We start from the raw sequence: 228,505 nt of genomic DNA on the forward strand, positions 1-228,505 counted from the left end.
AAGATCATCGCATTCATTTTGGAATATATGAACCATGAGAGATATAATAAAATATTTGGATATAAAAAAATATAAAATGTTAAAAACCTTATGAAAGTCATAATAGTTACAGGAACACCTGGAACCGGGAAGACAACGCTTGCTAAAAAACTGTCTAAAAGATCAGGCTATAATTACATTGATGTAAGCAAAATAATAAAAGGCAACAAGCTGGAAGAAGGCTATGATAAAAAAAGAAAATGCAGGATTGTTGATATTAAAAAATTAAACATGGTTTTAATTAGATTAATACAAAACTCTAAAAAACCCCCGATCATAGACTCTCATCTTTCACACTATCTGCCTAAGAAATATGTTGATCTCTGCATTATCACAAAATGCGATCTTAAAACATTGGAAAAAAGGCTGAAAAAGAAAGGCTACAGCAAGGATAAAATAAGGGAAAACCTTGACTGTGAGATATTTGATGTTTGCTATAATGAAGCAAAAGAGAGGGGGCATAAGGTTATGATTGCAGATGAAAAAATAAGTTTTGAAAACATAATTAAAGAAATTATTTAGGGCCTTATTTTCCTGTTGCAGCTAAATACGCGTTTGTAAGCGTACATACAGGAAGATCAATCGGAGCTTTTTTTGCCAAATGATCCCTTAATGAAATAATTTTACAGCTATCTCTGGCATCAATTGCCTTCATTGCATCATAAATCTCTGTTATAAGTGGTTTTGGAACACTATAACCGGAATTCTGTAGTTCATTGTATAATGTTCTCATTTCATTTTCTCTTTTCACAGTTTCTTGTTCATGTAGAATAGAGTCTACTGCATCATGCCCATAACTAAATGAGCGGGATTCCTTAGGTAAATTTTTTATTCTGATGTTGTCCATAAATTTGCCAATCTTTCCACCCATGCCTATTAGACCTAAAGAACCAAGAGAAAACAATATTCCTGCCATAGACCAAAGCAGTATAGGCAATGTGTTTGGGTTTTCATTGGCTAATTTAGTAAGCTTAGAAATCATTGATGTGTACTCAAATCTTCCTGATGAATTTCCATAACCCGCTACTGCTCCATCAATAAGAATGCCGCTGCCTGCAATAAGCCCTGCTAATAAACCATTTGATATGCACCAGTCTTCTCCATTCTTTTCATCTAATCCTCTTGGCGGCCATGAAAACAATCTTTGCTCTAAAACCTTTTTAGAAAGTTCAATTGCAGTGCTATCAACAATTCCTCTTGACTCGTCTGATGCGATATCATCCAAATTTCCAAGGAAAATTGTTTGAGGTTTTCCTTTTTTATTAAAGTACACAGCACAGAAGCCGTCCAATGCGCTTTGATTTTCATTACCCAGAAAAAAGGGTATTACAAATTTTTCTCTTTCATGGATTTCCCACTGCCCTTTTCTAGTATCAAGTTTTCTTAAAGGAAGAGTATATAAGGTGGGAATAGAATCTAATCTATATACAGAATATGGTTTTCTCACCAACTCTACAATATTATTATTGCTTGCCAAGTTCATACCTATATTTTAAATAAATTTTACATATTTAAACATTTATATTATGTATTAGTTAGTTCATATGTTATATCACTCTAACACATCCACTTCATCCACAATCCCGTCAGAATCCAGATCAATCCCTTCTACAACCTTTGCGTTGATCTCTTTATTGAACTTGTTGCCTTCGCATATCTCCTTGAAGTGCTTTATAAAAGCAAGCATTACTGCCTTTGTTCCCATGTACCTTTTTCCCGCCACCAATAAAATGCTTTTTTTATTGTTAAAGGGATTCTTGATCTTTTCAATGATTCCTGTTTCATCTGAATGATAGCTTTTGCCTGAAATCGAGGAAACAATGCACCAGTTATTGTTTTTGTCAAACTTTATTGGCAGCTTTTCATTCAGCTGGCCGGTTATGGTATTGACCACAGGCCCGCCTATAATGATTAGGTTTTTTTGCAGGTCTTCTGCCCTTGCTTCAGTATCAAGCTTCACATTAAGCTCTGGCAGATAGTTAAGAAACGAGCCGAGAAACAATGCCAGATCAATGCCGTAATAGCCGTCTCTTGACCTTGCTTTTTCAGGGCCGTGCGGATCAGGAGAGCCAACAATAATAACAGCGTTCAGCTGCCCTTCCTCAATAAAAGGCTCTAAAAACTCAGTTGGCTGCTTTTCAAAAGCAATTTTCTGCGTTGTCTGGAATTCCCTGAGCTTAATGACAAAAGCAGGCTCTGTAATGCTGTAAACATTCGCAGCTGCTCCCTGTATTGTCTCTGTCCTTGAAACTTCAATGATCCTTGCCTTTTCCAGCTTCCTGACATGATAATACACTTTCTGCTCATTGACCTTTAATTTTTTGGCTATTTCCATTGCATAAGACGGCTTTTTGGCTATTTCAAGCGCTATTTTCTGTGCTAATTGCGAGCTTAATGACTTTATCTGGCTGAAGCTAAGCTCCCTTGCAGGCAATGACGACATTTCTCCTTTTGCTTTTTCAACAACAAACATATTGACCACTAAAAATTATTTTGTAATACTATTATGAATATTTTAGTAATGCTTATATATAAGCTTTTTGTTTGCCTTTCTCTTCAGGTTAAAATGCAGGCAATAATACTCGCAGCAGGAAACTCAACAAGAACATTACCTTTAACAGTTACAAGGCCGAAAAGCCTGCTCAAAATAGCAAATAAGAGTATTCTAGCCCATAATCTGGAGCAGTTAGAAGATCTGGTAGATGAAGTTATCCTGGTTGTCGGATTCAAGGCAGAAATGATAAAGGCTACATTCGGCAATAAGTACAAGCAAATAACAATAAAATATGTTGAGCAGAAAGAGCAGCTTGGAACAGGCCATGCATTATTGCAGGCAGAAGAATATGCAAAAGAAAGGTTCATTGTTCTTGGAGGAGATGATCTGTTTTTCAGGGAAGATTTATTGAAACTGAAAAACGAAAAATATGTGTTATTAGCGCAGGAAGTTGAAAAGCCTGAGAATTTCGGGATAGTGGAAGAAGAAAAGGGTTATTTAAAAAAGATTGTTGAAAAATCATCCAAGCCAATTTCTAATCTTGCCAATATCGGATGCTATTTGCTTGATAGGAATATTTTTTCTTTAATAAAACAAGTCAAAAAATCAGAAAGAAATGAATATGAGCTTACTGATGCAATCAATGAACTGGCAAAAAAAGAAAAGCTCAAAGTCATAAGATCACAATACTGGATCCCAATAGGCTATCCATGGGATTTATTAAATGCAAATCAGATTTTATTATCAAAAATAAAAAGCTCTGAAATTAAAGGCAATATTGAAGAAGGTGTTACAATAAGAGGAGAAATTATTGTCGGAAAAGGAACCATTATCAAAGGCGGCAGCTACATAGAAGGCCCAGTTATTATAGGTGAAAGCTGCATTATTGGGCCAAATGCATATATCAGGCCAGATACAGCAATAGGAAATAACTGCAAAATAAGAGGTGAGCTTTTTGACACAATTGTAATGGATAACTCGGTCGCAAAGCACAATTGCTATCTGGGGCACTCAGTAATTGGCGAAGATGTAAATATCAGCGCAGGGACAATAACATCGGATTACAGGCACGACGGAAAATCAAATATAACTATTGTAAAAGGCAAAAAGGTGGATTCTGGCAGGATAAAACTTGGCGCGTTTATTGGCGACCATGTAAGAACCGGGATAAACACATCAGTCTATCCTGGCAGGAAGATCTGGCCCAATAAAACAACATTGCCAGGAGAAATTGTAAAAGAGGATGTTAAATGAAAAAAACAAAAATAGTTGCAATAGGCGGCGGAACTGGGCTGCCAATGGTATTGGAAGGGTTAAAAAATTATGATTGTGAACTGACAGCAATTGTGACTGTAACAGATTCAGGCAGGAGCTCAGGAGCTTTAAGGAAAGATTACAATGTGCTGCCTCCCGGTGATATAAGAAACTGCCTGATTGCATTGTCAGAGTCAGAGAAATTGCTGCAGGATCTGTTTCAGTACCGTTTTGAGAATGGATGCTTGGAAGGCCACAGCTTTGGAAACTTGTTTATAGCTGCATTGAGCAAATTAACCGGCAGCTTTGAAGAGGCAATAAAAGAAGCAAGCAAAATATTAAAAATAAAGGGAAAGGTGCTGCCATCAACTCTCGAGGATGTTCATATCTGTGCTGAGCTGGAAGATGGAAGTGTTTTGGAGCAGGAAGATAACATAACAAGAAGATCGCAAAAGACAAATAATGATCCGAAAATAAAAAGGGTTTTTTTAAAGCCTGACAGAATAAATGCAAATCCTGAAGCTGTAAAGGCTATTGAAGAGGCAGATGTGATTGTTATAGGGCCAGGAAGCGTTTATGTGAGCATTGCTACAAATCTTCTGATAGAGGGAATAAGAGAGGCGATTAAAATTTCAAAAGCCAAAAAAATATACATCTGCAACATAATGACCCAGCCATTCCAGTCTGATGATTTCAAGGCATCTGATCACATAAAAACCATTATAAATTATATTGGCAATGGTGTTTTGAATTATGCTATATTAAATAATGGTGTTCCTTCTAAAGAGCTTCTTGATCTGTATGCCAAAGAGCATGCTTTCATGGTTGAGAATGACCTTGATGAAATCAAAAAATTAAAAGTAATGCCTGTTCTTGCAAACCTGATCGAGAAAACAGATGAAAAAAGAATACTTTGGGAGAAAAGGGATCTGCTGAGGCATGACAGCGAAAAGCTGGCAAAGATAATAATGGAATTGAGCCAAATACCTTATGAAAACAAGAAATAAATGTCCATTAAGTTAGAATCCGAAAGATTTATTGCGGAAAATCAGTCCAACCAACCAAATCTCCATTTGGCAATTTATCCTTATCGCTAATGACGTGTCTTGCATTTCTCATTCTATACACAGAAATATCATGTTTACTTGTTCTTACTCTAAAAGAAAATTCTTGTTCATCAATAAAATCGCCCAATTCTCTTGATTCTCGCAATCGGTTTTCGCTTTCCGGGATTAATGCAAATTTTTCAATTTGTCCACAAAAATCATTAATAATTTTTGAAATTGGAATTTGTTGTTTAATACCATATTTTCCAACAGGTTGGATTGTAAAAGGTTGACCAATGCTTAATCCTCTACCTGCATTTGATGGGCTTCCATAAGTTTGTACTACGCCAATATAAAACCAATCATCTCCAATCATCATAACATTTTCATCAATTGCCTTACCAGTTTCAACTTGCACTTGAGCGGCAATGGTCCTAATAACTGTTCTCACATATCTATCATGCTCTAGAGTTGCGAAATGTGGTTGGTTTTGCATTTGTAATTGAGAATAAATGGGCATTTATAAATCTTTCTATTGTTTACCACTTACAAAAGATAACATCTAGGATTTAAGCCGTATAAGTTTAAAATTTTTTACTCTAGATACTCATCAATTTTGATAATTTGCTCTGGTCGATTTTAGAACAAACCGAAAGAGATTTATATACTTTCGATAGTATATGGTTATCATAAATGATAACTACGGTGATTTGAAAGTGAGAAAAATAGAACTAATAAAAGAGCTTAAGCGCATACAGGTGTATAAAAAACCATGAAAACAGAATTATCTGCTTTGGAGCTGCATTATCTGGTTGAAGAGTTCGATGTTTTGGTAAATGGCAGAATAGACCAGATCTACCATCCTGACGGCAATGAAGTCATATTGCAGTTCCATGTTCCTTCGCTTGGAAGGAAGATATTAAGGATTTTGCTGCCGCGTTTCATTTATCTGACTGATGAGAAAAAAGAAAACCCTGAGAAGATAAGCGGATTCTGCCAGTTCTTAAGAAAAAGGCTTGAAAACGCCAAGTTAAAGATGATAAAACAGAAGAATTCCGAAAGAATCCTGGAGTTTTTGTTTGAAGCGAAAGAAGGAAAAATAATACTGATTGTTGAATTGTTCAGCAAAGGCAACATAATAATCTGCGATGAAAATTACAATATTCTCTCTGTTCTTGAAAACCGGGAGTTTAAAGACAGGATTTTAAAGCACGGTGTGAAATACGAATTTCCAAAGAATATAAAGGATTTTTTTGATTTGAGCTTTGAAAGCTTTAAGGAGATTGTCAAAAAATCAGAGAAAGATATTGTTAAAACGCTTGCAGCAGATGTTGGCTTGGGCGGCTTGTTTTCTGAGGAGATCCTTTTATTGTCAGACATTGATAAAAACAAGAAAGAACTGGATGAAAATGAGCTGAAAGCGCTGTTTTCAAATTTTAAGAAGCTATTTTCCAGAAAATCAGAGCCAAGAATAATCTATAAAGATAATATGCCTGTTGACATTGTTCCTTTTGATCTTGAAAAATACAGGGATTTTGAGCAGAAGCCAGTTAAAGCCTTTAATGAGGCGATTGACTCTGTCATAACTAAAGGCCTTATTATAGACTCCATAAAGCCTTCAAAGAAAGACAAGGATATGGAAAAGCTCAATACACTTTTACAGAAGCAGGAAGCGCAGATCAAAGAAATGGAGAAAGAGGCTGAGGAGAACCAGAAAAAGGGCGAGTTCATTTATGAGAATTATCAAAAGGTAAAGGAGATCCTTGAAGCAATGATCAAGGCAAGGGAAAAGTATTCCTGGAAAGAGATCATGGAAAAGGCCAAAGGGAACAAGATCATAAAAGAGATCAATGAAGCAAAAGGAGAGGTTGTGGTGGAGATTTGAGTGGTTTATTGAATCTTATTCGAGGTGGGGCGTTACTCAATTTTTAGCATTTCTTTATAAGCAGGCATCCATGTTTCATAGATCATGATTAAATGTTCGTGATTTTTTATAACGTGAGGAAATCTTTTTCTCAAGTCATTGATTATTTTATTAAAATGCTGGTAACTTTCAACTGCAAACTCAAATTCAACTTCCCATGGTGCCAAACTTCTAATATAATATAAAGAATTTGGATTGGTTCTCATCCATTCAAATAGTGATCTTTCATCTTTTTCTGATAAAGTTCTGAAATAAATAATTGCTTTGAAAAATTCCAAACCTAGTTTGTTAAAGTCTACAGCTATTCTGTAATTAAGAATTATTCCTTTTTCTTCTAATTTTTTAATTCTTCCTCTTACAATCTCTATAGTGGAATTGATTTTTCTTGCCAATTCTGCAATAGGAATTCTCGCATCGTTTGCTAAGATGTTGAGGATTTTATAATTTAATTCATCAATCTCATTTTCTACAACATTCCCGCCAAATACAACATATTGTCCATTTTTATCATCAGTGAAAAATCTTTTATTGTATTGTGTAGTATCAACCATAATTCCGAGTATTTTATTCACAATTAAATGTTCCCATTTCGATAATAGAAAGTTAATTTTTCCATAATACTCGGTTATGCTTTTGGATAATATGGCGAACACACAATCAAAAGCACCATCTGAAATTCCCATCCAATAAATGTCTTTATTATGCTTCAATTCCTCAAAGAATCTTTCTCTTTCTTCAGGGATATTTTCTAATTTAAGATATACTTTAAACATATAATAACCCAATTTATTAGGGTTAATTGATGTAATAAATTTTTCAATAATACCTTTATTTTGGAGCTGTTGAATCCTATATTTTACGGCTTCTCTTGACTTATTTACTTTTTTTGCCAAGATCGAATTAGCAACCCTGCAGTTTTTATCTAATTCCGAGAGTATCTTGCGGTCAGTTAAGTCCAGTTTAATTTTATTCATTATTATTACCATAATCTGTTATTATATATAAATTTTTCTATAAATCGGTCAAAATATCAAAGAAAGTTTAATATATATGTCGGTGTATACTAATAAGTAACAACAAATAAGTTGTGATTGACAAAATGGTCGCATCGGACCTTAAACGAGGAGGTAAACAAAATGTCAGGATGTGGAGGAAAACCATTAGTATTTGATGAAATCGGAGAAAAGCGTTTTGATGGCTTTTTAGGCAATTTGTATACTGATACTGCCAGAGCAAGGGCTATCAGATTGCTTTATGAGTATCTCTGGAAAGATTCTAAATTACCGGATAAATACAAAAAGTTTGTAAATGAAATTGACGGTCTTGGATGGAACGCCGAGCGGCACCGAGAGTATGGAATAAACTGCACTGAAGAAGAGAAGGAGGATGCTAGAAGTAGATTTGAGGAGGTATGTAAAAGGGGATTAATAAAAAGCGCTCAAAGTTATTTTACAGATCAGTTAAATAATGCCTATATAAGAAGAACCAATAAGAATATCGGGTTACTGGCAGCCGAGGCAATATTGGATGGCAAAACTGACCTTGGAATTGCTGCATTCATTTATATTGGAAATATTAACCTGGAGTATCTAGGACATGACGTCCCGCCTGATTTTTTTAAAGCCGCCATGGTTGCCCAGAAATCTGGTAAAAGCGACCTCGCTGTGAAGATTATTAAAGGGTTATTGGTCCATTACGAAGAGGCTGCGTATGATTTCAAGGCCATAGCATGGAAGGGTGGAGAAGTTCTGGAAAACGCTAAATCCATACTGGAAAAAGATAATTTTCAAAAAGCAGGATTTAAAAATAAATTGATAAGATATAAGTCCCTTGATTCAATTTTGTATGGATAAGAAATAAAAAGAGATATTATAACCTTAAAAACATACCATTACAAATCACTCAAAAAGCAAAAATTTAAATAGTTTGTAATGGTAATGATCCGTATGAGAGTGTTAAAACGGAGAGCTGGCAAAAAAGAATACTATTATCTGCAGCATTCCTTCAGGATAAAAGGCAGGGTGGTGACAAAAGAAAAATATCTCGGCAAGGGCATACCTGAAAACATAGAAGAGCTAAAGAGGGTTTTTCTTGAGGAGTGCTATGAGAGCGGCCTGTTCGGGCTTTTTGAAAAAATAAAAAAGGGGTTTCAGAAAGAATGGCGAAGATACCCTGAGTCGATAAAAGAGAAAGTAGAGGAGCAGATTGCGATAGCTTTCACATACAACACAAATGCCATTGAAGGCTCAACAATAACGCTTGAGGAAACAAGCGAATTGGTAGAGCATAAGATAGCCCCGAATAAGCCGATGAGGGAGGTAAAAGAAACTGAATCGCATGTAAAGCTTTTTTTGGGCATACTTAAAAAAAGAGAAAATTTTTCCATTCGGCTTATTTTGAAATGGCACAAAGAGCTATTTCAAGGCACAAAACAGGACATCGCCGGAAGATTTCGCGATTATCTTGTCAGGGTGGCTGCCTACCTTGCTCCAGACTGGCAGGATGTAAGGCATTTAATGGGGGATTTTGTTAAATTCTATAATAGAAACGAAGGAATGAATGCAGTTGAGCTGGCAGCAAGAATGCACTATAAGTTTGAGAAAATACACCCATTCGGAGATGGGAACGGAAGGATTGGCAGGCTTATAATGAACTATATTTTATGGCATAACGGCTGCCCTATGCTCATAATTGAGTATAAAAAGAGAAGATCTTACTATAAGGCATTGCAAAAAGGCGAAGATGGCTTTTTCAATTATTTTGCAAGGAGATATTTGAAAGTGCACAGCAAATACTTGAAAGAATAAAAAAAGTTTGGACAGCTTTCCTGGTTTCCCATGTATGAGCACAGTACACCCAGAAACGGTGGCTTGCTTAACGGTGAAGTTCGAGATGAGTTTCAGTGATCCAAGCCCCTATGACCGTCCAATATGGAGAAATACCCGTTTATTTATAAGTTTTTCTCTTGTGTTCTTCAAAATCACCCTAACGATCCTTATACCCAAACAGCTTATTGTACTGCTTATGATCAACTATATTTAAAACAAAAAGAAAGATCTCGACAGTGTTCCCTTCGATAGTATACAGCATTCTCCAATAATTTGACAGCTCAACCCGGTACAAGTTCTGGATTCCCATTCTTTTAAGCTCTTCAGGTATTAATTCTTTGTTTATGGGATCGCCATATTGCGGATTGTCTTTAAGAATATTCTTGACCCTTTCAAAAGAATTCAAAATAGACAGCGCTTCTTTATCAGTTCTTTTCTTTAATGCAAGATAGGCTTCTTTTCCCTGCCATTTCAATAATATCCTGACCTCTTTTCCTGCAAACAATTTATACCTCTAATGATCCTTCCATCATGCTTCTCAGATGCTCTGGCTTAGAATAAATCCACTGAACTCCTCTGGGCCCATAAATTATTTTTCCGCTTCTCCAAAGGTATTCGAGTATCAACTTCAAAGTTTGATGCATAACCTGCCTGGGAAGCATCTTTCGCAGTTCAGAAATCTGCAAAGGCGCATCTCTGTGTTTTTCAAGAAAATCTTCTACCATCAACACAGTATTCAAATTAGGATATCTTAATATTTTGCTGTCTTTCTTTTCGATTAGCTCATCTTTAGTAAGTTTTAATGTTTGCATTTTTATCCCTTTTTAATATCAATTGATATACATATAATATCAACCCATATATAAATCTTTCGTTTTTTATTACGATTTTAAAAAGCCAATAATATCCTTTTTCGTGTGTATGTGCGTTTCTTTCTGGCTGCTTAAATGGCCCTGCAGCAGCCCTTTCAAAGCCAAGACAGGGAAAACATCCTTTTCAAGGCTTGCTCCGCCATATTCCATGATCTCCGGCTCTGCGGCAAATATTGAGCTAAATCCGATATAAATGTCGCTCTGCCTCGGCTTCTGGACAAATTCAAGGATTTTATCGCCTTCCATCCTCACAACCCCTTTCTTTGAAGGCATTGGCGAGCTTGTCAGCATCAGCGTTGCTATGCTTCTGTGCCTTAAATGGTCATTCCACAATTCCTCAATGTTGATTTTGTCAAATATTATGTCAGAGTAAACAACAAGGAAATTATTCTTTATTTTGCCCTTCAGCAGCCTTAAGGAATCTGCAGTTCCGTTTGATTCTTTTTCCTCAACATAGCTTATTTTCATGCCGTATAAGCTTCCGTCTCCTATAAGGTCAAAAACCCTGCTCATCACATTGTGCCTTGCAATAAAAAATATTGTTTTAAAGCCATTCTCCTTTAATTTTTTAATCGCCATTTCAATAACAGCGCTGCTATTGATCTTTGCAGTCATCCTGTATTCCTTGCCGATCTTCAGATCTTCTTCGCTGCCTCCGGCAAGTATGACCGCTACTTTATTCTCCCCGAGAGAGCTGTTCACAAGAAACTCCATTGCCTGGCTCCTGTTCCTTATGTATATGTTGTCAATTATGGAATCTATCTCTCTCAATGTTTTTTCGTTTATTGTAATGCTTATTTTCTTTTTCACAAATTAAAGAAAACACACCTAATATTTAAATTTATCGCATAAAGTAGGATAATGGTAAGATATTTAAAGAAGCTCTGTTTTCAAAGCAAGCATGGACATTTCAATCATTGGAGCAGGCTATGTTGGGTTAATACAGGGAGCAGGGCTGGCTAAACTAGGCAGCAAAGTAATCCTTGTAGATGTGGATCAAAACAAAGTGGATAAAATAAACAGGAAAGATCCTCCCATATACGAAAAAGGGCTGAAAGAATTGTTGAGAGAAGTTGTCCCAAAAAGTCTGACAGCATCAACAGACCTGAAAAAAGCAATTAATAATACAAAAATAACATTCATCTGCGTCGGAACGCCTTCAAAAAAAGAAGGCAGCATTATTCTAAACCAATTAGAAACTGTTTCAATGGAAATTGGAAAAATCCTGAAAAACAAGAAAGACAAGCATCTTATTGTCATAAAAAGCACAGTTGTTCCGGAAACATGCGAAAAAACAGTCATCCCGCTTTTAGAAAAATATTCTGGAAAGAAATTCGGAAAGGATTTTGGCGTTGCAATGAACCCTGAGTTTTTGAAAGAAGGCTCTGCATTGGATGATTTCTTTGCTCCAGACAGAATTGTAATAGGCAGCGCAGACAAAAAGTCAATTAAAACATTAAAGCAGCTTTACAGGAATTTCAAATGCCCAATATTAGAAACATCATTCAGAGAAGCTGAAATGATAAAATACGCAAGCAATGCTTTTTTGGCAACAAAAATTTCCTTCATAAACGAGATAGGCAATGTCTGCAAAAAAATAGGCATAGACACGAATATTGTTGCAAAAGGGATTGGCTTTGATAAAAGAATCAATCCGTATTTCTTAAGATCGGGAATTGGGTTTGGAGGATCATGTTTTCCGAAAGATGTTGTTGCTTTGATTTACAAGGCAACAGAGCACGGCTATCATCCAAGGTTATTAAGTGCAGTATTAGACGTCAATAAAGAGCAGCCATTGAAGTTATTGGAGATAATTGAAAAGCACAATGTAAAAAACAAGAAAATCGCAATTTTAGGATTAACATTTAAAGCTGGAACTGATGACATAAGGGAAAGCCCCGCAATAAGCATAATAAAAGAGCTTTTGATTGAAGAGCCAAAGCTTTATCTTTACGATCCCATGGCCATGGAAAATGTAAGAAGAATTTTCCCGCATCTGAATTACACAAAGACAGCGCAGGAAGCGGTTGATGAAGCAGATATTGTGCTTATTTTGACAGAATGGCCTGAATTCAAAGATCTCAGCTATGGTAACAAGCCCGTGATAGACGGCAAGAATGTTTTTGATGGAAAAAAGCCAAAGAATTACGAAGGAATATGCTGGTAAAAATGAAAGCAATTATTCTTGCAGCAGGCTATGCAACAAGGCTTTATCCTTTGACATTAGACAAGCCAAAAACACTGCTTCTTATAGGAAACAGGCCAATGCTTAATTACATTATTGAAAAGATAGAGCAGATAAATGATGTTGATGTAATTTACATCATAACTAATAACAAGTTTTTTAATCAATTCGCTGAATGGTCAAAAACTTATAAATCAAAAAAGCAAATAAAAATACTGAATGACAATACAAACTCGAATGAAGACCGCTTAGGCGCAATAGGTGATGTGAATTTTTTAATAAATAGTGAAAATATAGATGACGATATTATTGTGGTAGGCAGCGATAATATGTTTGAATTCGATTTAAGAAAAATGGTTGATTTTTACAAAACAAAAAATGCGCCTGTTACAGCATTATATGATGTAAAAACAAAGGAAAGGGCAAAGCTGTACGGCGTTGTTTCAATAGACAAAAACAGCAAAATAACAAGCTTCAAGGAAAAGCCGCAGGAGCCGGAATCAACACTGATCTCAACATGCATTTATATTTATCCAAGAAGATGCCTATACAGAATAAAAGAATTTCTGGAAGAGAAAAGCCTTCCTGACAAGCCCGGATCATTAGTTGAGTGGCTCCACGCAAAAGAGAATGTTTATGGTTATTCCTTTGCAGGCGAATGGTTTGACATAGGCACATTTGAAGAGCTGGAGATGGTAAGAGAAAGGTATGCTTAAACCCTTTCTCTCCAGTAATTAAGAAGGTCTTTCAATGTCTGCTCGAATTCTATTGTCTGCTTCCACCCTGTCTGCTTTACGAACTTAGAATTATCACCAGTAAGGATTATTACATCGCTAGGCCTCATTCTTGCAGGATCCTGCTGCACCTTTATCTTTATATCTGAAAATTTCAATAAAATATCCAGCACTTCCTGTATCTTATGGCCTTTTCCAGAGCAGATGTTATAAACTTCTCCCGGAATGCCTTTTTCAACAGCAAGCAGATAGGCGTTGACCATGTCGCGAACATCTGTGAAGTCCCTTATTGCAGTCAGATTTCCTACAAAAATAACTGGCTCTTTTTTGCCTTTTTCAATTTCTACAATTTGCTTGGAAAAATTAGATGTTACAAATACCTCGCCTCTTCTCGGGCCGGTATGGTTGAAGCCGCGCGTCCTTATTATTTTCAACCCGTATGATTTAAAATACTGATAGCCAAGCATATCTTCGGCAACTTTGGAAACTCCGTAAGGGCTTAATGGCCTCAACTGGTGCGTTTCTTTTATTGGGATTTCGTCTTCCTTTACCTCGCCGTATTCTTCAGATGAACAGGCAAGCTGTATTGTCGGATTAATGTTTGCCCTCCTTACAGCTTCAAGAAGATTTATTGTGCCGATTACATTTGTTTCCATCGTATCGGCTGGAGAAACCCAGGATGCCTGCACAAATGACTGCGCAGCCAAGTGAAAAATATAATCTGGCTGCGCTTCCTTGATCACCTTATCCATGCTGTGGGAATCCCGCATATCCGCTTCAATGAGCTTTATTTTGTTTTTAATGTGATCAATGTTTTCAGTCTTGCTTCTCCATCTTGAAGTTCCGAAAACTTCATGACCTTTACTTAATAGAAGTTCAGCCAAATGGCTGCCTGCAAATCCGGTTATTCCTGTGATCAAGCATCTCATAATACCACCTAAGTTTCAGATTTATTAAGGGTATTTAAATTTAATGAATTACTCGTTATAAACCTAAAATTCACTAAATTTATAAATGGTTCTTTGCGCCGATATGAGGGGGTATAAGGTCATGATAGAAGGCGTGAAAATAAAGGAATTGAAAGTGTGGAAAGACAAGCCTGATCTAAAGCAGGACATTGAGCCAGGAATCTTCATGGAAATCCTGAGAGATGATGATAATCTAATGCCGCATTTCGGCCAAAGCAATTTTACAATAGCACACAAAGGAACAATAAAAGCATTTCATTGGCATAAGCACCAGGACGATCTGTGGTTTATTGCATCAGGGAAGGCAGCTATTGTTTTGTATGATCAAAGAGATAACTCGCCAACAAAAGGCCAAACTCAGGTAATTTATGCCGGAACAGACGACTATAAGCTTGTAAAAATCCCCGTAGGAGTTGTCCATGGCTATAAGGTGCTGTCAGATGAGCCATGCCTGCTTTTCTATCATGTTACAAAAGCATACAACAGGGAAAATCCTGATGAAGAAAGGATTGATCCGTTTGACAAGAAAATAAACTTTGACTGGGGTTCATTAAAAGAAGATTAAAATGAAACTACTTGTTACAGGCGGAGCAGGGTTTATCGGATCTAACTTTGTAAGGCATATTTTGAATAAATACGGTGATTACAAGATAATCAACCTCGATACACTTACATACGCCGGTAATTTGGATAATCTAAAAAATATTGAAAATAACCCGAACTACAAATTCGTTCAAGGAGATATCTGCGATAAAGAGCTTGTTGAAACTTTGGTTAAGAACTGCGATGCAATAATCAACTTCGCAGCAGAAACTCATGTCGACCGCTCTATTGGAGATCCTGATGCTTTTATCAAAACAGACATCTTTGGAACGCACATTTTATTGGAAGCAGCAAGAAAATTTAATATAAAAAAATTCATTCAGATCTCGACAGACGAAGTGTACGGCTCCATTGACAATGGCTCTTTCAGGGAAACAGACATTTTAAAGCCGAGCTCTCCTTATTCTGCAAGCAAGGCAGGCGCAGAGATGCTAGTTCATTCTTATTTTGTAACATTCAATCTGCCAGTCATAATCACAAGAAGCTCAAATAACTTCGGGCCTTACCAATACCCTGAAAAACTGATCCCGCTATTTGTCACAAACCTGATAGAAAACAAGAAAGTGCCTGTTTATGGCACAGGCCTCAATATAAGGGACTGGATATATGTCATCGACAATTGCGAGGCAATAGATTTTGTCCTTCATAACGGCCAGATCGGGGAAATCTACAACATTGGCGGCGGAAATGAAAAGACAAATCTCGAGATAACAAAGATGATCTTAAAGGAAGTTGGAAAAGACGAGTCTTTCATAGAATATGTCAAAGACAGGGCAGGCCATGATAAGCGATATGCTCTGGAATGCTCTAAGATTCACAAGCTCGGATGGAATCCAAGGTTCAGCTTTGAAAATGCAATGAAAGAAACAGTCAAATGGTACAAGGAAAATACAGCGTGGTGGAAGAAGATAAAATCAGGCGAATTCAGGAAATATTATGAGCAGCATTACAAGGAAAGGCATGGGATGAAATAAAATGAAAACACTTATTTTGGGTTCACGGGGAATGCTGGCATTTAAGCTAATTGATGTTTTTAAAGGCGATGATCTGATAAAATGGGATCTGCCTGAGCTGGACATAACAAAAAGAGAGGACGTCATAAAAAAGGTAGCTGATCTTAAACCGGAACTTGTCATTAATGCTGCTGCTTATACTGATGTTGATGGCTGCGAAACTAATAAAGAGCTAGCAATGAATGTCAATGGCTATGCCGTGGGTTATATTGCAGAAGCCTGCAATAAAATTAATGCTCCATTAGTCCACATAAGCACAGACTATGTTTTTGATGGAAAAAAATCAGGCGGTTATTTGGAAGAAGACAAAAAAAACCCGATCAATGTTTATGGCCAGTCAAAAGCATTGGGTGAAGATCTTTTAATGAAAAACACAAAAAAATTCTTTTTAATAAGGACAGCCTGGCTTTACGGCCCAAATGGCAAGAATTTTGTTGATACAATAGTAAGGCTTGCATCAGAAAGGCCTGAGCTGTCTGTTGTAACAGACCAGATTGGAAATCCAACTTACACTGGCGATTTGGCTGAAAAAATAAAGGAAATTGTAGAAAAAGGGATTTTTGGCATTTATCATGTAACTAACAGCGGCAGCTGCAGCTGGTTTGATTTTGCAAAAAAGATTTTGGAAATCAAAGAAATAAGAACGCCAATAGAGCCAACAACAAGCTCGGAGTTTAAAAGTACGGCAAAAAGGCCGGCATATTCGATTTTGATAAACAGGAATCTTGAAAAATATGGCATTTCAAAGATGAGGCCTTGGCAGGATGCTTTAAAATATTATCTGGAGGCTGAAAAAAATGGTTAAAGGAATTATTTTGGCTGGCGGAACAGGATCAAGGATGTATCCTTGCACTAAGGTAACTAACAAGCATTTATTGCCTGTGCATAACAAGCCAATGATCTATTATCCGCTGCAGACATTAATTAGCGCAGGAATAAAGGAAATATTAATTATTTCCGGGACAGAGCATGCCGGAGATTTCCTGAGGCTGCTCGGAAGCGGAAAAGAATTTGGAGCCAGATTAAGCTATGAAATACAGGATGAAGCAGGAGGAATAGCACAGGCATTGTCTTTGGCAGAAACTTTTGTTGATAAAGAAAAGTTTGTTGTGATACTGGGTGACAATATCTTCGAAGACAATATAAGGAAAGATGTTGAAGATTTTGCTAGCGGGTTTAATGGAGCAAAGGTATTCTTGAAAGAAGTGCCTGATCCGCAGCGCTTCGGAGTTGCTGAAATCAAGGGTGACAAGATAGTCTCAATAGAAGAAAAGCCAAAAGCTCCAAAAACAAATTACGCTGTTACAGGGCTGTACATGTATGATGCAGGGGTTTTCAATATTATAAAAAATCTTAAGCCATCGCGAAGAGGCGAACTTGAAATAACAGATGTGAACAACGAATACATAAAAAACAGCTCAATGACCTTCTCAATCTTAAAAGGCTTCTGGAGCGATGCAGGAACATTTGATTCCTTGTATAGGGCAACTACATTGCTGAGGGAGAAGGAACAAGGGGGAAAAAGCAAAACTTAGAAATGTTTTTAAAGTGCTGCTGGCTTTTACAATTCATGTCATTATCCATCATCATACCCGCGTATAACGAGGAGAAAAGAATTGAAAAAACGATAAACTCAGTATATGGCGCTTTTCGCGATGATCTTGAGCTCATTGTTGTTTCAAATGGCAGCACAGATAAAACAGTTTATGTTTTAAAGGGCTTAAAAAGAAAATATAAAAGTCTGAAAATCCTTGTTTTTAAAAAAAAGCTGGGCAAAGGCGGCGCAATAATAGAGGGCCTTAAGATTGCCAAAAAAGACATCATGGGATTTTTGGATGCGGATGATGCCTTTGATCTGAAAGAAATAAAAAAGGCGATGGCATATTTTAAAGGTTATGACTGCATAATTGCTTCAAAATGGAAGGGCCAATCATTTTTTAATGTTGACGAGCCGTTTTTAAGAAAGCTCTTCAGCAGGGGATGGAATCTGCTTGTAAGATTGCTGCTTGGGCTTGATTTTTATGATACGCAGGCAGGAGCTAAATTTTTAAAAAAGAGAGCTTATGAAAAAATAAGCAAGAAGGGGTTCATCACAAAAGGATTTGAATTCGATGTTGAATTGTTATATCGATTAAAACAAAATAACTTCAAAGTAAAAGAAATATTCATCCCAAGCAGATTTATTGCAGGCAGCAGGTTCAGCCTCAAATACATGCCCCCTATGTTTAAAAACCTCATAAAAATAGCGCAGTCAAGATGAAAGTAGCATTAATAAATCCATATGTCGGATCAGCCACGCATGGCAGGAAAGAAGGAGAGCAGCTTATTTATAACTACAGAAGGCCTCCGCTAGAGCTTTCTTATATAGCGAATCTTCTGCAGAAAAAGGGCGTTAATGTAAAAATTATTGACGGAAACATTGAAGAACTACCGCCAAAAAATGCAGCTTTAAGAGCCAAAGACAGCGATATAATATTTGTTGCAACAGCGCCTTATGACAAATGGCAGTGCCCTGTTCTTCATTTTGATCATGTGATGCCATACTTAAAGGCATTAAGAGAAATTAACTCGCAATCAAAGATCTACCTTTTTGGCCCGCATGTGAGCATTGACCCGGAATATTTTCTGAATTCAGGTTATGTTGATGCTTTAATAGTTGGCGAGCCTGAAATGAAGGCTGTTGATCTCTGCTTCAAAAGAAAAGAGGATGTTCCATCTGTAATGTGGAAACATAATGGCAAATACATAAAATCAAAGAAAAAAGATGAATATGCGGATATAGACAAACTTTTCCCGGCATTTGAGCAGCTTCCGATGAAGAAGTATGAGTATCAATTCTTGGGAAAGCCAACAGCTGTTCTTGAAACATCAAGGGGCTGTCCTTACCAATGCACTTTCTGCTTCAAGGACATGGTTTCAAGCAATTACAGAATGAAGAGCATAAGCCATGTAATTTCTGAGTTAAATTACACTGTGAATAAATTCAAGGTGAGAAATATATTTTTTCATGATTCTGAGTTAACATTAAACAAAAAAAGAACAGACGATCTGTGCAAGGCGATAATTAAAAATAATTTAAAAATAAGATGGGCGTGCCAGACAAGAGCAGACACCATAGATCTTGAGACTTTAAAGCTGATGAAAAAATCTGGCTGCAGGCTTTTGTGCTTCGGCATAGAATCTGGCTCTGATGAAGTGCTAAAAAGGATAAGAAAGAACATCAGTGTGGAAAAAATCAGGAGGGGCATAAGTTTGTCAAACAAAGCGGGGATTGAAACAGCAGGGTTCTTCATAATAGGCCTGCCTGATGACACTGAAAAATCAATTAATGAAACTATAAATTTGGCGAAACAGCTTCCCCTTGACTATGCAACATTCCAGATTTTAACGCCATACCCGAATACAGCAATATACCGTGAATTTAAGAGCCATTTCAAGGAAAAGTTCCCTAAAAGCTTTACTTTGAATTTTACGCCTGCCGAACTGGAAGAAATAAAAAACAAGGCATTTGCTCAGTTTTATTTTAGGCCGTCTTACGTATTCAGAGTATTTTTGAAGCTCATAAAACATCCGATTTTAACATTCAAGAAATTCAAATTATTTTTAGACTATATTTAAGATAAAATGAGTAAGATGAAAAAAGTAAACCAAGAAGCAGATTATTATTACAAGGCATATTTTTCAAAGCTGGATCCTACGCATTATTTTCATAAGCCGAAAATAGACAAAATACTCTCGCTTGTTCCTGAAAAATCATCTATACTTGATGCAGGCTGCGGATCGGGTGTTTTATTATATCTGTTAAAGCAAAAAAAGAAATGCGATATATGCGGCGTAGATATAAGGGAGGAATGCATAGATTTTGCATCCAAAAAATGCAAAAGCAGGAATTTCTATAAAAAAGATTTAAGAAATTTCAATCTTAATAAAAAGTTTGATGTTGTAACTTGCTTGGATGTGATAGAGCATTTCAAGAAAAAAGAGAGATTGGCTGTGCTTGAAAACCTCAACAAACATTTAAAGAAAGGCGGGCTCCTGATTTTGGCATTTCCTTCAAAGTTTTACATAGAAGTTGTTGAAAAAGTATGGAAGATAGTCAGGAGAACATTGCATCCGAAAACAACATTTGACGATGAAGGCATTCATGATGCAGTTGATGATTTGGAAATAAAAAATTTTCTTTTCAGCAAAGGCTACAAGCTGAGGAAAGAGGGGCTTTCAAGCTTTTGTTTGATAAAATACCTGGTTTTTGCAAAATGAAAACAATACTGCTTACATTCGATGTTGAGGAATTTGACCTTCCAAAAGAATTTGGCTTGAACATATCTAAAGAAGACATGAGCAAAATACCGGCAGAAGGAGTTAAAAAAATGATTGTGCTGTTAAAAAAGCACAAAATCATGGCAACTTTCTTTGCAACGGCATATTTTGCATTAAAAAATAAAAATTTGATAAAACAGATAAAAAAAGAAGGCCACGAAATAGCGCTTCACGGTTATCTTCACGAGCATAATTATAAAAAAATGAGCGAAAAAGAGGCGCTTTATTACCTAAAAAAAGGAAAACAAGAGATTGAAAAAATAACAGGAACACGAATTCTTGGCTTCAGGGCGCCGCGAATGATGCCGCCGGCTTATTCAGTTCTCCAAGAATGCGGAATCAAATATGACAGTTCCATACACCCAACATACATCCCCGGCAGGTATAATTATTTTTTTAAAACAAGAAAGATTACAATCAAAAACAACATTGTTTCGATCCCATTGTCAACAACACCCCTGATAAGGCTGCCTTTTTCATGGCTATGGTTCAGGAATCTTGGCTTAACTTATGCAAAATTTTGTACCTTAATTTCATTCGCCGATGTTAATTTCATAAACCTCTTTTTTCATCCCTGGGATTTCATAAACCTGAAAAAATTTAAACTGCCTTTCTTGATAAAAAACAATACCGGAGATAAATGCATCAATATGCTGGAAAATTATATCTTGTGGTGCAAAAAAAGCAAATACGAATTCAAAACAATAGGAAAGTATTTAAATTTATAAAGATGGATGAGGAAAATGAACATGCCAACAAGCAAAAAAGCAAGCACAGCCAAGATTTTGACAATCATCTGTTTTTTGCTGTATTTCTCGTTAGGCCTGGCTTTTGTCTTTTTGGGCAGGATTCATACTGATGAGCAGATTTACCTTTATTCAGCATTTGCCTTGACAAAAGGCCAGATTCTGTACGAGGATTTTTTCTACCAGCACGGCCCAATAATGCCTTATGTTTATTCAATCCCGCAGCTTATTTTCGGGCAAAGCCTGATTACAGGAAGGCTGACTTCCTTGTTTTTTGGGATTTTAATGCTTTTTATGGTTTATAAGATTTCAAAAAAACTGGGAGGCGAGGTTTCAGCCCTGATTTCAGTTGCGCTCATAAGCTTCAGCCTTGTAAGCGTCTATAATTTTACTGCAATGATGACTTACACTCTTTCGATATTCCTTGCTTTGTCTTCAATATACCTTCTTCTAACCAAGCTGAAAGAGCCGATCAAGATTTTTGCATCTGTTTTTCTTATGGCGCTTGCAGTAGAAACAAGAATTGTAATTTTTCCAGGACTGATTTTGCTTTTGATTTACGTTCTTGTTAAGCATCTTAAAAACATAAAGAATCTGCTGGCAGCTCTAGTGTCTCTTATCCTGAACTTTTTAATTGTAATTTTCCCATTTTTATTGATTGCAAAGAAACAACTGATATTTGACACGCTTATATGGGCTTTCTCGCAAAACAAGTTTTTTGAGGAATTCGGAATTTTGGTGAAAAACAGGTTCTTCGGCATAAATTTCGGAGTTTTTTATCTGGATTTTATACTAGACACGACAAGGGATTTCTTCATACCGATTGTCGTGGCATTAGCTGCGATAATCTTCTTTGTAGTTAAAGTAAAAAACAAAGAAATAAGGATCAAGAAATTCATGCAAAAGAATCCAATTCTGCTTCTTGTTTTCGGAACATTTGTTTTGGTTGAGGCCGGCTATATTTATGCGGTTTATCTTCCGCCGCATTATACCAATTACATTTATCCTTTAATGTGTATATTCTCGGGAGTTGTAATTTCAAGATTTCTGTCAAAGATTGAAGATGCAACTATATTGAAAACTCTAAAGATGCTGCTTTTTATTTTAATACTTCTCTCACCCCTCATACAGGAAAGGCCTGCAATAAACTTCAGCCAGAACACAACATACAGAATAAGTGATGTTTACCAGGCAAAACTAGTTTCAGAAAAAATAAAACAATACACCGCAGAAGAGGATAAAATATTTACTTTCACGCCGCTTTATGCAGCTGCAGCCGACAGAATGGTTATGCCTGGCATGGAGCGCTTTTATTATAGCTTCTTCCCCACGTGGAGCACTGAGAAAGCCAAAGAATACAATGTAGCAAATGCTGATATGCTTCTTGACTATCTGAGCTCAAAAAAAGCAGGGGCAGTAGTTCTTACAGACTGGTTCTTCGGCAACCAGACAGCAAGAGCCAGGGCGATCATAGACAAATACAGGCCCGCAATGCAGGAAGCAATTGAAAAGAATTATTATTTGAAAGAAAAGATAGAAGGCATAAGATTCGAGGGAGATGTTTATATTTATTTACCTAGGCAGCCTTAATTTCTTCAAGAAATGCATCATTATTTTTAACTCTTCTCCTACAAATACCTTAAACAAGAAAATCAAAGCAACATACAGTGCCATTCCCAAAACAATAGCTAAAATCTTCATTAATGCAGCTTGCGGATTTATAAGATAAACAATGATTGCCATAATCAATGATGCAGCAACTATCCTCCACACCCTTATAAACTTGTAGTTTATCACTAGATCTTTTCCGCATATGAAGAGCAAACTGATCAAGATTAACAGATAGCTTGCAACCGCAGCAGCAGCAGATCCGTAAAAGCTGTATTTGGGAACAAGCAATATGTTCAGAGCTATATTCAACAGCAATCCAAGAACATAGACGACTCCTGCCGCTTTTGTTCTGTCAGATGTTATTGAAAACTGATAAAGCAGATAAACCAAAAATGAAAGAAAAGGCACAAGAGCCAGCCACGGCACAATATTCGCAGACTGGATGTATTTTTGCCCGGAAATCAATGTTATGATCTGGGTTTTCAATGCAAGAAACAGCAGCAGGGAAGGAATGAGCACAACAAGGCCGTATTTCAGGGATGCATTGAATAATATGCCGTGATTTGTTTTCTTATGCCATGCTTCAGCAAAGTAGGGATAAATTATGTTTGCAGTGGTTGCAGCAAAAATATAAGTTATGCTTAACAGCGAATATGGCAGGCTGTACAGGCCAACGCTTTCTGCCCCCCAATAATTATTCAGCACAAACCTGTCAACAACAGTCAACAGCCAGCTTCCGACATGCACAACTACAAGGGGCATGCTGAAATGAAGGGCTTTTTTTACAGCATTTCTGTCAAATCTTGTTTTTGATTTAATGAAATATGCAAGGTCTTTTCTGGTAGATATAAAATAAAGCACAAGGCTTATGAAGAATCCCAGAAGCCATGAGTAAAGCACAATCTGCAGATCCAGTCTTTTAAACAGCAAAAATGCAAAAAGAAGAATCACCGCCCAGAAGCTTGATGATATGAACTCGTAAAAATTTGCAAGCTCGAGCCTTTTGTCCGCAGTAAGGTATGCGGTATAAAGCTTTACAATTATGCTGAAAAAAACAATTAAAAGGCATATTCTGAATTCTATTGCATAAGCGCTTAAATTCAATGAATAAAGGAAGATTTTTTCAAGCGGGGTTAATATGAAAATCAGCAGCACAGCAATAATAAAGATGATATCAAAAATAACTATTGAAAAAAAACTCACTGTTCTTGCTTTGATTTTCGCTCCGCTTAATTTAGTCATTATAAACTGGAAAAGCCCAAGGTCAAGAAGTGTTGCGGACACGAGGACGATTATTGAAAGCAGCGAGTAAATGCCATACTGCTCAACACTTAAATTTCTCGTCAATAAAACAGCCAGCAAAGGTGCAAATATGAAAATCAAGACCCTTACGAAATAAGAAAACACAATCTGCCTGGTTATCCTGTGGTATTTTTTCATTTACTTTGCTTCAGCCATTCCTTTGTAAGCTCCAGTCCTTTCTCCAAAGATGTTGTTGGCTCCCAACCCAGAATCCTTTTGGCCTTTGAATAATCGCACACCATTTTGCCAACTTCAGACTGAGGATGCGGGTGCTTGGCAAAAGCCAATTTGCCAGAATCTTTGCAGATAAAAAGCGCAAGTTCCTTCATTGATATGTCCTTTCCGGATCCTGCATTAAATATTTCGCCATTTGCTTTTTCAGACAATGCAGCCCTAACGATGAAATCAGCGCAGTCTTCAACATAAAACAAATCACGCGTTTGAGAGCCGTTTCCATAAACTTCCAATTTTTTTCCTTCGATGCAGCGCTGTGTAAATATGCTCGTAACCCCTCCCTCTGAATTGCCTTTTTGATATGGGCCATAAGCTGTAAACGGCCTTACTATTGCAACTGGAAGCCCATACGCATTCCAATAAGATGATGCTAAATTCTCCCCGGCTATTTTTGAGGCAGAATATGGCGAGCTTGCTTTTGTCGGATGCTCTTCATCAATAGCCCTGCCTTTTGCCTCGCTATAGACATGGGCGGAGCTCATGAAAACAACCTTTGTTTTGCTTTTTCTTGCTTCTTCAAGCACATTTAATGTCCCGAACACATTGTTCTGCACAGTTGCTTCAGGATCAACTATGCTGTCATGTATGTTTATGCTTGCAGCAAGATGAAGGCAGACATCAATTTTGTTTTTGAAAATTTCAGATAGGATTTTTTTATTTTTTATATCTCCGACAATTAAACCTTTAAAATTTTCATTTTCTTTGAATTCATCAAGGTTTTCTTTTCTTCCATTTGAAAGATTATCCAATGCAAATACATTTATTTTTTTGTCCAGCAAAGCCTTTACAACCCATCTTCCAATAAACCCTGCGCCGCCAGTTACTAAAGCATTCATTCTGATCCTTTACCCTTTGTATCCTATATCCCACCAATTAACAGGCAAGCCATAGCTGGCCATCTGTTTTTTTATTTCACTGAAAGCATGTTCTTTAAATTTGAGAATGTCATCTGCTGTCAGGCCATTTGGCAGGCCAACAATCGTATTGCAGTCATATAATTCCCAGTTTTTGTGCAATATCTTGAAATTATATTTTTCAGGATTTTTTGCCAGAGGTGTCCCGGGATTTGGAGCAAGAAGATTGAATTCAGCGCGGGAATTTTCAACAATAAGCTTAAAGGGCATCAGATCAAGCAGATCATCAAAATTCTTCTTAACAGTAGAAAAAGTTGCATCGCAGCATTTTTTTGCAACTGCCAGAGTCTGTTTCATTGTTTCCATAGTTTCGCCAGGCAGGCCAAGCATGAATCCAGAGTGGAACAGCATTTCGTTTCTTTTGAATGTTTCGGCTATTTCAAGTATCTTCTTTACAGTCATCCCTCTGCTGTTGAACTTCAAAACCTCATCAGAGCCGGATTCCATTCCAATATAAAGGTTGCTGCAGTTCGCCTTTTTCAGCAATTGCAGCACTTTGTCATTCACGCCATCAGGCCTTGTTGCAGTCCTGAACGGCAATACATTTTTCTTTTTGATCATATTTAATATTTCTTCTGCCCTCTGCATATTTAAGCCAAGGAACTCATCTTCGAGTCTTATTTCAAGCTTTGGATTTAAAGAAAAAGCAAGTTCAAGTTCTTTCTCGATCTTTTCATAAGGCCTGTACCTTATTCCGCAGCCATGTGTATAAGGAACCTCGCAATAGCTGCATTTATGAGGGCAGCCGCGTGTGCACATCAGCACAACATAAGAATAATCGCGCATATCAACAAGATCATAAGCCGGAACAGGTATTTCATTTTCTTTCAGTATTTCTCTGTCAGGGTTATTTATTATTTTTTTATTTTTCCTGTAAGAAATCCCTTTTATTTTGTCAAATGACATCCCTTTTGCCAGCTCAAGCATTGTTTTTTCGCCTTCGCCTCTTGCAGCAACATCAATGAAATCATTTTTCAGAGTGTCTTCTGGTGTGTGAGTCACATGTATACCGCCTATCACAACAATTGTCTCTGGAGAAGCTTCTTTTACAGCTTTTGCGATTCTTAAAGCAGGAAGATAGGAAAGTGTTGATGATGTTATGCCGACAATTTTTGGATTTTTTCTTTTTATTTTGTTTTTAACAACAACGCATATCTCTTCTATAGAGCGCCTCAATAAAGAGGGCCTTTCAAACTGCATCTTTTTTGTGTCAAGAACTTCAACATCAACCCCATTGCCCCTTAGAAAGGCAGCTATATATAACAGGCCTTTTGGCGGAAACAGTGTCAGCCAATTTATGTCCCATGGCCTTTCCGGGAATGGCGGGTCTATTAAAAGCACTTCTGCCATTTTAAAGTATACCTTCTTTCAGGAGCATGACTTTTATTTCTTCTTTGCCGATCAACTGCGCTTTGTTTGAAACGTACAGGCTTTCGCTTATTGCCTTTGGCTTCGGATAATGTTTTGTGAAGTTTATGTCCAATTCTTTCTGTATTATCTTTGGAAGCAAAACAAACATGTCCTCCAATTCTATGATCTGCCTTGCCTCTTCATCAGTCATCAATTCCTCATACAATGTTTCACCAGGCTTTGGCCCGATTAATTTGATCTGGATTTTCCTGTTTCCTGCCAGTTCTGATATCATGACTTCGGCAATATCTTTTATTCTCATAGAAGGCATTTTCAGGACAAATATTTCGCCGCCTTTTGCAAGCTCTGCGCATTTCATGACGAGCCTTACTGCTCCATCTATCGTCATTATGAATCTCGTCATATTGACATCAGTCAATGTGAGAGGGCCGCCTTCCTTGATCTGATTTTTGAACAGGGGGATAACGGAGCCGTTTGAGCCAATGACATTGCCGAATCTCACAGAGGCAAAGATTGTCCTTTTTGCGCCACGATAAAAGTTGGCGCTTGTGAATAGTCTCTCTCCAAGTAATTTTGTAGCACCCATTGTGTTGTCCGGGCTTGCAGCCTTGTCGCTGCTCGTAAATATCACTTTTTCAACATTGCATTCAAGCGCTGTTTCGATTATGTTCTGCACACCCAATACATTTGTTTTTACAGCTTCCAATGGATTGTATTCACAGGACATGACATGCTTTAGAGCTGCGCAATGAAACACAACATCAACGTTTTCCATTGCAACCTTAAGCCTGTCTTTTTCCCTTATGTTGCCGACAAAGAACCTTAATTTTGGATTATTTAGCTCGTGCTGCAGGTCAAAAAGCCCGCTTTCATCCTGGTCAAAAAGCCTTACATACCTTGGACTGAATCTAAGGAGCTGCCTGACAAGCTCTTTTCCGATTGAGCCGACTGCTCCGGTAACCAAAATTGTTTTATTTCCGAATACATTTTTCATTTTTTCACCCTGATTTGCCTATAGCAATTTTTAATTTCTCGCAGACATAATCTATTTCTTCGTCCTTCATCTGCGTATAAAATGGAAGCGCGAGTGTCGAGCTGCTTACTCTTTCGCATATTGGGAAATCGCCTTCTTTGCAGCCGAACATTTTTTTGTATATTGGCTGAAGATGGATTGGAGGAAGGTAAATGTTTGTTGAAATTCCCTCTGCTTTAAGATGCTCGATTACTTTTTTCCTGTCAATATTTTTATCGAGCCTTATCACATATACAAACCAGCTTCTTTTGGTATCTTTTATTTCATCTAAGAGAGTTACGCCCTTTGCCCCTTTTAAGCTTGCAGCATATTTTTCTGCAACAGCTTCTCTCATTTTAATTATCTTGTTTATTTTTTTAAGCTGTTCAACTCCTAATGCTGCGCTCATTTCAGTCAATCTATAATTATAGCCAATAAACTCGTGCGAAAGCCATCCGCTGCCTTCTTTTCTTCCTTGGTTTCTTAAGCTCTTCAAAAGTTCATAAAGATTTTTGTCGTTTGTGCAGATCATCCCGCCCTCTCCTGTTGTGATCTGCTTGTTCGGGTAAAACGCAAAAATGCTTGCAACTCCAAAAGTGCCTACTTTCCTGCCTTTGTATTCTGCGCAAATTGCTTCGCAGGCATCTTCTATAACAGCAAGGTTGTGTTTTTTTGCAATATTCATTATCTTGTCCATTTCGCAAGGCTGGCCGAAGATGTGGACTGCAAGAATGGCTTTTGTATTCTTTGTTATTTTTTCTTCGATCTTGTCAGGCTCCATATTCAAACTTTTTTCATCTATGTCAACAAAAACCGGCTTTGCTCCTTCATATACAACTGAATTTGCAGATGCTATGAAGCTGAACGGCGAGGTTATGACTTCATCGCCTTCTTTTAAGCCGAGTGCTTTGATGCAAAGGTGCAAACCCGCAGTTCCTGAGTTCACAGCAGCAGCATATTTCACCCCGATAAGAGAAGCAAACATTTTTTCAAATTCAATGCTTTTAGGGCCTGAGCTAAGCTGCCCTGATTTCAATACATCCTGGACTGCTCTCATCTCTTCTTTTCCGATAAATGGTTTGCTTAATGGAATTGTTTTTATCATTTTGTTTCTTGTATTTTTTTAACAATTTTTGCAGGAATTCCAAGCGCAATTACGTTATCAGGAACATCTTTGTTGACAAAACTGAAAGCGCCTATTATTGAATTCTCTCCTACTGTAACGCCGGGCATTATGACGCTGTGGCTGCCGATTCTTGCATTCTTTTTCAGGATAATTTTTCCCTTCTTGTCATCTATTGTGCTTTCGCTGTATATCGAGCAATGGCTTCCTATCTGGACATTCTCGCCAATTTCAACGCCATTCTTCGCATTTATGTAAGTGAATGCTCCGATGTCTGTGTTTTTACCTAATTTCAAGCCATCTTTATTTTGAACCATCCAGTTCCATTTAGTAAGCTTTCCTTCCTCAATCTCCGGCATTTCCCAGTCTGTAAATCGTTCTTGTGTTTTCATTGGTACGTCAACCTCTTTTGCAGCAATTTGTTGTCTATTTTTGTTTCCGATAATATTTTTACAATTCTTTTTGCTGTTTTTCCATCTCCATAGATATTTTTGCAGCCCTTTATTCCTTTTATAAATTCTTTATCGTACAGTGCCTTTTTTATAGCACTAACAATTCGTTTTTTATTATAGCCTACATCAACAACATTGCTGCATCGGTCTCTTCCATCCTGCCTTTCTCCAATATTGACAACAGGAAGATTGAATGATGGAGCTTCAATTATTCCGCAGCTAGAATTCCCGATCATTACAGATGCAGTTTTCATCAAGCCCAGAAATAAAGAATGTTCGATATTTTTAAATATTTTTACGTTCTTGCATCTTCTGTACTTTTCTATAACATCTATTATTTTTCTTCCGCCGGCATCTGCATTAGGATAAATTACGATTGTTTGTTCCCCTAGTTCCTTTACCGCATCCATTGTTTCCGTCATTTGCTTATCTGCTTGTTCTGAATCGAATGACGGATGCTGCAGCACAATAATCACTGGCTTGCCTAGATCAACATTCAGTTTCTTTTCAACTGTTTTTTTATCTGCAATCTCTGAATTTAAAATCGCATCCAAGGAGGGAGCTCCAACCACAAATATTCTCCATTTTTCCTCACCCATTTTTTCTATTCTCTCTGCGCTAAACTTTGTAGCTGCCAGATGTATGCTTGCGAGCTTTGTTATGGCGTGCCTTACAGGCTCATCTATTGTAGCGCTTTTATCTCCGCCATGGATATGGGCAATTGGAATTTTCATATAAGCGGCAGCAACAGATGCAGCGATGGACTCAGCTCTGTCACCTATTACAAGAAGGATATCTGGCTTTATTTTCTTGAATATTTTGACACACCCTTTAAGGCAGTCTGCAGCAAATTCTGCCATTGAAGTTCGATCATCGCTTTTATATATAGCATTTAGTTTATATAATGTAAAATTTTCTTTTTCAACTTCTTTCAAGCTATTTCCAAACTCATCCATAAGATGCATTCCTGTAACAATTATGGAAAGCCTGAATTCTGGATTTTTATTTATTTCACGCAAAACATTTTTCATAAGACCGAAATCCCCCCTAGTTCCGGTTATGTAAACAATATGCCTTTTTTTCATTTGAGATCATCCAGCATTATCATTTCATCTTTTTTTATTTCTTTTTTTGCAGTCTTCCCGATTATTTCTTCAAAATATCTTGGATGTAGCCCTGTTCCTGGCCTTTTTATTGCAATATTTTCGTTTGTTATTTTCTCATCTTTTTTTATATCTACATCAGCGACTATGCTTTTTCTTGCTACCTTTGCAATATTTATTTCCTCAAGATATGGTTTCTTTATTCCATTTCCAAGCGCTTTTTCTATTCCCAACATTTCCTTAACAATATCTTCATATTTTTTTCCTGCTGAAAGATCTTTTTCAGTATGCCGTATTCTTTGGACCAATTCGCGCATTTCTTTTGGCTCAATGGATGCCTTATGATCAGGGCCTTCCATGTTCCTGTCAAGAGTAAAATGCTTTTCAATGACTTTTGCGCCCATTGCAACAGCAGCGACAGAGACATCAATGCCTTCTGTGTGGTCTGAATATCCTGTTATAAGGTTGAATGTATTTTTCAGCGTAATCATTGCCCTTAGATTTACCTGTTCATATTTTACAGGGTAGCTTGTTGTGCAGTGAAGCAGCACCAGTTGGCTGTTGATCGGAAGTATTACATCAACAGCTTCTTTTATCTCATCTAATGTTGACATGCCTGTTGAAAGTATTATTGGAAGTTTTGTTTCAGCCATATATTTTAGAATATGCAGATTTGTGAGATCTCCGCTGCCAACTTTTATGACCGGGCAAAGCTCAGCAGCCAAATCAACATCCTTTTTTGAAGAATGTGGTGTTGTCAGGAACATTATGTTTTTTTTATCGCAGTATTTCTTCAGCCCGCGGAAGTCATCATAGCTGAGCTCAAGCTTTTTCAGCATGTTATATTGCGAATCTTTTCCAATGCTTTTTACTTGGTATTCCGCCTGCTCTGCAGAAGGTGTTACAATGTCCTCTGCTTTAAATGTCTGAAATTTTATTGCATCAGCGCCTGCATAAAAGGCAGCATCAACGAGCTTCTTTGCTGTTTCAAGGCTGCCATTGTGGTTTACCCCGGCTTCAGCTATGAAAAAGCATGGTTTGTTTAACCCAAGGATCTTATTCGCTATTTTTATATCTGCTATTCTCTCATCCATTTTATTCTTCATCATAAACTGCTTTTCTTAGTTTCCATTCTCCTTTCTCCTTTTTCCAGATGTGCGGAGATCTGAACTTATCAATCAATTCCCAGAACCTTTTTTCCGTCATATCCATATACTCCAACATGTCCTTGAAATATTTCTTCGGGAATTCATGATCGAATTTCTTCACCAATGCAACGCCTTCTTCTCTAGTTATTTTATTATTTCTTATCTCCTGCGATGCATCATAAGTGGCTCTTCCAATCCCGAACTTGATCAATGTAGTGTAATAATGGTATGGGTCGCTTTTGTCATCAATGCTGTTGTACTTTGAGTAAGTTCCCTCAGTCCTTTCGCTGTTTGCTTCAAAACTAGTATGCTCAACTGCAAAATAATATGCTTCCTGTGGATCCCATTTTATGTAATACCCCAGATAATGCACCTGTATTTTTTTCTTTTCATATTCTTCTGAATCCATTGGAAGGAAAGGCAGAAGGTCGTTCATGTTAAGCTTATATTGTTCAATTAGTTCTTTTATCTTAACTCCTCCCAAGTACATGTCTTCGTAATTTTTTCCTGTTGCATATTTTGCATTTCTTAATGGTGTTAGATTATCCTGCACAGGATTTCCATATTCTGCCTCATTTTCGCCGTAAAAAACTAATTGGATATTGTAAAGCGCAGCAAACTTTGCCCCAATATTTTTCTGGCCCAATATAAATGGCTGAAATGGATGCAATAGATTTTCAAAAGCCAGTTTTGTCAATAAGCGGTGGACTTTTCCATTTGGATGAAAAAGAATGTTATCAAATCCTGATCTTATCCATCTTTGATGGTTTCTCCATCCTGCATCAGTGTACATATGCGGAGCCCATGTTACAGTTAATGGGTGCATTTTAAACTTGTATTTTAAAAGATGAGCCGCCATTACGCTGTCTTTTCCTCCTGAACCCGGGGCAATGCAGTCATAGCTGCCGTCATTTTTTCGGAATTTGTCGCATAATGCCCATAGCTCTTCTTCCCGCTTTTTCCAATCTACTTCTTTTTCTTTTTTCTCAGCATATCGGCAGGCAGCGCAGATTCCTTCTTCATCAAACTCTATGGTGTGTGAAGAGGAATTTATATTATGCATGAACTCTGATTTTGAGCTCGGCCTTTGGTTTGAAATAACGCATCTTTTGCAAAATTTTATCTCACTTGGAAGCCCCGGATATTTGACTTCTAATTTTTCATTTTCCATTTTATGCACCTCCTAAACTGCCAAAAACTTCAAGCATTTTTGATCCTATTTCGCCGCTTTTTTCAGGATGGAACTGGCAGCCATAAATATTTCCTTTTTTGAGCAATGAGCAGAATTCCTGCCCGCCATATTCAGTGGTTGCCAGAACATGCTCTTTGTCGTTAGGAACCACTATGAACGAATGCACAAAATAAACTTCAGAATTTTCCTGGGTTTTTGAAAGTATTGTGCTGCTCCATTTCTTTTTCTTCGGTAATATTAGAGAGTTCCAGCCAATATGCGGCACCCTGTAATTTTTTTCATTAACTTGCGATGGGTCTTTGAATTGAACAACTCTTCCTTTGATGATGTCCAGCCCTTTATTAAGCCCGAATTCTTCGCTCTCGCTCATAAGAAGCTGCGTTCCAAGGCATATTCCGAGGAGAGGCTTGCCTGAATTTACATATTTGTGCAGCGCATCAATTAAGTTTCTTTCTCTTAGCCCCTTCATTCCGTCTTCAAAAGCTCCAACTCCAGGAAGCACAATGCTCTCAGCATTTAAGATTTCTTCTGGAGTGCTTGCAACAGCCACTTTGTGGCCAATCCTCTGAAAGCCGCTTATGACACTCTTTAAATTTCCCAGCCCATAATCAATAACGGAAATTGTTTTTTTTCCAGGATCTAAATTATTTTTTTCTTCTTTAACAGCATAATGCGATCTCACGGGGATGTTCTTATTTTTCAAATGGTCTTTTATTGCTGCAATAGTTGACTTATTATAGTGCAGTATTGATGCCATTGAAACTGCATCGCAGTTTGTTTCAGTCAGGCATTTTTCAACATGCTCAGAATTTCCTGCGCCTCCGCATGCGATCACCGGGACAGAAACAAAAGGGACAATCTTTTTCAGGAGCTCAATATCATAACCTTTTTCTGTTCCTTCGTTGTCAACAGATGTTATCAGTAATTCTCCTGCTCCCAATTTAACAAGTTTTTTTGCCCATTCAACTGCATCAAGCCCTGTTTTCTCCCTTCCATTGTCAATGTAAGCTTCCCATTTATCCTCGCTTATTTTTTTTGCTTCGATCGAGCCTACAATGCACTGTGAGCCGAACATTTTAGCAGCCTTTGTTATCAGCTCTGGGTTCCTTGTTGCAGCTGTGTTAATGGCAACCTTATCTGCTCCTGCGCGCAGCAGCGTCTTTATGTCCTCTAAAGTTCTTATCCCGCCGCCAACAGTCATTGGAATAAATACGCCTAAAGAAGTTGCTTCTTTTACAACATCAACCAGATTGTTTCTTTCATATAAGCTTGCAACTATGTCGATGTAAAGGATCTCATCTGCCCCCTGCTCATAATATTTTCTTGCGAATTCTGCTGGCTTTCCAACTATTCTTAAGCCCTCTAAATGAATGCCCTTGACAACATTGGGGCCTTTTACATCAAGCCTCGGGATAATTCTTATTTTTTTCATTTTTTATTTTTATTTTTCTTTTAAATAAAATTCAGCTAATTTAAACTCAGACAGCTCATCAATCTCAACTGATCTTTCAATAGGCATTATAGCTGCCCTGTTGTTTTTGCCATATAATGTTTTTTTGTTCATCAAAAGACCATAAGTTACACCATAAACTGCTCCGTTTTTTGCGTAAATTTCCGGCAGATCCTGGCTTCTTGTTGCATAGCCTTTCTTGTCAATTGGGGTTGCTGTTCCGTTTTTGATTGTTGCCATATACGCAGGATGCTGGACTGTTTTGCAGAATGTCTGCGCAGAATCTGCGCCATCTGCCATCAGCTTTATTACATTGTTTATATCTTCTTCATTTCTTAGCGGGCAGGTTGGCTGAAGCAATATTATGAAATCCGGCTTATATTGCTCTCTCTCCTCTAAAACATCCAAGACATGGGTCATTACAGGCAATGTTGGAGTATAGTCCTGTGCAAGATTTGCAGGCCTTTCTATGATTTCTGATCCATATTTTTTTGAAACTTCAGCAATTTGAGCATCATCTGTAGAAACAATGATTCTATTTACTAGCTTGGACTTTTTCGCAGCCTCTATGCTGTAAGCAATCAGGGGCTTGCCTGCCAAAAGCTTTATGTTTTTCCCGGGGATTCTTTTTGATCCGCCCCTTGCAGGGATTATGGCTAAAATTTTGAAGTGCATAGTTTGCTGCAAAAAGGTATTTTTGCCCGCCCTCCTTCCTGCGAAAGTATATGTCTCAGAATTGCCATTTTCTCCCCATTCCAGATTTCTTTTAGCGTGTTCTTATTTAAGTTTCCGACTGATAATGCGCCGTTGAAATCCTGGCAGCATGCTGTAACATCGCCGTTCCAATCAATGCTCAATTTAGTCATCGCTTCTGTGCACCTGAATCCACGCATTTTTTCCCTTTCATGCAAATGCTTTGAAATTTTCTGCCTTTCCATTAATGGTTTTATTCTTTCTACATTTTCCAATCCGAGAAATGCAGTATACCAGTGATCAACATTATCAGCTATTTTGCTCCATTTGCTGTAAAATTCCTTTATCTGGTCTTCAGTTTCATCCAATATCGTTGTTGTGACTTGTATATGGGGATGATCGAGATTTAGTTTTTTTCTTAGTTCAGCCAGCTTTTTTACATTGCTTTCGAGAAGATTATAATTCTTGTTGTTCCTTATCTTTTCATACTCTTCCTTGTTTGTCCCCTGAAAAGAGAAGATAATGCTGTCTAGTTTTGAATCAAGAATCTTTTTTATTTTTTCATCATCAAGAAGCAGGCCGTTTGTTGTCATGTGGATTAGCAAGTTTTTGCTTTTTGCATATTTTATCATTTCAAAAATGTTTTTGTTCAGCAATGGCTCTCCGAATCTTATTAATCTTATTCCCTTGCAGCCCTCTTTTGCAGCTTCATCAGCTATTTTTTTAAACGTTGCAAAAGGCATTATGCCTGTTTTTCTTTTCATTATCTGCCGCCAGCACATGATGCAGTCCAGATTGCAGCAGTTAGTTGCTTCAAGATCAAGAATGAAAGGAAAACTGGCCAAATCATGAGAAAAAGGGTTTTTGAACTGCTCCATTTCATAGATTTTTTTGAACTTATTTGCTGCTTTTTCCGCTGGTTTTTGAGCCCCCATTATTGACGACATCTTATGCTTCCAAAGCTCTAGACCATTTTTAAAGCTTATGAATTCCTTATCTACAAATCCATAAAATTTAAAAGCCGTGCGTTATTCTCGGGAACTGATATGAAAGTTCTTTTAATAAATCCGCCAATACGGGAAGAAGCGCCGCCTAATTGCTTTCCTCTCGGCCTTGCTTATGTAGCTAGAGTTCTGTTGGACAATGGACACGAAGTTTCTGTTTTAGACATTAATGCGCACAGATATAAGTTTGAGCAGCTTCCTGAAGAAATAAAAAAATATGACTTTGATGTTGCCGGAATAACCGGGCTTATAACACAATACAAGTATATCAAGAGGCTTACAATCTTATTGAAGAAGATGTATCCTGACAAAAAGGCGATTATTGGGGGCAATATTGCCTCTACTGTTCCAAAACTGCTTCTTGAAAAGAGCTTGGCTGACATAATGGCTATTGGGGAAGGCGAGGTTACAGCTGTCGAACTCATTAATGCATTGGAGAAAAACAAGGACCTCTCAAAAGTGGATGGCATTGCATTTAAAAAAGACGGAAAAATTGTTTTTACAAAACCAAGGCAGGTGATAGAAGATATTGACACAATCCCTTTTCCGGCTTGGGATCTTTTCCCTTTAAACATTTATTTCAAATATTCTGTAACAGGCTATACGCAGGAAAGAAACATGAACCTTCTTACAAGCAGGGGATGCCCTTTCCATTGCACATTCTGCTATGATACTTTTGGCAAGAAAACAAGGTTCAGAAGCCCTGAAAATGTCATTGCTGAGCTTAAGGAATTGAAAAGAAGATATGGCATAACGAAATTAGACCTGTATGATGAAACTTTTACAGTCCATAAGCAAAGGGCAATGGAGATCTGCAAAAGAATGATTGATGAAAAGCTTAATATGAAGTGGGACTGCAGCGGAAGAGTCAACTGCATTGATGAAGAATTGTTGATAATGATGAAAAAGGCAGGCGTTACGCATATATTATATGGAATTGAGTCAGGAAGCCAAAGGATGCTGAACGAAATGAAAAAAGGAGTTCTGGTAGAGCAGGCGAAAAAAGCAATAAGATCCACAAGAAAAGTAGGAATTGAATTTATACCTACACTCATGATCGGCTTCCCAAGCGAAAGCAAGGAAACAATAGAAGAATCTGTGAACTTCTTTAAAGAGATGGGTATCTTCAGCGAAGCATTCTATCCAACTCCGCATCCCGGAGCTCCTCTTTATGATTATGCATTGCAGAGAGGATTGATCAAGGATGAAGACAAATATCTTGAAAGCTTAACTCACTTTGGAAGATTGGTTGTTAATCTGACAAATATGCCTGATGAGAAATTAATGAGGCTGAGAAATTCAGCAGTCAGGAGGATTTTCATATCATATATATTAAAAAATATGCACAGGGTGCCATACCAGATCATATACAGAATCAGAATAATGGGTTTGAAAGGGTTCATATCGCATCTAAATAGTTATTTTAGAAGATTTATAAGTGTGACAAATTAAGACTTAGCGATTTTCCATAGAACTTCAAAATTACTCCTGTATGTTTCTGCCAATTCTTTGCTCTTAACTAAAATAACTATCTCTGGTTTTGTTAGCAACCAAAATGATACTTCATCGCCATGAATCGCAGTTGCAACAAAACTCTTATATATTTTTGGCAGATATTTATATCGGGAATATGGGGCAATAGGGTGCTTTTCTCCGTCAATAAAAATATATCTTGTTTTGATCTTATATTTCTCTCTTTCTTTGTAATATCTCTCATGATAAATTGGATCCAGCTCTCTTAAATGCCCGGCAATTGCGCCAAATATAAGAAATTCTTTTTTAGTCTCTTTTGATGATTCTATAGTTTCTTTGAAAACAGTTCTAAGCCCTTCCTTGCCTTCATAAACTTCAACTATGACTTTTTTTTCTTTGGGCAATCTTAATTTTATCAATTCTGGGATTAATTTCTCAACAGTCTCTCTTTCTTTTTCTATTTCTTCTTTTCTTAAATCCATCCACTCTAAAAGTTTTTTGGGGCTTGTAGCCATAAAGTATTTTCGGTTATTCTTAAAGACGTAGCTGACCAGTCCCTTTTTTATTAGTGAACTGATTGTATCATAGGTATTTGTCCTGGATTCATGAGTTTTTTCAGAAATTTCTGAGGCGAGAGCATCATTTACTTGCAGAAGGCTGTAATATACTTCTGCCTCTCTTCTTGAAAGTCCTAATGAAATCAGGGTTTCTGTATTCATGCAATGGAGTAAGTTTCTTCGCTTTATAAATCTTATTATTATTGTCTATAAAGTAGACAACATAGATTAAAATACTAGTTTCTTATGATGTTACTATAGAGTAGCTAAATAATAGGAGACAAATATGATCAAAAAACAAACCGAAGTAATACTAGCACAGCCATCTGGGGAAGAATGGCAGCCTGGCTCTACCAGAGGCCATAGCACTTCAGATGCCTATGAATTAGCTCTGCTTAATCAAGCATTAGAAGATGCAGGCATAAGATCAGATTACATCGTTCAAAGACCGATTGGAACAAATAAGGAATTTTATCAGGGAACAAAAAGAATAACTCCTGCAGCACCAAGCTTAGAAATTTTAGCAAGTGATATCCTAAAAAGACAGCCGAAAGTTGTAGGATTGGAAGTTATGAGTTGTTATGAAGCAAATGCTAGAGAACTTGCCAGAATGATAAAGGAGAGAAACCCAAATATAAAAATCGTTGTTGGAGGTTATCATCCTAGCGGTTATCCTGAAATATTAAATGATGCTAATGGAGCAGTTGATTTTGCAGTTCTTGGTGCAGGAGAAAAAGCACTGACATTTTTGGTTCAATCTATTTTAACAGGTAAAAATCCACTTGAAGGAAGATCACTAAGGGTTCTTCCTAAACTTGGAGACCCCCGAAGAAGAACTGCTATTAATCAAAGTGCTTATGCTGTAATTAATAATGGCAGGATTCAGTTAGTCGAGAGATTAGAGGCTGATTTAATTGCTTCTTTTGGTGACTTGAATATTCCTAAAAGAAAAATGGAATATCAAGATGGCTCAGTCTCTGGAGTTTTGGCAAGAATTACACCTGATAAACAGATTATGGCAACAATGCAAACTAGAAGGGGATGTGATGCAGGCTGCATCTATTGCGCCTCTTCAAATGTGTATGGCACAAATGGGGAAAAACTTTTTAGCGGCTCAAACGTTAGATCCTCTTCTAATGTGGTGAGAGAATTGGCATATCTTTCAGGTTTAGGCGTTAATTTCATCTTCTTTACAGATCCAACTTTTAATGAAGACGGAAGATACATGGGAGCACTTGCTGAAGGAATTATTGAAGCAAAGAAAAAAGGGCGAGTTTCCCAAGAGATGGCTCTTTATGCTATGTTTAGGCCATTCAGTAAAGAACAGATGGCAAAAAGAGGATTGTCTCTAAGCCAATATTCCACATTAAAGAAAGCAGGATTTACAAGAATTGCTTTTGGAGTTGAAAATCCGAGTGATGAAGTTTTAAAATCCTTTGGAAGAAACAACACCCTTTCCGATTCGGAGGAGCATTTGTCTATGATACACGATACTGGAATGTTCACCAGAGGATTTATGATGTATGGCCATGAAGGCGAAACAATGGAATCTTTATCAAAATATTCTGAAATAATGAAGAATCTTCATGTTGATGAATGGAGACTTGCTCCTATGACTCCCTTTGTAGGAACTTCAACAGGCGACGCTTATCTGGCTAGACAAACAAGTATTGATTTTAGCAAACATGATGCTAACTGCCCCGTTATTATTCCAGATGCTATAAGGGCTTGTTACGACCATGAAGGATCTTACGCAGAAGATGAAGCAAGAGCTTTCTTGATGAATTGGAAAAAATCAACCTTAAAATCTATTTATTGCAGTGATGAATGGAAAAAGAGAATGAACGAAAAGCACAGAAGATTTCCAGAACTAAGAGAAGGAATTGAATTTTATTACAGATATCTTCAAGAAAATCTTGGCGAAAGATTTGGAAACTAACAAACTTTTTTCTTTTTTATAAAAAGAAGCAAAACTATGAACTCTTGCCATCCTGAATCCTTCTCGCGATTGACAAAAAACGATAATTTGCAACTTTGAGTTTTTCTATGAAAATAGGGGTTCCTTCATAATCGAATTAAGAACTTATCATGTTTTCTATCAGCTTTTTAACTCTTTCTCCAGCCTTCCCATCAAGCCTGTAGCAGGATCCTTTGATGAATCTTTTCTGGGTGATTTTCAGTTTTTTTCTTGCGTTGTTATCATAAAGCGCCTTTTCTATAGCTTCTGCAACATCATTTTTCATAGCAGGGATCGCAATGCCCTCTCCGGAATAATTTGCAATGTATGTTTTGTCAAAATAATTCAATGTAACAAGCGGCTTGCCCATGATCGCTGTTTCTGATCCAACAGTCGAGTATGTTGTTATGATAACATCTGATGCCCATATCAGCGCATATGTATCAAAGTCCTTTATGATTTTTGCCTTAATGCCGTATTTTTCGATTATTTTTCTGTGAACATCAATATCCTGTTCTGTCGGATGCAGCTTTATGACAAGCTGGACATTTTTTAGCTTTTTAACTCCTTCAATCAAAGGCGCCATTAAGGCTTCCTGCTCTGATTCGTTAAGCTCGGGAACACTCATATAAGCAATTAATTTTTTATTTTTATCCAGCTCAAGCTCATTGAATATTTTGTTTTTGTCAAATGCTTTTATTTTTTTGGCCAGATCATCATAAAGCATATTTCCTACAACAATCAATCTTTTTTGCTCAATGCCCATTTTGAGGTAAACGTCTTTATAGCGGCTTCCAAACAATGCTATTTTATCGGTAATTAATTCTTTTCCAAATATAGGAACATCTTCTACGCCGCCGTGCTGCAATAACAGTGTTTTTATTTCCCTTGCCCTGCATGTCAGAGCAACAGTCCTCGCAAACTTTGTTATGTCTCCAAAAACAATGACTAGATCGGGCTTTTCAATTTCATATATGTTCTTCAATATTTCAATGTAATAAACAACTTCTATAAAGCCTGCTTTAAAAAAATAGGTGAAGAGTTCAAAAAGAGCTTCTGAAAAACCGCAATCGTCATATTTAATCTTGCTTCTTAAAATAGGATTTTTATTGAATTTTGAAAAATAAGAGCTAAGCTGTTTTTTCTTTTTATTTATGTTTTTAATAGAATCTTCAGTGCAGTAATTTTTAAATACCTTATAATTCACATTTTCTTTTTCATAAGCATTTCTGTCAGATTCATTTAAGCCGATTACGAGCAGATCGAACTTTTTCCTGCCAACAAGCTTTGCCCATGGCGCTGTAAGCTTTATGGTCCTTAAAACATCTGTAAGCACTAAAATTTTTTTTGTGTGTTTTTCTTTGCTGCGCAGCTTAACTGCCTTGATTTTCTTCAATGAAACAGGAATCATCATCTTTGCCGCAAAAGGGAGCATTGCCTTTTTGATAAATGATGAAGCTTTTGTTATTGCCGGGCTTTTGTCAGAGAACTGCATTGCGTTGTTTTTTGCAGCTATCTGCAATAAAAGGGAATTTATGCTGCCGTTAAAAACAGCAATTTCATCAAATCCGAGCTTTTTCTGCTCTTTGATGAATGAAGACAGGAACTTTATTTTTTTGAGCAATCGCGTTATGTATCTATAGGAAAAGAATATCTCAAGATCCAAAAGTGACAGCCCGTCATATTCCTGGACCCTTTTAAATTCAGGATCAAAATTAACAAGGCTTCTCGCATAATCCACTCCTTCCTTGTTTATCGCCTTGTCCTGATTTATTTCTTCTTCAGAACTAAGCTCGTATTTCAGCAATAAAGGATTTATTTTTTTTTGCTTTAGCCTTTCATAAGTTTTTATATCAAGCGCAACAAGCTTTATCTGTTTTTCATCAGCATTTGACTTCAGCCATGGCAATATTTTTGCATTGTACAGGAAATTAAAATAAGAATCTGTAACAAATTTGTAAGTTTTTCTTATAAGCGCATTCTCCACATTGAAATCAGGCGCATAGCTATCCAAAAAGATTAGTGTTTTTTTCATCTTAATCAGGAAATCCGTAGCGCAGGCAGTTTGCGCATATTGTTCTTATTTTTTCTTTATTCTTTATCTTGCCTTTTTTTGAAATCAGTTCCCGTGAAAATCTGTAAATTTTACTGTTCCATATTTTCTTAAAGCTTTGATCATTTATATTTCCGAAATCATATTTCTCCTCCCATACAGCGCAGCACGGCGCAACTGATCCGTTCCAGTTGATTGCTGCCTGCGTCCATAAAAACGGGCATGTTTTTATTTTTACTTTCCTCTCCATTTTTTCATAATCATATCTGCAGTATTTCTCGTTTAATGGAAGAAATTTCATGGCATTTTTTATCCTTGTTTTGTCATCTTCCATTATCTCTTTCCCAAAATCCGCGCGCATCATATCAAAGCTTATCTCTATTCCTAGCTCTTTTGCCATTTTCCTGGCTTTCTCGATTTCATGCTCATTCTGCCTCATAACGAGAAACTGCCAGTTGACAATAGGTGTGCTTCTTTTTAGCTCTTTTTTCTTTTTTTGTATGCGTTTGATATTCTCAATAACTTTATTGAAATTCCCGCCAATCCTGTATTTGCTGTAAGTTTCAGGGCTTGAGCCGTCAATTGAAACAGTGAGCCAGTCAAGGCCGCTTCTCACTATTTTCTCAGCTTTTTTTTCGTTAAGCAGGTTAAGGTTGCTGCTTGTCACTGTTTTTATTTTTCTGTCATGGGCATATTTAACCATTCTAAAAAAATCCTCATTCACAAGAGGCTCACCCCAGTTGTGGATGCTTATTTCATACAGATAAGGAGAAAGCTCGTCAATTATCTTTTTAAATGTTTCAAACTTCATTACACCCCTTGATCTGCCTTCTCTTCTCTGGCCAGCAGGACAAAGCGGGCAATGCAGATTGCAGATGCTTGAAGGATCAATATAAAGCTTGTAAGGATATCCGATAATGCAGGAGTTTTTTGTAATGTTTTTTTGGAAATGAATTAAAGCCAAATTAAAAAATCTCCTGAATGTAAAGCTTCTTGTAAAGACAAAATGCACGAACAGGCTTTTTATTTTATTATAATTCATCATTTTAACCAACCACTCTTCCTGCAACTTTAAATGCATTCTTTGGATTTTCCAAGCTCATCCTGAATATTTTTCTTATCAGACCAATTGGATGGTGAATTAAGTTATACTTCAAATAGCTTTTTGCTGTCCATGACCTTACAAAGCGGTCATTAAAATCATCGTACATATCTAAAAACTCCTTGTTTCCCATCTCTCCAAAATGCGATTTTCCAGTTGTGTTGTCAACATTAAATTTGCCCCAGTCCGGGTTTATAAGGCCTTTGCTTTGCAGCATATCAAACAATTCGCTGCCTGGCAATGGAATAAAGATGTTGAATCCAATTACATCAGGCTTTGTTTCCCGTATTAAGTTTGTTGTCTTTACGAAATCCTCTTTTTCCTCGCCGGGAATTCCTACAATGATGTCAGCTAAAAATCTCAAGCCAACCTTTCTTGCAAGCTTTGCAGCAGCATAGTTCTGCTCTGCAGTTGTATGCTTCTTCATGATGTCAAGCATTTTCTGGCTGCCTGATTCAAAACCATATTCGATCTGTATGCAGCCGGCTTTTTTCATAAGCCTTAAAATATTTTCATCAACTGAATTAACCCTTACTTGAGCACACCATACAATCTTTTTGTTCAGGCCTTCTTTTATCAAAGCATTGCATAGCTCAGTTGCCCTCTGCCTGTTGCTCAAAAACATGTCTTCTGCAAAATAAATGCCTTTTACTTCGTATTTTGAAATTAAATGCTTTATTTCTCTTATTACATAATCAACAGAATGATAGCGGAGCTTTCTTCCAAATGCAGCTGATCCTGCGCAGAATGAGCATTTATATGGGCAGCCTCTTGTTGTGAAAATATGGGTTGCTTTGACAATAACGCCTCTTAGGACAATGTTATGTATGCTCGTGTAAAATTTCATGTCTAAAAGATGCCTTGCCGGGAATGGAAGTGCATCAAGAGCTTCAATTGGTTCTCTTGCAGGGTTTGTTATGATTTTTTTATTTATTCTGTACGAGATTCCTTTTATTTCATTAAGTTTTTTGTTTTTAACTATATCCAGAAAAGTAAATTCACCTTCTCCTCTTATGACAATATCGATCTCCCTGCATTCTTCCAGTGTTTTTAAAGGAAGGATTGTTGCATGCGTTCCGCCAAGAATAACTGTGCAGCCAGGCAATGTTTTTTTTACAAGCTTTGCAGTTTCATAGGCATCCGGGATCAATGCAGTTGTTGCGCTTATTCCGACAATTCTTGGCTTTTCCTTTTCAAGAGTCTTCTTTGTAACATCATTGACAACAGCAATGTTTTCGCTGTTTTTGATATTAATTATCCCCCTATCTATTATCCTCGTCTTATGGCCGTTCTTTTCCAGCACAGCAGCTACATAGCTGATGCCAAGAGGCGGCCACAGCCCCATATCAACTTCGGTCCTTTTGCAGGGATAAATTAAGACAACTTCCATTAGTCGGTACAATCAAAATTTCATTTAAAAAGCTTGTGAATTGAAAATCCAAAAGTTTAAATATCGTTGTTCTGCTCGTTGCAGTATGATCAGGGATTTTTACAGGGGATTGAAGCAGGCAATTTCTTCTATTCTTAGTCTCATCTTTACAGAAAGGGGTTTTTTGTTTTTAAGCGCTATTGACAAGTCAATAAGGTACAAAAATGTTGCAAAAGAGATTAAAAAGTTTAAGGAAAAGGATGAAAAATTAAAGATACTTGATGTCGGAGGCGGATACAGCCCATTGTGTTATTTACTGGACAAAAGGAATTTTGATCTGACAGTGCTGGATGTGAGCAAAGAAGAACTGGAGCAATTAAAAAATAAAAAAAACATTAAAACAATCATAGCGGATGCTTCTGAAAAGATACCTTTTGCAAACAGGTCTTTTGACATCGTTGCCTCAGTCGCATCGTTTGAGCATGTTAAAGCTGAAAAAAGAAAAAAATATATCCGAGAGCTGAAGAGGGTTGCCAAAAAGTCAGTTGTTTTATATGTGCAGACAGACAAGATTGCCGAGTATTATGACAGGAAGATCCATGGCTTCAGAACAAAGATCGGCATAAAAGACGAATGGACAGAAGAACATATGAAATATGGGCTGCCTACAACAGAGCAGTTAAAGGCTTTTTTTCCAGATGCAAGGATTATGAAGATGCAGAATGCCTCTGTTTGGTATTGCATCATGATTATGCAGAGCACCCCTATATTTGAGCTCATATTCCCGGGCATAATTTATGCTTTAGTTTTGAGATGGTCTGATAACAGAAAGCCGTTTATTGCAACGCTTTTGAATTGGAAAAAATAAAATGGAAACAGCGGTAATTATTCTGAACTGGAACGGAAAAAGGTTTTTGAAGAGCTGCTTTGATTCTTTATTAAATCAAACTTATAAAGATTTTAGGATTATTTTTGTTGATAATTGCTCAAAAGACAGCTCAGTTGATTTTATTAAAAAAAACTATAGAAAAGAATTAAAAAAAATCAAGATATTGCAATTGAACGAAAACACAGGATTTGCAAAAGGGAATAATGAAGGGATAAGAGAAGCATTAAAGGATAAAAAAACAAAATACGTTGTAACGCTGAACAATGATACAATTGCAAATAAAGATTTTTTAAAGGAATTGACCAAAAAAGCTCAAAACCGGAATATTGGTATGGTTTCGAGCAGAATTTTGTTTTTGAAGGATAAAAAAATAGATACATTAGGGTTAATGCTGTTTAAATCCGGCTTGTTCTTTGACATAAAGAATGAGGCAAACCTAAAATATCTTTTCTGCCCTTGCGGCTGCGCAGCGCTTTACAAGAGAGAATTGCTTGAAGACATCAAATTAAATAATCAATATTTTGATGAAGACTTCTTTGCTTATGCAGAAGATGCTGATCTTGGCTTTAGGGCAGTTCTTCGCAGCTGGAAATGCGCTTATGCAGAGAACGCAGTTGTTTATCACATGCATCAGGCAAGCTCGAGCAGGGATTTTTTGGTTTATCATATTGAAAGAAACACGATCTGGGCAATATTAAGGAATATGCCTGGTGCATTGTTCTTCAGGAACCTACCGTGGTTTATTCTTACAAGAGCGGCAATACTTTTCAAATACCTGTTCAAAGGAAAGGCGCATTTGATCATAAAGGCAAGGCTTGATGTATTAAAGAAATTAGGTAAGGTTTTAAATGAAAGAAAAAGTATACAAAAGAATAAAAAAATAAAAAATAAAGATTTGAATAAATCAATTTCAAAAAGATTATTTTAATTAAGCAATTTTCTTCATAAACCCGACATATTCTTTTGCAGCCCTTTCTTCGGAATATTTCTCCAGCAGTTTTCTGCCTCTTTTCCTTAATTTTTCTGTTTCAGAAGGGTTTTTTACAAGATATTTTATTTTTTCTGCAAGATCATCTGCATCTTTAAACAGCATAACTCCTTCGCTGAAAAGCTCTCTTAAAATAGGAATATCCAAGGCAAGAACTGCGCATCCCTTGTTTACTGCTTCAAGAATAACCAGGCCAAATCCCTCATATCTGGAAGGGCAGATGAAGATGCTTGCTTTTTTGTAGAGATCTTCTTTTTCCTTTTCAGAAACAAAGCCGTGCATTGCGCAGTTATTCAGCTTGTTCTTTTTTATAAATTTTTCATAGTATCCTTTCATATATCCCTGCCCGACAATATCTAACGGAACATTCCTCAATTTAAGCATTGCATTGAGCAGAATGTCAACTCCTTTTCTCGGCTCCAGATGCCCGACAAACAATAATCTCAGATTTTTATCATCTTTTTTTATTATTTTGTTTTCGTTCTTCATAGTGCAGTTTATGACTTTTATTTTTTTATTGACAATTCCTGATTTTACAAGATCTTTTTTGATTGTTTCGCAGTCAACAATAATGTAATCTGACTTTCTCAAGCAAGATCTCTGCTCAAGATGGGAAAAGAAATAAGGAAGCTGCAAGATTAGCTTAAACGGAGCATGAACTGCATTTCTGAAAAATATTTTCAGCTCTTCAAGATGGCTGTGGTGATATGTTGTAACAGTTTTGTGCTTTTTATTGAACAAATAAATAAATCCGCTTGTTTCTGAAAAATTTATGGCATAATCTTCTGGAATATTTTCCCTGATAAACCTATTTGCCTTAAACTGGAATTCAAGCACTTTCAAAGCGCCTTTTCCGGCAATAGGCAGCGAAATAAGGCGCATGTTTTTCCCTATTTTCTTATCTGAGAATTTTTCATCGCGGTGTATGACAATAACATCATCCTTTGTGCTCTTCAGGGCATTTACAAGGTTAAAGATATGCCTGCCTGCTCCGGCTTGTATATCTGATATCTTGTCATACATTACAATGCAGATTTTCATCGGATTTGAAAATCACAACATATTTAAATAGTTTCTGAATTAAAGATATCATGATAAACAGGCTTGCAAAGCTGTCTTTTGAAGGCATTAAAAAGGGAGTTCTGCATAGGATACAATACAGCGCAAATAAGGCTTCTTACCCGACATTTTTAACCTATCAGTTTACTAATCTTTGCAACAGCAGATGCATAATGTGCGGAATATGGAAGAACAGAAGAAGCAATGAATTAGCAATAAAGGAAATTAAAAAAATATTTGAAAACAGGCTTTTTTCCAAAATAAGGTGGATTAATTTAACTGGAGGCGAGCCTTTTTTAAGGAATGATCTTGTTGAAACTGTTAAGATAGTGAATACGCTGCCTGATCTTGAAGGAATTGCGATTCCAACAAACGGGTTTTTAACAGATAAAATTGCCAAAGACGTAAAAACCATTTTAAGTGTTTTAAATAAAAATAAATTTTTATCCGTAACTGTATCAATTGACGGCCTTGAAAAAACTCACGACAAAATACGCGGCATAAATGGTTGCTTTAAAAGAGCTATTTCAACGATAAAAGAGTTGAGGAAGATAAAAAACAAGAATTTCAATCTTGGCGTTGAAACAACGATTTCAAAGCTCAATCTTGGCGAATTAATGGAGTCTTACCTTTATCTTAAAAAACTTGTTCCTTATATAGGCCACACAATTGCTCTTCCTTCAGCAGGCTATTTTGGAAATTTAAATTCAAATGTTTTCATAACTAAAGAAGATTACCGGAAAATCATAAAATTTCTGAAAACAATAATAAAATACGAGCCAGAGCATGCCTTCTATTACAATTTACTGATTGATATAATGAACGGAAAGAACAGAAAAATGTTCTGCCTTGCAGGTTTTAAAAGTGTTTTTATGAACCAGAACGGAAACTTGTACCCCTGCGCAATATTGTCAGGTAATAAAAAATATTTTGTAGGGAATGCTATTGACAAAGATATTTTAAAGAAATGGTTTGAAAGCAATGAATTAAGAAAAAGCCTTAAAAAAGAGCAATTATGCAAAAGATGCTCGTTTTCATGCGATCTGATAAACAACATCAAAGAGGAGTTTCTGCAGTTTTCCATGTTTTTATTAAAAAATCCAAAAGTAGCTTTTGGTTTGGCGGGAAAACTGAATAAGTTTAAGGGAAGTTATTTTTAAGTTCAGGAACGACATATTTTTAAACTAGAAAAAGAATTTTAATATATGATTGAAGTTATATATACGCAACACCTGCATATTCCTGCTGCTGCAAAAATTCTTTTCGAAACTTATTATGGCTCTTTGGATTGCGCAAAAAATTATCTTAAAGGGAAAATAAAAACAAAAGAAAGTCTTGTGGCACTAGAAGGCAATAAAGTTGTTGGTGTTTTGATTTATGCACGAGATTATTCTCATTATGCAAACTATATTCAGGATATCGCTGTATCAAAGCAATATAGGCAAAGAGGTATTGCTATGCTTTTGATGAAAAAATGCATAGAAATCAGCAAACGAGAAACGCCATCAAAACAAAAGTACCTGTTAAGCAGCACCGATGCAACCAACAAGCCATCCATTAAATTCCACTTAATGTGCGGCTTCAAAGAAATTGGCAGACTAAAATGGCTGCATTATGGCAAAGATGAAGTCTTTTTTGCGTATAAGTTATTCTAGTTTAATCAAAAAAAGAATATTAAAAAAATAAAAAAAGCTTACTCCACAACGTCCTTTAATCCGCCTTCTTCAACAAAGAAGTTGCATTCTGCTTCTGGCAGATTCGGGCTGTCAACAAGCTTTGCCACTCTGCTTCCCTTCTTGCCTTTTCTGAGGTATATTCTGAAAGTAGAGGCATGAGCAACAATATGCCCGCCAATTGCCTGCGTTGGATCGCCGAAGAACATATCCGGCTTTGCCATAACCTGATTCGTTACATAGACGCAGAGATTGTTTGTATCTGCAATCCTCATCAGGGTGTGCATGTGCTTGTTCAGCTTTTGCTGCCTGTCAGCCAGTGTTCCCCTTCCTACAAATTCTGCCCTGAAATGGGCTGTAAGGGAATCAATAACAACAAGCTTCACTTTCAGGCCCTGCTTTTTTATCAGGTCTTCAGTTTTTTCAGCAAGAAGCATTTGGTGATCAGAGTTGTAAGCCCGCGCAACTTTTATGTTGTTAAGCACCTGCTCTGGCTCCAATCCCGCGCCTCTTGCAAGCTGAATTATACGCTCAGGCCTGAAGGTATTTTCAGTGTCAATGTAGACAGCAACTGCGTCCGGATCATCCTTCTGGCACATTACAGACAGTATATGCCCAACCTGTGTTTTCCCAGATCCAAATTCACCGAAGCATTCTGTGATTGCAGCTGATTCAAAGCCTCCGCCAAGCAAAGCGTCAAATGCCTTGCTTCCTACTGAGAGTTTTTTTACACCCTGCCTTTTCTGCAGCAGTTCAGCTCCTGTCTCAAATCCCATATCCAAAGATGAGCGGGCTGCCTGTATCATCTTCCTTGCTGTTGCTTCTGTAACACCTGCAATTTCAACTAACTCTGCCGGCGATGCAACTGCTACTGACATTAAATCATTATAGCCGCAAGTTTGTAATTTTTCTGCTGTTGCTGCCCCGACTCCGGGCAGATCCATTAACGCAACTTCTTTTTTTTCTTTTTTCATTATGATCACCTTTACATTATATCTTCCAGCTCTACTTCGCCGTAATCCTCGGCTGCAGAATCGCCTTGCTCTTTTAGAACAAGGTATTCATATGCTTTCTGCGAAACTAATGCTAACTTCGGCAAATCGCCAACTCTGAAAGAAGATGTATTCTTCCATGTATTGGTTTTTTTGTCCATATAGCTTCGCTCTACCTGCACTGTGCGAAACTGAACACTTTCGCCAGTTTTGCTTTTGCCAGTGTTTTGCCATATTGTGGCAGAAATAGCTCCTGCTCTTATCTTTTTTTCCGGCTTATTGCCAGAACTTGTATCTGTTTTCATATTCTCACCCTTTTGCTTTTCGCATTTTGTTTCATACTTCCCTTGATTATGAAGCCAGTTACAGCTTCCAGGAAGCGGGTGTTGCTTTCTCAGCAACAATATAAGGAAAGAACGCTTATTTAAATACCTTTTGACCGCAGGTGTCCACTGTGTCCAGTGGCTAATTGAGAGTTAGGATCGAGAAAGATTGTGTTATGATCCTCTAATTTTGACGTTTTGGGGCTTATAATGGCTAAAGATTTGAGCTGAAGGGCAACGATTTAATATAATCCTCCATAAATTGCCAATTGGGGTTTCCGTTTTTATCTATGGGTAGTTTGATCTCATCAAAATCCAATCTTTGTAATCTTACTTGTCTGCCAAAATCATATTTATATTGAAGTTTCTTTAAAGTTGTTGCTAAGAACAAACAAACATATTTGTTCAGAGAAATATTTTTTGGAATTAATGTATGGACATTATCATCACTAAAATATTTATAATTATGATAAAAGACATTAAAAAACATATCAATAGTTAATTTATCTCTAAAAATTGTTTTACTATCTTTAAATTCATCATACGAAATATAATCTACAACACCATTATTTTCAGAAGTTGCTGTAATCAATGGAATATTGCCATCTGTTCTTTCTTCTTTGACTAATCTTTCACCCTTTTCAATATCAAATAAATCAACAATCTTAAAATTTTTCCAAGTTTTAATATTTAATTCTATTTTTTTAGAATTAATTGATTCTTTTTTCAACTCATTGACTTTTAATGAATATACCCAAGAAGGAATATCTTGTTTTGGTGGAATTTCTAAATCTTTTAGTGTTTTATTTGCTTGTCTCCCATAAGAATATTTCCAAGCATTTTGTTTTAGACACATACAATAATATAATAATTCACGCTCATTTAACTTTATTTTTGGGATTAAATAATATAAATCTCTTCCACTATAATAGGGTTCATTCTGTAAAAAACTCGCCATCACAGAACCACCGCAGGAAACTGAAATAGTATTTGCAGGATTGGGATTTATTCCTTCAATTAATTTAACTCTTCCAACAACACCATTATTTTTTTCAGTTCTGGCTACAAAAGGAATTCCATTAGAATCTTCTTCCATGTTAGAAAATTCTAAATTAACCCCATATTTTAAATCAAAATAATCTTTTACTTTGACCATTTAATCCTCTTTATTTAAAAATTTAAATGCAATAAAATCCTTTAAAGTTTTTTCAAAATCTTTTTTGTCTAACTTAGAATAATTTGTTTTCATATATGATTCAACACACCATTCATCATTGGCAATTACGCATTTTTTAACACTGAATCCTTCAATCTCTTCTTTATTTTTATAATTTTCTAACCAATACTTTTTAATTTCCTTCCATTTATCTTTATAATCGTCTCTTCCAGATTTTCTTTTTATAAACCCATCATCTTTCCAATATCCGAAATAAGTTTTATAATTTTCAGGATGTTTTTCTTTCGCTTTGAAAACCATTATACATGTATTAACCCCAACATCAGAATTATGAAATAGTTCTTTTGGCATAGAAAAAACAGCTTCTAATGTGTGCTCTCTCAACAATTTTTCTTTTAATGTAAGTCCAATCCCACTTTGAGCTAAAGCACAACTCATAGGTATGATCGAAATACATAATGAACCTTTTTGAAGCATTGAAAGATTATTCAGTACAAATTCTAATTCTTCAGGATCAGTTTTAGTCGCTTTATATGGTGGATTTAAAAATCCTACATTAGGTTTAAAATTTTTAACTTGATTCATAACCTTATCATCAAAACAAGAACCTTTTATTAAATTACTTCTTCCATCCCCATGAATATACATATTAGAACAAATTAAAGCAAAAATATCGTGTTGAAATTCAATTCCAATAATTTGTTTATGTTTAATATTTTCCTCTTTGTGACTATCTCCCTTAGAGTCTTTAATCATTTTTCTCATAGCAGAAATTAAAAACCCGCCAGTTCCGGCACAATTATCCAAAACTATGCTATCTTTGTTCACATTGGCTATCTCTGAAAACAGTTCTGTAACGTGCGGGGGAGTTAGAACAATCCCCAATCCTTTATCATTATTAGCATATCTTAAAAATTCAATATAAAATTGTCCAAGAACATCATAATATTTATATGTTTTCATAAAATTGTTAATCTTTTCATCTATCTCCGTGATTATATCTCTTAATTTATTTTCTTCTTTAGAAATGATTGTATGTGTTTTAATAAAACTATAAGTTGTAATGATCTCAGTTATATGTTCATTCGGAACATCTGTAAGTTTGTTTTTAATGGTATTGATTAAATTTTCAGATAATTCTTTAGGTTTCTGAAATTTATATGCACTACAAAACGCTTTATCTGTTAAGGCAATCAGAACGCCGCTAATTAATAGACTTCTTTGTGATTCTGGAATTTTTATTGAATGTAACTTATCATTAAGAGTTTTTGAGTATTTTAGTAACTCTTGATAATCCTGATTAAACTTTTTTTCATCTGTTTTGTACCCATTTAAATAATCATTTAAGGTTAATAACTTATCTTCTTCAAATACCTTATGAGATTCTTTAGTTTTTCTTAATTGTAAAAAATGAGAGATTCTTATATTATTCTTATCTTCGCCACTTATTGCAATAGAGAGTACATCATACTCTTTAGATAAAAATGAAGAATACAATAAGACCCCATCTACAGCATAATCTTTATATACATTTCCTTCTTTAGAGCTATGAAATTGAATATTGGGTTTACACTCAACAATAATAATTAGATCATCATTTTCTTTAAATTGAATAATAAATTCAGGGTGACCGATGCCAGTTCCACTTTTTGAGGCATTTTTTAAGAGTTTATCAATCTTGATATTTTTAGATGATTGTTCTTCAAGAATAATTTTACCTTTTTTATATGATTCATCTTTTTTAACCCAATCTCTAAAAAAATCTTCAGTTATCCTTTCATTCACCATCTTTTCCCTTTTTACCAAACGGTATACGCCATTGGTTTTAAATTCATCTAATGTATGGGAGATAAAGAACTATATAAATGTTGTGTGCGCATATGTCCAGTGGCTGTGGTTACAGAATTTCCCTCATGAACGACTAAACTATAACTGAAACTAACTGAACATAACTAAGACAGCAGTCCCCTAAGAAGCATCGGCAACGCAAAACTTTTCGGACGAAATTTTACCCCACTTTGCAGGGTAAAGAACTTAACAAGAATTAGTGTCAATTATTAATCGGGTGCCCAAAATCAATCCTTTTTCTTAGAATGTAATTCAATCAACCGATACATTTGATTTAAATGAAATTTAGTTCTCTGCTTTCTGTAATTATCTATTTGGTCATTTGCTTTGTCATGAGATACTTCCTTTTTTAGAACATCTTTAAATTTGTTAGTGATATACTTCTCCATTTCATAAGCCGCAATACGATCGGCAGTGGCATACATTTTTTCATATAATTTCGAAATATCTCCTCTCTTGAATAATCTAATAAGGTTATCAATCTTCAGTATGCTTAAATCTCCACTCATAAACGTTAAAATAAGCATCATCTTTAACTATTTTTGGGTGTCCTGTGCCTTAACTTTCTCCTCACTACGTTCAGCAGTTCTTCTATCAACAGATTTATAAATTCTGCAGTATTCTCAGAATAAATGGAAGGCATAACGCGTGAAGCGATCATTGGCGATTTTGTCGCAACGTATAGGCAGATAGTTAAACCACTGCTCGAAAGAGATGAAATAGAAACTGCGAGGATACCCGTTGAGGATTTAGTAATCAGGTATTCTCTATATTTGAGCACATTTGATGTTGGAAGCGGGGGAAGCCCAGAAGCACATTATCGGGTTGCCATCGGCTCTTTACAATTTTTAATTTCTGAGATACGTGAGCCAGAAATGTTTAAACGAGTTTTAAAAAAGGTTGATGCTCAGATTGGCAAAATAGACTTGCAGCTGTCTGGTAATGAGGATTACCGAATGCTGACAAAAGGGTCTTCAGATAATTAAAAATAAGATCTTGGGCAAAAGATTTAAAAACGAGAATACATTCCTCTCCGATATGACGCACCCATATTTACCTGATTTTTATGAATGCCTACAGGAAAGATATAAAAGATTAGATTTAAGTCCAAAACAAAGAGCAGTTATAGATCCCATGATGCAATCTGGAACTTTGGAAGATGCAATATACAGTAGACATTCTCAGCTGGATGTTGAAACTCGAGCATTACTGCTAACTGCACAAATTGACAAATGGAATGATATTGGAATGGGTTCGCATGATATTCTTAGAATGGTATCGCCCGAACTAAGAGCAGCCATAATCCAAATGGGTTATGCTGTGAAAGTATCGCAATTTAATGAAGAGATTGGATTTCATAAACCAAATGGCTCTGCTTGGGAAGTAGGTTTGACTCTTTTAAGAAGATAAAACCTTTTGCCCTTTACTTTCAAGCTTTTCAAAGAACTATTTCACTTCGATCTCTTTCTCGTTTTTGCTTGGTAGAAAACCTAATTGCCGTACTTAAATTCGCTCCATCTTTGTCTAAGAAATTCAACCTGAGGTCGTCTATTTTCAATTCTATGAGAATTAACTTTCTCCTCACTTCGTTCGTCGAACTTTTTCACTCTGAAACTTCAACCCAATTCTGATTAAAAACTATAGATCATAGAATATCAAAATCAAGAATTAAAGGGAGATGATCTGAAATTTGAGTTTCAATAACTTTAAAATCATTCACTTTGATCTTATCATTAACAAAAATATAATCAACAACATCCCCTCCCTTGTCAGTGCCATCATTAAAATTAGGTCTTGTTGATTTGATATTAAATTCATTTATTAAATTTCGAAATTCTTTACTAATCAGTTTAATGCCCTTCATCTCGGGCAATAGATTAAAATCTCCTGCTATAATTGTCGGAATATTTTTTCTCTTTGCAGCCTTAAGAACATATTTGCATTGTTCTACAGCTTTTTCATTGCCCTTTTTGTCTTCTGACCAAATTCCATGGAGATTTAATATCTGCAATTTTTTACCTTCTACATCTAATTCCACAATTATGACTGATCTTGGTTCATCGTCCCTTCTCCAATTAGTCCAATCCAGTTCGTAAGAATACTGTTTATAATAGTGCTCATTTGTTGCAGAAATAATTGGGAATTTAGACATGATTTCATTTCCTTGCTCCGCCATTCCGCCTAAATCCCTATGTATCTTTCCGTTTTTCATATATTTGTCAGTGATCCATTTTGGACCAAAGAATTTGTAAGGGAACTTTGCAATTTTTTCAATTCCAAATTCTGATTTATACATTTCAAAGACATTTTCATCAAAATGCCTCATGATCTCCTGATATGCAACAAAGTCTGGATCATGCGATTTAATGAATTTTCCTACCTCTGTTGCATTATCAATCTTTAATCCAACGTTTAAGCTAATTAATTTCATTTTACTGTATTGGTTTGAAGTTTATTATTTATAATACTTTTGATTTAAAGGCTTTTCAAAGCCTATAATGGCTAAAGATGAGGGAGTTTGCATACAAAGTGTTATGCTCAATTCAAAAAGACTAAAATGAGCTTCCCCCCTTCTCATTTTGTGCAAACTGAAAGATGATCTTAGAGCCAACCCCAAATTTTTAGGAAAGTTTTTATACAAAATATTACTCTTGGGCGAAAGTTTTAAAAACTCCACCATATTTACTGACTTTAGAATGGGAACACAGCTTGTAACTCCTCCAACAATGTATGTCTGGGAAAAACGCACACCACTTGATCTAAAATATATTCAATCCGTTCTAGGAATGACTAAAGCGCCAACTTTGGATGAACTTCAAAGAAGTGGTTTTAATCCAAGACTCGGTACACATACAATCTATACTGATGAATTTATCATATATGCTACTAATAAAGATGCTGAATGTACTGAATGGGCAACCCCGATTATTAAAGAAAGATTGCAAAAACTTGAATTGCCTCTGCCAAATCACGAACTGAGATTTTTACTACGATGCCCGAATAATGAATATGTAAAAATTAACCCTGAAAAAATAATGGATTTAGCAGCATTGGTGGAAATGACAACTCGTTCTGACGTTCTTTTGGTTCCGGGAACAGATATAGAAGGAAAAGTATCACCTCCGCTGTATGTGTCTGTCGATATTGTGCAAAAAGTTTGTGCTGTCGCACTGGCGAAGCTGTACCAAGATAAAATCTTTTGCTCTGTGCCTTAAAGCTTTTCAAAGAACTATTTCATGTCAAAAACCACCAATCATAGATGGGCGGTATGTTGCTGTGCTTTGCCACGTCAGGTGGTTTTTGAGCACACAGATATTCCACTTATTGATTTGTGGTTGGCTTTGCTAACTACCTATTGGAGATTGGCGGAATATCTCGTGCTTCTATCTCTTTCTTCAGTCTTTCGATCTCTTCAGAAGGATCAACATTCGGGAATACGAGCTGCGATATGAGCTCCAGTCTTCCAAACATCGCATTCTTGACAACCCTGCCCACAACCTTGATCTGTTTTCCCTTCAGCTCGGTTTTCACTGCTTCAAACTCAGGAATATTTTCCCTGTATTTTGTGATCTCTTCCTCATTCTTGCTCAGCAGAGCGTTTGCCTGCTTTTTGAAAAACACAACCCTTATGTTGTCTGTTCCGTCATCCAAAAACGTATTCATAACATAAGAATAAGCTGGCTCAACTATGCCGTGCTCCTCGCACATAAAATTGTTTGACAGCATCCTTGCCCTTTTCTCGCATTTCGGGCAGACTTCAAAGAACTTGGGATCAGAAACATCCACTATTGTGCCGAACAGCTCTACATTCGGCTCGCTTTCTTTCAGCTCATTTATCTTTTTTCTTTTCGCCTGTATCTTCATTTCTGTTTCTTTTATCTCATCTATCGCTTCGCCAGGCGGGCTTATGATAAGCTTGCTCTTGTCATTGATATGCACTTCCAGCCTGCCAAAATTCTCCCTTACATAGCCGCCGACAATCTTGATTACATCACCCTGCTTCATCTTTTCAAGGTTATTCACCTGGTCATTCCAGAGCACAATCCTTACGCTGCCTGTTTCATCCCCCATCACAAGTGATGCAACCTTTCCGCTTCTTTCTCCAGATATGAACTCTCTCAATTCATATATCTCTGTAATTTTTCCTACAGTTTCAACATTCCTCATGCCGGCAAGAATATTTTTAATTTTTAATTTTCCAGAAACCTGCTCGAAGATCTTGACACCAAGGTCATTCGCCACAATATGGGCTGCCCCTTCCCTCGATATAAGGCCAGAAAGATGCTTTAGTTTTTCCTTGATCTTATCTTCAATCTCGTTATCGCTTAAATTTGTCTTCTCCTTTATCTTCTCAATTATAGTCTCTACAGGTATTTTAATCAATTAAGCCACCAGGATTCAGGTTAAGCGCATTATTTATAAAGTTTTGTATAATGCAGAATACTATGAGATTGTTATTGTTTTTAAGTTTTTATCATTTAAATCTGAAATTTTATTTGGTGTTTCATCTGTTGCTATAACCGCAAAATAATAAGTTCCGGCAGCCAGATTGTCAAGTGGATAGCTCAGATCAGACAATGCTGCAATCGGTAAATCAGCAGGCTCTATTGCGGTTTTAAGTGCTGTAAATTTATAAATTTCATATTTGTTGAAATCATTTATATTTGTTCCATCATAATTCTTATCAACAGCCAACCAGGATAAAGTTAGTTTTTTGGTTGCAGAATCGTATATTGGCGTATTCATCATTACTCTTCCGGGAGCCAGATCATCCGCCACATTTCCCTGCGCAGTTTCAAGCTCTTGCCCTGCTGAAACGCCATCGATCTCATTGTCGCTGAAATCAACTGCAGCAACTGCAAGATTATACTTTTCACCATCATCAAGGCCGCTCAGAATATAAATAAACTCCTCTCCCCATAAGTGTAATTTTCCTTTTTCTAATGCTTTATTGTACTTATCATAAACGCAAGGTTCGCCTTCTTTTACATAATTGCAGTTTTCTAAATCAATATCGCTGATTTCCTCATATTCAGTTGCATCAATTTTTTCTTTTTTATCTACATTGTCGCCACGTTCATCTTTCAAATTATGATTTTCAATTTTAGTTTCTTTTATGTTATTTTTTGTATAATAAATATTAAAATATTTGATGTCATTCGCTTCTTTTTCATCAATCTTGTCCCACGTCAGGATCAAAGAATTCTGGGCTTTTGGCTGATCTATTGCTTCCAGATTCTTAATTGGCGGCGGCGGGGTTGTATCGCCAAAGTCAATGGCAAAGCTATAAACAATGTTCTTTTCTTCAACCTTATCAGCTATTTTGTCATAGACAAGAAATTTCTTCTCATTGTTTGTTACGCAGAAATTTGCCTGCCTTTCCGAAACAGAGCATGAACTACCAATCTTGTTTTCTGAAAAACTTACTAGTTCTGATCTTTTATACATTTTTAACATATCTAGATTAAAGTCATACCTTTTATTTAAAAAAACAACCCCAAAAAATCCTAAATCCCCGCTATACGCTTCGCTCTTTAACCTTATTGCAGCTTTTCCATCGCCATCATATTTTATTATAAAATCAATGTATTTTTGCAGATCAAAAACTAATTGTTTATTTGAATCTTCTATTGCTATTGTTGGTCCGATTGCATCTATAGTTTCGCTAAACTTGTTCAGGGTAGCTGTGATTTTATTGCCGTCATTTGCCATCCTTATCTTAAATTCCTTGTTCTTAGGCCCATCTTTCAGCTTGAATTCGCAGCTGCAATCTGTCATCTCTGATGCAAGGCATCTTTGGTAATAGCTCAAGAATTCAGAGAAAACCTTCTCTTCTTCTGTTCCGCAGTCTGCTGACCAGCTGAATGTTTTTGAATCAAATTTTTTAATTTCATTATTCGCGCAGGTGTTCAGATCTTCCTTTGAACATTTTGCAATCAAATCCTTTACATTTTCTTTTATTAAGGAATAATCATCCAGGCTGTAATCAATGGCAAGATCAAATGAAGGCTTTATAGCATAAGTTACCTTGTTTTCAATTGCCTTGCATGTTAGCGAATCTTTATTAAAAGTTACATCCCCATATTTTCCATTCTTCAATAAAGGATGCGAGAAATAGTTCAGCGGATTTACATAATTGCCTATTTTCATGCTTGCTGTTGCATCTTCATCAATAACAGCCAATGCCAATATATCTAATTTCAATATATCAGTGTTTGCTTTGCCTATAAGATCCTGCGTCTTTATCTCATTGCCTTCGTTCACATTTATTGTCTTAAGGTTCCTGTATTCAACTTTTATTTTGTTCCCTGCATTATCCACAAGAACACTGTCAGCTGTCACTTTCTCAACCTTTCCAGTTAAAACAGCAAAAACATCTGAATCTTTTCTTAAAACTACCTCAATATGATCTATGTTTTCTTTCCTCGTTGAATCATACCCAAAGCATTCCTCGACATACGGCTTGTCATCACTTGTCGGCCATGCAAAGCCCCGCGGCTTATTAGTCGATTCAGAATATGACCTCGACGTATAGATGTTCTGCAATGCAATGCCGATAATTTTTAATTTTTCATTAAACGCAAAAGCATAGTTGTTTTCTGGAATAAAAATATCCTTGTAATTTGACAAATAGGGATTTAAATTCTTATTCAAGAACGAAGAAAGATTCAATTTTATGGATTCTTCATCCGGATAGCATGCTTTATCCTTGGTTGTCCATAATGCATAGATGCCGTATTCCCCGCAGTCAGGCTTGTTGTTATAGCCGCCATTGGCTGCAAGATCATAGATTGACTGGTATGCTGAAAATTTAGCGGCTGTATCAATATACATCATCGCCTTCTCGCCTTTTCGATATTCGTTAAGGAGATTGGCTTCTCTTTCACCAATTTCTTTTTCATCAAAATTTTTCACCTTTTCCAATATCGTAAGGAGTGCCAATACCAAAATTGCCACAGCTATAAAAACAAGAAACATATTGAAAAACATTATTGATTTTTTATTCAACTTTTTCATTTTTTATAAAGCGGATCATCCAATACGGCCCCCCTGCCTTTTTTCCAGAGTTCAATCTTAAGATAATTATCATCTGACGGAATAGATAAATCTGCTGTAGATGACAATATGTAATTTAAACCGCCTAAGTTTGCGCCCATGCTTCCGTCTTCATCAAACAATAGTTTATCTTCAGGCTCTAAATAAATCTTAATCTTCCAACCTCTCCAGTCATTGCTTCCATCAATGAAAAATATGGGATCAAAAAAATCTTTGAATATTGGACGTAGTTGTTTCAAGTTATCATCCAAGTAATATCTAATTATTAATTCTGACATTGTTGCTTCTGGTGCCATATTTGGAATTTTTTGCTTGCCGATAACAGAGCTAACTGGTGTTCTAAAATAAGAATAAAGTAATGAAGATTCGGAGATAACATTAATGCCTGTTAAGACCCTTTCTTTATCGACTTTTACAGCAAAATAAAAAAGAGCGACAAAAATCATAAGAATAATAAAATAAGCGATCCATGCAAAGAAATCAACTAATGCTCCTGCATAGCCTTTTTTGTTTAGTTTTTTAAATTTCATCTTAACCTTTATGTGTTACAATATCCATTTCCAGTTTTGCCGGTGTAAATTTGCCATTATCATATATTAAAACATAAAATATCCTAAATTCGCGCCTGTAGCCGGATGCAAAAGAAATCGGCTGGATGTTATTGTAAGTTTTCTCGTTATATATCAGCGATTTTATTTCCTTGTCTTTCTCATCAAGCAATCTTATTTTTGCCGCTATTATTGCATTGCCTTTTTCATCAGTATCCTCATCATCATAGTATATTGCTGTTTCGAGATGGGCTGAATCGAATTTTTGCAGATCTACAATGCCAGGATATGCCCTGTCTGTTTCCGGGCTGTTATAAGTTATGCCGTCAGGCGAATAAAGGATCCTGTTTGCCAGTAAAGCAATCCTCAGGTCAGTTGTTTCATTCTTGAGATTGAAGAAAAATGTTATGAGGAAAAGGATTGAGAATACAATTGTCACTATAAAAAGCAGTCTTTGTATCCATATCACTGTGTTAAAGCTTATTTCAACCATTTTCGTAGTACTTTGTTAATGCCGCCGATATTGCTTCGCCAATATAATCTGCATCGTCCAATAATTTTGTTTGTGTTTCCCGGTCATTATCAAATTCTATTAAAACTGAAAGCTTGTTCTGGTTAAGTATTGCATTGCTTGATGTTGGAATTATTGACAAGCCGTTTGAAGCCGGAAGATCTTTGCTTCTTAAAAGGTAATTTAAAACATAGCATGCCAGTTTCCTTGTTGTTGCTTCGTTTTCATTCGGTATGAATGCCTTTATTGTGTTTTTTGAATCTGTTTTGGCTATTGAATTAAGAAGTATTACCGCTTCTGGCTTTGCAGCTGCTATCTGGGCTTCAACTGTATCGCTGTGAGCCGGATCATCTATCATCTCTTTTTTTCCAAATGGCCCTTTTATATTTATATGTTCTAATTTCTTTATAATATCCTGGCTTTGCCCTGCGCTATAACCCGGATCAATTACAATGATCTTGTCATTTACAGTGCCCTTTATTTCAACAGTCGGGCATCTTAGAGCTTCAGGCAGCGCATCCTGCATATTTGATGCCTTGAATTCAATGCCTGTTTTCGAAAATAATGCTTCTTGTGACAGATCAATATCTGAAAGCGAAGGATCGATATACTTGTCAATGCCAAAGGGGAATTGCTTGTATTCCTGTTTGTCTTTTTTACTAGCTACTCTTACAAATGGCCTGTCTGTTGTTATGAACGTCATCACAAAAGGCTCGGGTGTTTTAACTTTGTAAAGCATATAAGCAGTTCCAGGAGCAGATTGCATTGTATCCAGCAGTAATGCAGTATCTGTTGCTGTTGCTCTCTTTTCAAAAGACGTGTCTTTTGCCAGCACATTGACCTCCCACAGGAGGAAGAGAAGAACTGCAACAAGGATCACCAGCTCTATTATGACATAGAGCATCAGCTGAATGACCCCTTTTTTGTTCATAACTTGATCTATAAGGGGTTATTTATTAAGTTTTTTAAAAATGTCAAAAATTTTCACCAATCTTGGTTTGTTGGCTGAAAGCCATTCCCTTTTGTTTGTGTAAAATTTTTGAGCATGCTCGAAAACTACTTGATTCAGTGAATAGTAGCAACATTCCACCGGTCTGTGATGGGTGGTTTTCGACAAATTTATAAATGGGGGGCATAATATGCCCTTACATGAGAGTTGCAAGAAATTTAACGGTGATTGTTGCCGGATTAGGACTTATTTATTTATGTGGTTGTGGAAACAGAACAGACACCGGTAAGAGTGAATCTGCATATTCGGCCGGAGTTCGCCAAGATAAACGTGTTTTAAGTGAAAGTGGTGTTAAAACAGCATTTGAAAACTATATCACATCTTGCGAATGGTTGTACCAAGAACGCATATTTGGGGGTTTAAGTATTATTGAAAAGCCTAAAAAGAAAGGTAATGACTTAATCGCAATCTTAAGTAAGGATGATGAAAAAATAAAGATAAAGCTGACAATAATGCATGTGGGGTATTGTGATATTACAGAACAATTTGCAAGAGAGAACCATGTAGGCGAGATTTTTATTGGTTTAAAAGTGGGAAGTGTGGGTTATATTTTACTTGCCCGCGATAAGCCAATACAAAAAAATTCAGTATTTTTTAAAATTCCAAAAGGAGGAATTCAGTGGAAAGCAGAAGAACAATACCGTATGGATATGGAAAATATATGTGAAAAAGTTTTTCCTTGGCAACAAGAATATTATAATAATAGGCAATAATAAAATTCTATAAACAGAATGTTGTCATTAAATGGTTTTTTTATCCCTGCAATCTATCGCAGGACAGTCTTTCTATGTTTTCATAAGGTACAACATAAATGTCATAGAAACTTTTTGACGGTTCTGCTCCTGTGATTTTTTTTATCATTTTTTCACTGATTTTGCTTGCCCAGCTATCTTCGATAGCATAAATAACAACGCCATACTCGCCTTTAGATTTCAAAGTCGTACTGCCTGCAATATTGCCCCAATGAACAATATCCAGCACTTTTCGAAGATCTATCGACTCTATAAAAAAATCATTCCTGCTCTTTTCTGGAAGCGATCCTTTTAGATAGTCATAATAATAAGCGTCTTTTTCTTCAGAAATCTTTTTATTTTTTAAAAAATCTACAAATTCATCTTCTGAAATGCTTCCTTCTGTTTCAAAACTAAATTTAGAACAAACAAAACATACTGCTTTGAAGACAAACCCTGCTTTTGTAAAAGGATCCTTCTTCCCTTCTCCAAACTGGCGCCAGCATTTGCGCATCAATTCTGCAATCTGCTTCATTGCATCTTCTTTTTTCTTCTCGTCAGTTGCTCCCTGGGGCTTGATCTGCCCGGCATCGTACATCTCGCATTTTATTTCAAGGATAGTTGATGACTTGTCAGCAGCAATGACTGATGTCAAACAGACATCCTCGCCGCCCTGGCGCATAGTTGCCTTTATGATCACGCCGAATATTGCAAGGAGTATGACGAAGATAATTAATGCAAGGATTATGGGATTTATTTCTTCCATTGCCTTTTTGTTAGATTTTTTCATTTTATGTGTCCTTTATATAGACTGTGTTGCCTACTCTCCACACGATTACGTTTTTTACATTACCTCCATATGGGCTTTTCCTGTTCCATCCCGAAATTATGCTGCTCTCTATTAAGTTATTATATTTGCCCTCTATTACCACATTATATTTAAAATGCTTTTTTGCAGAGAACAGACCTGGCTTGTTCATTTTTCTAATACATAAGCATTTATCGCAGCATCCTGTATCAGCAACACGCGAAACCAACTCGTATTCGGGCTGTATATAATAAGGCACAAGTTTTTCATCAGCTGTTGCCTTCTCAACTGCCGGAACAAGAATCTGGTAAAATGTATTTAATGTAGCTAAGTCTGGCTTTGGAATGGATGCTGAAAAAAGAAGCCACATAAGCCAGAACAGCAATATTAGAAATATGGCCGCTATCACTAGGCTGATTATTGTTTTTAAGGGAAGATCAATAGTTGCTTTTTTGTTCATTTTATGAGCTGCAGCAGCAAAGCTCTACTTTTTCAGGATTGAGTGTAGCCGCTGCTCTTACTGTTTTTTCTGACGGGCAGCTGTATTTGCCTTTTTCAGCACTTTGTGCAGGACCACAACCCTCATGCCCATCCTTTCTATTTACATCGCTGCAGCCGCTTACTTTGTCATAGTTGCACGGCTTCCCCTGGGTTATTGCGCCTAAGCACCATGATGCTGCATTCGCCTGTCCGCCTGCTGTGTCTGTCTGCCCCCTGAATATTGCTGCTATTCTTCCAGTTCCACCCATGAAGATGAAGATCAGAACAGCAAGAACAACTAATGCAAGAACAGCCCATATAATGGGCCCAAACATGAACTCCGCAGCTTTTTTGTTTTTTATGATTGTCATTTTGCACCTCTTTTGAATCATAAGGGATTTAGAAAAGCCTGTATTTAAAGTTTTGTAAAAAAAACAAAAAATAAATGAGAAAAATTATTATTTAGTTATAGGTATGCAGCAAAAATTGTCTGATTTTTTATCCTTATTATCGTCTTTTTCACAATCTGTGCCTCTCAGTATTGTCCAATCTGCACTTTTTTCAGCGGCACAATCTGCAGATGTTCCGGCAGCATTTGGTTTTACACATTCTCCACCCTTATCTACGCAGCTCTGCACAGCCAGGCTGAATCCACCCAATCTTCCTGTAAATATGGCAAACAGAACAACTAAAACAATCAATGCCAATGCAGCTATAATTATGACATTAACAGACATATCCATTCCTTTTTTGTTGCTTTTCATCTTAACACCTCTTATTTATGATACTCTGATATTTGTAGCAGTAATATTTAAAGGTTTCTATGAGTTTAAGGGTTTTGGAGCTGCATTATTACGCAAGGGCTTCCTGCTACCGAATTATCTTTTGCCAGCGCATAGTTGCCATTTGGCAGATCTTTGTCAGTTGGGCATAATGAAGTTGCTGATTTTTGGATTTCTTTTTTTGGATAATATGCGTAATTCAATAGAAGTTCTGAGCCTTCCTGTTTGAGTGTATAGTCTGCTGGAAGCTCTAATTTTACAGTTTTCGTAGATCCTGTTCCGCTGTTGACATCATTGATCTCTTTAACAAAAGATTCAAATTTCTCATTTGCTTCAACTACATTCTTGGGAGCGGTGCATTCTTCTATATCATCCCATTTTGCTCCGCCGCGCTCTATTTGTTTTTTCGCAAGAAACCCTGTTTTTTCTAAACTGTATTTATAGATATAGTTGGTAAACTCATCTAGCCAGATGGTGCTATATTCATCGTCTTTTGTAGAAGTTCCCAGATATGTGCCTGCGCTTAACTGAATACCGCCTATTCCTTGGTCTTTTCTTACTTCTTGCGTTGCAAATATGGATATTTTTATTTTTTCAGTAAAATCATCAAACTTAGGATATTTTACTCCGTTTCTAGTCTCCCAATTAACGGAATATTCTTGTTTTGCAAGTAATTTGTCATTGTTAATGATAAGTAACTTAGCTGCCGTGTCTTTTTCCATATTCTCAAACTGGAATGTTTCAGAATTTGTTGTTTTATATATTCCAGTAAACTTTACAAGATTAATTTCCACATTCCCGCCGCTTTCAGTCAGCTCTATTGCATACCCTGCAGGCAGCCTGCTCTCCAATGAAGTTATCTCGCATCTGCATTCTGTGAAAGGGCTGAGTTTGCATGCCTGATATTGATTTACGAAAATATTGTAAAAATCGTAATTCGTCAATGGCTCTATATTCTGGTTTTGGCCGGGAACATCAAATCCAAGAATGGCTCTTATGCCGGCGAATGCCGTGCTGTTCCAGAAGAAAATGATAACAACCACGACTAATAAAACAATAATTGCTTTTATAATCGGGCTTAATTGAAAATCCCCTTTTTTTTTCATCCGCCAAATATCTTTTTTATTCCTTCCCATAATTCCCATCCTTTTCCTGAAAGCATACCGACTATTATCAGCAATGCAAGAAGAATTGCCAGCATAATCAGCAAGCCGCCTAAAACATTCCATTCAAGCGCTTTCTTGTTTGCCATTTTAAATTAAAGTCTTGTTTTCATTATATAAACTTAACTGAAATAGCCTTCGAACGGCTCAACTCCCAGATCGATGCATTTTACCGATAAGCGCGAATAATCATAAGGTACAAGCAAAACCATTGGCGCATAGCCGCCTAACTGACCTGCCGCCATTATGCCGCCAGTTCCTGCCCCGATGGCAGCAGCGCCGCCAACAACAATAAGCGTAGTCCATGTTATTACGTTTATTCCAGGCACTAATGAAAGGACTGCAATTACGCCTGTAGTCGCTACACCCGCACCTATGCCGCCTCCAATTCCGAGGCCTTTCAAAATTCCCTCCCAGTTAGTTTCTTTAGTGGCATACAGCACTGTAGCATACCTGACTTTTGTCGAAATCTTTGTTTTGTCTTCTCTGTAATATTTAATAATGTCATCTGTTGCCGGAGCTCCATTAAAATACTCATAATATGTCCTGTCATCTCCTGAAGGGTTGTGCTCTGCAAGGTAAAGCGCAAATCCGTCAATGTCTTCAGAAAACCCTTCAAATGTATTTATTGAGCAGACAGCGCAGAATTCATATTTATTTACAAAGGGATCCAATGGCGGCTGTTTATTTGCTCCGAACTTGTCCCAGCACCTTTTCATTGTCTGAGCAAGCTGCTCCCTTGCAGCATCTTTGTTCTTGGAATCTTTTATTGTGATTGGAATTGCTTTGCATTCTTTCAGGTCTTTCCCCATACCTGTTCTCGCAGCAATATCGACTGCCTTCGAGCATTTCTCATCTTCACCAACTCCGCGAGCTGCATCTGCCCACCCTTTCATATATAGAAGACCAAAGACAGCAAGAAAAACAACGCCAAGTATTAGGCTTATAAGCGCAGCATTCCATATGTCTTTGGTTGTTCCCATTCCTTTCTTATTTCGCATTAAAAACTCCTCCGAGCTTCATGCCAACAATCACAATAAGCAGGATAAAGAAAATCACTGCAAGTATTATTACAACCAATTCCTGCGTCATTGATTTTTTTGATTTCATGCTATCGCCTTCTTTTTGTCATACGCCATAAACAGATATTTAAATCTTTGTTTAAATTGGCTAAAAACAAATAATTTTTAAATGCGCAGCATAATTAAACTGAAATGCTTGAAAAACTCGCAAGTTCCAAATGGGCAAAGCGGTTTATAACTCTGGCCGGTAGCTTATTCATTGGCAGTTCTGTTTTATTTAATCAAATGAACGCATCTGCTGAAGAAGCTGTCTTGACAGTCCTCTGCCACGGCATAAAGAGCCAGCCCGACAGCATGAAAAAACTAGAGGATGCTATTGAAGACCAGTCTGCTGTTGTCAATGTTTATTATCCGAGCACAGAGCAGAGGATAAAGAACTTTGCGTACAACTTAGATGTTGCAATAAAGGACAAGTTAGTCAAGCTTAAGGAGCAGGATATTGATGTAAACAGTATTGTTTTAGTTGGTCACAGCATGGGCAGCATTGTTGAAAGATATTACATAGAATGCGGCAATGCCGGTTTTGCAGATGTTGTTTCGAAAGTCAAGGCAGTGGTTTTGATTGCACCGCCAAATCATGGAAGTCCATTAGCTGATGCCGCGTGTTATCATGCGGCATTGAAAGGTGAGAGATCTGATTTAATCCCCCCTTCAATCATTGAACTGGTAGAATCAGCCAAGCCAACAGATGATAAAGCAGTTATTTTTATAAAGGAACTTTTTCTTACACCTGCAAATCGGTCAAACAAAACAATGGGCGTATCAAGTGCAATTAATTTTGCTGATTCCAACTGGGGAAAAACATCTGTTTACGAATTGAATAGTTTTGAAGATGGCTTTATCAAAAAAGAATTAAATAAATTTGGCTTAAAGCAAGGCGTTTATTATTGCGTTGTTGCAGGAACTGATAACAACGTTCCGACAACCATTTTGATCAACGGTCCTAGCGATGGTGTTGTTCCTGTTGAAAGCGCAGACATACGTGATTTAGTTAAGAACAAAGAAAACTACAGATTCGAAACTGTGAAAGCAAATCATCTGAATATTACTGAGAATAAAGATGCGATAAGGATTGTGAAAGAAGTTGTGAGTAAATTTCTCTTTCCATCAGAAAAATTTTTCCCAGATGGCTGGACTTCAGAACAATGCATGGTAAAAACAGCTACGCATCATGGCGATGAAGAACAGCAAATTACTTATCATAAAAATACCATAGGAATGAAGTTTGTGTTGATCCCTCCAGGAAAGTTTATGATGGGTAGTGAAAAAGGAAAAACTGATGAGCGACCAGTACACCCAATAAGAATAACCAAACCCTTCTATATGGGTGCTTACGAAGTAACATATGCCCAATACAAAATGGTTACTGGTAAAAATCATCCTATTTTTGAAAATAGATTTGGGTATGCCCCCATGGATTGGGTGTCGCGGTCTGATGCTGTACTGTTTTGCACTTTACTCTCAAAAAAAGAGAAGACAACATATCGTTTGCCAACAGAAGCTGAGTGGGAGTATGTATGCCGTGCAGGTTCAGCTACTGAATTCTACTTTGCGAATGACGATGGGCATATTAGAACAAGTGAGGGTTTAGTTAAGAAATTTACATGGTCCGAGGAAAATGGACCCCGCCATATAGGTGAGACAAGAGCAAATCCGTGGGGAGTATATGATATGACAGTAAATTTTTGGGAATGGTGCCAAGATTTTTATGCAAAGGACTACTACTGCCAAAGCCCAATTGATGATCCCTTTGGGCCTGAACTCCCAGAATTTCCATCTCATCCGATGTACGTAGCAAGAGGAGGGGTATATGGTACTCTGGATGGGGGAGGAGCACGATCTGCATTCCGTTCTCGTCATTATGATGAAGTTGCTGGCGATTTAGGTTTTCGTGTAATTGTAACGATAAAAAAATGAACCACTATCTAGCTAAAGCAGATGTATTTGTCAAGCTGTTTTTAAAATTGTTTGATTAAAAGTAGCAAAACAATCAGTCATATTAAATTGGCGATTTTCAATAAAAATCTTTTTTCATCCCCCGCAAATATCCAGCCTGAAATAAAGCAATCCAGATGCTGACTGCAGAGGCTGGTTTGCGCTGTACCATGTTGTGCAGTTGCCCTCAGTTATATTTAACATTATGTTCTCAGTGCATTTTATTTCATCAGCCACTCTGTTTGCTTTGCATGCTGTAAATTTGAATGCATCGCGGTCAAATCTGTCTTTTAAAGTAGGATAAAGTATTTGTGTTCTAACAATAGAATTAACATGCTGGCATGAATACTGCCCTGTTGTAGCACAAAGTACATCTCCCCTGCCATTGCCTGATTTTGCGCAGTCTGCATAAAGCTCCCAGATCTCGTAATCATTGCAGTCTGTTGTTGTTCCGAGCAATGTCGACAGAGTATTTGAAGCAAGCTCTGACTTAATGTATCTTTCCCTTATTGTTGAACCCTGCTTTGAAAAAATGTAAATCACTGCAAAAAGCAAGGCAAATGTTATAAGTACAACTACGATAACCAATCCAAGAACTTCTGTCTGTGATTTTTTGTTTAATTTGGCTGCCATGATTGTATTGTCAATACTCCGAAGTTTTTTTTGTCTTCTACGGCATTATAAATACTGATCGGAATATAAGTTAGGTAATATGTTGAATAGTTGGCGGTTTTATTGTAAAGAACCCATTCACCATCTGGTAGAGTAAGTTGTGGGTAAATCTGATTGATTTTTATAACGCTAAACCCGAAAAGGTCAAAGTAGTAATTGTCCTGCAGCGTGGAATCTGCCGCAATCAGCTCGTTGAATGCCATGATTTTATACAAATCAAAACTTATGTAAGTTATATTCTTGTAAGTCTGCTGAAGCTCTGGCAGGAATTGTATTAAATTGGCTATTTCAATTGACTGCTGCCTGAACTGCTCTTTTGTGCTTTCTTGTACTTCGCCTGTCTGGAATTTTGCATAGAAGATCATTCCAATAAAGACCAGTACTATGAATATAAAGATCACCATTATCGTTTCTCCCATTTTCATCAGTTGGGCTTTTGTTTTTTTCATTTCAGTAGATTAAAGGGCAGGAATCTGATTCTGCATCTGAGTTTTTTTGGACCAAATCATTTGCATTTGTTTTTATTGTTTCTATGTTTGCCACTCCAAAACCAGTGTTTAACTGCAAGATTATACTATCAAGTGCAGTCGTGGTATAATAAGAGCAAGATGTTATCAAAGTTGGTTCTGTGCTAAGAATGTCATTTCTGTTTTTATACAATTCCGCCATTATTTTATATTTTTTGAACGCCTTTTCCATATTGCACTTGTAGTTTTCAGCATCTTCTGCGAATGCTGCTCCGATTAAAGAAGGTGTTTCGATAAAAGGAAGAGGATCATCACCTTGTTCTTGAAAGTATCTTGAAATATCTGTGTTATACTTATAAAATTTAATCCCGTCGTCGTTTATGTTAATTGCGGTAATCTGGTTTTTTATTTTATCAAAAAAGTCTGGAAAACTGGGCGCAATATTGCCCGAATGTGTTTGATAAAAAAAGATAAATTTTATTTTATAATTATTTGTATTTTGAATAGTTCCTATTTCGCTATAGTCTGTTATTTCTTTCAATATTTTTTCAGGCAATAAAGTATAAAATTCATTTGCTTTGGCTTCTGTTTCTGGCTGCGCAGCATCTTTAACCAATATATACCTCACTTCAGGGCTCGTTATATACAGAAAATTCATAATGAAAAAAGGAGATTTCCATTTCATTGTGTAAGTCACCATCTCTCTTCCTTTTATGAAATCCGGGGAAAACAAGACTGTTGTTGCCAATGACTCTGAAACCCCTGTTTTTTCTATGTTAAAGGATGATGTCGCATCTTCGCAGACAAAATTAATCTTTTTATTAGGCGTTCTTATCAGATTTTCCCTGCTTTCTTCTGTTCCGAGCTTTGAGTGCGTTATTATCGTCCTCAAATTGTTCCTGACATCCTTTGCGAGATTAGTTTCAGCAAGACCTCTCTGCCAGTTGACAATCGCTATAAAAAACAAAAGAATAAGCGAGCCTGCAATCATTACAAAGATCCAGTTGAACTGAACCTCAATCATCGCTTTTCTTTTAAGATTCCGAGATTTCAACATAGTTGCCCCTGCCTGTTATTCTGAATGCTACTCTGCCAGAAGAGGTATCTGTGCATAAAAACAAAGGGTTTGCAGAATCTGTAGGATCTGGGTCCGGAATATTGATTTTTCCTACATAAAATGATTCGGCTGATGCCCTACTTTTAATCAAGAAGATATTTTTTTGAATACCCGAACTGATGCTATTTTTTATTATGGGGTTTAAGTTAGCAGGAGGTGATGGGCTGCCTATTAAGTCATCATCAACAAAGCACATCTGATTATATCCTACAGGGAGCTTTAAGTCCAACAGCTCAGAGCTGCCTGCTTCTGTCGATATTGCGCCTATATCGCGCTCCAAGGCTGTCTTAAACCGGATAAAATCCGCCTCTGTTGATTTCACCATCAAATCGCTGATTGCCTTGAAGCCGAAAATCATGACCAATCCTATTACGAGCAATGCAAGCATGAAAACAAACACAAGATTTTGAACTTCTGCTTTTGCCATGTTCTTATTCCGCATCAAGATTGGACAAAATTTTCTTTGCCTGCTCCTCAGATATCAATTTTTGTCCAGCAAGGTCTGACAACAGGAACTTTGCATCTGATTTTGTTATTTTATCCAGCTTCATCAGCTGCAATAATATCTCTTCTGCAAGATTTTTTGTGATTTTCTTGGTTTTAAAAAGATTAGAAAATGTTTTGCTGAGATCTTGCTTGGCCATTCCTTTTGATTCTGTAAGTGCAAGCAGCTTCTTTGCATAGTCGCCTTTCAAGTTTTTAGCTGCTATTTCTTTCAGCCTTCTGAATGCATCATCTTTTTTTGAAGGCTTGGCTGCTTTTTTGGATTTGACAGGTTTTTTAATTTCTTTTTCTAAAGTGCCTTTTGGCTTTTCAGCTAATTTCCTTAATCTGGCAAATATGTCGCTTGGCTTTGCTGCTTCAGGCGCTGTTTTTGCTTCTTCTTTCATTTCTGTTATTTCAGGTTTTATTTCTTTCTTTATCTCGCTTTTTTCTTTTATCTCTTCTTTCATTTTTTCTGCTGGCTTTTCAACTATTTTTTCCAGTGGTTTTTCTTCATCAAATGACTTAAATATTTTCTCTCTTTCTTTTGCTTCTGCCGCCCGTTTTATTTCCCTGGATCGTTGTACAGGCTGTGCAGGCCTTTGAATGAATCCTGGTTTTGCCTCAGGTCTTGAAAGTGATATTGGCTGCTGCATCCTTGGCGCATAATATGGTTTTTTCTTCTGCAAGTAGGGCGCATAATAATATGCATAGAATGCATAGCCTCCTCCACTGAGTGCTGCAAGTATAATGAGTGTTAATAATATCGGGAACCAATTAAAGCCTCCGCCTTCGGCTTCAAGCCTGCATGACGCGCTGCATCCGTCTCCGCTTGCTGTATTGCCATCATCACATTCCTCGCCTGCATCTTTAAAGCCGTTGCCGCATACTGCTGTTACATTAACTCTTTCATTGCAATAACCATTCAGGCAGTAATTTGTTGTGCAGTCTCTTGAAATTAAGCATACTTTTCCAACTTGGCATTTCGAACATGCTGCGCCGCCGCAGTCTTTGTCTGTTTCATCACTATTTTTTATATTGTCGCTGCATGTCTGAGTTATGCATTTTTTACTCGGGCTGCAATAATTCGTTATGCAATCGCTGTTGTCCAGGCAATTTTTCCCAGAATCGCATGAATCGCAGCCTCCGCCGCAGTCAATGTCTGTTTCATCTCCGCTTAATTTGGCATCTTTGCAGTTATCAAGGTCTTTTTTGCATATGCCGGATTTGCATTTTAAACTGGTTGCGCAGTCGCTGGTTTGGATGCATTTCTTGCCTTCTGTGCAGTCTGGGCAGCTTCCGCCGCAGTCTTTGTCAGTTTCATCGCCATTTTGAACATTATCGCTGCATGAAGGAGTTGTGCACTTCTTAGTTGAATTCGGGCAATAGCCGCTCAGGCAGTCTGAATTTATCAGGCAGTTTTTGCTGTTTGTGCAGCCTATGCATTGTTTGCCGCAGTCCACATCTGTTTCTGTGTCGCTTTCAAATAAGAGATCCACGCAATGGCTAGGTAGCTTTAATATATCGACTGTTACGCCATCGCTTGCCTTGATGTCGCTTGTCCAGTTTGCATAGTCCACTGCCTTTACTTTAAACTTATAGCTCCTTAGATTTGTCAAATTGAGCTTTGTGCCGTTAGTTTGCGCCCAGTTTGGCTCGTTATCTTTAGTTAACCAATACCATTGATCATCTATTGAGCTTGCTGTCCAATTCACAACCACATTCAAATAGCTGTCTTCCAGCAAATACATATAATACCATATCCCTGATCCTACATCTGTGCCGTGCCATTTTGCCTGCAGCCTGTCTGTGAAATATGAAAATTGCGTATTGTTGGCCAGGTTGCTGGAATCATCAACGTAGCTCATATTCGGCTTATTCGTGTCAACTACGAAAGTGATTGTTACTGGATCAGACCATACGCCGGCAGCGATGCACTTCGCATAATATGTGTTTGAGCCTTCCTGCTGGTTAGGCGTATGCTTGTGGCGGTAGCCTGTTGTTTCCGAGAATGAATATATTATTGAAGAGCTGCTCATACCCCAATAGCATTCTGAATTTTTGTTTGTTCCGATATCTATCTTTGTCTGGTTTGTATTGCTGTAAGTTGGAGAATAAATCGTTATTGCAGTTGGAGCGCTCAGGTTTACAACAAAGCTTATAGTTGATGTTGCAGATGTCCAGCCGGCGAGATTCTCGCATGCAGCATAATAAGTGTAGCTTCTTTCTTCTGTTGGAAGGTATAATATTTTGTTATGTATTGTATCAAATTGCTTCTGGGTGTAGCTTGAAAAGTTTCCTTCCATCTGGGAATAATTCTGCGTTGCATTGCTGTATTTGCATATTGCTGCCTCGTTTGTCTGAACTTTCAATGTTGCATTAGGCGGAGCTTCTACTATGAGTGAGGGATTTGCATATGCTGTTATTATCTGCGGCAGTGATGAATCAACCCTGATTACAAATGTTTGGCTCATTATGCCGCGCTGCGTATCATTGCATTTTACATAAAAGTTATGTGTATTTTCATCTGTAATGTAAAGGTTGTATAATTCGTGCAGTGTTGAGTTTGAAATATCAAAGCCCGCCATGTTATTGAAGGACTGAACTGATATGTCAAGAGACTGCCTGCATTGCACAGCCTTGTCTGTCCCAATTGTTATATTGAACCGCGGAGTTGGTGAAACGTTGTATGGTGGATAAAGCATCGTTATTGTTAATGGAACTGCATCGACTTCAAATGTGCTGATTGACTGAACAACGCTTCCTGCATAATCATGCGCAGTTATTATCAATGTTTTGCTGCCGTCTGAGAAGTTCTGTGATTTTGTGAATAGTTTGTTATCTGAAGTTGTGAATGTTGCCGGGATTAATGAAACTGCATCGACTAAAACATCATCCAATATTACTGCTTCGCTAAAATTAAATCTCATTGAAAGATTTGACTGATTTGAGTACGCGCCATTTAATGGGCTTTGCAATGTTATTGTTGGAAGAACAGTATCAACTATAAATCTAATAACTTTTGGCTCAGTCATCGGAATTCCATTTGTGTACTTGGCATAAATTGTGAGTGTATAATTTCCATTAGAAAGGTTTCCAATAAAGCTCAATGTAAAGTTTTGTGCTGGCGCAGTTGTTGTTGGGAAAACTATTGATGTGTTTATGCCCTCTATTTTTGCTTCGGTGAGTATTGATGAACTATCAAAGTCTATCTTTATATTTGGAGCCGGGATGTTTATGTATTGCAGATTGTTTAATTCTGAAGTAGATATGTTCTTTATACCCAAAACAAGTTTTACAATATTCGGGCCAGAGTTGCCATTCCATATGCACCTGTTGCTCGTATTGCTGCATATGTCTGCAGGAGAGCAGTCTGCATCAACAAGGCATTTTTTGTTTCTGCTGCAGTATTTGCCTTCCGCATTGCATATATTGCCTCCGCAGTCAACATCTGTTTCATTGTCATTCTGATATGTGTCTGAGCAAGTTGGAAGCTGGCATGTATTGCTTGCAGGATTGCAGAAGCTTGAACTGCAGTCTGCATTGCTTGTGCAGTTTTTGTTTTCTGTGCATGAATCACATGAGCCGCCGCAGTCAATATCTGTTTCGCCATAATTTTCAATTCCATCAGTGCAATGTTCCGGGAATTTAGATGGATCAATTATTATGCCATTGCTGCCCATTACCGTGCTCCATAAGCCGACATAGTTCTTGGCTTTGGCTGTGAAATAATACTTGTTGCCCGGTACAAGGGTTAATCCAGTTATTGCGCGCCAATCATCACTCAAATCAGTTGTATCTGTCCAATTTATGATTGTTTGTGCAGTATTATTATTTTTAAGAGTATATTGGTATAGTGTCACCCACGTGAAGTCTTCAGAAGCATTCCATTTAACTCTTAGCTCATCAGTCTTCCATGCATATTCCGCTAAACTTATATTTGTTAAGCCAGTTATGTCTGCTGAATCGTCCACATAGCTCATCACAGGCAGAGTGGGGTCTGCTACAATTGTTAAAGTATAAACAGGCGTCCATGTTCCGCCTGAAGCGCATTTTATGTAATATAAATTTGGGCCTTGTGAGAGAGTTACACTGGCAGTGTGCCTATAGTGGTCTATTGTGCTCAATGAGCTTATGATGTTGTCGAGTGTTGTGCCAAGCAGGCATTCCGACTTCTTGTTGGTTGTTATGTTTATTTTCCCCGACAATGCGCTGGTGTAATTTACCGTATAATCTGTTATGTTCAATGCCTTTGACAAGTCAACTGAAAATGTTATGGGTGCTGTTGTTGAAGGCAATCCTGAATAGCCTTCGCAGGCAACGTAATATGTGTACGTATAAACTTGCGCTGCTGCTGAGAGCTCTATTGTTGCATTGTGCATCGTATTGAAGCTTTCCTCATCATAGCCTGGGAATTTGCCCTCCATTGATGCATAATCTGATGTTGTGCTGCTGTATTTGCAGAGTGTTGGATCAAAATATGTTTCCACAAAAAGCGTTATATTCGGAGGGATTTCTACAACAGGGTCTGGGGCAGCGTAATTGGCAGTTATTGTCGGAGACTGATTTATAACTGTGAGATTAAGCGCTTTTGAAACTTCAGGATAATAATTGTCATTGCACCTCACATATAAAAAGTGCTTATTAAGGTCGGATATTTGGCTGAAGCCAGTTACTGTATGGTTAAACCCATTTGATGATGTAAAGTTGTTCATGTTTGAATAAGTGAGGTTTGAATCTAGGTAATATTTGCATGCTGCAACATCATCAGTATTAACTATGACATCGAATGTTAAGGTGGAGGCAAAGCCGAAACGGGGCCTTAGCATTGTGATGTTCAATGGCAGAGCATTTATTGTGAATGTTGTTGTGCTTGAAACTGCATTTCCTGCATAATCATGGGCTGTTATTATTAATGTTTTTTGCCCATCTGAAAATTGCTGTGATTTTGTGAATAATTTGCTGTCCGTCGATGAAAATTGAGATGTGTTTAATGAGATGGTGTTGACTGTAACATCGTCTAAGAATACTTTTTCGCTGAAGTTAATTGTTATTGAAGTTGTTGATGCTGCCGAATAGTTGCCGTTTATTGGATTCAGCACAGTTATTGTTGGCGGAGTTGTGTCAACTATAAATGTTTTTGTAAATGTTGTCGGCATTGCCGTATCAAAATCATCTTTTGCCCTCACTGAAAATGTATAAACGCCTTCGCTTAATGCTGCTGTCGGGATAAATGTATAGGTGATGCTATCTGACGAATAAGTATTGAATATTATGTCTGCTGCTGAACTGTTTATTTTTGACAAAATTATTGTTGCAGGCTCATCAAATAGTGTGGTTATTGCCGGCAATGCACTCTTTGTGTAAATGATTTCATTTACTTCTGTGCCGTCTGTTATGCTTAGGTTAAGTACGTGGGGTGGGGTTGGCACTGGAGTAATAAGAATGTTTTGAACGATCCCCAGATTATGCGCAGGATCTTCTGTATAATATTTTATAATATTGTTGTCCTGAGTTGCTGAATCGCCATCATTTGTCAGTTCGAACAGGAATGCCTGGGTTGCACCATCATAAGTGAAAACAGTATAGTCATTAATGTAGAACTTCAACTGTGTTGTTGAATTAGTATAAGGATGCTGTGCTACAATGCAATCTGCCTCGTCGCTGCCATAGTGGCAAAGATATGTCCTGTAATCTGATGCTGAAACTCTCCTGCTGTAGTCTGATTTTGATGTTTGGTCATAAATCTGAATGTCTAAGTACTTGTATGAATTGTCTATGTCTTTTACCGGAACAATTGTTGTTGTTGGCTTAAAGTAATCTGCTTCGCAAACTGCATCATCATCTAAGCAATCTTGGGTATAGTTGTTGTCTGCATTTTTATGGCAGGCCCCATTGAGATTTAATTCGCATACGCCAATAGAACAGTTATCAGGGCTTCTAGTTGTGATTGTATTGCTTGCATCTAATGTTATGTGCTGATCTCCGCATTCTGTTTCGCTATAATTTAAACAGGTCATTACATTGCAGCTGATTGCAACTGAGCCATTAGTGTAGCAAGGATAATTGGGTGTTGATAATGCTCCGGATTTTTGCGAAGTGCATATATCAAATATCTCGTTGTATGCCTGAAGATTTGAAGCTGCACTTGTTCCCTCAAGATTGCATAATTCGCAATTGCTTTTGTCGAGATCAACACAGACGCCTATTCCAATTTCATCAATTGTATCTGTCCACTGGCAACTCCCTACATTGCAGTTATTGCTTTCGCATGCTGATTCTGATTTATAATCATAGCAGAGCATGCTTGGATTGCAGTCATAGCAGTAATCTGTAATTGACGGAGATTTATCATAAAAGCAGTATTTTGGCGAAGTTATGCCTTCGCAGAGAGATCTGCCGAAGAAGATCGCATACGGATTTGCGCTTACATTCGAGCATTGCCCTGCCTTCAGGCAGGATGCTGTTGCGCCATCTGCCACACACACATCTGCATAAGTTGACGAGCATGGCGGATCAGGTCCAACCAACATATTACTATCATCACAGTCATACGCATTGTTGAAGCGGCTGCTGTAGCGTGTTTTGACATCAAGCAGGAAAAGATTGTCGCTTGCGCTACTAAATCCTCTATCGATTAAATAGTCTTTGAACTCAAGATAGCTTGAATTATGCAGGCAGAATTTGTCGCTGAGCTTGTGCCAGCATTCTATGTTGCCTGTTGTGGCATTTAAATAGCGCGGCCCTGAAGCTCCTGATAATGCATAATCTGCAACTATCTTGTAAGTGTAGTTTGTATCCCACAATACATCGCTATCGATATAGAAATTATTCGGCGTTGTTGCAATTTGGGTGTATGAAGCGCAGCTGTTTGTTGTGCATCTTGAAATAGTGTACTGGCTTACTGTGCAGCCCGCATAAAAGTTAAGCTGCATTCCTAACTCGCCTTTGGGGTATGTCACTGTTACATTAGGCGGCTGCGTGTATGTTACATCATTGCATGTTCCTGTTGGCAGCGGAGGTGGCGGAGGGGTGGCGCATACATCCGTACATGTTCTTCCGTCATAAGCTGTGAATGTCTGGGCTGCAATTATTGGGCATTCTGCTTCTACAACATAACTTGTTCCGCCAGGGCAGCAGCAGCCGAGTGTTGTACACTGCGATATTTCAGAGTATGGTTGTGTGCTGCTGTAATAATTGGACTGACAGTCTGAATATGCTGACGGCCCATAGCCAGTTGCAGCAGAATAATAATATGGATAATCTGCTTCAGGTGTCGGGCAGCAGTCTGCCAAAGCAGCGTCTGTGCAGATCCTTGATCCTGCATTTGAATTATAGCAGGTTTGCTGCGCCTGCGGAAGCGTGAACTCAGCCAATAATGTTATGAATGCTGCTGCAAAAAATACGAGCATCGCTATTTTTATTTTATTATTTTTCATTTTCATGATATTGTGAGCGCTATTAACTGGTAATCTGACAGCTCCCCGTCAGTTGCATTGACTAATATGCTCAGGCCATTGTTTTTATCTGTATCTGTTATTGTATAAGTGGGCTGAAGAGGATATGCGATGTTATTTTTATAATAAACAAAACTAATTGCATCTTCATCAGGGTCATCTGCAATTATAGTTTCACTTTCCCATGTTGTGCTTCCGCTTATTTTGGTTATGTTATTCAGCATATCTGTGGTTATTAGGTCATCTGCCACAAATGTCATCCCTGTTGGCGGCCCTGAAATCAGTTGCAATGCTGGCATTCTGTTTTTCCTTGCAAACCTCATAATATAAGGCTCGTTCCATATCTTTGACTGCGTATCCATTATTGATATTAAGTCATCTTTATTATAATAGTCCCTTGTGACCACAACCTGCATTTCGCTGCTGCTTAGCGTGCTTGGATTGAAGTCAATGTCTGTTATGTCTTTGTTTATGAGGACTTTAACAAATTCTCCATATATCTTTTTCAGCCTTACTTTCTGGTTTGAGTTGAATTTGCTGATCTTCACTTTTTGGCCTGTTGCTGTTTTTGTTATTTCCAGAGGAAATCTGAGATTCACTGAAACATCTTTTTTTCCGATAATTGTTGATGTATTTGGCGCTTCTGCAATGACACTGAATCCCTGCGGCTGGAAAACGCTGAAATCTGTGCAGTTTCGGATGTGTGTGTTAACGTACTCCTCCAATTGCCTTTGCAATGAATGGGATCCCTGGTTTTTATATAATGGCGGGAATTTGTCTTCACCGTAAATTTTGAATGATGGCGGGTTGTTTGGGTAATCCGGCCATGGGTATGTTGGCGGCTCAATGGATAATGGAGGTACTGAAACTCCTAAAGGCATTATTGCATAAGGTATTATGTAACTGCCATCCTTCACATAAAATTTGCCTACCTCATCTGCACGGTAATCTTTTTCTGTTCCGCCCTGCGAACTGAATATCCTTCCTCCCTGCTTTCCCAATAACTGCAAAGCATCTGCTGAGACCTTGTCAAGGCAGAATGTTACATAATTTTGTATCGGGTTTATCTCTTTAATCTGTTCTTCTGTCAGCTGGGCTTCTCCACCGGCTTCTTCTCTTGCTGCATAATTTATGATATAAAACACCAGCCCGAAGATGATTAAGATGACTATTCCGATTATCATGAAGACGGTTATCTGCGATTTCTTGTTAAAATTATTTTTCGGGTTCATTTTTTGTTTTATTTTTTATATCTTCAATGATTTCATAAACCAAATGCTTTGGCCAGCCTAGTTTTATGAGCCCTTTTTCAATCTGCTCAGCTTTGTAGCCTTTTTTAAGAGCGCCTTCAATATATTTTTTCAGCTTTTCATTTTTATCAAGCTGCTTTTTCTCTTCCAGCTTTTTGAAAAAGTTATTCCTCATTCTTTCAAGGATGAAGAAGATTGCTGCAATTATAGCTATTACTGCTGCGATTATTATTGAAAATGCACTGATTTTTATTTTTACCTTTCCTTTTGCAGGGCAGTCTTGCAGGCATGATGATGAACTTTCGTCCTGTCCGCATATGTTGTTGCCGCATTTATTTGCATATCTGCCGACATCTACGTCTAATGCCCTTATTCCGTTTTGATCAAATATCTCGATCCTTTTTCCGTTTTCAAAATATGGCGTTCTCACTGTTGTTTTATTCCCGAACATTGAAAACTTGAATGAATCCAGGATCTGGTTTTCAAAAGAGCTTATTTCCATTCTGTATCCTTTCTCAGGCTCTACCCTTGCAGGAGCCTTGCCGCCAATTACGTAGACGTGATCTAGGACAAGTTTTCCATTTTGAAGCTCAAGGGTGATTTCATAATGCTTGTCATTTGTTTGGACTTTTGCAGCCTGGACTAGAGCTATGTTTAATAAGAACAATACAATGACCAAAAATGTTTTTGTTTTGTTCATGTTTTTTTGTTTGTTTAATCTCTTTTTGGTTTTGATTGTTTTTTTATCTCAAACTGAATTTTCATGCTAAGTTTTTAGGTATTAGTTTTATTTTTGCCTGCTTTTTGTTTATCCTTATTTTATTAGTTATCTGCAACAACGCACATATACACTTGCTTTATCGCAATTGCTATTTGCATCCTCAGTAGCACATAACCAACCATTTCCTACTGGATAGTCAAACATAGCTGCATCTGGCCACCACCCAACTTGACATCCGCCACCAGTCATTGTCCAACCAGCTTCACAGCTAATATCCGCTGTACACCTGACGGTTCCGGTTGAAAGCAAAGAAGTTAAAGTTGTACATTCCTTAAATCCTTCAAAATCCCCGCCATCAATCGCGCTCTGCAATGTCTTTGCAACTCCGCCAACAGTGACCATCAATTCGCCTCCGCTATGGCCGAACGTATCCGGCGTTGTTGTTCCATAACCTATGACCAATACAATGCCCGCTACAGCCAACACAAAAGCCATCAAAATATACAAATGTTTTTTTGCGATGTTCATTTTTATTTCCATTTTAGCTCACCCTTTTTAGTTTTTATTCAGTTGTATTTTGATTGTTTGCAGCATTAAGGCAGCCCACATCTATGAAATTAAATGTTTGATTTCCCGCAAACAGGCTGACGGGCTGGCAGTTTCTTGATTGTTGGATTATTGCTACAATGCTATTCTGCAATCCTAGATTATATCCATTCTGCTGTGCAGCAAAAATCTGTCCGTTATACCATGAATTTGCCAATAAAGCAAGAATTATGATGACTAAAACAGCTATTACAATGTAAAGTATTTTTGTCTTTTCCATCTTTTTCACCTCTTTGGTTTCAATTTTGTTTTTCATTTTATTTGCAGCATATCTTCAGGCTATAAAAATCGCATCTTGCAACATGAGTGTTGTAAACAGGCCGTGCTGTTGCCTGCGCCAGTGAAGCGATGCAAGTCTCATCTGAATTGCAGCTTCCATCCCTATATGCGCATTGTGTTGTGTCTGGCGAAACGCAGATATTTGTTGAATATGTGTCCACTGCTGCATCTGGCTCTGCTGCATGAGCATTAGATGCTGCATTAAGCTTCAATATTCTTGTCCCGCAGCTGTTGCTTGTGAACTTGCTGCTTGGACAGCAGACCTTGTATGCTTCGTTGCATGACTGCGACGCATGTGAATTAGTTTCAGCATTCATTGAAAATATGCAAGTCTGATCTGCAGTGCATGATGATGCAACTGCGCATTCTGCTGCTTCAGGGTTTATTGAAAATGGAGCAGATGCTGTATCTGTCAAAACAGGTGTGTTTGAAGTTGCTGTTATTTCTGCTGTATGAGCGCCAGTTGGTGCATTTACTGAATCCCACATAGTCATGTATTCGTTTCCGCCTTGGCTTGTAAGCACAAGATCATCTGCCAATCCAGGGCTGTTTATGTCTACAGCTACATCCACGCCAGACTGCGTATTATCAACAACAGTTGCTGTAATCTCAAACATTGTTCCAGATGATGATGTCATGGGCGTAACTTGAACATTTGTTATTTCCGGCGGATTAGGGTTTATTGTAACAGTGACTGTATCAGGCTGGCTGTAAAGCTCGCCATCATAGGCTGTTAATTGGAATTCATAAGTTCCTTCTTGTGTTGCTGTAAATGATGGCTTTTGAGCGGTTGTTGATGACAGTGTTATAGAAGTGCCTGATGTTTGCACCCAATTATAGGATAATTGCTCTCCTTCCGGGTCAGAACTGCCAGAGCCATCCAACTGCGTTATTGTATTTATAGCAGAGCTTTTATCCGTGCCAGCATTTGCTATTGGCGCAGCATTAGGAACCAAAACATTGACCACGATTTTATCCGCAGCAGTTTTTCCATCTGCATCAGTAACTGTTAATGTTGCTTCATAAACTCCTGATGTCAAATAAGTGTGAGAGGGATTTTGCTCGTTGCTAGTTGTTCCATCACCAAAATCCCAATAATAAGAAGCCACGGGATTGGTTGATATTGCATCGCCGATAAAATCAACTGTAAAGGGGGCAGAGCCGCTGACTGTCTTTGCCGGTGTGGTTATTTTAATTAAGAGCAACAGTACAATTACTGCAAAGATGACCTTAAAGCTGTTTTTTAATTTTCCATTTTCCATTTCAACCAGTATCCGCTATTGCATATAGTATATCAATTGATCCGCCTGTCCCCTGGATCCTTAATTTTGAAGTGAAATCCCGCCATAAGTCGAATACAGCATCTGTTATCTTGTCTGCAAATGGCTTGGCTGCAATGTAAAATTTATCATCATCTTTGTAGCATATGTATTTATTTGTCCTGTTGACATAATCATCACATATATTTAATGCGCTGAATCCTGTATAATTTATCACAAGGTATTTTGTTATAACGCCAGTAGCATCAGGTATATTGTTTTCTATCAATGCAAAAATAGATTTATCTGTTGTTCTGAGCATGTATAGATGGCTGAAATCCTTTGTTTGGTTTATGAAAGAGTAATCAAATGATACTGGATTGCCGCCAAAATCAAATGAAGGCTGCAAAATAATATTTATGAAGCTGTGTAATGCAAGTATTGGGTTTTCAAGGAAAATAAGCGATAATGTTTTCAGATATGATGATGTAATTGTTGTCGGCATTGAAAATGCTGCATTGCTGTAAATCAATGTTTTTGAGGCATTGTTGTACCATGCTTTAGTGTTAGCATCGCATGAGTGGAATTGGCCATCATTTGTAACGGTGCAGCTCGATAATCCCAATACATCAATAAAGGCAGATATATTAGTATTCAATGTTATGCCGAATAATATTTTATCACTGTAATTCAAAATACAGACCTGATTTGCGCATGGCTGGTTGATCTGGCTGCCAAAAGTGCATGTATTCGAAATATAATCCTTTGCATTCTTTGTTCCAGTTATTATGTAATTATAATAATTCAGAACATTTGCATAATCATCGCAGAATAAAGTATATTCTGAGCTTCCTGCCAGCCTGATCATTGTCAATGCCAGCTGCTTTGTCCTTGTTGTCCAGTTTCCATTTTCGCAGTAATGATCCAGAATGAACTGCCCGCCATTTATGCATTGCGGCGGTGATGAGCCAAAATAAGCTTCTGGATTGCTGTTGTTTTCATAAGTTCCAGACGGATTGACAAGGCATTGCGGCTGCTCTGGGCAGTACCCTGCTGCATTGTCCCATGTTTTCTTCGGATAAGCATCTTCCCACTCTCCATTGATGCATCGTTTATTTTCATATGCCTGCGCATAAGGATTTCCTGCTTGATCATCAACGCAGATTGTTCCATTAAAGCACTGTGAGTCCTGGCAGCATGCTGTTGTAGATTCTGAAGGTGAACTTGAGCTGTGATTGATGATTAAACCGCCATTTGAAAGCCATTCTTCCAAGTAACCGCAATAAAAGCCGCCCCTGTTTGTGCAAAAAGCGTCATTTATTATCAAATTACCTGTATGCTGCGTGTCTTGCTTCGCTTGCAAAGCAGTAGGAAGATCGCAGCCGTAGAACTGGCCGCTAATGCTTACTATTTTCTTCCCTCCTTTGAAAGAAACGTCATCAAACCACGCTCTTTGGCCAGATGCTGCTGATAAAAAGATTTTAATATACCCATTTCCTAATCCGGGAGTATAAGTTAAATTGTAAGGATTCCAACCCACAGACACTGCTGCTGAATTTTCTAACGCTGTGCTTGGGCTTGCAGAGTTTTTATTTGCATCGTATAAATTTATTTTTGCATTTACATTGCCGCTATAATAGTATGTTAGCGTGTAAGTAACGCCATCAGTCACAGGAATGAAGTCGCTTTCTATTGATGCGCCGTTCAGCAGCTGAACTGCCGTTGGACGCGTTGTGCCGCCATTATAGCTGCTGATGTCTCCTGTTCTTGTCCAAGATTTTAAGTTATAAGCATCTACCCACTCCACCAAGCCAGAATTTTTAACCAATTCATTTGAAGACAAAATTGTGTTGTTGTTTATGGTCCTTTCATCCCAGCAGTTCTTGCTGTACAGTGGGTTCATAAGATCATTATATGCTTCATGAGGGTCTTCTCCGCAGCATAAGCTTCCTGTATAGCTGAATCCTGCTGATGTGCAGCTGCCTTCAGAATAAATGTCAAGGTCATTTGACCATAGTTTTTTGTCTGCTGTATCAACACAGTAATAAGTTTGACCGGGCCCATATTCTATAATGGCGGGGCTTGTATACGCAGTTACAGTTGTGGTTGTTTTTACAACATCTCCTGTCTTGTTCCTTACTCCTTCGCCTGCGCCTCTGCATATGGGCGCTCCAGATGTGCTGTCAGAATATGCCTGTCCGTTTCCTCTGCATTCATAAATATTATAGGCACCATATGCATTGGAGCACATATATCCATGCGATTGCGTACTGGTAGGTGATGTTGCTATATCTATAGGACCGCCATAAAAATGAGGGCATGCTTGCCAGATGCCATTCGTATTTGAAACGTACATTGTGCCGGAAGCATTTATAATGTCACCCCTGCAGTCATCTGCTTTGAGCCATTCCCATGTGCTGTTTGTGCATATTATGCTGTTGTCTGAAGTTCTGTAACCTATATCGCTAGAATCATCGCCGCAGCATGCTGACGCTGTGCTGGACCAAGCTCTAAGTGCGGGATTATCCGCTTCTCCGCCAACAGGACATGCCGAGCAAGCTTCTTCACTCAAATCAGGATTGTCCGTTATGTCATCACCGCAGCAGTTGTCTTGTGTTGTACTGATGTCTCCGTCGGCATTTATCCATATGTAGCCCCCACTTACGCATACTCCTTCACTGTAATCAGTATCCTCTTCATAATCACAGAGTTGGTTTTGATTGCTATCCATGCATGCTAAGAATTCTAATTCTCCTCCAACTATTTGATTTGTATAAACATATACTTTAGTGTCGTTTGTTTGTGTTGTAAATCCGTCTACACCAACTAATTCTTGTGATAATGAAGCTATTTTTTTTGATTCTGTATATGTTATTGACGAACTACCGCTGAGAATTTCGTAATCACCGGCATCTGTTATATATGTAAGAGAGACATGTGAGTCGCCACCGCCGCCATCCCAGTTACCTGCTGCTGTTTCAATTGTGTCTCCTGCTTTCACATCCATCTGGAGATCAAAATCAGATGTGCCATCACAGCCAATTGTGGCAATATAAGTCCCTTCTCTCGTACAATAAACAAACTGGTTGTCGCCGGGTGTTCCGCATGTTGCGCTCTCTCCGAAATAATCACAAACCCCCGTTGTTATTTTTTCTCCATCTTCGAGTTTTGTCAGGTATATTTTAAAATCGTCATCAACGCTGCCCAGGTCTATTTGTCCATCACATCCTGCCGAAAACGTGTTGCTATCGCCCGATGCTGTTGCAAAAAATGTATTTGTTAGAGAGTTGCAATCAGAGTAAACAATATAATCAAAAGAAACATCGCCAAAAACTACTTTCGACATCATTAACAAAAATAAAATTATGATGAGTTTTTTCATGGCATTTCACCCAAACATCTTTCTTTAAGTTGCGGACTTGTAATCTCCATGCAAATAGCGGCGTCTTTTGTTTTCTTTGCAAGCATATATATGCACGAATCTGCCTTGTTTTCTTCATCAGATTGTAATTGTTTGCATAGCTCTATGTTCGTTGTGTTGATAGCAACATCATACATGCAGCTATTCCTTAAACGAGAGTCTGCAATATCATTGCAAAGCTCTAAGTTATTGGTCTTAGCAGCATATGTGCGGAGACAAAATTCTTGTTCAGATTCATTTTCCAATAAATCACAATGGTTTTGTTTGCTTTGAACTGAAATAAGCGCAAAGCAATCTTTTCTCATATTCGCATTTTTAATTTCTTCACATAATGCAGGATTATTTTTAACAAGTGCTTGATCTCTGATAGAGAAATCTTCTGTTTGAACGTTTGATGTTTCCGGTGTTTTTTCCATTAGTTTAAGAACCAAGATGAATGCCATGATGATAAAAATAATAACCATGAGGATTACGAACAGGGATTTGAAATTAGTCATTTTGGTCTCTGGCTTTTCTATTGGCTTAATTGACCCAGTTATTTCGTCTACAGCATTCTTTGGGTAGCCTGCTGTTAATAGTGCTTTTTTGATTCTTTCAATAGGACTGCCTTTTTTTAATTGTTTTTTGACGTAATCAACAACATCTTGGTTTGCCATTTATAATGCCTCTTTTGTTAGTCTTTTTTGTTTTTATCCCCTTTTTTCAGCTTTTCCTCTATTGCTTCGTGTATGAATTGAATCAGTGTCTTATTCTGGAGAACAGCGTTTAGCTTGGCTTTTTTGTGAAGCTCGTCATCAATCTCGATGTTTATTCTTGTCATTTGAAATAACTTATTTAACTTAGTTAACTTAGTTTACTTAGTTTACTTGTTTTAAATAATTAAGTTACTGATAACGGCTAATCTGGAAGTTCTTGTATTTAAATATTGCGGAAATTACCTGAGAAGTTCGAAAAAAGACTTCAAATCGTGCCATCCCCTCATCTCGTAAGGAGCTGCAGCAAAGGAAGCGATCATTGTATTAACCTTGTACTTCCTGCACAGCTCAATGTTCTGGATCATCCTGCCTATGATCTGCGCCCTAAGCATGCCCTCTGAGCCAAGGATCGAATTAAATGAAAATCCTATTGTCTTTCCCTTTTCTTTTGCTATTGCGCACAATATATGGTTTAAGCCGGAATCCCTGTGATGGATGAAATCCCTTCTGCCAGTCTCTTCAAATGCAAATATAATGTCTGCTTTTGTTTTTTCAAGAACATATCTGTTGTCCTCTGCTGCTTTGACTAAGATCAATGTATCATCTTCTTTTTTTACTCTTTTAAAATGCTGTATCAGGGCAATATTCAGCTTTATTTTCGTATTTTTCTGTAATTCTTCTAAATTAGCAGCATCTTTTTTATTTTTATAAACAAAATATAATTCATCATAATCCAGCTTTTCAGCTATTTCGATGAATTCTTTTTCATTGTTTGAGGGAAAAATAAAATCTATTCTCATTTTATTGCTTTATTTTTGACAATAAATTGCATGTCTGGCAGATTGTTCCTTTAGACGGCTCTCCGCACTTGTTGCAGTAATTCATCGCTTTATCTATTTTATTGTTTTTTAGGTTTTTAATGTTTTTTAAAAAATACGAAACTATGTTGCCCTTAATTTTCGGATTCTTTTCTTCATAGTTATTTAATAGATTTCTTATAAAATTGCGGTATGCGTCATGGCAGCAGGGGCATTTCCCGTAATCAACATCAAATTTCATTATTCCGGAATATTTGATTATGTCTTTTTCAGCTGTCAAATATAGCGGTTTAACCCTTGGAATGAACTTTTTGTCTTTTAAAATGCCCGAAATTGGGCCCAGCCTTGCATTCAGGTCCGGCCTGTTCCTCAAAAGGTTCATTAAGATAGCCTGCGCCTCATCATCCATATTGTGGCCTGTAACTATCTTATCAGCTTTCAGTTTTCTCGCGTATTTGTTGATCAGATAGCGCCTTAAAACACCGCAGATTGTGCAGGATTTAAGATCGAGTCCTTTTGAATTTAAAACTGATCTTATGTAGCAAAGGGAATAACCAAACTTCTCCCTGAACGAAACAACATGCAGCTTGACATTTATCTTTTTGCAGAAATCCCTTATTTTCTCCAGGTTCTGCTTTGTATATTTGCCGATCAGCACATCAACAGTTATTGCTTCAACATTATGGCCTAGTTTTTTTAGCAGATAAAGGATAGCTGTTGAGTCCTTTCCGCCGGACACTGCTGCAAATATCTTTTCTTTTTTATTCAGCAGATTGAATTTTTTTATGGTTTTTTTTATTTTATTCTCAAAATCCCTGACGAATTTTTTTCCTTCATTGTTTTTCATAGTATGAGTTAAAAGTTCTTTTTTATTTATAAAACTATGTCAAAAAGTTAAAAAAACAAAATATGGATTGCAGAATAATAAAATATAAATACAAGCTCGGCTTTAGGGCAATTATGAGCCATATTTTGCATATTCCAATGAGAGGGGTTCTTAATAGATGTGGCTCTTTTGTGTACACAGCCTATACATCAGGTTGTTAAGAGCCCGATTTTAATCCGGGTTCTTGCAGCTTCTTTTTGGGCATTAAAATTCCATTCTTTTTCTGCAAACCTGGAACAGGAGGTGAAAAACGTGAGACCGCAAATAAGCGAAGGTTGTATTTTGTGCAGCGAGCAGATAACCCAGCCAGTATGCTTTAATTGCCTGGCTAAGGAGATGGCATGCTGGCTAGATGAAAGAAACAAGGCATTAGTGCCATTGCTAATCGGCAGAGCCAGCATATTCAAGGTCTACAAGCACAAAGCAGCAAGATGCATTATTTGCAAAGGAAATATGAATGTATGCGCGCATTGCTTCAGTATGGAGATTCATGACTGGCTGAATGAGAGCTACCCGGATATTGCTGAGGAATTCGGGGAATATTTTAACTTCGATCTTAGAACTGAATGTTGCCGCTGATTTTTATTTTTTTATTTTAGGCAGCTTATTCCGCTGTTATTTTTCCTTTCATAGTGGGATGGATCGAGCAATGATATTCAAAAGTTCCCTTTTCATTAAATGTATGCAAATATGCTTGCCCATTTGAAAATGTTTCAGATATAATTTCATCTCCCGAATCAGACGTTACTGTATGCTTGGCAAAAGTATCTTTATTTATCCATTCGACTGTTTCTCCTTGTTTTATTTTTATTTCCGAAGGGTTAAATGCAAAATTCTTTATGTCAACTGTATTTGCCTGTGTTCCTGAACTGCTGCCAGTGTCTTTTTGATCGGACTGGCATCCCAGTATAGGCACGATAATTGCAGCAATGATGATCAATATAGCCGCTTCTTTGTATGAATTCAGTTTCATCTTTTAACTTCCCCTTTGCTTTGTAAAAGCCTTGCAAAAATATACGATATTGCTGCGATGAATGAGAAATGAACTATCCCGATAATTGCTGCCGAGTAGAATGTTGAGCGGGGGAAAGTGAAATAGTAATAAATGCCGAATATGGCTGTGCCAAGAATTCCTGTTGCAGCTGCTGTGATGATTGGGTTCAGCTTCTGTTTTGCTGCAAACAAATATACGAAAAAGAATGTGATTGCCGCTATGATTGATTTTGTAAGGCCATAATATGTGGGTGCAAAATAGCTTTCATAAACAAAATTATACCCCTTGCCGAGCAGCAATGGGTCCAGAATAAACCTGTGTCCTATGCTAAGCTCCAGTACGCCTACAAGTGCTCCAACCAGGACACTATACAAAACCAACTTCAAGCCAAATGATTTCATTTTTTCTTTTTCTCATAATCTTTTATTGCATTCAAAAGAGCTTCCTCGCCAAGAAGGCTGCAGTGATGTTTTATTTTTGGCAGCCCTTTCAGCGCATCTGCGATTCTTTTGTTGGTGATTTTTTTGGCTTCTTCTATTGTCTTGCCTTTTGCAAGATCAGCCAGCATATCAGATACAGCGATGGCCGCAGTGCATCCGAGGGTCTTGAACTTTACATCTTTAATTATTTCCTCGCCTTTTTTATTCTTTTCTATTTTTATGTAAAGCCAAAGAACGTCTCCGCATACTGGATTTCCAACTTTCCCGATTCCATCTGCATTTTTAATTTCTCCTACATTCTTTGGGTGCAGGAAATGCTTCATCACTTCTTTTGAATATTGGAACATCTTATTTTCTCCAGAAAGGGCTTGCCTTTCTTAATTCTTCAACTGCTTTTGACAAAACTGCCAAAACATGATCTATCTCTTTTTTCGTGTTGTCTTTTCCCAAAGTCAATCTTAATGACCCATGCGCATCCTCTGGCTTCAAGCCAAGAGCCAGCAAAACATGGCTTGGCTTCAGTGATTTGGAAGAGCATGCGCTTCCAGTTGAAGCTGCAACTCCTTTATCATCCAGTTTCATGACAATGCCCTCCCCTTCAACATATTTGAAAATAAAGTTCGCATTGTTGCTCAGCCTTTTTGCAGGATGACCATTCAAGAATGTTTCAGGTATTTTTAAAACTCCTTTGATCAATTCATCTCTCAATGTTCTCATTTTTTTGTTATTTTTCTCAAAATCCCTCTGTGCAATCTCAACTGCTTTTGCAAATCCAACAATGCCTGCAATGTTTTCTGTTCCGCTTCTTAATCCAAACTCGTGGCCTCCGCCGTGTAGGAAAGTTCCTATTTTTTTCTTGATGCCTTTTCCAACATATAAAGCGCCAACTCCTTTTGGCCCGTAGATTTTATGCGCGCTCAATGACATCATATCAATATTTTGCTTTTTGACGTCAATTCTTTCCTTGCAGTAGCTCTGGACAGCATCTGTGTGAAATATGACGTTTCTTTCCCTGCAAATTTTTCCGATTTTTTCAATATCCTGCACTGTTCCGATCTCGTTATTAGCGTGCATTATGCTTACAAGCAATGTTTTTTCAGTTATTGCATTTTTTAACTGGTCAAGATTTATAATGCTGTATTTGTCAACATCAAGGTAAGTTACTTTTGCGCCCATATTTTCCAAAAATTTGCATGTGTTCAAAACGGCATCATGCTCTATTTTGCTCGTTATTATGTGGTTCTTCTCTCTGTTTGTGAAAAACAGCTCTTTGATCGCTATGTTGTCGCTTTCTGTTCCACCTGATGTAAAAATGATTTCTTCAGGCAGCGCATTTATTGATCCGGCTATTGTTTCCCTGCTTTTTTCCAATGCTTGCTTTGCCTCTCTTCCATAAGCGTGCAATGAATTTGCATTCCCGTATTTCTCGCTAAAATATGGCAGCATGGCTGCTAAAACTTCTTTTGCTACAGGCGTTGTAGCTGCATGGTCTAGATAGATTCTTTTCATTTTTTTCTCAAACACGTCTTGCCGCAATATTTGCCTGCATGATTTTCAACAATCTCAAGCAGCGGAATCATTGTCTTTTTATTTAGAGAATATATCTTGTTTTTTCCCTTCCTGACTGCTTCAACAAAATGACATTCCACCAATTTTTTTAGGTTGTGGCTTACTTTGCTTTGCTCTTCTTTTATTGCATCGCACATCTCATTAACGCTGAGGTCATCAAACCTCAATGCCTCAAGAATCTTCCATCTTGTTTTATTCGAGAAGGCATCAAAAAACAAAGCATATGAACTGCATTTCATATGAAATGTGCATCATATGTCATATATAAAGGTTGTGGATTTAATGAGGAACAGAAAAATCAAAACACCCTAGATCTTAGCAGAATTAATCATATATTCTTTTTTTCTTCTCGTAATAAGACCTTCAGACTCCATTGTGACAAGAACGTGCTGAGATGAACCCTCCGTATATTCGAGTATGCCGAGTGTATGTTTTGCTTGGTCTATGATAGTAGATATTGCTACTTTTTGGCCAGGCCCATGTTGTTCTACTAAGTCTTGGTGCAATATCTGAGCTATGGTTACTAGATCCAGTTCTGTTGTCGGCATGTTGGGTTTGCAATAAGCAATTGATTTATAAATATTGTTGCCATATAATGTATGTATTACATACTATGTTTTCCACCAGAAATCAAGGGGGTTTATAAACTCCAATATACTCATTTAAAAACAAAAGTATTTATAAACTAGCGCCATTTATAAGCTTTATAAATAATATTAACAGAATGGGGGTGTTTTTATGGCTAAAAAGGCTAAAAAAGTAGAGAAAAAGGTTGAGAGAGATATAAAAGTGGTCAATATAGTTGTTTCTACCTCTTTAGAGCACGATATTCCGCTTGAAAAGATGGCTGCAACACTTGCTAATACAGAATACAACCCAGAACAGTTTCCTGGGCTTGTAATAAGGATAAAAGACCCTAAAACCTCTGCTTTAATCTTTAGCTCTGGAAAGGTTGTTTGCACTGGAGCAAGGACAATGGATAGTGTCAAGGCATCCATACAGAAGATCATAAAGAGCTTAGAAAAGATAGGCATCAAGATAACCATAGATCCTGAGATAAAGATCCAGAACATTGTTGCTTCCGGTAGCGTTGGCATGGACCTGAACTTGAATGTCCTTGCAATGAAGCTTGACAACACAGAATATGAGCCAGAGCAATTCCCGGGGTTGGTTTACAAGATGGCTTCTGCAAAGGCAACATTCTTGCTTTTCAGCAATGGAAAGGTTGTTTGCACCGGCACTAAAAGCGAGGAAGAAGTGCACAATGCTCTTGACAAGCTAATAGCAACGCTAAAGAAAGTCATGAAAAAATAAGTTGAAATGGAAGCGAGCGAACAGATAAAAAGATTTGGTGAATTTTTTGATTTGAGTTATGGCGCAGCAATAGTTGAAAACCTGAGGAAAGGCAATAAATTCTTAATTGTTGATTTTGCTGATCTGATAAAATTTGATCCAGATCTTGCAGAGCAGCTTTTGGAAGAGCCGGAAGAAGTGATAAGGGCTGCTGAGCTTGCTATTGAAGATTCTGGCCGCGAGGGCGATCTGAAAAAATTCAAAGTGCGCTTTAGAAACCTGCCTAAAACCCAGCAGATCATGGTCAGAAACATAAGAAGCAACCATATAGGAAAGCTGTTTTGGACAGAGGGTGTTGTAAGGCAGAAATCTGATGTGAGGCCGCAAGCCGTAGTTGCTAAATTTGAATGCCCTGCCTGCGGAAATACAATTTCTGTTCCTCAGCTTGATAAAAAATTTCACGAGCCAAGCAGATGCGGCTGCGGTAAAAAAGGAAGATTTAAGCTGTTAAGCAAGGAGCTTGTTGATGTACAAGGGATTGTTTTAGAAGAATCTCCGGAAGATTTAGATGGTGGAGACCAGCCAAAAAGGATGCAGATTTTTCTGCAGTGTGATTTAGTCAGCCCCTTAAGTGAGAAGAGAACAAGCCCTGGAAGCAAAATACGCATTGGCGGAATAATAAAAGAAGTGCCCATAACATTGCAGACAGGCGGCCAATCCACAAGATTTGATTTGCTGATCGAAGCCAATTGTGTCGAGGGCGTAGAAGAGAATTTCTCTGACATCACGATAAGCAAGGAGGACTTAAAAAAAATCAAAGAGTTAGCTGAAGATCCAAACATTTATCAGAGGCTGTTACGTTCGATTGCGCCAAGCATATATGGTCATGACGAAATAAAAAACGCCCTTATTCTGCAATTGATGGGGGGAATAAAAAAGGAAAGAAAAGATGGTGTATCAATAAGAGGAGATATCCATATTTTGCTTATTGGCGATCCTGGAAGCGGAAAAAGCCAGCTGCTCAAAAGAATTTCAAAGATCTCTCCTAAAGGCAGGTATGTCAGCGGAAAGGGTGTCAGCGGAGCTGGCTTAACTGCAAGTGTTGTGAAAGACGAATTCCTGCGCGGCTGGAGCCTTGAAGCAGGCGCACTTGTTTTGGCGAATAAGGGATTGTGTGTTGCTGGCGATACATCCATTCTGCTTGCCGATGGAAGTGTGATGCCTATTCAGCAGGTTTACAAAGAGCAACGTAAAGGAAAAGAGATCCGTGTTCAATCTTTAGATGTAAAAACATTTGAAATATGTGAACAAAAAGTTGTGGGTGTTTCGCAAAGAACCGCAGAAAACCTTCTTGAAATTAAGTTTGATACAGGAGATAAACTGCATATAACGCCAGAGCATCCTCTTCCTGTTTGGGACAACGGCCTTCGTTGGGTGTCTTGCGGAAAATTAAAAGTCGGTGCTTCTGTGGTTTTGCCGACAGAATTTATTTCAAAAAAAGATGTTGAAAATGCCGCTCTTCTAGAACTTTGCGGCATGATTGCAACAGACGGGCATTTAGCAAAGAAAAAATACAGCATAAGTTTTTATTCAACTAAAGAGTGGATGATTGAAAGAGCAAAATACCTCGTTAATGCCTGTTTTGGGAAAGAAATGCACGTGCATAAAAATAATCGCGGGTCTCTGCATGCGCACATAGGTTCTAAAGAAATTCATGAGAAAATAAAAAATTTCGGGATACCTGTCGGCAAGAAAAATGGCCTGATAGATCGTGTTCTGTTGAATCTTTCGCATGATGATATCAAAGCATTCATCATTGGTGCGATAAATGGCGACGGATCGATTTCAAATAGAAAAGGCGGGGGAATCGTCTCTCTCATAACGCAGAATTTACAAACTGCCGAAACTTATAGAAAATTATTGCGTAAGATAGGTGTAATCGGCAGAATAAGAAAAATTCTTTCCACGGGAGGAGGAATAATAAAAGAAGGCAGATACATCATATTCCATGTTTGCATTACTGGCAGAGAAAATATTGCAAAGTTGTGGGATTCGCGCCTTGAACCGGCAAAACTTGCTGCACTCAATAAGATTCTTGAACGCAGATCAATGGACGGAAGAATTCCTCATGTTGATGAGCTGATTGCGAGTGTAAGGGCTGAATTGAAACACGGTCAAAAACAAGCTTTGTATATGAATGGCGTAAAACAGAGCCAGCTTGATGACGGATACGGTATTAAAAGAGGAACTTTGCAAAGAGCATTAGAAGCGCTTGCTGCTTTGCTGATACTGCCTGCAAATTCTTTGCAAACCTTGAAAAATGTAGCGCAGGATAATGTTCACATAGGTAAAATAACCGGCATAAATGAGATTCCTCCTGCAGAAGTATTTAATCTGCAAACTGATGCGAAAGAAGGCCCAAATTATATCGCAAATTTTATACCTGTCCACAATTGTATGATCGACGAGCTCGACAAGATGTCCACAGAAGACAGAAGCGCAATGCACGAGGCATTGGAGCAGCAGAGTGTAAGCATCTCAAAAGCAAATATACAGGCAACATTAAGGGCCGAAACAACTGTATTGGCTGCTGCAAATCCTAAATTTGGAAGATTTGACCCTTATGGTGAGCCCATTTCTAAACAGATTAATTTGCCCACCACATTAATCAACAGGTTTGATTTGATTTTTGCAATAAAAGATCTTCCGCATCCGGACAACGATGAAAAAATGGCAAAGTTCATTCTTGGCATGCATCAAAATCCCGACTTTGAGAATGTAGAGCTGGACACAAAACTTTTGAGAAAATATATTGCTTACGCTAGGCAGAATGCCCATCCAAAGCTGTCTGATGGCGCAAGCGAGGAAATACAAAGATACTATCTAAAAATGAGAGCCTCCGGCACTATTGAAGGTGAGATGAAAACAATACCCATATCAGCAAGGCAGTTGGAAGCATTAGTCAGGTTATCTGAAGCTTCAGCAAAAGTAAGGCTGAGCGATACAGTAACGAGAAAGGATGCGAAAAGAGCAACCGACATACTCCATTATTGCCTGAATGAGATTGCTCTTGACAAAGAGACCGGCCTGATTGACTTCGATAGGATCTCAACAGGCATTCCTAGCTCGGAGAGAAACAAAATAACGATAATAAAAGAGCTGATAGATAAACTAAGTGATAAATCAAAGCAGATTGCTGTTCAGGATTTGGTTGATATGGCTAAAGAAAGAAAAATCGATGAAGGCGATGTGGATGAGATCATTGAAAGGTTGAAGCGTTCGGGCGACATCTTCGAGCCCAAGCCCAGTTTAATCCAAAAGATCTAGCATGGCAAATGAAATAAAACGGTTGGTGGCGTACAAGACTAAAATTTCTAGTTTGATTAATGGAAAATACTTTAAAGAAGAAGGCTGGGCATCTAATTATGTCCTTGCAGGAGACAATACAAAGCTATCGCGAGTCAATATCATAGGTATTGTTGTTGCAAAAAATACAGATCAAAATAACAAGTATAGTGAAGTTCTAATTGATGACAGTTCTGCGAAGATCGGCCTGAGAAGCTTTGAAAAGAATGCTGCTTTGGAAAATGCAAAGATTGGCGATATTGTGTTAGTTATTGGGAGGCCGAGAGAGTTTGGAAATGAAAAATACATCCTTGTCGAAATATTGAAAACATTGAATGATAAGGATTGGCTGGAATTAAGAAGATTGGAATTAGGCCTTGAAGAAAAATCAAAAGAAATTTCAGAAGATGATGCTGAAGAGGTTATCATGGATGATGTTGAAAAAATGCCTGGCGATTCTCAAACAGATGTGATTGGTATAATAAAGAAGCTTGACACGGGTGATGGAGCAGATTATGATGAAGTCGTGCGCAATTCAAAAAACAGCTCTTGTGATGATATTATAAGTCATCTTTTGAAACAAGGCGACATATTTGAGATACGGGCCGGCAAGCTGAAAGTTCTAGAATAGTTTTGGTGTTAGATAAACTTCAATAAATGCTGCGAGAACTAAAAATCCGATAGCAATCAGCAGCAGATCTGAGACATCGATAAGTATGCTGAAAAAATTCTTTGTCTGAAAATGGCGCCTTATGACTGCTACTGAGATTATCCCGCCAGCCAGAGCGCCGTATATGTATGCTATTATCTCTGGCAGGCCATGTATGAAATACCTGAGCAAGCCAAGGGAAATCACTTGAAAATATGTGAATGCATTTACAGACCCCACTGACAGCGCATAATGCGCAATGTTTGTTCTTATAAAATTTCCAATTGCAGTTGCTATTACAGAAGCATTCCAAGTTAAGATGAATATTGCCCCGGAACCATAAATAAAGGAAAATAGAATGCAAAAGGCCAGCACTTTTAAGTTGTTCAGAAGTATTTTTGAGAATAGTGTGACTTGTGAGACAGCATTCCCTGCTATTTGGTTGTTAACGCTGGTTATTGTCTGCGCTTGTTTTTGAAACAAAAACGCCACTGTAGAAGATGGCAGGACAGTGTACCAAAAAACAAATGCAACAGTCATCCCTAAAAAAAGGAATAAAAATATCAATATCGCCTTTGAGTGCTGCTTTAGGCGCAGCCTCTCATTTGACAGCTCCATGTCCTTATATTCCTCTAACTTCAATGTGTTATATATGATAGGCAACGCCGCCATCACTGTAAAAAATACCATGACCATGCTCGCTTCTTTTTCAAAAATCCACAGCGAAAGAAAAATTGCTGCAGAGGTGTAGACTAATCCGATAAAAAACATCTCCCATGGCTGCTTCTCTGCCTTCATTGGGAAGATTATTGATTCTAATACCATGAATTATTTAACTAATCAGAATTATTTAAATATCTTTTGATTAAAACATGGCAAATAAACATTAAATTTAAAAAAAGAAGCAGATTTCTCTTATTTCATGGACTATGAAGAATTGCTTGACAAGGCCAGAAAAGAGATGCCGAGTGCTGTATTTGAAAAGGAAAGGTTCGAAATACCGAAAGTTGTTGGCCATATCCAGGGCAACAGGACTGTAATCGGCAATTTTTATCAGATTGCAGATATACTTAGAAGGGATGCTGCACATCTGGTGAAATATATTCTGAAAGAGCTGGCCACTCCTGGTGAACTGACTAAAACAGCTTTGATAATAGGCACAAAGATCAGCGCTTCAAGGATCAATGAAAAAATCAGGCAGTATGCTTACGAGTATGTTTTGTGCAGCGAATGCGGAAAACCAGACACACAGATCATCAAAGAAGGAAGTGTTCCATTCCTGAAATGCACTGCCTGCGGTGCAAAGTATGCATTGAAAGGAAGAGTTTAAATGATTGTAAAGCAGCATAAAACAAAAGACGGCAGATTGATTCTTAGTTTGTGCGATTCTGGCCTTATTGGCCATGTATTCGAAGAGGGCGATCTGCAGCTTAATCTTGCATCTGATTTGTCAAAAACCACCCATCATAGATGGGTGGCATGAATGGCTTATGCCTCTAAAACCATCCCATTCATCTTGGTGGTTTTTGAGCATGCTCAGAAACTTTACACAATCCGGATTAAGATTGGCTTTCAGCCACTAGTCTTAGACTAGTGGAAAGTTTCTGACATTTATAAAGGTGAAGAGGCTGATGAAAAAAAGATTGAGCTTTTGGTTAAAAAAGCGTTCACACTCATCTTTATTGGCAATGAAGCTGTTAAGTTCGGGTTGTATCATAACTTGGTCATCGAAAAGAACATAAGAAAAATATGCAATGTGCCTTATACAGAGACAATATAGGCAATTAGCCAAACCATTTCCCTAATCCTGCCTGCTTCTCTTTCTGCTTTCCAAACACTCCTTCAATCATTCTTTTTGTGAGCTCTAATGTCTGTTTCAGATATGCTGGAAGATTATATTTTTCAGCCAACGAAAGAGTCGGCTCGAGATATTTTATAACACTCCCTTCCGATACAGTAAATATTATTTTGCCGCCGCATTTTGTGCACTTGCCTATTAATGGCGGCCTTCTGAATTTTTCATTGCATTTGACGCATCTAAATTGCTGTGTTGAGAATTTTCTCAGGTTGCCTCTTATGTCCCTCAGCAAGTGTTTTTCTATTACGAGCCGGGCAACGTCTACAGCATTAACTGCCCTTATTCTTTCAGCAAGATCCATTTGGCCCTTAAGCTTTTCCTCCATTGAAGGAAGTGTCTTATATGCCGAGCACATCACTCCTGAATTTATGCTCGAAACATCGTGTGTAAAGCCAAGGCCTTCATACTGCGCTGCTGTTCCAAGCCGCTTGCCTAATTTTTCTATTTCGACTTCCCAGGGATATTTGTATTTCGATGCCGCATCATAAAGATCCAGAGGATATCTCCGGACAACATCCATTCCGTGGACCATGTCATCAACTTCGCCGGGGATGAGCTTGGTTGTCAAAACAAGCGGGCTGTCCATCGTCCTGCCGCCGCGCTTATCTGGCAAAAACTGTCTTGAAAAATTCAGCAATGCGTCCATCAGCAGTATTATGCAGCATTCGTCGCCATCGCAGTCGCGGCGTAACGCAGCATGCCAAAGCGGATGCGCATAGCATCCCTGAGTTTCTGAAAATCCTATTACGCGGCCAATCATCCCGGCCGAAATGTGCGGCGCAAGCCCAATAACGATGCAGCCAATTAAATCTTCCTTGGTTTTAAAAGTATAAAAAGGCTGCTGGCCATACATCACAACTAAAAGTTCATCAACAAAATTCGCCATTCTCATCAAAACAAGGTCTGCAGTCTCATCAAGTGCTTCCTGGCCTGCAGGAAGGATAATGTCCTGGGGCCTGAGTTCGATTATTTGGTTTACTGACTCCAATTCTTTTCCGAAAATATCTTTTTCATAACCCAGTTCTTTCAGTTTCTGAAGCGATGTTTTGATCTCTTTTGGCTTAAAGTGCGTTATTGGCAGCTCAGTCATATCATACCTTATTGTGCCATCCTTGTTTACATAAACATCGTGCTTTGCCCTGATGATTCCTTTCAGTATGTTTTCGGGGATATGGTCTTTATTAGACGTTCCCCTGACGCCTTTGATCAGATCAGGATTTGTCTTTGTTTTTAGTTTGTTATTCAAAACAGCATCAAAAAGCTCATTTATGTTTATATCCTGCGTTTTGAATGTTGCTGCTGGCCCGTGTTTCTTGCACACCTGCTCTTCTATGTTTCCGCATATTCTGCAAAAAAATCTTTTCTTTGTTTTTTTATCGCATGTCTCGCAAACAGACAAAACTGTCTCTTTGTTGCAATGGCTGCAATAATAGATGGGAAAGTCTGCCCTTACCTTTCCGATTTCTGCCGCGGATTGGAACGAGCGCAACCTTCCTCCTTCTTCACCTACAGGAAATAACACTTGCGGGCTGCCAGTAAGCTTCCTCATTTTTGCTTTTTCAGGCCTGCCCATTCTTGCACCGATAAATGTTCCTGCCTTATCTCTCAACTTTATCTCAGATACCAGGTTTATTATTTCTAAAGGATTTTTTTCTTTGTTGTTTTTTGTAAATTCCTCTAATTCTGCAATCTTCTCGTTTGAGGTTATATTTAAACTGGCTAAAATGGACTCTGCTTCTTCTTTTTCAATAACAACAAATTCTTCACTAACTGCGAGATGCGGTGCGCCAACTAGCTCGAGGATTCTTTTTGCATCTTCCTTAAATGGCAGAATTATCTTTATTATTTTTTCTTCCTTGACAATATTGGCTTTCTTGAGCCATTCCAAAAATAAAATAAATTGGTCTGTTGATATGGTGCTCCAATAATAGCTGAAGCCTGGATGAAGCGGAATGTTTAATTTTTTTGATATGTTTATTGCATCTAGCGCCGAAATCTTTTCCAATGGATTTTTTAATATTTTAGTCAATATTGTTGCGGGCACTTCTACAAGATCAGATAATTTTTCAATATCCAACGATCCGAATAAATTTACAGTTGCTTTTTCAAGCTCTTGCACATACCATTCTTCGCAATATCCTGCAGGAACAAGCACATGGCCATTTTCAGAAAAATCTCCATGATTGATCAAAATGTCCCCTAAAAAAAGTATCTCGGCTATATTCCCCAAATTGTCTTTTGCTTCCTCTTCAGTATTTATTTTTATGACATTGCCGTTGTTTAATTTTACTATCGGCCCGTCTATTGCATCGCAGCTCGTTACTGCAGTCGCTTTTCCTGGCCGCTCTATTTTTAGTTGCGTGCCCACGGCAATATATTTATTCAGAATGTGCATGGTCGCAGGGTGAATCGCCGCTGCGCTGAACCCTGATGTTCTTGAACGCCCATAACGCAGGCGAAATCCTCCTGCTACTGAAGGGTATGATAAAACAGGCCTGCCGGCAACTAGATCTGCGATGTATGTGTAATTCGGAGTAACTTTTAATTTCTTCTCCTTTTCTTCTGTTCCGGATTTTTTCTTCTTTTGCAGCTCTAAAAATGTTTCCAAGAACGACCAGTCTATGTCAAAATCTTTTTGAAATTTTTGCAGTTTCTTCCACAGTTTTGGCGCTTTTAACGCTAACATCGATACAACAAGGCAGACACCGCTGCGAATCTTGTTTGTCGATAGTCTGTCCATGTCTTTGTAGTTGCTGACTTCGATTTTTTCCGTAGGATCACCGTCAACTTCCACCGGAAGATTTTTCACCAAAAAGGCAATTTCTTCTTTGCTCGGCTTATATTGAAGATTCGTTACAAATTCATGGTAATCGTAGAGCTCTGTTATGGTTCTGTTTATCTCTTGTTCATCGGGATCGTAAACATCATATCCCATTTTTTTTCTTACATAGTCAGCTATCACCACGGAAACTGATGCTCCTGTCCCTCCTGCTCCTCTTACTGGCCCTGCATAGCTTAGCGCGAGATAATCTTTGCCATCTCTTCTCTTCTTTATTTTTAATTCCACAAAACCTTCTAAAGGAGCAGAAACTATGCCCAGGGTATGGTATGCAAATCCCACCCTTATTCCAGTCTCCATTGCCTCTTTCCTATCGCTAAATTTGCAGAACTTTTCCTGCGCAACTTCTTCTGCTATTTTTAATGCTACTTCCCATGCAAGCGCGCCATACTCTTTTTCCAGCTCACGTATCCTTTTTATCATTCCAGAGCCAAGAAGCTTCGTCGTAACCGCAGATATCAGCCCTTCTACGCGCTCAGCCATATCATGCGCCAGGGGAATGTCAACTTTTTCTTCAGGATCATATCCTTTTTTCCTCGCTTCATTGGCCACCTTATAGGCTGCGCTCAATTGCGCCTCTATCGCTTCAAAATATTCCTGCATTTCTTTGCTTTCTGATTCTTTATTCATTTTAACCAAATCTCAAAATCTTGATTTTTCTTGTTTGTAAATTTACTATTGGCACCCTTGCCGGCTCTGGATGATGCCCCACCTTTTCCTGAAATGTTGTTTTTGACTGCCAGCAAGAGCCGCAAATCATAGTTATATTTTTGTAAGCTGCAACGCAAGTTTTATGAATGTGGCCGGTGGCAAAAAAATCAGGTATCATATCTATCACAAGGTAATCTTTATTTGTGTCTGGTATGTAGAGTGTTGATGTGTGTGTTGGTGCGAGATGCCTTCTTCTTAACAGGAAGGACATTATGAGGTCTGCCCTGTCATAGCCTCCGTTTCTCCTTATTGAATCTACGTGGGCAACATAATAGTCAAAAGAATATCCGTGATAAAGCAGTACATCAAAACCTGAAAAGTCCTTTGTTTCGTGTATCCTTACAACTGCCGGGTTTGATACCATGGTCACATTGGGCAATTGCCAAATAGCTCCTGCGAAATCCTTATAAAGCTGCGGCTGAGGTTCAGCAATGCGCATTGCATCGTGATTCCCCGGGCATATGATGATTTGAATGTTTTTTGGGATTTGTTGAAGCAATTCTGCGCATTTATTATACTGCTCATAAATGTCTTTGATATCTAGTTCAGAATCTTGCTCCGGGTAAACCCCTACGCCATCAACAAGGTCGCCAACAATAAAGAGGTATTTTATTTTTCCAGCTATATCTTGCTGCGCTTCATCACCAAGCCCGCCATTAATCCATTTTAGGAATTTGTTGAATTCTTCTGGCAAGAATTGTTTTGAGCCAACATGCAAATCTGATAAAAAAATAGCATATGCTTCATCTGGAGATTTTTTAAGTTCTCTTGTCAGAGGAACTTCGGGCCAAATGATGTTGTCTGCAAACACTATGTTGTCGCCATTAACACCAACTATGCCGATAACCTCGTCCATAACTATATTTAGCGCTTCCGCATATAGTTCTGGCTTGCTTTTATTCACCAGCACTTTTATTTCGCCTGTCGGATCTTCAACAACCATCATGAGATTTTTGTTTTTTGTTTCTGCTATTTCTTTGACTATGCCGATAAGCGATATTTCGCTTCTGTCCTTTTTTGACACTATTTTGCTGATGGATGTGAGATTTTTAATCTCTTGCCTGTTTCTAAGCATCTTTTCAAGCGCTCTGTGCCTGACAGTAAAAAACGAAACAAAATCCTGCGCTTCTCTTTGTTTCGGGTCATCAACATAAGAAAAAATCACTTTAACGCCATTATCCGGAGGCAGAATTTTTTCCTCTTTTTTTTCTTTTGATAAAAACTCCAGAAATTGACCATATACTTTTGAATTTTCATTTTTTTCAAATTTGGTGGCGGCTTTTTCAAATTCCTTCCAATTAAGCTCTATGTTCTTGTTCTTATCCAGTATTTGCGTTATGTCTCTGTTTAGAATAAGGATTTCTTCAAAAAAGTCTTTATTTTTTAGGTTTTCATGAAACTTGTTCAGATCAATATCCTTGATTGCCGCAAATATGTCTGGGTTTAACAGGATGCCTTTATCATAAAAAAATCTTACAATTCTCTTTTTATTTTCTGTTTCGTCATCCATTTTAGGCAAGAAGGGTTATTCTTGAGCATCAAGCTAATTCTAACTCTTCCTCCAGTATCTTCTTTATTTTTGGCTGTGTTGTTGGCGGGATTGAGAGCGATATCTCCCTCGTCCTTCCATATCGGCCCTTCGATATCACTTTCGTGCTTATAACGCCAAGCATATCCAGCTCGGCTATTATGTCTGACATCCTTCTTTGTGTTAATGGCCTCAAGCCGATTCTCGAGCACAATTTTTTGTAAAGGTCGTAAACTTCTCCTGTAAACACCAGATCCTTCCTGTTTAAGCAGACAGAAACTATCGAATATAATGAGAGTTGAAATTGTTTTGGTTGTGTTTTCACGATATCAATGATCCTGTCATGGTCTATCTTGTCTTGCGCTTCATCGATGTGCTCTATTTTTAAGGATGCTTCATCTTTTCTTTCAGCTATTTCGCCAGCAACTCTCAATAACTCTACTGCTCTTCTTGCATCTCCGTGTTCTCCTGCCGCATAGGCAGCGCATTTTTCAATTACTCCTGCTTCTATTGCTCCCTGTTTAAATGCCTTTTTCGCCCTCTCCCTCAATATATCCTGCAACTGCAGCGCATTGTAAGAAGGAAAAAAAATTTCCTCTTCACTTAACGAGCTTTTGATTCTGGGATCAAGGTTGTCTGTGAAAAGCAGATCATTAGATATGCCGATAATTGAAATTTGGGATTTGTTAAGTTCTGTGTTCATTCTGGTTAGATTATATAAAATTCCATCTCCTGCTTTTTTGACGAGTTGGTCTATTTCATCCAAAACAAGCAACAGCATCTGCTCTTTCTGCTCCATTATGTTAAAAAATATTTTATAAATTTCGTCTGTCGGCAATCCCGTAGATGGGACTTCCTTGCCCAGCGCCCTGATCAGCTGGGCAACAAGCCTGTATTCCGTATCAGCCACTTTTTTTAGTTTGCAATTTATATAGATGGGAATTATTGGTATTTTTTCCCTGCTGGCTATAGAATATAATTGGTTGGTTGTGTGAATTGTTGAAAGTGTTTTTCCGCTCCCGGTTTTTCCATATAAAAAGAGATTTGATGGTTTTTCTAATTTAAGCGCCGGAGCAAGAATTTCTGCTATTTGTTTTATCTGTTCTTCCCTGTGGGGCACCGTGTCTGGCGCATACGCCGGTTGCAGAAAGTTTTTTTGTGTGAATATCTTAGATTCTTTTTTTAAAAAACGTTCAAAAAAAAGATTTATGTTGGTGTTGTTATTTTTTGCCATTTTACTTGTTTCCAGAAGAAGTGGAGCTTTAAATATTTTTTCATATTAAAAAATACACACCCCCTTATTTCTATTGGAAACTATAGTTTTGTTTTTTGTTTTTAGTTGTTGTTTTATTATTTACAATATTGAAAATAAATATATATTACAAAAACCTAAAAAAATACAAACACAATCTCCATAAGAAATGACGGGGTCTCTCACACACATTCATTACTATATGATAGTCAAAAATAGAAAGATTTAAATATATGTGTTGCTTTCTGAAGTAAAGAAGGTGGTGGGGAGTTATAAAATGATCGTACAAAAAAACTTTTTAAATAAATTAAAAGATTTTGGATTGAATAGTTATGAAGCCAAATTATGGACTGCGTTGCTTTCTCGCGGCGTTTCTACTGCTGGCGAACTGAGCGATATTGCAGGCGTTCCAAGAAGCAGAAGTTATGATGTTCTCGAAAGCTTGGAAAAGAAAGGGTTTATAATAATGAAGGTAGGCAAACCAATCAAATACCTTGCAGTAAAGCCTGAGGAAGTTGTTGAGCGTGTTAAAAAAAGAATAAGGGAAGATGCGCAGAAAGAAGAAGAAATTGTAGACGAAATCAAAAAAACAAATACGCTCGTTGAATTAAATTTATTGCACAAACAAGGCATTGAGCTTGTTGATCCTACTGATTTAAGCGGCAGCATAAGAGGCAGAGACAACATCTATAACCATCTTGATTTTATGATTAAAAATGCTGAAAAGTCCGTTGTGATAGTAACAACTGCAGACGGCCTTGTCAGAAAAGCAAAAGAGCTTAGGAAAACCTTGGAAAAGGCAAAAGAAAGAGGGGTGAAAATAAAGATTGCATCTCCTTCAGGAAAGGAATCGCAGGAAGTTTATAAAAATTTAAAAGGAATCGCAGAGTTTAAGCACATAAACGATCCGCAGGCAAGATTTGCAATTGTTGATGGTAAGAGTCTTTTATTCATGCTGATGGATGACAAAAGCATTCATCCGAGCTATGATGTTGGCGTTTGGGTCGAAACACCATATTTTGCGTCAGCATTTGAAAGTTTCTTCAACAACAGCTGGCAGAAACTGGATGCGGCTGAAAAGGTATTGAATAAGTAGTTTTTAGGTTTTTTGAAGTGATTCATATGCCGGAGAAGTGCAAGCTTGTTGTTGATTGTTATACGTGCCTTGGCTCTGCAAGGTCAGATTTACGAGGTTTTGAGTTCATTTGGGGTATAGATTGTACTTGAATATTTTTCCTACAATCAGGGCATCGTAATCACTTATAATATCTGAAAATTCATTTGTTAAATCCATCATAATCTTTCTATACTGGCTAATATTTTCAACTTCCATATCCAACTCATAATTCCATTTCCCCAATGCCTCGATAATATACACAATTTTGTTATTGGCTCTGCAAATAAACTGAAAATTTGTATTTTCTCTTTTCTTTTTATATACTGAACAATGCCCGTTTAGATTTTCAACGTAGCCGCTAATAAACCACAATCTTTTTATATCTACTTCTATTCCCCTGCGCATGCTCGATCAAAAAAGCAATGGAGAGACCAAAAAGATAGACTCCATCATATACGGCTATACAACCAGCACAAATGCCTTTGAAGAAGAAAATAAATTATTAAAGGAAACAGTTTCCAAGTTCAAGGAAGAGCTCGAAACATTCAAGAAAATGCCGCTGTTGGTTGCTGAAGTGAAAGATGTGGTGGAAAAGAACGCAATAATAAGGCTGCAGAACGGCAACGAGTTCTTTGTCAACATTTCCAGCGAATGTGGAACAATTTTTCCAGGAGATTCAGTTCTTATGGAGCAGAAAAATCTTACAATATTGAGGAAAATTCCATTTTCAAAGGTTTTCAATGTTGAAAAGTTTGTAATAATCGAGAAGCCCACAGTAACTTGGAAAGATGTTGGCGGCTTAGAAGCTCAGGCAAGAGAGATACAGGAAGTTATTGAATTGCCGCTTAAAAATCCTGAATTATTCAGGAAAGTGGGCATACAGCCGCCCAAGGGGATATTGTTTTACGGCCCGCCTGGAACAGGCAAGACATTATTGGCAAAAGCAGTCGCATCTTCAACAAATTCAACTTTTATTGAAGTTGTTGGATCTGAATTAGTCCAGAAATTCATTGGAGAAGGAGCGAAATTAGTCAAGGAGATTTTTCAGCTGGCCAGGGAAAAAGCGCCCTCTGTGATTTTTATAGACGAGCTTGATGCGCTGGCTGCAACAAGGATTGATATCGGAACATCCGGCGAGAGAGAAGTGCAGAGGACATTCATGCAGCTTCTTTCTGAGATAGACGGCTTTAAGCCCTTGGGAAATGTCAAGATTATAGGGTGCACCAATAGGAAAGATATTTTGGATCCTGCAATTTTAAGGCCTGGAAGATTAGACAGGCTGATTAAGATTCCTATTCCGAACAAAGATGCAAGAAAAGAAATTCTAAAAATTCACACAAGAGAAATGACGCTTGACAAAGGAATAGATGTTGACTTGGTTGTTAGAGACATGGATGGATTTTCAGGAGCAGAGATAAAAGCAACATGCACGGAGGCGGGGTATTTTGCGATAAGGGACAAAAGAACAAAGGTTTTTAAAGAGGATTTTGCCAAAGCGATCGTAAAAGTGAAGGCAGAAGAGGAGTTAGAAGGCGAAGATTATATGAAGATGTTCGGGTAGAGTTTTCCCCCCTTTTATTGTAAAGACCAAAATATCTATGTGGACATAATCGTTTCTTACCATTATCATCATCACCGCCGTAGAGATAGTTTTTTGGTTTTAATCAAAATCTTAAAAAAAATATTGAAAGAACTCCAAAAAATTGTGTATAACTCTCTATGTGCGAAAGTGCTCATATTTTTCGCTTTTAAGCCATATCTCGGCTGTTTTTTAAGATTCATGATCGTGTTTTTTGTCGTTCTTGTTTGATAGATTAGCTTATCTGAATTTAATCTCCTTAACCAAATTTTAATTAATGGCGTGCGCTCAGCAGTTACTTCCTTCGTCATCAGCTTTCGCTTCAGTGGGTGTTCACTAGTTCATTGCACACGCCGTTCTTAGGAATAAACCGATATATTTAAATCTTTATACTTACAATGTAAGTAAATATTGGAAAGATTATTAAATCATACTCACAATGTAAGTAAAAAACAACAATGTTTTTAATTAAATACTTACATTGACAGTATATATAAGGAAAAATCATGATTTTTGGTTAATAGAAGGACAGAAATTAAGGTATTATGCCTTTGAAAAAAGAGAAAGGCTTTATTGAACAAAAAAGAGTTCATTTAAAGCCGAAAGAGCTGAAAGATAGACCTATTTCTTTTAGTCCATACTCTGAATTGAAGATCCCCTCTTCAATCTTCCTTGACCGCGATGTCAGCATTCTTGAAGCTGTTGTTGAATATCTGAAAGATAAAGTCGGCATGACATATCACGAAATTGCAGTTCTTCTTGAAAGGGATGACCGCACAATCTGGACTTCTTACAGCCGCGTAAAGAAAAAAAGAGTGAAGAATGTTTGAATTAAAAAAGAAAAAAGAGGGTGAACTTGAAGATTTGGTTAGCAAGGAGCACCACAAAATAGAGTATGAATCAAATTATGAGAAGAGAAAAAAAGAATACGAGCCAGGAGTTATTGTTGCCCTGCTTTTTGTTATTGCCACTATCTTCTTATTTAGAGCAGCATATACAGGATTGTTTATTTACGGCGAAACAGGTTATTCTCAAGAATTAAATCTGACATTTAACGAAACAACAACATACAATCTGATGCTGAATGCAAGCCCGCTTTCTTTGAAGCTCTCTGGAGCTGTTATTGGAAATGGTTACGCTAGGGTTTATTTATTGAATAATGGAATTAAGAAATTGATTATGGATAGCTCTCAGTTAGAAACATCTTATAATTTAATAACAGCATATGCTGTTGCTGAAGAATTTTTTAATCTAAGCTCAAATGAAACAAATGTTTTAGAAAATATAACGAACTTAACCGAAACAACAAATCAAACAGAAACAATTGAAAACATCACAATAAACCATGCGCCTGAATGGATTTCTGGTGTTGATTCATTTATTGTAACTGGAAATTTAACAATAAATCTATCACGATACTTTATTGATGCTGATAACGACACCATTTCTTACATTGTTTCAGAGCCAGAAAACATACTTATTCTGAAAGAATTCGAAATGATAACAATCGTTCCTGAGCCAAATATTGCCGGGAACAGGATAATGAAGATATTTGCTTCTGATTTAAAGAATACAACTGAAAAAGAAGTTACACTGGTTATTAACACAACAAGAGAGATTGCTGAAATCCCCTCCGCAAATGTAACTGTTCCTGTAAAGGTTTTTGACAGTATTTGCACCGATACTTGTTTCTTAACAGATGTCGGCAGAAATATAACTTTATTGATAGAAATAACCAACGCAACATTGAATTTAACGAAGCTCGATTATACAGCAAAGCCCGAGAACATAAGCACAAACAATCCGCCGCAATGCAGCTTAATTCCCAACCTGAATATTTCAAAGAACCAGCTTCTTACAATATGGCTGGACAAATACTGCTCAGATGCTGACAATGACACTCTAAGCTACGATGTTGCTTTGTCATCAAAAGAAGTTGACACAATGATCACAAAAGATATGGTTACGTTTATCCCTAGAAAGAATTTTGTCGGAACAACATTTATATCATTCGCCGTGAATGATTCCAAGAACGTAACTTTCACAAACATTATTGTCATTAATGCAACGGGCAATATAACTGAGAAAAAGAAAAATGCCACAATCAATTTAAAAAACAAGAAAAAAGAGAAAGCAGGCAGTTACAGCTTAATAAACAACAGCGACGAAACATTTGACCTGGAGATCAGCAGCCTGCCTGAATTCGGGGCTTTGGAAAAGAAGAAGGAATCCAGAATAAACATTAAGAAAATAAAAGAATTGAAAGACGCCGATGTTTTAATTGATACGATAGAGGACAGGGGAATAGGAACTGATGTATTTGCGATCAATGAAACCCTTGATTTTGAAAGCGCAGAAATAACTTTAGCCAAAAATTCGGATGTGAATGCGGTGTTTTACTGCGCGGATTTTGATTTTGAAACCTTGTCTTGCTCAAATTGGCAGAAGACAGATATTCCGTTTGTTGACAATGGAAATTCAATAACCTTCACAGTTTACAGCTTTACTGCCTATGCAGGCGGCTACTATCAGAATATAACTGGCAGCAAGACATGGACAACAGAATCAGACTTTAATTCAGGAACAAGGTATAATACAACAACCAATGCTACAAATCTTCTGAAGCTGGAGTCTGACAACAGCACAATAAATGTTTCGATGCCAACTAGCAGGGAGCTTGGTGTAAGCAGTAATACTGTTTTGCTGATGCACTTTAACAATGATTCTGCTGTTGGTGAGCGTTATAACAACTCAAATGGTTCAATTGTCTATGATTATTCAGGACTAGGAAATAATGGAACAATGTACGGAGGAATAAGCGGCCCTAATTTCACAACATCTGGGAAATTTGGCGGTGCATTGAGTTTTGATGGTGTGGATGATTATATTGCAACAAACAGTTTTGCCCTTTCAAGCAGCGACAACACAACAACAATATCTCTATGGCTATACATTTCGTCTTCTTCTGTAATTTATCCTACCTTGATTGGAGATGCTGCGCAATCAGGAATAACTGGTTTTATCTGGTCTTATTACACAGGAAGTAATAGCATTACTTGGCAGTATGCAAATGGAACTGCTTATAAGGAATCTACTTCAGGTAGTAACCTGACTACTTATAATCAATGGAACTTCATTACAATAGTTGCAGATTATAATAACAGAAATATAAAATTTTATAGAAATGGACTATTATTCACGAACAACACCATAAATGAAACCATGCTATACCCAACAGCAAACAGGGTAAAGTATATCGGTTCATATTCATCTACTCCGACCGATTATTATGCTTATAACGGCACAATAGATGAATTGGCAATCTACAATCGCTCATTAAATGCATCAGAGATCTTGGAGAACTATAAAAAAGGGCTCTTCCATTATCCGTCAGGAACATGGAATGCAACTTATGACGGCGGAACAAACGCAACTTGGAGCAAAATAAGCTGGACAGAAGATCTTGATTATGGTGAGGAGCTTCCGGGCAACCAGGCAATTTCTGGCGGAGCGAATATGAGAGGGAATGTGCTTCTGATGCACTTTAACAACGATAGTGCTGTTGGCGAAAGCTACAAAGCAATCGACAACAACGGCACGCTTGTTTATGATTACAACAATGCACTAAATAACGGCACTGCGATGGGTAACATAACCTGGAATGCAACTGGCGGCAAGTTTGGCGGCGCTTTTGTTTTTGACGGAAGGGACGATTACATAAATATTTCTAATTCATCATCTCTGAAAAAACTTGATGCTTATAATAGCTCATTTTCCGTTGAATTCTGGATGAAATCAAGCAATCCTGGGTCGAATCAAAGAATAATTAGTAAATGGAATGGCACTACCGCAGACCCCTATCCCATAATGATAGGTAATAATGCTTCCACTATATGGGCATGCATATATGATAAAACAAACAATCCGTGTGTATATTCTAATAACATATGGGATGGAGGCTGGCATTATGTGTCCTTTGTTATTGACAATGCCACAGATCAGATTTATGTTTATACTGATGGGAATTTAATAAGCAATGTTACAAATAATGTTACAGCATTCACTAATAACAGTCTTCCATTGTTTATTGGAAACGGTCCGCCAAATTTCAATGCTAGTTTCAACGGCACAATAGATGAATTGGCAATCTATAACAGAAGCCTTTCAGCAGCAGAAATATTGGATCATTACAAGAGAGGAGTTTTGGATTTAAAAGCAAGAACAAGGACATCTGGCGATAAGGTTACATGGTCTTCCTGGTCAGCTTGGAATGGAACAAATCATTCAATAGTCTCCCCAAATGGAAGATATATTGAAGTGCAGGTTAATTTATCAACACAAGATGCGAATTACACCCCGCTTTTGTATGATCTTACTGTAAACATCTCTTCAATGCCAACTAATTCCAGCCTAACTATTTGGGATTTTGGAGATTCAGAAGGCGGATCGTTAACAATCAATACAAATCAAAAAATGAGATTCTTTGCGAATTATACTAATACTGATGCTGGTGGCTCGATAAACGGTTCAACTGTAAACTGCTCCTACAGCGACAATTCAACAGGCTCATGGTCAACTCAAGCAAATATGAGTTTTAATACAACAAGCCTGCTTTACGAATACAATAAAACATTCCCCTCAGCAGGCACCTTTGCATTTAATGTAACTTGTTATGGCTCTGTATCGGGCCATGCAGATTTAAGTGCTGTTGACAGCTTTACAATAAAAAATCCGCCAACTTTCCAAGGCAATCTGGATTTAAACAATGACGGTTACTTAGATATTGTGTTTTCAAATCAATATAATGGCTCTTCTTACAACATCAACTCAACAATCTATTACGGAAGCGCCAATGGATTTAATGTTAGCAATAAGACAGACCTGCCGACAAGTGGTGCATTTGGTAATAGCATAGCAGACTTGAACAATGATGGCTATCTTGATATTATATTTTCAAATTCATATAACGGCACAACACAGAACATCAACAGCACAATCTATTACGGAAGCGCATCAGGGTTTAATGTTAGCAATAAGACGGACCTGCCGACAAGCAGAGCGTGGGGGGTGAGTGTAGCTGATTTGAACAATGATGGCTATCTTGATATTATATTTTCAAATTCATATAACGGCACAATTTATAACATCAACAGCACAATCTATTACGGAAGCGCCAATGGATTTGATGTTAGCAATAAGACAGACCTGCCGACAAGCAGAGCAGCAGGGGCGAGTGTAGCTGATTTGAACAATGATGGCTATCTTGATATTATATTTTCAAATAGTTATAATGATTCGACTTACAACATCAACTCAACAATCTATTACGGAAGCGCCAATGGATTTAATGTTAGCAATAAGACAGACCTGCCGACAAGCAGAGCAGCAGGGGTGAGTGTAGCTGATTTAAATAATGACGGCTATTTGGATATTGTGTTTTCAAATCAATATAATGGCTCTTCTTACAACATCAACTCAACAATCTATTACGGAAGCGCCAATGGATTTAATGTTAGCAATAAGACAGACCTGCCGACAAGTGGTGGGTGGGGAAACAGCATAGCAATTGGAAAAGCAAGAGGCGCAAACACAGCATTTGGAACAACCCTCGGAGCAACACTTGTTCTTGATTTCAGGCTGAACAAAAACACAAACCTAACAGACTTTATTGATTTGGATGTTTTCTTCAATGATAAAGATGGTGATTCGTTAAATATAACAGCCGTTGGCAATAACAGCAATGTACAAGTTATTATTAACTCTACAACACATAAATTGAGCTTAATACCCGCTGTAAACTGGTATGGAACTGTTGCTAATGTTAGTTTTGTGGCTAGCGACGGTGTAAGCAATGTTTCTTCAAACAATTTCAGCATTATTGTGCTTGGTGCAGGCGATGTAACTGCTCCATCCATCAACTTCACACAGCCGCCAACACCGCCTAATGGAACAACCACAACTAATACTTCAGTCCAGATAAACATCAGCGTATGGAATGCCTCTGACTTGTCAGACTTCACATGGAACTGGAACGGAAGCAATTATACTTTTTACAATGATTCATTAGTTTTAATGTTTAATTTTGACAATGTTTCTGCGATTGGAGAGAATGCTACTTATGCTGTTGATGTTTCTAAATATGGGAATAATGGAACAATCAATGGCTCTATTTGGAACTGCACAGGAGCAAGATATGGGTGTGCTTTGCAATTCAATGGTGTAAATAACTCTGTCAGGGTTTCAAACCCAACAACTTTGGATCTCGATAATTTTACATTAGAAGCATGGATAAAACCATTTACTTATAATAACGCTTACAATGATATCATATACAGGCAAAATGCTACTGGTGGGCCTTATTATGTATTGATGGTATTAAATTCTGGTGCAGTTTCATGCAGATATAGAAACATAACGGGCAATCTAACAAACTTAGTTTCTACGACGATCTTAAGCCTAAATACGTGGTATCATGTTGCTTGTACTAGAAATAGTTCTAATACATCATTGTACATAAATAGCATCTTAGAAGCTCAGAATTCATCAGTCCAAGGGGCGTTAACTAATAATAACGCCAATCTATCTATAGGAGCATCACCTATTGGAAGTGGAGAGGAGTTTAATGGCACCATCGATGAAGTCCGCATCTGGAACAGAAGCTTATCAGCAGCAGAAATCCAGCAGCATTATTATTCTAACTTAAATAAATACGACACAGACAAATGGGCTTTCTATACAAATCAAAACAATCTGACAACTGGAACTTACACTTATCAAGGATTTGCTAAAGACACGTCAGGAAACCAAAATTCTACTGAGGTTAGAATTTTGACTGTGAATCCTGCCCCCGGATTAAGCTCTGACTCCGGTCCAGACGAATGGCGGATGTTTCATCGCTTTTTAAACCATACGGCGTATATAAATTCAAGTTTTACAACTGGGGCAAATGCGAATTTTGCAGCTTTTACAACTAATGGCGGCTTTAGCCAGTCATCTCCAGCAGTTGCCAATGGCTATGTTTATGTTGGGAGCATTGATGACAATATTTACCAGCTTAATGCCTCTGATGTAAGCCAGAAAATAGCAAATTATTCAACCGGCATAGATGTTTATTCCTCTCCGGCAGTTGCCAATGGCTATGTTTATGTTGGCAGTTGGTGGCCCTCTGCTCCTGATGTATTACAACTTAATGCTTCAAATATCAGCCAATTAATAGCAAGCTACGGTACTGGTGATCGCATTACCTATTCTTCTCCAGCAGTCGCTAATGGTTATGTGTATATTGGAAGCAGGAGTAATAGTGTATATCAGTTTAATGCCTCAAATGTCAGCCAGTTAATAGCAAGCTACACAACTGGCGGTGATGTTGATTCTTCGCCTGCAGTTGCTAACGGCTATGTTTATATCGGAAGTTATGATGGTAATGTATATCAGCTTAATGCGTCTAATATAAGCCAGAAGATAGCTAATTTCAGTGTTAACGCCACTACATCTTCCCCTGCTGTTGCTAACGGCTATGTTTATGTTGGCAGCAGTACTGATAATAAAACCTATCAGTTGAATGCATCTAATATTAGCATTTTTGTAGCAAGTTATACGACTAATGGTCCTGTTGCTTCTTCTCCTGCAGTTGCCAATGGCTACGTGTATATTGGAAGTTACGATGATAAGTTATACCAGCTTAATGCTTCAAATATCAGCCTGTTGATAGCAACTTATACAACCGGTGATGATATCAGAGTTTCAGCTGCAGTTACGGATAATTATGTGTTTATTGGAAGCTATGACAATAAAATATACCAGCTTAATGCGTCAAATGTCAGCCAGCTAATTGCAAGCTATGCCACTGGTGGTGATATTGATTCATCGCCTGTTATTGCAAACGGCTACCTTTATGTTGGCAGCGCTGATGGAAAACTATACCAATTTAGCAGCCTGGATTCAATCATACCCTCTATTGCTTTTGTCTCTCCAACCCCAGCCAACGCAACTACAACAACAAATACTTCAGTCCAGATAAATATCAGCATAACAAACGCCCCTGACTTAAATGAATTCAAGTGGAGTTGGAATAGTACTTATTATACATTTTACAATGATTCTTTAGTTTTGATGTTCAACTTCGACAATGTTTCTGCTATTGGTGAGAATGCAAGTTATGCTGTTGATGTTTCTAAATATGGGAATAATGGAACTTTCCAGGGAGCAGGAGAACCAGCTTGGAATTGCACCGATGCAAAATATGGCTGTGCCTTGCAGTTTGATGGAAGCAATGATAAGATTATTGACACAACTACAAATGGCTTAAATGTTATTAATATGACCGTAGCTGCATGGATAAAACCTGATGTAGTTGGCACAAATGATATGGTAGTTGATGTTGATAATGCTGCGGGTAATGATGGCTGGGGCCTACGCTTAACAGTATTTGGTATTTATGATGGAACTAATTCTCATGGGGTAGGTGTTCCTGCAGGCAATATTACTGCTAATAAATGGAACTATTTTGTTGGAACTTATGATGGCTCAACTATAAGGGTTTATGTAGATGGGATAGAAATAAATTCAACAAACGATTCATTTACTCCTGGTTATACTGGTGCTACACCTCAACTAACAATTGGTGCTATGTATGATACTGCCACTCCAGGCAATTATTATGCTGAGCGTTATTTTGATGGAATAATAGACGAAGTCCGCATCTGGAACAGAAGTTTGAGCACAGCAGAAATTCAGCAGCATTATTATTCAAATCTTTACAAGTATGACAATAGTAGCTGGGCTTTCTATACTAACCAGAGCAATCTGACAACACAAAGTTATACATATTCTGGCTGTGTGAAAGATACAAGTGGAAATCAGAATTGTACAGATACAAGATATTTGAATGTGGATGTAACATACCCCTCCATCAACTTCACACAGCCGCCAACCCCACCCAATGGGACAACCACAACCAACAGAAGCGTGCAAATCAACATCAGCATAACAAACGCCTCTGACTTATCAGAATTTAAATGGAACTGGAATGGAACAAATTACACTTTCTACAATGATTCTTTAGTTTTAATGTTCAACTTCGACAATGTTTCTGCGATTGGCGAAAATGCAACTTATGCTGTTGATGTTAGTAAGTATGGCAATAATGGAACACTTACAAATGGAGCAACTTGGAACGCAAGTGGTAGATATGGAAGTGCTTTGAGTTTTGATGGTGTGAATGATTTTGTTAATTTTACTACATTCAATTCAATGTCAACTGGAACAGCTGGTCGAACTATGTGTGCTTGGGTTAATCGTGCTGGTAGTGGAACAAGACAGGGTGGAATATCTTTTGATGGAATTGCTTTTTATGGTAAACAAGTTATAGGACAGGCAATGTTTATAAGTGCTGCTGATACTACTATTCATGTAGGAGGATTTTCTGATGATGTTTCAATAAGCACAACATGGACACTCGGTGCATGGAGACATATTTGTTTAACTTATGATGGAACAAATGCCAGAATATATGATAATGGGGCATTGATAAATACAACAGCCAAAACATGGAGTTTAGTGAATAGTGAAGGGCTTATAGGCTTTTTGCCAACTCAAGGATATTGGAATGGCACAATCGATGAAGTCCGCATCTGGAACAGAAGCATGTCAGCTGTAGAAATCAAGCAGCATTATTATTCAAATCTTTACAAATATGACAACAGCAGCTGGGCATTCTACACTAATCAAACAAACTTAACAAAAGGCAATTATACCTATTCTGGATGCGCAAAAGACACGAGTGGAAATGAAAATTGCACTGAAACAAGAATTCTAACAATAGCAAATGTTGCTCCAACAGCTGCAAACATAACAACAAACAACACACTGCCGATCACAAATGACCTTGTAACATTTAATGCAACATGGGCAGATGATACCGCATTGAGCGGCTATGTCTTTTCATCAAACTTTAATGGAACGTGGGCAAATGAAACCTTCATCTCTTTTGGCGGAATTGTGAATTACAGCAATTATTCAAAACAAGTTCCATCAACTTATGGAGAATATCAATGGAGAATTTATGCCAACAACTCAGATGGGACATGGAATGATACAGGAATACAGTACATTACGGTTGTTTCAAACAGCTCAGAATGGCCTATGTTCCACCACAACATATTGCATACAGGCTACACATCTTCAGCAGGACCAACAACAAACAATACAAGATGGATTTTTATAACGCGGGGTTCAGCACAATCATCGCCAGCTATTGTAAACGAGATTGTTTACATTGGCTCTAACGACAACAGAACTTACGCATTAAATGCCTCAACAGGAGTCCATATCTGGAATTTCTCAACAAAAAATAGCGTAATATCTTCTCCTGCTGTTGCAAATGGAATAGTTTATGTTGGCTCTAATGACAACAGGACTTATGCTTTGAATGCTTCTACAGGAGCTCATATCTGGAACTTTTCAACTAATGACAGCATTGATTCTTCTCCAACAATCACTAATGGCATATTATACATAGGTTCAAGGGATAAAAAAGTTTATGCTTTGAATGCTTCTACCGGAGCGCATGTTTGGAACTTTACAACAGGCAATACCATCATCTATTCTTCGCCAACAATTGCGAAAGGAATTTTATACATTGGCTCAAATGATGGCAAAACTTATGCATTGAACGCTTCCACCGGCGTGCACATCTGGAACTTTTCTCCTTCCAGTACAGGCGTGATCTCAACAACAACGGTTTTTAACAACATAGTTTATACAGCGAGCAATAATTTATACGCATTAAACGCTTCCACCGGAGCGCATATCTGGAATTATTCGGCTGCCAGCGGATCAATTGATTCATCGCCAGCGATTGCTAATGGGATTGTGTATCTTGGCGATTTATCTAACATACTCCATATGGTCAATGCAACCAACGGCGCATCTATAAGAAATGTAACAGTGGCAGACATGATAGATTATTCTTCACCAGCAATCGCCGGCAATGTTGTTTATTTTGGCGACATATCTGGCAAGTTTTACGCAATAAATACGTCTAATGGCGTTCATGTTTGGAACTATACTAGCGGCAACCAGCAAATAATATCCTCACCCGCAATAGCAAACGGTGTTGTTTATGTTGGCGCAGACAATGGAATAGTCTATGCCTTCGGATCAAACAGAGCGCCGACAGCGACAAATATAATATTAAATTCAACAGATCCGCTGAACAGGACAAACGGCACGTTAAGCGGCTTCTGGACATTCTCTGATCAGGATTACAATGACACACAGCAAAACAATGAAACAAAGTGGTATAACAACAGCATTGAAATTGTTGCTTTCAGAAACTTGACAACAATTGGTAGGAATGCAACAAAAGGCCAAAACTGGACATTTTCAGTTAGAGTTTATGATGGAGAAGCTTGGAGTAGCTGGGTGAATTCTTCAGGTATGACAATAGCAAACACAATTTCAACTACAACAAATGTAACAATATATCCAACTACTACTTACAAAAACAGTACTTTGAACTGTTCTGTTGTTTATAACGATACAGACAACGACAAAGGAACAGTTTATTTCAGCTGGTATAAGAATGGTCTAAAACAAAACAGCTATACAACTTCTCTTATAGCAGGCAATGGGACTGCTGGCTATCAAGAGGGAACAGGAAGCAATGCGATGTTTGAGTGGCCTGCTGATTTGGCTATTGACTCAGCTAGAAATATTATCTACCTTACAGACTATAGTAATTTTAGAATTAGAAAAATAGATTTAACAACTAATACAACTTCGCTTGTTGCTGGAAATGGAACTGAAGGTTATGCAGAAGGCACTGTTAGCAATGCTATGTTCTACGATCCAGTGGGTATTGCCTTATATAATGACATCCTTTTTGTTGGGGAATATGGCGGTCATAGAATAAGAAAGATCAACATTACATCAAATACAACATCTCTTATTGCAGGCAATGGAACTGCAGGTTATGCAGAAGGAATAGGAAGCAGTGCAATGTTCAATTCTCCGGGAGGCATCACCATAAACCAAAATGGAACTTATCTGTATGTCGCGGAGTACACCAACAACAGAATAAGGCGTATCGACTTAACCACAAATGCAACATCAACTATTGCAGGCAATGGAACTGCAGGTTATGCTGAAGGCACTGGTGGTAATGCCATGTTCAATGGCCCATATGCCGTTACTTTAAGTTCAAGTGAGAATTATCTTTATGTCACAGATCATGGCAATAATAGGGTAAGGCGTATCGACTTAACTACAAATACTACTTCACTCGTTTCTGGAAATGGAACTGCTGGATATGCGGAAGGAGCCAGTAGTTCGACAATGTTTAGGAACCCAGAGCAAATGTCATTTGATTCAACAGGAAACACCCTTTTTGTTAGTGAAATTGTTGGTCATAGAATAAGAAAGATCAACATTACATCAAATACAACATCTCTTGTAGCAGGCAATGGAACTGCAGATTATGCAGAAGGCACTTTTATTAATGCAATGTTTCGGTCTGTTGAAGATCTTGTTTTAAGCCCAGATGGAACTAAACTTTATGTAGCTGATGGTGGCAACTACCGAATCCGCGCCATCAATCTGCAGAACGTCTACGATGCCACAGTTCCGAATGTAACGAGCGGCTCAACAGTGTGGACAAATGTTTTTGTGTCAAGCTCCGCATTAACTAAAAATGATAACTGGACTTGCAGCGCAATAGCGTATGATGGCTCTGTTTTCAGCAATTGGATAAATTCCAGCAGTGTAATGATCAACAATTCAGCCCCAATCCTTAACTCCTCAATCCTGGCTCAATCCTGGAGCGAAGGCGGATCAGTAACAATCAATCTTTCGCTTTATTTCACAGACATAGACAATGACGATCTGAACTATAGTTCAACAACGCCTTCAGATATCTCAGTATCAATAGACCAAACAACAAACATTGCAGCATTAACCGCGATTGGCAGTTGGTATGGCGAGAATTTCATAACATTCAATGCAACAGACAGCTCATTAAATGCAACAAGCAATAATGTAACATTAACAGTTTCAAATATAATAAGATGCGGCGATGGAAATAAAGAAGGATCTGAAGAATGCGATGACGGCAATGCAGTAAGCGGGGATGGCTGCTCTGCATCATGCGCAACAGAAGGAGGAGGTGGAGGTGGGGGTGGTGGTGGCGGAGGAGAAGTAATCCCGCCAGTGAAGCCGCCTCAACCACCGCCTGAGCAGCCTCCTGAACTTCCGCTTGAAATTCCTCCAGAACAGCCGCCGCAAGTAGAATTCCCTGCAACAATAACAGCGCCGCAGACAATAACGATTGCAGGTATAAGCTCCACAATCAACACAGTGCCCTGCTTCAATTACACTGAAAACAAAACACTGGCATTAAAACAGACAAATATAACAAAAGCAATGAAGATTCCAAAAGGATATTCTGTCTTGATCAATCCGTTCAGCCCTGACTGCGCAAAAGGATCCTTAACTTTAACCTTCAACATTCCAAACAACTACATCGATATTGCAGCATTAAAATGCAGAGGCGATGAATGCTCTCCGGCAATTATAGAGGAAATAACAAAGCTGAAGTGCGGCGGAAAAATAGTAAACGAATTCAGAAGAAATACAACATACCTTGAGCCGCTATTAATGCCAGTAAACATTACAAAGACAGACATATTAATTCAGTATGGAAAAGACACAATCGAAAGCGGAAAATACAAAATCAAATTCTTAAATGAAATCAATCAAAAAGTAATTCTGGAAATGCCTTCTGAAGCAGTAAAAGAGCCTGAAAACGCAAACTTAAAAATCATTGGAACTCCTTTGATTGTAAAATTTGAAAACAAAACAGCAATCAACGCAGTTATCACATTGCCTTATATCTTGGACAAGAGCATAGAAAATGACAGCATTGCTATTTACATCAAAACAAACGAAACATGGGCTTATATTGGCGGCGACATAAATTATGAAGAAAACAAAATAACAGCAACAATAAGCAATTTAGAAGAATTCTTAGATAAAAACAATCAAACAACCATGGCCGTAATGGGAATTATCTGCCTATATTGCGAGAAATCAGAATTAACCAAGGTTTATGACCCAGGATCAAGAGAAGCAGTAATCTTGATTCATGGATTTGAAAGAAGCCCGGAAAGATTCAGTGAGATAATCAATGACATCAGCCTGACAAGGCAGCCATGGCAGACATGGACATTGGGCTATTCTTCTTCGAAAACAATAGCTGAGAATGGAAAGGAGTTTGCAGATTTGCTGGAATTAAATGTAAATGCGTATGACAATATTTACTTTGTTGCCCATTCATTAGGCGGCCTTATAACACAGGAAGCGATTTATTATGGTCATCTGCGCAATTACAGTTTTGTTAATAAGGTAAGAAAGGCAGTCTTAATAGCATCTCCGAACAAAGGCTCGATATCAGAAGGAGTTTATAGAAGTTTATACAATTTCCTGATGAACAGCAAAACAGCAGAATTGTTCAATATAAAGGGGGCTGTTGTTGAAGAGCTGGTCCATGGAAAACTAATCCCGGAAGTTCCTGGCATAGAATATAAAGTAATAGCGGGGACAAAAAGCTACGGATTTATAAAAATAACCCAAAGCAATGACGGCCTTATAACTGTTGAAAGCGCGCAGACAGTCGGCGGCAAGATGATAAACAACAGCTGCGAGAATTACTGGGCAATCAATGTAACACACACAGACATTCTGGACAATATTGAATCTAGGCAGATTATAGAGAGAATAATCGCAGAGGAAGTTGCTGAAGTTATCGGAAGCGGAAAATCACTCTTAGGCAGCAACCAGTACATCGAATTGAGCATTCCTGATTGCAGCTATGAAGATACTTATGTAATAGTCGGCAAGGAAATAAAAGAAGAAACATTGCCAGACATAACAGGCTGCAGCTGCGGAAACGGATATTGCGGCCTGGATGAAACAGCAGCGAATTGCCCGCAGGATTGCGCGAAAATAATTTCCAAGGAAAACATTGAGCTTATTGCATTGATCGCATTGGCTGTTGTATTGCTGATGTCCTTAATGGCGGCATTAACCGCGCTTTACAAGAAGATAAGAAGGCATAAGATAGGGAAGCCATTAAAGTACACTTTACTGACTTTAATAACTGCAGGCGCAGCAATATATCTTGCAAAGAGCTACTTTGTTGATAACAAGTACCAGTTTTTAGGCAATGCAGCTGCCATGATCCTGGCCTTAGGAGTTTTCTTCATTCTGTTCTTCTTCTCATCAAAAATATTCAATCTGATTTTGAGATATGCAAGGATAAGGCAGATCAAAATCCCGATCAAAGCAAAACCGAAATTGCAGCATAAATTATTGCCAGATTTCAAAAATCTCATTAAAGTTCTGCACGAAAATCTGGCGATCTGGCTGCGAAACTATGAAAATAAAAGAAAATTATCAATGGCATTGAAGGAAAAGAAGCTTCAAAAATTAAACACCAGAAAAGAATTGGAAGAGAAGAAAAAATCAGAGGAGCAGGAAAGACTAAGGATCTTAAAAGAGCAGGAACGAATAAGGCAACTGGCAGAAAAAGAGAGACTTAAGAAATTAGAGGAAGAGCGAAAGAGAAGAGAGCTTGAAGAAAAAGAAAGATTAAGAACATTAAAAGAAATAGAACAGCAAAGAGTTCTTGAAGATCTGAAAAAATTAAAAACAATAAAAACCAAGGTGTCCGATGCAAATATTCTGATTAAGGAAAACGTCAATAAGGCAAAACAGCTCTATCTTGAGGTTCTTGAGGATTACAAAAAACTTTCTGTTGATAAAAAGAAAGGCATTTACAATCATATAAACAAACTATATAAAAAATTAAGAGAAACAGCAAGGCTTGAAAAATATGTTAAAAGCGCATTAAAGACAATTCTTGGCAAGGGAATTGCAATTGCCCAGTTAAAAGAATCGCTGGAAAGAAAAGGATGGAATAAAGACGTAATTAATGCAGCGCTAATAACAGCAACTCAAGAAGTCTATAAAGAAGAAATAAGGAACGTAAGAGATAAGATTGAGGCTGCAAAGAAAGAATACTGCAAGCCAATATATCTGAATATCATTGATGTTTATGCTTACTTGAGCTTGGGCAATGTTCTTGATGCAAAGAAACTGTATCTGGAAACTTTGCAGCTTTATGCAAAATCTCCATCTTATGTCAAATTGGAAGTTTACAATGACCTGCAGAAGCTCTATCGCCTGCTGTTCAAAAGAGGACCTGGAAATGCCAAATAAACCAATAAAAACAGAGGAAAGAATAGCCAAAGTAGGCATACCAGTCTCCATATTGAAGGACAGGAAATTAAGCGCTTTAGAAGCAATAAGCGAATATTTGAAAGAAAGCCTTAATATGAATTACCATGAAATTGCTGTTTTGATGAACAGGGATGACAGGACAATCTGGACTGTTTATAACAGGGCAAAGAAAAAAAGAAATGCATTAGCCAATAATTGAGCTCTCACGAGATATGTATTCTGATCTTGATATCTGGTCGTTGATGTATTGTATCTGCAAATCTTTTAATGGATCGCCTGTAGCAGCAGTTTTGCAGATTTCAGTTGGCTGCGCTGGCTGCAGCTCTGTTGATATGCTTTGTATGTAATTCTTGCCAAGGCTCATGACAATTGCTCCAAGGGCTATTGCAAAAGCTATCAATAAAACAGTCGCTATCAATGGTGACAAAGCTCGCTTGTTCATTTTTTAAGCCCTTTGACATATTCTTTCTGCAAAAGAACCATGTAGATGAAAAGAGCAATCATTACCATCTCAAAAATTGGGAAGATAAAAGACGGAAAAGAAATAATTTCAAAAGACCTTAAAACAGTCATAATCTCTTCCACAACGAATATGAGAACAACTATAAACAGCAGTTGCCAGGGCTTTTGAAAAATAAGCTTATTCGGTATTCTAAGTAAATTATAAAACAAAATAAGCAATATTATGACAAATGCCAAATTATAAAGCGGCGCCACCATTGCGATTGATTCGTATATTGCCATTTTAGACCTTTGTTGTGTATTTGCTTACAATTATCTGCTGCGTTAAAGCATAAATCAAAAATCCGAGCATTAAAGATGGAACAACATGAGTTAAGTGCGGAGTTGAATAAATACCAAAAGACCTTAATGCGCCCAAGATTTCTTCAACTGCAAACAGGATCAAAACTATTATCAAAGGCCGCCATGCCCTTAAATGCTTCTTGGCTCCAGAAACCTTGAAAAGCGTGATTGCCGTCAAGCCCGCAACAAGTATCAAGAAGACATTTGCAATCTGCAATACTCCTTCGGCATATCCTATCATCTATTCACCTCTTTTCAATATCGCCTCACTCTATATATTTAAATATTGCTATTTTAAGATTTCAAAATCTACACAAACCCTGAACTCCCTCGGCTTGTACTGCCCGCATTTAACAATATTGATTATCTTGCAGGACCTTTTTAATTTTTTACAAACATTATCGAGCTTTTCAATGCCTTTCTCAAACTCGTTTTCATTCAAAAAATCATAAAAATGGATTATTGTTCCCTTTTTTGCTGCAGACAGCGCAAGCTCAAGAAAATTCTCTGCTCCTTTTGGCAGCGGCATTAAAATCCTGTCAAATTTTTTATTCAGATTTGGAACAATCTTTTTAGCATCGCCTTTGAAGAGCTTTATGTTTTTTACCTTATTCAATAAAATATTCTCCTGCTGGTATTCGCAGGCAATCGGGTTTATCTCTATTGAATAAATTTCTTTTGGCTTTGAATTTTTCGATATAACAATCGGGTATGGCCCAACACCCGAAAACATTGCCAGAATAATTTCATTTTCCTTAATTTGCTTTGCTATTCTCAGCCTTTCATTGCTTAATCTTGGAGAGAAATAGCATTTTTCAGCATCAAGCCTGAACATGCAACCACTTTCCCTGTGATCAGTTGTTTTTCTTTTTTCTCCTGCGATGATCTTTAAAGTCGGAGTTCTGTACCTCCCAGAGTATTTCTTTGTTTTCTTACAGATAACGTTTATGTTTTTAAATAGCTGTAATAAAGTTTCTCCTATCAGCTTTTCTTTTTTGCTTAGTTCAGAAGGGAGATCAGCGAAAATCAAGATATCGCCGACTACGTCGAATGATGAAGGCAGCAAAGCCAGCTGCTTTTTTGTCAGCTTGTTTTTCAGCAGTTCTTTCAGCGCAGTCATTTTTGTTTTTTACCAAAAGCAAACATCTAAAAAAACAACGCGTTTATATAAAGGTATCTGAGAGGTAGAATTAAAAAGATTTATATACTTATTGTCGGAATAATGGCACATTATGCAAAAAAGAGATATTATATTTGTTATTTTGGCTATGATTGTGCTATTTCTCACTGGCTGTGGAAAAACAGGACAAGCCGCATTTTTTGGGACAGAAACTGACAGCAGCCTGGTTTTGTATCTGCCGTTTGATGAGGGCTCTGGTTTAATTACCAAAGATTTATCAGGCCATGGTAGGAATGGAACATTGGCTGGCGAGGGATGGTTTGAGGGCAAGTATGGGGTGGCAGTTGATTTCAACACAGCACGAAAAGTAGATGTCGGCAGCTTCAGCTTCTTAGCTGAAAACCAGCCGTTTAGCATAGCGGCATGGGTGAATCCTTCATATTATCCTCCTTCTGGCAATGTGTGGCGCATTGCTTCGCGAATGTATGATTATGGCGATAAGCTTGGCGATTGGTCGTTTAATCTGGAAAGCACAGGCCAAATAGCATGGGCAATAAGAGACACGACTAACAGCTATTGGCACTATTTAAGGTCAAATTCTGTAATGTCATCAAACACCTGGTCGTATTTTATTGGCGTGTTTAATGGTACGCACATGATTCTTTATACAAATGGTGCGCTTGATGCAATTGTGGGAGCGAATCACGGAAATGATTTTAGTAACACCAATAATGTGGTGGTGGGGAATATTCATTACGAGCCTTATGAAAGGTATTTTAGGGGCCTAATTGACGAAGTCCGCATCTACAACAAGGCGTTATCAACATCAGAAATCCAACAGTTGTATGGCGCTGCTAATATAACGCCAGAAAAAACCGTTAATGTATCAACAAATGCATCACAAAATGCAACCAATATAACCTGCACAGACTCTGATGGCGGTTTGAATTATTATGTTAAGGGAACTCTGACTATTTCAAACAACTCCGGTTATTTAACAGATTCTTGTCAATTGAAAGATAATTCTTATGTTTCTACTAATCAGTGCAGCGGTTCTAATTGCTATTTAGAGGAAGCTTTTTGCGATTCAACTTCTAAGTCTTACAGGACTTTCCCAGCAGATTATTATAATTGCCCGAATGGTTGCCAAGATGGGGCTTGTTTACTTGGAAATGTTGAATTAATTGGGCAAAAATTGTATTCTCCTGATCTCGTGAATGTTGAGTTTAAGGTAGATATGTATAGTTACCCTCCTGTTGAAACTACACTCCCCACAGCAGGTTATAGGGGTTATTATGACGTGTATACGGAAACTTACGAAGACTACTCAACAAATCCATATAGAACAGAATGGACTAGTTCAGGCAGATTCTATAAAAATGATACATATCCTCAAACTAAAAATATAACTTCCGGTTATTATAATGGTAGTTTATATGGTCCTGCAATAAGACAGGGTAAGCATTACAGATTTGATTTTTATTTCCAAGAAACCCCGTGGGGATCATATAATTATTCAAAGTTTTTTATAAAAACCATAGAATTTGACACAGCAAACATAACGTGCACAGATTCTGATGGCGGAATGAATTATTATGTAAGGGGATTTGTAAATGGAATCTGGAGTGATGGAGATTTTGCAAATAATCAATCAGATGTTTGTGGCGGAACTATACTTAATGAATATTATTGTAATAAAAATATATCAAATTATGTTTTAACCAGCGTTTATACCTGCACAAACGGCTGTTCAGATGGAGCCTGCATTAATGCAACACCAGCAATAAAATGCAAAGACTCTGATGGCGGCAAGGATTATTATGTTACAGGAAATGTTACTCAAAGTGGGCAAACCTATCAAGATGCATGCATCAATCCTACTAGATTAAGGGAGGGTTATTGCCAGAATGACAGTTACACCGTTGCAGTATATGGCTGTCCAAATGGCTGCGGAAATGGCGCTTGCCTAACAGTTAAGAGGACAGTTAATTGCACGACTACATCGATAATTGGCGATGCAAATGGCGACAGAACAATAACACCTGGAGATGCTTTGCTTATAACAAATATTGTGCAGGGAATTGAGGCAGCGCCGTTCAATAAATGCTGCGTTGATGTTGACAACAATGGAGTGATCAGCCAGAATGACAGCGTGATGGCATTCAATTATTATCTTAAGCAGGCGCCATACGGAAATGCAGGTAAAAAATGCTATGAAGTAACGCAAGGGAGATCGTTATTGGCAAAGACGGGCAAAGCCTTTGGATTTGATGAAACAGCCTCTTCAGGAGCATTTGGCTTGATATTGCTTGTCATTATCTTGGTTACGATTTATCTTTTGATTAAGACCGAAAGAAATAAATTGAAAAAGGAAATAAAAGGACAGAGAAAACAAGAACCAAAATAAATTTAAAACACATAGAATAATAAAAAAAGAAAAAATCGAAATCGGAGGCGACAAAATGAAAAAGAGGTTTATTCTTGGATTTTTTGCTTTAGCGGCAGTATTGATTGTTTTGGCAGGATGCACAACAGGGGAAGCCAAAGCCAAAGCTGCAACCTGCAAGAGCGGCCAGCTTGTTGGTGATATAGATGGTGATGGTAGAATTAGTCAGACGGACTCTGAACTCACATTTAATATTTATCTTGGATTGTTAAAAATAAACAACATATGCTGTGCGGATGTAAGTGAAGATGGGCAAGTAACGCCCGGAGACGCCCTGTTAATTTCCAATATTGCACTTGGAAATGGCACAAATACGGCTGAGAAAAGATGCGCCAAGCCAGCATGTAGAGACTCTGACGGAGGCAAGAACTATTATAAAATGGGAATTGTAACTTATATCCCAAGACCAAATGTTTCAGTTTCGATTAATGATGGTTGTACGAATTCGACATTGTGGGAGTTTTATTGCAGCAGCAATTCAATAGCCAATGTAGCATATAAATGCCCATATGGCTGCGCGAATGGAGCTTGTTTGAGGGCGAAAAAATGAAGAAAACAACTTTGCTATTGGGAATGGTTTCTTTAGTGGCTTTGATGTTTGTTTTGGCCGGCTGCGCAACAGGGGAAGCTAAAAAGATTCCGCGAAGCTGCAAGGATAGCGATGGCGGCCTGAATTATTATACTGCGGGCTCTGTCCAGGTGACAGCATCAAAAATAGCCATATATCTGGATAGCTGCAGCAGCACGGACAAGTATGCGCTAAAGGAGTATTATTGCAAAGGCGCTAATGCAGTTTCAGTAAAATATAAATGCCCAAATGGCTGCCTGAACAGCGCTTGTATTCCGGATATAATCCCCCCAATCCAACCGCCAAATCAAACTACAGGCAATCAGACCACGACGTTAACATATACTTGTACAGATTCCGATGGTGGAAAGAATTATGCTGTTAAGGGAACAGCGATTGTATGTGGTGGAACGAAATGTGAGAACCATACTGATTATTGTTATGAAGCAAACACATCCGTTGCCGAAGTGTTTTGTAGTGAAATCAGTTTCGTAGGTGGTAATGGGATGAGTTATTCGACACTAGGTTACAAATGTACAAACAAGTGCAAAGATGGTGCCTGCATTTAAAGCCCAACCAATTTAACTAACCAAACTGGCGGTAATACGACAAGATAAGTTTAATTCTTTCTTCTTTTATTTTCAATTAAAAAACTCTCCTAACCCTTTCTGCTTTTTTTCTTCTTTCTTTTTAATTAAGTTCTTCAAAGAGCTCTCAACCCTTTCTTCAGAGAAATTGTGCTTCTCGATCAGAATCTCCCTTATCTTTTCTTCATCAACAGCATTCCATTTCAAGTTATAGTCATCTGTTACAGGCATGTTTTTGAACAGATCGAATACAGTCTTCCAATCAACCTCAAAGAAATCACCCCATTTTGAATTTTTGAACATTTTGTCAAAATCCTTGCCGTATTCTTTAACCAATTTTAATGCATTCTTTGGGCCAATTCCCTTAATTCCGCCATTGTTATAGTCAGTTCCAACCAACATTGCTAAAGCAATTAACTGCTCCCTGTCAATGCCCAGTTCGTTTAAGGTTTCTGCAAGCGTTATCAATTCCGGCTCTATTGTTACATAACCAAGCTTATTCGTTTTCTTCCTTTTACCGGCAACACTTAAACTCCTCACAAGCCTTGTTGCTCCGAACAATAAGCCGTCTGCATCCTGCGATGCAGAGCAATAAGCATCCCCTTTTGCAGCAATATGCGCTGCCTGGGCTTCTCCTTCTGAAGGCGCATCAACAACAGGCAGGCCAAGCGCTGCGATCAACTCTTTCGCTTCGCCAATCATCTCGCCAGTTAATCTTGATGTTCTCGAAGCATACTTTTTCATCTCTTCAACATCTTCTTTTTCAACTGCGATCTTATACTTCCTTTCGGCCTCAATTTTTGCCTGCTTTCTTTTTTCCCTTTCCTCTTCTTTCAATGCAGGAGCTTTTCCGTCAAAAACATAAGCGAGCTTTAGCCCTTCATCCATTAGGTTAGCTGTCCTTGAAAACAATCCGACAAGATGAGATGTTATATTGCCTGAAGAATCCATTAAAGGCGTTCCGTCTCTCTGCCTTATTGTTGTCAGAAACTGATAGAGCCAGTTGGGAGCATCAACAGCCACAATCTTGTTTTTCAAGTATTCTATCTTGATCTCTTTTTTGACTAATAGCTCTGTTATTGCAACGCCCATTTTATTGTATTATTTTTGTAGTTATACAGCATCGGGGCAACAACAAAAATGGCAGGTGACGGTCAAAGCTCACCATGTTCGCTTCGCCCTGCTCGGCACCGCCATTGTTGCTGCCTTTTCATATTTTCTTGACATTCATTCCTTTAAACTCATTCTGCAGCATTGAAGACGCCTTTTTGTTGAGATCGCCGGTTGTTAATACCAAGACAGGCAGTTTTTTAACCTGGCCTTGAATAAATGCTGTGCTTAAATCAGCCTCGCTAATATTCTTCTTGTCTTTTGCCCTGCAGTAATATTCCAAAGCACCGACAGCAGACGGAACTCTTACAACAAGGTCCAGCTCTGATTTTTTCTTTATGATTTTATATTCTATGATCTCAATCTTCTTTTCAGCGCAGTATTTTTTTATTCTTTCAAAAAATTCATCTTTTATTTCTTTTTCAGGCTCTTTTGGCTTCTCTGCTTCTAATTTTCTCTGCGTCACGTCCTTCTTTTTCATTTCATCCAATTTATTCATCTCAAGATCAATCTTCCTGGCTTTTTCTTCCACGGCCTTTCTTTTTTCATCGAGTGACTTTTCTTCAGCAGCTTTTTCTTCTTTTACAACTTTTATTTCAGGCTTTTTCTCTTCAACAGGATTTAAAATATTTTTTATCAATTCGTCAGCCTCATTCTGCGGAGTCAGATACCATTTCCAGAACACTTTTTGCGCTTCTCCTTCATTAACAGCCACAGGAACTGCAAAATCCTTCATAAGCTTTAATGACACCCTTATAACAGGATCTAATTTTATTTCATCCAGCACTTTTTTATCCTTGAGCATATCATAGGCAATCTTTTCCTTGTCATTAAGATAGTTATAATAATTCTGCAATCTATATTCCTGTCCAGATGCATAATAAAGCGGCGAGCCTCCGACTTTAATGTTAGATATCTTGATAAGCTTCCTTCCAACTAAGTCAGACAGCATTGCAGCAGCAAACAATGTGTTAGAATTGAGCTCCTTAGAAATCACAATCGGCAATAAAGGGCCTTTCATCCTTACGATCTGCAGCACTTTATCCGGCGTATCTGATGGCATAAGTATAGAAAGTTGTTACGAGTTTATATACTTTTTTATGGTTTAAGTCAAGCACAAAGGCATTTATTGCGGTACTCAATAAATTAAAAAAGAAAGTTATTTAAATATGGCTCGCATTTATGAACGAATGGCTGAAAGAATAATTGCAGCAGTATACGGTATTGCTTTGGCTTCAACTCCTTTTTCTGCTAAACAAATTAGTATCGGGGTAAGGTTGCCTGTTGGAAGCATTGGGGCAGTTACACACCCTGAAAATGCACTATTTTTTACAGATAGAAGAATCTTAGTTGCAGCAGTACCATTGCCCGCTGTTGGTTTGAGTGTTGGAGGCCACTCCATATCTGCTGCTTATTCGCTTGCTGCTGTTGGAAAGCTAAAAGAAAAAGGCGAAGAGATGATTAGAGCAATGGGCCCCCAGCAGATATTGGATTCAAATGAAAAGAATTTTGAAATTCCTTATGAGTCTATTATCGAGGCAACCATCAAAAAGCGGCTATTTCTTTATTTTGGTTATGTTGTTAGTTTTAAATTAACGGGCAATAAGTCATATAAATATGTTTTATATAGGAAAGAACAATTTGAACTTTTAAACCAGATTTTAGCTAAATTAATCCCAAATAAACTCAAATAGAAAAAAAGTTTGATAAAATCGCAGATAATTTGATTTTTATGATTATGGCCTTACCCATCTTATTTCCCAATAGCTCACATCTGCCTCATCATCCACGACACCGATCAACAATCTTTTCTTTGTGGAATGCGCAACCCTGTTCTTGGCAGCGAAATCATACCATGTCAAACTTTCGCCTTCATGCACAGGATAAACAATCCATTTTGCATGATCCTCCCCTGGCTTTACACCGCGGTCATAAATGCGAAAATCAGCACCGAATTTCAGTGCAGTCTTTATTATGTAGCCTCTGTCCCTTATATCCTTGAAAACGCAGTATCTTATCCAGAAATTCGGCTCAACTTTTTTTGCTTTTTTAAGATAATTATCAAAACTGATTTCCCTGTTCCTGTCATCAGTAATCTTCACCCTTCCTTTTTCCATCAGATAAAGCCCTTCAAGCAAAGAAAGCTGCACTTTATTGTTCGTGAGAACAACGCCATATCTGCTTTGATTGTACAGTTCGCGGGCAGCATCGCTGTCTTCTGTTATGATCCTCTCTCTTGAAAAAATAGCTGTGACTGTTTCTTTTGGCTTTTTCTCAATTTGCCGTTCCTTATTCTGCTCTTCTTTAATTTCCTCAGCCATATCTTTGTTTATTGTCAGTTCCTTTAAAAACATTTCTTTTTTATCTTAAATATAGAAACCATTAAATATGAAAATGAGATTTTAAGCTGTATGGAAATCGTATTTTTAGGAACATCATGCATGGTGCCGACCAAGGAAAGGAATCACAGCGCGCTTCTGCTTACTTACAAGAATGAAGGCATCTTGGTTGACTGCGGAGAAGGAACGCAGAGGCAGCTGAGAATAGCAGACATCAGGCCGACAAGAATCACAAAGATACTGATAAGCCACTGGCATGGAGATCATGTTCTTGGCCTTCCTGGCTTATTGCAGACATTGAGCGCAAGCAGGTATTCCGGAATACTGGAGATTTACGGGCCAGCAGGAACAAAAAAACGCTTCAAGGCAATGTTTCAGGCCTTTGTCTTCGACTGCAACATAGAATTAAAAATAACCGAAATAAAGAAAAGAAAATTATTTGAAAATGAGGATTTTTATCTTGAAGCTCTTGAATTAGAGCACAAAATAAAATCATTTGGGTTTAATTTCATTGAAAAAGACAGGAGAAAAGTTGACATTGATGCAATAAAGAAGCTCGGCATTCCGCAGGGCCCTTTGGTTGGAAAGCTGCAGCAGGGAGAAAGCATTGTTTTCAAAAACAAAAAAATAACATCAAAAGAAGCAACGTACATTGAAAAAGGAAAGAAAATAACAATCATAAATGACACTGTCATGTGCAAATCATGCTATGACCTGGCAAAAGATGCTGATTTGCTGATCTGCGAAGCTGCATATACATCTAAATTGGAAGAAAAAGCGCTGGAATACAAGCATCTTACAGCAAAGCAGGCAGCATTATTGGCGGGCAAGTCAAATGTCAAGAAACTGATAATAACGCATTTCAGCCAGAGATACAAAACAACAGAAGAGCTGTTTGAAGATGCGAAAGAAGCTTTTGATAATGTTTTATGCGCGTATGATTTTATGAAAGTAGAAATTTAATGTAAGACGAACAAATAATATGGGGCATTACAAAAAGACGATCTGATCAACACATATAAATTACTTGGAGAGAATAAAATGAGCGGCTTACGTTTTGAATTGACCTTTATAGTTAAACAAAAAAATAAATTTACTATTCTTGGCCACATTGTAAATTGCTTCAGAAGGTCAGGATATTCTGATGATGAATTCTGGAATGGAATTGCAGCAAAAACTAAATCAAAGCATTCCCTCAATTCACTTAATCCATCATATTTTGATTGGAGAGACCCAAAATATTACGTTGCCAAAGGAGTACATTTAGAAAAATCTTATTTTATTGATGATAAATCAAAATATGGTCTTTGCAAAGTCGGAAAATTCATAAGGTTTTATATTTCGGGTGGTGAAATTGTTTGCCAATCAGAGTCTATCTTTGATAAAGAAGATGTAGGAAAAGTGTTATCTTGTGCAATCAACGATAAAAACATCATAATGGCATACGATGGCACATCTGATCGTGATTATATTGCTGCAATCGGGCCAGAGTTTGAATACCATTTAAACCCATATTATTTCTGTTTTGACATTCCCTCGCCAAATATGTTCCTGAATATCTTAGGCGAAAAAATTCCTGAAATAAGGAAAGTTCTACCAAAAGCCGAGCTAATAAAACTGATAAAGAGATGGTCTGATAAAACAATAATCTCAAAAGCCGGCGGAGTTGCGGTCGTTAGAGAAAAATCAGGATATGCGTATCCGCGTTATTTTATCCGCAAGAGATTGAGAGAACTGGGAATTGATCTTGGAGAAGGCGAAGCAGAAAAAAATGCGAAAGAGCTTGGGTTGGAATGAAGTTGCGTAAATTAAGTTTTCTTAACTAAGATTTTGCAGCCAGCTTTATATCATCCGCTTTTACTGTTCTTCTTCCGGCATGCATTGAAAACTTGATAGCCTGCTGCGCAATGTCATCAGCGATCTCTTCCAAAACAGTTTTCATGGCAACTTTTGCTTTATCAGAAACACGCTCTGCGCCTGCATTTTTCAGGATCTTCTCCATTGCAGCTAAAGGAAGTATTCTTTTTTCAGGCATAATGAGCTTAAAATACTAAATATATTTAAATCTTTCTTAATTACATGAGCTTATGAGCAGGAAAAGCAAGGGGATAAATGCTGAAAGAGAGCTGATCCATAAGTTCTGGGCTGTAAATGGATGGGCTGCTGCCCGCGTTGCCGGATCTGGCTCAATGAAATACCCCAGCGCAGACATTCTCGCTGGCAATAATGTAAGAAAGCTGGCAATTGAGAGCAAGGTGATAAATGACACTAAAAAATATTTTACAGAAGAAGAGATCAAAGACCTCAAAGAATTTTCAACCCTGTTCGGCGCAGAGCCATGGCTGGCAATAAAATTCAAGAAAGAGCAGTGGTTCTTTATACCTGCAGATGATGTTGAAAAAACAGAAACGAACTTGGTTGTCAGCCTGGAAATGACCAAGAGAAAGGGCCTGTTGTTTGAAGAGCTGGTAAGGTGTTGAGCATAACATATGTTCGCTGTTGTGAGAGTTTGACGGAGGCGCCATTTATAATCTTATTTCTAATTGGGGGAAAGGTATAAGGAGATTATGTGGGAGTTAGTATTAAGATATGATTTTGTGGTTGATACTGAGAAAAATAGAAATAATTATTGATCAGAAATTCTTGGAGGTGACTCAACTGCACTCTGTAGCCTTCTTTTATTTAAATCACCTAAATCAATAGCAAAAGAATGATTGGCTTCATAATCAAAAAATTCGACTTCAAACTTAGAGAGGATATGTTCTCTGATATCTTTTCCTAAATCTAAAACCTCTTCAAGAGAATGAGTTTCGTCTGAATTAACCTGCATATCAATAGCCCAAGGAGAATCATCAAACATGGGGGCCTCAAATGTCACATACAGACCTGATTTGAGAGTCCATATTTTAGACCCTTTACTGATTGATCCAAATGATCCATAAGGGACTATTTCTTCTTCTTGGTCAGGAAATCTACTTAGAAGATAAGCATCAACCGATTCATATACTTGTTTTGCAATTTCTCCTGTTGTTAGTTTTGGCTCTTTTTGATAACCCATCAGGGTTGATGTCGTAAGAAAAACAGCAGGAAGTTTTGTTATCTCTAATTTTCTTAATTGTCCAAAATTCTGACCAAAATCTGGAAGTTCCTCATCAGTATAGTCTTTTAATCCAGGGAAAACTTTATGAGTTCTAGGTGTGTTTATTCTTACGCCTGCTCTTGAGAAATGTTCTTTTGCATCCTCATATAATTGTTTGAATGCGTCTAAATCGGCAGTAGGACTATTACTGGCAAAACTTGCATGAAGCCTAGGATTTTTATCTTTACTTACATTCAAAATAGCAAGAGGACTGTTTTGATCTCCTACATATAATGCCCTTGAGTCAGGATAATCATTAACTACAGAAACATGATATTTACCAAATAAGGGTTTGTACTTTGGAACTTCTTCTCTTTCTTTTACTAAAGCAACTAATCCCTTAATCATGCACATTAAGAATATGACTTTATTTATAAATATTAGCAAGAATTAAGTATTGTTAAATGATAATAATCTATTTCTACAACTTCTCCTTTTTATTTAAGCCCCAAAAAATTACAAATAACATTTATTCTACAAACAGCCACAATACATTGGCAGCAATGAAGAATATACCTATCCCGAATCTGATATTTGGATCCTGAAATACTGCGGAAAAAGGCATCTCAAGGCCAAAGGCAACTGCCAATAATGCAATGGAAAGCAATATATCAATAATTCCGTGCAGTGAAGCTAAAAATGCCTTTTTTTCCTTATGCATGTCTTTGAAATTAAAAACAAGATTCAGGATTGCAGATATTATGAACAAAACCAGCGAGATCGGCAGGAATGAATCAGCATTGGGGATATTGATGAATTTGCCAGTTGCAGCTATTAAAAGAACTCCGCTTATTATGCCAAATGTAATGTCTCCCCATTCAAAAAGCGGCTTCATAGCGATATCTTAAAAGATGTTTTATTTAAAGCTTTCGCAGAAGTCAAGTGAGAAATGCATATTTACGAAAAACACCACCACAACTGACAGCAGACGGCCAAAATTTCTTTGCGAAATTTTGCCCTACAGGGTACTCCGTAGGAGCCAACCCTCCCCCTGTCTGCGTCAGTGGTGGTGTTTTTTCTTACAAGAAAATTCCAACCATGGTGCCGACGAGGCAGGGGTTGTCCCTTACGGGGTGCCGAGTAGGGCAAAAACAAAGTTTTTGTCCGTAGGCACCATGATTGGTTGGAATTTTTATTATTCATATTAAAATAAAAAGGGCCCATAACAGAATTATTAATGCGGAGTGCAGGATTCGGACCTGCGTAGGCACTAAGCCAATAGATGACTTACATTGATTCTTTCATCGCACTCCAATTGAGCACTCAACACTCAAATGCCTTGAGTTTGGATTAGCCTTGCCAATGGCTCTAGGCTAACTATCCCGTTTGGCCACTCCGGCAACTCCGCATACAGTTTAGAATAATCGCTTTATATAAAAAGTTAACTTAAATTTCCAAGCCTTGCTTCGATTTCTTTTAATTGATCTTCCAGCTCATCCACACTGCTTTTCTTTGTTTTTTCAGCAGGCACTTTAATATCTTTCTTGGATCTTTTCTCTTTCTTCGGCTTTTCTTCTGCTTCTTCTTCAGGAACCTTGCTTCTTAATTTTGTTTTCGGCAGCTCTGCCCTTAATTTAAAGAACAAACTGTTGATATCATTTACTGCGCTCCTTAATTTTACAATCTCCCCTGTTTTTTCAGCTTTCAGCAGCCTGAAGTTTTCATATCTCTGCAATAACTGGACAATCAGCTTTGAAGTTTCAAGGATCTCCCTTCTCATGCTGGTTGGCTCTTTTATTCCGATATAGAAAAGATCTTCTTCGCTTTTCATCTTACAGCCTTTCAGGCTCGAACAATGTCCTGTCTATGAAATCAATCTTTCTTTCAACTTCATCAATGTCGCCGCCCCATCCTTCAAGCTCAGAATCCTCGCTGTTTTTCAGCTCATTTATTCTGTTTAACGTTTCCTTTGCTTCTTCCAGCCTTGCTCTTATTATTTTGAGCAGATCCAGAACTTCCTTATATTCATCGATTTTTACATAAACAGGCATTCCAGGCATTTTATCCTCCTTTGAACAGTGTTTTATCCATTAGCATAAGCTTTTTTTGAATATCCTCAAGCTGGGAATTCCATTTTTTGAACTGAGATTCCCTGTCATCTTTTATGTCTTCCAGATCAGATAATATCGTCTCAGATTCCTTTAATTTTTCCCTTATCGAGTTTATTTCAAAAAGAACATTTTTAAACTGAGAGGATTTTACAAATATCGGCTCGGTTATATCTTTGGCTTCAAGCTCTGCTCTCATATCTTCTTTTTGAAACCGAGTCAACTCTGGCTCTTTCTCTTCAGGTACAGATTCAATCGGAGGAAGCTCAGGAAACTCTTCGAAAACAGGCAAATTTTCAAATTCGCTTGGCTTTATTTCCGGCAATTCCGAAGGCGGATGAGCTTCCTCTGCAATCTGCATAGGAGGAATTTCAGCTTCAGAAGGCAACGGAGGCGGAGGAATGTCAAGATCTGAGAACGAAGGAAACTGCTCTTTTTTCTTCCCAAACTTGAAAAACGCCATTATACCACCTCTTATCGAAAAAGTAATCTGGTGGCTTTATTAACTTTTATTAGTATTTTAGAATGGTGACAATTACTTTACAGGATAATTGCCATTCCAGCAGGCAGCACAGTGCTTATAGCCTGTTTTTTGAGCAACATTCAGCATATCATCTAATGGTAAATAGCAGAGGCTGTCTGCACCTAAAAACTCCCTTATGTTTTCAATGGACTTGCCGAATTTATTAAATGCCAGTTCATTTTGAGTTGGAAAGTCAATTCCATAAAAACAGGGATATTCGTGTGGTGGACAGCTTATTCTAAGATGGACTTCTTTTGCCCCTGCAGCTTTTAAATCGTTGATCCTGCCTTGTGTCGTATTGCCTCTAACAATGGAATCGTCAACCAAGATGATGCGCTTATCTTTTACAGCATTTCGCATTATATTTAATTTTATTGAATTTACAGACTCTCTTTCGCTTTGGCGGGGGTTTATAAAACCGCGTCCAGTATAATGGTTTCGCACATAAACATCTTTATAGGGGATTTTAGATTCTTCACTAAATCCAAGCGCCGCATGATATCCAGAATCCAGGATAGCGGCCACAATATCTGCTTTCGCAGGACAAGATCTGGCGAGTGACCGTCCAAACTCAAATCTTAGTTCATTGACAAAAACACCATTTATTATGCTGTCCGGTCTTGCAAAATAAACTTCTTCAAAAATGCAAAAAGGATTCTGAAAGCCGAGATCAAAAGAATAGAATTTATCCTGCGTTTTTAATGATTCGTTGTTCACAACAATAAATTCACCCGGCCTCACATCTCTGACATAGTCTGCCTTTATCGCATCCAGAGCGCAGGTTTCAGAAGCTATACAGATTCCTTCCCCCAATTTGCCAATAACCAATGGCCTAAAGCCGTCCCTTACACCAATTAAAGCATCTTTTGTCAGGATAGCCAATGAAAACGCACCCCTTATACCATCTAAACAATCGTAAACTCTTTCGTCAAGCGAATCTTTACTTGATCTTGCAAATTTTTGAGCGATGAGTTCGCTGTCTGTTTCAGAACTGAAAACCACGCCTTCTGTTATAAGATTAATTCTGGTTTTGTCAGTATCAACAAGAGTCCCATTATGGGCAATGGCCATCTTATGTTTGCCATCAACAATAATCGGCTGCGCATTTTTCAAAGTAGAATTTCCCATAGTTGAGTAGCGCGTATGGCTTATTGCACTATTGCCGGGCAATGTTTCAATCAGAATATCACGATCAAAATTTCCTGGTGTTGCAATCAGGCCCATTCTTATTCTTGAGTACAATTCGTTGCCATCAGAACTGACAATCCCAGCGCTCTCCTCGCCTCTGTGCTGCAAAGCCCATCCAGCCCAAAATGCTTTGTTTGATGCTTCATGAACACCAAAACAGCCAAATATTCCGCAATTTTCTCTGACACCATCACCCATGGCTAAAAATTACAAACTCGGTTTTATATCGTTTTCTATTTTTCAGTAGTACTAAAACAAAATAACCTTTTCATCACAACAATACTTTTAAACTGGCGTAATTCCTTTACTTTTTTAATGAGCTTCAAAGGAAAAGATATAATATCAATCAATGAACTTTCTAAGGCAGAGATCATCCACGTTCTTGAAGTTGCCAGAAGCCTTGAATTAAGGCCGAAGCCAAATTTATTAAATGGAAAGGTTCTTGCGACATTGTTTTTCGAGCCATCAACAAGGACAAGGCTCAGCTTTGAATCTGCAATGTCTAAGCTGGGCGGCAAAGTAGTGGGTTTTGCTGATCCTTCTGTCAGCTCTGTCAAAAAAGGCGAAACATTGGCAGACACAATCAGGATTGTAGAGCGATATGCAGATATTATTGTGATGAGGCATCCTTTGGAAGGAAGCGCAAGAGTTGCAGCAGATGTTTCAGATGTTCCAGTGATCAATGCCGGAGATGGAGCTAATCAGCATCCAACGCAGACTTTGCTTGATCTTTATACAATAAAGAAGATTCAAGGGCATATTTCTAATCTGAACATAGCAATGGTCGGGGATTTAAAATATGGCAGGACAACACACTCCCTGGCAATAGCATTGTCAATGTTCGGCTGCAGGATGTTTTTTGTTTCACCTGAGCAGCTTAAAATGCCTTCTTACATCCTTGAGGAATTGGATAAAAAGAACATAGAATATTCAGAGCATACGCAGATTGAAGAAGTTATAAAAAATGCAGATATTTTATACTCAACAAGAATACAGAAGGAAAGGTTTCCAGATCTGGCAGAATATGAAAAAGTAAAGAATGTTTACATCATAACAAAAGACACGTTAAAAAACGCCAAGCCAAATCTTAAAATTTTGCACCCATTGCCAAGAATTAATGAGATAAGCACAGATGTTGACGGCACAAAATATGCGTATTATTTTGAGCAGGCTGCGAATGGAATTCCGATAAGGCAGGCATTATTAAGCTTAGTCTTGGGGAAAGTAAAATGAAGCAGTTGAAAGTCAGCGCAATAAGGGAAGGAACCGTCATAGACCATATTCCCTCAGACATGACTTTTAAGGTTGTCGAGATCCTTAAGCTTGACAGCGTCAAAGAAATAATCTCTGTTGCAGCAAATCTTGACAGCAAAAAAACAGGAAAAAAAGGAATAATAAAGATAGGCGGGAAATTTCTTGGCGAGGACGAAGTCAATAAGATCGCACTGCTGGCTCCGATAGCGACTCTCAGTATCATAAAAGATTTCAAGGTTGTTGAAAAAAACAAATTAGCCATGCCTAAAACAGTTGAAGGGTTTGTGAAATGTTTCAATCCAAACTGCGTAACAAACCACGAGGAGATAAAAACAAAATTTCATGTCATAAATCAAAGCCCTTTAAAGATAAGGTGCCATTACTGCGAGCGGGCAATGGGGAGCAATGACATTGTGCTGAAATAAACAAACTTCCATAAGCTTTTTATAGTTGTATTTTTGTTTTTGTATGCGGGGTATGAAAATTTTATCAACAAAACTTTGCGGAATCAAGTTAGACAATCCTACAATCCTCGCTTCAGGGATCCTTGGCGTAACAGCTTCTTCATTAATCAATGCAGCAAACAACGGAGCAGGAGCTGTCACAACAAAGTCGATTTCTTTGGAAGAGAGAAAAGGCCACAGCAATCCGGTGATCGTTACATTTGAAGGCGGGATGATAAATGCAGTCGGCCTGTCAAGCCCTGGAATTGAAAACGGAATTGAGGAAGTCAAGGAATTTAAGAAAAGATCCAAAACACCAATTATTGCCTCAATATTTGCATCCAAAACAGCGGAATTTGGAGAAGCTGCAAAAAGAATTTCAGAAGCAAAGCCGGATTTAATTGAGGTTAACATTTCCTGCCCAAATGTAGAGGCGGAGTTTGGAAAGCTGTTTGCAGCTGATGCAAAAGTTGCCGCAAGCGTAACCGAGATTGTGAAAAACAGCACAAAGATTCCTGTTTTTGTTAAATTATCCCCGAATGTTTCAAATATAAAAGAAATTGCAAAGGCTGTTGAGGCTGCAGGAGCAGATGGAATAACTGCAGTGAACACAGCCGGCCCAGGCATGGTGATTGACATCAAAACAGCAAAGCCAATTCTTCATAACAAAATGGGCGGGATTTCAGGAGCTGCATTAAGGCCAATAGCTGTAAGATGCGTTTATGACATTTATGAAACAGTTAAAATCCCGATAATTGGAACCGGAGGCATTACAAACGGAAGAGATGCTGTTGAAATGCTCATGGCTGGCGCAACTGCTGTCGGGATCGGAAGCGGTGTTTATTACCGCGGCATTGATGTTTTCAAAAAAGTATGCAGTGAGATTGAAGAATTTATGAAAAAAGAAGGCTACAAAAATTTAAAGGAGATAATAGGGAAAGCGCATGAAAACTGAACAGCCAATTGTTTTGCAAATTAAAAAAATTGTAAATGAAGCCAGTAAAATAAAAACCTTTATCTTTGATTACAGGCTGGATTCCGAGCCGGGGCAGTTCATTAACTTGTGGATCCCAAGATTCGATGAAAAGCCATTTTCCATATCTTATCAGGATGATAAAAAATTTGCAGTAACTGTTGCCTGCATCGGCCCGTTCACAGAAAAGATGTGCAGCTTAAAAGAAGGCGATCTTGTAGGAATCCGCGGGCCATACGGGAAGTCATTTAATCTGAAAGGCAAAAATATTGTTTTGGTTGGCGGAGGCTGCGGCTGCGGTCCATTGGCTTTTTTAGCAGATGAAGCAGTAAAAAAGAAGATCAATGTGAATTTTATCATAGGCGCAAGAACAAAAGATGCCTTATTATTTCTAGAAAGAATGAAGAAGAGCAATATAAAAACATTTGTTACAACAGATGACGGCAGTTTTGGCGTCAAGGGATTTGCAACAGACTTATTAAAAGATTTCCTCGAAAAAAACCACATTGATGCAGTTTACAGCTGCGGCCCGGAAAAGATGATGAAAAAAGTTGCAGAGATGTGCAAAAATAAAAAAATTTATTGCGAACTTAGCTTAGAGCGCTATATGAAATGCGGATTCGGGATTTGCGGACAGTGCTGCATGGATGATTCTGGCTTTAGAGTCTGCACAGATGGGCCGATCATACAAGGAGAGGAAGCTTTAAAATTAAAAGAATTTGGTGATTACAGAAGGGATGCATCCGGAAAAAAGGTGAAATTATGAGCCTGTTCATTGCAAACGCAGATGTTTTTACTGATGGAAAACTGCAGAAAAAGAATATTCTTGTCGCTGATGGAAAAATAAAAGGCATAACAGATGAAAAGGCAATAACAACGTCAAGATTCATAGATGCAGCAGGAAAGATAATATTGCCTGGCCTGATTGACAGCCATGTCCATTTCAGAGAGCCAGGATTGACGCACAAGGAAGATTTCTTTACAGGAAGCTGCGCAGCTGCTGCAGGCGGAGTTACAACAATAATTGATATGCCCAATACGATCCCGCCGACAACCACGATCGATCTGCTTACTGAAAAAAGAGAACTGGCAAAGAAGTCAATTGTGAATTACGGCTTTCATTTTGGATCAACTGTTGAGGATATGAATGAAATAAGAAAATTAAAAGACAGCGATGCTGCTTCTGTAAAAGTATATATGGATGCTACAACAGGCAATCTTCTGATAAATAACGATGAAGCATTGAATTTTATCTTCACTAATTACAAAATGATCACATGCCATGCTGAAGCTGAGAACGTTTTGAAAGCAATAAATCTGATCAAAGAAACCAAAAATAAACTATATCTCTGCCATATTTCAACTGAAAATGAGCTTAATATCCTTAAAAAGAATAAAATAAAAAACAAGGTTTTTGTTGAAGTTACTCCGCATCATTTATTCTTGAGCGAGGAAGATGACAAGAATTCTTTTTTCAAAATGAAGCCTACTTTAAAATCGAAAAAAGATCAGGAAGCATTATGGCTTGCTATTGAGAAAAACAAGGTAGATACAATTGGATCAGATCATGCTACTCATACAATTGAGGAAAAGCAAAAAGAAAACTTTCCTCATGGAGTTCCAGGAGTTGAAACAATGCTGCCTCTGCTTTTTAATGCAGTTTTGAACAAAAAATTAAAAATGGAAAAATTAGTCCAGTTGTGCTGCGAGAATCCTGCAAAGATTTTCCAAATAAGAAACAAAGGCTTTATTAAAGAAGGGTATGACGCGGATCTGGTTGTTGTTGATCCGATGCTTGAAAAAGAAGTCAGTAATGAGGACTTATTTACAAAATGTAAGTGGTCCCCTTTCAATGGCTGGAAGCTAAAAGGCTGGCCTGTGATGACAATTGTTAATGGCGATGTTGTTTTTGAGAATGGAAAGATAAATGACATTAAAGCAAATGAAATAAGCTATATTGTGAAGAACCCTTTTAAGAAAGAGGGCGGGGAAATAGAATCTGAAGAAACAGATGAAGGGGCGATAGAAAATGAAGGTATTCAACCAGAAGAAGTTCAATAAGTTTTTGATACAGCAGAAGGTTGTAGGATTTTTTGAGCAGCCAATAACACTGAAGTCCGGCAGGCTGTCATACTGGTATGCAAACTGCAGAAATCTGCTTGATTACGTTGGTGTGATGGATAAGCTTGCTGATTTCATACAGGCATTTTCAAATGAAAAAAATCTGAATCCGGATTATTTTTACGGAGTTCCGGAAGGCGCTACAAAGTTCGCATTGATCCTAAATTACAAAAGAGCTCACATATTGAAAAACAAAAATTATCCCTTGATTATTGGCAGAGGAAAGCCGAAGGAGCATGGCGATCCAAAAGACAAATATTACATTGGCCCGATTAAAGAAGGCCAGAATGTTGTTGTTTTGGAAGATGTTACAACAACAGGTGGATCTTTGATAGATGCAATAGCTGCATTAAGAGAGGCAAAAGTAAATGTTGTTGCAGCAGTCGGACTTGTAAACAGGATGGAAAAAAGGGATGACGGCTTAAGTGTAGAAGAAAAATTAAAAGAGATCAATGTTCCTTATTATGCAATGACTGATGCATTTCAGATGCTGCCATTGGCTGTAAAAGCTTACAAGCCAGATCATGAGATTATTGCGCATGTTGAAGAAGGTTTCAAGCAGTATGGTGTTTCAGAATTAAAGCTGAGGAAATAAAAATGCAACCAAAAGACAAACTAATCCTTGCGCTTGATGTTGACGGCATTGAAAAAGCAGAAGCATTAGTTTCAGAGCTGAAAGATCATGTCGGAGCTTACAAAGTTGGCAAAGAGCTTTTCACAGCAACAGGCCCGGAAATTGTAAAAAAAATAAACAAAATTGGCGGCAGGGTTTTTCTTGATCTTAAATATCATGATATTCCAAATACTGTTGCAAAAGCAGCAGAAGCAGCCACAAAGTTAGGGGTTTATATGTTTAATATTCATGCTTCCGGCGGCTATAAGATGATGTATGATGCAGCAGAAGCAGTCAAGAAAAAATCAGCAGAGCTCGGAATTAAAAAACCATTTATTTTAGGCGTGACTGTATTGACGAGCATTGATCAAACCACATTAAACAACGAATTAAGAATCAATGGAACAGTTGAAGAGCAGGTTGTTCATCTGGCAAAATTAGCGCAAAAAGCCGGATTAGATGGAGTGATAGCTTCGCCGCAGGAGATCAAGGCAATAAGGCAGGCATGCGGCAGTGATTTTCTGATTGTAACGCCGGGAGTAAGGCCTTTATGGTCAGCTAGCCAGGATCAGAAAAGAGTTATGACGCCTAAAGAAGCGATTGAGCAAGGCGCAGATTATATTGTGATAGGAAGGCCGATAACAGGCGCTGAGAACAAGGTTGAGGCTGCAAAGAAGATATTGGACGAAATTAGCGAGTAAAATGAGCAAACATTATCACGTGAAAAGAACAATGGGGCACGAAAAAGCAGATCAATTAATCAGCGAAGGTGCAAAATTTGAAATAATGGGCAATTTTGTTGCAGCAACAGGAAAGTATATGGCGGCAATAGCTGTTGATCTGACATACACAGATGCCTATGAAATAGCCCTGAGCTGTTTGAAAAATCTTAAAGATTATTGTTCGAAGAACGGATTGCAAACAGAAAAAATTGAAGATAAAATAGTTGTTATCGCAAAATTAGGAGTAAGAAAACGCCTTTTTAGGTCATCAGATTTAGCGCTTATTTTATAGGAATCTTTATAAATTCAGTTTCTTTTATTCTAACAATATATGAAACAAGCCCTTTACTATAAAAAACTGAAAGAAAACATCATCCAATGCCAGCTCTGCCCCAGATTCTGCGCTATAAATCCAGGCGAGATCGGAGACTGCAGAGTCAGGAAAAACATAGACGGCAAACTATTTTCATTGGTTTATGCAGAGCCTTGCGCAGTTTCAGTTGATCAGATTGAAAAAAAGCCCTTATATCACTTTCTGCCAGGCAGCACGTCATTCTCAATAGGCACAACTGGATGCAATTTACATTGTCTTCATTGCCAAAACTGGACAACAAGCCAGGCAAATGCAGGAGAAGCGCCAACAACAATTCTGGAGCCTGAAGATGCTGTAAGGCAGGCAATCAACTCAGGCTCTAAATCAATATCTTACACATACAATGAGCCTTCAATATTCTATGAGTATGTTCTCGATACAGCAAAACTGGCAAGGAAAAAAGGGTTAAAAAATATAATGGTTACAAACGGATACATAAATCCTGAACCGTTAAAGGAATTGTACAAATACATAGATGCAGCGAATGTTGACATTAAGGGCTTTACAGAAGAATTTTACAAAAAAATAGCTGATGCAAAATTAAAGCCGGTTTTGGAAGCATTAAAGTCAATGCAGAAAGCCGGAACTTGGATCGAAATTACAAATCTCATAATCCCGACCTTAAATGACGATCTTAAGAAAATAGAGGAAATGTGCATCTGGATAAAAGAGAATCTTGGCACTAATGTTCCGCTTCATTTTACAGCATTCTACCCGACATACAAATTAACAGGCAAGCCATCAACATCGGTTGAAATACTGAAAAAAGCTCATGATGTTGCTAAGAAGGTTGGTCTTAATTATGTTTATGTTGGCAATGTAGCTAATGAGTACAATAACACATACTGCCCGAAATGCAAAAAGCTTTTAATAGAGAGAACCGGATTCTTCAGTGTTTTAAGCAATAACTTGGTGAAGGGAAAATGCGCAGACTGCAAAGAAAAGATACCTGGCGTTTGGGAGTAGGAGTTTTCTTATTTATTATTGTATTTTTAGTTTTTTCTTTTATTGTTGGCGCTGTCAGATTAAATGAAATCATGCCGCATACAAACAACATATTTGGAGATGAATGGGTGGAAATTTATAATGAGAATGACTCCAATATTTCTTTGATTAACTGGACGATTAGAGATTTAAGCAGCAACGACATCATAAATCTAAATATTTCGGCAAATGGTTTTGGCCTGATTGTTGATTCTGCAATAGGTTGCTCTGCTTTCAATGTTTCAAATGAAAGTTGCATCGAACTGGTTACAATAGGAAATGGCTTGAAGGATGATAATGAGAGTGTTTTTTTATATGATGAGAATAACGCCCTTGTCAGCAATTTTTCTTGGAATATGACTATAAAGTCTTCTGGAAGATCTTGGCAATTTTATAACAACAGCTGGCAGGAAGGAAGCCCAACGCCCGGCGCAATAAACAACATTTCTGCGCAAACAAACCAAACCAATCAAACAAATGCAACGATAAAAGGCCTCGAATTGACTGCTAATCTAAACGATATCATCTATTTGGGTGGTGAATATACTGGCCTCTTTAAAATAGAAAACTTAGACCATATAACTGGTCAAACAGACCACATCAATGCAACAGTTTATTACAACATAACTAACGAGTCATCTCTGATAAAAGAAGGTTATTTTAACATCACAAATCTCAATTCTTACACAACTTCAGATACAGGTGAATTCACCCCAAATATGGCTGGCAATTACTCTCTCTGCGGTTTGATCGTTAATTCAACTGTCAATGACGCAAATTCATCAAATGATTTTGCATGCAAAAACTTCACAGTCATTGATACAAGCTCAGTTCCCTGCAACATCTCAATAAATCTCAGTTCTGAAAATACAATTTACCTTACAAACGAATCAATAAAGTTTTACAACAATCTGAATAATGAAACCTTTCTTTATACGATTGAATACTGGAAAGAAGATTTATTCGGAGCGCAGATTGGAAGCAGGACAAATACAACCAACACAAACCAGAAATCATGGAGCCCGAGCATAGACGAGCTTGACCAAGTTTTCTTCATAAAAAACAGGATTGCTTATGTTGCCTGCAACGACACGAACAGCACAGACGATTACTCTGAAAAGATGGTTGTTGTAAGGGGAGCAGCCAGGACTGACAATTCAATCATACAGATAGATGAGGTTTATCTTGGAACTGATGATAAGGCGAAATTCGGAGATTCCTTGAGATTCAAGGTCATCATTTACAAAGGGAATTCAACAAAAACAAGTGTTCAGGCATGGCTTGAAGATGGCAGCGAAGAGAAGATAAGCAAGACAACAAGCACAAATATTTATGGAAATTACCAGAATCATACAATAACAATACCTGTGCAGATCGAAGCCAACTGCAACGGCGCAATCTCAGATGGAAACTATAATTTAGTTGTTGAAGGGTTAGATGCTGCTGATGAGGAAACAGTCTATGTTGAAGGAACAACAAGCAGCCTGTGCCAGACTGTGACAAGCTATAAAACATCAAGTTCGGATACCAGCAGCCAGACACCTTTGAACCTTGAGCAGGAAAGCGAAGCTCCAACAACGAGCTTTGTTTATGACAAAGTAAGATTTAATATCGCCTCGCCAACCGCGATCGAATTTGGCAAGGGATTTGTTGTGAATATTACGGCAATAAACACAGCTGACGGCGAGAAGGATTTCGATGCATGGGCTTATGTTTTCAAAGGAAGGAAAAGCATAACTGATCCGATGCAGAATAAGAAGCATCTGGCTTTAGGTAAAAATGAGTCTCTGCAGTTTTACTTGCCCATTATTGTTGATGATGAAAATATTGATCCGGGAGATTACAAATTAATGGTTAAACTGAATTCATCAGCAAGAAAATCATTAAAATCCGTTTCAAAGGCAGTAGAGCTGATTTTTAATCAGGAATATTCCGGAAAAGAAGCAATATCCCTTAAAAGCCAGGGAGAAACTGCAGGCAAAACACAAGCGGAATTCGATTCCGAAAGCTTTAATAATGAACTTGAATTTGACAGCATAAATAAAGTAACAGGCAGCGTTGTTTTAAACGCAGATGTTTATGAATCGACAACAGTGAAAGCAAAGAAATTAGTCAAATATTTCATTGTCAGCGCATTTGGCCTGTTTGTCATAATGCTCATATGGAGAAAGGTTTGATGGACAAGAAGGAAATCAATAAGAAAATTGCTGAAGGCTGGCTTCATACGAGGCTGATAGTTGAAATGCTTGGGAAGCCAAAGGAACACTTAGACCAAACTATGAAGCAGTATATTGAAAAATTAAAAGATGATAAAGATATCATTGTCATAAAAGAAGAATATTCAGAGCCAGAGGATAAAGAAGGGATGTTTGCTGAGTTTGTCGAGCTTGAAATGCTTTTCAGAAGCATAGAAGTGCTTACATTCTTCTGCTTTGATTACATGCCATCAAGCGTGGAGATAATTGCTCCTGAAAAAGTTTCTTATGTCACAAGGGATGTTATGGCTTTCCTGAACGATCTTCAGGCAAGGCTGCATACAATTGATTTGAAACTGAAAACCATTACGCAAGAAAATACAAATCTCACCCATAATGCATTTACTCTTTTGAGGAACCTTATATTGCTGTCAATAAGGCAGGGTGATAAGTCTGCGGCAGAATTATCAGAGATAACGGGCATAAAAGCAGAAGAGCTGATGAAATTCCTGGATATTTTTGAGAAAGAAGAGAATAAAATAAAAAAAGAAGGAGACAAATATACAACAATAAAATAAAGGGCAGAATGGACAAAAAAGAGGTTGAAGCATTATTATTTTCATCCGGCAGAAAGATGAATGTTGAAGAATTGGCTAAGTTATGCCGTTCTAATCCGGAGCTTGTAAGGGAACAGCTCATAATATTGCAGGCAGAATATGAAGAAAAGGAATCGCCTTTGATGCTTGTCGAGGAAGGCAGCAGCTGGAAGCTTACTGTAAGGGAGAGATACCTTGATCTTGTAAAAAACATTGTTACAGAAACAGAGCTGAGCAAAAGCTGCATGGAAACACTTGCTGTTATTGCATTCAAGTATCCTGTTGTGCAGGCAGATGTAATAAAAATAAGAACTAACAAGGCATATGAAGACATTAAATTATTGGAAGAAGCAGGGTATGTTGTAAAGGAAAAATTCGGCAGGACTTTTAAATTGAAATTAACTGAGAAATTCTTCCACTATTTTGATCTTCCTGAAAAAGACCTGAAAGAGAAGTTTTCTGATTTTAAGCAGATTGAAGAAGCTATTGAGCAGAAGGAAAAAGACATCGAGGAAGCAAAGCAGAAAAACATTGATAAGCTAAAGCAGGAAAAAGATGAAACTGAAAAAAAGAGAAAAGAAGCTGAAGAAGAGATTGAAAAGCTGGACAAGCTCGAAGTTTTTGAAGAGCCGAAGATTGAAGAAGATAAAGAGAAGCTTGGTGATCTGGAAGTTGTTGATGAGCCTGAAGAAGCGGAAAAAGAAACTGAGGAAGGAAAATCCGGAGAGGAAGCAAGCGAAGAAAAAGAAACAACTGCAGAAGAAGCAGAAAAAGACAAAGAAGAAAGTCCGGAAGAAGCTGATGCAGAGCAAGAAGAATCTGAAAGCGAAGAAAACAGCAAAGAAACAGAGGAAGAATGATGCTTCTATTAAAATGCCCAAAATGCAAGCAGGAAATGAAATATCAAAATAAAGATGGAATTCTCACGAAGAAGATCAAGAAATGCGTTTACTGCGGCCATGGATTTAAGGTTGGGGATAATATTGTGAAGAAATTGTGAATTTGAAGATGTTCTGACAATGTATGTGGTTGCTATTATCTGTTCCAACGATTGAAATGAGCGCCGCAGTTCCAGAGGCCGCCGAAAAGTTTTTATAGTGATATGGAGTAAATATCTTTGAAGGATATTTTGAATGGACGGAAAACAGCTATTATGAAAATAAAAAAATCCGGAATTGCGATATTGGTTGTTTCTTTATTCTTAGTTTTTACATTAAGTGGCTGCACCTCGCAGAATCCAGGCGGTAATCAGACTTGGGCAGGCGGAGGAGGAGGCAGGACTGGCAGCAGTAATGGAGACGCCTCAGGAGGAGATTCTGGTTCATCTGGAAGCCAACCTCCGGCAACAGGAGATTCTGGTGGTGGTTCATCCGGCGGTGATTCTGGCAGCGGAACGTCGGGTGGAGATAGTGGAGGATTGCCTCCTGCAGAAAATCCTGATGGAAATGGGCAGCAGGATATGAGCGCATGGAAAGAGTATATTCAGCAGATTGTGGATGATCCGGATGCAACAATCAAGGCAGATTTGAATGCGCTCAGTTTAGCGCAGATGTCCGGACTTGATACTTCTGATGAATTCTATAACATGATAATCGGAAAGATACGCGCTAAGATTGACAATACCCTCAAAAGAACAGACCTATGCCAAAACGATTTGATTCCATTGATAGAGCTTGCTCAGCTCACAGGCATAGATGATCTGGCAGATGAGGGCATATATCGTCTTGGAAAGGTTACTGCTGTGGATGATCTTGTAACAGGCGCTGAAAAACTCTATTTAACTGTGCCGCGCGACTGCAGCTCAGTCGAATTCAAATATGATTCTATCAACACAAACGGCAATTACAAAACTTCAATGACCGCATCAATACTCGGGGATTTGAAAGAACAAACTATATTAGATTGGGTTAATTCCGATGCCAGAACATATGTCTGGCAAAGAGGAAAGATCGAGTGGACATATTCTGATGTATCTTCTGATAGCTGTTTGACTATAACAAAATCGAGTATCGGAAGAGCAGACCTAACGAAAAACGATGGTTCTGTTGAAGTTTATAAAGATGGAACATTTTCTGGCCAGATTATCAGCAGGTCAATCCAGATAGAAGTTTCAGAGACAGTGCAGCCGGTGGATCCTGAAGAAGACTGCTCGGAATATACCCCGAGAAGCTACACTGAGATTGGCAGCATTGGCGCATATATTCAGGGAAGCTGGGCAGACAAATATAAAATAACCGTCAATGTCAAGAAAGAAACACCTCAGGAAGAGGTAGATGCAGGGAACTCTAAAGAAAGCACGATCACAATAGCAAATCTCCATATACCGTTTCCAGAGTGACTGGCAATTTCCATTCAGGATCAGACTTTTTTTAGCCTCTCAAGATTATTGGATATAACACATGCCTGTTAGCCGAGTCAGCCTTACGAATGAAATGAAGTGTGGCTGACCGAGCGGTAGCAGTTGCTGGCTCGGCAAATTTTAGTTATAGTTTATACGCCGGGTTTATTACGTAAAGGCACAAAAACCAAAAGATTAATATAGTACATGTGTACTACACTCATATCACCATGACAATGGCAGTAACTCAGGTCAGGTTGCCTCAAGGCATTATAGAAGAAGTAGATAGATTAGTAGAAAGAGGCCTCTACACTAATAAGTCCGATGTTGTTAGAGATGCACTTAGAAAATTAATACTTGAAAAGCAAGTTGGCTCAATTCCAAATACAGGAGATTCTGTTAAGGAAATAAGAACTATTCGAAAGAAGCTATCAAAAGAGGCATTCGATCTCAGCGCCATTAACACATTAGGAAATTAAATCTTCAGGTTTCTTTACAGTTATATGTTCCTTTGCAAAGTTTATCAGTTCATTATAAAAATTTTCGACATTCTGGAAAATTGCGTTCCGCAAAGTAATTTTTAGTGGCTCGTGTTCAATCAAAAAAGCAAAGCGATACATAAAAAACAAAAATAAAGGGGGACATTTCGTTTTAGTCGTTCGTTAGGGAGTGGGGTGATGGCGCTATTATGTTCTCAAAAATTAATTGAAAATCACCCTCCATAATCGATGCTTTTAAAAACATGGCCTGTTTTTTGAGTAATTACACAATACAATGTCATTTCAACACCTTAATCTCATCGAACCGCTTCAAAGGGCGCTTGCGCAACAAAGTTATATTACGCCGACGCCGATACAATTGAAGGCTATTCCTGACCTTTTAATGGGCAAAGATCTGATAGGCATAGCTCAGACAGGAACGGGTAAAACTGCCGCATTTGTGCTGCCTATTCTCCAGCGGATGACTGAAAAATATCCTCGTGTGCTTCGTACACTTGTGCTTGCGCCGACGCGAGAACTTGCTGCGCAGATTGGCGATAGTTTTGCTGCGTACGGCAAGTTTCTTAAATTTAAACATACGGTTATTTTCGGCGGCGTTGGTCAAGGGCAGCAAGTTGATGCTGTAGCCCGAGGCGTTGATATTGTTGTTGCGACACCTGGACGGCTGCTTGATTTAATGAATCAAGGCAAAGTGAGTTTAAAAGATATTGAGTTCTTTGTTTTGGATGAAGCTGATAGAATGCTTGATATGGGCTTCATTCAGGATATCAAGAAAATCATCGCAAAATTACCGCACAAACGGCAATCACTTTTTTTCTCTGCAACGATGCCGCCACAGGTTAGTCAGCTTGCGCATCAACTGCTGAGGAATCCTGTTCATGTTGAGGTTGCGCCGCAAGCTACCACTGTTGAAAGTGTCAAACAGTGTGTATTTTTTGTTGATTCAGCTGCTAAGGAAAAACTGCTCTTAGATCTTCTATTGCAAAAGCATCTTACTCGTGTCTTAGTCTTTACTTGCACAAAGCATCGCGCAAATAAGGTCGCAGCTTATCTGTGCAGCCATAATGTCGATGCCGTTGCAATTCATGGCAACAAGTCGCAAGGTGCTCGAACACAGGCGCTTCAGAGTTTTAAATCCGGCAGAACTAAAGTGTTAGTCGCGACGGATATTGCTGCGCGCGGTATTGATATTGATGATATCTCTCACGTTATTAATTTTGAACTTCCTAACGAGCCTGAAGGTTATGTTCACCGAATTGGCAGGACTGCGCGGGCAGGGGCGGATGGTACAGCGTATTCTTTTTGCGCTGCTGCTGAACGGGATTTTCTTAGGGATATTGAGAGATTGATCCGATTGAAGATCGAAGTTATGCCTCATGCTTATCATTCAGATCAAGCGCAGAATGCTGCCGGTGCGGCTGCTCGGCCGCCGCCAAGGAATCAAAGAGGGCGCTCGAGAAGGTTTAGGCCTCATCAGGGCAAATCACATTTTAGACGGTGATGGATGTGTGTGGTTTGTTGATTACTATGTTTTAACTTTTAGCTACTAAAAATTATTGAACTTAACATCGGAATTCCTGTTCTATTCTTTTTCCATACACAAGTGTGGGAAACCTGCGTCCACAGAGTTGTGTTTAAGTTCCAATCAATTCGAGCGTAGTGAGTGTAAATGTGCGAAGCACGGGGGGAGTTCGTTGTTCTATCAATCTTTGTCGAAGTCTAAATGAGTATGTTTAAATACTAATTACTTTTAACTAACAATAGGATGTTAAGAACCAAAAAAAAGAGCGTAAGTTTTCTTTCTATTTTTGCCCTTTTGGTTTTCATTATTTTTATTAGTGGCTGTACACAGGCTCCGCCAACAGCAGCAGACGTTGCAAAGTGCCTTGCTGCTAGCGGCGCAAAATTATATGGCGCATCTTCATGTTCTGATTGCGATGACCAAAAAGCGCATTTTGGAGGGGATTTCAAATATATCACATACATCGAATGCGATGGTGTTGGTTCTGAAGAATGCAAGAAAGAAGGCATAACTAAATATCCTACTTGGGTCTTTAAAGATGGCCAGAAATTAAGTGGGGTGCAATATTTGGAGGATCTTGCAAAGCATTGTGATACTCCCAGGATTACTTCAAAAAAGGAGGAGCCTTCTGTTCCAAAAGAAGAATCAGGAGTAGAGGAGTCAAGAGTGATTCCAAGACAAGGTGGCGCTAGAGTAAATGCTCCGACAAAATCAATGTATGAAGGAACTTATGAAGGCAAGTTAGAGTATGAATACAATCCTACTTGTCCGCATATTAAAAAGACTCTTCCTGATGGGCGAACTTATTTAGCTCCTGATGGCACAGGTTGGATTCCTGCAACTCTTATGCTTCGAATCAAATTAGGGTCTATTCCTGAACATGATGATGAAGGTAACGATCACGTGTATAGTAGGCGTGACCTTTTTGATGTTAGGGTTTTAAACGTATGGTTTGATGACCCTGACTTTCAGACTGGGTCTGATGGTTATAAACCAGTTAATAATCGTTATTCTGAACTAGTTATGCCTTGGCTTCCAAGAGACCCGGCTGATCCTGCGCATAATGTAATTATGGAAGACGGAGAAAGTTTACAGCTTGATTGGACTGGCATGGTTTTTAGTTTACTTGAAAACCCTAATGATCGGACGAGCAAGGCCCTATCAAGTTTTTCCTTAACAGGCAATTTTGCCAATCCCACTGGTTTTTATGTGAGTGATGATGCAAAAGTTATTCGTAGCATTCCTATACCGCACCAAGACTATATGGGTGATGAAGGTTGGTCTGCATATCAAGATACTTGGAATGCAAATATTGAGAAAGGTTCTGGACCTTTGTCTCTCGATAAACAACTCGAACATTGGAAGGCAGGATGCCGAACAAGGTTTAAGACCTGGAGTCTCACAAGAATTTCTGATTCATAGAAGCTTAGGACATGACAAGATATAATTAATGCCCCATATTTCCGTCTTCTTATACGGGAATCTTACATGTTGTTTATAATTTCCAAGGAGGTTAGAACAGCATGAAGATCGATACTTCATTGAAGAAGGAAGTATCTGGAAGAGATGTTTTAATAAAATATGATTTCCCTGAGGAGATTATTGAAAAAGATGTCAATGCCCCTTTTGTCTTGTGAATACTCCCCCCATTTAATTTTAGAACTCCCCCTTTCTACAATAAACTAGATTTTACGAAGGAAAATACAATATGTGCGAAGCACCGAACTCCCCCCGTAAATCGTAATTAGAACTTAAACACAATTGAACTTAACATCGGAATTTAACGAAGTTTTTTCTCCTCTAAAATCCGAGCCTCGAAAAATGAGGCAACCCGCATTTTTCAGAGTTGCGAGGATTTTGAGAGATGAGAAAAAATTTGGGAAACCGAAGTGCAACGAGGTTTCCGTTAAATTCCTGTTAGCCGACCCGAGCGAAGCGAGAGTGCAACGGGGTCGAGCATTTTTTTCCGCAGAAAAAAAGCGGAGAAGTTTTCTTACTGCCGAAAATCAGATAGGTGCCGTAGTTTTTACTTACTTTAACATCAATAACTGCGGAGCAGACAATAGTTTAGTCGTGGGGGTGGGGCGTTCGTCGTTCTTATTTAACTTTTTAAACTTCAATTTAATAGGTACTTACTTAATTAGGTAGTTAGTCAGTTGGTTAGTTAGACGGTATAAATATGTTTATTTGATATATGCTAAGATTTGTATTCAAGTATAAATATAACATTAAAAAACGAAAAGTATTTAAATGAGAACACTTTTATCATTAAAAAAGTGACGGAGGTCGTCTAAAATGGATGCTGAAAGATTAAAAGAAATAACAACTGCCGCTAATGATGCTGTAAAAGATTTACCTGCTGATTTAAAGCAGAGTGCTTTTCAAACAATATTAAACAAATTATTGGAAACGGGAATTACGAAAGGAAAAAATATACCCCAAAAAGGTACTCCCAAAGCAAAAAAGAAATATAAGAAAAGCAACGCTTCAAAACCCAATGAATTTGACGAATTAACCAAAAAGCTCATCGCAGGGATTAATCGAACAGAATATCCTCTGATGTTTAACTTAAAGAATGCGCTTGATAAGTCATTATATACACTTAAAATAGCTAAAGATAAATTAAATATTGACGGACTGTTACCCTCTCAAGTTTCAGCAGTATTGTGGGATAATTTCAGACTAAAGACGACACAGTATGCTGTTAGCATGCAATTAATGAATGCTAAAAAATACGTAAATCGAAAACAGGTATCTGTCAAAGGTGGAGTGGGTTACAAATACCACCTTGCACATGAAGGAGAAAAATATATCGATACAAAATTAGCAGAGATGAATACTAGCGATGCCACAACTAACTGAGCTTATAAAAAAGCTGAATGCAAAAAAGATAGATTGGTCAAAATACCCTTCTATAAAAGGATTTGAACAGAATAAGCTCAGGGCATATTTTATTCTTCATGTATTAGAAGTAGAATTGGGAATAAAGCAGCTTTCTGCGTCAGAGATAGCCTCTATTTTAAAAATAAAATTCAAAAAAAATACAACTTCACAAGCAATAAGAGGAGCTTTAAACCCATTCCTTGGTGATGAGGTAGAAGTACTACAAAGAGAAGATGGAGTTACAGTATATTCTTTATTGCCTCCTGCACAGAAAATTATAGGGGTAGATGATCTATCCATAAACTTATCATTTAGTCCTAAAGAAATTGTAATTCCTATTGAAATTTTTGACGAAACAAAAGATTACATTAAAAAAGTAGCCATACAAATCAATGGGTGTTACAGGGACAAGTACTATGATGCTTGTTCAACAATGTTACGTCGTTTATTTGAAACACTTATTATAGAAATTTATGAGAATAAAAAAATAGAGGATAGAATTAAGGATGTGGATGGACAATTTTTAAAGTTGAATGCCCTAATAAGTAGGACTATAAATGATAAAGATATTAAAATGTCATCGCAGACAAAGCAACACTTACCAAAAATCAAGCTATTTGGAGATACTGCTGCACATTCTAGAAAAATAATTCTTAAAAAACATGATATAGACTTGTATAAAGATGAGATTAGATTAAGTGCTGAAGATTTAGTATCTGAAATAAAATTTTAAGTTTATTTTTCAAACGCCTCTTTCAACACAGCTTCCATCAATAATTCTGATTTTATTTGTTTCTAGTCCGTCTTTTATAATTTTTGTAATATTATTAAAAATGGTTAATGTTTTTCCTTTCAAAGGCTTATCTTTTATTGATTTTAATTTTCTGATTAACTTTTGAGGTACACCTTCAAGTTCATCAATGGTAATTATTGTTACACCTGGTTCGTTTCTCAACAGTTTCCATTCTTTATCATCTGGTTTATGTGTATCTAAAAATTCAACATCTTCTCTCGTCATCTTAGGCCATAAATAATAAAATTTCTTTTCTGGGAAAAAATACTTTGTTAGAAACATTTCACCAACGGCTATATGACCGGCTCTTTGGGAACCATCAGTAAAATTTCTTTTCATTCTACCGGAATACTTTATAATATGATCTTTCTTGACAATAGTTGACCTTTTCTTAGCAAATTCATCCCAAGAACCACCATATAACTCTTGAAATTTTCCGTTAAAAATTGCAAACATGGCTTTAAGCTTATTATCTATGAATTTGTTTAATGTATCTTCTTGACCGTGAGCTAATAGTAATTCTCGCAATTCATCCAAATCATCTATTATCAAATATTTACCTTTTTCAACTTTGGAAGCAAAATAAGCCATTCCAAATAAATCTTCTTGAATTTTGTGAATCCCTCTTTTAAGATAATACACTCCGATTATGCCCGCTTTAACAGCACCAAGAGCATGATGAAAACGCTGATATTGTGCATTTCCAGAAGAACCACGATTTAATGCATCTGTTCCTTCTAAAGCGATAACAGGGATTTCCGTTGTAGTTTTTCCTGTTAATGGATCTTTCCAATTTCCTCTTTTTACCCAACAAGCATCACAGGAACCATATGCAATACCATTAACACCAAAAGTAAGCCCGCCATCACTAAATGCTTTTTGATCATCATTGCTTGATTGTGGAAATACTCTTAGTGAGAGCCCATTACATCTTGTCCCAATCTTTTGTAAGATTTCTCTTTTAATTATTTCATCGCTTGAAAGAGCCATTGCAAATTTCCCCTATTTTATTAAAAATTTCTTCATAAGATAAATTATTTACAAAATTAATTATATCTTTTACTCCTGAAATCTTTTTATTTCTTTTTTCTTGAAAGAATTTAATGAACTCATCATTAGTCAGGTTAGCGATTAAATAATATTTTAGATAATTAGATAGCCAAGAAGCATATTCTTTTTGTTTATCAACCTGAAATAGCACATCATTAGACATTCTTTCAATTATTTTAATTTTATAATCATCATCAATTGTAATTAACCCATATTTTGGATTTGAAGGAAGTTGTTTTGATGGATGTATTTCATAGCATTTATTGAAGAATTTTGTTTTCAAATATTTTTCAATTTGATTTTTAATTTGACTGGTACTAGTTTTTGCTTCCCCAACTACACAAAATACTTTTTCATTTTTAGATTGTTTTTCAATATTCCATCCCAGTCTGATTAATGATAACTCTATTAAATGAATTTTATTAAATGTAATCGCCTCATTTAGTTTATACCCTCCAAAGTCAGGAGAACCGGCACTATGACTTAAAGGGATTTGGTTTTCAACTATGTAATCTTGATTTTTCATTACTTCACATGCAAGATATTCCATAAATGGTTCCATTCCATTTCCTTTCTTTGATTTTTCAATTCTTTGAATAATATATTTAGTTGAAGGTCCAGAAATTTCCGATATAAATATCCTGAGTTTTGTTTGCAATTCTATTTCAGACTCAAACTCAACGGGGATAATTATCTTTTCTCCATCAAATAGGTATTTTTTAGATTGTGCTATTATATGGGGGGTATTTTTAAGAGTAGTATTATCAAATATTCCAGTTACAAATTTATAATCCAGAGCGTTATAAAATAATTTCATTAATCCTTTAGGTGTAAATAGATATAATGGGTCGTCCAAGTATCCTGCACCAGTAACGGCAGAATATATAAATGCTGTAAAAGAATCAACAATTATTCCTTTACCTAACTTCGTATCAATTATTTTATAGCCAAAGTTTTTATTCATAATATTTATGAATTCTTTTGAATTAATTTCCATTTGGCACCATTCCCATAAATTGACCTATGCTTTTTATAGATAAATGTGATATATCCATTTGATATTCATTGAAGTATAATTCATTTATTAAATTAACAGAAATGAGGTCATAAATTGTTGCAGGATTACTCTTCTTATTTTTTGTGACAATATTCATCAAAATTTCTTGAGCAGATATTTCTGTTCTATGTGTAGATTCATATTTTCCTTTAATAAATGTAAGGTATAAATCCGTTTTAGGAGAAAATTTTGCCCAATTTTTATTATAAGAGTGACCATTAGTATCAACTACTTCAGTATTTTCTAAAACAAAATTATATTTTTTGAAAATATCAAGAACACCTTTCCAAATTTTAAATTCTTTGTTATGGAAGCAAAGAGTGTATCTTTTTCCATCTTTCAAAACCCTATTAGCTTCAGCAACGCTCTTCTCTAAAAGATCTAAAAATTCAGGGATACCTTTGCTTTGAACTGGATTTATAACCACTTCTTCTTCAATTTTATATTGATAATTTAACCAAGAATTCCAGATAAATGAAAGTTCAGAATATTGGACAGCTTCTCCATAAGGAGGATCTGTAATAATATAATCCACCGAATTCTTTTTTAATCCTGTCTTAAAACAGGATTTATTATAAAGTTTATAATTTCCTATTTCGGTGTCTCCAATTTTCTTCTTTAATGCTCTTTTACTATCCAGTACTAATTCAATCCGGTCTAAAAATCTTAACCAGGGGTTCTCTTCAAAATAATCATTTGGAATCCAGTAATTATTAACATTCAAAGGTCTAACATTTTCTCCTTTTAGTTTACTTGCATGCAATACTGTATTTGAAAAAGCCAACAAGAATAAATTAATATATTGGAAGTTTGAAGATTTGATTATATCTAACAGTTCTGATAAGAAATACAAATTTCTAGGAGTATACATGTCGGTCACTTTCTTAACGCCTTTATAAGAAAATCTATCTTTATAGAATTTTTCTGGAAACTTATTATTAGGTATCCATTTTGTAATTTTGTATTTTTTTGTTGATTTTGCCAATTCCTCACTAGTTACTTTTCTAATTAATTTTGTTTTTTTCCCGCAATCAGAACAAAATAGGTATGCTGTTTCTTTACCTTTAAAACTTGGCCCTATGTTTGTGTGTTGTATTATTAGATTATTACCACAGATCGAACAAATATCAGAAACAGTATATAACTCTTTAACTAATGGCAAAAGTTTCTGTTTAATTAATTCTAGTTCATTAAAGAATAATTTCTCATTAAAATGATTAAGGATGGTACTTTCAGAGATGAAAATACTAATCGGGTTTAAATCAAAACCAACAAAATTTCTTTTCATAGAAACAGCTTCCAACGCAGTAACTCCACTACCTAAAAACATATCTAAAACGCTATCGCCTTCTTTGGAATATTTTTGTATACAACTAGAAATAGGATACCACGGTTTTCTTGCCCAATATTTATGTAAATCATACACTTTAGACATTTCTTTATTGTCCTCTTCCGAAATTTTACTTACTAAATATTTAACTTCAGTTTTTATCATTTTCTTTTTCCTTTCGAAATATTAAACAATAATGATGTAATATGTTTGCTGTCCATGTGTGTGGATACCCATAAGGTGCTAAACCCATTTTATCCTGTATCCATACTTTTTCATCTTTTAAAGCATATTTTTTAGATAGAATCTTTGCAATATCCCAAGCTAAAGGATAAAACTTTCCCCCTTTCTTAATATTTTTAACAATAACTACTAAATATGACTTATCATTCATTAAATCGTATATGTCCAAATATATTTTAGTAACATCATCTAGAAATTTATCGTAATCAGAAATGTTTCCTAAATCAATATTACTATCGGAATATTTTATATCCAAACCTTTCGCAGTTCTAATCTTTTCAAAAGAACCAGTGCTTCTATTCAATACATCCCAATATGGTGGCGAAGAAATACAAAAATCAAATTTTTTATTTTTAAAATAATCTTTTACATTTCTAGAGTCTCCATTAATAATATTCTCTTTAAATTCAGGAACTCTTTTTAATGCTGAATTAAAATATTTTGTATTTAATTCTATACCATAACCTACTCTTCCTGTTCTTTTACAACCTACTAATGTACTCCCAATACCTGTAAATGGATCTAAAACGGACATTCCCTCTTTCGTAAAAAATTTAATAAAATGTTCCATCATCGTAGGTGAATATGTTGCCGGATGATCTTCTGTATCTCCACAAATTTCTCGTTCTTCTTTTATATCACTTAAAAGTGCATTAAATATGAACCAACTGCATGAAAATAGTGTCCACTCTTTTCCAGTAAGATGATTAAGTCTGTTTTTAAGGTCATAGGATCCTTCTTCGGGCTCTAATAATATTGCGTGGGCATTTTCTACGTTTCCTGAAGCATCAAATAATTTAACATTACTCCAATTCGCAATAAACTTTTTAGGAATATCATTTTTATATTTAGTAAAAATCTCTTTAAGTCGTTGTTTTGCTCGTTCATTCTTTTCTTTATCATTTACAGGAGTAATTTTTCTGCCTTCCGCTTTATGATAAAAATAGATTTCTCCAATTTCCTTCATAAATTCATTCAATAAGACTTTTTTACTTCCTGTTTTAATTTTTGGAGTCATATCAACCATTTTTGTGATTTTCCTCAAGTTCTTTTTTCATTAATGTTTCAACTTTCCTAGATAGAATCATATTATTTTCTTCACAATACTTTTTATATTTTTCATATACTTTCTCATCTAGACTTAATGCAAAAGTTTTTCTGCCCATATGGATTCATATAAAATTATATGTTTATAAATCTTACGTCCACTTGTCCAGTGGTAGTCGTTAGTCAGCCCCACCCCCAGTCGTTTAAAGTAAGTAAAAATTTGGGTGAAGCGGAGGCGTAACCGTTTAGCAAATGTTAGATGAAGTATGGTATTTCATTATTCTCGTTTTCGTTGGACTGCTAAACGAAGGCACCTATCTGATTTTCGGGAATAGCGTAAGCGTATGAACCTACTAGGCAGTAAGAAAATTTTGGCTAACGTATGCGATTTAACGAAGTCGTTTAAGTTCCGCAGAACATTAAACGATTTGGGTCGAACGACTGCAAGGAGTGAGCCGTTAAATCGCTGTTAAATACCCCGACTGAAGCAAGTGAGTGTAAAATAAATTATCAAATTTCTCACTTGCGTAAGGAGAGCGCAGCGTGGTCGAGGTTTAAATTCCCGCAGGAATATTAAACCGAAGAAGTCTTTTGTTACCGTAAATATATGCTATTGCCGTAGTTTTTTTAATGAATCGTTTAATCAATTCCTGCGTAGTAGACTAAAAGTTAGTCGTAAGGGGGGAATCGGGATTAATATCCTCTTTCTTTCATTCTTTTATTTACTAGTGACCTGTCAACTCTGACATTAGCAACAATTCTGTCGTAACTTCTTCCTACCGGAACTATCGTAACTGTTTCACCACTTATCAGATTTCGAAGTGTACTCGTGGCAGACTTACCACCAAATTGATTTTTTTCTGGTGCATTAACATTTGCCAGACGTATTTTATTAGTTCCATTTATCATTCGATTTACGATAAAAGTATCGCCATCGATAACTTTAGTAACTGTTCTTCTCATATTTTTCACCTCCGTTTAATATGCAAGTCTCTTCATTACTCCGAAGATACCCAATAAGCCTAAAATCACACCTATGCCTACTCCAAAAGTGATAGCTGTACTTCCTGCATTAGGCGAGATATTCAATCCTTTCAGAGCGATACCTGCAACGATAAGAGTTCCAACAATACCTGAGGCGCCAAGCCCCAATGCAAATATTTTTTGTGCCATTTTTTCTACCTCCATTTAGTAAGCGATAACTAGCTTAAACTCAGTATTTGGTCTTGAATTAGCGTACCGTTCAAACGCCGCAATTTGCTCTTTATCCTGTTCAACAGATTCTTCTGTTTCTACCTCTACAACTTTCTCCCAACCCCATTTTCTAGCTATCACATCAGGTATGTGACCATTAATAATGTCTGGTTTGCTCCAGCCTGCTAAGTCAGCCCATACGCTATATCCCTGATTTCGAAAGATAACTGCTTCGGCTTCAACTTTCCGATCATGTTTACTCTGTTTTTCTGGTGTTCTTCTTGCCATAATTTATTCCTCCGTGCAAAAGCACAGCCTCAAAATAGACTACTTGTTTATAAACTTTATGCATTATAAGTAGTTTTATACCTATAAGTTGTTTAAACGTTATTAAGTAGAAGTAGTACAACAAGTTTATAAACTCAGCCATTTTACTTAGAAGTATGGGAAATGAGCGCCGATCAAAAACAGATCTCATCCTTTCTGTCTTAGATAATATTCATGAACAGGAGAAGACTATTGGTGAGCTATCGTTAATACTAAAAACAAATTGGAATAGCGTTAAAGATACGTTGGAATTTCTTAAAAAAATAGGGCAGGTTGAAGAAAGAACTATTAACTCTGAAAAAAAATATATTGCAGTAAAATATGGAATTGGAGATAAAAATATCCCTACTTATTTTAACCTCCCTATACAAAAAAATGTTGAACATTTCGCAGGTTATATCTATAAAAAGATCACACATTATTTTCGCTCTACTAAACAAATTACACCCAATACGACACAACTCCAAAAAATATCTGTCAAAATATTTGACGACCAATGGATACGGGCTAAGATCAGTGTTCCAACCGGTTGGTACCGATTTGGAAAAATATCTATTTTTGGAGTTAGAAGGGGAGACACTTTCGATGAATACAAAGATGAGGAATTTGATAATGATAACAAATTACAGACAATTATAAAAAAAGCAGTTCAAGATTTTGCTGATGAGCAATATACATTTAATGCTAGAAAGAAGCAATACGAAACTGAAAATAAACAGCAATATTTATTACTATTAGAACTAGAAAAAATGCAGTTGCTTCTTTCTAATCCTGAAAAAAATAAGGATATTCTCCTAAGAAACTTAGATAGTTTCATTAATTCAATACCACCAGAACAAAAAACAGCAGAAGTTATAAAATTGTTTTACGACTTTAAGTCTATGTTACAAGAATTTATAACAAATAAACCAAAGATGAGCAACGATATTAAAGATTTACTGTGTCAGACATTCCAGCGCTTATGGGATGTAGTAGCTACACTTAATTTTTATGATTCTTTATTAGAACAGAAATCATATTCAAAAGAAACACTTGATCAATTTATATTGCCAGATATCTTACAAAAAGAGTTAATGGCGCGACTGACATTTGACGAATTAAAAGGAAAGATTGCTTCATAATCCAATGAGTCGTATTCCCATAAGCTACTAAAGAAGTGCAGATAAGCTTTATAAATGCCCTAATATTTATATTAAAAGAGGAAAAAAGATGGTGAACGAAAGAAAAAACGAGGCAAAAAAGGACATTTTATTATATAACTACATAAAAGATAAAAAAAAATATAAAAATTCTTGGGATATTAAAAAAACAGATAATAAGGTCGTTCAGTCCATACTAGATAAAGCAAGTAAAAAGAAAACAGGGAATAGGGGAGAACCAGACTTGTTATACATTAATGAAGCTAACAAATTGTTAATACTAATCGAAAATAAAGATTCTATTAAACAACATCAATCAAAAAATGGAGATGATGCTGAAAATTATGCTGTTGATGGAATAAAACACTATCTTTCTTTTTTCAAAGAGAGTTATACAAATAGTTTTTCTGAAACCACAAAAAAATATTTAAGAAATTGGAAAATTATAGGAGTAGCTGTATCTGGAAATATTTTAGATTCGTATAGCCATCTTATTTCTACATTTATTATAACCAAAAATGAAATAAAAGACATTGAAACTAAAGAAATCTTAAACGAAGATGATTATCTTTCATTTTTTGACAATGTTGATATGGAAAAATTAATTAAAGAAGTATCGGAATCATCTAAAAAAATAAATAATAAACTTCGTTCTTTGGATTCTCAGAAAAGACCAGTTTTACTTAGTGGATTGATGATATGTTTATTTACAAGAGGGAATAAAAATGATTTTAAAGATGGATATATTGGTTGGGAATCAAAGACCATTATAAATAATATACCTGAAACTATAACACAAATACTAAAAGACGAAGGAATACCGAAAGACAAAATAGAAGTTTTGACGAATGAGCTATCTTTTATCAAAACCGATCAAGACTTAAATAATACTTCTATCTTAAAAGAGATTCTGGAAGAATTAGATAAAAATGTCATCCCTTTATTCTCCAAAGAAACAAATTATGATATTTTGGGCAAGTTCTATGAAGAATTTTTAAGATATGCCGGTATTAGTAATGTGAAAAATGGAATAGTTTTAACCCCAAGCCACATTACCAAATTATTTACAGAATTAGTAGAAATAAAAAATAATGATGTAATCCTAGATACTTGTTGTGGAACTGGAGCATTTTTAATATCTGCTATGAATAAGATAATTTTAGAAATAAATCAATCAAATATTAGGACTAAAAATGAGTTAATCAAAAAAATAAAACAAAATCAATTAATCGGATTTGAAAAAAGTTCTACCATGTATGCTTTATCTATTTCTAATATGCTATTCAGGGGAGATGGAAAGTCAAGAATATTTAATGCAGATTCATTTTCTGACGAATCAAAATATATACTTAATAATTTAAAAAAAGAAGGTATAATCCCAACAATAGGATTCATCAATCCTCCTTATGGGGGTCAAGATAATAAAGACAAACCCACTAAAAAAGAGATTCAATTTTTAGAAAATATGCTTGATAAAGTAAGTAAATTTGGAATAATAATCGCCCCTCTTTCAGCTTATATCAAAGAAGAAGAGATTAGAGAAAGAATATTATCAAAACATACTCTAAAATATGTCATAAATATGCCTAAAGAACTATTTCAACCAAATGCTTCTACGCACACAGCAATAGCTGTTTTTGAAACCAATATACCTCATAATAATAAAAAAGTGATATTTTATGATTTAAAAGATGATGGCTTTGTTTTATCTAAAAATAGGGGAAGAACGGACGCTTTAAATAAATGGTTGGATATCAAGAAGAGATTATTTGAAGAAATAAATAATCCCGAAAAATATGCGGACGATATTCATTTAATAAAAACAAAAATAGGAAAAGGTGACGAGTGGATTATTCAAGCACACGCCAAAACAGATTATAGTAGCTTAGAGAATAAAAATTTTATTAATAGTATAAAAGAATATGTTGTTTTTTCAACAAAATTAAAATTAGATTTATTAGACAAAGATGTTGATGAAATTACTTTACTTGAGATTTTGAATGAAAACAAAATAAGCGCAGATAGCGTCTTAAGAGAAAAAGATGAATGAATTAGATAAATCAAAGTGGAAAACATTTGAGTTTAATAAAGTGTTTAATTTTAATAGAGGAAAAAGGTTAACCACCATAGATCAAACAGAGGGAAATATTGCATATATTTCTTCTACAATGATAAATAATGGTATTGATAACTATATCAATCCTCCAGCCTATATGAAAATATATCGTAATGTTCTAACTGTAAATAATAGTGGTAGTGTCGGCTATTGTTTTTATCATCCTTATCCAATAGTGTGTTCAGATCATTGTACTGTCATAATGATCAAAGACCAGTCAATAAAAATGAATCCACATATTGCATTGTTTCTAAAACCAATTATCGAGTCCATGAAACAAAAATATAGTTTTGCTAGAGAAATCAGCGATTACAGATTAAATAAAGAAAAGATTTTACTTCCAGCCGACAAAGAAGGCAATCCTGACTGGAAATACATGGAAGAACACACTAAGAAATTGTCTAAAAATATTCATTTTAATAAAATAATTAAGAAAATAAACTCTAAAAAAATAAATACTACCAAATGGAAAGAGTTTATAATTGAAGATTTATTCAAAAATAATATGAAACGAGGTATGCGATTAATTGAAGTTGATAGGACTAAAGGAGACTGTTGTTATTATTCAGCATCAAATAAAAATAATGGGTTAACAGATATGATCGGAAATCCGTTATTCATAGAGAAAGATGCCATTATTTATTCTACTTTTGGAGATTGTTTTTATGTTGAAGGAGAATTTACAGCTAGTGATGAAATATGTATATTAAAACATGATAAGTTAAATAAATTTAATGGATTATATGTGGTAACAATACTTAAAGAAAATAAATATAAATACGGGTTTGGTAGAAAAGCATTTTTAAATAAATTAGTTAAAGATGTTATTAAACTTCCAGCAGATAAAGAAGGCAATCCTGATTGGGAATTCATGGAAAATTATGTCAAGTCATCCCCCTATAGTTCAAATCTTTAGATTATTCGAGTCCCGATTCCCCCCCGTTTCGATTCATTAAAAAAATTTGGGAGAGCGAAGCGAACCGTTAAATAAATGTTAGAATTAGTTGCGAAGCAATTTAGTTTTTTCTCGTCTCCGTCTCACGATTTAACGAAGGCAATAGCATTTTTATTATTTACGGCACCAGCCTCGTTAGAGGTAACAAAAGATTGTATTTAACAACTATTAAACGCAGTTTTAATTGCTGTTTAATAGTTGTTTTTCGTGTTTAAGCGAAACTTTTATATACGTATTGTTATTTTCTGTTTTTATATGGTTGCCATGGTGAGTGATGACATGAATGATCATGTGGCTGATAATGAGCCCTACCTTGACAAGCTTTGCGAAGAGCTGAGGCTGAGGAAATACTCTAAGCAGACTGAAAAGACATATCTTAATTTGATAAAGAATTTTCTTGCATCTGGAAAACAGCCAAGGGAATATCTTTTGGGATATACCGAGAAGAGCAGATCTGCCATCCGCTCAGTTTATTTTGCCCTTAAGTTTTTTTATGAGCACGTCTTAAACCAAAAGTTTGACGAGAAAATACCTCTTGCAAAAAATGGCGGAAAGCTGCCTACAGTCTTAAGCAAGGAAGAGATAACCAAAATGTTTGAATCGACATTAAATCTCCGCCACAGGCTGATTCTCATGTTTTTATATTACACCGGAGTAAGGCTCGACGAAATAGTAAACTTAAAATGGGAAGATCTTGATTTTGACAGAGATGTAATCCACCTTAAAATAACAAAAGGCAGCAAAGACAGGGTTATTTTCTTTCATCAAAAGCTAAAGCAGTTTATTGCGATGTTCAACTTAAAGAAAGAAGGCCTTATTTTTCTTTCAAATCTTGGCAGGAAATACAACAAAAGGACCATACAAGTTATAGTTAAAAGCGCGGCAATGAAAGCAGGCATAAATAAAAGGGTAACTCCCCATACATTTAGGCACAGCTTCGCAACTCATCTGCTTGAAGCTGGCGCAGATATAAGGCATATCCAAAAATTATTGGGTCATGCAAACCTGCAGACAACGCAGATCTACACTCATGTAGCAAACAGGGACATAAAAAGGCTGGCAGATTTATTGTAGTCTGTTATTTTGATCTATGTTAAAACACCAAAATTCTGTCATTTTAAGCCTTATCTCGCCATTTTAGAAACGATAGGTTTTTAAATAAAAGTATGCTTTTATTTAATGAGGACATTCTAAAAATGGATCAAAATTCTGAAGAAAATAACAATAAAAAACAGGAAAGAATAGTCAACAGAGTGATTGAAGATGAGATGAAGCAGTCATATCTTGATTATTCCATGTCAGTTATAGTCGGAAGGGCATTGCCGGATGTAAGAGATGGATTGAAGCCAGTGCATAGAAGGATTCTTTTTGCAATGAATGATATGGGCATGCACCATAACAAGCCTTTTAAAAAATCTGCTAGGATAGTAGGTGAGTGCCTCGGAAAATATCATCCGCACGGAGATATTGCAGTCTATGATGCAATGGTCAGGATGGCGCAGGATTTCTCGCTGCGTTATCCTTTGATAAATGGGCAAGGCAATTGGGGTTCTGTCGACGGAGATTCTGCTGCCGCCATGCGGTATTGTGTAACAGGAGATACACTAATAGTAACTAGTAAAGGAATTATGTCTATGGCGAGCATTTCTAAAGATAAAGAATCAAGAATCAATTTAAAAGTATTGTCATATGATGGAAGAATAAATCATGCTTCAAAATTTTTCAATTCAGGAAAACATAAAACAATAAAGTTGGTAACTAAATCAGGATATTCTATTGAAGGTTCTTATAACCATCCTCTTCTAATCTGGAGAATAGGTCAAAATTTTAAACCGATTATCTCGTGGAAAACTCTTGAGAATTTTGAAGAGGGGGATGTAGTGATAATAAAGAGGGGCGGTAATTTATTCTCAAAAAAACCTTTAGACTTAAGAGAACATCATCCTAAAAAAGGCTTCAAAAATGATGTCGCTCTCCCAGAACGAATGAATAATGATTTAGCATTTTTATTGGGTGCTTTAGTGAGTGAAGGAAGCTTTCACAATAAGCAAATATCATTTAATAATAAAGATATGAAGTTTTATGATAAAGTCAAGTCAATTATTTTATCGCAATTTAAAGGAATTCAACTATATGAAAGAAAAATAAAAGGGGCTTGCACAGAATTAAGCATTTATGAACAAAAGGCAGTTATTTTCTTGCAGAATATAGGTCTAGAATCCTCTAAATCTGATAAAAAAGAAATTCCATTTTCTGTTTTAATATCCTCGAGAGAAAATATGAAATCCTTCTTAGAAGCGTTGTTCGAGGGTGATGGAAGTGTGGCATTAGTAATAGATAAAAGGCATGGAGGGAAAGCTATTCAATTGAATTATAATTCTAAAAGTGAGATTCTAATAAAACAAATCAAGACACTTTTATTAAATTTCGGGATAGTCTCTAGCAAACCTTACAAAGACAAAAGAAATGAATGTTTTAAATTAGTAATATCTTCCTGTGAAGGTATATTACGATTTCATAAAGAACTTGGTTTTTTTTCAAAAAGAAAAAAAACAACCCTAAAATCAATAGAAAGAATCAACCCATCAAGATTAAGCAAAACTGATTTTGTTCCTTTTTTGAATGATTATCTAAGAAACAAATACGCTTCTGAATTTATACTGAGGAATAATTTTGATAGATACAATTCATTAACTAAAAATTATTCTGTACTCGTAAGGGTGATTGATCATGAAGATAAATGTCTGATAGATTGGATTTTAAAAAATAGATTTTATTTTGATCAAATAAATAAAGTAGAGAAAACAGAAACCCTAAAAGAAGTGTTTTCAGTAAAGGTAGATAGTAAATGTCATTCTTTTGTTGCCAATGGATTTATAAATCATAACACAGAGGCAAGATTAAGCAAGATTGCAGAAGAACTGCTGCAGGACATTGAAAAAGAAACTGTAAAATTTGTTGATAATTTTGACGGCAGCTTGAAAGAGCCAACAGTATTGCCTTCAAAAATCCCAAATCTGTTAATCAATGGATCAAGCGGAATTGCAGTCGGCATGGCAACAAACATTCCGCCGCACAATATTTCAGAAGTTTCAGAAGGCGTAATCGCTGCAATTGACGACCCCGACATTACAACTGAAAAACTGATGTGCTTCGTACGCGGCCCGGATTTTCCTACAGGCGCATCAATTCTCGGATTAGGGGGAATAAAACAGGCATACGAAACCGGAAGAGGCAGTGTAATTGTAAGGGCGAAGACAGCTATTGAAGAGAAGAAAGAACGAAAAAACATCATTGTAAATGAAATACCTTATCAGGTGAATAAATCAATCATGATAGAGCAGATTGCAGGCCTTATAAGAGATAAAAGCCTTAGCGGAGTTTCTGATTTAAGAGATGAAAGCGACAGAGAAGGCATGCGCGTTGTCATTGAGCTGAAAAAGGATGCAAATCCTGAAGTTATTCTTAACCAGCTTTACAAGCACACATCAATGCAGACAACATTCGGCATAATAATGCTTGCATTGGTCAACAACGAGCCCAAGGTTTTAAGCCTGAAGGGAATGGTGCAGCATTTCATAAAGCACCGCCAGGATGTTGTAAGGAAGAGAACAGACTTTGATCTTAAGGAAGCTGAAAAGAAAGCCCATATTTTGGAAGGCTTAATCATAGCATTAAATGACATCGACAATGTTATACAAAAAATAAAAAAATCAAGGGATGCGGCAGAAGCAAAGATCATGCTGATTGGCGATTACAGGCTTACTGAAGTGCAGTCATTGGCAATTCTGGATATGAGGCTGCAAAGATTAGCATCATTGGAGCAGGAAAAAATAAAAAATGACCATAAGGAGCTGCTAAGGATCATAGAAGAGCTCAGGGCAATACTTTTAGACGAAGCCAAAATTTTAGGCTTGATAAAAAACGAATTGATTGAAATCAAAAACAATTACGGCGATGGAAGAAGAACGCAGATTGAAGAATCAGTTGCAGATGAAATATGCACAGAAGACCTTGTAAAGCCGGAAGAAATGGTTGTCACAATGACGCATGAAGGCTATATAAAAAGGCTTTCTGTTGACGCATACAAGCTGCAAAAAAGAGGCGGCCATGGAGTTATAGGCGCAGGCAAAAAAGAAGAGGATTTTGTTGAAGATCTGTTTATTGCAAACACACATTCGTATATTTTATTCTTCACAAATAAAGGAAAAGTGCATTGGCTTAAGGTCTATGAAATCCCAGAAGTATCGAGAATTGCAAAAGGAACAGCTGTTGTTAATTTGCTGGATCTTGGCAAGGATGAAAAAGTCAGCGCATTTGTTCCTATCAGGGAATTTGATGACCGGCATTTCATTGTGTTTGCAACAAAGAAAGGCACAGTGAAGAAAACAAATCTTGCAGAATATTCAAGGCCAAGGGCAGGCGGAATAATCGCGATAACATTGGAAGAAGGAGATGAGCTGATAAATACGAGCCTTACAGACGGAAAGCAGCAGATAATTCTTGCAACAAAGAATGGGCTTGCTGTCCGCTTCAGGGAAGAGGATGTAAGGGCAACCGGAAGATCAGCCCAGGGCGTCAGGGGAGCAAGATTAAGGCAGAATGATGAAATAGTTGGAATGGTGATCGGTGATGATTCCAAAACTTTGCTGACTGTTACAGAAAACGGCTATGGGAAGAGAACTCAGATTTCAGAATACCGCTTAGTCAGCCGCGGCGGAGTTGGCGTAAGAAACATTATCTGCAGCGAAAGAAACGGCTGTGTTGTTGCTGCCAAATCAGTGATTGACGATGATGAGCTGATATTTATAAGCAAGAACGGGATTGTCCTGAAGACAAAGGCAAGCGGCATTTCAGTTATCGGAAGGGCGACTCAGGGAATGACAATCATGAAGCTCGAAGAAGGCGACAAGCTGGTTGCAGCTGCAAGGATTGTCAAAGAGGAGAATGGAAACTCTGAAAATAAGCAAATTATTTAAACTCAAAAATAAAAGCATATTGAACTCGTGTTTTCAAGGTGATCAAAAATGAGATGCGTACTTCACGGAAAGGAAACTATAGGGTTGTGCGGATGGTGCGGAGCAGCGATCTGCAATCAATGCATTGGCAAAAGCAGCGGAAAGAAGATCTACTGCAGGAAATGCTCTGAGAAGCTGCCTGATAAAGATTAGTTAACTGTAACAATAATCTCTTCTTTTGGCTTATTTTCTTCTTGTATAACTTCAGATTTTATTTCCTCTTTGATTATCTTTTCCTCAACTCTGCTGTACTCTTCAACCTGGTATTTGATCTCGCTCCTTATCTTTTCAATGTCGCCGAGCATGTTGAGGATTTTTTTGTTAACGCTTTCTTTTTTGTAATAGTCCTTTATCTGGACGATCATGTTTATTATTGAATTCACGTTCTCAGACGTCATCTCGCTTTTCCAGCTAATGCCTTTTATATTCAGGGTAACAACCAATTCCAGCAGTTTATTCATCGAGGTTTCTATGCTCCTCAATATAAGCTCCAGCTTTAATTCGTCAACCTTTTTAACAAATTCCCTGTTTTTTCTGTTCGGGCATATTATATTAAAGAGATCGTACAAATTAGTGTCAAATGTTGTTGTTGTGAGCCATAAGTCCCTTATCTCCTGCTTTGATGCAGTTCCTGAATTGATCTTGTCAACAAGTTTGCTGGCTTCTGCTCTGAACAAATACAATCCTGATCTCAGCCTGTTTATTTTTTCATCAAATGAAATGTCATAAAGCTCGTTCAGTATTACATCCTGCTTTATCGAAACAAGCTTTGAAATCAGCAGGCCGAATATTACAAACAAAGCAAGAAAAGCCTCTATTATTGAAACTATCCTTGATGCGCCCTGCGCGAAAAGGTCATTATAGCTCAGATGAGAAGCAGATACGGCATTGATAAAGCTGAAATATTGAATTGTAGCAAAGCTCTGGACAGAGGGATTTAACGCTTCCTGCTTATACGATATGCCGTTGCCAGGCACAAAAGATAGCAGGAAGAAAACAAGGCCGAATATGAAAATATAGATGAACCAGTACAGAAAAGCTTTTTGAAAAGTAAGCTTATCAATGAATTCACTGAAAGTGAGCCTTTTTTTTTCCATGTCAAAAACCGCCAGTTACAAACTGGCTGAATATTGTTGTCATTTACCGCATCAAGCGGTTAATTTGAAATGTGAATATTTCTAATTTGCTCAAAAATGCAAACATTTTTGACATTTGAGCACAATCAGAAATTTTCTAAAAAATTTCTGATGTTTTGCCATGCGAGCAATCCCCATACATCATTTATTCAGTATAGAAATTAGTATACTGGTATATACTTCTTATATTTAAATGTTTCGAAAATTTAAAGTTCAGTTCTGATACTTACACGACAAACTTTCCTTTTTTAAGAATCCACAGCTTATTGCCTTTTTTGTCTATGCCGTAAATATCAAGCTTCTGCCTTGGCGCGTCTATCACAATGTCTGTGTGATATTCTGTTGCACGATCAGCCTCAAATCCAGAGCCAAGAGCTATATGGATCATATTTGCTATCTTCTCGTTCACAATCAGATAATTGCAAAGCTTTGCATTCGGATTGGTGTTAATCGCAAATTCACCGATTCTGTTGAAGTTATCTTTCTTCAGCTTTATCAAATCAAATGGCAGGCTTTTATTCTTTTCCTGCTCCAGAATCTGCTTCCATGCTTCTTTTTTCTTTTTCTCAAATTTTTCAATTATTGCTTTATCGCCTTTCAGCACTTTGTAGCAGTCTCCATAGCATTCCACAACCAAAGGATTTTTTTCTGAAAGCATATAGCTTTGGTCAAGGCTTATCACAACATCTCCTACAAAAGTTCCTTTAAGATATTCTGGAGTCATGAATGCCTCTCCTCCCGGAATGTTGGCCATTGTTCCTGCCTTGATTCCTGTTTCCTTGAAATAATCCTGATTTATTTTGTTCCTTGTTTCAACATCAGAGCCTCTAACCTTTCTTCTCCCGCCATCTCTTTTTATCATTCCTACTTCAAACTCTGTTCTGCCGCCCTCAACACTTTCCCCGCTTACAATTATCTTATCGCTTTTATCCACAATTTCCCTTATTTTGTCATCCCTTGCTTTCATCTTCAGCCAGTCTATTCTGCAGCTCTCGATAAAAACATCTATCGGCAAAGTTTCTGTAAACCCAACTCTTGCTTTTGGATCTCTGTCTTCCAATTTTGTCTGCGGATAATAATCTAGCTTGTAGATTATCTGCCCCGGCGAGCTCCATCTTGATTTTTTATTCAGCGTTGGATAGCCGATAACCTCCCCGAACAAATGTTTTCCGCCATACCCTTTGCCCCTCACAGAGAATGTTGCATCAGGGATTTCCAGCCTGTTGATCTTCAGCAATTCTGATAATTTTTTGAATTTAACAAAAACAGGCTCATCAATTTCTTTATCGAGCTCACAGCCCAAAAGCGTTGCCCTAAGCTCGGAAATCCTCTCGCCTTTTTCAAGCATTGACATCTTTGATGTTGTTGTGCCCATTCTTAATCCAGAAGCATAGCCCTTTATAGCAAGCATCATGGCATAAGCAATTGCATAAGAATCAAGATAATCCTCAAGCGGCAGTTCAAGATCCTTCTCTTTTGGAACTGTCTCAAACCCGATTGAAACATTCTCGCCTTTTTTCAGGTCATAAACCTGATTCCATATTATCTTCGCAGTTTCAATTAAGTCATCAAATCTATAGGGAACAAACCATTCATCATAATATGGCGGCTTAAACATTCCCTTAAATCCCTTTTCCCCTTCTTCAAGAATCAGTTCAGGCGGATTGAAAATATCAATAAATCTTCCTTTTGCCTTCTTTTCAGCTTCATCAATAAATTCTTTCAGCGCAATGGTTTTTTTATCTTTAATGCCTTTTTTCAGTTCCCTGAAGCATTGCCATACATCTTTCAAAACATCAAGCGAAGATGAGCTTTTCTCAAAAGCAACTGCATTCAGCTCCCCGCCAAGCTCATGAATCGCCTTTGACAGCGGCGCAATCGAGTAATATGCTTTTTTATTGTCCAGGTTAAAATAAATCAAAACACTCTTATTTTTTAGGTTTTTAAGGATTTTTTTATAGTCTTCTACCGCAGAATTAAATTTGTCAAGATTGTATTTCATCGTTTAAAGTCACATTTCAACTATTATTAAATCTTTTGGTATTTTTGTCAGAAGCTCTGCATTTTTCTTCTTGATCAGCACGCTGTCCTCGATCCTTATCCCGAATTTTCCCTCAAAATAAATGCCTGGCTCCACTGTTATTGTGAAATTCTCTTTTAATTTATTGTCGAAATATTCGTGAATGTTGATCCCGAAGCTGTGGCCCAGGCCATGGATGAAGTTTTTATTATATTTTTTTAATTTTTTTCTAACAGTCTCTTCAATAATTTTGTAGTTTTTATTCTGCCTTAATTCTTTTATTGTTTCTTTTTGAAGGTTTAATAGCAGAGTATAGATTTCAATTTCCTTCTCATTTGGTTTTCCGATATAAACTGTCCTGGTTGTATCAGTGCAGTAATTTTTGTATTTCACGCCAAAATCAATTATGCAGAAGCCTTTTTTCAGCTTTGCATTGCTCGTTTTGTGGTGGGGCATTGAGGAATTCTCTCCAGATGCAACTATTGTTGGAAATGCCAGGCTGCAGTTATTCTTTTTAGCCTCTTTTTCCAGAAATTCAGCAGCATCCTTTTCTGTTTTGAATTTCCTGAAATCCTTAATGCATTTTTTTAGAATTCCGTCTGAGATCCTGCATGCCTTTTTTATTATTGCAACCTCTTTTTCAGTCTTTTTCTGCCTTAATTCGTTTAATATCTTCGAAATATCTGCAAATTTAATGTTTTTAAAGGATTTTTTTATCTCCTTATACTCATTTAATGAGACTATATTCTTATTTATTCCCATTCTCCTGACATTTTGCCTTTTCAGCAGCCCTTTGATAAAATCAAACAGCCTTTCTTTTCTGTCTTTTTTCTCAATCTTTATTATGCTTTTTATTATAGATGATTTTTTTGCCCTTTCCAGCTCCATTGCAGCAGCAACAAACTTTACAAGATTTTTTGCAGCCACCAAAATCCCGAAATCAGTTTCAAACTGGGTGAAATACAGCAGATTAGGGTCTTTTGACCTGTAATTCATGATGATCGCTGCATCAATCTTCTTGCTCTTCAGGATTTTCTGGAACTCTTTCAGCCTCATATTTCCATAAAGAATATATATGACTTAAAAAACTTTCTACATTATGGAAACTTTCATTCTCAAAAACGGCGTAAAGGTTGTTTTCTGCAGAAGAAAAACCGAGTCTTTGGCTATTGAAGTGGGAATTAAAGTTGGCAGCGACAATGAAAATGCAGGCAATAACGGAATCTCCCATTTTCTTGAGCACATGCTTTTCGAAGGCACAAAAAAAAGGACAACCCTGCAGATTGCAAATGAAATAGAAAGCCTGGGCGGGGATCTGAATGCGGCAACAACAAATGAAAGAACACTTGTTTATGTAAAGCTGCCTAAAAAGCACTTTGAAGTTGCTCTGGATGTTCTGTCAGACATCATTCTAAACCCGATATTTGATAAAAAAGCCATTGAAAAGGAAAGAAAGGTAATCCTTAGTGAGATTAATTTGGTAAATGACGAGCCTCGTTTTTATCAATGGATTTTGTTCCAGAAAGAATTGTTCAGGGGAAGCCAGGCAGCTCTCCCGACTTACGGCGCAGTTGATATTGTTAAAAAACTAAAAAGAAAGGACTTTGTTGATTATTACAAAAAGCACTATGTTGGCTCAAATATAGTTATCTCGATTGTTGGTGATCTTGAAAACGTGAAAGAAAAGGCTGAGGAATATTTCAGCTTAATTGAAAAAGGAGTTCCCGGCAAGAGAATAGAAATAAAAAACAAAAATAAAAGCTCATCAATAACTGAAAAAAAGCACATAAGCCATTCTTATGTTGTTCTGGGTTACAAAACAGTTGACAGAAAGAGCAGGGAAAGCTATGTTTTCGATATAATAAGGGCAGTGCTCGGAAGGGGCCAGTCTGGAAAACTGTTTGACGAGATAAGGACAAAAAGAGGATTAGCTTATGAAGTTGGTGTGCTTAATGACAACGGAATAGACCACGGATTTTTTTCTGTATATTTCAACTGCGGAAAGGAAAACATAGATAAGATCATCAATATAACAGTAGGCGAATTCAAAAAGCTTCAAAAGCTGACTTTAAAAGAGCTCAACGAGGCAAAAACATTTTTAGAAGGCGAATTCATTGTGGAAAATGAGGACAGCAGGCATTATGCAGATTTCATTAACTTTGAGCAATTCGCAGATGCGCCTGAAGATTATATCGGGGAAATAAGAAAGGTTACTTTAAATGACGTAAAAAGAACAGCAGGAAAATACCTTAATGAAGATTATGTTTTGGCAATTGTAAAGCAGAAATAAAACTATTTCCAGTTCTTCCTTATCGGCGCAATTATTGTTTCTAAATATTCTGTAACAGCATTCTTCAGGTCAAGCGGATACAGCTTTCCCTCCGCATATGCGCTCTCCAGAGTTTTGTAATCGTCAATCTCCAGATTTCCTCCGAACTTTGCCGGCCTCTTTATTTCAAATATGTCTATTCTGGGGAATATTATCAGCCTTGCAATCTGCAGAATCGGATTATCTTTCGCGACCTTTTCAGGGCAGTATGCCTTGTTGATTGTCCTTTTTATTTCATCATAGCTGTCTGTAACAGCAATGCCTGAGCCAGGAATTGATTTTGACATCTTTTCACCAGGGCCCTTAAGCGATGTTATCAGCGGAGTATGAACAGCAACAAAAGGGTGCTTCAATATTTGCATCATATCCTTCCCCATCATATGCACTTTTCTCTGCTCCATTCCTCCTTCTGCAACATCTGCATTGAGATATTTTATATCAGCAACCTGCATTAAAGGATACAATAATTGGGAGATTGTGGCATTTTCAATGTCTCTTGCTATCTCCTGCATGCTTCTTAACCCTCTGTTGATTGTTGAAGCCTGGGCAAGCCTCATTACATCCAATTGATACTCTTTATCAAACTGAAAACTGCTTCCAAGAACAACCTCTGCATCTAATCCAATTGCTTTGATTGTTTTTCTCCAGTTTTCAACTTCTTTTTTGATCTCTTCTTCGCCGCCTTTTCTATTCAGGAATGCATGAATATCTGCAAGCAAAACTTTGATGTCAAATCCTGCCTTGCCAAAATCAATAAGTTTTGTGATTGTGACAAAATGCCCCAGATGCAAAGGGCCAGAAGGCTCATAGCCGCAATAAACAATGGGCTTTTTCTTTTTCTCCAAAACAAGCTTCAGCTCTTCCTCTGTAACTATCTCTTCTGTGTTTCTTTTTATCAAGCTCAGTCTTTCGTCAACGTTCATTTTATTCAAAAGTATCAGCAACATATAAAAATGTTTCTATAGCCACTGGACAACTGCGCTCAAAATATTTATAAACAAAACAATAACAATCAAATTATGCTCAGTGTCAGCTCGCTCTCCGGCTATATGTACTGCCCAAGAAAATTCTATCTTTCAGAAGTCCTGAAGATCTTTGAAGCCCCAAAAGACGTTCTTGTGAAAGGAACAATAAGGCATCAGGTGTATGATCATATCAACAAAAATGAGGAAAGTTTCATAAAAGCAATTAAAAAAGACGTGAATTTCGGCATCTTAGTCGGCAATTACAAAACAGCTTATTCTAAAATCCTTAGAAACATCATAATAAGCAACAAAGGAATGATAAAACAGGTAAACTTAAGCATGGAGAAAATTTTCAGGGAAAGCTGGCCGCTCATCCTGGCTGAATCAGAGCAAAGGGCATTAAACATCTCCTCGTTCATAAAGAAACACAATGTTTTTGGCGAAGAGCTATGGCAGATGCTCACCCCAAAGATAATGTCCGAATTCAGAGTAGAGTCCAAAACACTCATGCTGAAAGGCATTGTTGACAAGGTAGAGGATTATGCTGATGAGTTGGTTCCTTATGAGCTTAAAACAGGGAAATGCCCAAATGAAGGCGTCTGGCCAGGCCACAAGGTGCAGATTGGCAGCTACATGCTTCTGCTCAGAGAATCTTCAAAAAAATCAGTCAAAGAGGGATTTATCAAATACCTTGGCAACAATCAATTAAGGCAGGTGACAATGAACCCGTTCCTTGAAGATGAGATACTGAAGTTAAGGGACGAAGCCTTTGAAGTCATAAACAGCAGGACTGCACCGGATTTCTGCGAAAACAGGAATAAATGCGTCAAATGCGGCCTAAGAGAGCAGTGCTTCAGTATAAACGCGCTTCAAAAACCAAAAATTTAAATATAACTTAAGTAATCAGATAATCTACTTCATAATAATCAATAATAGAACAAGGTGGAAAAATGGCTGAAGATGACAAAAAATTCTCAAGACAGTTGATTGGGAAAACAGTTGTTAGCAAAACAGGCAAAAGATTCGGCGAAGTCGGCGATATTGTTTTCGAGACAAGAACAGGCGAATTGATACATCTTGTCCTGACAAACCCGACAAATTACGCATTAAAGCTAGAATTGGAGAAAGACAAGGACAGCCATATTCTGATCCCATTCAGCGCAGTTGCCGCAATAGGCGACTTTATGGTCATTGCTGAAGAAGACATAATTTAAAATTAATATTTCTTTTATTTTATTTTAAGGTAATTTTCTTAAGTTCACGCTTAATTTATATTGCTCGAAAAATCCAGCCAGCCATGGCGCCTATGTATGAGGTCGCTGTTAGTTGGGGAGACTGCAAGTCGACCGACCGAAGGGACAGTTATTTTCAAGGGCGTCCCATCTACGGAGCGAATAGCGACTATCAAGAACAAGATTCAAAGGGACAATTTCTCTACAAAGAAATCAGTAATCAATTTTTTCATCTCCTTGTATTGTGATGGATTAGCATAATCATGATTTGCTCCTTCAACAACATTAACTTTAGTGTTAACTATTCTTGCAAAATTGTGGCTTTCGCTTATTGGAACAACAGAATCACTTCCTCCATGAACAATCAATACTGGACAAGTAATGTTTTTAGCCATTTTAAAAGTATCATAGGTAATGAGATCTTCCCAAAAGGCGTAATTTAATTCAAAGTTTTCACCATGTTCATTATAATGCATGACGCCTTCTTGTTTCCATTTTCTAATCCTTTCATCACCTAGCCTTTGTTTCCAAAAATCAATAGGCTCTGTTACAGGAGATTTCAGAGCTAATGCTTGCATCTCGGAATCCTGAGACGCAGCAATAAGAGAAATTAGACCACCAAAACTCGAACCAACTAAACCAATATCATAATTACCTCTGCTACGGACAAAAGAGATTGCGGCTTTGAGACTATCGACACATTTTGATAGTGTCACATCTCTTGTAACAGTATATTTTGCACCTTTACAATAATGTTGTCCATGCCCATAGTAATCGTATCTTAGGACACCAATCCCTAATTTGTTTAGTTCATTTTGTAATTCCACATATAATCTAGTTTCTTTACTAGATGAAAATCCGTGAGATATTATTACAACCATCCTTGCTTGTTTAGGTATTGAAATTGTACCTAAAATTTGATTTCCATTTAAATCTGAAAAAGTTACTTCTTCCATATTGTGAGCTATTATTAAAATCATTATAAATCTTATGTTTGTTTTGTACTAAGAGAAATTGTCCCCCTCTCATTTTTAGCCATTGAAAATAAGTGTAACTAACTCAGGTTTCCCGCAGGGAGCAGTCACCCCTCGTTGGCACTCTCACCAGAGTTTTTATTAATGTAAGACCATAACTTTACTTTACACTTTAGAAACTTATTTAAATTAACCAAATATCCTTTATTCTTATGGGGATGGAAGAAAGCAACGCAATATGGATCGAGAAGTATCGCCCTAGGAATTTCTCCGATATGAAGGGTCAGAAAGAGATTGTAAAGAAGATCAAGGCATTTGTCGAGCAGAAAAACATGCCACATTTATTGTTCTCAGGCCCGGCAGGTGTTGGAAAGACAACATTGGCATTGATCATTGCAAGGCAGCTTTTTGGCGATGGATGGCAGAGTGATTTTCTCGAGTTAAATGCAAGTGACGAGAGGGGAATAGACATTGTCAGGAATAAAGTCAAGGATTTTGCAAGAACAAAGGCAATCGGCAATGTTCCGTGGAAGATCATTTACCTTGATGAATGCGACGCTTTGACAAAAGAAGCGCAGCAGGCATTAAGGCGAACAATGGAAAATTTTACAAGAACAACAAGATTTGTTCTTTCATGCAATTACAGCAGCAAAATTATTGATCCGATCCAGTCAAGATGCGCAATCTTCAGATTCAAGCCATTGGAGAAGCACGACGTTATCGAGATCATAGATGTAGTTGCAAAAGCTGAAAATTTGAAAATCGAACAGAAGGCAAAAGAAGCATTGTTTGAGATAAGCGAAGGAGACTGCAGAAGGGTTGAAAACATCCTGCAAAGCTGCGCAGCTATTGAAAAAAACATAACAGAGGAGCTTATCTATTCAATGGCGTCTGTTGCAAAGCCGAAAGAGCTTAAAGCTGCGCTGGAGCTTGCAATTCAAAATAAATTCATAGATGCAAGAAACGCATTGCTGAAAATAATGCTTGATTACGGCCTGAGCGGCCTTGACATGATAAAGCAGATCCAGAAGGAAGTATGGGCTTTAGAGATCGACGACAAAAGCAAGGTTCATTTAATTGACAAATGCGGGGAAATAGAATTCAGGATGACAGAAGGCGCTGATGAGTTCGTGCAATTAGAGGCTTTGCTGAGTCATTTCGTTCTTGTTGGAAGCAAAGAATAAATAAAAAATAATAAAAGAATTAAAAAATCTACTGTTTCTTAAGTCTCAGCTGCTGATGGATTAGCTCCCTATAGTCATAATCCATGTCAAGCCTTAATTCCTTTGTGTAAAGATCGTCTTTCGAAACAGCATTCTTTGTCCTGCACTGTATTGTTGCCTTACTGTCAGAATCAAGCCTTGCTTCATTTAATTTGCCGCCTGACTTGCATTCCCATATGCTTGGCTCTGAAACGCTGAAAGTTAATTCATCATATCTTGTGCTGAACCCGGTTCCTGGCTTTGTAACCTCTCCGCTGCCTTCATTTTCAATAGCAATCTCAACCATAAACTTGCCTGTGCCAATGCTTTTCTCTTCTGCTGATACTGCCTGTATTGGAGCTCCTGAAGAATATGCTGCTTTTGTTTCTTCTATTGTGCATATTTCCTTGTTGTTTGGGTCGCCTTTAAAGCACACCGTAGGAACAGAAACCCTTGTCTTATACCTGTAAGAAACTCTTGCGTAGATTTCCAAGTCCTTTGTTCCTCCGCTGAGGTTGGTTAAATATTTTGCATCCTCAGTTCCCGGAGTTAAATCCAAGGTGATTTGTCCGCCATCTTTGTTTGTGTCTGAAACCTCGTCTACTGATTCATTATTTGATATGCTTCCGCCTGCAACAATGCCTGAAAATTCTGCAAGGCTTATGCCAGTAAGATTCACAGAAAGCATCCCAGATTCAATCTTCTGTTCTCCTTTGTTTTTAACTGTTAACTCAATCGGAAATGCTTCGCCTTCAAATATTTCATATATCTTTGTCTGCTCATTGTAAACGCCAAAAGGCTCAAAAGTTGCAGTTATTCCCTTTGTTCCGCCGATGTATGGAGACTGCTGAACATTCACATCAGTATTGCCGCCTTCGCAAGCAACCAATAGAATACCAATCAAAAATATTGAGAACAACATAATTGTTTTTTTATCCATTTTTATTTCCTCCTTAGTTATTTTAAGCTATTTTAAGCTAATATCACTCTATATTTATAATCTTTATTGTTTTTTGTATTGTGGAAGTGTAGCCATAATCCAATCTTACCTGCAATGTTGTTGTATAAGCCGACCCGGCTGTTATCGGTTTTTGGAAAGAACAGGTCATTACACCATATCCGTCAACAAGCCTTATTGGATCATCATAAGTTCCTTTCGGAGTGCATTCTGCCTGCCCGGCTCCTGGAAGCTGAACGCCAAGTGAGCCTCCGTCCAATACCAGCTTGTTTACATCAGCGAAATCAAGCAAAGAAGGGCATTTGTTGTTGTTAAAGGCATCAGTGGTGAAAACACGGCCGCCTCCTGAATTTTTTACATAGATCTTGAAAATGACTTTGTCTTTAGTAACATCCTCTTCTACCTTTGTTACAGCAATAGGAGCTCCCTGCCCGCCGCTTAAAGAAACATCATGAATAGTGCATACCTGGGGCTCATCTGATGTTCTGTATGGCTCAGGATCTATGCAGATAGAAGCCTCTGCTATCGTCTTATAAGTATAACATGATGAAACAACTATTGTCGGCGAATAAGAATCGCCTTCAAAAGGAACCTTGACTGTCGCCCTGAATGTTTTTGCTGCATAGCCGCCAACTGGATTATTCTCAGTTATGCCCTGTAGGGTAGAAGGCAGGATATTGCCGCCATCCCATCCCTGATCCTGAAATGCGTTCACATCATAGCCGCTGATGTAAAGATTGCCCTGTAATGAGTCTGTTTCAGGGTAAGCCCCTCTATTTTTTACTTCAACTACAAAATCCACCTTGTCACCGTCAAACATCCTATCTGGAGGGGCATTCTTCATAAAGTTCATAACTAGACCTTGCGTCCCTGTGTGGAACTTCAAATCGATCGGCCTGTCAGCATCTTGCCCGCCATAGCCTGAACAACCAATTAGAAAGACGACTGCTAAAATTACTGCAAATAAAAGTTTAAGCTCTTTTTTCATCTTCAAGTGAATACCCTCTTTTATTTCATATATAAAACTTTCGAAATGAAATCACTATACAATCAATTTTCTTACAATCTTCACTTCTTGCGATATTGTTTCTGTATAGCCGTATTCTAAATCAATCTCCAGGCCGGTAAGGAAACTGGCTGCTTCTGTCGATATGCCATTATTCAGCTCGCATATTATAAAATCCTCGCTTTCCCGTAATGTCAAAATATCTCCTTCTTGCTCAGGCACACATTTAAAATCTCCGTTTTTCAAGGAGTATGTAGACAGCTTTACATCCTTTACTTTTATTTTATTCAATACATCTTTGCTCAGTTTAGATCCGCAGGCTTCATTGACTTTATCAGGCAAAACAACCTCTCCTCTTCCCTGGTTTCTTACATAAATCTTATAAGAAGGCCTTATCTGATTTTCTCCTTCAGGAAGCATTGTTTCCTCTATTCTTGTTATTGCAACCGGCGCTCCCTGGCCAGAGGAAGAATAATAGTCAGAAACCCTGCAAGATCTTGTTCTTTCCTTTAAATTGTAAACATCTGTGTCAATGCACACATCTGCTTTAAGTGTTGTCTGATATTGATAGCAGGCTGTTACATATATCTGGGTTTTGTGAGACTCGCTTTGTGTCTCAGGTATTTTTACCTCACTTATCGAATAAACCTCTCTTTTTTGCTCGCCATAGCGCATCGTTATTTTTCTGCCATAAAGATTAATTTCCCTGTTATCTATATCCTGCGGCGTATAATAGTCTTTTTCCAGGGATATTGCAAGAATTCCTTTTTCTATATCAGCAGCGCCTTTGTTTTCAAGATTGACTATTATCTGGAATGGCGACCCGTCATAAACTTCTCTCGGCGGAGCATTGGTAAGAAAGCTGAATCGCAGCCCTTCAACTCCCTTGTACACATCCTCAAACTTGTAATTATTGTCTGTTTGGGGAGTGCAGGCAGCTATGAAAATCACAAATGCCAGAATCATTATGTATTTTTTCATTGTGCAATAGATTTTTCAATATCGACAGTTATGTCTTTTTTTGTTGTATAGCTGTAAGTTACATTTGCTCTGATGTATTTTGTTGAAACGGGTGTTGTTCCTAAAAGTGCAGGCCTATCATTTATTTTTGCAAAGCACCTTATTGAGCGGAATGTTTCTATTGCGGCATCTTTTGAAAGAATAGATTCTTTTTGAAGTGATTTTGCAAGCACATATTTATTATAGCCGTCTTCTCTAACCCCGAATTTTAAATATTGGCAAGGATCTATAATCTCAAGGCCTTCAGGAATCTCTACTGTAATGCCCTTCACATCATTGATTACACCGCCCCACTGATTTTCTATTGTAACAGCTACTAAAATTTTTTCATCTCCAATTTCATCTTGTTCCGGGACAGCTATTGGCGGGTCTCTTGAGCCGATTCCCAGCATTATCGGGCCGTTTGTGTATATTGCATTGGGATTTTCTTCCAGCCCATAATGCCTAAAGACATCAATTCCTGATTTTTGGAAATCCTCATATTTTTGTTTGTCTATGAAATATGTCTTCAAATATCCCATTGTTGTGAATTCAAAGCTTGCAGAGAGCTCTATCTTCATCGAGCCTGCTGTTGCACCAGAAACCCAGCAATCAATAGATTCTTCTACAACGTCATACATGGGAATTGTGTCTGGCGATACCTCTCCAGCCAGGTTCTTATCATTATTGCAGGCAATAGTTATGGTTGTTGGTTTACCGTCCTTATTTCTTTCAAGGCTTTTTCCGTGCAGCCTTGCATAAACACTTACAGTCTCGCCCTCATAAAATTTAGGGCTTGCAGATTTTAACTGGTCGATATAAACTCCGAGAGGGGTATTCTGGTTCTGCTCAATTGTTCCCTCATAATAGCCGCCAGAAGCGTATATAAGATATTGGTTCCAGCTTTTGCCGATATTTGCAAATATGCCTATTGTTGCGTCCCAAAAATCACCAAATGCATTATAAACAAGGCGCCAGAAATCACCGAATGCCCCAAACGCGTCAGGCTGCATTGCAGCTTCCACACCTGGAATCGCATGAAGATTCGGGATATTCGATAATGTGCCCGCCTCTATCGCAGCATATGCGCTGGTCAGGAAAATAAAGAGCCAGATGAATATTGTGATATTTCTGAGCCATTTGAAGAATTTATTGTTTGGCGGGGCAATAAAAACAAAATAAACATAATAAACAGGAAAGAACAAAAGCACTATGTTTATTATTGCATCGTCAACTCCCAGATTTGAAAAGTACGGCAGATAAACTGGCAGAAATGTTGCTAAAAAGCCAAGCATTACAGACTGAAATAATGCATCCCAGCTCGCTTTTTCAAAAAGAAAATAAAGAACCGTTAAAACAAAAGCAAGGACTAAAACTATGTAGATTGTATTTCCAAGCGCGCCCAGGGGCAGGAACATTCTTTGTATGTCCGGCATATATCTATAAACCAAAGAGTAAAATACTATGGTTAGAAATAATCCGGCAATTCTTCCAAAATGAAACTTTAATCTGCCGACGCCATATTCAGGTCCTGCAGCTTCAAAAAATTTTTGAGCAATGAGCGGCCACTCCTTTTCCTTAAAATAAAAGAAAAAGAGCACAACAGAAGCTCCAATCAGATAAACCAGAATTCTCAGCGAGAGATTTGAAAAGCCAAATCCAGCATCAAGAAGATGAAAAATCATTAAAGCGAGAAAGATGAGCGTTATGAGTGTTGTGTCTCCTCTTTTTTCTCCTATGTACTTTTGAACACCCTGCACTCTAACTGCTGCTTCTCGCATTCCGCTTTGAACCCGCTGCCCAGGCGACATCATTCGCTCAGCAGCCATCTGCTGCTCTTGAACCGCCAATTGCGCCAAAGGCCTATTTCCACCATCACCTTGCGCCGTGCGTTTTTTTAGGTCAGCTATACGCCCCATAATCTCTTCTTTGCTCATTCCTGCATATGTTGACCCTTTCGGTAGAGGCATTTCTTAACCTCGCTTTAAGAATAATTGTATCATCTTTTTCATTTTCATTATTCTGAATAATTACTTGATAAAAATCAAAATTCAATCCAGCGTTACTCTCAACTCAGCAATATTCAAGGTTGTTATCGGGGTTACCTTGATGTAATTGCTCTCCTTCAGCCAGTATGATGGCAGCACTTTTGAATAGCTTATTTCAGTCTGGTCAATGTTTGTAATGTGCCCATTCACATTTATTGTTCCTCTTTTACTTTCAGTATCATCTACAAACTCCAATTTAACAGTTACTTTTTTATTTCCATTTGTTACATCACTCCGCTGCGTTGAATTCAGCTCGAAATAATATGTTACATCCCTTGTTTCCTTAAGCTCAGTTTCAACCTTTATGTTGTCTATGAGATAGCTTCCTTTTTTAGTTTCAAATGTAATATAGTTCTCTCCTGCTTCAAGTATAGTTGGTGTAACTGCTATTTTGTTTACATGATAGCACTCTGGCACAGATGACGAGAGAAGCCTGTCATTGATGTTTATCTCCAAAGCCCCAGACTCTTTTTCCTTGCAGTTTGGCGTAAACTTAAGAGCTGCTTTTTCTATATTCAAATACTCGCTGTCTGTTATTATGAACGTATTCTGGCTCTTCTGCCTGCTTATATCCGTTATATCCGCAAGCACTTTTATGTTTTCTATGCTGTACTCGTTTGTCCTCCAAAATGCTGCGCCGACTCCGCTGACTTCAAAGCTCAGAATATTATCCTGTTTTAGCAAATCTTTTTTCAAGTCAATCGGCTCAATGTTATATGTAGTTATTTCATATTCATATACTGTAATGCCATTTAATTTAATCGTGAGGATGCCTGAATGCTTTTGCGCAGCAAATGAAAGTATGGCGTTGTTTGTATTCGGCATATCGTCTATTGCAAAGCTGAAATTGTATGTTTTCTTGTCAAACCATGCGTTTTTTATGTAAAATGGGTTTACTTTTACTAATTCCTGCGATCTTGTCAGCTCAAATAGATTTATATTAGGAATGTTATGCGGCTCTGCTTCTTCTGCAGGATCCAGCCTTCCTGGAATCTTAACCAGCAAAGTGATATTCGCGCTCGTATTTGCGCTGCCAGTTCCTCCGCTTCCCCCTCCATTGCCGTTTTCACCCAGTAGGTCGCTCCTATCCTCCGGCGGCAGAAACAATATGTAAAGAATAATCAATAAAGCTATTACCGCTATCAATGTGGCAGCTTGCCCTGCTGTTTCCTGAGCTCTTTTTTTAAACATTGCAGTTCATTTAAACAAATAAATAAATTTATATATAAACTTTATTGTTTTTAGGCCATGAAGCTGATTTATTCCAATATGAGGAAGGGGGAAGTGAAAATAAGGGTCGAAAGCTTAGATGACCTGTGGTATTTAAGCAATCTGATTGACGAGGGAGATTTAGTTAAAGGAAGGACTCTCAGAAAGATCAAAATCGGCGAGGAAGGCGCAAGAAAGCAGGCCGTCATTAAAAAACCCGTTTTTATCGCAATAAAGGTTGAAAAAGCTGAATTCAGCAAAACATCAGATGTTTTAAGGGTTCTGGGTACAATTGTCGAAGGCCCTGAAGACATCCCAAGAGGAGAGCATCATTCTTTTAACGTCGAGATCGGCTCGATTATAGAACTCGTAAAAGAAAAATGGCTGCGATACCAGCTGGATAAATTAAAGGAAGCATGCTCAGAGGAAGCATCCCGCATTTTGATATGCATTCTGGACAGAGAGTCTGCATTGTTTGCTTTGTCAAAAAAACAGGGTTATGATTTGTTGGGCAAAATGAAAGGTGAGGTTGAGAAAAAAGCAGTAAAGGAGAGAATAAAAGCAGAGTTCTATCTCGATGTGATAAAAACAATGCAGGAATATATTAAAAGATACAAAATAGACAGCCTAATCCTTGCAAGCCCGTCATTCTGGAAAGAAGATCTGGTTAAGCAGATTAAAGATGATGAATTGAAGAAAAAGATAGTTCTTGCAACATGCTCTTCTGAAGGCGAAGAAGCCATCAATGAAGTGCTGAAAAGAAAAGAAGTTCAGACAGTTTTAAAAAAAGACAGGATTGCAAAGGAAATGAACCTTGTCGAAGAATTGCTGGTTAATATTGCCAAAAATGCCCTTGCCGCCTATGGTATACAGGAAGTCGAGAATGCGGCAAATATGGGTGCAGTTAAGATTTTGATAGTTGCAGATTCTTTGATCAGGAGCTCAAGGGAAGAAAAGACTTATGACAGGCTGGACACAATAATGAAAACCGTTGACAGTGCAAAGGGAGAAGTGCACATCATAAGCTCGGATCATGACGGCGGAAAAAGATTAAACGGCCTGGGCGGGATTGGAGCGGTGTTAAGATATAGAATAAGTTAAATATGCTGTGGAGTGCCATTAATGAATAAAAAATACTGGTTCGATACCTGCATTTGGAGAGATTTCTATGAAGACAGATTTAGTAAAGCTGGAAACCCTCTCGGAAAATATGCCAGCGATGCATTCATGGCGGTTTTAAAAAATAAAGACAATATATTGTTTTCAGAATCATTAGTTCAAGAATTAAAGAAAGATTATGATGAAAAGGACATTAATGATATGCTCAACCTATTGTTCCTCGCCAAAGTTTTAACTAGGGTAGATATTGCAAAAGAAGAGTATCTCGAAGCAAAGAAATTAGCAGAGGAGAGAAAAATTCCTTTTGTTGACTGCCTTAATGCTGTGCAGGCGAGAAATAATAAAGCAACAATGGTATCCCAAGATGAGCATTTTACTAGGAATCTTTCTGATATCGTAAAAGTGATGAAACCGCAGTCTCTTAGCTAAATCTCTTGCCTAATTCTGCCAACAATTCCTTGCTTACTGCTTCTTTTGTCATTCTGTTTTCTTCGTGCGTAGTCTTTTTCCTGGCTTTGCCCCTGTATTTTAGAAACTCTTTAACCAGCTCTTCTTTGCCAAGTTCTGCCACTTTATCCCTTACTGCTTCCCTTATAAACTCTGTTCTGGAGTTGAAGTTATGTTCGGATATGGTTTCGTCTATCTTTTTTAGTACATCCTCTTGGAATTTTACAGTTACGGCTTCCATTGTATGCCAAAGTAATACATTGTAATATTTAAAGATTTCTGTTTTTTTCCACTTTTTTACTTTTTCGAATGATTTAAATATATAGTTTCAATATTCTGTTTCATGAGCATTCCGCTTGGCATAATCTTCGGGATCATTGCAATGATCGGCTGGGGAGTAGCTGATTTTTTTGCTGCAAAAGCCGTCAGAAAAACTGGCGTGCTTAAAACATTTCTTTGGAGCCAGATAATCGGCTTAATTTTATTTTTTATAATATTCTCTTTATTTTTTAAATTGCCGCTGCTGTCATTCAATACAATCGGCATAATCTCAATTGCCGGTTTTCTTGGTGTCATTTCATGGCTGGCTTTTTATAAAGGAATGCAGATAGGAAAAGTTTCAATTGTCAGCCCGATTGCTGCTTGTTGGGCGGTTGTTACAGTAATCTTGAGCCTGATTTTTCTTAATGAAAAGTTAACCATGCTTCAGGCTGTTGGTGTTGGTTTGGCTATTTTAGGCGCTGTCATGGCATCTTTCAAGCTGCACGATCTATTGAAATTAAGGCTGAAAAATATTGCAATAGGCGTAGAATATGCTATAATTGCATTGTTGGGATGGGGTGTATATTTTGTTCTTATTGGTTTTTTAGCAGCTGAATTAAAATGGTTCCTGCCAATATTTCTTATAAAAACAGCTACGGTTTTTTATTTATTCATATACTCCGGCGTAGCAAAGAAAAATATATCCTTCCCAAAAAATGCTGCATCATTCATACTCTTAATTGGCATTTTGGAATTTGCTGCCTTCTTATCCTATGGACTTGGCATTAGTTATGAATACACTGCCGTAGTCGCCCCAATCGGCGCAGCTTTCCCGATGGTTACTGTGATCCTGGCCAGGATATTTTTTAAAGAAACTTTGGAATTAAATCAGAAGATAGGCATTGTTTCCGTCTTGGCTGGCTTGGTTTTATTATCTATATAAAAATTACATCTCCCTGATGTTTTGAATTAATTTATTTATTACTTCTTTTGCATCACCATACACCATTACTGTGTTGGGATACCCAAAAAGCTCATTGCTGATCCCGGAAAAGCCCGCTCCTCCGGCGCTTCTTTTAATAACCATTACGGTCTTTGCTTCATACGCCTTTAGAATCGGCATGCCGTAAATTGGGCTTCCCTTGTTTTGGGTTGCTGCTGGGTTGACAATATCATTTGCTCCAACAATAAGCGCAACATCTGTATGCTTGAATTCGTGGTTTATATGGTCCATTTCCTTTAATTTATCATAAGGCACATCTGCCTCTGCAAGCAGAACATTCATGTGGCCGGGCATTCTGCCTGCAACAGGGTGGATTGCAAAATCAACTTTCACTCCCTTTTTTTCCAGAGTATCCATAAGATCGTAAACTGCATGCTGCGCTTGCGCCACCGCCATTCCATAGCCGGGGACAATGATCAGCGAATGCGCGTAAGCAAGTATAGGCGCAGCTTCCTCAACATCCATTGACTTAATATTTTTTTCAGCAGAGTCCTTGCTCACCGTAGATTTTGCAGCGCTTCCAAATCCTCCGAACAAGACATTTGCAAAAGAGCGGTTCATTGCCTTGCACATCAATATTGCAAGAATAAGGCCGGAAGAGCCATCTAATGCGCCAGCCACAATAAGCACTTTGTTGTTAAGTACAAATCCCAGGCCAGCTGCAGACAATCCTGCAAATGAATTTAAGATTGCAATTACTGTCGGCATATCTGCTCCGCCTATTGCCATGACAAGAAGAACGCCAAATACAAGGGCAAGAGCAGCCATTATGAGAAACATCAATGTATTCGCAGGGTTAAACAGCAAATAAGCGCCGGCAGCAATGGCGCTGATAAAAACAACTGCGCTTATTATTCTTCTTCCGGGATAAATAAAAGGCCTTCCTGAAATAAGCCCCTGTAATTTTGCAAATGCTATAATGCTTCCTGTAAATGTCAGATATCCCAAAATAACCTCTGCTGCAAGAATGATCATTGTAAATGTATCGATTTTTGGCGTATACTGAAAATATTCAGCAGTTCCAACTAATGCAGCAGCAAGCGCGCCAAATGCATGGGAGATTGCTGTTCTTTGCGGGACAGCAGTCATCGGCATTTTTAATGCCATGGCCGCTCCTGCAACTCCGCCGATTACAACAGCAATAATGACAATGTCATATCTTTGCAAGCCAGCCGCCATGATTGTTGCTATAATCGCCAATATCATGCCGCTGGCTCCGGCAAAATTCCCTCTTCTTGATGTTTTCACTTCACTCATCCATCTGAGGGAGAGTATGAACAGCACAGCTGAAACAACATAGATAAGCTCAGCAAGGATCATTTTTTCCTCTCCTGCTTGAACATCTTCAGGATTCTTTCTGTAATCATAAATCCGCCTATGGCGTTTGTTGCAGCGCAGGCAATGGCAGCAGCAGCCAGCGCAACAATTAAAATATTATTTGCATGAGCCATGACAATAAGTGCAGCAACAATGACGACAGAAGATATGGCATTAGTCAATGACATAAGAGGAGTGTGCAATAATCTTGAAACATGCCTTATCAGCTCCAATCCAAGCAGCGATGAGATCAGGAAAATCAATAAATTAATTATTATATCTGAAGAGGTTGCTTCTATCATGCTGCACCGCCTTTCTGTAATTCTTTCGCAGCAGTCTCATTTATTATCCTGCCTTCATGAGTTACCAATGAGCCTGCAATAATTTCATCAGTAAGATCAATATGCAATTTTCCTGCTTTAATAATAGTTGACAATAAAGCAAAAATATTTTTTGCATACATCTGCGTTGAATGGACAGGAACAGTTGCCGGGATATTTTTCACTCCAATGATCTTAACTCCGTGCTTTACAGCAATTTCACCTGGCTCTGTCAAAGCGCAGTTTCCTCCCTGGACAGCAGCCATATCAACAATAACCGAGCCAGCTTTCATTGATTTCACCATTTCTTCTGTCACAAGAATCGGAGCTTTTTTTCCAGGAACCAGTGCAGTGCATATTACAATATCTGCATTTGCAACCCTCTTGCTGACTTCTTCAGCCTGCCTTTTTAGGAATTCCGGCGATGCAGCTTTGGCATATCCTCCCTTATCTTCTGCATCCTTGTCAAATTTAACTTCAATGAATTTTGCCCCTAAGCTTTCAACCTGCTCTTTGACAGAAGGCCTTACATCAGAAGCTTCCACTAAAGCGCCAAGCCTCTTTGCAGTTGCAATTGCCTGCAATCCTGCAACACCTGCTCCAAGAATAACAACCTTTGCTGGATGCAATGTGCCTGCAGCAGTCATCATCAAAGGAAATATTTTTCCTAATTCATTAGCTGCCATAATGACTGCTTTGTAACCGCCAATATTTGCCTGCGATGTCAGTGCATCCATTTTTTGCGCCCTTGAAATGCGCGGAATCAGATTCATCGAGAAACACGTTATTTTCTTGTCAGCCATTGTTTTTATTATGTCCAATGACGATGAAACATCCATGAATGACAGCCAGCAGGCATTTTCTTTCATATGATGATGTAATGGCGGATTTACTGCAAGGATTATATCTGCAGAAGAATAAAGCTTGTCATGGCCGATAACTGCGCCTGCTTTTTTATATTCTTCGTCTGAGAAGGATGATCTCTCGCCTGCGCCAGCCTCAACATGGACTTCAAGGCCGTGCTCGATCATAGCTTTAACAGTTTCAGGTGTAGCTGCTGCTCTTGTTTCCCCTTCCCCCACATCTTTAATTATAAAGACGATCAGTTTTGGATCTTCTGCCATTGAACAGGAGCAGGGGAACAGAGCTGATTAAAATAGTTTTCTAATTTCATAGATCAGTATCCTAACTCCAAAAAAGTTGCGGAAGAAAAAAAGAAATATAAACCTTGTTTATGGAGTCTTGGTTAGTTATATTTCCGCGTCAGTATATCTCTGAATTACTGGTCTCGTACTCTTAGTTAGTTCCATTGCCAAGTCGCTAAGCTCTTTGTCGTCTAGGGGCTTTTTTAAATGGATTTCTGTTGGGCCTCCTCTGCGCCCGGGTCTAATCTCTATCTTACTAGTTGGTAAATTAAAACAGCCTTTTTTTAAGAGATCTGTTTGAAACTCACCGCCATCTCTATGACTTAACATATAATCTACAAGTTCATTTTTAGACTTGAATACGTTCGATGTTGAGCCCAAGGCTGCAAACTCTGGTGGGTCGGAATACCCATAACCGACCTTTTGTATGCATTCATGTCCACCATAATACACTTCAGTTTTCCACACATATATATTGTCCATTTTCATTACCTCCTTGTTCATTTATTTTATTTACTAATAAGTGATAATACTGACAACTATATTAATCTTTATCCTCCCAAAAGAGACTATAATAGAAAGATTTAAAAAGAATGAGAACAATCATAAAATAATGGATGTTGCAATCTTAGAAGATTTGGGATTAACTCAGGCGGAAATCAAAGTCTATGTGGCTCTTTTGGAGTTAGGCAGCTCTACTGCCGGCCCAATCCTGGAGAAATCAAATTTACAGAATTCTGTAGTTCACAGAGCCCTGAACTCTCTCATAGAGAAAGGCCTGATCAGTTTCATATTAGAGGGAAAAAGAAGGATTTACCAGGCCACAGACCCTGAAAACTTTTTTAATTTCATTGATGACAAAAAGAAAAGGTTCGGGGAGCTTTTGCCCGAACTGAAAGAAAAACAAAAACTGGCTAAAAAAGAAGAGGGCGCATCAATTTTTAGGGGAAAAAGGGGAATTAATGAGCTTTATAATGTCTTACTAAATTCCGGGGGAAAGGAATACAATACCTTCGGCGGCGGAACAAGAGTCACCCATGATGTTATGGGTGAAACATGGTGGAAAAACCTTCATGTTAAAAGACTAGAAAAAAAGATTAAGTGCAGGCAGGTATTTGATGAAACAATCAGAACATTCGGAGAGGAATTAAACAAAAAACCATTAACCAGCATCCGTTTTTTATCAGAAAAATTCGAGCAGCTTCAGGAAACAGTCATTATTGGAAATTATGTTGGAATTGCTATTTTTACAGAACGCCCTTACGGAATATTGATTAAAGACAAAACTGTTGCAGATGGCTACAGAAAACAGTTTGAGATCCTTTGGAAAACAGCAATCTCCTAGATGTGAAAATTCATTCATAATTATTCGCCATTTTTGTCCTCAGAAAGCAATTTCTCCATCTCTCTTGTAAACTCTTTTGCTCTCTGCAATGAGGTCTTGGCTTTTGACTGCTTTTCAACTTCTATTGTCTTATATTGTATCAGGCTTCTCTTGTTTCTTTCAAACTCAAATGATTCTATTAAAGCATCTGCTTTCAATCCTGCAAGATTCAGTGCTTCTTCTTTTGTTTCCTCGTATTCTTCAATTAAAGATTCTTTCAGTTTTCCCTTAACATAAACAATTATTGCGTCCGAAGTTACTTTATGGACAATTTTTTCTCCCACCTTGTAGCCAAGTTTAAAAAGTACAGCATTTGCATAATAATACATTGCGTAATATGAGCAGACTATTACCCATAATTCCGAAATATTCCTTTGGCTGATTTCTTCTGCCACTCTCAGGCTCTCCTTTGCATTCCTTAAAAGAATGTTTATCACTTGTTTGTCCATAACCGCTTTTTTTAGCAGCCCATCTCTCAAGTAAGATTTTACATTGCTTTCAGCTTCCTTTATTCTTTTATCTGTTAACATTTTCCATCACCCTGTAATATTCCTCTATTCCGATTAATATAATATTGTTTTTAATAGCTTCGCTTACAGCTGTAAACTCCTTGCTTTTTGCCATATGGATAAAATCTTTGAAACTCACATGGGTTAAATGTATTTTGTCAGGCAATAGCGAAAGAGTGGCTTCTATTTCTTTGCCATCTCCGCCAATAGCCAAAATATCAATATCCGAATGTTTGTTTGCAGTTCCTTTTGCATGAGAGCCAAAAAGCAAAGCTATAAACAAAAAGTTTAGCTCTGCCAGCCTGTTGTGGAGCACCAGAAAATCCTTGTTCTTAAACAGGGCCATTCTTCTCAGGTATTCTGCATCGTAAACTTTGTTGCTGAATCTATTTGTGAATTCACAAATCTTTGAATTGCCTATCTTAGTGACTTTAAGCAGGCCTTCTTTCTCAAGCATTGCTACCTTCTCATATGCGATTCTGTAATTGATTTTTAGGGCTTCAGCTATCTTTTTTATGGTAAATCGCTCTTCTTTCCTGCAAAGCAGGAGCTTCAATATATCTATATCGCCGTTCATAACTATTACCTATTGTAATAATACTATTACTTACGGTAATATTTAAACTTTTCGATTATAAAGTTCAGGCAATTTTCAACTATTGACGTGGCGGCTTTGATCTTTTATTTTTTTCAAATACTCTCCCCTCAGGATCAATGCCTGCATTGCCTTTGCTGATTTGCTCAGATCGTTGTAATCCGGGATCTTGTGCGTTTTAAGCAGTTCTATGCTCTCCCTGCTGAACTTCCCCCCCATGTAAGTGCACACAATTGGCTTTGAAGGGAATTTTTTATTTGCTTCAATGACAATCTTTGCGTCTTCAATGGAATCAGTCATTGCCTGCAGCGTCTGTATCACGATAAGGCTGTGTATGTACTCTTCGCCAAGCAAAGTATTGATCGCAGCTTCATACCTTTCAGGCAGGGCATCTCCAATAATGTCAAGCGGATTCCTTCTTGAATATGCAGGATGCATCTTTCCGCTTTTATCCAATTTATTTATCGTACTTTGCTTCAGCTCAACAACATTCACTCCATACTCAGAGCATTTGTCTGCGCATAAAACTCCGCATCCGCCGCCATTGGTAACAATCGCAACTGCATTCTCCCGGCATGGCTGCTGCTCAGCCAATGCTTTTGCAATATCAAATAATTCTTCAACTGTATCTGCAATTATTAACCCGGATTGCCTGAATGCAGCCTCATATACTTCATAGCTTCCTGCCAATGATCCAGTATGAGATGAAACAGCGCTTTTTCCAGTCTGCGTTTTTCCGGCTTTCAGAACAACTACTGGCTTTATTCTGCTGACTTTTTTTGCAATCTCCATAAATCTTCTTCCGTCATCTATCCCCTCGATATAAAGCGCAATTGCATTTGTTTCATCATCATTGCCAAGCCATTCTAAAAAATCATAAACATCAAGATCTGCCCCGTTGCCATAACTGATTACAGCACTAAAACCATACCTTTCTTCAATCGCCCAGTCAATAATAGAATCAGCAAGCGCGCCCGACTGGCTGATAAATGCAACATTTCCTTGAGGCGGTGTTGAAGGGGCAAAGCTTGCATTCATTGAAGCAGCAGGCCTTATTATGCCGAGGCAGTTTGGCCCAACCAATGGAATTTTTGCAGCTTTGGCTAGTTTAACAACTTCGTCTTGTAATTTTTTACCCTCCTCCCCCAACTCTGCAAATCCTGCTGAGATTATAATGGCGCCCTTGACTTTTTTCTTTGCGCACTCTTTCATTATTGCAGGAACGATCTTTGCAGGCAAGGCAATAACAGCAAGATCAATTTCATCAGCAACATCTCCAAGTTTAGCATAGCACTTTATTCCAAGAATCTCGTCTGCATTCGGGTTTATTGGATAAATGCTGCCTTTAAACGGCTTGCAGTACTTGCATTTGAAAACACAGCCAACTGTAAGATTCCTTAAAATAGCGTGCCCGACAGATTTCTCATCCCTTGATGCGCCGATTATTGCAATCGATCTCGGATTAAATATAGCATCAAGTTTTTTTATTTTATTTTTCACCATTTTTATTTCCCGGCAATAAACCTTGCATCAACAATCTTTGCAGTTTTTTTATTCACAATCACAGGATTGAAATCAAGCTCCACGATATTCTTCTCTTTAATCGCTAATTTTGATAATTTTAAGATGATGTCAGCAATTGCATTAATATTCGCCTTTTCCGATCCTCTTGCTCCTTTCAGCACTTCATAGCCCTTTATCTCTTTGATCATCTCCATTGCCTCATTCTTATCAATCGGCGCAATCCTGAAAGAAACATCCTTCATTATCTCAACAAAAATCCCGCCCAGGCCGAACATAAGCACAGGCCCGAACTGGGCATCGCGCTTCATTCCGATGATCACAGCAGTTCCGCGCTCCATCTTCTGCACAACAACCCCGTTTATTTTCGCATTTTTAATATTTTTAATTATTTTGCAGTATGCAGTTTCAATTTCTTCCTTTGACTTTAAATCCACAATAACTCCGCCGACATCGCTTTTATGAATAATGTCAGGAGAATCTATTTTTAAAACAACAGGATATCTCATCTTATCCGCTATTTTGCACACTTCAGATTCAGATTTTGCTAATTCTGATGATGGAAAAGGCAGTTTATATTTTCTCAAAATCTTTTTTGCATCTATAAAACCAAGATTCCTCATCATGCACTATTTTTTATTGCAGCATATTTAAACATTATGGAAAAGAACTGTTTCCACTCCAGAGTCGTATGGCTCCTTTTATACAGGCATATAGTATCAAAAAATGATTAAAAAAAGTAACATATAAATAGTAGTACCATTATGATATCTTATTATAGAGTGATTTTTTTCACGGAGGGGTGTAAAAATGATTGTAAAAGAAGAATTTTTAAGCAAACTCAGGAGATATTTTTCTCTAAATTTGTATGAAGTGAAGATCTGGACAGCTTTGCTGTCGAGAGGCGTATCAACAGCAGGAGAGCTTTCTGATATTGGAAATGTTCCAAGAAGCAGAAGCTATGATGTATTGGAAAGCTTGGAAAAGAAAGGATTTGTCATAATGAAGCTTGGCAAGCCAATAAAGTACATTGCAGTTCCTCCTTCTGAAGTTATTGAAAGAGTAAAGAAGAACATGAGAGAAGATGCCGATGATAAAGTAAAAAGATTGGAAGAGCTTAAGGGAACAGAGGTGATAGGCGAGCTTAACACCTTGCATAAAGAAGGCATTGAATTAGTTGAGCCGAGTGATCTTTCAGGCAGCCTGAGAGGAAGGCACAATCTGTACAACCACATCGAGCTGACAATAAGGAATGCTGAAGAAAGCGTTACAATAATGACGACAACACAAGGGCTGATAAGAAAAATTGAAGGATTAAAGCCTACATTTGAAAAACTAAAGAAAAGAGGCGTCAAAATAAGAATAGCCGCTCCGATTACAAAAGAAGCCGCAGCTGCTGTAAAAGACATTTCAAGCGTGGCAGAGATAAGGAATACGAACAGCAAGGCAAGGTTCATAATTGTCGACGGAAAAGAGCTGATCTTTATGGTGCTTGATGACAAAGACGTCCATCCAACCTATGATGTTGGAATCTGGATCAATTCACCTTTCTTTGCAGGAGCATTAGAAGAGTTGTTCGAGCTTGCATGGAAAGAAATGAAGCCTGCTGAAAAACTCATCAAGGCATAAATTCATTTTTATTTCTTTTTTCAATTCTTTTTGACAATGTAAAATTTCGACATTTTTATATATCAAACCATCTAACCCATTATAGTTGAAAATGGACTTAAAAAAGCTAATTAACACTTTGCATCCTCTAGAAAGGAGAGTTCTGCCTTTTTTAGATAAATATAGCTATCTAAATGACTTAGTTAACATAACTGGGCTTAAAGAAGTCGAAGTAATGCGCGCATTGCAATGGTTACAGAACAAAAACATAATAAAACTCTCAGAAGAGTCAAAAGAAGTGATAAATATCGATGAAAATGGCAGAAAATACATTAAAGAAGGATTACCAGAGATTAAATTACTAAAATCGCTTAAAAAATCAGATTTAACATTAAATCAGGCAAAAGATAGAGCAAATTTGAGTAAAGACGAATTAAACATCTGTTTGGGCGTTTTAAGGAAGAAAGCAGCCATTTTTATCACAAAAGACAAGGACATTATAATAAAGCTTATGGATCAAGGAAGGAAAATTCTTGATAATGGCAGCCTGGAAGAAATTTTCTTAAAAAACCAATTTCCCATCGAGCTTAAACTTTTAAAAGAAGAAGAGAGATTTGCTTTTGAAGAGCTTAAATCAAGAAGGAAAATATTAAAATTGGATCTTGTAAAAATTAAAAGAGCAGAGCTTACTGATACAGGCAAAAAAATTCTTGAAGCAGGGATTGATGTAGGAAATATACTTGACAGGCTAACCTCAGCAATGCTTAGAGACAGCTCTTGGAAAGAAAAGGAATTCAGAAGATATGACATCAAGATAAATGTTCCCTCTGTTTTCGGCGGAAGAAAGCAGCATTACAGAAGATTCCTGGATGAAGTGCGGCAGAAATTTCTTGCGCTAGGATTTACAGAGATGTTCGGCCCCATAGTTGAAACAAATTTCTGGGACATGGATGCATTATTTATGCCGCAGTTCCACTCAGCCCGCGACATCCATTCCGCTTACCATATAAAAGATCCGAAATTTGCAAAGGATCTTCCAAAAGACCTTGTTGATAAAGTTAAGAAAGCGCATGAAAATGGATTTGGAACCGGAAGCAAAGGCTGGCAGTATGAGTTTGATGTTAAATTAACAGCGCAGCATTTGCTTAGAACCCAGGGAACAGCTTTAAGCGCAAGAATGCTTGCTTCAGACCAGTTAAAAATTCCTGGAAAATATTTTGCAATTGCCCGCTGTTTTCGCCCTGATGTTGTTGATGCAACGCATTTGGCGGATTTTAACCAGGTTGAGGGCATCATAGCTGAAGAAGGCCTCAATATGAGGCATTTATTTGGCTTATTGAAGCTCTTTGCAAAAGAATTCGCAAACACAACAGAGATAAAGATAACGCCAGCTTATTTCCCATTCACAGAGCCTTCTGCAACATTATACGCAAAGCACCCTGAAATGGGATGGATCGAGCTTGGCGGCTCAGGAATCTTCCGCCCTGAAATGACAAAGCCGCTCGGAATAAATGTTCCTGTCTTGGCATGGGGCATTGGAATTGACAGATTGGCAATGTTCAAGCTCGGAATAAAAGATATAAGAGAATTATTTTCGCATGATCTTGGATTTTTAAAAAAGGAGAAGATGGTATAATGCCAACAATAACCTTTTCATTCAAAGACCTGCAGAAGCTTGCAGGGAAAAAGATCTCTGCAGAGGAGCTTTCAAAATTCATAGAATACGGAAAAGGCGAGCTTAAAAGCTATGATGAAAAAGAAGATGAAGTTTCAGTTGATTTTGATGACACCAATCTGCCATATTTATGGAGCGCAGAGGGGATTGCAAGATTGATTAAGGGGATTTCAGGAAAAGAGAAAGGAATTCCAAAATTAAAAATTGAAAAATCAAATTACAAGCTGGTTGTTGACAGGAGCGTCAATAAGGTAAGGCCTTACATAGCCGCATTCGTTGCAAAAGGATGCAAGGTTGATGATTATTTGCTCAAGCAGATAATACAGCTGCAGGAAAAGCTCTGCGAAACTTACGGCAAGAAAAGGCAGAAACTCGCAGTCGGCCTTTATTCATATAAAAAGATAACTTTCCCGGTGATCTACAAGGCAACAGATCCTGAAAGCATAAAATTCATTCCCCTTGACTTCAGAAAGGAAATGACGCAGAGCGAGATATTGGAAGAGCATCCAAAAGGAAAAGAATATGCATGGATCCTGAAAGATTTTTCAAAATATCCTATTTTAATTGACTCTAAAAAAGAGGTTTTAAGCTTTCCTCCAATAATAAATTCCTCGCTTACAGGCAAGGTTGAGATCGGAGAAGAAGACCTGTTTTTTGAATGCACAGGCACAGACCTTGACTCAGTTAATCTGGCTGCAAACATATTTGCGCAGGCATTTTATGAGCGCGGATTTAAGATTTATTCTGTAAATATAAAATATCCCAATAAAACAATAAAAACACCTTTCATGTTCAATGAAACAATAAAAATAAAGAAAGAGCAGATAAAAGAAATGCTTGGCTTGGATCTGAAAGACAGCGAAGTTAAAGTGCTGGCTGAAAAAGCAGGCTATAATTTCAAAGGGTATAAAATAGAAATTCCATGCTATAGAAAAGACATTCTGCATCCTGTTGATATTATTGAAGACATCGCAATAATGTATGGCTATGACAAGATCGGCGAGGAAAAGCTAAAAAGCTACACAATTGGAGAAACAAAGGAAATAATAAATTTTGTTGATAAGATAAGAGAAATCATAATTGGCCTTGGCTATCAGGAAATAATGAGCCCCTTATTGTCAAACAAGGAAATTCTTTATGAGAAGATGAATATTAAGGATTTCGGAACAGTTGAGCTGGAAAATTACATGTCTGAAAATTACTCTGCTGTCAGAAGCTGGCTGCTGCCGATTTTGATGGAGGTTTTAGCTAAGAACAAGCACATTGATTACCCGCAGAAGATCTTTGAGCAGGGCATTGTAACTGTAAGAAACAAAGAAGAGATAAAAGATTATGAAAGGATCGCAGTTTTAGCTGTCCATGACAAGGCTGATTTCACAGAGATAAAGCAGGTGTTTGATCATCTTTTTAGATGCCTCGGCTTGCAGTATGTTATTGAGGATGCTGATCATTCTTCTTTTATCGAAGGCAGAGTTGGCAGGATCTCTGTCAATGGCATTGCTGTTGCCTATATCGGAGAAGTGCATCCTGCTGTGCTGGGCAATTTCAACTTAGAGATGCCTGTTGTTGGGTTTGAGCTCAATATTACTGATCTGTTTGAAGCGATGAAGAAGAAAGAATAATGGCAATCTTATCAAAACATTAAAATACCATAAGGCGTTCAGAGATGGAATCATTGAAAAGTAAACAATTATGGGAAGAATTTTTTAAAGATTTTTGTGAAGAATGTAAAGAACTTTATAAAATCAAGGGATTTACTTATAGCATTCCTAAGGAAGAGCATATTCGTTCTGCATTATACTCTTTCTTGAAAACAAAAGGATGTAAGATGGAAGTGGAGTCTGACTTTTTTGAAGGATATAGAAAGGATGGTTACCCGAAACAAGCAGGTGAATATGATATTAGAATAATATCTCCATTTTCATCAGTTATTGAAATAAAAAGGGCTTCTGCATTAAAAGATTGGCAAAACGGTTATTCGGATTTTTTAGAAAAGTGGAGAGATGATATTAAGAAGCTAGAAAAAATAGGAAAATTAGCTCCTACCACTCCAAAAACTGAAGAAGATTGGAATAAAATAAACCGTAAAAGTGAAAAATGTTTTGTATTGATTACATTTTCAAATAAGCCCCTTTATGACAACTTAAAAAAGAAGAGCATCGATGAGTTCAATTCAAATCTAAATGGTTTTGACCTTATTGAACATTTTGAAGAAGAGAACATTGGTGAAGAAATAGCTTGTGATCTTTTTATTTGGACGAAAAAATGAATATGGTTTGAAGCGATGAAAAAGAAAGAATAATGACCTTCACCTAATTTTTGCTAAACGGTTACGCTTTGCTTCACCTAAATTTTTGCCAACTATAACTAGCTGGGAGGTTCATATTCTAAAATTGCTTAATTCAATTTACTAAATTATGATCCTCTTCAAACTTAATAGTCATTATAAGAGTTTATATCGTATATAGATATACAATGGGCTTATAGCTACCATTAAAGAATTTATGATGGTGATTTATACTTCCGTCTACAAATATTAAAATGATAACATTTATATATAAGATAATATCTTGTGCCTTGTGGAGGGGGTATTTATGGATGAAAAAATATTGAATGAGCTGAAAGAAATAAAAAAATTGATGTGTTTTCAATTACTGGCATCAGGTGTTACTCCCAAAGGGATAGCCAAGATGTTGGGTCTATCAGAGAAAAGAGTTAGGAATATGTTTCCGGTGAAAGAGATTAGAGGAGATAATCATGAATAATGAAAAAGAGATTATCGAAAAACTGAACCTGTTAGTTAAACTTAGTGCTGCTAATTTAGCTACAGGTAAGGACTTTAAAGAGCAGGTTAGGCTACTATCATCGGTAGGATTATCACCAAAAGACATTGCAGATGTACTAGGCAAAACACCCAATAATGTCAGTGTTACATTAAATTATCTTAAAAAAATTAAAAAGGTGTGAAAAATGGATGAAAAACAGTTTAAGAAATTGTCATCAGACTTAGATGCTATCAAGAAGCTATTGGTGCTATTGTTAAAAAAATATGAAGTAAAAGGCGATTTAATAGCCAAAGCATTAGGTGTATCAGAAGGAAGATTAAGTCAAATTTTCCCTCAAAAGAAATATAAGAAAGGAGGAGCAAAAAATGCCTAAAAAAATTAAAGATAACGAAAAACGTTTAGAAACAATAGAATACCTATTAGCAGGAATCTTGCTTGGAAAAAAGCCAAATATCAAAGAAGTTTCAAAAATAATAGGATGCTCAGATAATGTTTTAACAAAGCTTTACCCTGAAAAAAAGGTGAAAAAAAGTGGCGGAAAAAATAAGAAGTGAAAGGGAATTGCTTGAATCTATAGAACATAAACTGGATAAGCTAATTGGAGTCACCGCTATACAAGGTAAGGAAGATAAACTACGGGCTAAGATTTTAAAGTCTTTAGGTTTTAAATACAGAGAAATAAGCGAACTCACAGGAATCGCTGAAGGAACATTGAAAATATGGGATCATCGATCTAAAAAGGGAGGAAAAAATGCCAAAAATTGAAAAGAATGAGAAAGAAATTCTTGAAGATATCAAAAATCTACTCATTTTGCAGTTAGCTAAAACAGGTGCTACAGATGAAGAAGTTGCAAAGGCCTTAAATTGTGGTACTAGTACACTTAGAAAGAAGGTTTCTTTTGCAGGGAATAAGAAGAAAAATGGATAACGAAGAACTAGTAAAAATCAGACTATTATTAGAATCCTTGGTTAAGAGGCAAACTGCCAAAGACCTTAAAGAATTACCTTCTAACGAAAAAAGAATCTACGAGTTAACTGGCAAAATTGGGCAAACTGAGATGGTTAAGAAATTAAAAATTAGCTCTAAGACCATTTCAAAAGCCTGGAAAAATTTGGAAGAAAAGGGATTACTTAAAAAAGAAGGTTCCAAATATAAAAAAATGATGTAAAATGGTAGTTGACTCCAAAACATTAAAGGATAATGCAATTACATTATTAGAAAAAGCTACAAGAGCAAAAAAGATATTGCAAAAAGCAGACGGAAAAAGAAACTATAAAGAAATTGCAAAATTGTTAAAAATTAATGAAAAGACTATTAGCCCAATTCTTAGCTTAGCAAAAGACTTGGGATTCGCAGAAAAAATTAAAGCTGGAATTTACAAAAAGATAACTTCAAATATGAAGTACATACCTGAAGTAAAAAATTCTCAGAAAAATACTGATCCACTTGCTAGTAAAGTGAAAAGAAAGGCTGATAAAGTGAATAATGACCCCAAATTTGTAAAATCCTTGCCGAAATGCGTTTCTGGAGGGCATGACTTTTTGTCTTTGACTACGAAAATGAAAGATGCATATGAACTACTTTATCTTACCGAGAATTTCCTCCGAGAAATAATCAGGCAAGTTTTATCAAAGTATCCAGATTGGTGGAATAAAAGGGTTCCTCCTGATGTAATATCTAATGTTCAAAAAGAAAAGGATAGGGCCAAATACAATGATGCCTCAAAAAAAGACGAATTGGAATACACCCATTTAGGTGACTTAAACAAGATTATCCTTGATAATAAAAATTGGAAAGAATTCCAACCATTCCTCAATACTAAAGATAAAACTAAATTATCTACTAAATTAACAGAAGCGATCCCAATGAGAAACGCGGTTGGTCATTGTATACCTCTAAGAGCGGGCGATGATCAGAGATATGCCGAAATGAGATTCAAAGATATTCTTAGCTTGTTTAAATAATTCTTGAAAAATTATATAACTGAACTCCCTCCAGTCCTAACGGACATCTAGTCTGCTATGCAGAAATCTATTAGTAGGCAAAAACTACGGCACCAATCGGACTTTCAGCACTAAGAAAACTTCTCAGATCGTTTCACTCTTTTGTTTTCTCTTCTTTCTTTGCCTTGGGTTTTGCTTCTTCAATTACCATTTCTTTTACCTTCTTCTCAGCCTTCGGCTTTTTAGCTTCTTTCTTAGCAGGTTTCTTCCCTTCTTTTGCTGCTGCCTTTTCCTTTCCCCTTAGCTTCTTCGGCTTCTCTGTTTTCTGCTTTGGCTTTGTTGTTATCACTTCAATACCTAATTCCTTGAACACTTTAACAACATCATCATGCGAAGCATTTTTCTCTATTTTTAGAATCTGGCTTAATGGCTCCAAATGAAGGATATTGCACTTCCTTCTCCTTGTTTCGCCGTCAATCAGAACAAACCTACCTTCTAGAATATCTACAACAACACACTTCAGGCCAGCATCCCTTCCTGCCAGCTTCACACATAATCTTCCGATTTCAAACATTTTTTCCTCCGATCTCCCTTCTAAGGAATATGTCGCCAATATTCCAGGAGATTTCTCTGTTTAGTCTTTAATACTCTCTTTTATCTTTAAGCGCATGCATCCTGAGCAAAGCATTCCGCCATACGGCCTTTCCGGCCTTTTCTTACTTTTTCCCATCTGCTTCATCTTGAAAGGCAGTTCCCTAGGAACGCCGCTAAGAACAGTTCCGCAGCCGGCGCAATGCGCCTTAGATGGCTTTCGCCTTCTGTAGTGGAGCACAGTCTTTCCGCCAGGCGTTTTTACAAAAACCCTTCTGAATGTCCTTGACTTTGTTTTTCCTTCTCTGATTGTCATATTGATCAATCAAGAGAAATAAGGGTTCATTTAAAAAGGTTGTGGTGCCTATTTCCTTAATTTCACATACCCGATCCAGACCAACACAATCAAAACAATACCTAGTTCTATGAATCTCAGCAGATCAGGCATGCTGCCCCAATACCTTATTGTGCCGTAAATAACGCTCAAGATTCCGCCGCCCATCAGGCCTGAGCTGACAGAAGCCAAATTCAACACAATTCCGCCGACAATAATTGCAGCCAAGCCGATGATCAATGTAATTATAAACACATTTCTGTTGTATATTTCGTTGCTGTCCATAAATTTCTTGTCGCACATTTCGCAGTAATAAGATTCAATGCATCCTTTATCATCATAATTGGCCAATAAGTTGCCCTTCTTTTCATTGCAGTCATTTGTCAAGTTTTCATCGGGTGCCACATAACTGCAGTTAAAATTGCAGTCGGGTTTTGTTTCTAAATAAGGCCTTGGAAATTCCCTTCCTTTGCAGAAATCATCATATTTCGGGCTTTTGTAGAAAGTAGCGATCCCATAGCCTACAAAAAGAGCAAAGATTATTGCAATGCCGATCGCCAGCAGAACTTGTTTAACCTTTGACATAGGGCATATTATGACTATGTTACTTATAAACTTTTCTTTAAGTTATCGTATCGATGGGCCTGCGAAGCGACTGATAATCTGACACAGAACCCGAAAATCACTTGCTAAGATAGCTTACGAATGCCTGAATTAAATTATCAATAAGATTATACTTTTTGTATTCATTTGGATTGATCCAAAGGTATTCTTCATGATCTTCGCTTAGCGTAATTTTATCTGAGTCAGCGAAACATTCAAAAAAGGTTCCAACAATTTGCCACTGCTCACCTCTAATATTGGGCCTCCATTCATTTACAAAAAAGGGCCTTCCGATTTTAACATTCAGTCCCGTCTCTTCTTTAATTTCTCTCAATAAACTTTCATCAAATCGTTGACAAGGTTCAACGCGACCGCCAACAACATCGAATTTTCCTATATTTGATCCATCACTATATTTTGAAGACTCTTTAAGTAAAAGCACTTTTCCATTATGAACTATGAACGCTTTTGTAGCGGCAAACATTTTATCAACCATGTGAATGGAAAACATTAATGAGTTAATATAATTTTCGGGTTCAAGTAATATTACGCACAACACTCTTTAATCGCATTGCCACTGGACATCTCTGCCCACAACTTATTTAAAGGACAAGTTATTACATAAGTGCCATGGATCCCAATAACACATTAGCTGTATTTCAAGGGAAGAAGATAAGGAGAACTTTACATGAGGGAGAATGGTGGTTTTCTGTAATAGATGTAGTGGCTGTTTTAACAGAACAAGAAGACTTTCAAACAGCAAGGAAATACTGGAATAAGCTAAGCCAAAGGCTGAGAGAAGAAGGAAGCGAAGCGGTGACAAATTGTCACCAGTTGAAACTTCCTGCTGAAGATGGCAAATTAAGGGAAACAGACTGCGCTAATACCAAAAATATGTTCAGAATCATCCAATCTATACCTTCTCCCAAGGCAGAGCCTTTCAAGCAGTGGCTTGCTCAGGTTGGCTATGAACGAGTTCAGGAAATAGAAGATCCCGAACTTGCTCAAAAACGAATGAAGGAGCTTTATAGAGCTAAAGGTTATTCTGACGATTGGATAGAAAAAAGAGTTCGTGGAATTGCCATAAGGGACGAATTGACAGACGAATGGAAGAAAAGAGGAGTAGAAGCTGAAAGGGAATTTGCCATTTTAACAGCAGAAATTTCTAAAGCAACTTTTGGCATGACTCCGAACGAATATAAGAACTTTAAGGGACTGAAAAAAGAGAACTTGCGAGACCATATGGATGATTTGGAACTGATTTTTTCAATGTTAGGAGAAAAAGTATCGACAGAAATCACGAGAAAAGAAGATGCGCAGGGATACACAGAAGTTGAAGGTACTGCCAAAAGAGGCGGAAGAGTAGCTGGCAATGCACGAAAAGACACAGAAAAAGAATTAGGGCGCCCTATCACATCAAGAGAAAACTATCTTTCTGAACCAGAGAAAAAGAAAAAGTTAGAAGATAAGAGTAAAAAGTAATCCTCATATTAATCACTCAATCATTAAAGATTGCAATCAATAAACCTTCATCAGCTTCCTCAGGCCCATGCTGAAGATCAAAGACAGAATGATATAAGTCCCAAGCCAGCCGAATCTTCCTTTTAACCAACCGCCTTCTTGGATGCCAAATAGGTTCATAACAATCATCTTCTCATTCCCGACTGTTATCTTCTTGATCATGCTGTCTTTCAATATGATCTCAGGCTGTTTGTAAGTGCGTCCTTTTGTGATCAGCAATTCATTGCTGTAAGTCTTGTTATTCAGAGAATATGTTAATTTATATTCTCCTTCCTTCCCATTCAATTTAAACATAGCTTTATTATTGACAATCTGCTGCGTTGCATTTCCAAGCACCATAATCCCTTCAGGCATTATGCTTAATGCCGCTGCTCCTGTTGCTCCTTCAACAAGATCAAGCGTCACATTAAAATCCTGGCCAGGCAGTATTGGATGATAATCAAAATTAGCAGCAAGCCATCCGTAAATAAGTATTATAGGCAGCAGAGTGATCAATGTCGGCCTCATCGAATGCGACATATATTTCATATTAATTTCCATTGATTTTTTCTGTATTTCCATAACCCTTTTAGGATCACTCTTATTCTGCTTCATCTCAGCCTGATACTTCTTAAGATCGTCTTTCATCTCTTTCATCAGTTTTTGATTCGTCAGATACTTGTAAGCAACTATTATAATAAGTGAAATCAGGAGAGAAATTATAAAAATAGCCAAAAAAGTATTCAGCTGGAGAAGAGGCCCTAAAACAGGATCTAAAAAGCTCATTTTACACTCCACCTACAAATTTGCGCATCATGGGATTCATGCCCATCAACCTGTCAAAAACCACCATCATAGATATAGGGTATATTGCTACGTTCCACCGCATCAAGTGGTTTTTGAGCATGCTCAAAAAATTTCCATAATGTGCCGATACATTGACTTTCAGCCACCAATGCCGATATTGGTGGAAAATTTTTGACATTTTACAAAAAGCTTGGCTAAAAGTATGCAATGAGGCATTAGCAATGCCTCGGAACGATTGTAGTTGCTGATTCATTTTCATCCACTCATAAACTTTCTCATCATTGGATTCATGTCCATCATGTGCTGCTTTGCAATATCTTCATATAATCTATAAATAATCATAACAGCCAGTAAAATTCCAGTTCCGCTGCTTAATGCGCCAGAAACATCAGCAATCGATGCTAAAAATCCAACAAGAGCAGCTCCCATCACAGTCAAAGGCCATATATACCGGTCCAATAATCTTTCAAGCACTCTCGCATCTCTTCTGAATCCGGGAATCTGCAATCCAGAAGCCATCATCTGCTTTGCCTGGCTTTTCGCATCCATGCCGGATGTCTGGACCCAAAACATTGAAAAGATTATTGCGCCTCCAATCATAAATAAAGTATAGGCCGCAGCGCGCCATATGTCAAATCCTGTCAAGCTGCCCTCAATCAGGCTGCGTACAATATTTGGCGGCGTAACTAAAAGCACAAACCCTGATGCAGGGCTTCCCTGAGATGTGAATGTTCCGAGCAATGGATGCCCCCAGTTCTGCAGCAATGTCGCAAGCAGCTGCACATTGGCCAATAAAGCTGCAACTAAAATAACAGGTATGTTGCTTGTGTAAATGAAATTCAAAGGCCATCTTATGCCGTGCCCTCTTATCCTTCCGAAGCTTAATGGTATCTCTATTTTCATCGCCTGCCCATAAACAGCTATTGCAAATACAACTATTGTTGCGATTATGGATGCAATTGCCAAGCCAGCTCCGATAGGATTCTGCGTAGCCAATGATCTGAAAAACTCAGGAATAGCCCCTACAAAACTCTCAGGATTAGTTACAGGATGCAGCCAGCTTAGCGCCCTTATGAAAATACTTTCTGAAACACCTGCAGCAATAAAAAGGCTGATTCCAGACCCGAAGCCCCATTTTGAAACAACTTCATCCATTAACAAAACAAGTATTCCGCCAAGGAATAATTGAAATATCAGCAAAAGCTCAAGTTGAAAATAAACTCCTGTTCCAATGAATCCGGGAGACGGAGCTAATCCGCCCATAAAAACATAAATCGCAGCTTCAAGCAGTATGAAAAACACAGACAAGACCTTCTGCACGCCCTGGAAATATTGCTTCCCTTCATGCGTTGTCAAATCAAACTTCACTATTCCGGATCCGTTCAATAACTGCAGTACAATTGACGCCGTTACTATCGGCCCAATTCCCAAAGACATTATCGAGCCAAATTTGGCGCCAAGAATAATTGCTAAAAACTCAAATCTTTGAAGCTGGTTCGGCCCCAAGCCAAAAAGAGGAATAAGGCTCAGAACATAAAAAAGAACAAGGATTATCAATGTCCACTTCAGCTTTTCCTTAAATGAAAGCACCCTCTGCTTCGGCCCCTCCACACCCGGAAGGTTCATCAGCAAATCTTGAAAACCAGGCATTTTTATTTTTTAATTATCTCCTCTTTTTTTGTCTGTTTTGGCGGCAATTGCTTTTTTTCAGCTAGAATCACTTCTCCGCCCGCATTTTTTATTTTTTCAACTGCATTGCCGGATGCGTACTTAACATTTATCTTCAATTTTTTTGAAACATTTCCTGTTCCAAGCAATTTATTATATCCAATTTTCCCCAAATCAATATTATAAGTGCCTTTGTCCTCTGTTATCAACTTTTGCGAAATTAAAAAAAGAATCTTTTCCTGCAGGTCATTTAAATTTATTGCATTTATATTCTCTTGCATGCCGTGGTATTTAAATCCTTTTTTTCCGAAATATCTTTCTTTCCAGTAAAGAGTCTTCATCTGATCTGCTCTTTTCCCGGTTCCCGCTCTCCCTCTGCCTCCTCTGTTTCCCGCTCCTCTGTGCTTCTTCTTCGAGCCCCATCCGTGGGTGTGAGAGCCTCTCTGCCTGCTTACCTTTTTTCTTCTATTGACAGTCATCTAAAGCATCCTCTTGATGAGATCATTTATCTTATCTCCTCTATAGCCAAGAGCTCCGCCAACAGCGAAAGCATGCTTTAAGCCCTTTCTTCCATAGCCTTTTTTTGGAGAATTCAGCCTGCAGAATTTCTTGCCTTCTTTTTTTCTTTTTTCAACAAACTTTAAAGTTTCATCATCAATCTCGCCCCATGCAACATAGTTTTCGGCTTTTTTAATCATGCCTTTATTTGCAGGAGTATCGTCAATCACAATGCAAAAATTCCTTTTATGGAGATTAAGCATAGTTAGAGTGTCTTTTATCCCGCTCTTTATTCCAGTAGTTCCCCTCACCCTTACAATTGCCAGTTTTTTAGTCATTTTATTTCTTTACCCTTCCTTCTGCTGCTCCTGTTTCTTCAATATTGCGCGTGCTTGCTTTCATCTTCATAGTTTGCTTTAAAGCCTCAAAACATGCATTAACAAGATTGACCTTTGTCACTGTCTGGCCAAGCGAATCAGACCAAGCATCCTTTATTCCCGCCAGCCTTAATATCTTCTGGCATTCTGGCTCGAGCACCAATCCTGTTCCTTTTGGCGCAGGCATTAATGTCAATCTTACTGATCCGCACTTGCCAACAACCTTAAAAGGAATAGAATGCGGTGTCCTGCAGCCGCACTGCCAGCTTCCGCACCCTCTTCTTATCTTTATCATATTTAATTTAGCGCTTTTCATTGCCTTTTCTCTTGCAGGAACTGTCTCGCGCGCCTTTCCATAGCCCATGCCGATGTGGCCGTTGCGGTTACCAATTATAACGACAGTTGAGAATCTTGGCTTGTTTCCCTCTCTTGTTTTCTTCTGCGTCTGCCTGAAAACCCTTCTCTTACCGCCGCCAAACTTTCCTTTCGACTGGCCGATAAGAAGCAGGTCAATCTCGGCATCAGGCATCAAAATATCAACAATCTCGGGCTCCATTATTTTCAGGCCGTTGTCAATTATCTGGTCAATGTCATTAATCTCCCCGCTTTTCACCTTTTTGCCAATGCTTGTTTTAGGGGTCCATCTTTCCCTGTCAAACGATCCTTTTGGGATTTCCTTCTCAATCTCTTCTTCCTCAGGAACTACTTCTATTACATCTTTGGCTTCTATTTCGAGCTTTTCCTCTTCAGCAACTTCAGGCGCGATTATGCTCTCTTCGGGTTTTTTGATTTCTTCAGTTTTTTCTTCAATATTTTCTTTCTTCATTTTGCCAATATCTTCTCCTTTACACTTGTAAACATTTTTTGAACTTCTTTTTTAGTGTGATCCTGGATGTGCTTCCCGCTTGTCCTGTTCTCGTCAGGCAGTATCTCTTTTGAATGCGGAACATCTATCCCTGCATCAAGCACGCCTTTTAGCGCAGCATATATCCTTGAAGCTTTTATTGATCTCTGCATTCCGATATCGAGCACGACATCCCCGATCTTTTTCTCCTTCATTTTTTTGCCGAACAAAAGTCCGGTAAGATAAGCGGCAGGTATGTTGCCTTTATTAATGTTCCATCCGAATTTCTCAAGCTCGCCCGAATGCGCAGACGCCAGTATCTTGTCGCCTGGAGGGTGATACTCTGCAACCTGCAGGCTGATATTTTTCAATGACGTTCTTATCACTAAGCGGCTTTTATTTGACAGCAGCAAAGCTAGTCTCTTTTTATAGTCTGTTTTTCCGGTTCTCCTTCTTCTGTATCTTACTGTAGATATGTTTTTCATTTTAGTTTGGCCAGTTTATGCTCCTGTATGTACAGCTCAAGATGCCTCTTGCTTCTGAAAAATCCGCCCTTAACCTTGGCATAAAGCTCATAAAACACCGTATTGTCAATGCTTTTTTTAGCCTTCAGCATCTTCAAAAACCTTCTTTGCAGCCTCACAGCATTCATCCATCTTCTTTTAGGAGGCAATCTTGCCGTATTTCTTCCTTTCCTGCTGCCGAATCCCTTGTGCCTTCCCTGCTTTTTTTTCAGATGCCGTGTTTTTGCCTTGAATCTTGAAATCCCTTTTTTCTGCACTCTCACTATTGCATTGTTGTTTATCAGCGACCTTATATCTGCCTTTGTTATGGCTTCTTTTATCTCTTCAAGCCTTTCAACATCAAGCCTTATTCTTTTAGGCGAACATTTCAAAACCTGAGCCGCTAATCTTTTTTGAATTTTAAGTTCCATTTTACATCGCGCCTTTCTTTGTCAGTACTTTTTCTTTTTCAAGCTTCTCCTGCTTTTTCCTTTCATCATCACTCAACTCTGGCGTGATTTTTTCTTCCAATTTCTCTGATTTTTTCTCTTCTTTTTTTGTTTCTTTCTGCTCTATGTGCTTCTTTTTTCTTTCCTTGAATTTATCTTCCTGTTCTTTTAAATAAGATTCAACATTCTTAATATTAAGCACTTTAATCCCAAGTTCCATCGCCTTTTTTAAAATCTCAAATTTCTTTTTCATTCCAACAGTTGCAGCAATCATTGCGCCTTCTGTTTTCGCATTTATTTTTTTAAGGTCATCAACTGTATGCACAAATATCTGCTTCAATCCCGATGGATGCAGGTATTTCACTTCGAGCGGCGAACCCCACCCGTGGGCAACGCACCTTATCTTTCCCTTGAAATGATGCCTCATTTTTGAATGGATCCCTTTTGGCTTTCTCCATTTTCTTCCAAGCTCTTTCTTTTTATGATAGTCCTGCCTGAGAAAAATAGGCTTCTTTGCCTTGATCGCTTTTCTCAATTCAAGCAGTTTGCTCATTTTACTTCCTTCCCGTCTTTTATTATTATATAAATTCCGTCTTGAAAAATTCTCGGATCGTAATTCGGCCTTTTTGTAAGCTGCTCTATATCTGCTGCTGCCTGGCCGGCAAGCTCCTTATTTGCAGATTCAATTGTTATTTCGCTGCCTTCAATCTTTACACTGGCGCCTTTTTTCAGCTTCAGTTTTCTTGGTATTTTTTCTCCCAAAAAATTTTTAACAGTAAGATCGCTGCCGGCAATTGAAACATTCATCGGAAAATGCCCTGAGCAGATCTTTAATTTATACACGTGCGGCTCCCTGATGCCCTCAATAAGGTTTTTGATATGGGCCCTGAACGACCCTACGAGTTTCTTCTCCTTTTTCGAGCTTTTTTTAGTGGTTAATTTCAGCTTATTGCCTTCCAGCACTAACTTTATTTTCTCACTGGCAAGCTTCTTCGACGCTTCGTTTTTCCCAGACTTTAATGTCAATATATCATCAGTTAATTTAGCATCAACACCTGCTGGAATTTCTATAATTGCTTCAATTGCGCCCCTTTTCATTTCAGTAGCAATAGGCTATCAGCCTGCCCCCAAGTTTTTCCTTTTTAGCATCTTCATCGCTTTTCAGCCCCTTGTTTGTTGAAACGATCAATACGCCGAAATTTTTTGCCGGCAGATATCTTTTTTCAAATTTCTCAAAATTATCTTTGCTTACGCTGTGCCTTGGCTTTATGACTCCGCACTTGTTTATGCTGCCGAGAAGATTGACTGTTAGATACAATCCTCTTCTTGTTTCATCTTCTTTGAACGATCCTATATAATTATGTCTATTCATGATATTGAGGACATCTTTAACTATTTTTGAGCCCTTCACAACACATTCCTTTCTGCCTATTTTTTCAGCGTTCATTATAGACGATAACACATCTGAAATTGGATCATTTAATGCCATTTTTTTAACCTCAACTGTATTTTTTCCAGCCAATCCTCACAGCAATATCGCGGAAGCACTGCCTGCAAAGATTTAAGCCATATTTGCCTATGTGGCCGCCTGTTCTCCCGCAGCGCCTGCATTTTTTTGTTCCAATGCCGTACTTTCTTTCTTTCGGCGTGTTGAACTTTGCAAATCTCTTCAGCTTTGCTGGCTTTGCCCTGAGCTGCTTCAATAATTTTTTATAATAGCTTGTAGTCATTCTTCATCGCCTATTTTTATGCTGAAATTTTTTTTCATGAAATTCATTGCGTCCTCTTTTTTAATCTGGTGGTCTTTTGCTATCTTGCCTTTGCAGATTTTTCTTTTTTTAACCCTGAACCCCGGCCTTTCTAAAGTAACGCAGGCTTCCAGGCCGATTACTCCTATTTCTGGGTCATATTTCACATTAGGTATGTCAATATACTCAGGAATTCCGAATGCCATGTTTCCATAATCATCAAACTGGCTTTCTTTCAGCTTATTTGCCTTTGATTCGAGCAGCCTTTTCAGCAGCTCAGTCGCCTTTTTCCCCCTCAATGTAACTTTGCAGCCAATCGGCAATCCAGGCCTTAAGCCCCATGTAGGAATTCTTTTATTTGTAACAGTCTTTATTGGAGCCATGCCAGTCATGCTCTTCAGCAGCTTCACTCCCTTCTCTAATAATGTCTGGTCTTTTCCTGCCCCGATATTCAGTGTCAGCTTCTCTATCCTTATTTCCTTCATTATATTGGTTTGCATTTTGCTCATTCAGTTTTTATTAGCTGCTTTTCCTTTCCCACGACAAAGCAATGCTCTTTTTTGGCTTCAAATTTTTTGCCTTTTGAGTTCAGAGCTATAGTATCGCCTTTTATTTCTTCGATAACTGCCAATTCAGCGGTGTGCTTCCCGCCAGTTGTATAAGCGCTTGCCCCCTTTTCAAATTTCAGCGCGCTGATTATTTTCTGATCAGGCAAATTCAAAACAAGCACATCATTGGATTTATAATCGTTTTTTTCAACTAAAACATTTCTGCCGTCGCCAAGGTTCAGCTGCATCTTGCCGCCGCACATTATAGTTTTGTTTATTATTTTGGACAATTTTATTTTCGCTTCATCCTCGCTTATTTTGGCCAGCCTAAGCCTTCCTTTTTTATCGAGCAATACTCTGAAATTCTCTTTTGTCTCAGGTATTGAAAGGACATCCATCAGGCCGACAAGGAAACGCGGCTCTTTTCTTCTTTTTCCATCCACCAATATCTCTTTGCTGTTCAGGATATGCTTCACTTCCTTGTTGTTTTTTGCAATGCCCAATATATCCTTTAATATTATCGTTAGTGGTGTGCCTAATTCGAGCGAATGAGCCCCGGCTAAAGGCCTTGTAATAAATTTCGTCCCTTTCCTTTTAATTGGCCACGACTTTGGCGCTGCCAGTCTTTTTAGGTGTTTTTTCATTTTTTACTTCATTTATTTTCTTTCTTTCCAGTATCTCCTTTCTTCTTTTATCTTCAAGGTTTAATTCTGTTATCATTAAATTTGAAGGGTGTATGGGGTATTGTGTTTTTGAGCCGTCTCTTTTCAATATATCGATTCCGGCAATGTATGCCCTTTCTTTTTTCACGTCAACTCTTTCTACCTTTCCTTCTTTTTTCTTAAACTGTCCAATCATGATTTTCACTTTATCGCCCGTTCTCAGCCTTATGCCTCTCCTATTGTAGGCTTTTCTTAGCTCCTTAGATAAATGTGCAGCCAGGAATTTTCCTTTTATGTGGAGCGGAGCATTAGCCCTGTATTTACGCTGCTTCCTTGGCTGCTTGCTGCTCTTCCATGATTTTGAAAACATTTTTTAATTCTCCATTATTACGCTACAATCGTCGCTATCTTTGCGACCATTGGCCACCTTTCTACAATCTCTTTTGCAATAGGCCCCTTAAGCAAAGTTCCTTTTGGATTTCCTTTTTCATCCTTTAAAACAACAGCCGCATTGTCTTCGAATTTTACCCTTAGCCCATCAGGCCTTCTGTACTCTTTTCTCTGCCTTACTATGACGGCATACACGACCTGTTTTCTCATTTCCGGCTTGCCCCTTTTAACTGATGCCAGTATTAGGTCAGCAACGCCAGCGCTTACACGCCTTCCTTTGGTATTTTTTGTATTTATCACTGAAACTACCTTGAGCAGCTTGGCTCCCGAGTTGTCGCATACGTCTACAGAAGAGCCTTGCTGAAGCCCCCTATTGACCCTTGCTTTAAGCGCTTGCATTCTTCTCAACCTTCTCGATTATTACAAATTTTTTTGTTTTGCTTATTGGCCTGCATTCAACAATCTTCACAACATCGCCTTCTTTTGCGTCTATGCAAGGAGGATTGTGAACCCTTATCTGCGTTCTCCTTTTTTCATATCTTTCATATTTTTTTATCAGCACACGCCTTTCCCATTCTACTGTGGCGGATTTATTGGATTTTGCAGCAATGACACTGGCTGTGAAAATCCTGCCTCTTGCTTTTAGGCTGCCGTGAAAAGGGCAATGCCTATCATCGCATGTTTTTTCCGGTGATTTTACTTTGATTCCTATGTTTTTGCTTTTATCCATTTCGACCTTTATAAGTGTCTTATTGCACTTCGATTGTTTCTGGCGCGAATCCCAAACGAACCAATGCTTCCTTTACCTTTTGCTTGTGGTCTCCCTGAAGTTCAACCTTTCCGCGTTTTATTGTTCCGCCGCAGGCAAACTGGCTTTTTAGGTTCTTGATCAGCTCTTTCATGTCGATTTCTTTGCTGTCAACGCCCTCAATCACTGTATACACCTTATTGAATTTCTTCTTCTCCAGTGCCACTATTATTTTCTGGGTTTCTTTAGCTATTGTTTCGCAGACGCAAAGTTCTTTCGGCAATCCGCACTTAGAGCATATTTCGCTCATTCGTTATTTCTTAACCTCCTTGGTTTTCAATATTGTTTTTATTCTTGCAATTGTTTTTTTAATGCCTTTTATCTGGCCCGGGTTCTTTATTATTGTCCCCATTGCAACCTGTGAATTTAATTTCATGAGTTCTTTTCTTATTTCATTGCTCTTCTCTTTCAAATCAGCTTCACTCATTAACTTCAGCTCTTTAAATTTCATTTTCTACCTTCGGTTTTTCTTCTTGTGATTCTTGAAAATCTTTTGCATTCCCGGAGCCATCCCCATTCTGCGGCTTTTTCTTTCTTCCCCTTGGCTTTTTTGGTTCTGCTGTTTTTTGCTCTTGGATTTTTTCAGCACCTGCCTCTGTTTCTTTCATTTCGCTTTTTTCTTCAGCTTTCTTTTCCCCGGCTTCCGCCTCTTCACTCAGTACCCTGAATTTTATTTTGTCAGGCAGCACCATATCAGGCGGCATTATTCTGACCTGCACGCCTATTATTCCTGATTTCAGCTGTGCCTGCGCGTATGCCTTCTTTATGCCGGATATTGCAGCATCTCCGCATTTCTTCAGATAACCCATGTAAAATCTCCATCTTTTCGCGCGAGCGCTCGGTAATTTTCCTGAAATCAGTATTTCAATGCCTAGTGCGCCGGCGCCCATCACTTCCATCATTGTTTTGTGGCCGACAGCCTTGAACTTGTTGGCGCCAAACACTTCGAGCGCATTTGCGATCCTCTCGGCAACAATCTGCGGATCAAGGAATATGTTTTCAACCTCTGAAATCTCGATCTGAGGATTTTCCAGATTGAACTTCTTCTTCAGGTTTTTAGTCAGCTTCTTAATATTTGCGCCTTTTTTGCCTACAATCAGGCCGGGCCTTGATGCAAATATTATTATCTTCTCGCCCAAAGGCGTGCGCACCATTTTTGTATGGCTGTGCCCCACTTTGCTCAGATTCTGACCTATAAACTCCTGAATCTGGAATTCCTTTATCCTGTCATTGATTATTTTTCTCTCAATCATCTTCTTGCCATGTGCCTCATTCTTTTGAACGGCCTGAATACCTTCTTTATTTCTTTCGGAGTTCCGCTTTCCAAAACAATCTCGATATGAGCTCTCTTCATGTGCCTTCTTCTTTTTCTTCCATAGTGCCACTGCTTGGCTGCTCTTTGCGGAACAATGCTTTTTATGAAAAGGTCTTTTCCCAGCCCCTTAAATACAGCATTCGCTTCTGCTGCTTTCAGCGTTTCAAGTATATTTTCGCATGTCTTTACAGGAAACCTTCCTGGGCCGATATTTTTTCTGTGAGCAAGATCCTGCTGGAATTTTCTGTAAGGAACAGCTTCCTTTTTTTCGATCACATCCATCAGAGTCTTCTTTGCTTTTTCAACAGTTTTGTTTCTTATCAGATTGCAGACTTCCACTGAATGTTTTAGCGAAGCTGGCAAGTCTCTTCCGACTGCCTTTGCATTTTTCTCGTTTTCAATTTTTGAAGCGTATTTGTATTTTGCCATTAGCGTATTTGTGTTTATTTCACTGATAAGCTCGCGGATGATTTTGTTGCCCCGATTCCAGGAGCGCCATGCTGCACTTTTTTTCTTGTCTGGGCAAATTCACCAAGAGAATGCCCGAGCATCTCATCCTGTATTACTACCGGAACGAATTCCTTTCCGTTGTGGATTTTTATCATCATTCCAAACATCTCAGGCAGCACAAGCATATTCCTGCAGTGAGTTTCTATATTGGGCTCATTTTTTCTTATTTTTTCAAGCAGTTTTTTCTGGCTGTCTGTAAAGCCGCGCTTTATAGTTCTTCTCGGCCTTGAGGGCAGTATCTGCGCCAGCTCATTCAGGCTCATTCTTTTCAATTCTTCAGTTGTTTTTCCTCTGTAAGTGAAATCTTTCTTAACCATATTACCTCTTGTGCCTTCCCGTTCTCTTGGCTGCTATCAATCCAACCTTTCTTCCAGGAGGGGCATTTCTCGAAACAGTAGATGGCTTGTTCTTCTTTGATGACCTGCTTCCGCCGAATGGGTGATTGACTGCATTCTGCGCAATTCCTGAAATCTTCGGATAAAGCTTGTTTCTTGCTCTCTTCCAGTAAAATCTGCCTCCTGCTTTTATAAAAGGCTTGTCAACCCTTCCGCTGCCGGCAACTATGCCAACGCTTGCCCTGCAGTTGAAGTGAAATAATTTTTCCTTCTTTGAAGGAAGCTGCACCAAAACATGATTTTTTATTTTTGAAAGTATTTTTGCGGATGCGCCTGATGCCCTGCAAAATTTTCCTCCGTCTCCAGGGATTACTTCTATGTTATATATAGATGTTCCCTCAGGGATGTCTTTTAAGCTCATTATGGCTCCTGGTTTTACCTCAGCTGCCTGGCCAACCTGTATCATATCATTCACCCTTACGCCTTCTGGCGCAATATTATGGCCGTCTTTTCCGTTGTCATATTTTATTTTCAATAAGGGCCCTGAGTGGCCGCTTGAATGGATTATATCTGTTATTTTTCCTCCAGTAATATTTTCAGAGAGCGGCAGGTACTTAATATCTCCTTCATAGCGAAATGCTGGCGCCCTGTAAGTTGAGCTTCCCTTTCCCCGCTTTTGCTGAATTAGATTCTTTCCCATTTTGCCTCAATCACATAAGCCCGAGCTTTGTTGCAACATTTATTGCTGGATTTTCCCTATTGAACTTGATATATGCCTTTTTCTTCCCATCCGGGCCAATAAGCGTGCTAACATCATCAACCTTGACCTTGAACATCTCTTCAATTGCCTTTTTTATCTCCGCTTTTTTTGCCTTTCTATCTACAACAAAAACTAGCTTGTTCTCTGAATCCATCAGCCGTATCGATTTTTCTGTCGACAGCGGGTATTTGATTATTTGGTCTGTTTCCATTTTACATGAATAATTTATTTTTATCAAACTCATCTATTGCAGCTTCTGTGAATAATACTATCCTCGGCCTTATTCCCGGCGCCAATAATTCTGCATTTATGTTTCTCACTTCAGCTATATCTGATCCTAAAATGTTATTTGCTGCGCTCATCAGCTCGCATTTTTTTGAAACGACAAAAAGCACGCTTTTCTTTGTTCTGTATTTTCTGCCGCGCATTTTTCCCTTGCCCGCTCTTATTGTCCTTTCTTCTGCTCTTTCAAGCTCATTTGAAAAGCCAAGCTTGATTAATGCCTCGATGACATCTTTTGTCTTCTTTAATGATTCGAATTTTGTTTCAATTATGAATGGATAATTTTCAGGAACATGTTTCACAAATTCTTTGCTCATAACAGCAGCCAATGCAGATCTTATCGCTTTTCTGTTCTCCTTTTTGTTTACTTTTTTTGTCCAGTCTTTCGAAGGCTTTGGCGGATGCGCCCTTCTTCCGCCTACAGTTCCTGGAGCAACTGCTCCAACCCAATTCCACCTGGAGCCCTTTCCGCTCATTATCTTTCTCGGCACTCTTGAAATTCCTATGCCATAAGATCCCTTGTAATCTCTTCTTCTTCTTGACAGCTTTCCCACTGCCCGCTGCCCAGCTTCAAATTTAGCTCCATAAGGCTGTCTTTTATTTGCCTGTATTGCAAGCACTGCCCTGCCTATCAGATCAAATCTTACAGGCTCATTAAACTGCTGCGGCAATTCCTTTTTGCCAATTTCATTATTGGTTAAGCTCAATATTGGAACTTTCATTTCATAATCACTCTTTCGATTTCAAATGACTCTTTTGCTGCTCCCGTGGTCGGCTTCAATGCACGAGTCAAAAGCAGGATTCGTTTGGCAGGCCCCATAATAGAACCTTTGACTAAAACATAATCATTATCAATCAACCCATATCTTAAAAATCCGCCTCTGGGGTTTATTGTCTTATCATCCGATATTTTCAGCAGCATTTTGTTGTATTCTGTCCTTTGATGAAATCCCATTTTTCCGGCATGCGCAACTCTCCACATGAAATGCTGCTGGCCCATCCATCCGCCTAATGATCCTGGCCCTCTTTTTGTTTTTTCTGCCTTGTGCGACCTTAAATTTACTCCGAATCTTTTTACCGGGCCCTGATAGCCCTTGCCTTTTGTAACAGCATGAATGTCAACCAGCTGGCCATCTTTAAAAACATCGCTTATCCTTATCTCTTTATTTATGTGCTCCTTGATCCAATTGAATTTGTCCTGCAAACTTCCACCCAAAGCAAGCTCAAAAACATCAGGCTTCTTTTTTCCAATGCCTGTTAATTTCGGCTGCGTGTAAACAAGCGCTTTTACATCAACATAGTCGTTGATATTGATATTCTCAATAGCAGTTTTCTGTTCTTTTTTTGGAAAAGGAATTTTTCTTCTCAGTTCCTTGTCAAGTGATTTTGATAAGATTTGTGTAGATGGGGCAATGCCATATCCGAATTTTCTGTATAGAACAACTGAAGCAATCTTGATCGGAGGGCATTCAACAATTGTTATTGGCACAGATATCTTCTCGCCCTTTGTCATCGCATCAGGCGTGTTGTTGGTTGCTGTAGCATGAGCCATGGCCACTTTATATCCTGCAAATCCTGCAGGTTTTGCATCGCTGGGCAAAGACCAAGTCCTGACTCTAGCTAAAATTCTTCTGGCCCTTTTCCTCGGCCAAAACTGCAAGCTTCCCCTTCTCGGCGCATGTGCTCTAGGCATTTGACTGTTCCATCTATTTGTTTTAGTTTATTATTAAAAAAGCCTTTTTGCAGAGCCTTTTCTTAGAATACGTGTTATTAAACTCGTACTGAAAAGACCCCTTTTCAGGCTTGTTTTTAATATTTAAATTCAATATTTAAATATACGTTCAGAATAAGGGAGTTATTTATAAAGGTTGCTCTTTTTTATCTCTGCTCACATATCTTGCCCTCTTCTTTGCATAATTCACTGGATTCTTTATAGTCTTGCATAGCTCATCAGGCTTGCACACCCCGATATCGAGATAATATCCCTTATTTATGCAGTTCGGCGGCAGTATCTTCTTTTTCTGCTGTTTGTGATACCTCACTTGGCCGATAAGATACACCTCTCTCAGTTCTTCCCTGTTGTTTTTGTTCCATTTTCTCAGCAATTCTTCTATCTTTTCATAATCCCAGCCAGCAGATGTCAAAAAATTAACCAAAACAAAAAGCGACCTTTTTCTTCCATCTTCCACTCCCTTTAATATGAGTTTTATGCACGGCGGAAAGAACTGCTCTGGAATTGCCGTTGTTATTTCTTCGAACTTTCTCCCTGTTTTTTCCATTTGCTCTTCTTTTTTAATGCCAAAATCAAATGCCTGCACTATAAGGCTTTTAGCTTCTCCATTTTCCGCATTTGTTTTATCTAAAAACCTAAAATTTGAAACCTTGACATTTTCAGGCTTTGCTTCTTCTTTGTCGAATTCCAGTATTTTATCAGGATCAACTGGAACAGAAATCAATCCTGATTTTTCATTGAAGCAGTAAGGCATTCTGAAGAGGTGCCGTGATGAAATAAGTAAAGTGTCGATTTTTATTATTTCAAACGGATTGAAAACATTATTTTTGACAAGATCCTTGTAGCTTTTTTTTGTCTGCTTTGCAACTTCGTTGATGTCATATTTTTTGAGCATTGCTTTTGCAAGAGGTGATTTTATCATCTCCTCGAGATAAAGCGCCATTTTTCTCGGCCCATCGGGAAACAATGTTTTTGTATCCTGATTCTGCACCTTCTCAGGAAATGATTCAAATGGAAGTGCAATATGAAATCCGTGATTCCCTGAGAATTTTACATTGACATTTTTTATGCCGTGGTGTTTTATCGCCTTTACAACCAAATCAGCCGCTATCTTGCTGTAATCCAGCATTTCACAGTCAATATCAATAACTAAATCCCATCCGATTCTTAGCTTATCCAGATCGCTTCTTTTCAAAGTCGGCTCTAGCTGCAAAGGATTCTTCCACAGCTCTTCAGATGCATGAAAGCTTGTAGCTCCCTGCTTCACAAGTTCAATTACATCGCTTGCGTAATTCAATGCATCAGGCCTTTTTCCAAATCCCTTATCGCTGAATTTTACAGCTACCTCTCGGTCTTTCGACAGTCTTATTATTTCTCTCTGTATTTCAGGCCTTTTATAGTAATTGAACAGCGCTATTGGATCTATCATGCTTCCCCTAATTTGCAGTATATTTATATATATTATTAATCTTATGCTTTTTATGGAAGATTTAAATGAATGGGTGGAAAAAATAAATGACGATGGCTCTTTGATCATTGTCGAGGGCATAAAGGATAAAAAGGCATTGGAGGAGATTGGGGTTAAAAACAAAATAATGATGTTGAGCAAAAAGCCCATATTCTCAGTCATAGAAGATGCTTCTGCCAATAAAAAAGCAGTCATACTGACTGATCTCGACAAAGAAGGAAAAAAGCTTTATGGGATATTGAAGGATGGCCTTTCAAGGCACGGCGTTGTAGTTGACAACAAATTCAGGGAATTCCTGTTCAGGGAAACCAAGATAAGGCAGATTGAAGGGTTAACTTTATAAATAAAAAGATAATTATTCTTTTATGGGGTTTTTCAACCAGTTCAAAACCGCAATCTTATTAGGTATTTTAGCAGCCATTCTCATCTGGATCGGCTCTTTTTTTGGAACGCAGGGATTGGTCATTGGCTTTGCATTTGCAGTTCTCATTAATGTATTGACGTACTTCTTTTCAGACAAGCTTGTTCTTTTAATGTATCAGGCAAAGCCTGCTTCTAAAAAAGAATATCCTGAACTGCATTCAATAGTTGAAGAAATTTCACATAAGGCAGGAATCCCAAAGCCAAAAGTTTACATTATCCAGAATGAAAGCCCGAATGCATTTGCAACAGGCAGGAATCCTAAAAATGCAGTTGTTGCATGCACCACAGGAATTTTAAAATTATTGAATAAGGAAGAATTAAAAGGAGTTATTGCCCATGAAATATCACACGTCAAAAACAGGGATATCTTGATTGCAACAATAGCGGCAACAATTGCTGCTGTGATATCTTATCTTGCAATGATGGCAAGGTATGCAGGAATGTTTGGCGGAAGCCGCGACAGGGATAACGGCAGAATGTTTGAATTGCTTGTTTTAGGGATTTTAACTCCAATAATTGCAACATTAATACAATTGGCGATTTCAAGGTCAAGGGAATACATTGCAGATTCATCTGCTGCAAAAACAATCGGATCAGGAACAGGATTGGCATCTGCATTGGAAAAGCTGAAAGAAGGAGTTAAAAAAGTTCCGTTCAGGAATGCGAACAAGGCTACAATGTCCTTATTCATTGTAAATCCTCTTTCAGCCCAGGGATTTTTAAATTTATTTTCTACTCATCCGCCATTGGATGAGAGGATCAGTAGACTAAAGAAACTATAGGGGTGGTTAAAAATGGGTTTAGTAGCAACAGGAACAGTGGACAATGTTGTTGATGCAGAAAAAGAGGCTATAGCAAACCAAATAGAAATATGTAAAACTGGCGAAATAGATTTGGCAGAAGTCTATAAAGGCAATCCAACAAGATATTGTAAATTCACCCAATTTTCTTGCGAACATGGTGAGGGAAAAGTACAGACTGCATCAGGCTACAGAAGATATTGCACAAGATCCTAAACCATTTAAAAATAAAGAGGGGCAGGCAGATTCCTCCAGATGATTTGCTTGGTGATATGAGGGGATTATTTGATTAATCTGTTGACGCCGCTTATTTAATAATTGTTACATGAATCGCAGAATCCAGTTCTTCAGCTTCTAAATTAGCGCAGGAAATACGGGA

The 228,505-nt window shown here is 37.6% G+C and carries 235 protein-coding genes, 1 rRNA gene and 3 pseudogenes (1 of these 239 only partly in view); 97 read left to right on the forward strand and 142 right to left on the reverse strand.

Translation table 11 applies throughout. The annotated features are described in order from the left end of the window. On the forward strand, positions 1 to 75 hold the 3' end of the coding sequence (locus Q7J54_01140; GenBank protein MDO8740159.1) for a hypothetical protein. Its footprint begins 294 nt before the window's first position; the window shows 75 of its 369 coding nt (coding positions 295-369); its start codon lies beyond the left edge, outside the window; it ends in the stop codon at positions 73 to 75. Between the two features lie 15 nt (positions 76 to 90). Next, positions 91 to 561 carry an AAA family ATPase gene (locus Q7J54_01145; GenBank protein MDO8740160.1) on the forward strand — a complete coding sequence of 157 codons (471 nt, stop codon included), beginning with the start codon at positions 91 to 93 and terminating at the stop codon, positions 559 to 561. 4 nt (positions 562 to 565) lie between these two features. Here Q7J54_01145 and Q7J54_01150 read toward each other — a convergent pair whose 3' ends face one another. Continuing rightward, the gene (locus Q7J54_01150; protein ID MDO8740161.1) at positions 566 to 1,522 is read right to left on the reverse strand and encodes a hypothetical protein; all 957 of its coding nucleotides are present in this window, start codon (positions 1,520 to 1,522) and stop codon (positions 566 to 568) included. Between the two features lie 69 nt (positions 1,523 to 1,591). After that, entirely contained in the window at positions 1,592 to 2,512 is a 921-nt protein-coding gene (locus tag Q7J54_01155) for an S-layer protein (GenBank protein ID MDO8740162.1), read from the reverse strand. 93 nt (positions 2,513 to 2,605) lie between these two features. Between Q7J54_01155 and Q7J54_01160 the strand changes: the two genes are divergently transcribed. After that, positions 2,606 to 3,787 (forward strand): sugar phosphate nucleotidyltransferase, encoded by a 1,182-nt coding sequence (locus Q7J54_01160; protein ID MDO8740163.1) that lies wholly within the window; start codon positions 2,606 to 2,608, stop codon positions 3,785 to 3,787. Then, the gene (locus Q7J54_01165; protein ID MDO8740164.1) at positions 3,784 to 4,794 is read left to right on the forward strand and encodes a YvcK family protein; all 1,011 of its coding nucleotides are present in this window, start codon (positions 3,784 to 3,786) and stop codon (positions 4,792 to 4,794) included. Before Q7J54_01160 ends, Q7J54_01165 begins: the two co-directional genes overlap by 4 nt. A gap of 28 nt (positions 4,795 to 4,822) precedes the next feature. On the opposite strand, the gene Q7J54_01170 is transcribed toward Q7J54_01165, so the two are convergent. Then, positions 4,823 to 5,329 carry a hypothetical protein gene (locus tag Q7J54_01170; protein ID MDO8740165.1) on the reverse strand — a complete coding sequence of 169 codons (507 nt, stop codon included), beginning with the start codon at positions 5,327 to 5,329 and terminating at the stop codon, positions 4,823 to 4,825. 276 nt (positions 5,330 to 5,605) lie between these two features. Here Q7J54_01170 and Q7J54_01175 point away from each other — a divergent pair, with 276 nt between their 5' ends. Beyond that, a complete protein-coding gene (locus Q7J54_01175; GenBank protein MDO8740166.1) occupies positions 5,606 to 6,718 on the forward strand; it encodes an NFACT family protein in 1,113 nt (370 codons plus the stop codon). A gap of 32 nt (positions 6,719 to 6,750) precedes the next feature. Here the strand turns inward: Q7J54_01175 and Q7J54_01180 are convergent, their stop codons facing one another. Beyond that, the gene (locus Q7J54_01180) at positions 6,751 to 7,731 is read right to left on the reverse strand and encodes a winged helix-turn-helix transcriptional regulator (GenBank protein ID MDO8740167.1); all 981 of its coding nucleotides are present in this window, start codon (positions 7,729 to 7,731) and stop codon (positions 6,751 to 6,753) included. Positions 7,732 to 7,893: 162 nt separating this feature from the next. Between Q7J54_01180 and Q7J54_01185 the strand changes: the two genes are divergently transcribed. Both Q7J54_01185 and Q7J54_01190 read left to right on the forward strand, forming a co-directional pair. Further along, positions 7,894 to 8,610, forward strand: coding sequence for a hypothetical protein (locus Q7J54_01185; protein ID MDO8740168.1), 717 nt, complete (start codon positions 7,894 to 7,896; stop codon positions 8,608 to 8,610). Between the two features lie 93 nt (positions 8,611 to 8,703). Next, the gene (locus tag Q7J54_01190) at positions 8,704 to 9,564 is read left to right on the forward strand and encodes a Fic family protein (GenBank protein ID MDO8740169.1); all 861 of its coding nucleotides are present in this window, start codon (positions 8,704 to 8,706) and stop codon (positions 9,562 to 9,564) included. A gap of 6 nt (positions 9,565 to 9,570) precedes the next feature. Here Q7J54_01190 and rrf read toward each other — a convergent pair. From rrf to Q7J54_01210, 4 genes are all read right to left on the reverse strand, one after another. Beyond that, positions 9,571 to 9,686 (reverse strand): 5S ribosomal RNA (gene rrf / locus Q7J54_01195). Between the two features lie 56 nt (positions 9,687 to 9,742). Continuing rightward, positions 9,743 to 10,090 carry a hypothetical protein gene (locus tag Q7J54_01200; protein MDO8740170.1) on the reverse strand — a complete coding sequence of 116 codons (348 nt, stop codon included), beginning with the start codon at positions 10,088 to 10,090 and terminating at the stop codon, positions 9,743 to 9,745. A gap of 1 nt (position 10,091) precedes the next feature. Then, positions 10,092 to 10,397, reverse strand: coding sequence for a hypothetical protein (locus tag Q7J54_01205; protein MDO8740171.1), 306 nt, complete (start codon positions 10,395 to 10,397; stop codon positions 10,092 to 10,094). A 69-nt stretch (positions 10,398 to 10,466) separates the two neighbouring features. After that, entirely contained in the window at positions 10,467 to 11,267 is an 801-nt protein-coding gene (locus Q7J54_01210) for a sugar phosphate nucleotidyltransferase (GenBank protein MDO8740172.1), read from the reverse strand. Between the two features lie 91 nt (positions 11,268 to 11,358). On the opposite strand from Q7J54_01210, the gene Q7J54_01215 reads away from it, so the two are divergent. Both Q7J54_01215 and Q7J54_01220 read left to right on the forward strand, forming a co-directional pair. Continuing rightward, on the forward strand, positions 11,359 to 12,624 hold the full coding sequence (locus Q7J54_01215) for a UDP-glucose/GDP-mannose dehydrogenase family protein (protein MDO8740173.1): 1,266 nt from the start codon (positions 11,359 to 11,361) through the stop codon (positions 12,622 to 12,624). 2 nt (positions 12,625 to 12,626) lie between these two features. Beyond that, a complete protein-coding gene (locus tag Q7J54_01220) occupies positions 12,627 to 13,358 on the forward strand; it encodes a nucleotidyltransferase family protein (GenBank protein ID MDO8740174.1) in 732 nt (243 codons plus the stop codon). Here Q7J54_01220 and Q7J54_01225 read toward each other — a convergent pair. Continuing rightward, positions 13,355 to 14,305 (reverse strand): GDP-mannose 4,6-dehydratase, encoded by a 951-nt coding sequence (locus tag Q7J54_01225; GenBank protein MDO8740175.1) that lies wholly within the window; start codon positions 14,303 to 14,305, stop codon positions 13,355 to 13,357. The genes Q7J54_01220 and Q7J54_01225 overlap by 4 nt on opposite strands. 103 nt (positions 14,306 to 14,408) lie before the next feature. Between Q7J54_01225 and Q7J54_01230 the strand changes: the two genes are divergently transcribed. The 9 genes from Q7J54_01230 to Q7J54_01270 are packed head-to-tail and all read left to right on the forward strand — an operon-like array spanning position 14,409 to position 22,616. Then, positions 14,409 to 14,909, forward strand: coding sequence for a dTDP-4-dehydrorhamnose 3,5-epimerase family protein (locus tag Q7J54_01230; GenBank protein MDO8740176.1), 501 nt, complete (start codon positions 14,409 to 14,411; stop codon positions 14,907 to 14,909). Position 14,910: 1 nt separating this feature from the next. Then, a complete protein-coding gene (gene rfbB, locus Q7J54_01235; protein MDO8740177.1) occupies positions 14,911 to 15,921 on the forward strand; it encodes a dTDP-glucose 4,6-dehydratase in 1,011 nt (336 codons plus the stop codon). A 1-nt stretch (position 15,922) separates the two neighbouring features. Further along, positions 15,923 to 16,765, forward strand: coding sequence for a dTDP-4-dehydrorhamnose reductase (gene rfbD, locus Q7J54_01240; GenBank protein MDO8740178.1), 843 nt, complete (start codon positions 15,923 to 15,925; stop codon positions 16,763 to 16,765). Then, positions 16,758 to 17,495, forward strand: a complete 738-nt coding sequence (locus tag Q7J54_01245) for a sugar phosphate nucleotidyltransferase (GenBank protein MDO8740179.1) — start codon at positions 16,758 to 16,760, stop codon at positions 17,493 to 17,495. The genes rfbD and Q7J54_01245 overlap by 8 nt, the downstream gene beginning before the upstream one ends. A 35-nt stretch (positions 17,496 to 17,530) precedes the next feature. Next, the gene (locus Q7J54_01250) at positions 17,531 to 18,220 is read left to right on the forward strand and encodes a glycosyltransferase (GenBank protein MDO8740180.1); all 690 of its coding nucleotides are present in this window, start codon (positions 17,531 to 17,533) and stop codon (positions 18,218 to 18,220) included. Then, entirely contained in the window at positions 18,217 to 19,578 is a 1,362-nt protein-coding gene (locus Q7J54_01255) for a radical SAM protein (protein MDO8740181.1), read from the forward strand. Before Q7J54_01250 ends, Q7J54_01255 begins: the two co-directional genes overlap by 4 nt. A gap of 6 nt (positions 19,579 to 19,584) precedes the next feature. Further along, positions 19,585 to 20,220 (forward strand): class I SAM-dependent methyltransferase, encoded by a 636-nt coding sequence (locus Q7J54_01260; protein ID MDO8740182.1) that lies wholly within the window; start codon positions 19,585 to 19,587, stop codon positions 20,218 to 20,220. Further along, on the forward strand, positions 20,217 to 21,008 hold the full coding sequence (locus Q7J54_01265) for a polysaccharide deacetylase family protein (protein ID MDO8740183.1): 792 nt from the start codon (positions 20,217 to 20,219) through the stop codon (positions 21,006 to 21,008). Before Q7J54_01260 ends, Q7J54_01265 begins: the two co-directional genes overlap by 4 nt. A gap of 15 nt (positions 21,009 to 21,023) precedes the next feature. Beyond that, positions 21,024 to 22,616 carry a glycosyltransferase family 39 protein gene (locus Q7J54_01270; protein MDO8740184.1) on the forward strand — a complete coding sequence of 531 codons (1,593 nt, stop codon included), beginning with the start codon at positions 21,024 to 21,026 and terminating at the stop codon, positions 22,614 to 22,616. Here the strand turns inward: Q7J54_01270 and Q7J54_01275 are convergent. The 13 genes and pseudogenes from Q7J54_01275 to Q7J54_01335 form a co-directional block, all read right to left on the reverse strand. Further along, the gene (locus tag Q7J54_01275) at positions 22,599 to 24,077 is read right to left on the reverse strand and encodes a lipopolysaccharide biosynthesis protein (GenBank protein ID MDO8740185.1); all 1,479 of its coding nucleotides are present in this window, start codon (positions 24,075 to 24,077) and stop codon (positions 22,599 to 22,601) included. The genes Q7J54_01270 and Q7J54_01275 overlap by 18 nt on opposite strands. Then, entirely contained in the window at positions 24,074 to 25,009 is a 936-nt protein-coding gene (locus Q7J54_01280) for an SDR family NAD(P)-dependent oxidoreductase (GenBank protein ID MDO8740186.1), read from the reverse strand. Before Q7J54_01280 ends, Q7J54_01275 begins: the two co-directional genes overlap by 4 nt. Positions 25,010 to 25,018: 9 nt before the next feature. Next, a complete protein-coding gene (locus Q7J54_01285) occupies positions 25,019 to 26,437 on the reverse strand; it encodes a radical SAM protein (GenBank protein MDO8740187.1) in 1,419 nt (472 codons plus the stop codon). A gap of 1 nt (position 26,438) precedes the next feature. Then, complete coding sequence (locus Q7J54_01290; protein MDO8740188.1) at positions 26,439 to 27,452, reverse strand: polysaccharide biosynthesis protein; 1,014 nt, start codon at positions 27,450 to 27,452, stop codon at positions 26,439 to 26,441. A gap of 4 nt (positions 27,453 to 27,456) precedes the next feature. Continuing rightward, a complete protein-coding gene (locus tag Q7J54_01295; protein MDO8740189.1) occupies positions 27,457 to 28,575 on the reverse strand; it encodes a DegT/DnrJ/EryC1/StrS family aminotransferase in 1,119 nt (372 codons plus the stop codon). Further along, positions 28,572 to 28,985 (reverse strand): acyltransferase, encoded by a 414-nt coding sequence (locus Q7J54_01300; protein MDO8740190.1) that lies wholly within the window; start codon positions 28,983 to 28,985, stop codon positions 28,572 to 28,574. Before Q7J54_01300 ends, Q7J54_01295 begins: the two co-directional genes overlap by 4 nt. Further along, positions 28,982 to 30,130, reverse strand: a complete 1,149-nt coding sequence (gene neuC / locus Q7J54_01305) for a UDP-N-acetylglucosamine 2-epimerase (protein MDO8740191.1) — start codon at positions 30,128 to 30,130, stop codon at positions 28,982 to 28,984. Before neuC ends, Q7J54_01300 begins: the two co-directional genes overlap by 4 nt. Then, positions 30,127 to 31,257, reverse strand: coding sequence for an N-acetylneuraminate synthase family protein (locus Q7J54_01310; protein MDO8740192.1), 1,131 nt, complete (start codon positions 31,255 to 31,257; stop codon positions 30,127 to 30,129). Before Q7J54_01310 ends, neuC begins: the two co-directional genes overlap by 4 nt. After that, positions 31,244 to 32,467, reverse strand: a complete 1,224-nt coding sequence (locus Q7J54_01315) for an N-acetyl sugar amidotransferase (protein MDO8740193.1) — start codon at positions 32,465 to 32,467, stop codon at positions 31,244 to 31,246. The genes Q7J54_01310 and Q7J54_01315 overlap by 14 nt, the downstream gene beginning before the upstream one ends. Before the next feature lies 1 nt (position 32,468). Next, the gene (gene hisH / locus Q7J54_01320; GenBank protein ID MDO8740194.1) at positions 32,469 to 33,170 is read right to left on the reverse strand and encodes an imidazole glycerol phosphate synthase subunit HisH; all 702 of its coding nucleotides are present in this window, start codon (positions 33,168 to 33,170) and stop codon (positions 32,469 to 32,471) included. After that, positions 33,150 to 33,920, reverse strand: a pseudogene (gene hisF / locus Q7J54_01325) (imidazole glycerol phosphate synthase subunit HisF). Before hisF ends, hisH begins: the two are co-directional and overlap by 21 nt. Positions 33,921 to 33,929: 9 nt before the next feature. Beyond that, positions 33,930 to 34,613, reverse strand: coding sequence for an acylneuraminate cytidylyltransferase family protein (locus Q7J54_01330; protein ID MDO8740195.1), 684 nt, complete (start codon positions 34,611 to 34,613; stop codon positions 33,930 to 33,932). Further along, positions 34,595 to 35,578 (reverse strand): radical SAM protein, encoded by a 984-nt coding sequence (locus Q7J54_01335; GenBank protein MDO8740196.1) that lies wholly within the window; start codon positions 35,576 to 35,578, stop codon positions 34,595 to 34,597. Before Q7J54_01335 ends, Q7J54_01330 begins: the two co-directional genes overlap by 19 nt. Before the next feature lie 99 nt (positions 35,579 to 35,677). Here Q7J54_01335 and Q7J54_01340 point away from each other — a divergent pair, with 99 nt between their 5' ends. Beyond that, entirely contained in the window at positions 35,678 to 37,087 is a 1,410-nt protein-coding gene (locus Q7J54_01340; GenBank protein ID MDO8740197.1) for a radical SAM protein, read from the forward strand. Here Q7J54_01340 and Q7J54_01345 read toward each other — a convergent pair. Then, on the reverse strand, positions 37,084 to 37,827 hold the full coding sequence (locus tag Q7J54_01345) for a helix-turn-helix domain-containing protein (protein ID MDO8740198.1): 744 nt from the start codon (positions 37,825 to 37,827) through the stop codon (positions 37,084 to 37,086). The two genes, Q7J54_01340 and Q7J54_01345, sit on opposite strands and share 4 nt — an antisense overlap. Positions 37,828 to 37,951: 124 nt before the next feature. Between Q7J54_01345 and Q7J54_01350 the strand changes: the two genes are divergently transcribed. Continuing rightward, positions 37,952 to 39,604: a cobalamin-dependent protein gene (locus Q7J54_01350; protein ID MDO8740199.1), complete on the forward strand. Its 1,653-nt coding sequence runs from the start codon at positions 37,952 to 37,954 to the stop codon at positions 39,602 to 39,604. 136 nt (positions 39,605 to 39,740) lie between these two features. Here the strand turns inward: Q7J54_01350 and Q7J54_01355 are convergent, their stop codons facing one another. From Q7J54_01355 to Q7J54_01365, 3 genes are read right to left on the reverse strand one after another with little or no spacing between them, the layout of a single operon-like run. Then, entirely contained in the window at positions 39,741 to 41,657 is a 1,917-nt protein-coding gene (locus Q7J54_01355) for a UDP-N-acetylglucosamine 2-epimerase (GenBank protein MDO8740200.1), read from the reverse strand. A 1-nt stretch (position 41,658) separates the two neighbouring features. After that, the gene (locus Q7J54_01360; protein MDO8740201.1) at positions 41,659 to 42,720 is read right to left on the reverse strand and encodes a radical SAM protein; all 1,062 of its coding nucleotides are present in this window, start codon (positions 42,718 to 42,720) and stop codon (positions 41,659 to 41,661) included. A gap of 1 nt (position 42,721) precedes the next feature. Further along, the gene (locus Q7J54_01365; protein ID MDO8740202.1) at positions 42,722 to 44,167 is read right to left on the reverse strand and encodes a radical SAM protein; all 1,446 of its coding nucleotides are present in this window, start codon (positions 44,165 to 44,167) and stop codon (positions 42,722 to 42,724) included. Between the two features lie 85 nt (positions 44,168 to 44,252). Here Q7J54_01365 and Q7J54_01370 point away from each other — a divergent pair, with 85 nt between their 5' ends. Both Q7J54_01370 and Q7J54_01375 read left to right on the forward strand, forming a co-directional pair. Next, positions 44,253 to 45,014 carry a class I SAM-dependent methyltransferase gene (locus Q7J54_01370; GenBank protein MDO8740203.1) on the forward strand — a complete coding sequence of 254 codons (762 nt, stop codon included), beginning with the start codon at positions 44,253 to 44,255 and terminating at the stop codon, positions 45,012 to 45,014. 1 nt (position 45,015) lies between these two features. Beyond that, positions 45,016 to 45,963, forward strand: a complete 948-nt coding sequence (locus Q7J54_01375; GenBank protein ID MDO8740204.1) for a glycosyltransferase family 2 protein — start codon at positions 45,016 to 45,018, stop codon at positions 45,961 to 45,963. Here Q7J54_01375 and Q7J54_01380 read toward each other — a convergent pair whose 3' ends face one another. Beyond that, positions 45,964 to 47,064, reverse strand: a complete 1,101-nt coding sequence (locus tag Q7J54_01380) for a glycosyltransferase family 4 protein (GenBank protein ID MDO8740205.1) — start codon at positions 47,062 to 47,064, stop codon at positions 45,964 to 45,966. A gap of 50 nt (positions 47,065 to 47,114) precedes the next feature. On the opposite strand from Q7J54_01380, the gene Q7J54_01385 reads away from it, so the two are divergent. Then, positions 47,115 to 48,242: a radical SAM protein gene (locus Q7J54_01385; GenBank protein ID MDO8740206.1), complete on the forward strand. Its 1,128-nt coding sequence runs from the start codon at positions 47,115 to 47,117 to the stop codon at positions 48,240 to 48,242. Between the two features lie 45 nt (positions 48,243 to 48,287). Then, positions 48,288 to 48,737 carry a GNAT family N-acetyltransferase gene (locus Q7J54_01390; protein ID MDO8740207.1) on the forward strand — a complete coding sequence of 150 codons (450 nt, stop codon included), beginning with the start codon at positions 48,288 to 48,290 and terminating at the stop codon, positions 48,735 to 48,737. Between the two features lie 38 nt (positions 48,738 to 48,775). Here Q7J54_01390 and radA read toward each other — a convergent pair whose 3' ends face one another. The 5 genes from radA to Q7J54_01415 form a co-directional block, all read right to left on the reverse strand. Further along, positions 48,776 to 49,729: a DNA repair and recombination protein RadA gene (gene radA / locus Q7J54_01395; protein MDO8740208.1), complete on the reverse strand. Its 954-nt coding sequence runs from the start codon at positions 49,727 to 49,729 to the stop codon at positions 48,776 to 48,778. Between the two features lie 11 nt (positions 49,730 to 49,740). Beyond that, on the reverse strand, positions 49,741 to 50,052 hold the full coding sequence (locus tag Q7J54_01400; GenBank protein ID MDO8740209.1) for a hypothetical protein: 312 nt from the start codon (positions 50,050 to 50,052) through the stop codon (positions 49,741 to 49,743). A 232-nt stretch (positions 50,053 to 50,284) separates the two neighbouring features. Further along, positions 50,285 to 51,226 (reverse strand): restriction endonuclease subunit S, encoded by a 942-nt coding sequence (locus tag Q7J54_01405; GenBank protein ID MDO8740210.1) that lies wholly within the window; start codon positions 51,224 to 51,226, stop codon positions 50,285 to 50,287. After that, a complete protein-coding gene (locus Q7J54_01410) occupies positions 51,227 to 53,035 on the reverse strand; it encodes an N-6 DNA methylase (GenBank protein ID MDO8740211.1) in 1,809 nt (602 codons plus the stop codon). Positions 53,036 to 53,322: 287 nt separating this feature from the next. Then, positions 53,323 to 53,625 carry a hypothetical protein gene (locus Q7J54_01415; protein ID MDO8740212.1) on the reverse strand — a complete coding sequence of 101 codons (303 nt, stop codon included), beginning with the start codon at positions 53,623 to 53,625 and terminating at the stop codon, positions 53,323 to 53,325. 102 nt (positions 53,626 to 53,727) lie between these two features. Here Q7J54_01415 and Q7J54_01420 point away from each other — a divergent pair, with 102 nt between their 5' ends. Both Q7J54_01420 and Q7J54_01425 read left to right on the forward strand, forming a co-directional pair. Next, positions 53,728 to 54,081, forward strand: a complete 354-nt coding sequence (locus Q7J54_01420) for a hypothetical protein (GenBank protein ID MDO8740213.1) — start codon at positions 53,728 to 53,730, stop codon at positions 54,079 to 54,081. A 52-nt stretch (positions 54,082 to 54,133) separates the two neighbouring features. Further along, positions 54,134 to 54,505: a hypothetical protein gene (locus tag Q7J54_01425; protein ID MDO8740214.1), complete on the forward strand. Its 372-nt coding sequence runs from the start codon at positions 54,134 to 54,136 to the stop codon at positions 54,503 to 54,505. Between the two features lie 235 nt (positions 54,506 to 54,740). Here the strand turns inward: Q7J54_01425 and Q7J54_01430 are convergent, their stop codons facing one another. Further along, positions 54,741 to 55,526 (reverse strand): endonuclease/exonuclease/phosphatase family protein, encoded by a 786-nt coding sequence (locus Q7J54_01430; GenBank protein ID MDO8740215.1) that lies wholly within the window; start codon positions 55,524 to 55,526, stop codon positions 54,741 to 54,743. Positions 55,527 to 55,791: 265 nt separating this feature from the next. On the opposite strand from Q7J54_01430, the gene Q7J54_01435 reads away from it, so the two are divergent. Next, positions 55,792 to 56,310 carry a hypothetical protein gene (locus Q7J54_01435; protein ID MDO8740216.1) on the forward strand — a complete coding sequence of 173 codons (519 nt, stop codon included), beginning with the start codon at positions 55,792 to 55,794 and terminating at the stop codon, positions 56,308 to 56,310. A gap of 133 nt (positions 56,311 to 56,443) precedes the next feature. On the opposite strand, the gene Q7J54_01440 is transcribed toward Q7J54_01435, so the two are convergent. From Q7J54_01440 to Q7J54_01460, 5 genes are read right to left on the reverse strand one after another with little or no spacing between them, the layout of a single operon-like run. Then, entirely contained in the window at positions 56,444 to 57,478 is a 1,035-nt protein-coding gene (locus tag Q7J54_01440) for an OB-fold nucleic acid binding domain-containing protein (GenBank protein MDO8740217.1), read from the reverse strand. A 60-nt stretch (positions 57,479 to 57,538) separates the two neighbouring features. Beyond that, positions 57,539 to 60,112 carry a hypothetical protein gene (locus Q7J54_01445; GenBank protein MDO8740218.1) on the reverse strand — a complete coding sequence of 858 codons (2,574 nt, stop codon included), beginning with the start codon at positions 60,110 to 60,112 and terminating at the stop codon, positions 57,539 to 57,541. Continuing rightward, complete coding sequence (locus Q7J54_01450; GenBank protein ID MDO8740219.1) at positions 60,109 to 60,681, reverse strand: hypothetical protein; 573 nt, start codon at positions 60,679 to 60,681, stop codon at positions 60,109 to 60,111. Before Q7J54_01450 ends, Q7J54_01445 begins: the two co-directional genes overlap by 4 nt. Position 60,682: 1 nt before the next feature. Continuing rightward, the gene (locus Q7J54_01455) at positions 60,683 to 61,192 is read right to left on the reverse strand and encodes a hypothetical protein (protein MDO8740220.1); all 510 of its coding nucleotides are present in this window, start codon (positions 61,190 to 61,192) and stop codon (positions 60,683 to 60,685) included. Next, a complete protein-coding gene (locus tag Q7J54_01460) occupies positions 61,185 to 62,141 on the reverse strand; it encodes a hypothetical protein (GenBank protein ID MDO8740221.1) in 957 nt (318 codons plus the stop codon). The genes Q7J54_01455 and Q7J54_01460 overlap by 8 nt, the downstream gene beginning before the upstream one ends. 218 nt (positions 62,142 to 62,359) lie before the next feature. Here Q7J54_01460 and Q7J54_01465 point away from each other — a divergent pair, with 218 nt between their 5' ends. Then, the gene (locus Q7J54_01465; protein MDO8740222.1) at positions 62,360 to 62,932 is read left to right on the forward strand and encodes a hypothetical protein; all 573 of its coding nucleotides are present in this window, start codon (positions 62,360 to 62,362) and stop codon (positions 62,930 to 62,932) included. Between the two features lie 40 nt (positions 62,933 to 62,972). Here Q7J54_01465 and Q7J54_01470 read toward each other — a convergent pair whose 3' ends face one another. The 7 genes from Q7J54_01470 to Q7J54_01500 form a co-directional block, all read right to left on the reverse strand. After that, a complete protein-coding gene (locus Q7J54_01470; protein MDO8740223.1) occupies positions 62,973 to 63,740 on the reverse strand; it encodes a hypothetical protein in 768 nt (255 codons plus the stop codon). Between the two features lies 1 nt (position 63,741). Then, the gene (locus tag Q7J54_01475) at positions 63,742 to 64,218 is read right to left on the reverse strand and encodes a hypothetical protein (GenBank protein MDO8740224.1); all 477 of its coding nucleotides are present in this window, start codon (positions 64,216 to 64,218) and stop codon (positions 63,742 to 63,744) included. Between the two features lies 1 nt (position 64,219). Then, a complete protein-coding gene (locus Q7J54_01480; protein ID MDO8740225.1) occupies positions 64,220 to 64,609 on the reverse strand; it encodes a hypothetical protein in 390 nt (129 codons plus the stop codon). 87 nt (positions 64,610 to 64,696) lie between these two features. Further along, positions 64,697 to 65,002 carry a hypothetical protein gene (locus Q7J54_01485; GenBank protein ID MDO8740226.1) on the reverse strand — a complete coding sequence of 102 codons (306 nt, stop codon included), beginning with the start codon at positions 65,000 to 65,002 and terminating at the stop codon, positions 64,697 to 64,699. Between the two features lie 65 nt (positions 65,003 to 65,067). Beyond that, positions 65,068 to 66,156 carry a hypothetical protein gene (locus Q7J54_01490; protein ID MDO8740227.1) on the reverse strand — a complete coding sequence of 363 codons (1,089 nt, stop codon included), beginning with the start codon at positions 66,154 to 66,156 and terminating at the stop codon, positions 65,068 to 65,070. Beyond that, positions 66,123 to 66,272, reverse strand: coding sequence for a hypothetical protein (locus Q7J54_01495; protein MDO8740228.1), 150 nt, complete (start codon positions 66,270 to 66,272; stop codon positions 66,123 to 66,125). The genes Q7J54_01490 and Q7J54_01495 overlap by 34 nt, the downstream gene beginning before the upstream one ends. Before the next feature lie 33 nt (positions 66,273 to 66,305). Next, the gene (locus Q7J54_01500; protein MDO8740229.1) at positions 66,306 to 67,184 is read right to left on the reverse strand and encodes a hypothetical protein; all 879 of its coding nucleotides are present in this window, start codon (positions 67,182 to 67,184) and stop codon (positions 66,306 to 66,308) included. A gap of 213 nt (positions 67,185 to 67,397) precedes the next feature. Between Q7J54_01500 and Q7J54_01505 the strand changes: the two genes are divergently transcribed. Then, positions 67,398 to 69,182: an SUMF1/EgtB/PvdO family nonheme iron enzyme gene (locus Q7J54_01505; protein ID MDO8740230.1), complete on the forward strand. Its 1,785-nt coding sequence runs from the start codon at positions 67,398 to 67,400 to the stop codon at positions 69,180 to 69,182. Between the two features lie 114 nt (positions 69,183 to 69,296). On the opposite strand, the gene Q7J54_01510 is transcribed toward Q7J54_01505, so the two are convergent. The 15 genes from Q7J54_01510 to Q7J54_01580 form a co-directional block, all read right to left on the reverse strand. Next, positions 69,297 to 69,833: a hypothetical protein gene (locus Q7J54_01510; protein MDO8740231.1), complete on the reverse strand. Its 537-nt coding sequence runs from the start codon at positions 69,831 to 69,833 to the stop codon at positions 69,297 to 69,299. Continuing rightward, positions 69,818 to 70,321 (reverse strand): hypothetical protein, encoded by a 504-nt coding sequence (locus tag Q7J54_01515; GenBank protein MDO8740232.1) that lies wholly within the window; start codon positions 70,319 to 70,321, stop codon positions 69,818 to 69,820. The genes Q7J54_01510 and Q7J54_01515 overlap by 16 nt, the downstream gene beginning before the upstream one ends. Before the next feature lies 1 nt (position 70,322). After that, a complete protein-coding gene (locus Q7J54_01520) occupies positions 70,323 to 71,363 on the reverse strand; it encodes a hypothetical protein (protein MDO8740233.1) in 1,041 nt (346 codons plus the stop codon). A 10-nt stretch (positions 71,364 to 71,373) separates the two neighbouring features. After that, on the reverse strand, positions 71,374 to 71,883 hold the full coding sequence (locus Q7J54_01525) for a hypothetical protein (protein ID MDO8740234.1): 510 nt from the start codon (positions 71,881 to 71,883) through the stop codon (positions 71,374 to 71,376). Between the two features lie 4 nt (positions 71,884 to 71,887). After that, positions 71,888 to 79,384, reverse strand: a complete 7,497-nt coding sequence (locus tag Q7J54_01530) for an Ig-like domain-containing protein (GenBank protein MDO8740235.1) — start codon at positions 79,382 to 79,384, stop codon at positions 71,888 to 71,890. Further along, positions 79,381 to 80,580 carry a hypothetical protein gene (locus tag Q7J54_01535; protein MDO8740236.1) on the reverse strand — a complete coding sequence of 400 codons (1,200 nt, stop codon included), beginning with the start codon at positions 80,578 to 80,580 and terminating at the stop codon, positions 79,381 to 79,383. The genes Q7J54_01530 and Q7J54_01535 overlap by 4 nt, the downstream gene beginning before the upstream one ends. Positions 80,581 to 80,611: 31 nt before the next feature. Continuing rightward, positions 80,612 to 81,346: a hypothetical protein gene (locus Q7J54_01540; protein ID MDO8740237.1), complete on the reverse strand. Its 735-nt coding sequence runs from the start codon at positions 81,344 to 81,346 to the stop codon at positions 80,612 to 80,614. Positions 81,347 to 81,472: 126 nt separating this feature from the next. Then, complete coding sequence (locus Q7J54_01545; GenBank protein MDO8740238.1) at positions 81,473 to 81,895, reverse strand: hypothetical protein; 423 nt, start codon at positions 81,893 to 81,895, stop codon at positions 81,473 to 81,475. Between the two features lie 34 nt (positions 81,896 to 81,929). Then, positions 81,930 to 82,229, reverse strand: coding sequence for a hypothetical protein (locus Q7J54_01550; protein MDO8740239.1), 300 nt, complete (start codon positions 82,227 to 82,229; stop codon positions 81,930 to 81,932). A gap of 1 nt (position 82,230) precedes the next feature. Next, on the reverse strand, positions 82,231 to 83,514 hold the full coding sequence (locus Q7J54_01555; protein MDO8740240.1) for a PKD domain-containing protein: 1,284 nt from the start codon (positions 83,512 to 83,514) through the stop codon (positions 82,231 to 82,233). 1 nt (position 83,515) lies between these two features. After that, positions 83,516 to 86,893: a hypothetical protein gene (locus Q7J54_01560; protein MDO8740241.1), complete on the reverse strand. Its 3,378-nt coding sequence runs from the start codon at positions 86,891 to 86,893 to the stop codon at positions 83,516 to 83,518. Next, complete coding sequence (locus Q7J54_01565) at positions 86,890 to 87,588, reverse strand: hypothetical protein (GenBank protein MDO8740242.1); 699 nt, start codon at positions 87,586 to 87,588, stop codon at positions 86,890 to 86,892. The genes Q7J54_01560 and Q7J54_01565 overlap by 4 nt, the downstream gene beginning before the upstream one ends. Positions 87,589 to 87,605: 17 nt before the next feature. Continuing rightward, complete coding sequence (locus Q7J54_01570; GenBank protein ID MDO8740243.1) at positions 87,606 to 87,752, reverse strand: hypothetical protein; 147 nt, start codon at positions 87,750 to 87,752, stop codon at positions 87,606 to 87,608. Between the two features lie 114 nt (positions 87,753 to 87,866). Continuing rightward, positions 87,867 to 88,427, reverse strand: coding sequence for an RNase P subunit p30 family protein (locus tag Q7J54_01575; protein MDO8740244.1), 561 nt, complete (start codon positions 88,425 to 88,427; stop codon positions 87,867 to 87,869). A gap of 1 nt (position 88,428) precedes the next feature. Beyond that, the gene (locus Q7J54_01580) at positions 88,429 to 89,292 is read right to left on the reverse strand and encodes a TIGR00269 family protein (protein ID MDO8740245.1); all 864 of its coding nucleotides are present in this window, start codon (positions 89,290 to 89,292) and stop codon (positions 88,429 to 88,431) included. Positions 89,293 to 89,583: 291 nt separating this feature from the next. Here Q7J54_01580 and Q7J54_01585 point away from each other — a divergent pair, with 291 nt between their 5' ends. Then, positions 89,584 to 89,910: a hypothetical protein gene (locus Q7J54_01585; protein MDO8740246.1), complete on the forward strand. Its 327-nt coding sequence runs from the start codon at positions 89,584 to 89,586 to the stop codon at positions 89,908 to 89,910. A 25-nt stretch (positions 89,911 to 89,935) separates the two neighbouring features. On the opposite strand, the gene Q7J54_01590 is transcribed toward Q7J54_01585, so the two are convergent. From Q7J54_01590 to Q7J54_01615, 6 genes are all read right to left on the reverse strand, one after another. Then, positions 89,936 to 90,304 (reverse strand): cupredoxin family copper-binding protein, encoded by a 369-nt coding sequence (locus Q7J54_01590; protein MDO8740247.1) that lies wholly within the window; start codon positions 90,302 to 90,304, stop codon positions 89,936 to 89,938. Continuing rightward, positions 90,301 to 90,726 (reverse strand): hypothetical protein, encoded by a 426-nt coding sequence (locus Q7J54_01595; protein ID MDO8740248.1) that lies wholly within the window; start codon positions 90,724 to 90,726, stop codon positions 90,301 to 90,303. Before Q7J54_01595 ends, Q7J54_01590 begins: the two co-directional genes overlap by 4 nt. Continuing rightward, the gene (locus tag Q7J54_01600) at positions 90,723 to 91,112 is read right to left on the reverse strand and encodes an iron-sulfur cluster assembly scaffold protein (GenBank protein ID MDO8740249.1); all 390 of its coding nucleotides are present in this window, start codon (positions 91,110 to 91,112) and stop codon (positions 90,723 to 90,725) included. The genes Q7J54_01595 and Q7J54_01600 overlap by 4 nt, the downstream gene beginning before the upstream one ends. Before the next feature lies 1 nt (position 91,113). After that, positions 91,114 to 92,274 carry a cysteine desulfurase NifS gene (gene nifS, locus Q7J54_01605; protein MDO8740250.1) on the reverse strand — a complete coding sequence of 387 codons (1,161 nt, stop codon included), beginning with the start codon at positions 92,272 to 92,274 and terminating at the stop codon, positions 91,114 to 91,116. After that, a complete protein-coding gene (locus tag Q7J54_01610; protein MDO8740251.1) occupies positions 92,271 to 92,573 on the reverse strand; it encodes a metalloregulator ArsR/SmtB family transcription factor in 303 nt (100 codons plus the stop codon). Before Q7J54_01610 ends, nifS begins: the two co-directional genes overlap by 4 nt. Before the next feature lie 69 nt (positions 92,574 to 92,642). Continuing rightward, on the reverse strand, positions 92,643 to 92,882 hold the full coding sequence (locus Q7J54_01615) for a hypothetical protein (protein ID MDO8740252.1): 240 nt from the start codon (positions 92,880 to 92,882) through the stop codon (positions 92,643 to 92,645). 190 nt (positions 92,883 to 93,072) lie between these two features. Here Q7J54_01615 and Q7J54_01620 point away from each other — a divergent pair, with 190 nt between their 5' ends. From Q7J54_01620 to Q7J54_01630, 3 genes are read left to right on the forward strand one after another with little or no spacing between them, the layout of a single operon-like run. Beyond that, entirely contained in the window at positions 93,073 to 93,648 is a 576-nt protein-coding gene (locus Q7J54_01620; GenBank protein MDO8740253.1) for a TATA-box-binding protein, read from the forward strand. Between the two features lie 6 nt (positions 93,649 to 93,654). After that, complete coding sequence (locus Q7J54_01625) at positions 93,655 to 96,954, forward strand: LAGLIDADG family homing endonuclease (protein MDO8740254.1); 3,300 nt, start codon at positions 93,655 to 93,657, stop codon at positions 96,952 to 96,954. Between the two features lies 1 nt (position 96,955). Then, the gene (locus tag Q7J54_01630) at positions 96,956 to 97,603 is read left to right on the forward strand and encodes an OB-fold nucleic acid binding domain-containing protein (protein MDO8740255.1); all 648 of its coding nucleotides are present in this window, start codon (positions 96,956 to 96,958) and stop codon (positions 97,601 to 97,603) included. On the opposite strand, the gene Q7J54_01635 is transcribed toward Q7J54_01630, so the two are convergent. Next, complete coding sequence (locus Q7J54_01635) at positions 97,595 to 98,446, reverse strand: stage II sporulation protein M (protein MDO8740256.1); 852 nt, start codon at positions 98,444 to 98,446, stop codon at positions 97,595 to 97,597. The genes Q7J54_01630 and Q7J54_01635 overlap by 9 nt on opposite strands. A gap of 97 nt (positions 98,447 to 98,543) precedes the next feature. Here Q7J54_01635 and Q7J54_01640 point away from each other — a divergent pair, with 97 nt between their 5' ends. Continuing rightward, positions 98,544 to 98,951: a translation initiation factor IF-2 subunit beta gene (locus Q7J54_01640; protein MDO8740257.1), complete on the forward strand. Its 408-nt coding sequence runs from the start codon at positions 98,544 to 98,546 to the stop codon at positions 98,949 to 98,951. After that, the gene (locus Q7J54_01645) at positions 98,952 to 99,104 is read left to right on the forward strand and encodes a hypothetical protein (GenBank protein ID MDO8740258.1); all 153 of its coding nucleotides are present in this window, start codon (positions 98,952 to 98,954) and stop codon (positions 99,102 to 99,104) included. It abuts the gene before it with no gap. Positions 99,105 to 99,405: 301 nt separating this feature from the next. Here the strand turns inward: Q7J54_01645 and Q7J54_01650 are convergent, their stop codons facing one another. The 3 genes from Q7J54_01650 to Q7J54_01660 are packed head-to-tail and all read right to left on the reverse strand — an operon-like array spanning position 99,406 to position 105,791. Then, positions 99,406 to 102,948, reverse strand: a complete 3,543-nt coding sequence (locus Q7J54_01650; protein MDO8740259.1) for a DNA polymerase II large subunit — start codon at positions 102,946 to 102,948, stop codon at positions 99,406 to 99,408. Position 102,949: 1 nt separating this feature from the next. Next, complete coding sequence (locus Q7J54_01655) at positions 102,950 to 104,539, reverse strand: DNA-directed DNA polymerase II small subunit (GenBank protein MDO8740260.1); 1,590 nt, start codon at positions 104,537 to 104,539, stop codon at positions 102,950 to 102,952. A gap of 28 nt (positions 104,540 to 104,567) precedes the next feature. Continuing rightward, positions 104,568 to 105,791, reverse strand: coding sequence for an ORC1-type DNA replication protein (locus Q7J54_01660; GenBank protein MDO8740261.1), 1,224 nt, complete (start codon positions 105,789 to 105,791; stop codon positions 104,568 to 104,570). Between the two features lie 295 nt (positions 105,792 to 106,086). Between Q7J54_01660 and Q7J54_01665 the strand changes: the two genes are divergently transcribed. Further along, entirely contained in the window at positions 106,087 to 106,905 is an 819-nt protein-coding gene (locus Q7J54_01665; GenBank protein ID MDO8740262.1) for a helix-turn-helix domain-containing protein, read from the forward strand. Between the two features lie 105 nt (positions 106,906 to 107,010). On the opposite strand, the gene Q7J54_01670 is transcribed toward Q7J54_01665, so the two are convergent. Further along, positions 107,011 to 107,331, reverse strand: a complete 321-nt coding sequence (locus Q7J54_01670) for a hypothetical protein (GenBank protein ID MDO8740263.1) — start codon at positions 107,329 to 107,331, stop codon at positions 107,011 to 107,013. Between Q7J54_01670 and Q7J54_01675 the strand changes: the two genes are divergently transcribed. From Q7J54_01675 to Q7J54_01690, 4 genes are all read left to right on the forward strand, one after another. Then, positions 107,330 to 108,487: a proteasome-activating nucleotidase gene (locus Q7J54_01675; GenBank protein ID MDO8740264.1), complete on the forward strand. Its 1,158-nt coding sequence runs from the start codon at positions 107,330 to 107,332 to the stop codon at positions 108,485 to 108,487. The genes Q7J54_01670 and Q7J54_01675 overlap by 2 nt on opposite strands. 569 nt (positions 108,488 to 109,056) lie before the next feature. Continuing rightward, positions 109,057 to 109,335: a hypothetical protein gene (locus tag Q7J54_01680; GenBank protein ID MDO8740265.1), complete on the forward strand. Its 279-nt coding sequence runs from the start codon at positions 109,057 to 109,059 to the stop codon at positions 109,333 to 109,335. Beyond that, positions 109,328 to 124,780 carry a LamG-like jellyroll fold domain-containing protein gene (locus Q7J54_01685; GenBank protein ID MDO8740266.1) on the forward strand — a complete coding sequence of 5,151 codons (15,453 nt, stop codon included), beginning with the start codon at positions 109,328 to 109,330 and terminating at the stop codon, positions 124,778 to 124,780. Before Q7J54_01680 ends, Q7J54_01685 begins: the two co-directional genes overlap by 8 nt. After that, on the forward strand, positions 124,770 to 125,000 hold the full coding sequence (locus Q7J54_01690) for a hypothetical protein (protein ID MDO8740267.1): 231 nt from the start codon (positions 124,770 to 124,772) through the stop codon (positions 124,998 to 125,000). The genes Q7J54_01685 and Q7J54_01690 overlap by 11 nt, the downstream gene beginning before the upstream one ends. Here Q7J54_01690 and Q7J54_01695 read toward each other — a convergent pair. Genes Q7J54_01695 through Q7J54_01710 form a run of 4 tightly spaced genes read right to left on the reverse strand, consistent with a single transcriptional unit; the run spans position 124,986 to position 126,725 of the window. Then, entirely contained in the window at positions 124,986 to 125,243 is a 258-nt protein-coding gene (locus Q7J54_01695; protein MDO8740268.1) for a hypothetical protein, read from the reverse strand. The two genes, Q7J54_01690 and Q7J54_01695, sit on opposite strands and share 15 nt — an antisense overlap. Then, on the reverse strand, positions 125,240 to 125,545 hold the full coding sequence (locus tag Q7J54_01700) for a hypothetical protein (protein ID MDO8740269.1): 306 nt from the start codon (positions 125,543 to 125,545) through the stop codon (positions 125,240 to 125,242). Before Q7J54_01700 ends, Q7J54_01695 begins: the two co-directional genes overlap by 4 nt. 1 nt (position 125,546) lies before the next feature. Continuing rightward, positions 125,547 to 125,846, reverse strand: coding sequence for a hypothetical protein (locus tag Q7J54_01705; GenBank protein ID MDO8740270.1), 300 nt, complete (start codon positions 125,844 to 125,846; stop codon positions 125,547 to 125,549). Between the two features lie 48 nt (positions 125,847 to 125,894). Beyond that, positions 125,895 to 126,725 (reverse strand): class I SAM-dependent methyltransferase family protein, encoded by an 831-nt coding sequence (locus tag Q7J54_01710; protein MDO8740271.1) that lies wholly within the window; start codon positions 126,723 to 126,725, stop codon positions 125,895 to 125,897. A 112-nt stretch (positions 126,726 to 126,837) separates the two neighbouring features. On the opposite strand from Q7J54_01710, the gene Q7J54_01715 reads away from it, so the two are divergent. Genes Q7J54_01715 through Q7J54_01725 form a run of 3 tightly spaced genes read left to right on the forward strand, consistent with a single transcriptional unit; the run spans position 126,838 to position 130,308 of the window. Continuing rightward, on the forward strand, positions 126,838 to 129,132 hold the full coding sequence (locus Q7J54_01715; GenBank protein ID MDO8740272.1) for a LamG-like jellyroll fold domain-containing protein: 2,295 nt from the start codon (positions 126,838 to 126,840) through the stop codon (positions 129,130 to 129,132). A gap of 55 nt (positions 129,133 to 129,187) precedes the next feature. Further along, complete coding sequence (locus Q7J54_01720) at positions 129,188 to 129,721, forward strand: hypothetical protein (protein MDO8740273.1); 534 nt, start codon at positions 129,188 to 129,190, stop codon at positions 129,719 to 129,721. Then, positions 129,718 to 130,308 (forward strand): hypothetical protein, encoded by a 591-nt coding sequence (locus Q7J54_01725; protein ID MDO8740274.1) that lies wholly within the window; start codon positions 129,718 to 129,720, stop codon positions 130,306 to 130,308. Before Q7J54_01720 ends, Q7J54_01725 begins: the two co-directional genes overlap by 4 nt. A gap of 72 nt (positions 130,309 to 130,380) precedes the next feature. On the opposite strand, the gene fen is transcribed toward Q7J54_01725, so the two are convergent. Together fen and Q7J54_01735 are read right to left on the reverse strand one after the other, a co-directional pair. Beyond that, entirely contained in the window at positions 130,381 to 131,418 is a 1,038-nt protein-coding gene (fen, locus tag Q7J54_01730) for a flap endonuclease-1 (GenBank protein ID MDO8740275.1), read from the reverse strand. Positions 131,419 to 131,536: 118 nt separating this feature from the next. Beyond that, positions 131,537 to 132,499, reverse strand: coding sequence for a hypothetical protein (locus Q7J54_01735; GenBank protein ID MDO8740276.1), 963 nt, complete (start codon positions 132,497 to 132,499; stop codon positions 131,537 to 131,539). Positions 132,500 to 132,626: 127 nt separating this feature from the next. Here Q7J54_01735 and Q7J54_01740 point away from each other — a divergent pair, with 127 nt between their 5' ends. Continuing rightward, positions 132,627 to 133,130: a hypothetical protein gene (locus Q7J54_01740; protein MDO8740277.1), complete on the forward strand. Its 504-nt coding sequence runs from the start codon at positions 132,627 to 132,629 to the stop codon at positions 133,128 to 133,130. A gap of 42 nt (positions 133,131 to 133,172) precedes the next feature. Here Q7J54_01740 and endA read toward each other — a convergent pair whose 3' ends face one another. Continuing rightward, on the reverse strand, positions 133,173 to 133,757 hold the full coding sequence (gene endA / locus Q7J54_01745; GenBank protein MDO8740278.1) for a tRNA-intron lyase: 585 nt from the start codon (positions 133,755 to 133,757) through the stop codon (positions 133,173 to 133,175). 90 nt (positions 133,758 to 133,847) lie between these two features. Between endA and rnz the strand changes: the two genes are divergently transcribed. Further along, positions 133,848 to 134,738, forward strand: a complete 891-nt coding sequence (gene rnz, locus Q7J54_01750) for a ribonuclease Z (GenBank protein MDO8740279.1) — start codon at positions 133,848 to 133,850, stop codon at positions 134,736 to 134,738. Positions 134,739 to 134,816: 78 nt separating this feature from the next. Then, a complete protein-coding gene (locus Q7J54_01755) occupies positions 134,817 to 135,572 on the forward strand; it encodes a hypothetical protein (GenBank protein MDO8740280.1) in 756 nt (251 codons plus the stop codon). A 25-nt stretch (positions 135,573 to 135,597) separates the two neighbouring features. Here Q7J54_01755 and Q7J54_01760 read toward each other — a convergent pair whose 3' ends face one another. After that, on the reverse strand, positions 135,598 to 135,810 hold the full coding sequence (locus Q7J54_01760) for an NFYB/HAP3 family transcription factor subunit (protein ID MDO8740281.1): 213 nt from the start codon (positions 135,808 to 135,810) through the stop codon (positions 135,598 to 135,600). Between the two features lie 52 nt (positions 135,811 to 135,862). Between Q7J54_01760 and hjc the strand changes: the two genes are divergently transcribed. Continuing rightward, complete coding sequence (hjc, locus tag Q7J54_01765; protein ID MDO8740282.1) at positions 135,863 to 136,255, forward strand: Holliday junction resolvase Hjc; 393 nt, start codon at positions 135,863 to 135,865, stop codon at positions 136,253 to 136,255. A 146-nt stretch (positions 136,256 to 136,401) separates the two neighbouring features. On the opposite strand, the gene Q7J54_01770 is transcribed toward hjc, so the two are convergent. The 6 genes from Q7J54_01770 to purF form a co-directional block, all read right to left on the reverse strand. Beyond that, a complete protein-coding gene (locus Q7J54_01770) occupies positions 136,402 to 137,262 on the reverse strand; it encodes a hypothetical protein (protein ID MDO8740283.1) in 861 nt (286 codons plus the stop codon). Between the two features lie 121 nt (positions 137,263 to 137,383). Next, positions 137,384 to 137,749 (reverse strand): hypothetical protein, encoded by a 366-nt coding sequence (locus Q7J54_01775; protein MDO8740284.1) that lies wholly within the window; start codon positions 137,747 to 137,749, stop codon positions 137,384 to 137,386. Between the two features lie 546 nt (positions 137,750 to 138,295). Beyond that, on the reverse strand, positions 138,296 to 138,685 hold the full coding sequence (locus Q7J54_01780; protein MDO8740285.1) for a hypothetical protein: 390 nt from the start codon (positions 138,683 to 138,685) through the stop codon (positions 138,296 to 138,298). Position 138,686: 1 nt separating this feature from the next. After that, the gene (locus tag Q7J54_01785) at positions 138,687 to 138,914 is read right to left on the reverse strand and encodes a hypothetical protein (protein MDO8740286.1); all 228 of its coding nucleotides are present in this window, start codon (positions 138,912 to 138,914) and stop codon (positions 138,687 to 138,689) included. A gap of 1 nt (position 138,915) precedes the next feature. Then, entirely contained in the window at positions 138,916 to 139,425 is a 510-nt protein-coding gene (locus Q7J54_01790) for a hypothetical protein (GenBank protein MDO8740287.1), read from the reverse strand. A gap of 72 nt (positions 139,426 to 139,497) precedes the next feature. After that, positions 139,498 to 140,871 carry an amidophosphoribosyltransferase gene (purF, locus tag Q7J54_01795; protein MDO8740288.1) on the reverse strand — a complete coding sequence of 458 codons (1,374 nt, stop codon included), beginning with the start codon at positions 140,869 to 140,871 and terminating at the stop codon, positions 139,498 to 139,500. A gap of 117 nt (positions 140,872 to 140,988) precedes the next feature. Here purF and pyrB point away from each other — a divergent pair, with 117 nt between their 5' ends. The 19 genes from pyrB to Q7J54_01890 all read left to right on the forward strand — a co-directional run bounded on the left by pyrB (position 140,989) and on the right by Q7J54_01890 (position 158,923). After that, a complete protein-coding gene (pyrB, locus tag Q7J54_01800) occupies positions 140,989 to 141,906 on the forward strand; it encodes an aspartate carbamoyltransferase (GenBank protein MDO8740289.1) in 918 nt (305 codons plus the stop codon). After that, the gene (gene pyrI, locus Q7J54_01805; protein ID MDO8740290.1) at positions 141,903 to 142,352 is read left to right on the forward strand and encodes an aspartate carbamoyltransferase regulatory subunit; all 450 of its coding nucleotides are present in this window, start codon (positions 141,903 to 141,905) and stop codon (positions 142,350 to 142,352) included. The genes pyrB and pyrI overlap by 4 nt, the downstream gene beginning before the upstream one ends. A 58-nt stretch (positions 142,353 to 142,410) precedes the next feature. Then, complete coding sequence (locus tag Q7J54_01810; GenBank protein MDO8740291.1) at positions 142,411 to 143,325, forward strand: dihydroorotate dehydrogenase; 915 nt, start codon at positions 142,411 to 142,413, stop codon at positions 143,323 to 143,325. Continuing rightward, positions 143,315 to 144,109 (forward strand): dihydroorotate dehydrogenase electron transfer subunit, encoded by a 795-nt coding sequence (locus Q7J54_01815; protein MDO8740292.1) that lies wholly within the window; start codon positions 143,315 to 143,317, stop codon positions 144,107 to 144,109. Before Q7J54_01810 ends, Q7J54_01815 begins: the two co-directional genes overlap by 11 nt. Then, positions 144,106 to 145,404, forward strand: coding sequence for a dihydroorotase family protein (locus tag Q7J54_01820; GenBank protein ID MDO8740293.1), 1,299 nt, complete (start codon positions 144,106 to 144,108; stop codon positions 145,402 to 145,404). Before Q7J54_01815 ends, Q7J54_01820 begins: the two co-directional genes overlap by 4 nt. Next, the gene (locus Q7J54_01825; GenBank protein MDO8740294.1) at positions 145,373 to 146,059 is read left to right on the forward strand and encodes a phosphoribosyltransferase family protein; all 687 of its coding nucleotides are present in this window, start codon (positions 145,373 to 145,375) and stop codon (positions 146,057 to 146,059) included. Before Q7J54_01820 ends, Q7J54_01825 begins: the two co-directional genes overlap by 32 nt. 2 nt (positions 146,060 to 146,061) lie before the next feature. Continuing rightward, on the forward strand, positions 146,062 to 146,778 hold the full coding sequence (gene pyrF, locus Q7J54_01830) for an orotidine-5'-phosphate decarboxylase (GenBank protein ID MDO8740295.1): 717 nt from the start codon (positions 146,062 to 146,064) through the stop codon (positions 146,776 to 146,778). A gap of 1 nt (position 146,779) precedes the next feature. Continuing rightward, positions 146,780 to 147,091, forward strand: a complete 312-nt coding sequence (locus Q7J54_01835; GenBank protein ID MDO8740296.1) for a hypothetical protein — start codon at positions 146,780 to 146,782, stop codon at positions 147,089 to 147,091. 39 nt (positions 147,092 to 147,130) lie between these two features. Continuing rightward, on the forward strand, positions 147,131 to 148,138 hold the full coding sequence (gene amrS, locus Q7J54_01840; protein MDO8740297.1) for an AmmeMemoRadiSam system radical SAM enzyme: 1,008 nt from the start codon (positions 147,131 to 147,133) through the stop codon (positions 148,136 to 148,138). Next, entirely contained in the window at positions 148,096 to 150,333 is a 2,238-nt protein-coding gene (locus Q7J54_01845; GenBank protein ID MDO8740298.1) for a hypothetical protein, read from the forward strand. Before amrS ends, Q7J54_01845 begins: the two co-directional genes overlap by 43 nt. Next, the gene (locus tag Q7J54_01850; GenBank protein ID MDO8740299.1) at positions 150,333 to 150,929 is read left to right on the forward strand and encodes a hypothetical protein; all 597 of its coding nucleotides are present in this window, start codon (positions 150,333 to 150,335) and stop codon (positions 150,927 to 150,929) included. The genes Q7J54_01845 and Q7J54_01850 overlap by 1 nt, the downstream gene beginning before the upstream one ends. 8 nt (positions 150,930 to 150,937) lie before the next feature. Beyond that, complete coding sequence (gene scpB / locus Q7J54_01855) at positions 150,938 to 151,807, forward strand: SMC-Scp complex subunit ScpB (protein ID MDO8740300.1); 870 nt, start codon at positions 150,938 to 150,940, stop codon at positions 151,805 to 151,807. Continuing rightward, positions 151,804 to 151,947 (forward strand): hypothetical protein, encoded by a 144-nt coding sequence (locus Q7J54_01860; protein MDO8740301.1) that lies wholly within the window; start codon positions 151,804 to 151,806, stop codon positions 151,945 to 151,947. The genes scpB and Q7J54_01860 overlap by 4 nt, the downstream gene beginning before the upstream one ends. 153 nt (positions 151,948 to 152,100) lie before the next feature. Further along, the gene (locus tag Q7J54_01865; protein MDO8740302.1) at positions 152,101 to 153,285 is read left to right on the forward strand and encodes a hypothetical protein; all 1,185 of its coding nucleotides are present in this window, start codon (positions 152,101 to 152,103) and stop codon (positions 153,283 to 153,285) included. A gap of 236 nt (positions 153,286 to 153,521) precedes the next feature. Then, complete coding sequence (locus Q7J54_01870) at positions 153,522 to 153,764, forward strand: ribbon-helix-helix domain-containing protein (protein ID MDO8740303.1); 243 nt, start codon at positions 153,522 to 153,524, stop codon at positions 153,762 to 153,764. Positions 153,765 to 154,059: 295 nt separating this feature from the next. Next, positions 154,060 to 155,286 carry a DEAD/DEAH box helicase gene (locus Q7J54_01875; GenBank protein ID MDO8740304.1) on the forward strand — a complete coding sequence of 409 codons (1,227 nt, stop codon included), beginning with the start codon at positions 154,060 to 154,062 and terminating at the stop codon, positions 155,284 to 155,286. A 264-nt stretch (positions 155,287 to 155,550) separates the two neighbouring features. Further along, entirely contained in the window at positions 155,551 to 156,729 is a 1,179-nt protein-coding gene (locus tag Q7J54_01880; GenBank protein ID MDO8740305.1) for a hypothetical protein, read from the forward strand. A gap of 873 nt (positions 156,730 to 157,602) precedes the next feature. Further along, positions 157,603 to 158,169, forward strand: coding sequence for a hypothetical protein (locus Q7J54_01885; protein ID MDO8740306.1), 567 nt, complete (start codon positions 157,603 to 157,605; stop codon positions 158,167 to 158,169). Further along, complete coding sequence (locus Q7J54_01890) at positions 158,153 to 158,923, forward strand: DUF4145 domain-containing protein (protein MDO8740307.1); 771 nt, start codon at positions 158,153 to 158,155, stop codon at positions 158,921 to 158,923. The genes Q7J54_01885 and Q7J54_01890 overlap by 17 nt, the downstream gene beginning before the upstream one ends. Positions 158,924 to 158,932: 9 nt before the next feature. On the opposite strand, the gene Q7J54_01895 is transcribed toward Q7J54_01890, so the two are convergent. The 8 genes from Q7J54_01895 to Q7J54_01930 all read right to left on the reverse strand — a co-directional run bounded on the left by Q7J54_01895 (position 158,933) and on the right by Q7J54_01930 (position 165,192). Beyond that, positions 158,933 to 159,973, reverse strand: coding sequence for a hypothetical protein (locus tag Q7J54_01895; protein ID MDO8740308.1), 1,041 nt, complete (start codon positions 159,971 to 159,973; stop codon positions 158,933 to 158,935). Next, the gene (locus Q7J54_01900) at positions 159,954 to 161,030 is read right to left on the reverse strand and encodes a hypothetical protein (GenBank protein ID MDO8740309.1); all 1,077 of its coding nucleotides are present in this window, start codon (positions 161,028 to 161,030) and stop codon (positions 159,954 to 159,956) included. Before Q7J54_01900 ends, Q7J54_01895 begins: the two co-directional genes overlap by 20 nt. Beyond that, complete coding sequence (locus tag Q7J54_01905) at positions 161,020 to 162,585, reverse strand: DNA methyltransferase (GenBank protein MDO8740310.1); 1,566 nt, start codon at positions 162,583 to 162,585, stop codon at positions 161,020 to 161,022. The genes Q7J54_01900 and Q7J54_01905 overlap by 11 nt, the downstream gene beginning before the upstream one ends. Further along, positions 162,572 to 163,690, reverse strand: a complete 1,119-nt coding sequence (locus Q7J54_01910; GenBank protein ID MDO8740311.1) for a DNA methyltransferase — start codon at positions 163,688 to 163,690, stop codon at positions 162,572 to 162,574. The genes Q7J54_01905 and Q7J54_01910 overlap by 14 nt, the downstream gene beginning before the upstream one ends. After that, entirely contained in the window at positions 163,683 to 163,829 is a 147-nt protein-coding gene (locus tag Q7J54_01915) for a hypothetical protein (GenBank protein MDO8740312.1), read from the reverse strand. The genes Q7J54_01910 and Q7J54_01915 overlap by 8 nt, the downstream gene beginning before the upstream one ends. A gap of 574 nt (positions 163,830 to 164,403) precedes the next feature. Beyond that, on the reverse strand, positions 164,404 to 164,673 hold the full coding sequence (locus Q7J54_01920; GenBank protein MDO8740313.1) for a thermonuclease family protein: 270 nt from the start codon (positions 164,671 to 164,673) through the stop codon (positions 164,404 to 164,406). Positions 164,674 to 164,688: 15 nt separating this feature from the next. Continuing rightward, entirely contained in the window at positions 164,689 to 164,883 is a 195-nt protein-coding gene (locus tag Q7J54_01925) for a hypothetical protein (GenBank protein ID MDO8740314.1), read from the reverse strand. 15 nt (positions 164,884 to 164,898) lie between these two features. After that, on the reverse strand, positions 164,899 to 165,192 hold the full coding sequence (locus Q7J54_01930) for a hypothetical protein (GenBank protein ID MDO8740315.1): 294 nt from the start codon (positions 165,190 to 165,192) through the stop codon (positions 164,899 to 164,901). A gap of 155 nt (positions 165,193 to 165,347) precedes the next feature. On the opposite strand from Q7J54_01930, the gene Q7J54_01935 reads away from it, so the two are divergent. The 7 genes and pseudogenes from Q7J54_01935 (at position 165,348) to Q7J54_01965 (ending at position 174,612) form a co-directional block, all read left to right on the forward strand. Continuing rightward, complete coding sequence (locus Q7J54_01935) at positions 165,348 to 166,352, forward strand: hypothetical protein (GenBank protein MDO8740316.1); 1,005 nt, start codon at positions 165,348 to 165,350, stop codon at positions 166,350 to 166,352. Between the two features lie 88 nt (positions 166,353 to 166,440). After that, complete coding sequence (locus Q7J54_01940; GenBank protein ID MDO8740317.1) at positions 166,441 to 168,420, forward strand: N-6 DNA methylase; 1,980 nt, start codon at positions 166,441 to 166,443, stop codon at positions 168,418 to 168,420. Next, positions 168,413 to 169,402 carry a restriction endonuclease subunit S gene (locus Q7J54_01945; GenBank protein ID MDO8740318.1) on the forward strand — a complete coding sequence of 330 codons (990 nt, stop codon included), beginning with the start codon at positions 168,413 to 168,415 and terminating at the stop codon, positions 169,400 to 169,402. Before Q7J54_01940 ends, Q7J54_01945 begins: the two co-directional genes overlap by 8 nt. Positions 169,403 to 169,696: 294 nt before the next feature. Next, positions 169,697 to 170,515, forward strand: a complete 819-nt coding sequence (locus tag Q7J54_01950) for a tyrosine-type recombinase/integrase (GenBank protein ID MDO8740319.1) — start codon at positions 169,697 to 169,699, stop codon at positions 170,513 to 170,515. A 194-nt stretch (positions 170,516 to 170,709) separates the two neighbouring features. Continuing rightward, positions 170,710 to 171,027: pseudogene (locus Q7J54_01955) on the forward strand (DNA gyrase subunit A). Further along, a complete protein-coding gene (gyrA, locus tag Q7J54_01960; GenBank protein ID MDO8740320.1) occupies positions 171,019 to 174,420 on the forward strand; it encodes a DNA gyrase subunit A in 3,402 nt (1,133 codons plus the stop codon). The pseudogene Q7J54_01955 and the gene gyrA overlap by 9 nt, the downstream one beginning before the upstream one ends. Before the next feature lie 48 nt (positions 174,421 to 174,468). Continuing rightward, the gene (locus tag Q7J54_01965; GenBank protein ID MDO8740321.1) at positions 174,469 to 174,612 is read left to right on the forward strand and encodes a hypothetical protein; all 144 of its coding nucleotides are present in this window, start codon (positions 174,469 to 174,471) and stop codon (positions 174,610 to 174,612) included. Here Q7J54_01965 and Q7J54_01970 read toward each other — a convergent pair. From Q7J54_01970 to Q7J54_01980, 3 genes are all read right to left on the reverse strand, one after another. After that, complete coding sequence (locus Q7J54_01970) at positions 174,609 to 175,556, reverse strand: hypothetical protein (GenBank protein MDO8740322.1); 948 nt, start codon at positions 175,554 to 175,556, stop codon at positions 174,609 to 174,611. The genes Q7J54_01965 and Q7J54_01970 overlap by 4 nt on opposite strands. Positions 175,557 to 175,821: 265 nt before the next feature. Next, on the reverse strand, positions 175,822 to 177,597 hold the full coding sequence (locus tag Q7J54_01975) for a hypothetical protein (protein ID MDO8740323.1): 1,776 nt from the start codon (positions 177,595 to 177,597) through the stop codon (positions 175,822 to 175,824). A gap of 9 nt (positions 177,598 to 177,606) precedes the next feature. Further along, on the reverse strand, positions 177,607 to 178,671 hold the full coding sequence (locus Q7J54_01980) for a Xaa-Pro peptidase family protein (GenBank protein MDO8740324.1): 1,065 nt from the start codon (positions 178,669 to 178,671) through the stop codon (positions 177,607 to 177,609). Positions 178,672 to 178,714: 43 nt separating this feature from the next. Here Q7J54_01980 and Q7J54_01985 point away from each other — a divergent pair, with 43 nt between their 5' ends. Continuing rightward, a complete protein-coding gene (locus Q7J54_01985) occupies positions 178,715 to 179,905 on the forward strand; it encodes a pitrilysin family protein (protein ID MDO8740325.1) in 1,191 nt (396 codons plus the stop codon). A 2-nt stretch (positions 179,906 to 179,907) separates the two neighbouring features. On the opposite strand, the gene Q7J54_01990 is transcribed toward Q7J54_01985, so the two are convergent. Continuing rightward, entirely contained in the window at positions 179,908 to 180,867 is a 960-nt protein-coding gene (locus tag Q7J54_01990) for a tyrosine--tRNA ligase (protein MDO8740326.1), read from the reverse strand. 96 nt (positions 180,868 to 180,963) lie between these two features. Between Q7J54_01990 and cas4 the strand changes: the two genes are divergently transcribed. Further along, a complete protein-coding gene (gene cas4, locus Q7J54_01995) occupies positions 180,964 to 181,797 on the forward strand; it encodes a CRISPR-associated protein Cas4 (protein ID MDO8740327.1) in 834 nt (277 codons plus the stop codon). Positions 181,798 to 181,859: 62 nt separating this feature from the next. Beyond that, positions 181,860 to 182,123 carry a PRC-barrel domain-containing protein gene (locus tag Q7J54_02000; protein MDO8740328.1) on the forward strand — a complete coding sequence of 88 codons (264 nt, stop codon included), beginning with the start codon at positions 181,860 to 181,862 and terminating at the stop codon, positions 182,121 to 182,123. 203 nt (positions 182,124 to 182,326) lie between these two features. Here Q7J54_02000 and Q7J54_02005 read toward each other — a convergent pair whose 3' ends face one another. Further along, on the reverse strand, positions 182,327 to 183,097 hold the full coding sequence (locus Q7J54_02005; GenBank protein ID MDO8740329.1) for a YqiA/YcfP family alpha/beta fold hydrolase: 771 nt from the start codon (positions 183,095 to 183,097) through the stop codon (positions 182,327 to 182,329). A gap of 236 nt (positions 183,098 to 183,333) precedes the next feature. Here Q7J54_02005 and Q7J54_02010 point away from each other — a divergent pair, with 236 nt between their 5' ends. Beyond that, positions 183,334 to 184,299 (forward strand): replication factor C small subunit, encoded by a 966-nt coding sequence (locus tag Q7J54_02010; GenBank protein ID MDO8740330.1) that lies wholly within the window; start codon positions 183,334 to 183,336, stop codon positions 184,297 to 184,299. Between the two features lie 28 nt (positions 184,300 to 184,327). On the opposite strand, the gene Q7J54_02015 is transcribed toward Q7J54_02010, so the two are convergent. From Q7J54_02015 to Q7J54_02035, 5 genes are all read right to left on the reverse strand, one after another. After that, on the reverse strand, positions 184,328 to 185,257 hold the full coding sequence (locus Q7J54_02015) for a hypothetical protein (protein MDO8740331.1): 930 nt from the start codon (positions 185,255 to 185,257) through the stop codon (positions 184,328 to 184,330). A 43-nt stretch (positions 185,258 to 185,300) separates the two neighbouring features. Then, positions 185,301 to 186,269, reverse strand: coding sequence for a hypothetical protein (locus Q7J54_02020; protein MDO8740332.1), 969 nt, complete (start codon positions 186,267 to 186,269; stop codon positions 185,301 to 185,303). A gap of 48 nt (positions 186,270 to 186,317) precedes the next feature. Continuing rightward, positions 186,318 to 187,262: a hypothetical protein gene (locus Q7J54_02025; GenBank protein ID MDO8740333.1), complete on the reverse strand. Its 945-nt coding sequence runs from the start codon at positions 187,260 to 187,262 to the stop codon at positions 186,318 to 186,320. Beyond that, complete coding sequence (locus tag Q7J54_02030) at positions 187,259 to 189,250, reverse strand: hypothetical protein (GenBank protein MDO8740334.1); 1,992 nt, start codon at positions 189,248 to 189,250, stop codon at positions 187,259 to 187,261. Before Q7J54_02030 ends, Q7J54_02025 begins: the two co-directional genes overlap by 4 nt. Before the next feature lie 81 nt (positions 189,251 to 189,331). Next, positions 189,332 to 190,519: a hypothetical protein gene (locus Q7J54_02035; GenBank protein MDO8740335.1), complete on the reverse strand. Its 1,188-nt coding sequence runs from the start codon at positions 190,517 to 190,519 to the stop codon at positions 189,332 to 189,334. 57 nt (positions 190,520 to 190,576) lie between these two features. Between Q7J54_02035 and Q7J54_02040 the strand changes: the two genes are divergently transcribed. Then, positions 190,577 to 191,638, forward strand: coding sequence for an mRNA surveillance protein pelota (locus Q7J54_02040; protein MDO8740336.1), 1,062 nt, complete (start codon positions 190,577 to 190,579; stop codon positions 191,636 to 191,638). 21 nt (positions 191,639 to 191,659) lie between these two features. After that, positions 191,660 to 192,085, forward strand: a complete 426-nt coding sequence (locus tag Q7J54_02045; GenBank protein MDO8740337.1) for a PIN domain-containing protein — start codon at positions 191,660 to 191,662, stop codon at positions 192,083 to 192,085. On the opposite strand, the gene Q7J54_02050 is transcribed toward Q7J54_02045, so the two are convergent. Continuing rightward, entirely contained in the window at positions 192,078 to 192,344 is a 267-nt protein-coding gene (locus Q7J54_02050; protein MDO8740338.1) for a ribbon-helix-helix domain-containing protein, read from the reverse strand. The genes Q7J54_02045 and Q7J54_02050 overlap by 8 nt on opposite strands. A 102-nt stretch (positions 192,345 to 192,446) precedes the next feature. Here Q7J54_02050 and Q7J54_02055 point away from each other — a divergent pair, with 102 nt between their 5' ends. After that, on the forward strand, positions 192,447 to 193,307 hold the full coding sequence (locus Q7J54_02055) for a DMT family transporter (protein MDO8740339.1): 861 nt from the start codon (positions 192,447 to 192,449) through the stop codon (positions 193,305 to 193,307). Between the two features lie 3 nt (positions 193,308 to 193,310). Here the strand turns inward: Q7J54_02055 and Q7J54_02060 are convergent, their stop codons facing one another. The 4 genes from Q7J54_02060 to Q7J54_02075 form a co-directional block, all read right to left on the reverse strand. Further along, complete coding sequence (locus Q7J54_02060) at positions 193,311 to 194,687, reverse strand: NAD(P)(+) transhydrogenase (Re/Si-specific) subunit beta (GenBank protein ID MDO8740340.1); 1,377 nt, start codon at positions 194,685 to 194,687, stop codon at positions 193,311 to 193,313. Then, entirely contained in the window at positions 194,684 to 194,986 is a 303-nt protein-coding gene (locus tag Q7J54_02065) for a proton-translocating transhydrogenase family protein (protein ID MDO8740341.1), read from the reverse strand. Before Q7J54_02065 ends, Q7J54_02060 begins: the two co-directional genes overlap by 4 nt. Further along, complete coding sequence (locus tag Q7J54_02070; GenBank protein ID MDO8740342.1) at positions 194,983 to 196,128, reverse strand: Re/Si-specific NAD(P)(+) transhydrogenase subunit alpha; 1,146 nt, start codon at positions 196,126 to 196,128, stop codon at positions 194,983 to 194,985. The genes Q7J54_02065 and Q7J54_02070 overlap by 4 nt, the downstream gene beginning before the upstream one ends. Before the next feature lie 126 nt (positions 196,129 to 196,254). Further along, on the reverse strand, positions 196,255 to 196,638 hold the full coding sequence (locus Q7J54_02075) for a hypothetical protein (GenBank protein ID MDO8740343.1): 384 nt from the start codon (positions 196,636 to 196,638) through the stop codon (positions 196,255 to 196,257). 124 nt (positions 196,639 to 196,762) lie between these two features. On the opposite strand from Q7J54_02075, the gene Q7J54_02080 reads away from it, so the two are divergent. Further along, positions 196,763 to 197,494, forward strand: coding sequence for a helix-turn-helix domain-containing protein (locus tag Q7J54_02080; GenBank protein MDO8740344.1), 732 nt, complete (start codon positions 196,763 to 196,765; stop codon positions 197,492 to 197,494). Between the two features lie 20 nt (positions 197,495 to 197,514). Here the strand turns inward: Q7J54_02080 and Q7J54_02085 are convergent, their stop codons facing one another. The 4 genes from Q7J54_02085 to Q7J54_02100 form a co-directional block, all read right to left on the reverse strand. Further along, complete coding sequence (locus tag Q7J54_02085) at positions 197,515 to 198,063, reverse strand: HEPN domain-containing protein (GenBank protein MDO8740345.1); 549 nt, start codon at positions 198,061 to 198,063, stop codon at positions 197,515 to 197,517. Continuing rightward, positions 198,050 to 198,619 (reverse strand): nucleotidyltransferase domain-containing protein, encoded by a 570-nt coding sequence (locus Q7J54_02090; GenBank protein ID MDO8740346.1) that lies wholly within the window; start codon positions 198,617 to 198,619, stop codon positions 198,050 to 198,052. The genes Q7J54_02085 and Q7J54_02090 overlap by 14 nt, the downstream gene beginning before the upstream one ends. A 75-nt stretch (positions 198,620 to 198,694) precedes the next feature. Further along, positions 198,695 to 200,140: a CoA-binding protein gene (locus tag Q7J54_02095; protein MDO8740347.1), complete on the reverse strand. Its 1,446-nt coding sequence runs from the start codon at positions 200,138 to 200,140 to the stop codon at positions 198,695 to 198,697. 2 nt (positions 200,141 to 200,142) lie between these two features. After that, complete coding sequence (locus Q7J54_02100; protein MDO8740348.1) at positions 200,143 to 200,784, reverse strand: acetate--CoA ligase family protein; 642 nt, start codon at positions 200,782 to 200,784, stop codon at positions 200,143 to 200,145. 184 nt (positions 200,785 to 200,968) lie between these two features. Here Q7J54_02100 and Q7J54_02105 point away from each other — a divergent pair, with 184 nt between their 5' ends. The 12 genes from Q7J54_02105 (at position 200,969) to Q7J54_02160 (ending at position 208,192) form a co-directional block, all read left to right on the forward strand. Next, positions 200,969 to 201,787: a helix-turn-helix domain-containing protein gene (locus Q7J54_02105; GenBank protein ID MDO8740349.1), complete on the forward strand. Its 819-nt coding sequence runs from the start codon at positions 200,969 to 200,971 to the stop codon at positions 201,785 to 201,787. Positions 201,788 to 201,878: 91 nt separating this feature from the next. Then, complete coding sequence (locus tag Q7J54_02110; GenBank protein ID MDO8740350.1) at positions 201,879 to 203,402, forward strand: phenylalanine--tRNA ligase subunit alpha; 1,524 nt, start codon at positions 201,879 to 201,881, stop codon at positions 203,400 to 203,402. After that, positions 203,402 to 205,063 (forward strand): phenylalanine--tRNA ligase subunit beta, encoded by a 1,662-nt coding sequence (gene pheT / locus Q7J54_02115; GenBank protein MDO8740351.1) that lies wholly within the window; start codon positions 203,402 to 203,404, stop codon positions 205,061 to 205,063. Before Q7J54_02110 ends, pheT begins: the two co-directional genes overlap by 1 nt. 44 nt (positions 205,064 to 205,107) lie before the next feature. Further along, a complete protein-coding gene (locus Q7J54_02120; GenBank protein ID MDO8740352.1) occupies positions 205,108 to 205,710 on the forward strand; it encodes a hypothetical protein in 603 nt (200 codons plus the stop codon). 325 nt (positions 205,711 to 206,035) lie between these two features. Further along, positions 206,036 to 206,206: a helix-turn-helix domain-containing protein gene (locus Q7J54_02125; GenBank protein MDO8740353.1), complete on the forward strand. Its 171-nt coding sequence runs from the start codon at positions 206,036 to 206,038 to the stop codon at positions 206,204 to 206,206. Further along, the gene (locus Q7J54_02130; protein ID MDO8740354.1) at positions 206,199 to 206,408 is read left to right on the forward strand and encodes a hypothetical protein; all 210 of its coding nucleotides are present in this window, start codon (positions 206,199 to 206,201) and stop codon (positions 206,406 to 206,408) included. The genes Q7J54_02125 and Q7J54_02130 overlap by 8 nt, the downstream gene beginning before the upstream one ends. Before the next feature lie 3 nt (positions 206,409 to 206,411). Then, positions 206,412 to 206,600, forward strand: coding sequence for a hypothetical protein (locus Q7J54_02135; protein MDO8740355.1), 189 nt, complete (start codon positions 206,412 to 206,414; stop codon positions 206,598 to 206,600). Then, on the forward strand, positions 206,593 to 206,781 hold the full coding sequence (locus tag Q7J54_02140) for a hypothetical protein (protein MDO8740356.1): 189 nt from the start codon (positions 206,593 to 206,595) through the stop codon (positions 206,779 to 206,781). The genes Q7J54_02135 and Q7J54_02140 overlap by 8 nt, the downstream gene beginning before the upstream one ends. Beyond that, on the forward strand, positions 206,759 to 206,992 hold the full coding sequence (locus tag Q7J54_02145) for a hypothetical protein (GenBank protein MDO8740357.1): 234 nt from the start codon (positions 206,759 to 206,761) through the stop codon (positions 206,990 to 206,992). The genes Q7J54_02140 and Q7J54_02145 overlap by 23 nt, the downstream gene beginning before the upstream one ends. Continuing rightward, positions 206,979 to 207,155: a helix-turn-helix domain-containing protein gene (locus Q7J54_02150; protein MDO8740358.1), complete on the forward strand. Its 177-nt coding sequence runs from the start codon at positions 206,979 to 206,981 to the stop codon at positions 207,153 to 207,155. The genes Q7J54_02145 and Q7J54_02150 overlap by 14 nt, the downstream gene beginning before the upstream one ends. Then, positions 207,148 to 207,396, forward strand: a complete 249-nt coding sequence (locus Q7J54_02155; GenBank protein MDO8740359.1) for a hypothetical protein — start codon at positions 207,148 to 207,150, stop codon at positions 207,394 to 207,396. Before Q7J54_02150 ends, Q7J54_02155 begins: the two co-directional genes overlap by 8 nt. Position 207,397: 1 nt before the next feature. Continuing rightward, positions 207,398 to 208,192 carry a hypothetical protein gene (locus Q7J54_02160; protein MDO8740360.1) on the forward strand — a complete coding sequence of 265 codons (795 nt, stop codon included), beginning with the start codon at positions 207,398 to 207,400 and terminating at the stop codon, positions 208,190 to 208,192. Between the two features lie 133 nt (positions 208,193 to 208,325). On the opposite strand, the gene Q7J54_02165 is transcribed toward Q7J54_02160, so the two are convergent. The 4 genes from Q7J54_02165 to Q7J54_02180 all read right to left on the reverse strand — a co-directional run bounded on the left by Q7J54_02165 (position 208,326) and on the right by Q7J54_02180 (position 210,195). Then, positions 208,326 to 208,745: a 50S ribosomal protein L14e gene (locus Q7J54_02165; protein ID MDO8740361.1), complete on the reverse strand. Its 420-nt coding sequence runs from the start codon at positions 208,743 to 208,745 to the stop codon at positions 208,326 to 208,328. Positions 208,746 to 208,805: 60 nt separating this feature from the next. Next, complete coding sequence (locus tag Q7J54_02170) at positions 208,806 to 209,072, reverse strand: 50S ribosomal protein L34e (GenBank protein ID MDO8740362.1); 267 nt, start codon at positions 209,070 to 209,072, stop codon at positions 208,806 to 208,808. Positions 209,073 to 209,126: 54 nt separating this feature from the next. Next, a complete protein-coding gene (locus Q7J54_02175; protein MDO8740363.1) occupies positions 209,127 to 209,681 on the reverse strand; it encodes a hypothetical protein in 555 nt (184 codons plus the stop codon). 97 nt (positions 209,682 to 209,778) lie between these two features. Further along, positions 209,779 to 210,195: an NUDIX domain-containing protein gene (locus Q7J54_02180; protein MDO8740364.1), complete on the reverse strand. Its 417-nt coding sequence runs from the start codon at positions 210,193 to 210,195 to the stop codon at positions 209,779 to 209,781. A gap of 134 nt (positions 210,196 to 210,329) precedes the next feature. On the opposite strand from Q7J54_02180, the gene Q7J54_02185 reads away from it, so the two are divergent. Beyond that, positions 210,330 to 211,181, forward strand: coding sequence for a Bro-N domain-containing protein (locus Q7J54_02185; GenBank protein ID MDO8740365.1), 852 nt, complete (start codon positions 210,330 to 210,332; stop codon positions 211,179 to 211,181). Positions 211,182 to 211,217: 36 nt separating this feature from the next. Here Q7J54_02185 and Q7J54_02190 read toward each other — a convergent pair whose 3' ends face one another. From Q7J54_02190 to Q7J54_02315, 26 genes and pseudogenes are all read right to left on the reverse strand, one after another. Then, a complete protein-coding gene (locus Q7J54_02190; GenBank protein MDO8740366.1) occupies positions 211,218 to 211,985 on the reverse strand; it encodes an EMC3/TMCO1 family protein in 768 nt (255 codons plus the stop codon). 276 nt (positions 211,986 to 212,261) lie between these two features. Beyond that, positions 212,262 to 213,656: a preprotein translocase subunit SecY gene (secY, locus tag Q7J54_02195; protein MDO8740367.1), complete on the reverse strand. Its 1,395-nt coding sequence runs from the start codon at positions 213,654 to 213,656 to the stop codon at positions 212,262 to 212,264. Positions 213,657 to 213,658: 2 nt separating this feature from the next. Continuing rightward, complete coding sequence (locus Q7J54_02200) at positions 213,659 to 214,153, reverse strand: uL15m family ribosomal protein (protein MDO8740368.1); 495 nt, start codon at positions 214,151 to 214,153, stop codon at positions 213,659 to 213,661. Continuing rightward, positions 214,154 to 214,510, reverse strand: a complete 357-nt coding sequence (locus tag Q7J54_02205; GenBank protein MDO8740369.1) for an uL30 family ribosomal protein — start codon at positions 214,508 to 214,510, stop codon at positions 214,154 to 214,156. Between the two features lies 1 nt (position 214,511). Further along, on the reverse strand, positions 214,512 to 215,375 hold the full coding sequence (locus Q7J54_02210; GenBank protein ID MDO8740370.1) for a 30S ribosomal protein S5: 864 nt from the start codon (positions 215,373 to 215,375) through the stop codon (positions 214,512 to 214,514). Next, positions 215,372 to 215,878, reverse strand: coding sequence for a 50S ribosomal protein L18 (locus tag Q7J54_02215; GenBank protein MDO8740371.1), 507 nt, complete (start codon positions 215,876 to 215,878; stop codon positions 215,372 to 215,374). The genes Q7J54_02210 and Q7J54_02215 overlap by 4 nt, the downstream gene beginning before the upstream one ends. Continuing rightward, complete coding sequence (locus Q7J54_02220; protein ID MDO8740372.1) at positions 215,875 to 216,327, reverse strand: 50S ribosomal protein L19e; 453 nt, start codon at positions 216,325 to 216,327, stop codon at positions 215,875 to 215,877. Before Q7J54_02220 ends, Q7J54_02215 begins: the two co-directional genes overlap by 4 nt. Position 216,328: 1 nt before the next feature. Continuing rightward, a complete protein-coding gene (locus tag Q7J54_02225; GenBank protein ID MDO8740373.1) occupies positions 216,329 to 216,898 on the reverse strand; it encodes a 50S ribosomal protein L32e in 570 nt (189 codons plus the stop codon). Continuing rightward, positions 216,895 to 217,443: a 50S ribosomal protein L6 gene (gene rpl6p, locus Q7J54_02230; GenBank protein ID MDO8740374.1), complete on the reverse strand. Its 549-nt coding sequence runs from the start codon at positions 217,441 to 217,443 to the stop codon at positions 216,895 to 216,897. Before rpl6p ends, Q7J54_02225 begins: the two co-directional genes overlap by 4 nt. Position 217,444: 1 nt before the next feature. Next, on the reverse strand, positions 217,445 to 217,834 hold the full coding sequence (locus Q7J54_02235) for a 30S ribosomal protein S8 (GenBank protein ID MDO8740375.1): 390 nt from the start codon (positions 217,832 to 217,834) through the stop codon (positions 217,445 to 217,447). Between the two features lie 10 nt (positions 217,835 to 217,844). Then, positions 217,845 to 218,018 (reverse strand): 30S ribosomal protein S14, encoded by a 174-nt coding sequence (locus Q7J54_02240; protein ID MDO8740376.1) that lies wholly within the window; start codon positions 218,016 to 218,018, stop codon positions 217,845 to 217,847. 53 nt (positions 218,019 to 218,071) lie between these two features. Beyond that, positions 218,072 to 218,602: a 50S ribosomal protein L5 gene (locus Q7J54_02245; protein MDO8740377.1), complete on the reverse strand. Its 531-nt coding sequence runs from the start codon at positions 218,600 to 218,602 to the stop codon at positions 218,072 to 218,074. After that, complete coding sequence (locus tag Q7J54_02250) at positions 218,599 to 219,285, reverse strand: 30S ribosomal protein S4e (GenBank protein ID MDO8740378.1); 687 nt, start codon at positions 219,283 to 219,285, stop codon at positions 218,599 to 218,601. Before Q7J54_02250 ends, Q7J54_02245 begins: the two co-directional genes overlap by 4 nt. Positions 219,286 to 219,304: 19 nt before the next feature. Next, positions 219,305 to 219,673: pseudogene (gene rplX / locus Q7J54_02255) on the reverse strand (50S ribosomal protein L24). A gap of 17 nt (positions 219,674 to 219,690) precedes the next feature. Then, entirely contained in the window at positions 219,691 to 220,092 is a 402-nt protein-coding gene (locus Q7J54_02260; protein MDO8740379.1) for a 50S ribosomal protein L14, read from the reverse strand. Next, entirely contained in the window at positions 220,079 to 220,423 is a 345-nt protein-coding gene (locus tag Q7J54_02265) for a 30S ribosomal protein S17 (protein MDO8740380.1), read from the reverse strand. The genes Q7J54_02260 and Q7J54_02265 overlap by 14 nt, the downstream gene beginning before the upstream one ends. A 19-nt stretch (positions 220,424 to 220,442) precedes the next feature. Next, positions 220,443 to 220,751: a translation initiation factor gene (locus Q7J54_02270; protein MDO8740381.1), complete on the reverse strand. Its 309-nt coding sequence runs from the start codon at positions 220,749 to 220,751 to the stop codon at positions 220,443 to 220,445. 3 nt (positions 220,752 to 220,754) lie between these two features. Then, entirely contained in the window at positions 220,755 to 220,952 is a 198-nt protein-coding gene (gene rpmC / locus Q7J54_02275; GenBank protein ID MDO8740382.1) for a 50S ribosomal protein L29, read from the reverse strand. Beyond that, entirely contained in the window at positions 220,942 to 221,754 is an 813-nt protein-coding gene (locus tag Q7J54_02280; protein MDO8740383.1) for a 30S ribosomal protein S3, read from the reverse strand. Before Q7J54_02280 ends, rpmC begins: the two co-directional genes overlap by 11 nt. Next, entirely contained in the window at positions 221,751 to 222,245 is a 495-nt protein-coding gene (rplV, locus tag Q7J54_02285; GenBank protein ID MDO8740384.1) for a 50S ribosomal protein L22, read from the reverse strand. The genes Q7J54_02280 and rplV overlap by 4 nt, the downstream gene beginning before the upstream one ends. A gap of 14 nt (positions 222,246 to 222,259) precedes the next feature. After that, a complete protein-coding gene (locus Q7J54_02290) occupies positions 222,260 to 222,643 on the reverse strand; it encodes a 30S ribosomal protein S19 (GenBank protein MDO8740385.1) in 384 nt (127 codons plus the stop codon). Between the two features lies 1 nt (position 222,644). Beyond that, positions 222,645 to 223,361: a 50S ribosomal protein L2 gene (locus Q7J54_02295; GenBank protein ID MDO8740386.1), complete on the reverse strand. Its 717-nt coding sequence runs from the start codon at positions 223,359 to 223,361 to the stop codon at positions 222,645 to 222,647. A gap of 10 nt (positions 223,362 to 223,371) precedes the next feature. After that, a complete protein-coding gene (locus Q7J54_02300; protein MDO8740387.1) occupies positions 223,372 to 223,632 on the reverse strand; it encodes a 50S ribosomal protein L23 in 261 nt (86 codons plus the stop codon). 1 nt (position 223,633) lies between these two features. Further along, entirely contained in the window at positions 223,634 to 224,425 is a 792-nt protein-coding gene (gene rplD, locus Q7J54_02305; protein ID MDO8740388.1) for a 50S ribosomal protein L4, read from the reverse strand. Further along, on the reverse strand, positions 224,422 to 225,396 hold the full coding sequence (locus Q7J54_02310) for a 50S ribosomal protein L3 (protein ID MDO8740389.1): 975 nt from the start codon (positions 225,394 to 225,396) through the stop codon (positions 224,422 to 224,424). Before Q7J54_02310 ends, rplD begins: the two co-directional genes overlap by 4 nt. Positions 225,397 to 225,562: 166 nt before the next feature. Next, the gene (locus tag Q7J54_02315) at positions 225,563 to 226,864 is read right to left on the reverse strand and encodes a DNA primase small subunit domain-containing protein (protein MDO8740390.1); all 1,302 of its coding nucleotides are present in this window, start codon (positions 226,862 to 226,864) and stop codon (positions 225,563 to 225,565) included. 52 nt (positions 226,865 to 226,916) lie between these two features. On the opposite strand from Q7J54_02315, the gene Q7J54_02320 reads away from it, so the two are divergent. The 3 genes from Q7J54_02320 to Q7J54_02330 are packed head-to-tail and all read left to right on the forward strand — an operon-like array spanning position 226,917 to position 228,342. Next, the gene (locus tag Q7J54_02320) at positions 226,917 to 227,246 is read left to right on the forward strand and encodes a toprim domain-containing protein (GenBank protein MDO8740391.1); all 330 of its coding nucleotides are present in this window, start codon (positions 226,917 to 226,919) and stop codon (positions 227,244 to 227,246) included. Between the two features lie 22 nt (positions 227,247 to 227,268). Then, positions 227,269 to 228,108 carry a zinc metalloprotease HtpX gene (locus Q7J54_02325; protein MDO8740392.1) on the forward strand — a complete coding sequence of 280 codons (840 nt, stop codon included), beginning with the start codon at positions 227,269 to 227,271 and terminating at the stop codon, positions 228,106 to 228,108. 12 nt (positions 228,109 to 228,120) lie between these two features. After that, positions 228,121 to 228,342, forward strand: a complete 222-nt coding sequence (locus Q7J54_02330; protein ID MDO8740393.1) for a hypothetical protein — start codon at positions 228,121 to 228,123, stop codon at positions 228,340 to 228,342. The last annotated feature ends 163 nt before the right edge of the window (positions 228,343 to 228,505 follow it).

The organism is Candidatus Woesearchaeota archaeon (genome assembly GCA_030651135.1).
Lineage (GTDB): Archaea > Nanobdellota > Nanobdellia > Woesearchaeales > JACPBO01 > JACPBO01.

Excerpts from the sequence above, each read along its gene's own strand:
- Q7J54_01770 (MDO8740283.1), bottom strand. The coding sequence starts at position 137,262 with ATGATTAAGGGATTAGTTGCTTTAGTAAAAGAAAGAGAAGAAGTTCCA.
- Q7J54_02140 (MDO8740356.1), top strand. The coding sequence starts at position 206,593 with ATGCCTAAAAAAATTAAAGATAACGAAAAACGTTTAGAAACAATAGAA.
- Q7J54_01720 (MDO8740273.1), top strand. The coding sequence starts at position 129,188 with ATGAAAAAGAGGTTTATTCTTGGATTTTTTGCTTTAGCGGCAGTATTG.
- rpmC (MDO8740382.1), bottom strand. The coding sequence starts at position 220,952 with ATGAAATTTAAAGAGCTGAAGTTAATGAGTGAAGCTGATTTGAAAGAG.
- Q7J54_02135 (MDO8740355.1), top strand. The coding sequence starts at position 206,412 with ATGGATGAAAAACAGTTTAAGAAATTGTCATCAGACTTAGATGCTATC.
- Q7J54_01245 (MDO8740179.1), top strand. The coding sequence starts at position 16,758 with ATGGTTAAAGGAATTATTTTGGCTGGCGGAACAGGATCAAGGATGTAT.
- Q7J54_01550 (MDO8740239.1), bottom strand. The coding sequence starts at position 82,229 with ATGAAAAACAAAATTGAAACCAAAGAGGTGAAAAAGATGGAAAAGACA.
- Q7J54_01215 (MDO8740173.1), top strand. The coding sequence starts at position 11,359 with ATGGACATTTCAATCATTGGAGCAGGCTATGTTGGGTTAATACAGGGA.
- Q7J54_01845 (MDO8740298.1), top strand. The coding sequence starts at position 148,096 with ATGCGCAGACTGCAAAGAAAAGATACCTGGCGTTTGGGAGTAGGAGTT.
- Q7J54_01290 (MDO8740188.1), bottom strand. The coding sequence starts at position 27,452 with ATGAAAAATGTATTCGGAAATAAAACAATTTTGGTTACCGGAGCAGTC.
- Q7J54_02050 (MDO8740338.1), bottom strand. The coding sequence starts at position 192,344 with ATGGAAGCCGTAACTGTAAAATTCCAAGAGGATGTACTAAAAAAGATA.
- Q7J54_02260 (MDO8740379.1), bottom strand. The coding sequence starts at position 220,092 with ATGCAAGCGCTTAAAGCAAGGGTCAATAGGGGGCTTCAGCAAGGCTCT.
- Q7J54_01275 (MDO8740185.1), bottom strand. The coding sequence starts at position 24,077 with ATGAAAAAATACCACAGGATAACCAGGCAGATTGTGTTTTCTTATTTC.
- Q7J54_01310 (MDO8740192.1), bottom strand. The coding sequence starts at position 31,257 with ATGATGAAGAATAAAATGGATGAGAGAATAGCAGATATAAAAATAGCG.
- Q7J54_01965 (MDO8740321.1), top strand. The coding sequence starts at position 174,469 with ATGAGATGCGTACTTCACGGAAAGGAAACTATAGGGTTGTGCGGATGG.
- Q7J54_01970 (MDO8740322.1), bottom strand. The coding sequence starts at position 175,556 with ATGGAAAAAAAAAGGCTCACTTTCAGTGAATTCATTGATAAGCTTACT.
- Q7J54_01250 (MDO8740180.1), top strand. The coding sequence starts at position 17,531 with ATGTCATTATCCATCATCATACCCGCGTATAACGAGGAGAAAAGAATT.
- Q7J54_02040 (MDO8740336.1), top strand. The coding sequence starts at position 190,577 with ATGAAGCTGATTTATTCCAATATGAGGAAGGGGGAAGTGAAAATAAGG.
- Q7J54_01260 (MDO8740182.1), top strand. The coding sequence starts at position 19,585 with ATGAGTAAGATGAAAAAAGTAAACCAAGAAGCAGATTATTATTACAAG.
- Q7J54_02005 (MDO8740329.1), bottom strand. The coding sequence starts at position 183,097 with ATGGAAGAAGTAACTTTTTCAGATTTAAATGGAAATCAAATTTTAGGT.
- Q7J54_01160 (MDO8740163.1), top strand. The coding sequence starts at position 2,606 with ATGCAGGCAATAATACTCGCAGCAGGAAACTCAACAAGAACATTACCT.
- nifS (MDO8740250.1), bottom strand. The coding sequence starts at position 92,274 with ATGAAAAGAATCTATCTAGACCATGCAGCTACAACGCCTGTAGCAAAA.
- Q7J54_02065 (MDO8740341.1), bottom strand. The coding sequence starts at position 194,986 with ATGATAGAAGCAACCTCTTCAGATATAATAATTAATTTATTGATTTTC.
- Q7J54_01365 (MDO8740202.1), bottom strand. The coding sequence starts at position 44,167 with ATGGAAGTTGTCTTAATTTATCCCTGCAAAAGGACCGAAGTTGATATG.
- Q7J54_01560 (MDO8740241.1), bottom strand. The coding sequence starts at position 86,893 with ATGAAAAAACTCATCATAATTTTATTTTTGTTAATGATGTCGAAAGTA.
- pheT (MDO8740351.1), top strand. The coding sequence starts at position 203,402 with ATGCCAACAATAACCTTTTCATTCAAAGACCTGCAGAAGCTTGCAGGG.
- Q7J54_01975 (MDO8740323.1), bottom strand. The coding sequence starts at position 177,597 with ATGAAATACAATCTTGACAAATTTAATTCTGCGGTAGAAGACTATAAA.
- rfbB (MDO8740177.1), top strand. The coding sequence starts at position 14,911 with ATGAAACTACTTGTTACAGGCGGAGCAGGGTTTATCGGATCTAACTTT.
- Q7J54_02085 (MDO8740345.1), bottom strand. The coding sequence starts at position 198,063 with ATGTTAACAGATAAAAGAATAAAGGAAGCTGAAAGCAATGTAAAATCT.
- Q7J54_01635 (MDO8740256.1), bottom strand. The coding sequence starts at position 98,446 with ATGGTATTAGAATCAATAATCTTCCCAATGAAGGCAGAGAAGCAGCCA.
- Q7J54_01930 (MDO8740315.1), bottom strand. The coding sequence starts at position 165,192 with ATGGCAAGAAGAACACCAGAAAAACAGAGTAAACATGATCGGAAAGTT.
- Q7J54_01650 (MDO8740259.1), bottom strand. The coding sequence starts at position 102,948 with ATGAATAAAGAATCAGAAAGCAAAGAAATGCAGGAATATTTTGAAGCG.
- Q7J54_01295 (MDO8740189.1), bottom strand. The coding sequence starts at position 28,575 with ATGATAAAAACAATTCCATTAAGCAAACCATTTATCGGAAAAGAAGAG.
- Q7J54_02210 (MDO8740370.1), bottom strand. The coding sequence starts at position 215,375 with ATGAAGAAAGAAAATATTGAAGAAAAAACTGAAGAAATCAAAAAACCC.
- Q7J54_02245 (MDO8740377.1), bottom strand. The coding sequence starts at position 218,602 with ATGAGCAAAATGCAAACCAATATAATGAAGGAAATAAGGATAGAGAAG.
- Q7J54_01370 (MDO8740203.1), top strand. The coding sequence starts at position 44,253 with ATGATCAGGGATTTTTACAGGGGATTGAAGCAGGCAATTTCTTCTATT.
- Q7J54_01505 (MDO8740230.1), top strand. The coding sequence starts at position 67,398 with ATGCTTGAAAAACTCGCAAGTTCCAAATGGGCAAAGCGGTTTATAACT.
- Q7J54_02190 (MDO8740366.1), bottom strand. The coding sequence starts at position 211,985 with ATGAGCTTTTTAGATCCTGTTTTAGGGCCTCTTCTCCAGCTGAATACT.
- Q7J54_01480 (MDO8740225.1), bottom strand. The coding sequence starts at position 64,609 with ATGACAATCATAAAAAACAAAAAAGCTGCGGAGTTCATGTTTGGGCCC.
- Q7J54_02320 (MDO8740391.1), top strand. The coding sequence starts at position 226,917 with ATGGAAGATTTAAATGAATGGGTGGAAAAAATAAATGACGATGGCTCT.
- Q7J54_02025 (MDO8740333.1), bottom strand. The coding sequence starts at position 187,262 with ATGAAAAAATACATAATGATTCTGGCATTTGTGATTTTCATAGCTGCC.
- Q7J54_01780 (MDO8740285.1), bottom strand. The coding sequence starts at position 138,685 with ATGAAAAGCGAAGAAGATCTTTTCTATATCGGAATAAAAGAGCCAACC.
- Q7J54_01755 (MDO8740280.1), top strand. The coding sequence starts at position 134,817 with ATGAGCGGCTTACGTTTTGAATTGACCTTTATAGTTAAACAAAAAAAT.
- Q7J54_01375 (MDO8740204.1), top strand. The coding sequence starts at position 45,016 with ATGGAAACAGCGGTAATTATTCTGAACTGGAACGGAAAAAGGTTTTTG.
- Q7J54_01580 (MDO8740245.1), bottom strand. The coding sequence starts at position 89,292 with ATGAAAAACAATGAAGGAAAAAAATTCGTCAGGGATTTTGAGAATAAA.
- Q7J54_01685 (MDO8740266.1), top strand. The coding sequence starts at position 109,328 with ATGTTTGAATTAAAAAAGAAAAAAGAGGGTGAACTTGAAGATTTGGTT.
- Q7J54_01255 (MDO8740181.1), top strand. The coding sequence starts at position 18,217 with ATGAAAGTAGCATTAATAAATCCATATGTCGGATCAGCCACGCATGGC.
- Q7J54_01895 (MDO8740308.1), bottom strand. The coding sequence starts at position 159,973 with ATGGCTCTTTCAAGCGATGAAATAATTAAAAGAGAAATCTTACAAAAG.
- Q7J54_02225 (MDO8740373.1), bottom strand. The coding sequence starts at position 216,898 with ATGAGCAAACTGCTTGAATTGAGAAAAGCGATCAAGGCAAAGAAGCCT.
- Q7J54_01535 (MDO8740236.1), bottom strand. The coding sequence starts at position 80,580 with ATGATAATCGGAATAGTCATCTTAATCATCTTCGGGCTGGTGTTTTAT.
- Q7J54_01915 (MDO8740312.1), bottom strand. The coding sequence starts at position 163,829 with ATGGGCAGAAAAACTTTTGCATTAAGTCTAGATGAGAAAGTATATGAA.
- Q7J54_02175 (MDO8740363.1), bottom strand. The coding sequence starts at position 209,681 with ATGTCAAAGGTTAAACAAGTTCTGCTGGCGATCGGCATTGCAATAATC.
- Q7J54_01455 (MDO8740220.1), bottom strand. The coding sequence starts at position 61,192 with ATGGTTGAAATAAGCTTTAACACAGTGATATGGATACAAAGACTGCTT.
- Q7J54_02035 (MDO8740335.1), bottom strand. The coding sequence starts at position 190,519 with ATGTTTAAAAAAAGAGCTCAGGAAACAGCAGGGCAAGCTGCCACATTG.
- Q7J54_01785 (MDO8740286.1), bottom strand. The coding sequence starts at position 138,914 with ATGCCTGGAATGCCTGTTTATGTAAAAATCGATGAATATAAGGAAGTT.
- Q7J54_02100 (MDO8740348.1), bottom strand. The coding sequence starts at position 200,784 with ATGATGAGGAATCTTGGTTTTATAGATGCAAAAAAGATTTTGAGAAAA.
- Q7J54_01285 (MDO8740187.1), bottom strand. The coding sequence starts at position 26,437 with ATGGCAGAAGTGCTTTTAATAGACCCGCCATTCCCGGAAAGGCCATGG.
- pyrI (MDO8740290.1), top strand. The coding sequence starts at position 141,903 with ATGAAGCAGTTGAAAGTCAGCGCAATAAGGGAAGGAACCGTCATAGAC.
- Q7J54_02095 (MDO8740347.1), bottom strand. The coding sequence starts at position 200,140 with ATGGTGAAAAATAAAATAAAAAAACTTGATGCTATATTTAATCCGAGA.
- Q7J54_01820 (MDO8740293.1), top strand. The coding sequence starts at position 144,106 with ATGAGCCTGTTCATTGCAAACGCAGATGTTTTTACTGATGGAAAACTG.
- Q7J54_02165 (MDO8740361.1), bottom strand. The coding sequence starts at position 208,745 with ATGTTTGAAATCGGAAGATTATGTGTGAAGCTGGCAGGAAGGGATGCT.
- Q7J54_02080 (MDO8740344.1), top strand. The coding sequence starts at position 196,763 with ATGGATGTTGCAATCTTAGAAGATTTGGGATTAACTCAGGCGGAAATC.
- Q7J54_02295 (MDO8740386.1), bottom strand. The coding sequence starts at position 223,361 with ATGGGAAAGAATCTAATTCAGCAAAAGCGGGGAAAGGGAAGCTCAACT.
- Q7J54_01835 (MDO8740296.1), top strand. The coding sequence starts at position 146,780 with ATGAGCAAACATTATCACGTGAAAAGAACAATGGGGCACGAAAAAGCA.
- Q7J54_01875 (MDO8740304.1), top strand. The coding sequence starts at position 154,060 with ATGTCATTTCAACACCTTAATCTCATCGAACCGCTTCAAAGGGCGCTT.
- Q7J54_01545 (MDO8740238.1), bottom strand. The coding sequence starts at position 81,895 with ATGAACATCGCAAAAAAACATTTGTATATTTTGATGGCTTTTGTGTTG.
- Q7J54_01865 (MDO8740302.1), top strand. The coding sequence starts at position 152,101 with ATGAAAATAAAAAAATCCGGAATTGCGATATTGGTTGTTTCTTTATTC.
- Q7J54_01660 (MDO8740261.1), bottom strand. The coding sequence starts at position 105,791 with ATGGCAAAAAATAACAACACCAACATAAATCTTTTTTTTGAACGTTTT.
- Q7J54_02270 (MDO8740381.1), bottom strand. The coding sequence starts at position 220,751 with ATGAGCGAAATATGCTCTAAGTGCGGATTGCCGAAAGAACTTTGCGTC.
- Q7J54_01335 (MDO8740196.1), bottom strand. The coding sequence starts at position 35,578 with ATGTCGTCAATAATGGGGGCTCAAAAACCAGCGGAAAAAGCAGCAAAT.
- Q7J54_01280 (MDO8740186.1), bottom strand. The coding sequence starts at position 25,009 with ATGAATGCTTTAGTAACTGGCGGCGCAGGGTTTATTGGAAGATGGGTT.
- Q7J54_01270 (MDO8740184.1), top strand. The coding sequence starts at position 21,024 with ATGAACATGCCAACAAGCAAAAAAGCAAGCACAGCCAAGATTTTGACA.
- rpl6p (MDO8740374.1), bottom strand. The coding sequence starts at position 217,443 with ATGAAAAGGGGCGCAATTGAAGCAATTATAGAAATTCCAGCAGGTGTT.
- Q7J54_01815 (MDO8740292.1), top strand. The coding sequence starts at position 143,315 with ATGAAAACTGAACAGCCAATTGTTTTGCAAATTAAAAAAATTGTAAAT.
- Q7J54_01885 (MDO8740306.1), top strand. The coding sequence starts at position 157,603 with ATGGATGCTGAAAGATTAAAAGAAATAACAACTGCCGCTAATGATGCT.
- Q7J54_01515 (MDO8740232.1), bottom strand. The coding sequence starts at position 70,321 with ATGAAAAAAACAAAAGCCCAACTGATGAAAATGGGAGAAACGATAATG.
- Q7J54_01705 (MDO8740270.1), bottom strand. The coding sequence starts at position 125,846 with ATGATAGGATATGCCGAAGGAGTATTGCAGATTGCAAATGTCTTCTTG.
- Q7J54_01905 (MDO8740310.1), bottom strand. The coding sequence starts at position 162,585 with ATGATAAAAACTGAAGTTAAATATTTAGTAAGTAAAATTTCGGAAGAG.
- Q7J54_01900 (MDO8740309.1), bottom strand. The coding sequence starts at position 161,030 with ATGGAAATTAATTCAAAAGAATTCATAAATATTATGAATAAAAACTTT.
- Q7J54_01185 (MDO8740168.1), top strand. The coding sequence starts at position 7,894 with ATGTCAGGATGTGGAGGAAAACCATTAGTATTTGATGAAATCGGAGAA.
- Q7J54_01330 (MDO8740195.1), bottom strand. The coding sequence starts at position 34,613 with ATGCACTTCAAAATTTTAGCCATAATCCCTGCAAGGGGCGGATCAAAA.
- Q7J54_01625 (MDO8740254.1), top strand. The coding sequence starts at position 93,655 with ATGGAAGCGAGCGAACAGATAAAAAGATTTGGTGAATTTTTTGATTTG.
- Q7J54_01490 (MDO8740227.1), bottom strand. The coding sequence starts at position 66,156 with ATGGGAAGGAATAAAAAAGATATTTGGCGGATGAAAAAAAAAGGGGAT.
- Q7J54_01405 (MDO8740210.1), bottom strand. The coding sequence starts at position 51,226 with ATGGTCAAAGTAAAAGATTATTTTGATTTAAAATATGGGGTTAATTTA.
- Q7J54_01715 (MDO8740272.1), top strand. The coding sequence starts at position 126,838 with ATGCAAAAAAGAGATATTATATTTGTTATTTTGGCTATGATTGTGCTA.
- Q7J54_01345 (MDO8740198.1), bottom strand. The coding sequence starts at position 37,827 with ATGAATACAGAAACCCTGATTTCATTAGGACTTTCAAGAAGAGAGGCA.
- Q7J54_02180 (MDO8740364.1), bottom strand. The coding sequence starts at position 210,195 with ATGGTTGATAAAATGTTTGCCGCTACAAAAGCGTTCATAGTTCATAAT.
- Q7J54_01860 (MDO8740301.1), top strand. The coding sequence starts at position 151,804 with ATGATGCTTCTATTAAAATGCCCAAAATGCAAGCAGGAAATGAAATAT.
- Q7J54_01170 (MDO8740165.1), bottom strand. The coding sequence starts at position 5,329 with ATGCAAAACCAACCACATTTCGCAACTCTAGAGCATGATAGATATGTG.
- Q7J54_01640 (MDO8740257.1), top strand. The coding sequence starts at position 98,544 with ATGGACTATGAAGAATTGCTTGACAAGGCCAGAAAAGAGATGCCGAGT.
- Q7J54_01870 (MDO8740303.1), top strand. The coding sequence starts at position 153,522 with ATGGCAGTAACTCAGGTCAGGTTGCCTCAAGGCATTATAGAAGAAGTA.
- Q7J54_01555 (MDO8740240.1), bottom strand. The coding sequence starts at position 83,514 with ATGGAAAATGGAAAATTAAAAAACAGCTTTAAGGTCATCTTTGCAGTA.
- Q7J54_01590 (MDO8740247.1), bottom strand. The coding sequence starts at position 90,304 with ATGAAACTGAATTCATACAAAGAAGCGGCTATATTGATCATCATTGCT.
- gyrA (MDO8740320.1), top strand. The coding sequence starts at position 171,019 with ATGCGGTATTGTGTAACAGGAGATACACTAATAGTAACTAGTAAAGGA.
- Q7J54_01500 (MDO8740229.1), bottom strand. The coding sequence starts at position 67,184 with ATGCGAAATAAGAAAGGAATGGGAACAACCAAAGACATATGGAATGCT.
- Q7J54_02185 (MDO8740365.1), top strand. The coding sequence starts at position 210,330 with ATGGATCCCAATAACACATTAGCTGTATTTCAAGGGAAGAAGATAAGG.
- Q7J54_01825 (MDO8740294.1), top strand. The coding sequence starts at position 145,373 with ATGAAGGTATTCAACCAGAAGAAGTTCAATAAGTTTTTGATACAGCAG.
- Q7J54_01890 (MDO8740307.1), top strand. The coding sequence starts at position 158,153 with ATGCCACAACTAACTGAGCTTATAAAAAAGCTGAATGCAAAAAAGATA.
- Q7J54_02150 (MDO8740358.1), top strand. The coding sequence starts at position 206,979 with ATGCCAAAAATTGAAAAGAATGAGAAAGAAATTCTTGAAGATATCAAA.
- Q7J54_01340 (MDO8740197.1), top strand. The coding sequence starts at position 35,678 with ATGAAAGTTCTTTTAATAAATCCGCCAATACGGGAAGAAGCGCCGCCT.
- rplD (MDO8740388.1), bottom strand. The coding sequence starts at position 224,425 with ATGAAAGTTCCAATATTGAGCTTAACCAATAATGAAATTGGCAAAAAG.
- Q7J54_01945 (MDO8740318.1), top strand. The coding sequence starts at position 168,413 with ATGAATGAATTAGATAAATCAAAGTGGAAAACATTTGAGTTTAATAAA.
- Q7J54_02010 (MDO8740330.1), top strand. The coding sequence starts at position 183,334 with ATGGAAGAAAGCAACGCAATATGGATCGAGAAGTATCGCCCTAGGAAT.
- Q7J54_01410 (MDO8740211.1), bottom strand. The coding sequence starts at position 53,035 with ATGGTGAATGAAAGGATAACTGAAGATTTTTTTAGAGATTGGGTTAAA.
- Q7J54_01425 (MDO8740214.1), top strand. The coding sequence starts at position 54,134 with ATGACGCACCCATATTTACCTGATTTTTATGAATGCCTACAGGAAAGA.
- Q7J54_01610 (MDO8740251.1), bottom strand. The coding sequence starts at position 92,573 with ATGAAATGCAGTTCATATGCTTTGTTTTTTGATGCCTTCTCGAATAAA.
- Q7J54_01570 (MDO8740243.1), bottom strand. The coding sequence starts at position 87,752 with ATGACAAGAATAAACATCGAGATTGATGACGAGCTTCACAAAAAAGCC.
- Q7J54_01525 (MDO8740234.1), bottom strand. The coding sequence starts at position 71,883 with ATGGCAAAAGCAGAAGTTCAAAATCTTGTGTTTGTTTTCATGCTTGCA.
- Q7J54_01950 (MDO8740319.1), top strand. The coding sequence starts at position 169,697 with ATGGTTGCCATGGTGAGTGATGACATGAATGATCATGTGGCTGATAAT.
- Q7J54_01465 (MDO8740222.1), top strand. The coding sequence starts at position 62,360 with ATGAGAGTTGCAAGAAATTTAACGGTGATTGTTGCCGGATTAGGACTT.
- Q7J54_01400 (MDO8740209.1), bottom strand. The coding sequence starts at position 50,052 with ATGAAAACAGATACAAGTTCTGGCAATAAGCCGGAAAAAAAGATAAGA.
- Q7J54_02060 (MDO8740340.1), bottom strand. The coding sequence starts at position 194,687 with ATGATCCTTGCTGAGCTTATCTATGTTGTTTCAGCTGTGCTGTTCATA.
- Q7J54_02290 (MDO8740385.1), bottom strand. The coding sequence starts at position 222,643 with ATGGTTAAGAAAGATTTCACTTACAGAGGAAAAACAACTGAAGAATTG.
- Q7J54_01470 (MDO8740223.1), bottom strand. The coding sequence starts at position 63,740 with ATGAAAAAATCTAACAAAAAGGCAATGGAAGAAATAAATCCCATAATC.
- Q7J54_01645 (MDO8740258.1), top strand. The coding sequence starts at position 98,952 with ATGATTGTAAAGCAGCATAAAACAAAAGACGGCAGATTGATTCTTAGT.
- purF (MDO8740288.1), bottom strand. The coding sequence starts at position 140,871 with ATGGGTGATGGTGTCAGAGAAAATTGCGGAATATTTGGCTGTTTTGGT.
- Q7J54_01225 (MDO8740175.1), bottom strand. The coding sequence starts at position 14,305 with ATGAGATGCTTGATCACAGGAATAACCGGATTTGCAGGCAGCCATTTG.
- Q7J54_02075 (MDO8740343.1), bottom strand. The coding sequence starts at position 196,638 with ATGAAAATGGACAATATATATGTGTGGAAAACTGAAGTGTATTATGGT.
- Q7J54_02130 (MDO8740354.1), top strand. The coding sequence starts at position 206,199 with ATGAATAATGAAAAAGAGATTATCGAAAAACTGAACCTGTTAGTTAAA.
- Q7J54_01790 (MDO8740287.1), bottom strand. The coding sequence starts at position 139,425 with ATGGCGTTTTTCAAGTTTGGGAAGAAAAAAGAGCAGTTTCCTTCGTTC.
- Q7J54_01670 (MDO8740263.1), bottom strand. The coding sequence starts at position 107,331 with ATGCGCAGGGGAATAGAAGTAGATATAAAAAGATTGTGGTTTATTAGC.
- Q7J54_01435 (MDO8740216.1), top strand. The coding sequence starts at position 55,792 with ATGGGAACACAGCTTGTAACTCCTCCAACAATGTATGTCTGGGAAAAA.
- Q7J54_01190 (MDO8740169.1), top strand. The coding sequence starts at position 8,704 with ATGAGAGTGTTAAAACGGAGAGCTGGCAAAAAAGAATACTATTATCTG.
- Q7J54_01595 (MDO8740248.1), bottom strand. The coding sequence starts at position 90,726 with ATGAAATCATTTGGCTTGAAGTTGGTTTTGTATAGTGTCCTGGTTGGA.
- Q7J54_01600 (MDO8740249.1), bottom strand. The coding sequence starts at position 91,112 with ATGTTCCAATATTCAAAAGAAGTGATGAAGCATTTCCTGCACCCAAAG.
- Q7J54_01180 (MDO8740167.1), bottom strand. The coding sequence starts at position 7,731 with ATGAATAAAATTAAACTGGACTTAACTGACCGCAAGATACTCTCGGAA.
- Q7J54_01910 (MDO8740311.1), bottom strand. The coding sequence starts at position 163,690 with ATGGTTGATATGACTCCAAAAATTAAAACAGGAAGTAAAAAAGTCTTA.
- Q7J54_01360 (MDO8740201.1), bottom strand. The coding sequence starts at position 42,720 with ATGATGAATTATAATAAAATAAAAAGCCTGTTCGTGCATTTTGTCTTT.
- Q7J54_01735 (MDO8740276.1), bottom strand. The coding sequence starts at position 132,499 with ATGCCATCAGATACGCCGGATAAAGTGCTGCAGATCGTAAGGATGAAA.
- Q7J54_01985 (MDO8740325.1), top strand. The coding sequence starts at position 178,715 with ATGGAAACTTTCATTCTCAAAAACGGCGTAAAGGTTGTTTTCTGCAGA.
- Q7J54_01540 (MDO8740237.1), bottom strand. The coding sequence starts at position 81,346 with ATGAACAAAACAAAAACATTTTTGGTCATTGTATTGTTCTTATTAAAC.
- Q7J54_01230 (MDO8740176.1), top strand. The coding sequence starts at position 14,409 with ATGAGGGGGTATAAGGTCATGATAGAAGGCGTGAAAATAAAGGAATTG.
- Q7J54_02300 (MDO8740387.1), bottom strand. The coding sequence starts at position 223,632 with ATGGAAACAGACCAAATAATCAAATACCCGCTGTCGACAGAAAAATCG.
- Q7J54_01220 (MDO8740174.1), top strand. The coding sequence starts at position 12,627 with ATGAAAGCAATTATTCTTGCAGCAGGCTATGCAACAAGGCTTTATCCT.
- Q7J54_01390 (MDO8740207.1), top strand. The coding sequence starts at position 48,288 with ATGATTGAAGTTATATATACGCAACACCTGCATATTCCTGCTGCTGCA.
- Q7J54_01460 (MDO8740221.1), bottom strand. The coding sequence starts at position 62,141 with ATGAACAAAAAAGGGGTCATTCAGCTGATGCTCTATGTCATAATAGAG.
- Q7J54_01420 (MDO8740213.1), top strand. The coding sequence starts at position 53,728 with ATGGAAGGCATAACGCGTGAAGCGATCATTGGCGATTTTGTCGCAACG.
- Q7J54_01615 (MDO8740252.1), bottom strand. The coding sequence starts at position 92,882 with ATGCCGACAACAGAACTGGATCTAGTAACCATAGCTCAGATATTGCAC.
- Q7J54_01675 (MDO8740264.1), top strand. The coding sequence starts at position 107,330 with ATGCTCGATCAAAAAAGCAATGGAGAGACCAAAAAGATAGACTCCATC.
- Q7J54_01350 (MDO8740199.1), top strand. The coding sequence starts at position 37,952 with ATGATCAAAAAACAAACCGAAGTAATACTAGCACAGCCATCTGGGGAA.
- pyrB (MDO8740289.1), top strand. The coding sequence starts at position 140,989 with ATGAGCTTCAAAGGAAAAGATATAATATCAATCAATGAACTTTCTAAG.
- Q7J54_01445 (MDO8740218.1), bottom strand. The coding sequence starts at position 60,112 with ATGAAAAAGTTGAATAAAAAATCAATAATGTTTTTCAATATGTTTCTT.
- Q7J54_01485 (MDO8740226.1), bottom strand. The coding sequence starts at position 65,002 with ATGAAAAGCAACAAAAAAGGAATGGATATGTCTGTTAATGTCATAATT.
- Q7J54_02125 (MDO8740353.1), top strand. The coding sequence starts at position 206,036 with ATGGATGAAAAAATATTGAATGAGCTGAAAGAAATAAAAAAATTGATG.
- Q7J54_02280 (MDO8740383.1), bottom strand. The coding sequence starts at position 221,754 with ATGATTGAGAGAAAAATAATCAATGACAGGATAAAGGAATTCCAGATT.
- Q7J54_02110 (MDO8740350.1), top strand. The coding sequence starts at position 201,879 with ATGGACTTAAAAAAGCTAATTAACACTTTGCATCCTCTAGAAAGGAGA.
- Q7J54_02105 (MDO8740349.1), top strand. The coding sequence starts at position 200,969 with ATGATTGTAAAAGAAGAATTTTTAAGCAAACTCAGGAGATATTTTTCT.
- Q7J54_01300 (MDO8740190.1), bottom strand. The coding sequence starts at position 28,985 with ATGAAAACACAAGAACGATTTACAGACTGGGAAATGCCGGAGATTGAG.
- Q7J54_01145 (MDO8740160.1), top strand. The coding sequence starts at position 91 with ATGAAAGTCATAATAGTTACAGGAACACCTGGAACCGGGAAGACAACG.
- Q7J54_02015 (MDO8740331.1), bottom strand. The coding sequence starts at position 185,257 with ATGGATAAAAAAACAATTATGTTGTTCTCAATATTTTTGATTGGTATT.
- Q7J54_01990 (MDO8740326.1), bottom strand. The coding sequence starts at position 180,867 with ATGAACGTTGACGAAAGACTGAGCTTGATAAAAAGAAACACAGAAGAG.
- Q7J54_02205 (MDO8740369.1), bottom strand. The coding sequence starts at position 214,510 with ATGACTAAAAAACTGGCAATTGTAAGGGTGAGGGGAACTACTGGAATA.
- Q7J54_02265 (MDO8740380.1), bottom strand. The coding sequence starts at position 220,423 with ATGGATAAAAGCAAAAACATAGGAATCAAAGTAAAATCACCGGAAAAA.
- rfbD (MDO8740178.1), top strand. The coding sequence starts at position 15,923 with ATGAAAACACTTATTTTGGGTTCACGGGGAATGCTGGCATTTAAGCTA.
- Q7J54_01925 (MDO8740314.1), bottom strand. The coding sequence starts at position 164,883 with ATGGCACAAAAAATATTTGCATTGGGGCTTGGCGCCTCAGGTATTGTT.
- Q7J54_01940 (MDO8740317.1), top strand. The coding sequence starts at position 166,441 with ATGGTGAACGAAAGAAAAAACGAGGCAAAAAAGGACATTTTATTATAT.
- Q7J54_02160 (MDO8740360.1), top strand. The coding sequence starts at position 207,398 with ATGGTAGTTGACTCCAAAACATTAAAGGATAATGCAATTACATTATTA.
- Q7J54_01205 (MDO8740171.1), bottom strand. The coding sequence starts at position 10,397 with ATGCAAACATTAAAACTTACTAAAGATGAGCTAATCGAAAAGAAAGAC.
- Q7J54_02220 (MDO8740372.1), bottom strand. The coding sequence starts at position 216,327 with ATGGAACTTAAAATTCAAAAAAGATTAGCGGCTCAGGTTTTGAAATGT.
- Q7J54_01710 (MDO8740271.1), bottom strand. The coding sequence starts at position 126,725 with ATGACTGCGCTGAAAGAACTGCTGAAAAACAAGCTGACAAAAAAGCAG.
- Q7J54_02090 (MDO8740346.1), bottom strand. The coding sequence starts at position 198,619 with ATGAACGGCGATATAGATATATTGAAGCTCCTGCTTTGCAGGAAAGAA.
- Q7J54_01530 (MDO8740235.1), bottom strand. The coding sequence starts at position 79,384 with ATGAAAATGAAAAATAATAAAATAAAAATAGCGATGCTCGTATTTTTT.
- Q7J54_02215 (MDO8740371.1), bottom strand. The coding sequence starts at position 215,878 with ATGAAAAACATATCTACAGTAAGATACAGAAGAAGGAGAACCGGAAAA.
- Q7J54_01430 (MDO8740215.1), bottom strand. The coding sequence starts at position 55,526 with ATGAAATTAATTAGCTTAAACGTTGGATTAAAGATTGATAATGCAACA.
- Q7J54_02070 (MDO8740342.1), bottom strand. The coding sequence starts at position 196,128 with ATGGCAGAAGATCCAAAACTGATCGTCTTTATAATTAAAGATGTGGGG.
- Q7J54_02055 (MDO8740339.1), top strand. The coding sequence starts at position 192,447 with ATGAGCATTCCGCTTGGCATAATCTTCGGGATCATTGCAATGATCGGC.
- Q7J54_01655 (MDO8740260.1), bottom strand. The coding sequence starts at position 104,539 with ATGGATGACGAAACAGAAAATAAAAAGAGAATTGTAAGATTTTTTTAT.
- rnz (MDO8740279.1), top strand. The coding sequence starts at position 133,848 with ATGGAAATCGTATTTTTAGGAACATCATGCATGGTGCCGACCAAGGAA.
- Q7J54_02325 (MDO8740392.1), top strand. The coding sequence starts at position 227,269 with ATGGGGTTTTTCAACCAGTTCAAAACCGCAATCTTATTAGGTATTTTA.
- Q7J54_01385 (MDO8740206.1), top strand. The coding sequence starts at position 47,115 with ATGATAAACAGGCTTGCAAAGCTGTCTTTTGAAGGCATTAAAAAGGGA.
- Q7J54_02000 (MDO8740328.1), top strand. The coding sequence starts at position 181,860 with ATGGCTGAAGATGACAAAAAATTCTCAAGACAGTTGATTGGGAAAACA.
- secY (MDO8740367.1), bottom strand. The coding sequence starts at position 213,656 with ATGCCTGGTTTTCAAGATTTGCTGATGAACCTTCCGGGTGTGGAGGGG.
- Q7J54_01630 (MDO8740255.1), top strand. The coding sequence starts at position 96,956 with ATGGCAAATGAAATAAAACGGTTGGTGGCGTACAAGACTAAAATTTCT.
- Q7J54_01150 (MDO8740161.1), bottom strand. The coding sequence starts at position 1,522 with ATGAACTTGGCAAGCAATAATAATATTGTAGAGTTGGTGAGAAAACCA.
- neuC (MDO8740191.1), bottom strand. The coding sequence starts at position 30,130 with ATGAAAAAAAGGCATATTGTTTACATAACCGGAACTAGGGGGGATTTC.
- Q7J54_01665 (MDO8740262.1), top strand. The coding sequence starts at position 106,087 with ATGATCGTACAAAAAAACTTTTTAAATAAATTAAAAGATTTTGGATTG.
- Q7J54_01415 (MDO8740212.1), bottom strand. The coding sequence starts at position 53,625 with ATGATGCTTATTTTAACGTTTATGAGTGGAGATTTAAGCATACTGAAG.
- Q7J54_01575 (MDO8740244.1), bottom strand. The coding sequence starts at position 88,427 with ATGAGAATAGATTTTATTTTTCCCTCAAACAATGAAAAAGAATTCATC.
- Q7J54_01265 (MDO8740183.1), top strand. The coding sequence starts at position 20,217 with ATGAAAACAATACTGCTTACATTCGATGTTGAGGAATTTGACCTTCCA.
- Q7J54_02045 (MDO8740337.1), top strand. The coding sequence starts at position 191,660 with ATGAATAAAAAATACTGGTTCGATACCTGCATTTGGAGAGATTTCTAT.
- Q7J54_01775 (MDO8740284.1), bottom strand. The coding sequence starts at position 137,749 with ATGAAGCCGCTTTTTGAATGGGGAGACATTACATTTGGCATAATAAGC.
- Q7J54_02235 (MDO8740375.1), bottom strand. The coding sequence starts at position 217,834 with ATGGCATTAAATGATCCAATTTCAGATGTGTTATCGTCTATAATGAAC.
- Q7J54_01620 (MDO8740253.1), top strand. The coding sequence starts at position 93,073 with ATGGCTAAAAAGGCTAAAAAAGTAGAGAAAAAGGTTGAGAGAGATATA.
- Q7J54_01880 (MDO8740305.1), top strand. The coding sequence starts at position 155,551 with ATGTTAAGAACCAAAAAAAAGAGCGTAAGTTTTCTTTCTATTTTTGCC.
- Q7J54_01725 (MDO8740274.1), top strand. The coding sequence starts at position 129,718 with ATGAAGAAAACAACTTTGCTATTGGGAATGGTTTCTTTAGTGGCTTTG.
- Q7J54_02155 (MDO8740359.1), top strand. The coding sequence starts at position 207,148 with ATGGATAACGAAGAACTAGTAAAAATCAGACTATTATTAGAATCCTTG.
- Q7J54_01165 (MDO8740164.1), top strand. The coding sequence starts at position 3,784 with ATGAAAAAAACAAAAATAGTTGCAATAGGCGGCGGAACTGGGCTGCCA.
- Q7J54_02200 (MDO8740368.1), bottom strand. The coding sequence starts at position 214,153 with ATGACTGTCAATAGAAGAAAAAAGGTAAGCAGGCAGAGAGGCTCTCAC.
- scpB (MDO8740300.1), top strand. The coding sequence starts at position 150,938 with ATGGACAAAAAAGAGGTTGAAGCATTATTATTTTCATCCGGCAGAAAG.
- Q7J54_01495 (MDO8740228.1), bottom strand. The coding sequence starts at position 66,272 with ATGGCAAACAAGAAAGCGCTTGAATGGAATGTTTTAGGCGGCTTGCTG.
- Q7J54_01475 (MDO8740224.1), bottom strand. The coding sequence starts at position 64,218 with ATGAACAAAAAAGCAACTATTGATCTTCCCTTAAAAACAATAATCAGC.
- Q7J54_01690 (MDO8740267.1), top strand. The coding sequence starts at position 124,770 with ATGCCAAATAAACCAATAAAAACAGAGGAAAGAATAGCCAAAGTAGGC.
- Q7J54_01520 (MDO8740233.1), bottom strand. The coding sequence starts at position 71,363 with ATGATTGAGGTTCAGTTCAACTGGATCTTTGTAATGATTGCAGGCTCG.
- Q7J54_01450 (MDO8740219.1), bottom strand. The coding sequence starts at position 60,681 with ATGAAATTTAAAAAACTAAACAAAAAAGGCTATGCAGGAGCATTAGTT.
- Q7J54_01980 (MDO8740324.1), bottom strand. The coding sequence starts at position 178,671 with ATGAGGCTGAAAGAGTTCCAGAAAATCCTGAAGAGCAAGAAGATTGAT.
- Q7J54_01920 (MDO8740313.1), bottom strand. The coding sequence starts at position 164,673 with ATGAGAAGAACAGTTACTAAAGTTATCGATGGCGATACTTTTATCGTA.
- Q7J54_01740 (MDO8740277.1), top strand. The coding sequence starts at position 132,627 with ATGGCTGAAAGAATAATTGCAGCAGTATACGGTATTGCTTTGGCTTCA.
- pyrF (MDO8740295.1), top strand. The coding sequence starts at position 146,062 with ATGCAACCAAAAGACAAACTAATCCTTGCGCTTGATGTTGACGGCATT.
- Q7J54_01935 (MDO8740316.1), top strand. The coding sequence starts at position 165,348 with ATGGGAAATGAGCGCCGATCAAAAACAGATCTCATCCTTTCTGTCTTA.
- Q7J54_02030 (MDO8740334.1), bottom strand. The coding sequence starts at position 189,250 with ATGCCTCTACCGAAAGGGTCAACATATGCAGGAATGAGCAAAGAAGAG.
- Q7J54_02310 (MDO8740389.1), bottom strand. The coding sequence starts at position 225,396 with ATGCCTAGAGCACATGCGCCGAGAAGGGGAAGCTTGCAGTTTTGGCCG.
- Q7J54_01380 (MDO8740205.1), bottom strand. The coding sequence starts at position 47,064 with ATGAAAATCTGCATTGTAATGTATGACAAGATATCAGATATACAAGCC.
- Q7J54_01700 (MDO8740269.1), bottom strand. The coding sequence starts at position 125,545 with ATGGCAATATACGAATCAATCGCAATGGTGGCGCCGCTTTATAATTTG.
- Q7J54_01850 (MDO8740299.1), top strand. The coding sequence starts at position 150,333 with ATGGACAAGAAGGAAATCAATAAGAAAATTGCTGAAGGCTGGCTTCAT.
- endA (MDO8740278.1), bottom strand. The coding sequence starts at position 133,757 with ATGGCTGAGGAAATTAAAGAAGAGCAGAATAAGGAACGGCAAATTGAG.
- Q7J54_01510 (MDO8740231.1), bottom strand. The coding sequence starts at position 69,833 with ATGGCAGCCAAATTAAACAAAAAATCACAGACAGAAGTTCTTGGATTG.
- Q7J54_01355 (MDO8740200.1), bottom strand. The coding sequence starts at position 41,657 with ATGAAAAAAACACTAATCTTTTTGGATAGCTATGCGCCTGATTTCAAT.
- Q7J54_02330 (MDO8740393.1), top strand. The coding sequence starts at position 228,121 with ATGGGTTTAGTAGCAACAGGAACAGTGGACAATGTTGTTGATGCAGAA.
- amrS (MDO8740297.1), top strand. The coding sequence starts at position 147,131 with ATGAAACAAGCCCTTTACTATAAAAAACTGAAAGAAAACATCATCCAA.
- cas4 (MDO8740327.1), top strand. The coding sequence starts at position 180,964 with ATGCTCAGTGTCAGCTCGCTCTCCGGCTATATGTACTGCCCAAGAAAA.
- Q7J54_01175 (MDO8740166.1), top strand. The coding sequence starts at position 5,606 with ATGAAAACAGAATTATCTGCTTTGGAGCTGCATTATCTGGTTGAAGAG.
- Q7J54_02250 (MDO8740378.1), bottom strand. The coding sequence starts at position 219,285 with ATGAAAAAACACCTAAAAAGACTGGCAGCGCCAAAGTCGTGGCCAATT.
- Q7J54_01155 (MDO8740162.1), bottom strand. The coding sequence starts at position 2,512 with ATGTTTGTTGTTGAAAAAGCAAAAGGAGAAATGTCGTCATTGCCTGCA.
- radA (MDO8740208.1), bottom strand. The coding sequence starts at position 49,729 with ATGAAAAAAGAAAAAAAAGAAGTTGCGTTAATGGATCTGCCCGGAGTC.
- fen (MDO8740275.1), bottom strand. The coding sequence starts at position 131,418 with ATGGGCGTTGCAATAACAGAGCTATTAGTCAAAAAAGAGATCAAGATA.
- hjc (MDO8740282.1), top strand. The coding sequence starts at position 135,863 with ATGAGCAGGAAAAGCAAGGGGATAAATGCTGAAAGAGAGCTGATCCAT.
- Q7J54_01315 (MDO8740193.1), bottom strand. The coding sequence starts at position 32,467 with ATGGAAAATGAAAAATTAGAAGTCAAATATCCGGGGCTTCCAAGTGAG.
- Q7J54_02315 (MDO8740390.1), bottom strand. The coding sequence starts at position 226,864 with ATGATAGATCCAATAGCGCTGTTCAATTACTATAAAAGGCCTGAAATA.
- rplV (MDO8740384.1), bottom strand. The coding sequence starts at position 222,245 with ATGGCAAAATACAAATACGCTTCAAAAATTGAAAACGAGAAAAATGCA.
- Q7J54_02120 (MDO8740352.1), top strand. The coding sequence starts at position 205,108 with ATGGAATCATTGAAAAGTAAACAATTATGGGAAGAATTTTTTAAAGAT.
- Q7J54_01695 (MDO8740268.1), bottom strand. The coding sequence starts at position 125,243 with ATGAACAAGCGAGCTTTGTCACCATTGATAGCGACTGTTTTATTGATA.
- Q7J54_01760 (MDO8740281.1), bottom strand. The coding sequence starts at position 135,810 with ATGCCTGAAAAAAGAATACTTCCTTTAGCTGCAATGGAGAAGATCCTG.
- Q7J54_01565 (MDO8740242.1), bottom strand. The coding sequence starts at position 87,588 with ATGGCAAACCAAGATGTTGTTGATTACGTCAAAAAACAATTAAAAAAA.